Raw genomic sequence first — 166,988 nt, 5'->3', positions numbered from 1 at the left:
AGTACGTGGCCGAGAGCGAGTGGGGCTCGAGGCGCTATCTGGACGTGACTCTGCTGGAGGGGTAGCCGCACCGGACGGCGGGCTTATGAGGCTGTCGGAAAAGTGCGCAAGATTCTTGACGGTACCTTCTACCTTTATGCGAACAATTATATAAGCATCTGATAAAGTTACACGCAGAATCCCTGATCAACTATAATTTTATGGCAAGTTTAAAGCACCCCCCATGACCTATTCATTCCGAATGCGCCACAGAAGGAAGAACCGTGTTCCGGATTCTCGCATTCTCTTCCCACCATGCGCGCGACTCATCCGTCGGCGCCTTCCCGAAAAAAGACCGGACAGCGCACGAAGAAACGGGCCCCGAAATCAACGCCCTTTCGCGATTTCCGAAACGTCTCATCACAACAAAACGGAGCAGCCCGAAGACTGCCCCGTTCGCATAACACGCTATGCTGCCCGCGTCTTAGTGGATGGTGTTGCTCACATAGGGCGTCTTGTCCTTAAGCACGACGTCGTGAGCGCCGCCCTCGACGATGGACGTGGATGACACCACGGTGAGCTTGGCCTTCTGCTGCAGCTCGGGAATGGTTAGCGCACCGCAGTTGCACATCGTGGACTTCACCTTCGACAGCGTCAGGTCGACGTTGTCCTTCAGGCTGCCGGCATAGGGAACGTAGCTGTCGACGCCTTCTTCGAACGATAAGCCCTTCTTGTCGCCGCCCAGGTCGTAACGCTGCCAGTTACGGGCGCGCGCGCTTCCCTCGCCCCAGTACTCCTTCATATAGGAGCCGTTGATGTTCACCTTGTTCGTGGGGCTCTCATCGAAGCGGGCGAAGTAGCGGCCCAGCATGACGAAGTCGGCGCCCATGGCAAGCGCGAGCGTGACGTGATGGTCGTACACGATGCCACCGTCGGAACAGATGGGGATGTAGACCCCCGTCTCTTCGAAGTACTCGTCACGCGCCTTGGCCACTTCGATGACCGCTGTGGCCTGACCGCGGCCAATGCCCTTTTGCTCGCGCGTGATGCAGATGGAGCCGCCACCAATGCCGATCTTGATAAAATCTGCGCCCGCATCCGCCAAAAAGCGGAAACCCTCGGCGTCGACCACGTTGCCCGCGCCCACCTTCACGGAGTCGCCGTAGTGCTCCCGGATCCACTCAATCGTGAGCCGCTGCCAGTCGGAATAGCCCTCGGAGCTGTCGATGCACAGCGCATCGGCACCGGCCTCGACAAGCGCCGGCACGCGCTCGGCGTAGTCGCGCGTGTTGATGCCCGCACCCACCATGTAGCGCTTGTGGGCGTCGAGCATCTCGTTGGGATTCGATTTGTGGGAATCGTAGTCTTTGCGAAACACCAGGTACAGCAACCGATCCTCGTCATCGACGATGGGCAGAGCGTTCAGCTTGTTGTCCCAGATAATATCGTTGGCCTCTTTGAGCGACGTATCGGCAGGCGCGACGATGAGCTTCTCGCGCGGCGTCATGAAGCTGGACACCTTCTCGTCCATCGACATGCGCGACAAACGGTAGTCGCGACCGGTCACGATGCCCACCAGCCTACCGTGCGCCGAACCGTCCGCAGTCACGGGCATAGTGGAATGGCCGTGCTCCTCCTTGAGCGCCAACACGTCGGCCAGTGACATCTCGGGAGAAAGGTTCGCATCGCTCGTGACAAAGCCGGCCTTGTAATCCTTCACGCGCGCGACCATGGCGGCCTGGCTTTCGATGGTCTGGGATCCAAAGACGAACGAAAGCCCCCCCTCCGTCGCCAACGCGATAGCCATGCCGTCATCGGACACGGCCTGCATGATAGCCGACACCATCGGTATGTTCAGCGAGATAGCCGGCTCTTCGCCGCGCTTGAACTTCACGAGCGGCGTCTTTAGACTGACGTCGGCAGGGACGCACTCCGACGACGAGTGGCCTGGAACCAGCAGGTACTCGTTGAACGTGCGGGACGGCTCATCGAAATAGTAGGCCATGGGCTGCTTCCTCCATCTGCGGTTTGGCGCGATGCGCGGCATGTGTTCTGTCCGGTGCAGTCGACGCCACCCAGAAAACGCGCCCGTCAACCGCCCGTTGCTCACTTGTTACCGCTATTATAGCCACGGGACGCCCGCGCACGGAATGAATCCGAGGGAATATGGAGAAAACTCCGGCCGTCCTCACTGTCGTTTTCCATACTGTCAGATCGTGCGCGCTAGCCCATCCCCAACCACACCTGCACGATGGGCACGTAGCCCGCAACGAACACCACGATGATAAGCACCGGCAACGCGAAGCGCACGTAGCCACGAGCCCACCGGGGGAAACGCGCGCCCTCCCCCGTGTCGGCCTCGCGCAGAAACGCATCCCAACCCCAGCCGCGGCGCGAGGTGCAGAACAGCAGGAACACGAGCGCGCCCAAGGGCAGTACGTTGTTCGACATGAGGAAGTCCTCGATAGCCTGGATGTTGCCGATGCCCGGCACCTCCACGCCCGCCCACACGTTGAATCCCAGCACGCACGGAAGCGAGAGCGCCGCCAGAGCCAGACCGTTCACCAGGCACGCCTTATTCCGCGACCAACCCCACTCATCCATGCTGAAGCTCATGATGTTCTCGAACACCGCGATGACCGTGGAGAGCGCTGCGAAGCTCATGAACAGGAAAAAGAGCGTCCCCCACACCTGCCCGAACGGCATCTGCGAGAACACGCTCGGCAGCGTGATGAACACGAGTCCCGGCCCGCTGCCCGGCTCCACGCCGAATGCGAAGCACGCAGGGAAGATGATGAGACCCGCCATGAACGCCACGAGTGTGTCGAGTCCTGCAATGCGCAGAGCCTCACCGGTGAGGCGGTAGCGCTTGTCGATATAGCTGCCGAAGATGGACATGGAGCCCACGCCGACCGACACGGTGAAGAACGCCTGCCCCATGGCCGCGAACACCGCATCGGCGAACGTGCCCCAGCCGCCTTCGAACAGCTTCCCGAAGTCGGGCATGAGGTAGAACGCGAGACCCTCCTGGGCCCCCGGCAGCGTGACTGCGCGCACTACGAGCACGGCGAGCACGGCGAACAGCGCGATCATCATCACCTTGGTGATGCGCTCCACGCCGTTGCGCAGTCCAGCGCGCGTCACAAGAACGCCGATGAGCACCACAGTCAGCATGAACGCGACCATGAGCCACGGATCGGCCAGCAACGAGGTGTACACGCCTTCGACGCCGCCCGCATCCTGGCCTTCGAACATGCCCGCACCGCTGAACAGCATAAACGCGATCATCCATCCGGCCACGGTGGTATAGAACATCATGAGCAGGTAGTTTCCCGGCAAAGCAGCCCATTTGAAGCGATGCCATTTCGTACCCGCTGGCTCCAGCTCGTCGAAGCTGCGCGCGACCCCCTTCTGGCTGGCGCGTCCCACCGCGAACTCCATCACGAGAATAGGCAGCGCGAACACCACGAGAAACAGCAGGTACATGAGCACAAAAGCCGCACCGCCGTACTGCCCCGTGATGTAGGGAAAGCGCCAAACGTTCCCAAGGCCAATAGCGCATCCGGCGCTGATCAGGATGAACCCCAGCCGGGTTCCAAATTTCTCTCGAGCCATGTCCGCCTACCGTCGAAAAGCGCCTACCCCGGGCCTGACGACCCATCGGCCGCGGCCGACGGGCGCATGCTTGCAATGCGAGCAGTGTAGCGGAAAGGGCACCGGCTCGCCAGGTCTGCGAGAGAGAGGATCTAGCGCACCCATGCACGCACGACGGTCGCGCGGAAGCGGCGCCCGGCAAGGACGGGCACGGCATCGTCGCCGTCAGGCTCGGCAGCAAGCGCAGCGCCAAACTCGCAGCGCGCAAACCCGGCCCGGCGGGCGTCGGCTTCGAACTCCGCTGCGGACGGGGCGGCGCCGAATGCGTTGCCGACAGCGGCAAGCGCGCGGGCCTCCTCCGCCGGCAACGGCTCCTCGGCGAACACGCCCGCATGATGGAGGGCCCCGCCAGGCGCGAGCACGCGCGCGATCTCGCGCAGGGCCGCCTCACGATCCCACGCCAGATTGAGCACGCTGTTCACGAACACGAGGTCCACCGATGCGTCCTCGATACCTGCTTGGCGCAAATCCTCGAACGGCGCACGCCAGAACGTTGGGTCGATCGCGCCCGCAACACGGGCCCGACGCATCTGGTGCTCCGCCACGTAGGCGCGAGCAGCTTCAACATACGCCTCAGACGGGTCGACGCCCAGCACGGCCCCATCAGGCCCTACGAGGTCGGCGATCTTGCATGCCCCCTTGCCGCGGCGACATCCCAGGTCGAGCACGCTCTTGCCAACCAGCTGGTCGGGCAGCAGCATCTCGCAGCGACCGACGACATGCCCCTCGCGCGGCATGGCTTCGTAGTAGCAATCCCTCTCGGCATCCATCCGCATGCCTCCCTTCCTGGCGCGCTTCGATCGAAACAAGCGCGCAAGCCGGCGTCCTCGGCGAGTCCTGTTCCGCCAAACGCCCAGATGACCGACCGCACGGCAAACCCGTGCCGCACTCCGGCGTTTCGCGTTATGCGTTCTTCAAAAATGCCTCATAACCTTTGAACGCCTCGTAGATATCGGCTTTGCTGGTGACTTCCCAGGGAGCGTGCATCGAGAGCACCGCCACGCCAGAGTCGATGACGTTCATGCCGTACTTCGCGGGAATATAGGCGATAGTCCCGCCGCCGCCCGCGTCGACGCGGCCGAGCTCGGCGGTTTGGAACGACACGCCGGCATCGTCCATGATGCGGCGAATGCGCGCGACGTACTCGGCGGAAGCATCGTTGCTTCCGCTTTTGCCGCGCGAGCCCGTATATTTGTTGAACACGAGGCCATGGCCCAAAAATGCGCTGTTCTTCGTCTCGAACACGCTCGCGTACGCGGGGTCAAAGCCGGCGGATACGTCGGAAGACAGCATGCTCGAAGCGGCTAGCGCACGGCGCAGCAGCAACGGGCCGCCCTCGCCCACCAGCTCCATAATCTCCGCCATCGTGTTCTCGAAGAACTGGGACGCCATGCCCGTGGCACCCACGCTGCCGATCTCCTCTTTATCCACAAGCACGCACACCGCCGTCTTCTCCGGCGCATCGTCGAGCGCAAGCTGCGCCGCGAGCGAGGTGTAGGCGCACACGCGGTCGTCCTGCCCGTAGCCGATCACCATGCTCCGGTCGAAGCCCAGATCGCGAGCGCGCCCAGCCGGCACGGCCTCGATCTCGGCCGACAGGAAGTCCTCCTCCGTCATGTCGTACTTCTCCGCCAACAGCTTCAGCACGAACGCCTTCACCGGCTCTTTCTCGGCATCGCCATCATCGCTGCCCGCGGCGACGAGCGGCCGGTTGCCCACGAGGATATCCAGATCCTCGCCCTCCACGGCCTCGCTCGCCTTCTTGCCCATCTGCTTGCTCGCCAAATGGATCAGAAGATCGGTTACGCAGAACACGGGATCGCCTTCGTCGTCGCCCACGTTCACCTCGACCACGGTGCCGTCGGTCTTGACCACCACGCCGTGCAGTGCAAGTGGCAGCGCGACCCACTGATACGGCTTGATGCCGCCGTAGTAGTGCGTGTCCAGAAACGCGAGGCCGTTGGCCTCTGCAAGCGGATTCTGCTTGAGGTCAAGGCGCGGCGAGTCGATGTGCGCGCCGAGAATGTTCAGGCCCTCCGCGAGCGGCTTCTGCCCGATGTGCGCGAGCATGAGCGCCTTGCCATGGGCGAGCGCCCACACCTTGTCGCCTGTCGCGAGTGCGCGCCCATCGCGGACCGCCTCGTCGAGCGGGCGGTAGCCGCGCTCCTCGGCCTGCGCGACGACCGCTGCGGCGCATGCGCGCTCCGTCTTGTTGTCTGAAATGAAATCGATGTACTCGGCAGCCAGCTGTTCGAGCGCCTCGAGGTCGGCCTCGTCGTACTTCTTCCATGCCACGTCGCGTTCCATATGCTCGTTCCTTTCGTTCCAGCGGCTCTCGGCCGTCGTCCGCTGCGCAGGTCGAATTCCATTATCCACAACCAGCTCGAGCACGCCAGCCATTGAGACGTTTTTCCACCGCGCCGCAGCGCAGTCGTGACGAGGAGGAGGCGAAAGGCCTTCTCCTCGCTTGACGCCAAAGGATTCGATGCCGATCTCGCGTTTGGCCATCTTAGCATCGCAGACTGCGTTGGCGACGAGGCGGCCGCCGTTCCGCATTCGGGTTTCCTGTGTAGAAAACGCGCGGCTAAGGCCTGTTTCGCCAGACAATGCCTACTATTGACAGCGAGAAAACGACCGGGCGACGCTTGATAGTCAAGCGATCGTGCCAGCGAAAGGCATAGGACACGCATGCTCCAGCTCAACCGCATATGCAAATCGTACACGACGGCCGACTTCACGCAGACTGCGCTCGACAATGTGTCGGTGTCGTTTCGCGATAACGAGTTCGTGGCGATACTCGGCCCCTCCGGCTCAGGCAAGACGACGCTGCTCAACATCGTGGGCGGCCTCGACCACTACGATTCGGGCAACCTCATCATCGACGGCATCTCCACCGACGAGTACAAAGACCGCGACTGGGACGCCTACCGCAACAACCGCATCGGCTTCGTGTTCCAAAGCTACAACCTCATCCCCCACCAGACGGTGCTGTCCAACGTGGAGCTGGCGCTCACGCTGTCGGGCGTGTCGCGCGCCGAGCGGCACGACCGCGCCGTGGCCGCGTTGCAGCAGGTGGGCCTGGGCGACCACATCAACAAGAAGCCCAGCCAGCTGTCCGGCGGCCAGATGCAGCGCGTGGCCATCGCGCGCGCCCTTATCAACGACCCCGAGATCCTGCTGGCCGACGAGCCCACCGGCGCCCTCGACTCCAAGACGAGCGTCCAGATCATGGACCTGCTCACCGAGATCGCGAACGACCGCCTCGTCATCATGGTCACGCACAACCCCGAGCTCGCGGAGCAGTACGCCACGCGCATCGTTAACCTGTCCGATGGCGTCATCCGCTCCGACACCGACCCCTTCGAGCCCACCGCCGAGGACATGCACGAGAGCGAGAAGCCCGCGCGCCGTACGAAGATGTCGTTTTTCACGGCGCTCGCGCTTTCGTTCAAGAACCTCATGACGAAGAAGGGCCGCACGCTCATGACGGCGTTCGCAGGCTCCATCGGCATCATCGGCATCGCATCCATCCTGGCGCTGGCCAACGGCGTGAACAACTACATCAAGTCGGTCGAAGAGGAAACGCTTTCGGAGTACCCCCTGCAAATCCAGAGCACCGGCTTCGACATGACGTCCATGATGTTCGGCGCGGCGGGCGAAGGAGCGGAGGCCGCCGGCGACAACGGCGCCGAGGACCAAGGCGAAGACTCCGTGCACGTCGTGGAGATGGTGTCGAACATGGTGTCGAGCATCGGCTCAAACGACCTGGCCTCGCTCAAGAAGTATCTCGACAGCGGGGAGAGCAACATCGACCAGTACACGAACGCCATCGAGTACACGTACAACGTGGCGCCGCAGATCTTCAGCTCGAACACCGAGAAGCTGCGCCAGGTCAATCCCGATACATCGTTCTCCGCGCTGGGACTGGGCTCCTCCACCAGCTCGAACAGCCTCATGTCCATGTCGATGAGCACCGACACGTTCTACGAGATGCCGAGCGACCCGAACCTGTATCAGAACCAATACGACGTGAAGGCCGGACGCTGGCCCCAAAGCCATAACGAGGTGGTGCTCGTGCTCACCGGCAACGGCGGCATCAGCGACTTCATGCTGTACACGCTGGGCCTGCGCGACTCGGCCGAGCTCGACGACATGGTGAAGAAGTTCGCGGCCGAAGAAGAGGTGACCGCGCCCACCGACATGGAGGATCCCTCGTACGAAGATATCCTGGGCGTCTCGTTCAAGCTGGTCAACGCCGCCGACTACTACGTCCACGACGACGAGTTCAACGTGTGGAAAGACAAGACCGACGATACCGACTACATGCGCAATCTGGTCGAGCACGGCGAGGACGTGCATGTGGTGGGCGTGGTGCAGCCACGCGAAGACGCCGCCGCGACCATGCTGAGCTCGGGCATCAACTACCCCTCATCCCTTACCGACTACGTCATCGACCAGGCCGCGAACAGCGCCATCGTGAAGGACCAGCTGGCGCACCCGGACACGAACGTGTTCACGGGCAAGTCCTTCGACGAGGAGGACGAGGAGGGCAGCGATTTCAACATGGACTCCTTGTTCACCATCGACGGCGATGCCATCCAAGCGGCGTTCACCATCGACCAGAGCAAGCTGTCCGTGGACATGTCCAACGCCCTGAACCTGCAGGGCAGCCTGCAGAACATGCCCGCCGCCCCCGAGCCGAACATGGACGAGATCGCCGGATCGCTCAACATCGACCTGCCGGTCAATCAGGTGAGCGCGCTTATGTCCAACCTGATGGAAGGCTATGCAGCCTATCTGCAGCAGTTCTACGCCGCCAACACCCCCACCATCCCCAACCCCGACTACGATGCAAGCGACCCCGCATCGAGCCCCGTCATCCCCAATCCTGCCTATGACCCCGATGCCAAACCGCTTTCCGCACAGGAATGGCTGAACCAACCTGCCGTGCAGGGGCAGATTATGGCCGGCGTACAGGGCATGGTCGACCAGGACGCCCTTAAGGCCCAACTCGCCACCGCCCTGCAAGGCTACGTGCAAACCACCATGACCACCTATATGACCGCCATGGCAAGCGAGCTGCAATCGCAGGTGACCACTGCGCTGCAGCAATCGATGAACCAGATGGCGAACAACATGGCGTCGGCCATGAGCATCGATCCCGACAAGTTCAAAGACGCCTTCCAGATGAACATGACCGAGGAGGACCTCGGCGAGCTGATGATGTCGCTCATGAACACCGAGGAGGCCTCCTACGACAACAACCTGAAGAAGTTGGGCTACGCCGACCCCAACAAGCCGGGCGGCATCGACATCTACCCCATCGACTTCGAGAGCAAGGAAAAGGTCATCGGCATCCTCGACGGCTACAACGATCGCATGACGGCCGACGGCCAGGAAGACAAGGTCATCACCTATACCGACTTCGTGGGCACGCTCATGTCCTCGGTCACCGACATCGTGAACATGATCAGCTACGTGCTGGTGGCGTTCGTGGCCATCTCGCTCGTGGTGTCGTCCATCATGATCGGCGTCATCACCTACATCAGCGTGCTCGAGCGCAAGAAGGAGATCGGCATCCTGCGCTCCATCGGCGCGAGCAAGGGCGATATCGGCCGGGTGTTCAACGCCGAGACCATCATCGTGGGCTTCACCGCCGGACTGATCGGCGTGGGCGTGACCGCGCTCTGCTGCATCCCTGCGAACATCATCATCTATTCGTTGTTCGACGTGGCAGACGTGGCCTCACTACCGTGGCAGGCCGCCGCAATCCTCGTGGGCATCAGCGTGCTGCTCACGTTCCTAGCCGGCCTCATCCCCTCGAGCGCCGCCAGCCGCAAGGATCCTGTGGAGGCGTTGCGCAGCGAATAGCGGGGGCCACCGCCTTCCTTCAGATCGCAACGGCACGACTCGTGGCCAGGGCGGCTTCATCGCTCTGGCCGAGGCTTTCCAGCAAGGACTCGGCCAGAGCGCAATCCGCGAGCACCCAGACGCGGTCGCCCTGAGATAGGAGGGTGTTCCTACTCGGCTTCATGACGATGCGGGCGCTGTGCTCGAACGCCACCACCAAGCTGCCGTAAGCGTCCTTGAAATCGATCATGGCGATGGTCTTTCCGCGAAACTCGGAGGTCGGCCCCAGTTCGAACGAGAAGCAGCGTGTTTCCCGGGGAGCCCGACCGCTGCCCAGGTAGCGCTCCAGCGTCACGCTTTCCGCCTCGTCCTCGTCTACCATGTCGTCCTTCAGCAGCTTCTGCAGATACCAGTCCACCTCGTCTTCCGTCCCCAGAAATGTGAGCAGGTCGCCTTCGCGAATGCCCAGGGGATCGTTCGGGTCGTTGATGCGACGCCCCAGCTCTTCCTTGGAAAGGCGCGGCACCAGCTCCTCGCCCACCAGGTGCCCGTTCCGCTCGATGGCGATCAGGTCGAGGTTGAAGGCAATGCCGAAAAGATAGTCAGCCGAGCGGATGAGCCCGCGCCCGCTCTTCCGTCCCGTCGCGGCCACCTGCGCAACGTAGAGCTGCCGTTCCACCCAATTCACATGCTCTTCGTCATCGAGCTCCGCCCTGCGCTCGTCCATGACGCTTTGGTTCAGATTGCCAAGGAAGGCGGATTCCATCCTCAGGAACCCAGCGTGAACGGCGCGCGATCGGGCAAGAGCGGTCGCCAGGAGGAAGGCCAGCAGGATCAGCCACCACGAGAGCACGCCTTCCAAAACGTAGACGATGTAGACGAGGGCCATGCTGGACACGGCGACACTCACGAGCGTGAGCGCCACGAGCATCGCCTGCTCGCGCCGCGCGCCCAGCCACAACAGCCTGAGCTCGCCCTTTCGGCTCCCGTAGAACAGGTTCGCCATGAACGCCCCCGTCACGAGAATGCCAGCCACGGAAAGCGCGATACCGAGTGCGGGTTCGGACACGTACCCCCTCAGCAGCGGCTTCACAACTTTGGAAAGCACTTCGGCCGAAGCGACCGCCGCGATCGCAACCATCGCGATGCGCAGCGCCCAGCGCTTGGCGTACTCGCGCTTCCCCGAAGCTCCTCTGTCGTCCGACGACGGCTTACGGTATTCCAGTCGATCGAGCAGCGGCTGGGGCAGCAGCCTGACGAGAAGCCGGTAGACTCCTTCGGAATGTTTGATGTAGAAAGGCGTGGTGAGCGTCGTGACAACCGATACCGATACGATGACGGGATACAGGAAGCCGTCCATCACCCCGAGCGATACCCCAAGCGACGCGATGATGAAGGAGAACTCTCCCACCTGCGACAGGCTCAATCCGCACTTGACCGCGGTCTTGAGCGACTGGCCCCCCAATAGCGCGCCCAATCCACTGAACAGCGGCATGCCCACGAGCACCACGAGCGCAATGACGGCGATGGGCGCGACGTTCTCCGCTATCTGGGACGGCGAGACCATCATGCCCACCGAAACGAAGAAAACCGCTCCGAACAAATCTTTGACCGGCTTGAACAGGACCTCGACTCTATGGGCGAGCGCGGTTCCCGCCAAGATGGAGCCGGCAAGAAACGCTCCGAGCGCCGCAGAAAACCCGATAGCATCGGCCACCAGCACCATGACCAGGCACAGCGCGACAGCCACGGTGATGAGGATCTCGTCGCTGAGCGCCCGTGCGACCCGCCTGAGCGCACTCGGCACCACGAGAACGGCCAGCACGAACCACACTATAAGGTACAGCGCCATCTGCCCGATATCGCGCGCCACTTCGCCACTCTCGGCAGTGCCGACGGCGATGGTGGAGAGCACCACCAAGAGGAAGACGGCGACGATATCCTCGGTTACGAGCGCCCCGAGCGCCAGTTCGGCGAACCGCTTGCCCTTCAGGCCGAGTTCGTCGTATATCTTCGATACGATCATGGTCGAGGATATGGACATCATACCGCCCAAGAACAGGCTCGTGTAGGACGACCATCCGAGCAGCGCCCCCACTGCCATGCCGGTCATCATCATGCAGCCCATCACGACGACGGCCACAACAAACGCGCCTTTGCCGATGGTGGACAGCCGCACGATGCTGAATTCGAGCCCCAACCCAAACATGAGGAAGATAACGCCGATCTCCGACCAAGCCGCGATATCTTCCGCGTCCCCAACATTGGGAATCCAACCGATCGCGGGGCTGATCAGAAAACCCGCAACGACGTAGCCCAGCAGCACCGGCTGCTTGACGAGCTTGCAGATGATCGTCGTAACTGCCGCGGTCGCCATAAGAAGGGCCAGGTCGACCACGAGTTGGGGAATTGCAACCATGCCGCCCTCCCTTGCGCATGACGTCGACCCCGCCGCACAGCGCGGACGACGGCCCACCCGACGGCGACCGCGAGCGCCGTTCGCCCGTATTGTACCCCATCAGGAAGCACCTCGCCTGCGCTCCGCCGGACTGCAAGGTACGGGTAGGTGCACGAGCAACAGATCAGACAACCGCGAACAGGGCGGCGAACACCGCCCGATCGTGCTAAGCTGGCTTCACCGAAAGAAGGAGGAGGATCGCATGTATCGCAACATCATCGTCGACAAGCGCGACGGAGCGCTCGTCATCACGCTCGATCGGCCCGAGGCGCGCAATGCGATGTCGGTAGAGCTCCAACAGGAGATCACCCAGGCGCTCGACGAGCTGGAAGCCGACCCCGATCTGCGAGCGGGCATCATCGCCAACACCGGCCCCGTGTTCTGCGCCGGCGCCGATCTTAAGGAGATATCCGAGGGCGTGTGGGACACGCCCCACGCACCGGACGGCACCGACTACGGCTTTGCGGGCGCGACCAAGCGCTACATCGAAAAGCCGCTCATCGCAGCGGTCAACGGCAAGGCGGTGGGCGGCGGCCTTGAGCTTGTCATGGCGTGCGATCTCGTCGTGGCCAGCGACGATGCGATCTTCTGGTTCCCCGAGCCGCGCCGAGGGCTCACGGCTGCCGGCGGAGGCTCGCTGCTGCGGGCGGGCCAGCAGCTCACCGTGAAGCGCGCCAACCAGCTGCTGCTGCTCGCCGAGCCCATCAGCGCCCAGGAAGCGCTCGACTGGGGACTTATCAATTTCGTCGTCCCCGGCGACCACGTGCTCGACAAGGCGCTGGACATGGCAGGCAAAATCGCGCTCGGCGCCCCGCTGGCCATCCAGTACACGAAGCGCACCGTGTATGAGACCATGGGATATCCTCCCGTCTATCCCAACGAAGGGTGGGACATCCTGGAGCAGTACGAGAAGTTCACCGTGGAGAGCCGGGATGCGCACGAGGGCTCGACGGCCTTCGTCGAGAAGCGTCCGCCCCGCTGGGAGGGACGGTAGCAAGGCTTGAACAGCCAAGCCGCCCGACTCGACGGCAGCCCAATCACGCGCATGTGAACGTTATGCGAATCGTGACAGCTGCATAGATTATCCCCTTGCGCGCCGTTTGCGCTCGGAGTACAATAGTCTTATTGAGATTGATTCTCATTAAGATACGACGAGACCGGCACGATGAGAAGGAGCCCCACACATGAAAGTACGTTCCACCGCCCCCACCGCCGAGAACTCCACGAACATGAACGGCTTCGGCACCTGCGAAGTCGGCACTACGCTCGAGAACCTGAAGGCTGCCATCTCCGGCGAAACGGGCGCCTCCGCGAAGTACGCCGCATTCGCCAAGGCCGCCAAGGAGCAGGGCTACGACCAGATCGCCCGTCTGTTCGAGGCCACCAGCGCTGCCGAGCAGATCCACATCGGCCTCGAGTATGCACTCGTCGCCGAAATGGAGCCCGGCTTCGAGAAGCCGACCGCCCCTGAGGCAGAGGGCGCCCAGACCGATCTGAACCTCATCTCAGGTGCGCAGGGAGAGATCTTCGAGACCTCCGACATGTATCCGGCGTTCATTGCAAAAGCCCAGGAGGAGGGCAACGCGAAAGCTGTTCAGGTGTTCACCCGTGCCAAGCTGGCCGAGTCCGTGCACGCCGAGCGTTACCTGGCCGCGTATAACGACCTGGACGCCGCCGACGATGACGTGTTCTACCTGTGCCCTGTTTGCGGTTACATCCACAAGGGCGAAGACTTCGAGAAGTGCCCCATCTGCTTCTGCCCGAAGGCCTCTTTCAAGGCATTCTAGGCGTCAAGCCGATTTTGCGCTCGAAGCGGCGGCCTTCCCGGCTTGCCGCTTCGCCTGCAGAACGACCGCCCGATTCGGGCGGTCGTTCTGCATTTGGGACGTGCACCCGGTTGGATCACGCCAGAGCATGGTTTCGGTCATCGCATGGTGCCGGAAGCCGCCCGCACTTCTGGCTGGCATCGGACACAAACGGAGCTGACCTCCTTGCACTCGCACGACATGGCACGGGTGCGCTATCATGATGTTTTCAACCGAAAGAAGGCTTGCATGGAACCGAAGCGGAATCGGCAGGAACCTGCCTCCCCTACCATCGACGGCATCCTCGCACACAACCGCACGTTCGTCGAGCGCCGCGAGTTCGAACGCTACGCCACCGACAAATACCCCGACAAAAAGCTTGCCATCGTATCCTGCATGGACACGCGCCTCACCGCGCTGCTGCTGGCGGCACTCGGGCTGAAGAACGGCGACGCGAAGATCATCAAGGTGGCCGGCGCCGAAGTGGCGCACCCCTTCGGCAGCGTGATGCGCTCGCTCTTGATCGCGGTGTGCGAGCTGGGCGTGGAAGACATCATGATCGTGGCCCATACGAACTGCGGCGCGCAGCACATGAGCGGCAAGGAGATGGTGGCGAGCATGGAACGCCTCGGCGTCACGCCCGAGCGCATCGAGCTGGCGCGGCACTGCGGCATCGACTTCGACCGTTGGCTCGCCGGCTTCGGCGACACCGAAGAGGCCGTGCGCAAGAGCGTCGATATGGTGCGAAATCACCCCGTCATGCCCCCGCACGTGCGCGTGCAGGGCTTCGTCATGGACTCCGTCACCGGCCAGCTCGCCCGTGTGGCCTGCTAAGCTGGAACCGGCGGGACGCCTGGCGACGCAAGCGCAAAGACGCATGTATCACTCAAGGCCGAATCGAGTTCGGGAGGTCGGGGAAGCAACCAGTATCCTCTTCGAAGCTCCCTTTACCCCTTCGCCTTCAGAGCGTCGGTCATGTGGTTGAACGCGGCATCGCTGAAGCCTTCGCTGTAGGCACTCGGGATGACCACGGTGCCGCCGGACCCCTTCACGCTCTCGTAGAGCAGGTGCATCGTGCGCAGGCGCAGCGCGACGTCGTTTTCCTCATAGACGTGCGCGGCATCCACGAGCATGGCCGAGATGTCCTTTTCCACCTCGGCCAATACCATGCGCGCGTTCTTCTCGCGCTCGGCCTGGGCTTCGGCGGACATGACCTCCTGCAGCTCCTGCGGGATGACGATGTCGCGGATCTCCACCGAGAGCACGGTGATCCCCCACGACGACGTGCGCTCCTCGATGATCTCCTGCAATTCCTGGTCGAGCTGGTTGCGGCGAATGGCCACCTCGCTCACGCTCGCGCGCCCGATGGCGTCGCGCAGCGCGGTTTGAGCCGCCAGCGATACCGAGTTGTAGTAGTTCTCCACCTCGAGGCACGCTTTCTCGGCATCCCACACCATCCAGAACAGCACCGCATCCACGTTGATGGGCACAAGATCGCTCGTGAGTGTTTCCTCTGCGCCGAAACCGGTCACCATGATGCGCTGATCGGCCTTGAGGGCGGTCTGCTCGATGAACGGGATGGTGAAGTACAGCCCCGGTCCTTTCGTACGATTGAATCTTCCGAAGCGCAGCACGACCACCTTCTCCCACTGCATGGCGATGTGGATGGTCATGACCGCCAAGCACGCGAGTGCAAACGCCGCTACGACCGCCCAAACGTCGAAGCGCCCGGAGATTGCGAAGCCCCCGGCTACCACTGCAGCGAACACCACGGCGAAAACGAATGCCGAGAACGCGAGCGGCCCGTTCTGGGACGTCCGTCTATCTGTTCTGGAATTGTATTGCTCGATGGAGAACGGCCTGGGAGCCGTCGCCTCAATCGGCCTTTCCCCTTTGCGATTTCTCATACAAGCCTCGTCTCATGCTCTCGCCCGCGTCAGCCTCCTGCTGGATACGATGGACAACGTCGATCATCCGCAGCATCACCTCGTCGATCGTCATGCCCAGCGATAAACAGCGCCGGATGCTCTCTTCTATTTCGGTATCGACGATCGAGCGCACGTCGTCGGCCGCCCGATCGCCGATGTCGCGCACGAATACGCCACGACCGCGAACCGACTCCACGTAGCCATCGTGCTCGAGGTTGACGTACACCTTGCTCACCGTGTTGTAGTTGATAGCCGCCTCGGCGGCGAGCGTGCGCACACTCGGCAGCTGATCGCCGGGCTGGTAATGACCCGTCTTGATGAGGTAGACGAACCGGTTGCGCAACTGCACCCACACGGGCAGACCGGATGATTCGTCTATCTCGAACAACGCCATGCGCATTCCCCTGATCGTTTATCTCGTACCGTCTTCGGCCGCTTCGCCGAATAACCGAGGCCTTCATTCCGGCCAGCGCGCCCACGTCGCGCTCGCGGCGGCGGCTACGTTCCGCATTGTACAAGAAACGGGCCGATCCTCCACGACGGGATGCGCAACTTCAATGCGTTTCAATGCGTTCCCGACCAAATCACGCAGAAGCGCAGCGCCAACCCGCCCAGGATGCACAGCACGTCCACCGGCAGCAGCTTGAACGACCGGCCCGAAACCGCCATGAGCGTCTCCACCGACAGGGGCGCGAGCACGCCCATGCCCACCACGACGACGAGGAACCACCCGCCGAAGACCTCGCCTCCCAGCAGCATCCGAAGCGACTCGCTCGCCGAAGGGCTCAGGAACGCGGCAAGCACGAACGCCGCCAGCGCAACCAACTCGAGCGCGAGCACCGCCAGATGGACGCGATGCAGGCCGGCTATCCATCGGTCGAGCAGCCACCAGTCGCATACGAACGGCGCCGCGATGAACATCACCGACAGTCCGGAAGATGCCGACGAGAGCGCGAACAGCACAGGTATGGCGATGTTGTTCCACAGTGCGACCGCCTCCATGCACGCCACGTACACACCGGTATACGTCATGAGGCACACCGACGCGACGATACAGGCAACCTCGGCTATCTTGCGGGCGCGGGCGTGCACGAAGGGAACGTAGAACAGGTTCGCCACGACGAGAAAACCTCCGACGATCAGGCTGGCCAGCAGCGTGTACGAGCCGAAGGAGAGAACGGAGGTGGTGGGCTGCGTGAACAGCAGGTAGGCGAACTCAGGTCGGCCCAGATCGAGCAGCAGGCACAGAGCCGCCACGCACAGCATCGCAAAGCCTGCCACGTAGCAGCGCGTCATGAGGGATTCGAACGCGCGGGTCTGGCTGAGCGTGCGATCGAGCGAGCGATGGAACGCGAGTGACCATGCAGAGGTCGCACCCAGCACGCCTGCGCCGCATCCGCCGAGGAACAGGTAGAAAATCACGAGCGCCCCGATCATGTCCGTCCCTCCTCTCGTCAGACGCTTCGTCCATGATAGGGCCTTGCCTCGGCGCTGCCTAGCACTCGTTTCGCGCGAAGACCTGCTTCTCCTCGTCGAATGCGATACCGAAGCGCCGGGCGTAACGCGCGCACAGCCCGAACGCAAACGCTCCTACGCCCCGGTAGTAGTCCGAATCGGCGTTCTTCTCGACGGCGTAGCGCCACACAGCCAGCCACGGCAGCACATGCTCAGCCAAAAACGCCTTCTGCTCGTCGGCGGCCACGCGAGCCGCATCCTCCTGACCGTCCGCGAGGGCATCTGCCTCCACGCCGCAAAGATGCCCCATGAATCCCAGCATCAGGCCCAGATGATCGTCGGGCTCTGCGTGGAGCCGCTCGATTTGCAGTCCGCGACGTCGGTACGCCGCGCGCACCTCGAGCGTTTTCTCGCCGAACATCTGGCTGTTCGGTTCCAGGTAGAACGATTCCCAGCATGGGGCGTCGGGCGTGCCCGCGCCCACGAACAGACGGAACCACTCGCGTTTGAGGCCGTGCACTCGCTCATCGAATGCCCTGCATCCGTCGGCGTCCGACACCCGGGCCGCCTCGACGCACCAGGCGTCCAGGCATGCCAGCCCACGTTGCACATACGCGTCATCCATGCCGTACGGCGCAGCCTCGAACAAGCGCTCTCGAACCTGAGCGGCCACCTCTTCGGTGTCCGGCTCGCAGTACAGCAGCCGCGAGGCCTGCGAGAAGCAGGCCCCTGCGGCAGCGAGCTGCTCCTGATCGTATTCGGTCGTCATCACAGCCTCCTGCCATCGGGCGGAGGGCGCCGGACGAATTGGGAGGGAACCTCTCGTCCGACGCCCCGACCGCCCGTCATGATGTTAGAGTTCTTCCTCCAGGTTCACGAGCGCGCCCGTGCCGCTTCCCGTTTTCTGTGCGTTGCGGTGGGGGTTCACGATCAGGTTCGGACCTGTCGAGTTCACCGGAAGCGGCTCGACTTCAACGTCGCCAGCTCCATAGAGAGCCTCCATGTCCTCTCGCGTGCCGAAATCGAGCGCGCGCATGGGACAGGCGGTCACGCAGATGGGCTTGCCGCCGGCCGCCACTTCGTCTTTGCACATATCGCACTTGATGACCAGACCCGACTCCTCGTTGAAGGACGGCGCGTCGTAGGGGCATGCGGTGACGCAGGCCTTGCAGCCGATGCACGACTCGGCGTCGACCCATACGATGCCGGTATCCTCGTCTTTCTGGATGGCGCCCGTCGGGCAGTTGCCGAAGCAGGCGGGTTCATCGCAATGGTTGCAGGCCACGGACATGAAGTAGCCGAACACGCCGCTGGGTACGTAGCTGCCGGCCTCGTTGAGCTCCCAGGCGCCTCCCTGGTAGTTCAGCACCTTGCGGTACAGGTTGTTCGCCGGCAGCTTGTAGGTTTCCTTGCACGAAACCTGACAGGTCTTGCAACCGGAGCACTTGTTCGAATCGAAGTGGAACGCGTACTGAGCCATGATGCACCTCCCCTATTCCTCGATGCCGACCGGCATAACGATGGGCCGGTTCTTGTCGGGCTCGAGCGTGATATTCCCCGTGTACTTCTCCACCTGCACGAGCGTGCCGGTCCAGGACTGCGAAGCCTGTCCAGATGCCTTGGGCGCCTGCAGGATGTTCGGGTCGCCGCCCATATCGATGCCGGTCGCCTCGTCGATCTGGATCCAAGCGCCATCCTGCAGCGCCACCGATCCGGGGACGAGCGTAGGCATTACCTTTGCCGGGCGCAGCACCTGCCCGTGAGGACTGGTCATAAGCACCAGATCGCCGTTCTTGATGCCACGCGCCTCGGCGTCCACCGAGCTCATGAAGCATTCTTGCGGGAACGCCTCGCGCAGCGACACCACGTTGTCGTTGACCGTATGGGCGCGGCGCAGCGAATGGGGCGTCCATAGCAGCAGTGGATACTCATCGGTCTGCGTGCCCTGGCCTTGCTCCGGGTCGCCGATCTGCCACTTGCCGATCGGGGAGATTTGCGAGTAGCCGAGCGAGTTCACGATGGCAGCCAGCGTCGGGCAGTAGATCTCGAACTTGCCCGTCGAAGTAGGTAGCGGATTGGCCGCGGGATCGGCGAAGAACGCGCTCCACGGCACACTCGTCAGCTTGTCGCCCTTCGAGCGCTGCGCCTTGTAGCAGCCCTTCTCCTTCAGCTCGGCCACGGTCATGATACCCTCTTGCGGAGCGCCCTCGACGCCGAGCGCGTCGATGTCCTCCTGCGTGATGGTGAGCAGCGGCTGGTAATCCATCGTCGCGCCGTCGACCAGATAGGCCGCACCCGCAAGCGAAGCGTATGTGCGCTCCTCGTCGGTCATCGTGTTGGCAGCCTTGGGATCGAGGTCGAGACGTTTGCACAGCTCTTCGGCAATGTATCCTTCAGGCTTCGACTCGTAGAGCGGCTCCATGATCCTATCGGCCCAGAATACCGTCTCGGAGTTGTTGGTCCAAGCGAGGTTGCCCTTCTCCCACCACGTGGCCACGGGCAGCACGATGTCGCAGTACTGGCGCGATGGATCGAAGAACGGATTGGCGCCCCACACGAAGTCGACCTTGCGGAACACCTCGATGCCTGCGTTTGCATTCGGCAGCGAGTTCAAAGAGTTCTCATAGCCGCCGCTGTAGATGTGATGGATGTCGAGCGGTTTCTTGCCGCCCGGCCAGATATCCCGACCATAGGCGCCGTCGAGGATGGACTGCCAGCATTCGGTGAAGTCGATCTTCTCCCACGAACCGGGATCTTGAATCTCGGCGAAATTGGGCGTGACCATGAGCGAAGGCGGCGTGAGCGGATTGACCGGGTTCTTCTGTGCGCCGTTCGAGGAATCGCCCGCAGTGACATAGGGGGCTCCCGACATGCCCTCATGAAGCCCGACCCACGAGGCGTAGTTGCCCGGCGTGCCCATGCCGCCGTGCATGAACGCGAGCGTGTAGAACACCTGGGCGAACATTTCACCCGCGGGTATCTTCGTGGTCGACTGACCTGCGAAGAAGTTGACGTTTTCGGCACCGGCAAGCTCCTCCGCGAGTTCGCGGATCCGCGCGGCCGGCACGCCGCAGATAGCTTCGGCCCATTCGGGCGTCTTCGGTTCACCGTCGTGCGTGCCCAGCACGTAATCCTTGAAGTTGTCTTCGGCAGGAGCGCCCTCGGGCATGTGCTCGGCGTCGAACCCGACGCAGTACGTATCGAGATACTCCTGATCGAACAGATTGTTCTCGATCTGATGATAGGCCATGCCCAGACAGAACGCCGTATCGGTGCCGGGACGGATAGCCACCCATTCGTCGGCCACCGCTTGTGCGGTCTGGTTGAGCCATGGATCGACGATGATGATCTTGCCGCCCTGCTGACGAGCATAATCGAGCTGGTAGGTGGTGTTGCCGCCCTTGTTCGCCATCCAGTTGCAACCGAACAGGATGTGCAGATCGCTGTCGGCCACGCTCAAGGCGTCGGGAGCCGCCAGCATACCGCCCGTCATGAACATCTCGGGGAGCGGCCACGAGCCGAGCGAGACGGTACCCAGATCGTGATGCACCGCGCCACCGAGGAGGTTGAACATGCAGACGACCGGATCGAAGTACGTGTCGCCGATGTCGTCATATGCCGCGCACAGAATGGCCCTGTTGCCGTACTGGTCGAGGGTCTTCTTGATCTCGGCCGCGATATAGTCGAGCGCTTCCTCCCAGCTAATGCGCTCCCATTCGTCCTTGCCGCGCATCTCGCCGTTCGGATTATCCGGGCTCCAGCCCTTGCGCTTCATGGGATACTTGATGCGCGCCGGAGACATCATATTGCTGATCTGGGCGCGACCGCGCGGGCATGCACGCCGCTGCGGCACCTCGATCGTGTCTTCATCCTGCTCGTCGGTGCGGATTCTCAGCGGAACGCCATCCTCGACGTACACCCGCAGCAGACAGCGCGAAGATCCGCAGCTGCAGTTGTTCATGCACGCGCCGGTCTTCCATTCGCCGGCAGCTTCGGACCCCTGCTGGCCTCCTCCGGATTCGCCTCCGGATGAAGCGCAGCCCGTGAAGCCCACGAGCGCCGCCGCTCCAGCCGTAGCCGTTCCCCACTTGACGAAACTTCGCCGCGTCAATGTCGTGTCCACGTCTGACCCCCTCTAGATCGCGTCCGGGAGACGCCCCCTGATCGAATCGTCCCCCCGACAATTCCAACCACGACACGGGAAAGATCAGTGCATGTGACACCGTCATATCTTCATATGATACCTTCCCCTGCGGCCATACTATCACCCGCCTCTAGGACAGTCAACGCAAATACCCTGCTTGTACTATCTATTTTAAGGATAATATCGAGTTGATCATGCCAAATTTTGGCAGTGAGCAGCGCGTTTTCAAACCCATTGCCAACCTTTCTATACTATGATAGTATGACAGCATCCATCGACCAAAGGGGGTTGGTCATGAGGTTTCTAATCGCGCTCGTTGTTGCAGTCGCGTTGCTTGCGGTATGCGAACGACCCTTGAAGCGCTATCCCGGATTGTTCTATGCGCTATCCGCCGCACTCGTCGCCCTGTACTTTTTCGGATCGGCATCCAACGCAACGGGCGGCCTCTGGCCGTACTTCCTACCGCTCGTGCAGCGTTGCGCACTGGCCTTCGTGCTTTTCTCTATCGTCATGTTCGCAGGCGCGCTTGAAGACTCCTCCCGTTTGAGGCTTCGAATCATGGCGGTCAGAAGGCAGCTTTCCGTAATGGCGTGCATCTTCGCCGTCGGGCACATCGCCTTCTACGCCGCCTCGTACGTGCCTACCATCGCCGCGACGCCTACCGTGAATCTAGCGCTGTCGCTGGCTCTCGCCACGGCGCTCGTTGCACTCATGGCTATCCTGTTGGCCACGTCGCTGCTGGCGGTCAAACAGCGTCTCAAGCCGTCCGCTTGGAAGGGTGTCCAGCGTCTCGCCTATCCGTTCTACCTGCTCATGTACGTGCATCTGGCCCTGCTTCTGCTGCCGTCGGCCCTGTCCGGCAAGGAGACGGCCCTGGTGAGCCTAAGCGTGTACACCGCCGTGTTCGCCTGCTACGCGATACTGCGAAGCAGGCGGGCGCTGCAACGGCATGCATTGGCGAGAACAGTCGCATCGCAGTCGCGTACCGAAGCTTCGTAACGTCCGAGAACGAGGCTCAAGCCCGTGGCAGCTTGTCGAGCGCACCTGTTTCGAACACGGTCGCACCGTCCAGCGACGAGATGCGCGCGCCCAGCACGCGACCATCATCGACAAGCATGCGCCCCGTGCATTTAGGAAACCCGCCGCGCTGACGAAACACCGCACCGGGGCAGATGAGCAGATCGGCCGGGCGCGCTTCCTTGCCTGTAAGCAGCTCGGGAACATGGGTGTGACCGTGTACGAGCACCTGCGGTACGGGATCGCCCGGCGCGACGCCTCCGCCGCCCGCGAAACTGATGCGCACATCTCGTGGGTAGTGCGCCACGAGAAAGCGCACACCGTCGATGACGGGTCGAGCGAAACGTTGGACGGAGGAGCCGTACTCGTCGAAGTCGTTGTTGCCGAGCACCGCTATCGTAGGCGCGAGTTCCGAGAGTTCGCGCAGAATGGAGGGCCCGCCGATATCGCCTGCGTGGATGATGTAGTCGACGTCGGCCATGGCCGCCAGCGCCTCGCTCGGAAGCTTTCCATGCGTGTCGGAGATAATGCCGATCGTGGTCAAAGCCGGTCTCCTTTCGTGCGGGGCGTATCCCGTTCTTGTGCGCTCATCATCTGCTCGCACGCATCTCAGTATAGAACAACAACTCGCGCATGGCATTCCCTTGCACCGGTCCTACGGCGCGCAAGCGCGATCGGCGATGAAGATGCAAGCCGCCTTCGAGCGCAAGCCGTCGGAGCAGCACGGACATGGGAAACGACCGCGCGACGAGAAGAAACGGCGGCATACAAGCGCGTTGCGAGGGCTCGCTGCTGATGGCGAGTTGTGCGGGGAGGCTTGCTGCTTGACGGCGGCCTGCCGGGGGTTTGTCGCTTTAGCAGCCTCGTATGCTCGGCCGGAGCGAAGCTCCGAGCACGGGATACCATGCGTTAAAACCTCGAAGCGTCGGACGGACGTGCAGCCAGAATGCGCTTCGAGATCGACTATGGCGAAGTTGACGAAACCGTAACTTTTGGCACTCGCCGGTTGACAGTGCTAATTGTCGGATTTATAACGTTGTCGTACAGAAAATCATATAGAAAAAGGCTTAGATTTCCTACGCTCGTTTTGAGCACTTCAGAGAATCCGAGCCGCACACGAAATGGAGATGATCGATATGGCCATGATGGTACCGATGAGAAGGAACCGCAACCTGTTGAGCGAGCTGATGACCGATCCGTTCGACGCATTCTTCGACGCCGCATCCGCCCCGATGCAGTCCATGCAGAAGATGGCGCCCACGCTCATGCGCACGGACATCAAAGAGACCGACGATGGCTACGAGCTAACCATCGATCTGCCCGGCTTCAAGAAGGACGACGTCCAGGCTGATCTGAAGGACGGCTACCTCAGCATCACCGCTCAAACGCAGAGCGAATCCGAGGACAAGGACGAGAAGGGCACGTTCGTCCGCAAGGAGCGCTTCAGCGGCAAGTGCAGCCGCACGTTCTACGTCGGCGACGATATCGAGGAAGACGACATCAAGGCACGCTTCGAGGACGGCGTGCTCAAGATCGACGTGCCCAAGAAGCAGGAGCAGCCCAAGCTCGAGGAGAAGAAGACCATCGCCATCGAAGGCTAATCCGCAGGATGCCCGCGCGCCTGCAATACGGCGTCCGAGGTGCATCGAAACATCTTTTCAAACGAACCGGACCCTCGAAGGGTTCGGTTCGTTTTATTCTAAAGTACATTGCGCCTGCTGGCGCGCTACACCATAGATTATCGGATTTTCACTGCGGCGCACGCCCTCCTATGATCATTGACGAACGCAGAGCCGGACTTCGCCCTGAAGTTTGCTCGCGTGCATAGCCCCGCATGCTATGATGCGCCCCGAGGAACGAACCGCGAGCTTTTCGTGAAGGAAACGGCTTTTTGCAGGAGGCACTATGGCCGAACAACCGCGCAGCCAAACCAGTCGCGACCTCGAAACGTTTCGGCGCTGGGTGGCCGAGACGCCTGTAGGCGGCATGGTGTTCTTCGGCGGCGCGGGCGTGTCAACCGAAAGCGGCATCCCCGATTTCCGTAGCTCAGACGGGCTGTTCGTCCAGAAGTACCCCTGCCCTCCCGAGCAGATGGTATCCCGCAGCTTCTTCGACGCGCGCCCGCGCGAGTTCTTCGATTTCTACTGCGAGCGCATGATCGCGCTCGACGCGCGGCCCAACCAGGCGCACCGCAAGCTGGCCGAGCTCGAGCGGGCGGGCGCATGCGCCGCCGTGGTCACGCAGAATATCGACGGGCTTCACCAGGAAGCTGGCAGCAAGAACGTCTTCGAGCTGCACGGCAGCGCGCTGCGCAACTACTGCCGGAAATGCCGGGCTCCCTACACCGTCGAACAGCTGCTCGCCCTGCGCGCCGAGGCGGCCGACGGCGTGCCACGGTGCCCCGCCTGCGGCGGCATCGTGAAGCCCGATGTCGTGCTATACGAGGAACCGCTCGACGAGGCGGTGCTGCAAGGCGCCCTGGTAGCCATCCAACAGGCTGATCTACTCGTGGTGGCCGGCACGTCGCTGGCAGTGTACCCCGCGGCCGGGCTCATCGACTACTTCACGGGGAACCGACTCGTCATCATCAACCGCACCCCTGCCCCACGGGATCGGCAGGCAGATCTCTGCATCGCCGCCGACGTGGGCGTCGCATTCGACTTCTAGCGAGCGATGCCGACGATCCCGACCCGCTTGGAGCGCGTACCTAAAACGCCTGGTATACTACCTGCAACGCATACACTCCTTCGACGAAAGCGAATCCCCATGTCCGTCAACGATTCCGCATCTCCCCAGCTCGAAGACATCCGTCAGGTCTCGTCGGGATGGATAAACAAGTACGTCCTCACCTACGAGCTGCCCGACGGGACGCGCTACGAGTACGAAAGCGCTTCGCGCAAGAAGCTCGACGACTACTGTCGAAGCCTCGAAGGCCGCGCTGCAGGAGCGGCGCCCACGGCCGATGCGGTGTGCATCGTGCCGCAGACGGCGGACGGCACGCTGCTGCTCATCCGCGAGTTCCGCTATCCGCTGAACAGCTGGTGCATCGCTTTTCCCGCAGGTCTCGTCGAAGAAGGCGAGCATCTACGGGACTGCGTCGACCGCGAGCTGCGCGAAGAGACGGGCTATGCGCTGCGGACCGACCTGGGCGACGATGCGCTCGACCCTCTGCCGCAGGCCGGCTTCTCGTCCACCGGACTCACCGACGAGAGCGTGCATGTCGTGTTCGCACAGGTGGAGAAGGCATCGGATGCGCAACCCGAGCCGTCGGAGTTCATCGAGCCGTTCGAGTTGGCCATCGAGGACGTCCCGCGCTTTTTGGACGAGAACACGACCCCTATCGGCACCCGCGCCCAGCTCGTGCTGGAGGCGTTCGCTCGACGGCGCTAGCAGTTCGCGCGGCGGAAGCGCGCTCGCTTAGCCGAGCTGGGCGATCTGCTCGCGCGCCTTATCCAGCCGCGCCTCCACGTCGATGCCGACGATGTCGAGCCCCTCAGCCGCCACGAGCCTCGTCTCCGGGATGCCGAACATCTTGGCAATGCCGCAGAAGTACTCGTATCCGTAGTTCGCGCCTTCGACGAAGCCGCCGCACGTGGTGATGTAGGTGAGGCGGCGCGCCTTGCAGATGCCCTCGCAGCGCGCGTCCTCGGTGTAGTGGAACGCAAGGTCGCATACGCTCACATATTCAAGGTAGATCTTGAGCGCGGACGGGAACGAAAGGTCCCAGTACGGCGCGCCGATGACGATGTCTTCCGCCTCGACGAACTGGCGCGACAGGGCGAAGATGGGGTCGTCCCACTCGCGGGCGGTCTGCTTCTCTGTGCGGTACGCCACCATGGCGGCGTCGAACGGCTTCAAGTCGAGCGCGGCCAGATCCACCTCGACAACGTCGTCTTCGGCGCCTTCGAGATACTCGCGGCACAGTTGCAGCGTGCGCGACTGCTCGCCCCGCATGCATGCGTTCACAAACAAGATGGTCATGAGTGCTCCTATAGACGTTCGACACCAGCGTTTGTGTCGGTATGATACCGCATCTGCCGCTCGCGCGAGCGGCAGATGCGTCTGCGACTGCGCGGTTAAGCGCGCGACTCGTCGGGAGGCGCCTCGAGCGGCTGCATGTCCAAATGCAGCGCCTGCTCCACCACCTTCATGAGCGCCTCGTCGGAGATGGCGGGGTTGATCTTCACAAGGCCCACCAGGCCGAAGATGACCACGCAGAACATCTCGTACACGAACTCTATCTCCACCTGGTGGTATTCCGCGTACTCGGCCACGATGTTGTCGTTGATGCAGTCCACCGTCTCCCGCACGGCGCGCACGTCGAACGCGTCGCGCTCTCCCAGCTCCTCGAGCACACCGATCATGGGGCGCGGGTTGCCCTCGGCGTCGTAGAGCGCGCGGCGAAACGTGGCGATGCACGCGCGCAGCGATCCCGGCGTGTCGCCGAAGCGGCGCGACTCGTTCCACACGATGACGCTCTCCACGAGGTCTTCCACGTAGTCATCCAGCACAGCGTCGATGACGGCCTGCTTGTTCTCGAAGTAGTAGTACACGAGCTCGCGCGTGACGCCGGCCTCGGCGGCCACGTCCTTCACCGTGGTCTTCGCCACGCCTTGGCGCTCGAACAGGGAGCGCGCCGCCAGCATGATGTCGCCGGCCGGTCCGACGAGGCGGCGGCTCTCGGTGAGGGCGCGCCCGCACTCGCGCCGCACGGGCGCGTACCTGGTCTGCCGGGTGCCCAACCGCATGGTCCCTCCCCTCGCTCCGAAGCGCGCATGGACGCGCGCAGGGCGGTCCTGCTCGCGTCCATTATACGGGAGAGAGGCGGCGTCGGTCATGGGGCGCGCCTAGCGGTTCTCCTCGACGACCCGCTGGTAGGCCTTGGTGTCGGCGTACAGCTCGTCCTTGAGCGGGTTGAGCTTGCGCTGGCGGATGCGACGGAATTGATAGACGGCCAGCGCTACGTTCGACGCGAGCGCCAGCAGGCTGACCACGAAGAACACCGTGGGGTTGTGCGTGGTGGGGATGGGCGCCAGCACGTCGGCGAACTGCGGCACCGTCATCACGAACATGATCCAGAGCCCGAGCGTCTGCGCGCGGTGCTGCAGCCACGCCCCCTTCTTGATGAAGAAGGTGGGGATGGTGCACGCGAGCAGGAGCGCCAGGCCGCAGTACGCCGAATGGTCGGAGATGCAGTTGTACGTGTAGGCGAAGTTCCACAAGTCGTAGGCGATGACCCACGCCCAGATCATGTCGGGCCAGATCATGTCGCGCGACGAGTCCTTCGAGATGAAGATGCCGAACCAACCGCATATGGTGACGATGTTCAGAATGCCAGCGATGCCGTTCATGATGTTCCACGGCCCGGAGATGGTCCACAGGTTCTCGACGATGCCGCCCTGCCACAAGCCGAAGCTGAACACCTGGAAGTCGCGGATCACGGCCTCGGCGATGTTGATAGCCAAGATGAGCGGAGGGAAGCAGAGCGCCCAACGCTTCTCGTACAGGTGATGGGTGCGGCCGTCGGCCCCGCGCCACTTCACGAAGCGCAGCGCGATGAAGCCGAGGCAGCCCGCCAGCGCCGAGTACGTCTTCACCCAGTTGAACCACGTGCCCGTGCCGTAGGGGTTGCCCGGCGCGGCCGTGGTGGGCCACACGAACACGGTGAGCACGAGCGGCACCACCGCGAACAGCGCGATGCCGGCCCACAGCTTCACCCGCCCCAGCTCGTTGAACGCCATGAGCGCGAACAGGATGAACAGCCATATGGCCCAGTACAGCGGATCTTCGGCCTGATACAGAATGCCCATGAGGATCGCCCCCTTCTGCGAGTCCCTGCGCGGATGAGCCCCTCGCCCGCCACGCGCCTGCTCGCAGTATACGGAGCGTGCGCGGTCGAAGTCTTTCACACAGCCGGGCGGTTTGTGAAAGAAGCAGCGGGGCCGGCGATGCTAGACTGGCGGCGTCAACGTTGTCGGCATCGCATGCCGTTCCACGGCAGCAGCCGCTTCACCGGGGGAAAGGGGCCTCGCCATGACCGTGCCTGTGTGGGTCACGCCGATCTCGATGGTTGCGTACACCGTGCTGCTCATGCTGCTCACCGAGTTCATGCGACGGCATTATCGCACGTCGATGTGGGTGTGGGTGGTGTCGCTCGTCACCATCCCGCTGTGGATAGCCAACATCCCCGGCGACGACTGGTTCCGTTGGGCCAAGAACCTCTCCGTCATCCTGCCGCTCATCTTCGCCGGCCTCGGGCGCATCGCCGCCGTGGAGCAGAAGGACACGCCGTTCTGGCGCACCATGCGCAAGCGCTGGGTGCGCTGGGTGCTGTACGGCATCGTGTTCTGCAACATCGCCGAGGCCACGCTGCGCGACGTGCAGATGGGCAACATGATGAACGCGCTCGCCGGCTTCATCCTGTGCGTCACCATGCCCCTCGGCGACAAGTTCTGGAAATACGACACCTCGAGCCACGGCGAGATCCTCTCCTACACCGTGCCCATGTGGAACTTCCTGTACACCACTTGGAACGCCTGCTTCGTGTACGCCGAGGGCCACGAGTTCTTCGCCTCGACCTGCTGCATCTTGGCGGCGGCCGAGCTGTACCCCATCGTCATGCGCCGGCCGGAGCTCTACATCACGGGACGTATCTACACGCTTGGCGCGCATCTGCTGCTGCGCAGCTGCTTCCCGGCGCTCTTCCCCACCATCATGAACAGCGCCGCGTGGTTCAACCCCGACTTCATGGCAGGATGGGGCCTGTTCAACGGCGTCATCGGCATCCCGTTCGTATTCTGGTACTGCTACCAGCTGCATACGGGCCGCGCCGACGTGGCGTTCCGCCGCGGCAAGGCGCGCGCGATCTACCTGGAGGGACGCGCGAACGGCACGATTGACGAGTACGGCGACCCCGTGGCGCTGCCAGCGCCGGCTGCGGGCAAGCCGCAGGCCCCCGCGCTCCCGGACGACGACGCCGCGCCCGTGGCTGGGTAGCGCGCTGCCGAACCGCCGTCGGTACCCGCAGACGGCGCTTCCCCGTCTCGATGATGGCATAACGGAAACAGCCTCTTCTCGTACCGAGGTGAGCGCAGGACAAGGAATCCGACTGGGCCATCGGCTTCGACAGGCCCAGATTGCGGGATGCTACGAACGCTTCTTGTCGGCGTCGTCGAGGGCGTTCAGGGCGGCGGTGTAGCCGCCTGCGCCGTAGGACAGGCATTTCGAGACGCGCGCGATCGTGGTGGCCGAAGCCCCGGTGGCCTCCTCGATGACAGCATAGGACCGTCCCGCGTCCAGCAGCCGCGCAACGGCCAGCCGCTGCGACGTTTCCTTGATCTCGCGAATAGTGAACAAGTCCTCCAACAGGGAGAAGATCGTATCTTCGTCATCGAGCGCGGCGAAGACGCGCAGCAGATCGTCTACTTCAGTCGTCCTGAGCTCGCTCATGTCACGCTCCTGCTCTCATCAAGCCGTACTCGATCGAATCGACCAGCGCGTTCCAAGACGCCTCAATGATGTTCTCGGACACGCCCACCGTGCCCCAGCTGGCACTACTGTCACGCGTGGTGATGACGACGCGCGTGATAGCGTCGGTGCCCACATTCTCGTCCAGGATGCGCACCTTGAAGTCGACGAGCTCCATCTCGTTGACAGCCGGATAGAACGCGGTGATGGCCATGCGCAGCGCGTTGTCGAGCGCGCCGACAGGACCCGCGCCCTCGCCTGTGGCAACGAAGCGCTGATCGTCCACGTGGATCTTGATGGTAGCCTCGCTCATGGCGTCCTTGGCGAGCGCGCCGGTGTCCTCATGGTCGTCCACGATCACACGGAAGCTCTCCAGCGTGAAATGCGGGCGATACGCGCCCAGATGCCGCTGCAACAGCAGCGCGAGCGAACCGTCAGCCACTTCATAGGAGTAACCAGCAGCCTCCCGCGCTTTGATATCGTCGAGAATGGCCTGCGTCTTGTCTTGATGTGCGGCAAGATCGATGCCGAGGCTCGCCGCTTTCGCAACAAGCGAGGCTTTACCGGCGAGCTCGCTCACGAGCATGCGCTGCGTGTTGCCCACGCTTTCGGGGCGGGCATGCTCGTAGGCTTCGGGGAAGCGCGCGATGGCGCTCGCGTGCAACCCGCCCTTGTGAGCGAACGCCGATGCGCCCGTATAGGGATGATGGGTCGGCACGGACAGATTGCATGTCGCGGCCACGAACTGCGACACGCCGGTCAGCTGACGGAGATTCTCGGCGCCGACGCATGTACAGCCCATCTTGAGTTCGAGATCGGCGATGACGGTGAGCAGATCGGCATTGCCCACGCGTTCGCCGAACCCGTTGACCGTACCCTGCACCTGAGTCGCGCCGGCGCGCACAGCGGCCAGCGTGTTGGCTACGGCACAGCCCGAATCATCGTGACAATGAATACCCAATTGCTGACCAGGGAGCGCCTCGGCCACCGTACGCACGATTTCCTCCACTTCGTGGGGCAGCGCGCCGCCGTTCGTCTCGCACAGATCGATGGAATCGGCCCCGGCCTCGCTTGCAGCCCGCACGCATGCGAGCGCGAAATCAGGATTCGCCTTGTAGCCGTCGAAGAAGTGCTCAGCGTCGAACACAACGCGCAAGCCCTGGGCCTTCAAGTACGCCACCGATTCGCGGATCATCCGCAGGTTCTCGTCGAGCGTGGTCAGAAGCGCGCGGGTGACTTGCTCGTCCCAGGTCTTGCCTACGATGGTGACCGCAGGCGCACCGCTGCCTACAAGATCGGCGAGGCCCTGATCGTCTTCGGGAGCCACCCCCTTCTTGCATGTGGAACCGAACGCCGCAATGCTCGCATGCTTGAGCGGCATTGCACGCACGCGCTCGAAGAACGCAATATCCTTCGGATTCGAAGCGGGGTAGCCGCCTTCGATGAAGTCCACGCCGAACGCGTCGAGCCGCTCGACGATGCGCAGCTTATCCTCAAGCGACAGCGCGATGCCCTCGCTCTGCTCGCCGTCGCGCAGCGTGCTGTCATAGGTGAAGATCCTCGTCAAGAACGCATCCTTTCCAGGTCAAGAAGAGCGCGACGGTTCGCGCGAAGCGCGAACATTGCCGCGCCGGTTGGCGCAGTGAGTCAGCGAGGGACGCCGAGGTGCGCGGAATTGCCGTGAAAGCCCGAGGAAGCGTACTCTGTACGCGACGAGGGCTTGGAGCGGCAAGGCCGGGCGCCGCGGCGCCCCGCAGCGTCGGTGGGTTCCGGCGGCCGGCAGGCCGACGGAACTTCCAAGCGTCGGTGGGTTCCGGCGGCCGGCAGGCCGATGAAGCTTTTTAGACCTCGGTGACCCATTCGGCGTACTCTTCGACCTTGCCGTACACGACGTCGAAGTAGCGATCCTGCAACGCGCGCGTGATCTCGCCGGGTTTGCCGATCACGCGGCCGTCGACGCTGCCGATGGGCGTGAGCTCGGCGGCCGACCCGGTCATGAACACCTCGTCGGCCACGTAGAGGTCGGAGCGTGTGAGGCTCTCCTCGATGGCGGGTATTTCCAGATCGTCAGCCAGGCAGAGCACCGTGTCGCGCGTGATGCCCTCCAGCAGGCCGTCGGACAAAGGAGGCGTGGACAGGATGCCGTCACGCACGACGAACAGGTTCTCGCCCGTGCCCTCGCACACAAGTCCTGCCTCGTTAAGCAGGATGGCCTCGGCGTAACCGTGCTCTTTAGCCTCGAGCTTTGCAAGGATGGAGTTCATGTAGGAGGCGGTTGCCTTCACCGAGGGCGGAATGGAGTTGTTCGTGCGTTGGCGCCAGGAGGACACGCCCACGGCCACACCGTTCTCGAGCGCGTCGGCGCCCAGGTAGGAGTCCCACGGCCACACGGCGATGACCACGTCGGTTGGCGCGCCGGTAGGATCGACGCCCATCACGCCGTAGCCGCGGTACACGAGCGGGCGGATGTAACACGACGGAAGATTGTTCTTGCGGATGACCTCGAGCGTAGCCTCGCACAGCTCGTCCACCGAATACGGCAGATCGATGAGCGCGATCTTGCAGCTGCGGTGCAGGCGCTCCATGTGGTCGCGCAGGCGGAACACATAGCTCATGTTGTCCTCGGGACTCTGATAACAGCGGATGCCCTCGAACACGCCCGAACCGTAGTGCAGCGAGTGGGACAGGACGTGCGTCGTCGCCTCGGCCCACGGGACGATCTCCCCGTTTTTCCAAATATACTCGACCTCGGTGATGTCTGCCATAACGCGTGCCTTTCCTCGTATGAGCCTCGGGCGCCGCCCCCATGCGTTCGCCTCGATCCTCCCCGACGCGCAGTCGGGCGGGAAGAAAGCAAGTCCATGCGGTCTGACGTGCGGGTTTCGTTCGGATAATTCGTTCGCTCATTGTACTCTAATCGGCTAAAGAGCGCGCGCCCGTTCCGGCAACGGCGGGGATTTTCAACGAAAGCGACAAAAAGGGCCTGCACGCGCCGTCGATCCTGCCGGACACTCGATTCTGCCTTCGGTGAAACGATGATGAAGGAACGCGGAAAACGTGTTTGGATGCGCTTTCCGGATCGAGCTTTCTCCGTTTTTCGAAAGGCGTCGCATTTTACAGCAGCACGTCGTCCACCTTCTCGTAGGTGCCGATACGGTAGCTTTCCACGGCGTTGCCCTTCACAACGTAGAAGGTATCGTCGATAAAGACCCCGCGCGTGCCCACCCAGGTGCCGCCGTTAACCTCCTCGGCCATGATTTGGTCGAGCCCTTCCCCGTCGTCGTAGTCGAACACGTAGTACGTCTCGCGGTCGGCGTATCCCGAGAAGCCGATGATGTTGCGCTCGACGCTGACGAGCGCCGCGCGGTAGTCGGAGAAAACATCGGAGCCGTACGCGCCCTCGATGACGAACGTGTCGGCCTCCTGCACGTCTGCCGGGTCGGACACGTCGAACATTGTCACCTTCATCCCGTTCGTGACGCCGCTCTCCTCATCCACGTCCATGCCGATGCCCAGCAGCCGGCCCTCACCGTACGGATGCAGGTACTCCGAGAAGCCGGGGATCTTTAAGCTGCCGATGATCTGCGGATTCGCCGGATCGCTCAGATCCACCGTGTACAGCGGGTCGGTTTCGCGGAACGTGACGAAGTACGCGGTGTCACCAAAGAAGCGCGCCGAGTATACGCGCTCGTCCTCCGCGAGGCCCGTGATGGAACCGACCTCCTCGAGGTTCTCGTCCAGCACGTGCACCTCGTTGGTCGAGGTCGTCTGCGCGCCTTCCGCATCCCAGCTGCTCAGCGTGGTGACGAGGCGCAGCATGCCCTCGTGCTCGTCGATGCTGAAGCTGTCGTTCAAGGTGCCGCTCACTTTCGCCTGCGCCACACCCTCCAGCTTCCCATCATGGTAGGCGATCTTGCGCACCGTGATACGGCCCTGATCGTCCGCCTCGCCGGATCGCGCAAGCGGCATGAACGACCGCGCGTTCTCGTACACGTAGATGTTCCCCGCACTCACGTACTGGGAATTCGAATCCGAGAGTACCGCCTTCTGGTCGACCGTCTGCGTGGGATCGTCCACGTTGATCGAGGCGATGACCAAGTACTGGTTTGCGCTGGCGAGGGGAGGCAGGTAGATGTCCTGGCAGGCAACCGCCTGGCCGGCCACGCGGGGGATGAAGGGCTCGATGTCGTCTTCTTCCAAAGCGTAGGGCACGGCGTAGGTGCTGAACAGGTACAGATAGCCGTCCACGAGCCGCGAGGATTGGTACCAGCCGCTCTGCGACACCAAGCCGAGGGATTTCGGGTTGCGCGCGTCCGTCACGTCGAACGTTTCGAGCCGCATCTCGGAACCGCCGTAGACCTCCGTCCCGTCTTCGTCGGTCCTGACGAGCGAGACGTTGGCAAGCACGAACGCCTTGCCGTCGCGCACGTAGAACTCGGCGATCTGGCCTTGATCGCTTGCGACGATGCTGCCCACCTTGCGCATGGCGTCATCCGTCGCGTCGACCACCGCGATCTCGGTCGCGCTGTCCTGCAGGATGAAGAGGTGCTCGCCATCCGTCTTGACGATATCGGCCTCGTCGACGCCCTCGGTGCGCACGTTCGTGTCGGAGTGGTCGGCGGTCGGCACAGCGGACGCGGTCGAGCCGCTTCGCGCGGATTGCGCACTCGACCCAGCGGCATCGGCGGATTCCGGCACCGCCATATCCTTGGCAGCGGGTGCTTCGTCGAACACGATAGCGCCCCCGTTGGATGCAGAAAGACGCTCCTGCTCGGCTGCGTACGTCTCGAAGCAATGCCTCACCTGGTCATAGCTCTCCGCTGCGGTTATGCGGCTGTCGATCGGCGTGTCGGGATCGGCTGTCGGCGCTTCCGAGTCATCGTCCGCCGCTCCGAGGCCAGCCGAAGCAGCGTTTTCGCCCGCGCCGTTCGAGGGTGGAAGCGCGCGACCGGCGACCAGTCCCGCTCCCGCAAGCAGCACGAAGCAGGCGGCGATGCCCCACGGAAGCGCGCGCCTGCGCCAGCCGGACGATGCGCGGCGCGCGGCGGCGGAAGGCGAATGCTCCTGAGCTTGCACGCGCTCGTGCACCTGCACGCGCTCTTCTGCCTGCGCGGCTTCCAGCAGCTCCTCGATCGCCTGTGGTCGCAAAGCCTCCGGCACGGCGATGTCGCGCGTCGCCTCGTCGATCGCTTTCATGATCTCGTCTTCGCTCCGCGTCATCGCGCCACTTCCTTCAATTCCGCGGCCATCTTCTCCAAAGCGCGCTTGCGCTTCGAGCGCACCGTGTTGGCGTTCAGCTCGAGCACGCTGCCTATTTCCGCGCTCGTGTACCCACCGAACACCGAAAGCGACACGATGAGCCGCTCCTCCTCGCTCACGGCGGCGAACGCCGCGCGCACGTCTTCCCGCAGATCGCCAGCGCTGTCGTCCGACAGCGGTCTTCCGTCGAACGCAGCCGAGGGCTCCCGCGTGCGCGCCGCGGCGAAGTCGGCCACCGGCTCCACGCGCGCGGCCCCTTTCAGCCTCTTGCGGCACACGTTGGCCAGGATGGCGAACATCCACGACTTGAACGCCTCGTCGCTCCTGAGCTGGTGGCGCTGCCGGAATCCGGCGAGGACCGCCTCGCTCACCGCGTCCTCCGCGTCGTGGGCCCGCCCCATCATGCAAAGCGCGAATCGATACAGGTCGTGGTAGACCGCGCCGTAGCGACTCGCGAACGTTCGCGCATCCATGATTAGCCGCGCCCCTCTCCAAGACGTCTTTGCTATAAGAGTACGCGAACGACGTGTATGTTGCATCGATTTTCGCAAACCGCCGAAAAAGCTTCCAAGGTCCTTTCCGAAAACCTTTCCGAGGTCCCTCCTAATACGACCTCTCGCGCCTCGACGACGTCGCCGACGTGCTTGGCATAAACCCGCAGCTTGACGAGCGCTTCATCGAAGCCGTCCAGCGCCAAACCGCCAAGCAGGTAGAAACCGTGAACGACCTGGCTTTCGAACGCCGGATATTTATCCCAGGACGATAAGCGATCGTAGTTAAGCGCCAGCGCCCATACCACCGCCACGCATGCCGTGTCGGACGTCGCCGCCCTGGCCGGCGGCCATAGGATCGCCACCCATGCCAAGGCCGCCCATGCCTCCGGCAGCCGTCGTGGAGACGGCGATCTGGGTGGTCGTGCCGCCGCTCACGGAGCCGTCGTCGGTGTAGCCGTCGGCGTTCGCGCCATTCACCTGGCCGCCGATGACGAGCGAGTACATGCCGCTCTCTTCGAACGCGGGCGAGCTGGCCAGCACCATGCCGAACTGCTTGGTCGCCGTGAGGGAGGCTACCACCGTGCCGTCGGCATCCACCACGGCCACGCTCTGGCCGGCGTTGCCGCTTACGGTGGCGAACGCGAAGGGCTGCGTGCCACTCGTGAAGTTCTGCGCCATGCCGGTGGAACCCACCATGAGCACCGTGCCGCCGGTCACCGTGGCCGTGAGGTCGTAGTCGAACGCACCGTCGCCGCCGCTCAGGGGGCCGTTCACCAGCAGCATGCCGCCGGTGATCTCCACGCTGCCGTTGCTGTCGACGCTATCGCCCGCCGAATCGAGCACGATGGAGCCGCCGTTGATCTGGACGAGACAGTTCTCGTCTCCCATGGTGGGCGCGCCGGCCTCGGCGAACGCGTTGTCGGGCGCGCCGCCGTTCTGCTGCCGCTCGCCCATGGCGGGGTGATCGCCGCCGTCGGGTATCGCGCCGTCTTGGGGCATCGTGCTGCCATCCATAGCAGAAAGCTCGCCGTTGCCCTTGGGCGCGGCGTCGGACAGCGCGGCCGCATCGGTCGCTGTCGTCGTCGCGTCAGCCTCATCGCCCGTCAGGTCGGCCGCCGCCGCGTTCACGGCGTCATCGCTAGCAACGATGTGGGTTTCGCCGCCGTTCACGTAGATCTTCTCGGCCTCGTAGCCCTCGTAGCAGCCGGTCACGTCCACCGTACCGTCGTCGATGACGAGCTTCGTCTCGGCGTGGAACGCATCGTCACCGGCCTCGATGGCAAGCGAGCCGCCCGCAAGCAAGCCCTCAAGGTCGGAATGCAGCGCGTCGTCGGCAGCCGCGATGTCCAGCTCGCCGCCCGCGATGCGCAGGTACGTCTGCGCTTGGATGCCGTCGTCGCCGGCCTCGATGGCGAACGTGCCGCCGCCGATAGAGACGAAGCCGCGAGTGGCGTCTCCGTCGTTGTTCGACTTGATGCCATCGCCGCCCGCCGTGAGCGTGAAATTGCCGTCCGCGATCTTCACGCAATCGCGCCCGCGCAGCGCATCCTCCGCCGCGTCCACCACGTAGGTGCCGCCCGTGATGACCAAATCGTCCTTCGAGCAGATCGCATGCCGGTACGCGCTCGTCACCGTCAGCATGCCCGACCCGTTGATCGTGAGATCGTCACAGCTGAACAACGTGGCAGAGGGCTCGTCCGTACCGTCTTCGAGCACGTACTCCGCGCCGTCGGTGAGCGTGTTCGTCGTCCCGTCCGTCAACGTGACGAAGCACTTGTCCGCCTGCTTCACGTACACCGCCGGCCCATCCTCGTTATGGATGGCCGCGCCCGCCAGCACCACCTGCACCTTGTCGGTGTCCGCAGCGTCCACCACCAGCTGGCCGTCGTCAAGTGTGCCAGATACGACGTACGTGCCCTCGGTCAAGATGGTCACCGTAGACCCCTCGGCCGACGCCCCGTCGCCATCGGCCGCAGCCGACGACCCATCGAGCACGATGCGCGTGGCCGAAGCCTCGTCGTAGGAAGCATCCTTGTCGCGGTTCGAGTATTCCATATCGAGCGCCGCAGCATCGAATGCAGCCGCCACCTCCTCGAAAGTCGTCGCTTCGGTCGAAGAGGAAGACGAAGCAACAACATCCCCCGTCTCCCCCGACCCGTCAACCTCGGACCCCGCGCACCCAAGCGCCCCGGCAAGCACGATGCACAAAGCGACCATGGCAATGCCGCGACCCGCGGCGCGAGGCAACGCCCACCAAGCGAGTTTCCCCTTCGGGGACTTGCTTCGCTTCGCTTCGCGGCGCCGCGCACCTACGCAGCGAGGACTGTTTGAGCGACTGGGCGTTGCCCCGCGGCGCCCACAGAAACCATTCAACAAAGTAGTTTTCATCCTACAGCACATCCTTACCAGCCGCCGCGCGCCCGAGCACGACCTTGAGGTTGCCGTTCAAGCGCCGCACCTCGTCGATCATCCGCTTCTCCATGCCGGGAGCTTTCATGTGTACCGCGTACTCGAGCAGAAACAGGCTGCCCATGTTGGTGGTCTGCACCTCCACCAACTCGTGCTCGTCAGTGTAGCGCGCCAGCACACCGTCGAACACGCCGTCGTACTCCAGGTCCTCGGGGATGGTGATTTTGAGCGTCTTCTCCGGCTCCTTCTGCTTGCCGAACGGCGTGAGCACATACACCACGTTCACCACCGCCACGATGACCGTGAACAGCACCGCGAGCACGATGAATCCCATGCCCGTCGCCAGGCCGATGGCCATGGCCAGAAACACGCTGCCGATATCCTTTGCGCTGCCGGGAATACTGCGGAAACGCACGAGGTTAAACACGCCCATCACCGCGATGCCCGCGCCTAAGTTGCCGTTCACGAGCGTGATGACCATCTGCACGATGAGCGGCAAAAGCGCCAGCGTCACTACGAAGTTCTTCGAGTAGGTGTGGCGGAACATGTAGATGGCCGCCACGGCCGCGCCCAGCACGATGGACGACAGGCAGCATACAAGGAAATCGATGGTCGACACGCTCGCAACGAGCGATTCGGCCGTTCCGAAAACGGAGTTCAACGCCGTATCAAGCACAGCAGTCTCCCTTCTTCGCCGAAGTCGTTGCTCGAAAGCGGCGCGGACGGCCAGCGAGCAAAGTCACCGCAAGGCAGCCGGCCTTCTGGTCGGCGACTGCGTGCGCATGCGCTGCCCGTGCGTCCACGCGCGCAGTCGCAGAAACTTCTGCTGTCGGCTGCGCGATCGCCGACGCGACGGCCGGAGCGCTCATGCATGCGCGGTACGCCGCGCCGTACTTGGAGAACGACGTTGGGTAGGCGCGGCACGCATCGAGCGCGGCCACGAGCCACAGCGGGAAGGAGCCCGAGGCCTTGATCTCCATGACGGACTCGTCGGCGCGGAGAAGAGCTGAAAGCGCACGCGCGGATCCGCTGGTGGGAACCGCAGGCGCTGCAAACAGATCGCGGTAGGCGACGCACTCGTCGAACGTGATGCGCAGGTCGGACGGCACATCGGCAGGCGGCTGGCCCGAGAGCGCGTCGAGCACGGGCACGTAGGCCACACGCTCGCACCGGATGAGCATGGACGGCACGAGCGGCGCATGCCAAGTCATAAACCGGTCGATCTCGGCCGCAATCTGCAGGCTGCGCGGCGCGCACGACTCGGCCGCAGCCATCGGGTCGACCAGCGGGAAGCGCGCGCAGGCCTCCTCGTAGGGCACGCCTCCCAAATACGCACGAGCCGCCGCGTACGAGCATCCCACGCGGCGCTTGTACACGATGCCCTTGAACTTCTTCTTGATCTCGATGAACACGAGTCCGTCGCCCGTGGGCGCGCCGTAGCTGCGCAGCCGCAGCTTCTCCTTGTACAGCGGCTTGTCGAGCGAGCGCTCGATGAGGGCGCGCTCGGGCGTGTCCAGGTAGAGGCTGCGCACACTCGTGCGGCCGTACTCATCGGGCGCCAGACGTCCCGCCAGCGCGCGGCGCATCTCCTCGGCCTGGCGGGCGCTCAGGCGGTACTTGACTTCCTTCCGCTCGAACACGTCGGTGAATGTTGCCATATCGGGTTCCTTTCCTTCCAGCATGACGGCCATCCTAGCCGCCGACGCTGAAAAAACCCTGAAAGGGGATGCCGCCATGGGCTCGACATGCCGGTTCTTTCAGGGAGATTTCAGCATCGGCGATACAATAGGAGGCGACGCAGCGCGAGGAAGGCGGGCCCAACATGCAGATTCTCATCGTCGAGGACGACGTGCGGCTGGCGCGGGCGCTCGCGCACATTCTGGAGGAGAACGGCTACGGCGCCGACGTCGTACACGACGGCGCCACCGGGCTGGCCTGGGCTGAAAGCGGGATGTACGACGTGATCATCCTGGACGTGATGCTGCCGAAAATGGACGGGTTCGCCGTAGTGGCCGACCTGCGTCGCGAGAACGTGAGCACGCCAGTGCTGCTGCTCACCGCGCGCGACGCCGTGCCCGACAAGATAACCGGCCTCGACAGCGGCGCGGACGACTACATGACCAAGCCCTTCTCGCCTGCCGAGCTCTTGGCCCACCTGCGCGCGCTCACGCGCCGTCAGGGCGAGGTGCTGTTCGAGAAGCTGGCCGCCGGCGACCTCGAGCTCAACCTGGAAAGCCACGACCTCTCGCGCGGCGGGAAGTCCATCCACCTGAGCTACAAGGAGTACTGCCTGGCGAAGGTACTCATGACCAACGCCGGCCAGGTGGTGTCGAAAGACCTGATCATCGCCAAAGTGTGGGGCATCGAATCGAGCGCCGAGGACAATAACGTGGAGGCCTACGTGTCGTTTCTGCGCAAGAAGATGAAGTTCCTCGGTTCCACGGCGCGCATCGAGACGCTGCGCAAAGCCGGCTACCGCTTCGCCGCCGGCGCGGAGGAGAGCGTGCCATGCTGAGGAAGCTGCGCCTCAAATTCGTCGCGCTCAACATGGTCACCGTGACCGTGGTGCTGGCCGTGGTGTTCACCGCCATCTGCGTCATCGACTACCAGCAGAGCGTCGCGCGCGTGCAGGAGGCGCTCGACGCGGCCGTGGTGCACGCGGGCGAGGCGGCGAACGGGCCGTTCGGCGGCGTGGATCCGCTGGCCGGACAGGCGCCATCCGACACGGCGCCCGAAGGCGCGACCCCGCCCGAGATCGGCGGCAAGCGCGGCGGGTCGAACCCGACCATCCCCGTGGCCGTGTTCTTGGCGGGCGAGGACGGTGCGCTCGAAGCCGTGCAGGCGCGCACGACGGCCTCGCTCGCCAATGACGTGCTGGCCCAGGCCGCCGCGCAGCTAGCTGACGCGCCCGGCGGATTCGGCAGCCTGGACGGGCTGGGGCTCTTCTACGAGAAGCGCGTCGCGGGCGGGGCCGCCTACCTCGCGTTCGCTGACATGAGCGCAGCCAACGGCTGGCAGGCGCTCGCCCTCACGCTGGCGGGCGTGGGCGTGGCGGCGCTAGCGGCGTTCCTGGTGATCAGCGTGTTCTTCTCGCGCTGGGCGCTGCGGCCGGTAGAGGACGCATGGACGCGGCAGCGCCGGTTCGTGGCCGACGCGTCGCACGATCTGAAGACGCCGCTCACGGTGATCCTGGCGAACACGTCCATCCTGATGGAGCACCCCGAACGCAGCGTGGCCAGCCAGAGCCAGTGGGTGGAGAGCACGCAGCACGAGGCCGAGCAGATGCAGGGCCTGGTGGGCGACCTACTGCTGCTCGCGCAGGCGGACGAGAGCGCGTCGAAGCCCTCGATGGAGCGGCTCGATCTGGCCGACCTCGTGGAGGGCGAGCTGTTGCAGTTCGAGTCCGTGGCGTTCGAACGCGGGGTGGAGCTTCGCTCCCAGCTTGAGCCAGGCGTAGAGATACGCGGCAACGTGAACCGCCTGCGCAAGCTCACGGGCACGCTGCTGGACAACGCCTGCAAGTACGCCGACGAGGGAGGCCAAGTGAACGTCGAGCTGCGCCGGAGCCCGCGGCGTGTGGAGCTTGCGGTGCGCAACACCGGCTTCGCCATCGCGCCCGAGGACCTGCCGCACGTCTTCGATCGCTTCTACCGCGGCGACAAGGCCCGTACGCGCGACGAGGGCGGCTACGGATTGGGCCTGGCCATCGCCCGCGCCATCGCTGAGGAGCACGGCGGAACCCTCTCCGCCGCCAGCGACGAGGCCAGCGGCACCACCTTCATCCTCGCGCTGCCGGTCTGCGAGTAATGGACGCTCGCGAAGTCCTCTATAATGGGGCTTCGTCCGAATCCGTTCGAACTCGCTGAGGAGAGAGAATCCTACACATGGCGCTTCACTCATGGCTGACGCGACCGCAACGGCGGCTGGGTCCACTGGGCCTCATCGCGCTGCTCGTCATTACCTCGCTGGTCACTCCCCTGTCGCTGGACATGTACACGCCGGCCGTGCCGCACATGACCGAGCACTTCGATACGTCCGAGGCGATGGTGAACCTCACACTCGTGGGATACTTTCTGTTCTTCGCCGTGGGGCTGCTGGCGTTCGGTCCCGCAAGCGACCGATACGGCCGCAAGCCCGTGCTGGTGACCGGCATTCTAACGTATGCTCTGGCCAGCGCCTTGTGCGCAGTGTCGAGCAGCATCGGCATGCTCATCGCCATGCGCGTGCTGCAGGCACTGGGCGCGGGCGCGGTGAGCGCAGTGTCCACCGCCGTGGTGAAAGACGCGGTGGTGCCCGAACGGCGCGAGGCGCTGCTGTCCATCGTGCAGGTGATGTTCGTGGTGGGGCCGGTGCTCGCACCGGTAGCGGGCGCGCTTATCCTGCAGGTGGCCGACTGGCGCATGACGTTCTGGGTGCTCGCAGCCATCGGACTGGGATGCGCGGCGCTGGCGCTGCTGTTCGAGGAGACACTGCCCGTCGGAGAGCGCTACGAGGGCACGGTGCTCGGCAGCGTGAAGCAGCTCGGCGTCGTGGCGCGCAACAAAGGGTTCTCGACGTTTCTGGCCATCGTCGGGTCGTTCAATCTGCCGTTCATGGCCTACATCGCCGTAGGATCGTACGTGTACATCGCGTTCTTCGGACTGACCGAGCTCGAGTACAGCCTGTACTTCGCATTCGCCGCACTGCTCACGGCGGCGGGACCGTTCGTATGGCTCGTCGCTTCGCACTTCGTATCGGCGCGACGGTTCACCAGCATCGTACTGGGCGTCGCGCTGGCGTCGGGCGCGGCCATGCTGGCCGTAGGCCAGGCGGGGCCGACGCTGTTCTGCCTCGTATTCCTCGTATTCGCGCTGTGCGAAGCAGCCATCCGACCCTACAGCACGAACATTCTGCTCTCTCAGCAGGAAGGCGACACCGGGGCCGCCTCGTCGCTCATCAACTTCGCCCACACGGCCATCGGCTGCCTGGGGATGCTGGTCGCCGTACTCCCGTGGCCGAACTACGTGGTAGGGGTGGGGGTCATCATCGCTGCGTCGATGGCCGCCGCGCTGGCGGGATGGGTCGCGCTCCTGCGATCGAGCATCCCACTCGTCGGAGTCAAAGACGCATGCGCCGCAAAGAACGCGCGATTCGGCGATGACGGCGCGCTCGAAGGACGCTAATGCTCGCCCGTGCAGCTGCTCCTGCTAGCATCCGCACGTGGCGGCTGGCAAGCCGCCGGAACCTCAGACGTAGAACAGCATGTTGTTGTAAGAGGGCACCGGCCAATGATTGCGATCGGTGATGATCTCCATGGCATCCACCGCGGCGCGCAGGCCCTCCATGATGGGGAGAAGCTCGTGGGCGTTGTATTTCGCCTTGGCCAACTCGTCTTCAAGCGCTTCGACCGTGGCGCACGCATCGTCAAGTGCCTTCAGCTGCACGTTGATCTCCTTGATGCCGCCCAACAGATCGGCGAGCAGCTCCTCCTGCGCGCCCGTCTCAGCACCGACGACGGCCTCCTTGAACGCGACCACGCTCGCGGCGACCTCAGAAGCATAGCGGTTGATGGCGGGCAGGTAGGTGCGCCGCGCCATCCGCTTCATCACGCGGGCCTCGATGTTGATGAGCTTGTTGTACTTCTCCAGCTTAACCTCGTAGCGGCTGTGGACCTCCGTCTCGGAGAGGATGTCGAATTCAGCGAACAGGTCGATGCTCTTCTGCTCGATGAAGCACGGCAGCGCATCGGCTGTGGTCTTGTGGTTTGCCAAGCCGCGCCGCTGCGCTTCGACGGGCCACTCCTCGGAGTATCCGTTGCCGTTGAATACGATGCGCTGGTGGTCCGAAAGCGTCTTCTTGATGTAGGCTATGGCCTTGGCTTCGAATTCCTCGCCCGAGGAACCATCCATCGCGTCGGCGAACTCTTTCAGGCTCTTCGCCACGGCTGTGTTGAGGATCATATTGGCATCGGACAGGTTCACGTGAGAACCGGGCATGCGAAACTCGAATTTGTTTCCGGTGAAGGCAAAGGGCGAGGTGCGGTTGCGATCGGTGTTGTCCTTGAGGAAGTTCGGCAGCACGGCCACACCCAGATCCAGAGCCACCCGCTCGGCATTCGTGTAGTCCGTACCCGTGATCAGGGCATCCACAATGGCGCCCAGCTCGTCGCCCAGAAAGATAGAGATAATGGCCGGAGGCGCCTCGTTCGCTCCCAGGCGATGATCGTTGCCGGCGGAAGCAACCGACATGCGCAAGAGCTCCTGGTACTCGTCGACAGCCTGGATGACGGAGGTCAAAAACACGAGGAACCGGAGGTTGTCCATAGGGCTCTCGCCCGGATCGAGCAAGTTCTTCTTGCCGGCCGATATTGACCAGTTGTTATGCTTGCCCGATCCATTGATGCCCTCGAACGGCTTTTCGTGCAGTAGGCACACCAAGTTGTAATGCGACGCCAGAAGCTGCATCTTTTCCATCGTGAGCAGGTTCTCATCGATGGCACGGTTGGCATTCGCGAAGATGGGGGCCAGCTCGTGCTGGGCCGGCGCCACTTCGTTGTGCTTGGTGCGCGCAGGCACGCCGAGCGCCCACAGCTCGTCGTCGAGCTCCTTCATGAATTCATTGACCGTCGGACGGATGGCACCGAAGTAGTGCTCTTCGAGCTCCTGACCCTTGCACGGTGCGTAGCCGAACAGCGTCCGGCCGGTGAGCACGAGATCTTCGCGCCGCTCGTACTCCTTCTCGGGGATGAGAAAGAACTCCTGCTCCGATCCGACCGTAGCGACCACGCGCTGGCGAGGCTCGCCGAACAGTGCGAGCACGCGATTCGTCTGCTCCTCGATGGCGTTCATAGATCGCAGAAGCGGGGTCTTTTTGTCCAGAGCTTCACCGGTGTAGCTGCAGAATGCCGTGGGAATGCACAGCACCTCGTCCTTGATGAACGCATAGGACGTGGGATCCCACGCCGTGTAGCCCCGCGCCTCGAAGGTAGCGCGTAGGCCGCCGGACGGGAAGCTGGACGCGTCGGGTTCGCCCTGGATGAGCTCCTTGCCCGAGAAACTCATGATGGCACGACCGTCGCCGGTAGGGTCGAGGAAGCCGTCGTGCTTTTCGGAGGTGACGCCGGAGAGCGGCTGGAACCAGTGCGTGAAGTGGGTCGCGCCTTTCTCGATAGCCCATTCCTTCATGGCATGCGCCACGACATTGGCAACTTCGATGTCGAGCGGCTTGCCTTCGGTGATGGTTTTGAGCAGGCTTTTATACGTCGCAGAAGGCAGGCGCTCCTGCATCGTGTGCTCGTTGAACACCATCGAGCCGTAGATATCCGAAACTTGCGCCATGGGTGTGCGCTCCTTATTCGTCGCTTTCAAGGCGTATCCTCCCCGCGTCGTACTAACCACCGCTGCGAACGGCACCGCACTACGATAGCACGACGTCGGGGCTGCTCGCATCGACATCGTACGGTTCTCAAACTAACCTCGAAATGTTTCAGGTTCTTTTCGGGACGCGAAAGAGCGCCGCGAATGTCGATCGCAGGCGGCGGAAGCTTTCAAGCACCCTCGCGCGCCAGGAGGCCCTCCACCAGCCGGTGCAACTCCTCCTTGCTATGGATGCCAAAGCTCACGCCGCGTCCCCTTATATCGGCAAGCCGACGCGGGATCGACATCAACCTGATGCGTCACCACCCCTCCCATCTGAACGTCTTCGCAGCCATAAGCGCATTCAGCGCGCCGCTCGGAGCGATGGCGTGCCCGAATCGGATGCCGATCGCTGACGCATGCGACGCGCCGACCAACGTGCCGACGGGCTCAAATCCGCACCTCCTCAAGCTCGCCCTCTTCTTCCATCCCGAGCGCGCGCTGCTCGGCGACGACAGCGGCGAATACGTCCTGCTGAGAGTGGATATCCATTTTGCGATAGATGTTGCGCACGTGGGTCTTCACCGTCTCCTTGGACAGCGTCAGCACCTCGCCGATATCCGCACGCGGCACATTGCGCGCGAGCAGAGCAAACACCTCCTGCTCGCGCGCGGTCAAGTCGTAGCGCCGGCAGACGAGCTCGCAACCCCGCTCGAAACTGTCGGGAAGCTCTTCGATATCGCCGGGCCGCACCATGCCCCAGCCCGTCTGCAAGTTCTTGCGGTCGCTCAAGATAAGCGACACCCCCAGCAAGACGAACACCATGACCGTCGCCAGATCGCGCGCTGTGTGGACCGTGATATCGAACGCATACACCACACCGCTTCCCACAAGCGCTCCGACCACTTGACCCAAAAGCAGAAAGCACGTCGTGATGGCAAACACCCAGTTCGCCGGTAGACCGCGCTGACTGATCAGGAACGTGCACAGCGCCCACATCATGATGTCGACGAAACGGTACCCCATGGTGTGGATGAACAGTCCGCCCAAAGCATCGGGGCTGACCACCGCCAGAATCAGGTAGCCCGCAGCCATAATGAAGAACCCAACCTGATAGATGAGCTGGTTGAAGTCCATGCGGAAAAACAGCGCACACACGAACAGCGCCACGGCCGAGAGCGCGAAGCTCGCGGCAGAAAGCGCCGCGACCGGCCCTGCAACCCCGCCCAGCAGCAGAACGGCCTGCGCGATGCCGAACGAAAGCCCTTGCGTAAACGATGTCACCAGAAACCGGCGCGGGATGTGCAGCGGCGCGCCCAGCCCGTGCGAGAGCATCGCGGGGGTAGCCGGCGCGTCCCGCACGAGCAGCCGCATGCACACGGGGGGCAGAACGATGGCCGCAAGCCACACCACGGCATCCGGCAGAAAGGTGATGAGCACGGTCAGAAGCGCTGCGAACACCGTTCCCACCACACCGTGCAGGATAGTTGTGCGAGGACCCAAATCGCCCAGGACCCGACCCCATTCCACATGCAAGCAGGCCGTGCCTGCGCCCATGAGCAGACCGCCGAAGCACGTGACGGCAGCGTTAACGGAAAAAACGGTAAGGGGCGAGTATGTCAGCATGCCGCACAAGCCGACGCCCATCGACATGGAGACCGGTATGCAGACGAGGTACCAGCGCCCCTGAGGGACGATCCCTTTCAGCTTAAGCAGAAAGCCCAGCAGGAGGAACGTCAGCGCATAGGCCGAAAGCGGCACGACCCAACCAGGTAGAATGAAGTCGAGCTCGTCCAGGAACGTGGGGCTGAACAACGTCGTCTGGAACACGAGCCACACCCATGTCCAGAACAAGCCGAAGCCAGCCGACAGTCGGGGATGCAGGCGCATTTCGCGCAGAAACGACGCGAGCATCGCATGTCGCTCGTTCCAGCCGGTCACGGTTCCGCGCGCGTCGTGGTCGTACCCCGCTTCGGCAGCCGATCCAAACTTCGAGCCGTTCTCGTTGCGCATGACCAAAACGCCCCTCCCTGAGCATCCGCCAAGCATGCGGCTCATCCTACCACAGCGCGCCAAAATGCGCCGCTCTCGTTCCTACCCCTTCCGGGGGTAGATGTTCTCACCTGCGAATTTACCGCGTAGGGGGGATGGCGTGATGCTGCATAGCGGCGGTAAGGTGCGCTCGGGCCCGGGATGCGACAGCAACCCGAACCGGCCCCGTCGATCGACGGGGTGGAACGGAGGCAGAACAAGGGAGGAAGGGAGCACCATGAAAGAGAATCGAGAACAGACTTCGAAGCAGAGCGTCTCACGCCGTCAGTTCCTGGTGGGCGCTGGCCTGGCAGGCCTCGGCGTGGCGGGAGCGGGCATTGCAGGATGCGCGCCGGCGAGCCAGTCGAGCGGGGATGCCGGCGCCGCTAGCGCAGGGACGGCCGACTCCGCATCGCTCGCCAACAACCCGCTTGGCGCAAACGCCGCAGTGAACTGGACGTTCCTGACACCGCCGGAGGACATCGCCGAAGACCAGATCAAAGGCACCGAAGACGTGGACGTGCTCGTAGTGGGCTGCGGCTTCGCCGGAGCCATCGCATCGGTCACCGCAGCCGAGCAAGGCGCCAAGACGCTCTGCATAGACAAGCAGGACACCTGGTCGGGCCGCGGCGGCCACATTACGGCTTACGGCTCGAAGATCGTGAAGCAGTACGCGGGCGAGGGCTGGTTCCAGGAAGCCGACTACTCCCATGTGGTCCGCCGCCTCATCGAATGGGCGACCGGCCGCGTGAAGGAGCCGCTCATGTGGCAGTTCGCGAAGAAGTCCGGCGCCTGCATGGATTGGCTCGTGGACCTCGTGGCCGATTCCGGGTTGCACCCGACGCTTTGGGCCGGCTTCTACAAGGGCCCCGACTACACCGAGGAGCCTATCACGCACTTCTTCTACGATGACAGCACTGACTTCGTCTACCTCGACGGCGTGTCCACGGGACTCGGCATGGCCGTGCTCATCCCCGCAGTCATCGCCGAAGGCGAGAAGCTGGGCGTCGAGTACCGCTACAGCACGCCGTGCGCTCGTCTTGTGCGCGACGGAGACGGCCCCGTGACAGGCGCCATCGTGGGCGAAGAGGGCAACTACACGAAGATCAACGCAAAATCCGTCATCATCGCCGCCGGCGACTACCTGGATGACGACGAGATGCGCAGCCGCTACCAGCCGTTCACCTGGCACGCCGACAGCCGCCTGTACATCCCCTTCGGCATCTCCACGGGCGACCTGCACAAACAGGCCCTGTGGGTGGGTGGCGCCATGCAGGAGTCCGAACCCCACTGCGCCACCATCCACCTGGAGTCAGGCGCGCAGAGCTACAACTTCCTGCACGTGAACAAGAACGGCGAGCGCTTCATGAACGAGGACGTGAACACCCAGTCCAAGTCGTGCGTGAAGTCCTATCAGCCCGAGGGCAAGGCGTTCACCATCTACGATGCCAACTCGCTTGAGAAGTTCGCGCAGTCGTGCAACGACGGCATCTCCGGCGGCATCTCGTCCGACCAGCAGTACCGTCGCTACGGCGTGCCCTTCGATATGGAGGTGGAGCTGAAGCTGCGCGAAGCCAAGATCGAGCAAGGGCTGCTGTTCCAGGCCGACACACTTGACGAGCTGGCAGAGAAGGCGGGCATCGACGCCGAGGGCCTGAAAGCTACCGTGGCGCGCTACAACGAACTGGCCGCCAAGGGCAACGACGACGACTTCGGCAAGCGCCCAGAAATCCTGTGGCCCGTCGATACGCCTCCGTTCTTCGCCGGCCAGCTGGTGTCCACGCTGCTTGCGGCATCGGGCGGCCTGCGCCAGGACACCGCGTGCCACGTGCTCGACGAGGAGAACAACGCCATCGAGGGACTGTACGTGTGCGGCGCCGCAGGCGGCGAGTACTTCTCTAATGACTACCCCACCATCTGCCCCGGTACGAACCACGGTCGCTGCCTGACCTTCGGACGCATCGCCGGCATCAACGCCGCCGGCGGCGATGCTGATAAGGAGATCCCTGACCTTGAGATCCCGAGTGGGAACATGCCCGAAGAAGACCGCATCAACACGGTGACGCCCTCGAAGCTGTAGGCCTCGAGGCTGCCCCGGACACCATTCTAACAGTGCGGGACTTCACCGCGGCATTCCCGTCGCGACCCGCCATGTGCAAGAGCCGCCTGGCCCCTCCCTCCCCGCCGGGCGGCTCTCCGCTATCCTCGTTCGGGAACGCGCTGCCAGAAAACAGGTCGGTTTGGCACGGATTCGGGTGAAGACAGGGTCTTCCGAGCCCAGATATTCCGACAGCGCTGCAAAACCCCAGGCGGCACGTTATCCATTTAAAATCTGCACCGGGCCGGCGTGCCAAACCGGCACTTTTTCTGGCGCTCCGCATCGGCGCACTCCATCGTGCGATAGTGCCGAGCGCGAAATGCAGGTGCAAACGCGGCGAAGACACGAGGAGATGATATCGAATAGCTTGACGTGTCCGATATGCCGTTGCTGATCAGACGAACGACCACGGCGTCAAGGCGCCCAGCGCCGCAACGTCGGCCTTGCGCACGCTCCGCGCGAAGCCGACCGAAGGGTCGCATGCTCCCGTGCGCGCCCACTGCTCGACCAGGCTTGCGATACATCGCGCTACGGCCGGGTCGAACGTGCGGCGCGGCGGCCACCCCAGCGGAACGCTCGGAGTACCGCTGGCGAGCGCATCGACGAACAAGGTCTCGCATTCCCCTGCGCGCGCATCCCCCAGAACGACGATCGAAAGCGGCGGACGATCGTCGTCGAACAGGCCGCCGGGAAGCGCTATCACCGCACGCACGCATCCCGACGCGACAAGCTCGGCACGGACTGCGGGTTCGCAACCCCGTCCTTCATGCAGAAGCGCGTTCGCCGCAAGCAGCACTGCGTATCCGCCTGGCGCCCGGTGCGCATGGGCATGCTGTAGCCAAGCGAGATTCGCTTTATTCCGCGGAGGCACGCCGAAGGCCCAGCGTAGATCAGCCGGATCGGGAGCGGAAACGCACCACTCCCCCTGGTTCGGAGGCAGCACGGATGCAACCAGGTCGAACATCACGTCTGAGAATCGATCGTCCGTAAGCGACGGCCCCGTCCGCACCGAGTCCTGCTCGAACGACCAGCCTTCGCACCGAGCAGCCAACGCGGATGCAAGCGCATCCGAAAACCGCTCAACCTGACCCGCGAGAGCAGCTTGCGGAAAACGTTCACGAATCGCCGCAAGCACGGAGCCATCACGCATGCAAGGATCGAATGCACGCGCCACATTCGGCGCGAACGCACGGGCAACGTCGGCTAACAGATCGATTACCGTGCGAGGACACGGTGCATCGAGGTGACGCTCGGAAGTGAGCGAACCCTTGGAAACAAGCTCCGTCTGACATGCGAGCGCAAGCCATCTGACGAGCGCTCCCGTGCACGCAGCCGGAGCCAGCTCATCGAGTTCACGGATAATCCGCGTTCGCTCGTGCGCGTTCAACGCCGACGATGCACCGGTGAGCGCTTCGAGGAAGGCAAGCATCGGCTCTTCGGCGGCCAGCGCTTCAAGCTGAAGGTCCGCCGCAGCAGCAGGATCGCCCGCAGTAGCGATGCCCTTCCACCGGTCTCCCCGGTCGACCGAGCGCAAGAAGAGCAGCGGCAGAATCTCCCAAGCGGCATCGAAGGACGAACGGGGCGTACCAGCCGCATGAGCCATGTTTGAGCGCACTTCCTGCACGAGTCCGGACAGCAGCACTTTCGCCGCCATATCGGTTCCGTTGTCGGTCCCACACGTGCAACCGGTCGCAGAAAACGCAGAACCAATCGCCATGCGCGCATCCGCCCCAGCCGCGCATCCGCGTTTCCCCGACTCGACAGCGCACACCTTCTGATCCGCATCGTCCGCCCACGCCCTCGACAACAGATTGGCTGCCACATCGTCGCTGCATTCCATCAACCTGCGCGCCGTGTCTTCAACCTGCTTTCGCATCCGAACGGCACGCGCCTCAAGCCGATCGATCTCCTTGATCGTCCGAACCGCCTCATCTTGGAACGCGCGCCGCTCTTCTTGCGGAACTGCACGCACCTCCAGCTCGCCAATACGCTCGAGCGACATCGCCAACGCGTCGACAGCACGCCCCGCCACCCGCAGGCGCGGCCGCACGCCCGCGGCGGCAAGCGCAAGCACGAGTGTCTCGAATCCTATCGACGTGCCATCGGCAACCGTCACGGCAGCGCAGTCTGCCAGCGGGTACGCGCTTCTCTCCATGCGCCGGCCGAGCACGTATTGCCCCGCCTGGCCGAGCACCAGACACGGCCCTGGCACACCCGCCTCGTCGGTCGAGCCCACGATTCCCTGTGATGACACCACCGCGACAGACCCTTCGCGAGCGCGCGCCGATGCGTCGAGCGGCCGACCTTCGTGCACCGTGCACGCCTCGTCGAGCCGGAACGTCTCCGACGAGGCTGCCGTCGCTTCGAGATAGCGTGCCGCCCCTTCGTCGAAGAGCCGTCGCGCCCGCTCCTCATCTTCGGCAACCGCCGCTTCCCGTTCCTCCATGAACCGCACGAACGCACGACGCGCGGCGACGTCCGGCCAAGGCACGCGGATATGGCGGAGGCTGTTCTCGGACAGGCGAACCGTCTGCCCGCTCACGTCCGCGTGTGCGTGAGCGGGAATGCGCGACAGGATCAGCCGCAGGTACGCGATGTCCTCGTCACACTCGCAGGCTATCACGTGATACAGATCGGTTGCGGCGAACCTTCCGTGCGCCTCGACCACGCGCAGGCACCCATCGGGCGCCTCCACGTTGCACACCGATCCCAGCAGCAGATACGTACCATCGAAAGCATAATCGTCGAACGGAACGGTTCCCGTCTCCACGTACAGCGGATACGGGCCGCGTCTCAGCAGGCGCTGCACGCCGCGAACCGCGCCGCAGCGTTCGTCGAGCACGTCAGCCACTTCTTCGAGGCGCCTCGTCTCAATCGACATGGCATTCCTCCCTCTCTCTAAATTCCTCCACCAGGTCGAACACCTGCTGTCTATTGTGCACTCCCAGCTTGCGATACAGGTTCTTGCAATGCGAGCGCACCGTGTTCTCCGAAACGAACAGGGTTTCCGACATGCGGGCGACGTCGCACCCGCGTATGATGAGCTCGAGCACATCGGTCTCGCGGTTCGACAACCCGTATGTCTTCTTCATCATGCGGCTGCACACCGGGACCATATCTTGCGCGACGATGACGTTGCGCACGAGCGGTCGGATAGGCGCCTGGGGATCTTCAACCGCCTCGGCGCCTCCGGCCGAACGCGTTTTTCCAGGCGTATCCATTCCCGTGCGATCCGATCTCGGACCCTCATCTGAAGGCGCGCCCGCGATCGGGTCGAACTCATGATCGGCCCGTCCTCCCCGCCGGAGGTTGACCACCACGCCGGCGAACGAGAGCACATACGTCGACAAGAGCGCGATGACGAGTATCTGCGACACATCGAAGGTCTGGCCGAGCGCGTCGCCCACTGCCCGGCCCACCAGCACCCCGCCGTACACGATGGCGGAGAACACGCCGAACGCGGCGATAGGATCAACCTGCCGAAGCTTCGCTATCTTGATGCACGTGAGCATCATGAAGATGGACACGACTGAGAAGGCCGCGTTCGCAAGGCCGGCGAACAGCACGCGATACCCCGCATCGAAGAAGGGCAGGAACAAGAACCCCGTCATGACGGCCAAAAACAGTGCCGTATACACCGCCGAAAACGACAGTCGCCCCCGCACCTTGTCCCACGCGATCGCCAAACTCGCTGCGGCCGCGAGCATCCCCAAGGCCAGCGTGGCGTTCAGTACCGTAGACGAGCCGCCCGCCTGCTGGGCGAACATGCGCGACACGCCGCCGGCGTAGCCGATGGCGGCCGTGCACAGCATGTAGCGCCACGTGCTGCTTACGATATTCGCGAACGTTCCGGCACCGCTTTGACCGACGATGATGCCGCCGGAAGCTCGATCGAACACGTTCCCCCTACAGTGTCGCAGAAAGAGCGCGTTCAGTACCACGAAGCAGAACAGCACGACCATATAGAGCCAGAGCCACGCAATGAAGGCCACGGCAAGGTAGAATACAGCCGAAAGTGCCGAACCGACGATGATCCTGGATGCAGCCGCATCGACATCCTGTTCGGCGAACAGGCGCTGCCACACGATGAACGACAGCGATGAGCCCGCTCCGATGAGGACCGCCGAAACCAGTATCAGCGCATCGTTGGGTACGTGCATCGCGGCAAACAGTCCCGCATACCCCGCGATCAAGCAGACCGTGGAATGGTATGTCGTATCGCGTTTGCATTGCGCAGGCAGATACAGGCATCCCAGCCCGAACACGACCAGAACGCCTATGTAGCCGATGGAACGGGCAGTCTCGGCACCGCCCATGCCGCTGAACGAAAACGGCGACATGGAAGCAAGCCAGAGCAGCCCCCATGCGGAGGTCGAGCTCAAAACAAGGTATATCGCGAATCCGACGCTGTATGAATCGAAGACGCGAGCGCTTTGACCGGACATTGCGTCCTCCCCGATGCGAAACGCGCCGCCGGGCGGCGCGATCCCAGATTTCCCATATACACCATAACGTCTCGCACCCTGTCAAACGGGTGAAAACGGAGAAATTCACCTATGCCATGTGAGGTTCGCGCCCAGATTTTTTCTACACTGCGAACCAGTAGGAATGCATGCGTTCGAGCATGCGAAAGACCGAGGAGGGTTATATGGATAGCAAGAGCAAAGCGTTCGATCGTCGAAGCTTCCTCAAGGGAGCGGTGCTCGCGGGAGCCGGTACTGCGGCATTCGGATTGGCCGGATGCGCGCCGAGCGGAGAAAGCTCGTCGTCTGATGGTTCTTCGAGCGGCGCATCCTCTGCTTCTGCCGATGGGCACCTGACGGCGGACAGCATCAACAATGGCACGTGGGCGTTCGAAGTCGCACCCGAACCCGTGGCCGACAGCGAGATTGCGAACACCTACGAAGCCGACATCATCATTGTGGGCGCAGGCGTGTCGGGCCTCGCGTGCGCGGCCTCTGCGACCGAAGAGGGCGCCGAGGTAATACTCTTCGCGGCCAGCTCCCAACCCGTTGCACGCGGCGGGTCGAACCACGGCATCGGTACGAAGTTCCACGAGCGCCTGGGCATCACCGACTACACGAAGGACTCGATCGGCGGGTTCATCCGCCAGGAACTGGCGCGCAATGGATACCGCGTCGACCAGAAGAAGTGGTACAAGTGGATCAACAACTCCGCCTCAACCATGAACTGGCTCATCGATCTCATGGAAGCGAAGGGCTATACCACCACGATGGAGATCGGCTACACCGACACCGAAGGCGTGTTCTCCGCACATCCCGGATCGCATAACTGGGTGGAAACCGCCGACGGCAAAGAATCCGGCGCGGCCACTGGCGAGAACCTGGTCATCGCCATGTACGAGGAGAAGATCAAGGAGCAAGGCGGCGAGATTCACTACAACACCATCGGCCAGTACCTCGTCCGCGACGACGACGGAAAGGGCCGTGTGTCGGCCATCGTCGCAAAGGACCCTGATGGCAACTACGTGAAGTACGTCGGCCGCAAGGGCATCGTGCTGGCCACCGGCGACTTCTCCGCCAACCAGGACATGATGGCGAAGTACTGCTCATGGGTAGCCCCGCTTCTGCAGTACAACGAGGTGGACTACGACGCCATGTTCCAGTTCGGCGGCCTTGGACCGGGAGACGGCCAGAAGATGGGTCTGTGGGCAGGCGCTGCTTGGCAGCAGACGCTTCCCAACGCGCCTATGATCGACGCCGTGGGCCCCATGCCTTACCGCCAGTCCATCGCCGACTTCTCGGGCTTGCTGCTCAACAAAAAAGGACAGCGCTACTCAAACGAAGACGTCATCTTCTCGTATGGCACCTACGCCATGATGATGCAGCCCGATATGACCCGCTACGGCGTATGGGATGCCGCCTACGCAAACCACTTCGACTCCTGGGAGACCTTCGGCACCACTATCGTTGAGCATGAGGGTAAAGACGCCTACACGCCCGAGCAGTACCGGGCCCTGTGGGACGAGAACGTGGAGAAAGGGACGTTCGTTAGGGGCGACACGATCGAAGAAGTGTTGGCCCAGCTGGACGGCCTGGATGCCGAGCAGGCCAAGGCATCCGTCGATCGCTACAACGAGCTGTGCGCCGCCGGCAAGGACGAGGACTTCCACAAGGATGCTTCGCTCATGGCCCCCATCACGGAGGGTCCCTTCTACGGTTGCAAGCTCGAAATGAGTCCTGCGAATTTCCTGTGCGTCACAGGCGGATTGCGCACCAACGAGAACATGCAGGTGTGCGACGCCGAAGACAACCCCATCGAAGGCCTGTACAACCTCGGTATCATGGTGGGCGACAGCTACGCGAACTGCTACAACTTCGCCATCTGCGGCCACAACCTGGGCATGAACTGCAACACGTTTGCTTATCTGCTGGGCAAGGACTTGGCTGAAGCGTAGGCGAGAGCCTGCCGACCCGAGCCTGGCTGTTCCGGCAGGCTCGGGTCGAGCCTCCTCGGCAAGTCCGGATCCGGCTGCGACTCGTCCGTCAGAGCGGAGAGCGGGATGGCCGGGTCGAAGCCGGCTAACCAACTGCGGCGAGCCGACGCTTTTCCTAAAACAATACCGGCTTGCGTGCATCGTGCACTCGAGCGCGGGCCGCGCGCCCGCATTTCCCCCGAACGAGACCGGGGCCGATTTCCCTCCCTCCCCTGGCCCCGGCTCGTTTCACTTTCATTCAGGATCCTGCCCGCTGCAGAAACCAGTGCGCAGAATGCCCGTATCAGGCGCTCCCTCTGCAAGCCCAGCCTTGCGAGCTTGCGTTCGTGTTGCCAAAAAAGTGCCGGTTTGGCACAGATTTTGGCAGAATCGAGGCCTTCCAAGCCCAGCGCCTTCGGTAGTGAGGGCAAAACCCCAGGTGATCACTTCTCGACCTTGATCTCAACCGCAGTTGGCGTGCCAAACCGACGCTTTTTTTGGCGCTCCGCATCGGTGCGCTTTAGCATGCTATAGCGTCGAAAATCGACTCGTGAATAACGGCTCAGCCTGGGCCATTGCAGGAACTGCCGACCACCGGACGTTTCAACGTGTAAAGTCGCCGGTCGTTCCAACGTGTAAAGGCCCACCTCCGAAGAGACGGGCCTTTACATTCATGCAAGAGGCGCATGCGGAACGCCGAAACGCACCGCGAATGCGAATCCTAGCGCTTGCTGAACTGCGGGCGCTTGCGAGCCTTCTTCAAGCCGTACTTCTTGCGCTCCACCATACGGGAGTCGCGCGTGAGGTAGCCGGCCTTCTTGAGCTCGGCGCGGTAGTCGCCGGCATCGAGCAGGGCGCGGGAAATGCCGTGGCGCAGTGCCCCGGCCTGGCCCGAAATGCCGCCGCCGTTGATGCGGGCGATAACGTCGAAATGGTCCATCGTATCCGTGACTTTGAACGGCGTCTTCGCGTAGTTCACGAGCGCGTCGCGACCGAAGTAGTCCTGCGCCTCGCGACCGTTGATAGTCATTTTACCGGTGCCGGGAACAAGGCGCACGCGAGCGACGGCGTTCTTGCGGCGGCCGGTGCCGTAGTACAAAGCTTCACCTGCCATTGGTTAACCCTCCATCTTGATCTCGCGGGGCTTCTGAGCCATGTGCGGATGCTCCGCGCCCGTATAAACCTTGAGCTTCTTGCCCATGGCGCGGCCGAGCGTGTTCTTCGGAAGCATGCCCTTCACGGCATGCTCGATGACGCGCTCAGGATGCTTGGCCATGGCCTCTTCGAAGGTTTCAGACTTGAGACCGCCGGGAAAACCGCTGTGGCGGAAGTATTCCTTCGAGCTGGCCTTCGTGCCCGTCACGCGGATCTTGTCCGCATTGATGATGATCACGAAATCGCCCGTGTCCACGTGCGGCGTGTACTGCGGCTTGTGCTTGCCCTTGAGGATATGAGCGGCCTTGGTGGCGACGCGGCCGAGCACTTGGTCCGTCGCATCGATCAAGACCCATTCGCGCTCAACTTCGTTGGGCTTCGCGTAATACGTCTTCACTGCTGTCCTCCATACATCTGTCCTGCCCCGCCATGCGGGGCGGGTCCCCGTCGCGAGTCGCGGCATTTCGCCCCACGGCTTGCAACGGCTGTTTGTTTTCAAAAGTGCAGGTCGATCGGATGCCGGGTTCCTACGCCGACGCGCGACTTCGGGCCTGGACTCCCTTGTCTGCGTTTCCGCCTTATCCTGCATGCACGGGGCTTTTGAAAGCGAACCTTTGCATTGTAAACAGCGGGGGCCCACGAAGTCAACGGGAAACATCCACGTTCTGACCGATCTGCACAAATGAGCCGCCGGGCCGCATCTCAACAGGCAGCCCGGCGGCTGGAGAACCCCCTTTCAGATCGCGCATGCAACGTGTGCAAGCGCGCGGGCAACGGTACCAAACCCGCCAACGTGCAAAGCCTTCCGAACGCCTACGACCGCATCGAGAGCAGCTGCTGATGCTCGTCGTGGACCTTCGGCACAAGCAAACGGAATGTCGCGAGCAGGACCAGCGTTGCAACCGACACCGGCTCGAATGCCCCCGCCAGCAGCACGGCCGTCGCGCACCACGCCGCGCATGCAAGGCCGAGCCCCAGCGCGATGCGCCGGGCGGGCCTCAGCGCGTATCCATCGTAGAGCCAGGAAAACCCGTAGAGATGGACGGCCACCGATGCAATGCCGACAGCCAGGCAGAACAGAGCCTCGAACCGTAGAAGCGTGGCGATGCTGAGCCCGTTGCGGTACGCCCCTCCTTCAGCGACGAGCTCCCAGCTCGAAAGTTCTTGCCCTTGGAACGTGGCGAGCACGGTGAACCCTGCGCACAGCAGACCCGCGAACGCACCCCAGACGAAGAACCCGTTCAACAGGCGATGGGCGCGCGTGCGGTACTTCGTCATGGGCAAGCCGTCGTCGCCAATGCGACGGCCTTGGGCATCGAAACGCTTCTCCTGGCGCGGCCGACTCGCGAACCCGCGCTGGCAAGGCCCCGGCTTCTGTTTCTGCTTTTTCTTGCTCATGATCCCTCGATTCCGGTAATGTCAGAACGGCCCTTCCCCTGCTGCGACCAACGACCGATGAGAGCGCCGGCAGGCGCATCGGCGCTCTCCACGAGCCTACCTGGCTCAATCGGCATCCAGCTCGACGACGCTTCGACTCTCGGCCGACTTCAATATCGCCTGGACGACCTTGAGCGTGGCCAGGCCCTCCTCGCCCGAGCAGCGCGGAACCAGCTCCACGCCGTCGATCAGGTCGCCGAAATGCTCGAGCGTCGCCGTGGCAGGATCGGGACGGCCCACCTCGTAATGGGTTTTCAAAAGCGGCTCGGTCCAGCCGTACTGACCGGGGCCGTAACGGTAGAAATCCATGTTCGGAAGCCCGAACGACCCTTTGGTCCCGAATACGCGCAGGCTGTTCTCGCCCGGCCGGCAGTTGATGAAATGCATCTCCTCGGCCGCCAGATCGTAGCCCCAGGGACCAGGCACGCCGTCCGACACGAAGTACGTGCACGTGGGTCCTTCGGCATACTCGAACACGATGGAGGCGGAGTCTTCGACCTCACCGCCGCGAATGCTGTTGCGCGCAGCCGCGTACAGACGCTTTACCCGCATGCCCGTAAGGTAGTGCAGATCGTCAACGTCATGGATCGCGTTGATCAGCAGCGGGCCTGTCGTGCGGTGCCAATCTATGTCGAAGTAGGAATCGGGCTTGGCGTAGATTGCCGAACACTGAATGCCCACGATATCGCCCAGATTGCCCGCTTCTATAAACTGCTTGAGGAAGAGCATCGTGGCCGACGACCGCCTTTGATGGCCGATGAGCAGCGTCGCCCCCGCCTGATCGCACGCATCGATGATCATGCGCGCATCCTCTTCGGTGTCGGCGATGGGCTTCTCGACCAGCAGGTGCTTGATGCCCACCGCTAAAGCCGCCTTCACGGCCGGCAAGTGCAGGCCGTTGGGAAGGGCGATTACAACGCCGTCCAGCACAACTGATTCCAGCAGCTCCTGGTAATCCTCGTAGAGCGGAGCGCCCAGCTCGGCGGCGACAGCCTGCGCCTGCGGCCCCATTCCCGCTACCGCCGCAAGGTCGAACCGCTCGCTTGCTGCCGCATCGCGCGCGGCCTTCGCCCCCTGGTTCAGGCCCAGGACGGCCAGTCTGATTGCTTCCATGTTCGGTACCTCCTCAAGTCGTGTTGCCACAAGGCCGCACGTCCAACGAGGTCCGCATCCGAATAGACAGCCACGTCTTTCTTCTTCGAGGGTACCAGGTGCGCCCGAAACCGTACAATTAAATCTGTTCAGGGAAGATGCCTTCGTTTGAGAGTTTCAATCCGCAGAGCGGAAGCACACCGGGCGCGAAGGAGCCGAGCGCCGAGAAAGACGCCACGATGATCTTGAACGCGCGACTCCCAGACGCGCAGAAGGGCCGGTGCCCCTCCCCCAGAAGGCCCCGGCCCTTCTTATGCAGCTGCCGCTGTTGCTGTAGCGGCGGCACGCTCGAGATGCAGGCGAACTGCCGGCACGACGCGTCTCGGGCTAACGGGTGCAACCGGGAAAATTCAGCTGCCCATGCCCTCGGCTGCGCCCGCTCGGGCCGGATAGCGTGGGCCGCATTCCGCGCCTGTCCCTACTTCGTATCCTGAAGCACGCCCTCGCTGATCTCCTCGAGCGATTTGCCGCGCGTCTCTACACCCAGCACGGCCACGATAACGGCCCCGACAATCGCGATGCCGCCCGAAGCCAGGTACACGCCCACGGCCCCGATGCCGCTATTCAGGAAGAACGCGATCCAGATAGGATTCAATATGGCGCCGATACGGCCGAACGCGTTGGCCAACCCGGCGCCGCGCACGCGGATCTGGGTGGGGAACGGCTCAGGAAGGTACACGGAACTGCAGATCAGCGACCAGTAGTACGTGATGACGGTCATAAGGAAGCCGACGATGATGATGAGTACGGTCTGATCGACCGGAATCATGGCCCAAGCGTAGCCGAACACCGCCGTGAGCGTGAAGCCCACCACCAGCTGTATCTTGCGGCCCAGCTTGTCGACGAACACGCTCAACAGCGCGACGCCCACCGGGATGCCCAGCAGCATGATCGTGGTGAGCGCAACCGAGTACGTGACATCGAATCCGCGCGAGACGAAGATGGTCGGCGTCCACGTGACGATGGTGTAGACGCACACGAAGTTGACGAAACAGATAGTGCAGGCGACGATGGTCCGGGGCAGCATCTTCTTGGTGAACAGGAACGTGAAGGGAAGCTGCTTGACCTCGGTAGCGGCCGCGCGCGACGCGTCGGCTTCGATCTTGCAATCCGGCACCGGCTCGATATCGTGGCCGGCGGCACGCATGATGTCCTCGTATTTCGTGACGATGGCATCGGCCTCTTCGTTGCGCCCATGCTGGGCGAGCCAACGGGGCGAATCGTCCATGTACTTGAGCACGAGCACCGCGACAATGAGGCCGACGAGGCCGCACACTCCGAAGATGGCACGCCATCCGACAAGCGGGAGCATGATCAGGCACATGAACGACGCGATAGGCGTTCCGCAGTTGGCGATGAGCCCGACCCACGCCTGGTAGCGCCCTCGGACCTTCGGGGGAGTGTATTCGCTGAGCGACCCGTATCCGGCAGGATAGGCCGCCCCCAAGCCGAATCCCATGAAGAACCGGCAGACGATGAGGACGGTCATGTTCGGGGCAAAGGTCGCCACCAGGCAGAACACCGAGAACAGCGATGCGAAGAACACGAGTCCCTTCCTGCGCCCGAACTTGTCCGATACGATGCCGGCCAACAATCCACCGATCAGATAACCGAACGCCGTCATCGATACGAAGATGGAGTTCAGGTTGTTGTCCGACCATCCCGAAGCCAGCAGCTGGGCAATGATGGGACCGGCGATGTTCATGTCGAGGCTGTCGCAGAATGCGACGCCGCCGATAAGCCACAGCACTTTGCGATGCGCCTTGCCGGCCGGCAGCCTGTCCAAGCGGGCCGCTATGCCGTGGTACGAGCGCTGCACGATGTCGGCATTGACTGCTTCGAGCCGGTCGATGCGCGCGTTGATATTTGCAGCTGAAGCCATGTTCCCTCCTTGAGATAGGGTTGATGTGCAGAAAGACATCTGTTCCGTGGCTGAATGCGGATGCGGATCCCGCCAGATGCGGCTCTCGCCTCTCTCCTGCCCATCGGATTGGGCTCCCCCCCCCGCCTCCTTCCTCTCGGCTTATTCGATAGTAAAGAACATGCGCACCCCGGTGAACGCACATGGTTTTGCATCGGCAATCCGCATGCCCTCCGGTTGAAAAAGCCAATGGGAGACGGGGTTTGTCGCGATTCGGAACAGCGCATGAGCGCGGCGATGCCTCATCCAGCATAGAGAAGCAGCTCGAAGGATTCGAGTAGAATCGTGCAACCGCAGGACGCGCTTGCGCAAGCTTCAGCGCGGCGAGATCATCATATCCCCGCCGCCGCTGCGGGGACTCGCGTTCTTAAACTCGTAGCCTTTCATGAAGGAGACAAACTCTTCGACCGCGAAAGGCAGGCGCTCGCGCTTGCGGTAGCTCAGATAGAACGTGTGGAAGTCCGTCGGAGCCTCTTTGACGGGGATGGGCACGATGTCGGGGAACGCATCGAGCAGCCACGAGTGGCATGCGATGGCCATCACGTCGGGATCGGCCGTCACCAGGGAGCAGAGCGTGATCTCGTCGGAATACTCGCACGAAACGTTCAATCCGCTCCCTTTGCTCAGCAAGGCGTTCACCTCGGCGGCGAACGGACCTGCAGTATTGCGATAGGTGATGAGCTTGATGCCACGAAGCTCGTTGAGCGAAATCTCCGCCCTTCCAGCAAGAGGATGGGAGCGGTTGACCACGAGAGCGACCCGCTGCGTGAAGCAGGGTATGGAGGCCACATCCGAATCGCCTTTGCCGAGCACGCCAGCGAAGATAACGTCGACCGAACCGTTCTTCAGCTCGTGCATGAGGCTTTCGGTCGTGCCCTGCTTCCATTTGAACTGCACCTTGCTATGCGAGTGCTCGCGGTAGTCCCTGATGGCTTCTGACCACGCCTGACTCTGGATAGAGTAGACCGTACCCACGGTCATAACGCCGAATTCGAGCGAAGCTCGCTCCCGAATAAGCGAGACGGCGTGGTCGAGCGCGTTCGTGGCCACGACCACCGCCTCATAAAGATCTTCCCCGTCGATCGTGAGCTCGAGGGTGTTGCGCTTCTTCTTGATGAGCGCGACCCCCAGCTCCTTCTCTAAGTTCGAAACCGCAAGCGACAGCGTGGGCTGTGCGATGAACAGTTCCTTCGCTGCACGCGAATAGTTCCGCACCTCGACGAGCTTCCTGAAGTAGTACAGATGCGCGAGATTCATCGTAGCCTCACTCTCAGTGAGAAAGCCCCCCCCCCGACGTATCTCTTGACACGTATCGTGCGTTCGTGCGAGGGGTTGGCAATCGCAGAGAGCGCGATTGCTCCGAGATCGCTCCGATCAAGACGGGAGACCCTTCCATTGCCGACGGCTTTCCGCACCCGGCCAAGCCGTCGGCCTCATTGTAGCGTCCACAAGCCGAGCCTTGTCAATACTCAGCGGCGACGTTCTGGGCAAACGCACGGGCCAGACCCGCCCACTCGTCGATGCAGGCGAGGTCCGATGCGGAGCGAGGCGGCAAGCCGTTCGACGCGGTTCGAAGGCGATGCTATGTTCGGAGCGCGCGGCGTCGGTCGGGTAAGGGAGGGGGAGCCGGCCGACGGCGCGCAGGAGGATGCCGAGGCGGATCGAACCCGCCCCGGCCGGGATGAGCTTTACGCTTGAGCCAGCTCCTGGCCCAGAAGATAGCCGTAGGTGATGCAACGCCCGTGGCTGTTGCCGGCCACGTTGATGGGATAGTCGACGGCGGTGATGTCGCCCATCGTGTTGCCGAGCGCATACAGGCCCTCGATGGGGGCGCCTTCGGCGTCGAGGCACTGGAAATCGACGTTGGTGCGCAGGCCCCCCGTGACGGTGAGCAGCGCCGGACCGACCTTCAGCGCGTAGAACGGACCCTGCTTGACCGGCGTCAGGAACACGGGCTTCTTGTAGTAGTCGGTGTCCTCGCCCGCTTCGCACATGCCGTTGTAGCGCTCGACCGTCGCCGTGAGTGTGGCGGCGTCGCAGCCGATCTGCTTCGCCAGCTCTTCCAGCGTGTCGGCCTGGTAGGCGATGCCTTGCTCGACGTAAGCCGGGATCTGCGTCTCGAAGTAGTCGGCCGCCAGCTGCGGATCGCTGCCGTACGGGCGGAAGGAGTCCCAGAACATACCGCCGCCGTAGGGCAGGCCGTTCACGAGGTCGGTAGGCCAATTCGCATCGAAGACGGACCAGGCCTCGCCGTTCGGCTGGCGGTTGATGGCCAGCGACTTGCCCTGCACCCACGTGTCCTCGCACATGAAGCGCTCGCCGTTGTCGTTCACGAACAAAAACGGCCCGTGGAACCAGCAGAACGCCTGCGGGTGCATCATCGTGGGCAGCGGCAGATCCTGCAACTGCGCGCCGGCCCACATGCCCATCTTGTGGCCGTCGCCCGTATTCACGCCCACCGGCGTGTACTGGCTGCGCGGCTGACCGTACTCGGCGCAGATGGGAGCATACGCCTTGCACATCTCGATATCGCCGCCGATATCGCCCGTGCACAGCACCACGCCCTTGCTGGCGTTGTACTGCACGTAACCGTCCGACGTCTCGCAGACGCAGCCAATCACTTTATTCCCGTCCTTGACCAGCTGGATGGCGGGGCTGTCGAACACGAACTGGGCGCCGGCCTCGACTGCGTCGAGGTAGCACAGCTCGGCGCCAGCGAAACCGGTGGAGGTGAGCCCGGCGTCCTCGGGAAACATGAGCATATGGTAGCCGGGCTGCTCGGCGTAGACGTCGTCATGACTGTAGAACGCGCCGACCATGGCGGAGCCGCCGCGCGCTTCGGCCTTGTCGAGCAGCCAGTTCGACGCCTCTTCGGAATTGTTGAAGAACTTGACGATGAGATCCTCATTCGCGCGGCTGGCGCACTGCGCGATCCAGTGCTGCTTGGCGTTCACCTTGTCCACCTTGATGCCCAACTCGTCCATGTAGCGCGAATTGATGGCGCCGAACCCACCGCCGCGGCCGTTCCAGCTGGGGGACTTCTCCACGACGGTCACGGAGCCGCCCTTCTCGGCAGCCGAGCAGGCACAGGCGCAGCCCGCGATGCCCGCGCCGATGATGAGGATGTCGGCGTCCACCGTGCTCGCGATATCCGTGATGGGCTCGGGCGCGACCTCCCATGCGTACTGCGCCTGACCCGTTGCCGCGGATTCACTCGAGTCGGACGAGCCGGCCGCCGGCGAGCAGCCGGCCAGGCCCGCAGCGCCCGCTGCGACGGCAGCCGTGGCGCCAAGGCCTAAAAAGGCGCGGCGCGACAGGCCGCTCTTGGTGATTTCTGACATATGATGCCCCTTTCGTATTCGCACGGACTCCCTCGGCCCGCGCCTTGGATGGAGCGCCGCGCGCGGCATATCAGACGTGCTGTAGGCCGGGCGACCGCGCCGCCCGAAGCCGATCCTGCCGAAATGCGGTGGCTCCTTGTGCCGATACTGCACCATCCTCAGCGGTTCCGTCATCGAACGATGCGGCCCATTTCCGCAGGAAACCACGGTATGGGCCGCATCGGCCCATACCGTTTCGCCGGTTGCGGCCTTGCGCGGCACCGGGTGTTTTGCTAGTTTGAAGCGGGGATTTCGGAGGGGATGGGACGATATGCGCGCACCGCGACAACAAGACGAAGGCGCCCGGTTCTCGGGCTGGCGCCTGCTGGGATTGGGATTCTGGCAAGCTTGGCAGATGATAAGCATGTGCACAGGAACCCTCGTGCCCGATTCCGGCCGATTCCCTTCCGCCGGCAACGCGCTTCTGTGGGTGCTCACGCTCATCGCGTTGGGGTTCCTCGTCGTCATGCTCACGGCAAAAAAGCACGCTCCGTTCCTCGCACGCCGAGCGTTCTTCCTGTTGGCAGGGGGACTGACCGCCGCCGGCACCGTGATCGTACCGGTAGCGCTCACGTATGGCCAAGGCCCAGCAAGCTTCGCCCTCTTCTTGGCGGGCGCGGCGGCGGTCTCGTTCGGCAATGCGCTCCTGCTCATCATGTGGGGCGAGCTGTGGAGCGCGCTGGCCACCGGCCGCGTGGGACGTCATCTGTACGTGTCGTATACGTTCGCGTTCGTGCTGTTCTTCGCCGCGAACGCCCTGCCCTTCTGGGCGGCCGTCGCGTTCAACGCGCTCATGCCCATAATTTCAGCCGCTATCCTGACAGCCTGCAAGCAGGAACCGCGCCGCGAACCGTCCGTGCTGCCGCTTGACGTGAGGACCGTGCCCGTGCTGCGCATCCTCGTCTGCATCCTCGTGATCAGCATCGCGTACGGCACGTCGCAAGGTATGGTGAATACGTTCGCAGACGGGGATGCTTCGTTCATCGCGAAAGCCCTGCTGCTGGCGGGCGGAGGCATCGCGGCCATCACGCTGTCGATGGTGGTGGCGCCCTCGTCCGCCGAGCCTATCGCACTGTATCGCCCGGTCATTCCCGCTATGGTGGCCGGACTCATTCTGCTGCTCCTGCTGCCGCCGACCTTCCGGTTCCTGGGCGCGGGACTCATCATCATGGGCGTGTACTGCCTGGACATGTTCATGATGCTCGTATCCACCGACGTGGCGTTCCGCGCGCGCATCCCCGTTGCGCTCTCCTTCGGCCTGTGCATCTTCTGCGCGCGCACCGGCACACTGATCGGTTCGTTCGCCGCGAATGCGGCGCTGCAGCCGGCTCTCTGGTCAGACGCACTGCGCACGGACGTGTTCTTGGCCGGCGTCCTTGTCCTCGTGCTCGTGGGTATGCTGTTCTTCACGCAGACCGACGTCCACAAGCTGTACGGCACGCCGCGCGAAGGAACCGCCGATGCCAGCCTCGAGCAGAAATGCGCGGACATCACGGACATGTGTCGCCTGACGAACCGCGAGGCCGAGGTGCTGGTACTGCTGGCCCGCGGACGCACCGTGCGCTACATCTGCGACGAATTATCCATAGCCCAAGGTACCGCAAAGCACCATGTGAGCAATATCTATCGCAAAATGGGCGTCTTCGACCGCCAAGGCCTGCTCGACACCATCGAGCAAGGCGGCGTGGGGAAGCCGGGCTGGGAATAGCGGCCCCTACACCACCTGATGCCTCCTGAAAGCCCTCGCAGCCAGGGGCACGCACACAATCAGAGCGAGCGCATAGATGCCCACGAGCAAGCCCACGAGGTCCACCGCGAACGGGCCCGCCTGGTACGACACGAGCGCGTTGAACAGCACCTGATCGTTCAAGGCGTTGAGAGGGAACAGGTACAGCGCGTGCAACAGCATGGCGTTGCCGCCGGAGGGAACCATGCCCGTGAGGAAGATGAGCGCCGCACAGGTGACGAAGATGGCCAGCTGGGAACGCAGCTTCGACGACAGCAACAGCGTGAGCGCCGCAAAGCCGAGGGTGATGAGGTAGGCGATCCCCACCGCGATCCACGTCGCTTCGGCCATCGTGAGGTCGTAGGGGATGCCGAGCGACAGCACCTGCACCGGCAGGTCCCCGCCCTCGGCGCCGAAGAACGCGAGCGCCGCGCCCATGATGATCAGCGCCGCCAGCGCGAAGTAGACCGTGGCGAACACGAATGCCGCGACGATCTTCGCCGCGACGAGCTTCGATCGCCCGTAACGCGCGGCCAGCAGCACGGCGTCAGTGCGATCCTGGTACTCGCCCGCGAACACGGGCGTGAGCGCCACGCAGACGGCCACCATCGCGAAGGCGAAGAACCCGAGGCAGGCCAGCACGTCACCCCATCCGCCCGCGTACCCGTACGCGAGCGGCTCGCCCACTGCCGCCTGCTTCTCCGTCCAGTACGCGCGCTCCGCGTCGGAGTACGCCCAGGTGCCGCCCATGCCGTCGTCGAGCGTGCGCTGCAGCTTGTCGGCGATCGCTCCGTAGAACCCGTCGGCAGCGCCATCGTCGAGCTGGGCCGCCACCTGGTACGGCTCGAGCGCGCCCGCCTTCCACGGCGAGAATAGGTAGGCATAGTAGGTGTCGTAGATCGCACGGAACTCGTCCTCGTCGTACGCCTGCTTCATGAGCGCGTACGCCGCCTCGCCGCTGAGCCCGCTCACGTCGGCGGGGTCCACCTTCGAAAACGCGAGTTCCTTGTACGCAGCCACCTCGTCCTGCACGCGCTCGACGCTCAGCACGCCTTCGTGCGAGGCGGCCTTCTCCTTCTGGTACGCGATGGCGGCGGTGCCGTTCAGCACTTCGCCCGTGTCGGACGCCGTCTTCGTCTGCACGATGTTGAGCATCATGATCCCGCACAGCATCACGAGGATGCCCGCGCAGGCGATGAGCGACGCGCGGCGCACGAACAACTTCTTGAGCTCGAATCTCACCAGATCAAACATGGTATATTCCTTCTCCCACCAGTTGAATAAAAGTCAGCGAGAAGCGTCGAGGTGCCCGAGATCGCTTCGTTTCGCGGCCGAGCGTGCTTCGCACGTGCTGAACAAGCCAGAGGCTTGTTCAGTGCCACACAATGCGCCCGAGCGGGCGCGCTCTGCGCAGCTTCGCTGCGGCAGAGCAAAAAGAAGCGAGGTCGGACGCATCGGCGCTTCGCAGCGTCGGCATGTTCCGCTGTCCGTCAGGACAGCGGAACCACCTCGTCGCGGAACACGTACAGGTACACGTCTTCCAGCGTGGGATCGAGCGCCCGCGCGCCGGCCACGGGCGGCTCGTCGGCCACGACGCGCGCCACCGCATGCCCGTCCGCGGCGTAGTGGACGTTGCTCACGCAGTTCGTGGTCGCCAGGTCGTCGGCGCGCCGCGCGTCCACATGGCACTCCCACACCTTGCCCGTCACCGTCGCGACGATGTCCGTCGGCGCACCCTGCATGATGAAGGAGCCGGCGCGCATGACGAGGATCTCGTCGGCGACGTACTCGATGTCCGACACGATGTGCGTGGACAAGATGACGATCTTGTCTTGCGCGAAGCTGGCGATGAGGTTGCGGAACCGCACGCGCTCCTTCGGATCGAGGCCGGCCGTCGGCTCGTCGAGCACGAGCACCGCGGGGTCGTTCAGCACGGCCTGCGCGATGCCCAGGCGCTGCTTCATGCCGCCCGAGAACGTGCGGATCTTCGCTCGCGCCACGTCGGCGAGCCCCACTGTCTCCAGCAGTCCGAGCGAGCGGAGGCGCGCCGCGCGGCGGTCGAGCCCCTTGAGCGCGGCCAGGTAGCACATGAAGTCGAGCGCCGTGAAGTCGGGGTAGTAGCCGAAATCCTGCGGGAGGTAGCCGAGGCAGGCGCGGTACTCGTCGCCGAGCATGCGCACGTCGCGGCCGTCGAAGCGGATCTCGCCGGAGGTGGGGCGCAGCACGTCGCACACCATGCGCATGAGGGTGGTCTTGCCCGCGCCGTTCGCGCCCAGCAGGCCGTACACGCCGGGCTCGAGCCGAGCCGACACGCGGTCGACCGCGATCTTCGATCCGAACTGCTTGGTCAGGCGGTCTATCGTCAGGTCCATGCCATGCTCCTTGTCATCGTAGGGTCGTCGGATTCGCGAGGAACTGCGAGGGTTTGCGGGAGTCGCGGTGCGCGCGGGCCACCGCCCCCGCGGGGCTCATCGGGGCGTCGATGCGGGCGCGAACACGTCGAGGCCGGCCGCGATGCTGCCGAGCCACGTGCGCACTTCGCGCGCGGCCCAACCGAGCGAGCCGACCGCCACGAGCGCCCACGCCCACGTCGACGCCTGGGCGTATGCGTCGGGCGCGAGGGCGTGCACCGCATACGCCCCCGCCATCACGAGCAGCGTCCACACGCATGCTAGCGGCAACGCCTGCGAAGAGGGGAAGCGGCGCGCAGCGAGCAGGGCGCCCGCGCACGCGAGGAAGTAGGGCACGCATGCGTGCACGAGCGACGCGAAGGGATCGGCTCCCAGCGCGATCGGCGCCGCGAGCGCGATGGCCGTGACCGCCACGACGTCCGAGCACCCCAGCACGATGAGCCGCGCCAAGGCGACCGCGCGGCAATCGAAGCGGCAGGCGTACTCGAGCTCGGACACGCGGTGCGTGGCGCTGGCCAGCAGGTCGGGTAGGCCTACGAGCACCGTCGCCGCCGCCAGCATGCCCGAGACGACCGAGAAGCCGCGTGCCATGCCGCTCGACGGCAAGCAGACCGCCGCCATGATCGCCACGAGCGCAAGCTGCGCTGCCCACACGCGCGGGTGGATGAAGCGCGCCTGAACGGCCACGAACCCGGCGAACGTCATCCCGCCACCCCGCTCGCCCGCCGGCCGCTCCGACGCCACCGCCGCGCGCACGGCCGCGAGAGTCGCCGCCTTCGCCTCCGCGTCCGGCGCGCCGCGCTCGGCGCGATAGTGCGCCCGCAGCGCTCGCTCCACGTTCCGCTTGCTTTTGCCACTCATGCCTCGCTCCTTCCTTCCAAGCCGCGCCGCACCTCCGCGAGCGCCCGATTGAGCCGCCGGTTCACCGCGAAGCGCGACACCCCCAGCACGCTCGCGATCTCGCCCACCTTGAACCCTTGGTCGAAGCGCAGCTCCACCACCTCGCGCAGCTCAGGTGAGAGCGCCTCCACGAGCGCGCCCACCTCGCCGCCCACGACCGCGGAGGCCGGATCGGCATCAGGCGAACCGTCGGGCACGTCCACGTCGAGCGGCCCAACGGGCAGCCGCCGCACCCGCGCGGCGTCGATGCAGAGGTTGCGCGCGATGGTGAAGAGGTACGCGAGCGGCTTGCCCTCGACCGGCGAGCGCCCGCTGCGCACGAAGCGCAAAAACGTCTCCTGCGCCACGTCCGGCGCGTCGTCCAAGGACGGCGCGTGCCGCCGGCAGTACGCCAGCACGTCGTCGTAGTGCTCCTCGACCAAGCGATCGAACGCCTCTCCGTCCCGCAACCGATTCTTCAAGCCCCGCTTCACCTCCTCTGCCCTGTATAACGAATCCTACCCGCGATCCGTGCGGGTGCCGGTGAAAAAACCCGGATCGCCTGCCCCCCCCCAACGAGCCAACATCCGGCGGCGGAACCAGACTCCCCCTTGACCCTCACGCGGCGTGAGGCCGTAGCATGGGGAACGCACCCGACAGAAAGGACACCTCATGAACGTGCAACCCGTTCGCTCCGACGCAGCCTACCGCGCCATGATGGCCGCGCCCGCCGGCAAGCGCGGCGACCTGTACCGCTACGAGCTCATGGCCCCCTTCAAGGAGAAATGGGACTGCTACCGCGTGCCGCTCAAGGCGGCGGAACCCGGCGGCTACGACGTGGTCATGGCCAGCGAGATGCTCGGCATTCTGCCGCCCGCGCAGGTGGACGAAAGCCGCGCCGAAGCCGTGCGCCTCCTCGGCAACGACGTCTTCTGGGACGCGTGCCGGCGCTCCGTCGAGCGCTCGCTCTCGCGCTTCGCCGCACGCGGCATCGAGCTTCCGCGGCAGGACTACCGCTTCACCGTGCTGCTGGCGAACCCCGGCCACCCCGTCGTGCGCGCGAGCGAGGGCTACTGCGGCGACGGCGGCATCCCCGGCTCGATCCTCGCCTGGCTCGACCCGAACGAGTCGACGATGCGCCGCCTGCCCGCCGCGCTCGCGCACGAGGCGAACCACAACGTGCGCTTCCAGTTCGTGAAGTGGCGAGACGACATCACGCTCGGGGAGATGCTGGTGAGCGAGGGCCTGGCCGAGAACTTCGCCGTGGAGCTGTTCGGCGAGGAGCTGGCGGGGCCGTGGGTCACGCGCACCACGCCGGAGGCGCTCGCGCAGGTGAAGCCCCTCGTGCGCGCGGGACTGGAAGCACAGGGCCTCGCCGAGCTGTCCGCCTACCTCTACGGCGACGAGACGGCCGCGCTCATGGGCTACCCCACGCGTGGCGTGCCCTACTGCGCCGGCTACGCCTGCGGATACCACCTGGTGAGGCGCTTCCTCGACGAGACGGGGGCCGACATCGCGGAGGCAACCCTCCTGCCCGCCGCCGACATCCTCGACGCCGCCCGCGGCTTCTGGGAATAAAGGCGTTCGGCTGCAAAGTCCTCGAGTTTTGCACCCTTGCGTAGCCGAAACGGCCCCGAAAATGCAATGTACGCGAGTTATGCACCCATCCTGCGCTCCCTATCGAGGGTTGCGCAAATCGCGACCTGGGCTTTTACGAACAGCGTCGCTTGCCTCAGTGCAAGAATCCCCCATCAACGCCAGCGCAAGGGTGCATAACTCAACGACATTGCATTCTCAGGCCTATTCCCCTCCTGCGGGCTCCACCCTCAGGCCGCGCGTGAGGAACGGAGGGAAGTCGTCGTAGGCCTCCGGCGGAACCGACCGCGGATCGGCCGCAGCATAGTTCGGCGCAGGCGCGGCAGCGACGCCTGCGAATCGCACGGGCACGCCCAGCGAAGTGTAGAAGCTCTGCCCCTTCTGGATATGAAAGTGCAGGTGCGGATGCGAGCTGCAGCCCGAGCTTCCGCAGAAACCGACACGCTGCCCACGTTTCACGTGCCGGCCCGCCTCCACCAGCACGCCGCCCGGCTTCAGATGGCACAGGCACGAGAACTCGTCATTCCCATGGTCAATGAGAACGTAGTTGCCGCGAATGTCACCGCCGCCGAAGTGCACCGTCTCATCAAGCATGATCTGCGCATTCGGGCACGACGTCCCCACTTCCGCCACGACGCCGTCGGCGGGCGCAAGCACCGGCAAGCCGTAGCAGTAGTACGAGGCGGGATCGGCCGGATCGGCGTCGGGTGGGCAGTTGCGCCCCTCGTCGTCGAGCACCACGAAGTCGTAGGCGTAGCGCTGGGTGAGCACGCCCCACGAATGCGACGTCTCCTTGTCCACGCCGCCGTTGAACACCGTCCACGCGCCTTCGAACGGCAGTGCGTACTCCGCCTGCGAGGCTCCCTTGCGCTTGTCGGGCTCCTTGCCGTTGTAGCGAACGGCCATTGCCATGAGCCCTCCGACCTGCTTCGCCGACTGTAAAAAGAGCGCGGCCTTCTTTCCCACGACGACCCCTTCCCGTCAGCGCTGCAGCGGACGGTAGAGGGCGCAGTTGTTCGGCGTCTCGTACATCTCCACCTGGGACACGGGAAGTCCCTGCTCCGCCAAGCAGTCGCAGAAGTAGCGCGCCAGGTTCTCCGCCGTGGTGCGGAAGGGCAGCAGCGTCAGACTGAATCCCTCGGATTCGAGGGCCGCCAGCGTGGCGTCAGCGAGCGAGCCTTCCTCGACAAGGAAGGTGTGATCCAACTCCTCGGCCAATTCGCGTACCGCGCGCTTGAACACGCCGAAATCGAGCACCATGCCCTTCATCGTGCCCTCGGTTTGCAGGTCGTCGACCGCCAGATGCACCACCACGCGCCAACGATGGCCGTGCAGATTCTCGCACTTGCCGTAATAGTCGGTGAGAAAATGGGCCGAGTCGAAGCTGGCCTCGGTTTTCAGTCCGTACATGGTGGCTCCTTCGCCGCGCCGTGTCGTTCGCCGTCATGATAGCACACGGGGTCAAACCTCATAGAACGAATGTTTCACGTGAAGCATTCGGACTTTCGGCGGTGCCGAAGAACCTGTCCCCGGCACCGCCTGTCTTCGTTACCCGCGCCTCGCGCGCACGACGACCACCTGGTGCGGCCGCAGCTTGACGGCGAGCAGGTCCATGCCGTCGGCAGACGTTACGAGCCCCTCTTTCGCGAGGTCCGCAAGCCTCCTTCGCGCAAGGCCCAGTTTGGCCCGCAACACCTCGGCGAGCCGGATGCCCGCGAGCCCCTCGGCTTCTATCTGCACGCAGCAGTCTTCACCGTCATCAGGCACATCGCCTTCGACGACGAAGTTGATCCGACCCCGCCGCGCGCCATTGCTTTTGAGCAGGCCTGTATCGAGTGCGCACGCGAGGGCCAGGTCCGCGTCGTTGGCCATGAACCGCTCGAGCCGTTCCCGGCCGATGCCGCCCGGACGACCGCAGCTGATCACGGCGCAATTCCATACGCTTCCGCACGTGGCACACCGGTAGATGAGCCACACATCCAGGCGCTTCTTCTGGGAGTTCACGCGGAACCGGCCCGTCGATTCGAACCTTGCCTCAGCACCGCAGGTGCCGCAGGGACGCAGAGCGGCTGGCGCGGAGATCGCCTCCACGCGCCACCGTATCGTTTTCATGATGGTTGCTGCCTTCCTTCGCATTCCGAATACGTTCGAATAGGAAGGCGAGCGCAGGCGGCACCACGCCGTTGTTCAGCTTTTTCATTGGGAAAGCCTCTCTTGTTGTGTGATCGTTCAACCGTATGAGCCCGTCACGAAACAACCGCACATCATGTGCAGGCGGAAGAGGACGGACTCGTCGCAAAACGGCCGCGCACTGCGCAGCAACGAATTCGACGGGATGGTTCGCGTGATTTACCGGTTGGGAGGAACGGTCATACGAGGGGCCTTTCGATAGGAGTACGGACTTTGTCGCCCAACGTGCGAGACATCGAGCGGATGAGGACGCATCTTACCACACTCGCTCGTTTCTCCCGCTCGTTTATGTCCAGGAGCTCGCGTCGAGCCGGGCGACGGCGCATAATGCGCCGACATCTCGACCGCGGCATGCGCACCATTGCGGCGTGCTCTCTCCTGCAGCATGCGCTCTATTGCCGAATGTGCTCTATTGCCGAATGTGCTCTATTGCCGAATGTGCTCTATACCGCCGCGAGCGCCTGATCGACGTCGGCGATGAGGTCCTCGGTGGCCTCGATGCCGCACGACAGGCGGACGAGGTCGGGCGTGATGCCGGCGGCCGCCAGCTCGTCGTCGTTCATCTGGCGATGCGTCGCGTTGGCCGGATGCAGCACGCAGGTGCGCGCGTCGGCCACGTGTGTGGCGATCTGCGCCAGCTTGAGGTTCGCCATAAACGTCTCGGCCGCGGCGCGCCCGCCGGCCACGCCGAAGCTCACCACGCCGCTGGCTCCGTTCGGCAGGTACTTCTGCGCCAGGTCGTAGTACGCGTCGCCCGGCAGGCCCGGGTAGCGCACCCACGCGACCTTCGGATGCGCGGCCAGGTGCTCGGCCAGCGCGAGGCCGTTCTTGCTGTGCTGCGCCATGCGCAGGTGCAGGCTCTCCAGCCCCAGGTTGACGAGGTAGGCGTTCTGCGGCGACTGGATAGCGCCGAAGTCGCGCATGAGCTGGGCCGTCGCCTTCGTGATGAACGCGCCTCCCAGCCCGAAGCGCTCGGTGTAGGTCACGCCGTGGTAGCTCTCGTCGGGCTCGCACAGGCCGGGGAACTTGTCGGCGTGCGCCATCCAATCGAACGTCCCGGAGTCCACGATGGCCCCGCCCACGCTGGCGCCGTGGCCGTCCATGTACTTCGTCGTGGAGTGCGTCACGATGTCGGCTCCCCATTCGATGGGGCGGCAGTTCACCGGCGTGGGGAACGTGTTGTCCACGATGAGCGGCACGCCGTGCGCGTGCGCCGCGGCGGCGAAGCGCTCGATATCGAGCACCGACAGCGCCGGGTTCGCGATGGTCTCTCCGAACACGGCCTTCGTGTTCGGCCGGAACGCGGCCTCCAGCTCTTCGTCGGCGCAGTCGGGCGCGACGAACGTGCATTCTAGCCCCATGCGCTTCATGGTGTTCGCCAGCAGGTTGTACGTGCCGCCGTAGATGGCCGAGCTGGCCACGACGTGGTCGCCCGCCCCGGCGATGTTGAACACGGCGAAGAAGTTGGCTGCCTGGCCCGACGACGTGAGCATGGCCGCCGTGCCGCCCTCGAGCTCGGCGATCTTGGCCGCCACGAAGTCGTTCGTGGGGTTCTGCAGACGCGTGTAGAAGTAGCCGGATTCCTCCAAGTCGAACAGGCGGCCCATGTGCTCGCTTGTGTCGAACTTCCAGGTGGTGGACTGGTAGATAGGAATCTGGCGCGGTTCGCCGTCGCCGGGGCGGTAGCCGCCCTGCACGCAGGTGGTGCCGATGGATTCGCTCATGGGTGCTCCTCGCTCGCTGGGGTACGGCGCTATGACCGCATTATTATAACGGCAGCGCCTTCTCACCGGGTAGCAGGGTCTTTCCGATACCTTGCTATATATTGAAGTGATTGCTAGGTGATCGTATTTTAACCTATCCTCTCAACACACCCCGTAGAGCGAGAAGCGGCTGCCGGCACGGCGAAACACCGGCAGTGGCGCCTCTACCAGCCCTTGCCCTCGGGCACGATGCTGTCGGGCACGAGCCCGGCCTCCACCTCGCCGATCACGCGGTCGAGCACGTCGAGCGCGCGGTCCAGCTGCTCGTGCTCGATGACGAGCGGCGGCTGGAAGCGCAGCACCGATTCCGCCATGCAGATGATGACCACGCCCTCCTCGAACGCGCGGTACACCACCTTGAGCGCGTCGAGCGCGCACTTCTCGCCCGTCTCCGGGCGCACGATGTCGATGCCCAGGTTGAGCCCGATGCCGTGCACGCCGCCCACGATAGCGTGGCGGGCGGCCATGTCCTCGAAGCGCTCCTTTGCGTAGGCGCCCAGCTCGGCGCCGCGCTCGAGCAGCCCCTCGCGCTCGATGACGTCGATGGTGGCGAGCGCCGCTGCACAGCACACGGGGTTGCCGCTGGTGGTGAAGATGTGCGCCGGGAAGCTCAGGCTGTCCATGATGTCGGCTTTGCCCACGATGGCCGACAGCGGCAGGCCGCTGGCCAGCGACTTCCCCACCGACATGAGGTCGGGCTCCACGCCGAACTGCTCGATGCCCCACCACTTCCCCGTGCGGCCCATGCCCTGGTTGATCTCGTCCACGGCAAACAGGATGCCGTGCTCGCGGCAGAATGCGACGAGGGCGTCCACATAGGCCTGCGGCGGCACGATGATGCCAGCGTCGCCCGCGATGGGCTCCATCACGATGCAGGCTATCTCGTCGGCCGGCAGGTACGTCTCGCACATCTCACGCAGCGGACGCATGAAGTGCTCCGCCTGCTCCGGCTCGCTCAAGTGCCCCACGCCCGCGCTCTGCACGTCCGGGTACGGGATGTGGTAGATGCCCGGCAGCATGGGCCCCATCTTGCGGCGCATCCCCAGGCTGAGGGCCGAGAGCGTCATCGAGCCGTAGGTGGAGCCGTGGTAGGCGCCCAGGAACGACACCACGTAGGGACGCCCCGTGTAGGCACGCGCGAACTTGATGATGGCGTCGTTGGCATCGGAGCCCGATGTGCCGAACACCACCTTCTTCGGCGTGTCGCCCGGCGCGATGGCCGCCAGCTTCTCCACCAGCTCCACCTCGGGGGCATGGTAGAAGTAGGCCGGCGAGCATTGGATGACCTTCTGCGCCTGCCCGCAGACGGCCTCCACCACCGCCGGATGCGAGTGCCCCACGTTGGCCGACGTGGCCGCAGCCAACAGGTCGATGTACTCGTTGCCCTCCACGTCGTAGAGCAGCGCGCCGCGCGCGTGGTCGACCACCAGATCGTAGTAGGGGATGCGCGCCGTGGGGCCCATACGGGCGCGGTCGCGTTCCACGTAGTCCTGCGCGCGTGCGCTATCGATTTCCCGATAAGTCAAGTCGATTCTCCTTGATGCCTGTGTTGCCTGTTTCCTGTGATGCCTGTTCCGATAGCGCCGTCTGCGTCGCCGCTCGATGCAGCCGCTCGCAGCAGCGGTGCGATCCGAGTTCGCGCCTACCGCTCGGTCCCCCGAGCTTCATGGATGCGCCACCTGATCAGCTGCACGACGACCACCACGATGAACAGTGCGCCGAAGTAGCCCACGAACGGGTAGATCAGATTCACCAGCATGCCGAACGGCAGCTGACCGCCCATGAAGATGATGGCGCACAGAAGTGCAATGAGAAACTGGTACTTGCGCTTGTCCTGCTTTTCGTCCACGAACTGATTGGCGACCGTCCACACCATGGGCACGGCCGTGTTGTAGATCTCGGCCAAAAGCACGATGGCGAACAGGAGTCCGACGATGGGAGATACCTGTTGCGCCAGATAGAGCACCGGCACTTCATAGGCCGACACTTCCCCGTACATGGACAGGAGCGCCAGATTCAGCAGGAGCGCGCACACGCCCAGAGCCGCGCCTCCCAGCGCGCCGCCCACTATGGCTTCTTTGCGCGAGTCGGCCTCAGTGCCCATTTCCGACATGAATGGAACGCCCGCCAAGATGTTGTACGCCACGTACATGAATGCGCCGAGCGCGAACCAAGAGGCGCCCGAGCCCACACCGTACACGACCGAATCGCCCGCCGCGGCAACAGCCGCATCGGCCTCGGCAAGCCCTCCCGCATGGGTGGCGAGCGCGTAGGCAGCCAGCGCGATGAGGAACACGATGGTCACCGGGCCGATGGAGCCTAGAATGTCCACGATGCGCCGCAGGCCGAACAGCGCGCTGACCAAGACGAGCAGCGCCATCAGACCGCTGCCCACAATCTGCGGCACGCCGAAGTACTGGTTGAGTGTGGCGCCTGCGCCCGACACCATGATGATGCCCACGAGAAAGCAGAACAGGATGGTGAACCACTCCATGAACGTGCCGAGGTACCTGCCGCAGAACGTGCGGAAGGCCGAGAAGTCGTCGGCCCCTTTGTGCTTGAAGCCGTAGTCCAGCAGCACGCCGCTCATCACGGCGAACAGCACGATGGCGATGACGCATCCGACGATGCCCAACGTGCCATACGCAGCGAAGAACTGCATGGCCTCCTGTCCCGAGGCGAATCCCGACCCGATCAGCGTGGCGATGACCGCGCCCGCGAACTTAATGACGGCGACCGGCCGCACCGCCCGCGCCTTCTGCTCTGACGCCATAGCCTTCCCTTCTCTTGAGCCGCCTCCGATGCCCGAACGCGGCGTCTGGCGGCAACCAGGCGGTCGGGCATCGGACGCGGGCGCATGCAGCCCCCTGAGCAGCACGCGCGCATTTTGACAACGTGCACAAATTGTACCGCTCATCACCGCTACCGGCGAGAAAAAGAGCGCGGAGAGGCGATCCGCCGCGTCGCGTACCGTTGGTCTGCAGAGTCGCCGGCGCTATACGAGGACGCCGTCGAGCGAGAACTCCACGCACTCGGGAAGCCGGTCCCGGTAGGAGACCGTCTGAATGCGCCAAGGATGCACACGGTTGTCTTTTTGGCGAATGACGTCGAATCCGCGCCGTTGGAAAAACGAGAGCGTCCGATCCGACTCGCGCACAAGATCGTTGCCGAACAGCTCGCCCATGATGCCCCGGCAGCCATACCAATCCGCAATCAAGTACAGGACCTCGATCGCAAAAGTGCCGCACCCTATGCCCTCGGCGACAACCGAAAGGTCGATGATGCGCAGATGGTCGTCGTCGTGATCGTCCTCGTTGAGCGTCACGTCGGCCACGACGGTGGCGACGGCGTCCGCGCTGGAATCATCCTTGGTGCGAATGCTCAGGTAAAGCTGGGCACGATCGTATCCGAGCGGAGCGTACTCCGGACGGCGGCGCAGCGTGCCCGCCAAAAAGCAGTACAGCGTGCGCTCGCCGACGTCTTTCGTCGCAATGAGCTTCTCGATTCCGGCCACGAAGCCTCCTTCTTCCAGCGCCGCTTCTTTCCGGCGTCCCATCCGGCGGGCGCCATGCACGGCGTTTCAGAAGAGTATCCTACCCGTTTTTTCTATCGGAATCCTCCGGCAATTCGCATGGAACGACCGATTTGCTATGATGAAGACGCCGACATCGCAGCTTCGCTTCGCAGCAGCCGCGCAGAAAGGATGCACATGCCCATCAGGATCCCCGACTCGCTGCCCGCAACCGACGTCCTCGAGAGCGAGAATATATTCGTCATGACCGAATTCCGGGCCATGCACCAGGACATTCGCCCGCTCAAACTCGTCTTGCTCAATCTCATGCCCACCAAAATCGTCACCGAAACGCAGATAATGCGCAAACTGTCGAATACGCCGCTGCAAATCGAGATCGACCTCATGCAGACAGCCAGCTATACGTCGAAGAACGTATCCGCTCAGCACCTCGACACTTTCTACACCACCTTCGACGACATCAAAGACGAACGCTTCGACGGCATGATCATCACCGGCGCCCCCGTCGAGCTGCTCGATTTCGAATCTGTCGATTATTGGGACGAGCTGACGCAGATCATGGCATGGTCGACCACGAACGTGCATTCGACGCTGCACATCTGCTGGGGCGCGCAGGCCGGCATCTACCACCACTATGGAATTCCAAAGTACGAACTGCCCGCGAAGCTGTCGGGCGTGTTCGAGCACGAGGTGGTGAAGCCCTCGTCGCCGCTCGTGCGCGGGTTCAACGACTTCTTTCTCGCACCGCACTCGCGCTTCACCGAGGTGCATGCGGCCGACATCGAGGCTCACCCCGACCTGGAGCTTATCGCCGTGTCCGACGAAGCTGGCGTCTATATCGCCAAAAGCACCGACAGCCGCAACTTCTTCGTGTTCGGCCATCCTGAATACGATGCCGATACGCTCAAGCGCGAGTATGATCGCGATGCGGCAAAAGGCCTCGGCACCCCGGTGCCACAGCACTACTTCCCCGACGACGACCCCTCCCAAGAGCCGCACGCAACGTGGCGCGCCCACGCGCAGCTTCTCTACACGAACTGGCTGAACTACTACGTCTACCAGACCACGCCCTACGATCTGGCGCGCGTGGGTTCGGAGGACGACAACGGCCCGGACGATCGCAATGCCGATGCGCGCGCCTGATGCGGGCGATCCGGCAAGCCGCGAGCATGCCGATCGCAAGGCGACGAACGGCGGAGGACCGGAGCCGCGCTACCGGTTGCGCCCTGTGACCACGCCGGCGCCTTCGAAAACCGGGCCGACGGACAGCCACGACGAAGCAGAACCAGCCTTTTCGTCGACTCAGAGTGCGGCAGGTATCGGTTTCGAGCGCGCACCGGGGAAGCGCGATCCGTTCCTGCGTCCCGCAGACGAAGACGACGACGGCTACGACCCGTTTTCCGATCGCCCACCCGCTCCCGAGCCCGCCTTCCAAGAAGATCCCTGGCGCTAACCGTAGCCCGCTCCTGCCCGCAAGGTCGGAGCATGACGCGAAACGCGCGAGGGCGCCGCTACAAGAAGGCCCCGCGGGTTTCCGATCGGAAGCCTGCGGGGCCTTGCATACTCGAACGGCCGGATCCCGCCCAAACAGCCAGGATGACCGAGCGGCGACTAGCTTTGCGCCTTGTACTTCTTCACGAGCTGGCGGCCGGAAATATAGTCCATAACCTCGGTCGTACCGCCGGCCATCTCGTAACCGCGCAGATCCTGCCAGATGCGAGCGGCGCGGAGCTCCTTGGTATAGCCGATCGCTCCGTAGATAGCCAGCGCGTGGTCGGCGACCTCGGTCAAATTCTGGCAAGCATAGCTCTTGAGCAGAGCGGACTCGAGGCGCGTGGATTCGCCGCGATCGAGCATATCCACCACCTGATACAGGCGCAGGCGGACGTTCTGCAGGATGTTCTCCATGGCCACCAGGTGATCCTGGATGGCGCCCAAATGCCCGATGGGCTTCTGGAAGCAGATACGCTCGGAACAATAGGCGCCCGCGTCGTTCATGACGGCCTGCGCCTGGCCGAGCGCCTGCGCGACCACGAGGCAGCGCTCATACTCGAGCTTCTTCATGAGAAGCTTCCAGCCCATGCCCTGCTCGCCGATGCGCATGTCTTCGGTGAGCACAACGTTGTCGAAGAAACAGTCGACGAAGGGAATGGTCTGCTGGCCCACCTTGTCGAGATGGCCGATGGTGTAGCCTTCGATATCGTTCGGCACCAGCCACAGGGAGTACTGGTCGTTCTCGTAGGCCGGGCTCTCGTCCTTGGCAATGACGACCGTGTATAGAGACAGTCCGGACAGCGTCGCCCAGGTTTTCTGGCCGTTCAACAGGTAGGTTCCATCGGGCTGCTTGACGGTGATGCAGGTCATAGCGTTGTTGTCGGAACCGGCGGCAGGCTCTGAGATGGCCGTGGAGGCCACGCAGGTGCTCTCGCGATTCTCGATGGCGTCCATAATGAGTTCCTGCTGGGCCTTGCTGCCGAAATCGATGACGTCCGTGATGGAGTTCGTGTCGGTAGTGAACGGCAGTGCGGTGCCGGTGAACTCGTGCAGCTTCTCGGTCAAGATGATCTGGGTGAGCTTGCTGCACGGCACGCCGCCCACCTCCTCGGGAAGGCCAAGGTGCATGAAGCCGGCCTCGCGATAGGCCATGGCCGCTTCGAGGCTGATATGGTGATCGACCTCGTAGGCCTGCTTCACCGCTTCCTCAGTGAAGTAGCGCTCGGCATACTCGCGTGCGCTTTCGATAAAAAGCTCCTGGTCATCGGTTAGTTGAAAGTCCATGTGATCCCCCATCCTGGTCGGGTAGCCGCAACGGATCGTTTCCGAATCGCCCAGCTCTCGCGTGTCGACGAGGCGATTCGAATCGGAGCGTATCGTCGAGATTCAGTATAGGACGCATCAACGTCGCTGTGTTATTCAAGTTTTTCATTCTTTAGGGGCTCATTCATTTGTCAAATCGATTCTTGTATGAACGGAATCGATTGAATAGAGCGATCCTAGCCGACTGCGAGAGCAAGAAATGCTTCAGCCGACAGCTCATCGAAACCGCGGACGGCAATATCGCAGAGCGCTGACAGCTCGTCATAGCTCCCGGCGAGATCGCAGTCGTATATGCCCGCCGTTCGGTACCCCGCCGAGCGAAGCGTGCGGATCGCATAGATCGAGTCCTCGAATCCCCAGGTTGTTTTGAGCGGCGTTCCCATGAGGTTGCGCGCACGATCGTATACGGCAGGCTCGCGCTTGGACGCCCCCACATCGTCGACCGAGACGATCGCCCGCAGATAGGGCGCGAACCCGCAGCGCTCGAGGCCGGCGCGCAGGTAGGATTGCGGACTGGACGACGCGACGCTGAGAACCGCGCCGCGCGCATGCAGCTCGCGTACGAAGGCGAGCGCCCCGGGACGCTCGCACGACCGCTCGCGGTAGTATGCCAGCATGAGTTCATCGATCAAACCCACCACCTGCTCGGGCGAAGTCCCCAAGCCGAACCGGCCGTGGAAGAACGCGCCCGCCTCGGGGATGGTGAGCGTGGCAAGCTCCGCGCTGTCGGCTGCAGTCAGCGCGACGCCCGCTCGACCGGCCAGCTCATCCTCCACTTCGCGCCAAACGTTCATGGAGTCGAGCAGCGTTCCGTCGCAATCGAACACAATGCCAATGGATGAAGCGCGCATACCGCGTCCTCTCATGCACCGGGCGACCCGAAGAGTCTCGCGACCGGAGGCCGCCCGCCTCCCGTTTCGTTCATCAAGCTTACCAAAGATGATGGATGGTGCACAGCAGACGCAACCGCCTCGCGCGAAGCCTACAGAAACCGCTCCTCGAACTGCGCGATAGGCATCGGACGACCGATAAGGAAGCCTTGCGCGCGCGTGCATCCTACCGAGCGCAGCGCATCCAGCTGCTGCACTGACTCAATGCCCTCGGCCACCGTCTCGATGCCCAAATCGGCGCAAAGGCCCACGAGGCCCTTGATCACGGTGAGCGAATGAGCGTCGTTGCCAAGACCCCAGACGAGTGTTTTATCAAGCTTCAGAACGTCGAATTCGAGCTGCACGAACAGAGCATAATTCGCGTTATCGACGCCAAAATCGTCGATAGCCACACGGAATCCGCGCGAGCGCAGACCGTCTGCCACTTGCCGCAGCAAGTCGTCGCTCCGCTCGCGCGCCGACTCGGTCAACTCGACCTCGATGAGCGACGGATCGAGAGCGTATCCGCTCACCGTGTCAGCCAGGCGGTCGACGAAGCCGTCGTCGCTCGCGGTCAGGCGCGAGAAGTTCACCGAGACCGGCACGACGGCGCGCCCTTCGCACTGCCAGCGAACGAGCGTTGCGCAGGCACGGGATAGCGCGAAAAAATCAACGCTTGATATCTCGCCCATATCCTCGAGCGCAAGCACGAATGATGTCGGCAGCGCAACCGTGCCGTTCGCTTCGTCGATGTAGCGAATGAGGGCCTCGGCGCCTACGATCCGATCCGTACGGCTCGACGATTGCGGCATGAGATAGATGTCGAATTTGCCTTCCTCGACCGCTCGCTGGGCACCGCCTTGACACAGCAGACTGCCCACCGCCGCATCCGAGGCAAGGTCGACCCCGAGCGCAACTGCGCGATGCCTTCCCCGTTTCGCCCGGCGCATACGGTCTCCCGCCATGTCGAGCACGGCTACCGTGCGATGGCAATTCTCCTGCCAGGCCGTTCCCACCGAAGCCGGCAGATCCCTGTCGGCGAACTGCACCGTCAATTGGGTTGCAAGCTCTGAGAAGCGTGCGTAGTCGACGTGTTCAACCACGGCGCAAAACTCGTCGTCTCCGATCCGATACACGCGGTCGAACACGCTTTTCATGGTCTTGGCGATGTTCTGCAGGATGCCATCGCCAGCAGCCCTGCCCCACTCGCAGTTCACCAGCGCGAGCCCGTCGGCATCTGCAAGCACGATACCGAGGCGTCCGAACTCGCCTTGATCGTAGTCGCGGTGAAAGGCTGCACGCGAGCGTACGCCGGTCAGCGTATCGTTCCAGATGAGTTCGGCCACCTTGCGTTGCGCTTCGTCGCGCTTCATGCGAGCCGTCACGAAATGGGCCAGTCCGAGAAGCAGCGTCACAACCACGTCGAGGCGTCCCCCGAGCCGTGGGTTCTCCACGCCGATGCAGCCGATCAACTTGCCGTTGTCCACGAGCTGAACCGCAACGAGCGAGCTAACGTGCCGCTGGAGCAGCATAGAGCACTCTTCGGCATTCCCGCTCTCCCGCAAGCTGTCGATGTCGTCGATGACCATGGCTTCGCCCACCGCGAATGTTTCCACCCAGTTTTCAATAAGCGACACGGGGATATCCTGGAAATGATCCTTATGGGTCTCTGCCTGATCGTTGCACCACTCGCGCATGTTCGCCACGCGGGCGCCCTCAAGTTCGAACACGTAGGCGCGATCCGCGATGAAAAACGTTCCGAGGCGTCGCAGCACCTCGTCGAACGCAAGGTACAGATCGTCATCGGCCTCGAGTATACGAATGCAGTCCACGATCATCGCACTCGCGTCCACCATGAGCGCGAGCGCCATCTTCTCGTTCTCGCGCTCGGTTATATCGAAGGCTATCTCCAGGCGCGCCAAGACGCCATCCCAATCTATGAGCTTGTCGCGCAGCACATAGTGGCGGTTCGTCACCGGGTTGGTGGCTTCCCACTCGAAGAATTCCTCGGTATTCAGCAACTGATTCGTACAGAACTCGCAAGGAGCTTCGCGGCCCTGCAGCACCCGATAACACGGCTCGTGCTTCTCGACGGCCCGATCTCCATACACGGACCTGCCCGCCTTATTGAGATAAAGCAACTCGTGCGTAGCCGGATCGCACACATAGACCAGCTCGGACAGGCCGTCAAACAGCGCATCGACCATCGCCTTCATCTCGCCTTGCCGCCCCTTCTCGCCGAATTCTTGTGCGAACGGCAGATAGTTCCTCTTGGATTCTAAAGAAACAAGCTTCCGATCGCGCTCGAGCCGGCGCGAACCGGCTTCATACATCCTTCTGAGAAGAAACTATACACGCAAGCTCAAGGGGGATACAAGAAAAAACTTATCGACACCCCCCTGAGTTTATCCTGTTCAAACAGCTTTTTTTGCCCCGTATCGGTCGTAGTAGGCATCGAGCGCAGCCTTCACTTCGTCGTCGATGACAACCTTGCCCTGAACCTCGCGATTATGCAGATACGTGGTCACCTCGGTCATGTCCACGATGGACGCCGTGGGAAACCCGTAGCGCTCCCGCACCTCGTCGAGTGCGCAGATTTCGCCGCCCTTGCCCACCTCCATACGGTTGAGCGATACCATGAGGCCCTTCACTTTCACGTCTGCCTGCGACATGAGAATGGGATGCGTCTCCTCGATGGATTTGCCGGACGTAGTCACGTCCTCCACCATCACCACTCGATCGCCGTCGCGCAGTGCCGAACCGAGCAGAATGCCCGTGTCCCCGTGATCTTTGACCTCCTTGCGGTTGGAGCAATAGCGCACTTCGACGCCATAAAGCTCGTGGATCGCCATCGTGGTGATCACCGACAGCGGAATGCCCTTGTATGCCGGCCCGAATACGACGTCGAAATCCAGTCCGAAGCTATCGTGGATTGCGCGAGCGTAGAACAGTCCGAGTCGATGGAGCTGATCGCCCGTCACATAGGCGCCCGCGTTCATGAAGAAGGGGGACTGCCGTCCGCTCTTCAGCGTGAACGAACCGAACTTGAGCACTTCGCTCTCGACCATGAATTCGATAAAATCCTGCTTGTACTGCTCCATGGACCATCCCTTCTCCTGATGACGCATACGGCCGCCACGCTCCCAGCGCGACGGCCGTTCTATGATACCCGAATACGATTGCGTCCGGCGCCGGTTCGCGCTACTCGATCCAGCCTTTCGCCTGCCAAGCGGTCGCTTGGTCGATATCGTGTCCGAAGAACACTTCGGCTTGGTACGTTTGCTCCATGATCTTAAGCAGCTTGAGGTTTTCAAAGAACTCGTCGTCCGTCTCGTTGATAGCGCCGCCGGGAGGCAGCTGCTGCTCGTAGGCTTCGCGGGTGTACACGGTGTCGGAGCAGAAGATCACCCAGCCGCCGTCCAGCTTCACGCGCATGCCGACAAGCCCGGCGGTGTGGCACTTCTGGACGAACAGAACTAGATCGTCCGCGAGCTTCATCCCCTCGTCCGGCACCGGTTGGAATGAGATGCCCGGAAGGCAGTACAGGGGCCGGATGTAGGCGCCGGAAATGCCGCCCGGAGCCGTATACGCTTTGTACAGCGCATCGTGCAGCTCCGTTTCCGACGCCATGACCTGCCCGCCGGCGCGCGTTCCCTCGAAATGCCGCAGCCCGCCTGCATGGTCGAAGTGCAGGTGCGAGAGGATCAGCAGATCGATATCGTCGACCGTAAGCCCTTCTTTCGCCAACGCCTCTTCGATGCCGACCAGCTTCGTGATCGGATAGGTGGCCTTCATATCGTCGGAATACGTGGCCTCCCACGCTTCGTCGTTGCCGGTATCGTACAAGATACGTCCCAGCTCGTGATGCTCGATCAGCACCGCTTGCGCCGGCGAAACGATCATCGCGGCCTCGTCGGGCGTGCGCACCAGCTCCTTTTTCGAGAAGGTCATGTTCCCCAAGTCCAAGACGCGCACACGGGTCTTTTTCATCGCCATCGCTCCCCTTCCGATCCGCCATCGCTCTCCCGCGCCAAACGCCCGACACAGGCGTGCGCCCGGCGCGCTGCCGCCTAGTCCTCTACGCGGATGAGGCTCGGTTCATCGCGCAGAATGTCGTCCAATTCCGCAATCTCGGCCAATACGTCGCGGACGCTCTTCTCGCACGCGGTATGCGTGACGTACACGAGATCCACCGTGCCGCCCTCTTTTTTACCACGCTGCACCACCGAGTACACGCTGACGTTGTGCTTGGCGAATACGCCCGCCATGGCGGCTAGCACGCCGGAGCGGTCGGCCACTTTGAAGCGAATGTAGTACTTGGTCTTAAGATCGTCCATCGGCACGATGGGAAGCTCGTCGGTACAGGTGCAGCCGACGATGGGAGCGATGCCCTGCTGCACATGGCGTGCCACCTCCAGCACGTCGCCCATCACAGCGCTGGCAGCTGGACCGGCGCCCGCGCCCTCGCCGAAGAACATGGTCTCGCCCACGGCGTCCCCCACCACGTAGATGGCATTGAATACGCCGTTCACCGTAGCCAGCTGATGGGAGAGCGGCAACATGGTGGGATGTACGCGCACGTCGACGCCTTCGTCGGTGCGATGCGCGATGGCGAGCAGCTTTACGCAGTAGCCCATATCGCGTGCGGCGTCCAGATCCATGGTGGTGATGTTGCGGATGCCTTCGGTATGAACCTCGCCCATGGTCACGCGCGAGTTGAACGCGATGGATGCGAGAATGGCGATCTTTGCAGCAGCGTCGAATCCATCCACGTCGGCTGTGGGATCCGCCTCGGCAAAGCCCTTCTCCTGCGCCTCCTTGAGCGCGGCGTCGTAGCTGAGGCCGTCCTCCACCATGCGCGTGAGCATGTAGTTCGTCGTACCGTTCACGATGCCCATAACGGAATCGATGCGGTTCGCGATAAGAGAATGCTTCATCGGATCGATGATAGGGATGCCGCCGCCTACGCTGGCCTCGAACGCAATTTCCTTGCCCGCCTCATCCGCCAGGCGCATGACTTCTTCGCCGTAGGTGGCCATAAGCGCCTTGTTGGCCGTGACCACATGCTTGCCGGCGCGCAGAGCGCCGCACACCACGTCGCGCGCGACCGTCGTGCCGCCGATGAGCTCGATGACGACGTCGATGTCGGGGTCGTTTAGAACGTCTTGAAAGTCCTGCGTGAAGATATCCTCCACCCCGTGGGCGATCGCCTGCTCGGGGTTGCGCGAGCACACCCGCACCAGTTCCACGTCGATACCGTAATGACGCTTGAAGTCGTCGCGATGGTTCCTCAGAATGTCAATGCATCCGCCGCCCACCGTGCCGGTTCCCACGAGCCCCAGTTTAACCGTCATCTGCCATTCTCCTTACATTGCGTGCCGCGCCTTCGGCCCACATTGTACCCCATGTGCTCGGCAGCATGCACAGGCATCAGAATACCGACAGGTTGCGAAACGCGCGAACAGCTCGTGCGCGGGATGCGCGCCGCGAGAGGTTCAGCTCGGGGGCCTACACATCCCTGCTCATGAGGTCTTCATACGTCTCCCGCCGCGTGGTCACGCGCGCCTCGCCGTCCTTCACGAACACAACGGCCGGCCGCGGCTGACCGTTGTAGTTGCTCGCCATAGTGTAGCAGTACGCGCCCGTGCCGAAGACTGCGACGATATCGCCCAGGTCAGCGTGCTGCATCGGCATGTCGATGACCACGGCGTCGCCGCTTTCGCAGTGCTTTCCGGCAATGGTGACGATCTCGGTGCGCGGCTGGCCTGCCTTGTTCGCAATGACCGGCTCGTAATCGGCGTGGTACAGCGCGGTGCGGATGTTGTCGGACATGCCGCCGTCCACCGCCACGTACTTGCGAATGCCCGGCAGCGTTTTCAGGATGCCCACCGTGTACAGCGTCACGCCCGCGGTGGCCACGAGGCTGCGGCCCGGCTCGGTGAGCAGGCATGGCTCGGCCACACCATGCTTCGCGCACGCGCCGCGCACGGCTGAGGCCACCGTTTCGGCGAACTCCTCGATAGAAGCCGGCTTGTCGTCGACCGTGTACGCGATGCCGAGGCCGCCGCCCACATCCAACTCCTCGATGCGGTAGTCGTACTCCTGCTCGATGCGCGCCATGAGCTCCACCATGACGTCGACGGCCTCGGGGTAGGAATTCAGCGAGAATATCTGCGAGCCGATGTGGCAGTGCAGCCCCGCCAACCTCACGTTCGGGGCCGCCAGCACGTCCTTCACGCACCCGAAGGCGAAATCCTCGCGCATGGTGAAACCGAACTTCGAGTCTTCGCATCCCGTGCGGATGTACTGATGCGTGTCGGCCTCGACGCCCGGCGTGATGCGCATGTAGATAGCCTGCTCGACGCCCAGCTCGCCGGCGATCTCGGAAATGCGCCCGAGCTCGATGCGGCTGTCGACGATGATGCGGCCGACGCCCGCCTGGATGGCTTCGCGCAGCTCGCGCGGCGTCTTGTTGTTGCCGTGCATGAAAATGCGCTCGGCAGGAAAGCCTGCAGCAAGCGCGATGGCCAGCTCGCCGCCTCCCGACACGTCGAGGCACAGCCCCTCGTCGGCCACGATGCGTGCAGCCTCCTTATTGAGGAACGCCTTGCTGGCGTATACGATGCGGGAGTTCCCATAACGACTGCGGAACGCCTCGCGATAGGCCTCCATGCGGGTGCGCATGTCCTGCTCGTCCATGACGTAGAGGGCTGTGCCCATCTCGCGCGCCAGCTCCACCATGTCGACGCCGCCCACGTACAGGCGATCGTCCTTCACCTCGGCGGTCAGGGGCAGCACCGCGCCCAGCTCCATGGCTGTGCGATTGTCCGGTTGTTTGCTCTGGTCAGCTGCGGGTAGGGCCATCCTCTTCTCTCCTTCCGCCTAGTTCGCCCACCCGCAACCCGCGGAAAGGCGCAGGAAGAGGGTGTCGAACGTCGTCGATTGGAACCTATCCTATCAGCCTAGCCCGCGCCGTATGCCCGGCAGGAACATTCTGGACAAAAACTGCGTCCGAGCGCACGGCGAACGCCTTCCTCCGAGCGGCTGTGCATGCGGTGCGGAGTGCACCAGGAGCCGGAGCGGACGCCGGCCGCTTCGAACACTCCGATTCGATTCGAACATCTCTGATTCAATCTGCATGCGACACGGGAATGTGACGTATACTGATGCAATCATCCTCAAGGAAGGAGAATTATGTCTGGACAGGAACCCTCTATCGACCGGTGGCTGGCTGAAGCAAAGCAGGATCCGAAGGCCTCCCAATGCGGCATGTTCCTCACCCATACTGGCGTGGTGCGCGTGACGCCGAAGCGGCAAGTACGCGAAGGCGCCAAAGGTCTGGGCGACGTGGCGCAGATCGAGTTCTCCTACGATGCGGCCGGCGTCGACGCTGCCGTCAAGGAAGCGCTCACCTGGCCCGGCGTCTACTACGTGCGCGTGTGGCTGAACGAGGGAACGTTGAGCGTGGGCGATTCCATCATGTACGTGCTCATCGGCGCCGACATCCGCCCGAACTGCATCGACGCGCTGCAGAAGCTGGTTGGAAAGATAAAGAATGACCTGGTGGTGGAGACGGAGATCTACGCATAACGCGAGCTTCCTTTTACACACCTCTCGAATTCGCAATCATTTCAGGCCCCGTTCCGGTACCCATGCCGAGACGGGGCCTGCATTCTTAGGGCGGCGGCTGACGACGCTTCAACGGTCCGGCAAACGCCCGGCGGCACTTCCAACCCTGCGGGTACACCCCATCGTCTTTCTTCTAGAGTAATCGCACTCTATTCGCAAGCGCGCCGCAGATGCGATGCGCGCACGAGAAAAGAAAGGCGGCATGTATGGGAAAGTTCAAACGCTTTTGCATGATCGTGTTCGTCATTGCTGCCGTGCTGGGCATCGGCGTGCTCGCAGCCCTCTGGTTTGCATGGGAACCGCTGTTCCCCGCCATCGCGTGGCTCATGAGCATGCCTTGGTTCTACGTCGTGGAAGGCGTGCTGCTGGGCATCACGGCGCTCGGCCTGCTCGTGGTGCTCATCAGGGCCATCACTGCGCCGGGCAAGAACTCCCGGCTTGAGCAGGAACGCGACAACGGCAGCATCTCGATCACGCAGAATGCCATTCAGTCCACGGTGAAGCACGTCATCGAAGGCCACCGCGGGCTGGTGACGGACAACGTGAAGGTGGATATCACCAACCGTCATGATCCGCGCATGTCCATCCACGCCAAGATCGATCCGGGCCGCAACGCGGAGCTGGGCGAGCTGGGCGCAAAGCTGCAAGACGAGATCGCTGCGACACTCGAGGCATTCACGGGATATCCGGTCGATTCCGTGCGCATCACGTTTGCCGGAGACGCGGATGTGGTCACTCCCGCGTTCACGCAGCAGGCAAAGGCTCAAGCCAACAGCACGCCGCATATGCAGCCGTCGAAGCCCATGCCCGTTCATGCCGCGAAGTAAGGAGGTGCGCGCATGACTCAATCAGCAATGAACATGAAGTCCGGCGTCCGCTCGGCGCAAAAAGGTCAGCAAGGACCTTCGAGCCGACCGGCCGACACGCCTTCCGACGTCATCGCGAACGCCGCGTCCGAGACGAAACAGAATCGCGGCGTCTACGCCAGCATGAAGCAAGCCGTATCGCCCTATGTCGAGCGCCATAGCCATGCAGTGCTCTACGGCATCCTCGGCTTCATCGCGGCGGCCCTCATTCTCATCGTTGGATTCTGGCCGACCGTGTTGTTGGCGGTATTCGCCGCAATCGGAACCATCATCGGCAAATATCGCGACGGCGACCGCACAACGCGCGAGCAGATGCGGAATTTTCTGGACCGTTTCAACTAGCACCCCGCAAGCGGCGACGCACGGCAGCACGGCCTTTCGGCGCGTTGCCAGTGCCGCGCCGCCGCTTGCTCGGCACAGCACATCATTCACGTGAAAGGATTGCATCATGACCCAGAGCACCATGACCAGGCCCGAGACGAGCACATACAACCCCTACTCCACCATGGACGACACTCAGGCCTCGTCCCAGGATCGCACGCCGTCGGCGGACAGCGTCCCTGCCGAGCCCGTGTACAAGCTTGTTATCGACGAGAACGTCGTCGAGAAGATCACCTCCAAGGCCGCTCAAAAGATCGACGGCATCATCGACATGAAGGGCAACCTGCTGTCCACCATCCAGGAAGGCCTTGGCGGCAGCGACAAGACCAAGGGCGTGGATGCGGATGTCGTGGACGACAACAACGCAAAGGTCGACCTCAGCGTCATCCTGGAGTACGGCAAGTCCGCAACCGATGTGTTCGATCAGATCAAAGACGTCGTCGGCGGCGATTTGAAGGATATGACCGGCCTCAACCTCGTCGAGATGACGGTGAACGTCGTCGATGTCATGACGCCGGAAGAGTTCAATCAGAAGAACGGCTCCAACAACGACGGCGGGCAAAACGACGGCTCCAACTAACCCTCCGAGGAACCGTTCAGCGTCGTTGCGCGGAGCGCGCCCCGTCCGCGCTCCGCACCTCGCCATCCAGGCCCGCTCCGCCGCAGCAACGCAGAGCGGGCCTTCGTGCGCCTTCGGTGTTGCGGCCCTCCCCTTCCCTCGTTCGCACGTGGCCGCCCCGCTGGTCGAGAGTTGCGGTTCGGAAGCAAGGCGGCATACGGCGGTCCTTGCGATCCCGCTCTGCGGCCGCGCATGCGCAACGGACCGGAAGCGATGGCTGCAGACACCGCTATAATGTGATCCCATTGCCTACGCAGGCGAGAAACGGAAGAGGGGCCATGGCAGTCAGTGATGTCCGAAGCTTTATCGAAGTGGCTCGCAACGAAATACGCAGCCCGGCGCGCCTCGCGGGCATGGGCGTATACTGGGCCTGGCTCCAGATCGTCTTCTCGTCAGCCTCCTTGGCGCCGACCGACCTGCTTCCGGCGCCTCTCGCTCCGCAGCACCAGATCTGGACCGCCTCCCTTCTCACGACGATCCTCGTGTTCCTCGTTGTCCTGTTCTGCAAGCCTGGCCGCGCACTGCACGGACCCCGTGCTGTGGGAGCGTCCTCGTTCTGCATGGCGGGTGGATCGCTGCTGCTGGCCTTCAGCTCGACGGCAAGCGACCCGCTCCCGTTCGCAGCGGCCGGCGCACTCGGCGTCGGCGTGGGCAGCGCGCTGGCGTTCTTGTGCTGGGGCCTGCATCTCGCACGCCTCGTGCCGCGCCGCGTGCTGTTCGACATGTCGGCGTTCGCGTTCTTAACCGCCCTGTTCTTCGGCATCGTGACGCCTCTGCCACCTGCCGCCGTCCAGGCGTGCGCCGTGCTCATGCCGCTGGCATCCGGTGCGCTGCTCTGCGTCGCGAACCGGCACGAGGCGCCGACATCGCACGGGCAGACGTCCTCGGCCTCCGAGCCCGCCGAGCGATCGCTTTCGCACGCGCGACGCGGCAGCGGGCTGTTAGGTCTTGCCGTGCTCGTCGGGCTCGTGTACGGCATCATGCGCGGCATCACGCTCGCATTCGGCACGAGCACCGTCGAAGCAGCCACCGTGGCAACGGTCATCGGCGTGGCAGCTTCGGGCGTACTGCTGCTCGTCACCACCGTGTTCTACCGTCGCGAAAGCGAGCTGTACCTGGTCTGCGAGATCTCGTTCCCCTTGCTGGTCGCGGGCTTTCTGCTGCTTCCTCAATACGCGGGGCCGTTGCCGCTTCCCATCATCGTGTTCACCGTGGGGCACGGCTATTTCTACTTTCTCCTCTGGGTGTTCTGCGTCGATCAGTCCCAGGCGCAGGGCCGCGATCCCCTCAGGGTGTTCTCCGCCGGGCTGCTCGCCTTCCTCGGCAGCTCGCTGGCCGGATCGCTTGCCAGCGATGCGCTTGCGCTATCGGGCTTCGAGAGCAGCGGCGTGGTGGGCATCGTGTCGCTCGTCATCGTGTACGCGTTTGTGCTTGCCTTTGCGGTGCTGTTCGGGCGCACGCGATCGGAGCGGATGCGTGATGCGCAGGAGGCGGACGAGCGGCGGCATGCCGAATTCGAGCGGTGCGCGAAGCTCGTTGCGCACGACGGCGGACTGACCGCACGCGAGGCGGAGATATTCCTGCTGCTGGCACGCGACGAAAGCCGTGCCGCTATCCGCGAGCGGCTGTGCATCTCCAACGACACGGTCAAAACGCACACCCGCCGTTTGTACGCGAAGCTCGACATCCACGCCAAGCAGGAGGCGCGTGCCCTCGTGACAGCGCGCATGGAGCGCGAGCGCCGCGGGATGTGAGGGACATCGGGGATGCAAGGCGCTGCGCCGCGCGCATCAGGCGGCAGCGCGCCAAGCATGCGCGCTCGTCTTGCCGCCGCGTGTTCATCCAACCTCGTCCGGCCCCTTCAGCCGTAACCCGCAGTGGGTGACGGCCCTTGCGCTCCGGTTCACCCCTTGCGGGCGCTTTTCGGCAGACGCATCACGCCGTACCCTCGAACGAGCGAAGGGAGCACACCTTCGACCGAACCGAGGAGGGAACGTATGAGCACCCCATCGAGCAAGAATCTGTCCAGAAGATCGTTCATCACCGGAGCCGCGTTGGCGGGCACCACGGCCGCGCTGGCAGGCCTCGGCGGCTGCGCCCCGACCGCATCCGGCGGAAGCGACGCGGCATCCGGCGAGGCGGTGTCAACCACCTCGCACGCCTGGTTGAATCCCGCACCCGAGCTGCCCGAGACTGTTGCCGAGGAAACCTATGACGTCGTAGTGATCGGCGCGGGCATCGCCGGCTGCACGGCAGCACAAGCGGCCGCCGAAGCGGGTGCGAGCGTGTACGTGGCCGAAAAGTTCGAGGGCGTCACCGCCCATGGCACCGACATCGGCGCCGTGGGCTCGAAGCTTCAGCAGGCCGAGGGCGTGAACATCGACAAGGACCTGGCTGCGCGTCTCATATACCAGTGGGGACAGTCGGAGGCGAATTACTACCTCATCAAGACGTTCGTCGAGCGTAGCGGCGAGGCAATGGACCACTATATCGACATGGCGGCCGAGGCTGGATACGAGGTGATCCTCAACAGCGAGATGACAGCGCGATCCGATTGGGACACACTCGACGACCGCTTCAAGCAGTTCCGCACCGCGCACAAGTTCCTACTGCCTGAGGGGAGCTCTCTTCCCGAGCAGCCTTGGAACGTGGGGTACTTCATCAGCATGGTGGCCGAGGACGCACAGAAGCGCGGCGCCGTATTCGCCTTCGAAACTGCAGCCGAACAACTCGTTCGCGAAGGAGACGCCGTCACGGCCGTCATCGTGCGCGACGCCGAGGGCGCCAAGCGCATCAATGCGTCGAAGGGCGTCATCCTGGCCACCGGGGGCATCACCGACAACGAAGAGATGAAGCGCTGCTTCTGCCCCATCGCGCTGCGCGCAGACAAGTCGGACTACTTCCCCGTGGGCGGCAACATGGGCGACGGCATAACCATGGGCTCGTGGATCGGCGCGGCGCTCTCTCCCTGCTATCCGGCGCCCATCATCCACCCGGTGAACCTGTCGGTCATGGGTCCGGGCTTCGACACGTGCTGGCTTACCGTGAACCGCGACGGCATGCGCTACTGCTGCGAAGTGGGATTCGAGCCCATCGTCACCAACGCCCGCATGAACACGCCCGGCAACGTCGCGTGGGCTATCTGGGACTCCCATTACCCCGAGCATGTCCAGCGTCAGGAGCCGGTGAAATCCGCCTCGTTCATGGACGGTTTGGAGGACAAGGTGGAGCAGGCTGTGGCCGACGGCGCGTTTTTCAAGGGCGAGACGCTGTCTGAGCTGGCGAAGGCCATCGGCGTGCCGGCCGACGCGCTGCAGAAGACGGTCGATCGGTACAACTCGCTGTGCGACGCGGGCGAGGATCGCGACTTCGGCGTGCCGCCGCGCTTCTTGAGCTCGGTGAAGGACGGCCCGTTCTACGCGAGCAACGTGTCGGCCTGGCTGCTCGCGCTGCCCTATGGCCTGCGCGTCGACCAGAACTCGCAGGTGCTCGACACCGAGGACGGCCCGATTGGCGGCCTGTTCGCCATCGGAAACGCGCAGGGGGACTTCTTCGCGAACTCCTACCCGGTCACTCTGCCCGGCACGAGCCACGGCCGCGGCATGACCTACGGTTACCTGGTGGGCCGCGCGCTAGCGGGTGGCACGACCATCGACGGATACGCGTTCGGCGCTCTGCAGTAGCGCCTGGATCGGGAGCGGGAGCGGCGCAGGCGCGCTCCCGCTCCCGATAGTTCGAGCCCCTCCGAACCCGCTCGGCAAAGCGGCGCGGAATCGGCCCTTCAACCGCACGTTCGTGCGCGCCTTTCAAGCGCGCCTTGGCCGCACGGCCGCCCGCCTATGCTGGGCGCGCCTCCACGGAATGCACGCTCTCCGTGATTGCGGCGAAGTCGGCGGAGCGTGCACAGTACCGCTCGAAATCGTTCGTGTTCACGCTCTCGACCCCTTCGAGACGCGTCACGGCCCCTGCTCCGAAACCAAGGGAATCGGCACCGCGAGCTCGCATCAACTCGAAACGATCCTCCTTGCCCGGGCGGGCGAACAGTCCGTTCTCGTAGGTGGAGAAGCCTGCGTCGACAAGCACCGAGCACATCTCGTCGAACTGGCGAGCCGCCTCTTCGTCTGAAACGGCCATCGCGCCCGCGCAGCGCACGAGCCGCACATGCGAAGCGTGCGAGCGGGCCGCCGCCAAGGCGGTGCGCCGCACATTGAGCATGCCGTCGGAGCCCTTGGGCGCCGCATGTCCGTATGCAAACACGAATCCGAGCGAGTCATTCGCATACGAATGTAAAAAGTGATCGCAGATGATGGGCAGGTCGTTCAGGTTGTCAACGCGGTTGAGTACCGTAAAGTCCACAGGATTGAGCGAGAGCATCTCGAAGTCGAATCGGCTCACGCGCGCCCGTCGGAAGAAGGGCATGGTGGCACCGCTCACATTGGCGATCGAAGCTCGCATGGTCACCGGCGCATCCTCTTCGATTTCGCACGTCCGCCGCAGCGCCCGCACAATAGTCGCGACGCCCGCGCCCGCATTCGACGCGATGCCGCCGTCAAGTGCGATCGCCTTCACGCGGCAGTCGTCGAACTGGCCCGCATTCGCCTCGATCTCCGCCACCACAGCCTGTGCATAGCGACGCGCCCGCGCACTGTCCCAACCCCGCACAATCCCCGGACGCTCGAGCGCACGGTCGTCCACACTCAGAGGCACTCTCACCTCGACCGTCACGTCGCGCTTGTCTGCCATGTCGAAGCCTCCTTCGATTCGATGCACCTATGATAGCGGAGTGTGCGGCGAAGGCCGGCACGCCGCAGCCCCTTCCCTGCATGCGCAGGATAGCGCGGTTCGACGGCGGCCGAAGACCGCCGTCGAACCGCCAGGACCGGTCGCGGGAGGGGAAGACGACCGGCCCGGATGGGGAATGCCTACGCCAGATCGGCGATCACGCTTTCAGCCGCACAGTAACCGGACGTCAATGCCGAGCCGCAGCTGTTGCCGGCCGTCGGCGTCGCGTATTGGATGCCATAGCGCTGCCCGCACGTATTGCCCGCCGCGTACAGACCAGGGATGGGCTGTTTGTCGCCGGTCAGCACGCGGTAGCCGCCATCGGTGCATACGGCGGCATGCTGGCAGAGGCCGCCGGAGGGATTGCCGCCCGTGGTGCCGAAGCTCGCGAAGAACGGCGCGTCCTTGATGGGCAGCAGGTTCTGCGGATCGCATCCCCAATCGTCGTCATGGCCCTTGGCGCAAAGTTCGTTGTAGCGCTCGACCTCGGCCAGGAAGCTCTCCTTGGCCTCGCCGGAGTATCCCACGATATCGGCCAGCTCCTCGAGGGTATCCGCAGCGTATACGGTGGAGTACTCCTTGCCGAAGCGCGAGAACGCGCGCACGTCGAAGCCGTCCTTGCCCGTCTTGTAGTTCGCCATGTTCTCGCGTACCTCGGCCACCATGTAGTCGGAGCTGCGGTCCATGGTCTCATGGCCGAAGCCTTGATGCGACAGGTACTCTTCCCAGTTGGCATCCGTCACGTTCACGAGCAGCTGGCCTTCGGGGAGCATATCGAGGTAGCCGTTGCTGCCATGCTTGACCATCGTCTCGTTCATGAAGCGCTTGCCGTCGTTGCCGAAGCATGGCCACGCGCCGCCGAACGCGAACCCGGGCACTCCGTTGATGCCGCACGACTGACCGGCGCGAGGGCCGCCTTCCATCGTACCGCCGGCCCACAGGCACATGCGGATGCCCGAGCCGTCACGACCCATGCCGCCGATGGAACTCGCATCGGTGCGGTCGTTGCCGTACGACCAAGCCAGGTTGCGCATCGTGTCCGCCAAATCGAGGCGCATATCGGGGTTGCCGCCGAAATCGCCGGCGGCCACCACGACGGCCTTTGCGTTGATCCGATGGTACGCGCCGTCCACGTCCTGGAACACGGCGCCTGTCACCGCGTCCCCGTCCTGCACGAGCACGACGCCCTGGTAGCCCCACTTGATGGCGCCGCCAGCCTCCTCGAACGCCGTGTGCACCGAGCGGATGACGAAAGGCCACATGTTGATGTTGGTTTCCTCGTCGCGCCACTGCGTCATGGCCGGCCAGGATTTCTGCCCGCAGCATTCGCCGTTGAAGTTCTCGTTGCCCTTGTAATTGGACGTCTTCGCGTACTTCTCCACGTATTCGGCCGGAATGTGCCCGGTCAGCCAGTCGAGCATCTCGCCGGAGCGCGTAGCGTAATCGCGCACGATCTTCTGATGCGCATGGCCGCGCGAGAGACGCATGTACTCGTTGAATACTTCGGTAGCGTCAATTTCGGGCGTGCCTTTGTCCAGGAAGAGCTTTGAGTTGTAGCAGGCCATGTCGCAGGCGTACTCGTCGTACTCGTCGTACGTTTGCATCTCGGCGAGGATCACCGATGCGCCCTCCTCCTGGCAGCGAAGCGCGGAGGTGGTGCCCGCGTTGCCTGCACCGATGACCAGCACGTCGCACTCCTCGGTATCCGCGATATCGGTCACTTCGGGGGCGTCGCCGAGCCATGCCGGCTTGTTCAACATGAAATCGGCGGGCTTGATGCCGAGCGGGTCACAGCCGCCGCCGGCCGACAGCACGCCATCGCCTTTCATGGTGATGTACTCCTCCGGCGTAGCGGGCGCTTTGGCGTCGGGCTTCTCGCCGCGGTTGAACGTCGAGAGCTCTTTCATGACGTCGTAGGACCCCGCCTCGGTCGATGCGGTCGGCTCGGAAGCCCCGGACGACGTCTGCTGCGGCGAGCATCCTGCCATCGCGCCGAGCGCCGCCACGCTCACCGTACCGGCAGCCGCTCCCTTGAGGAAGTCGCGACGAGACCAGCTACGCGTTCCATTTTTTCCCATGTTCCCTCTCCTTCGTCGTCGATAAACCAACCTTCATGCTGCGGAGCATGGTTTGTTGTCCGCTGGCATGCGATCCGCTACACTAAAGAATGCAAGAGGGTTCATCTATCGCTGAAATCGATGATCTTTGTTTCGAATGCAGCGGCCACCGCGATCGGTCGCATCGCTGTTTTTGATGATTTGCGCGATCTATGAGGGAAAACGCGTCCGCGTTACGGAGAGGGCATGGAAAGCGCTCGCAAAACCGAGCTGGTGTACCCGCGCGCAGCGCGGGTCGCGCTTGTCCCCGCGCTGCTCGGGGCAGGCTTGTTGTTCGCGACGTTTTTGAACGTCATCCGCTTTTTCAACGACGATGCCGGCGCCTCGCTTCATCCGTTTGTGGTCGCAACCGGATGGGGCGCCATCGCGTGCGGATCGCTTCTGTTTGCAGCAGAGGCCGTCGCTCGCTCGCGCGGGCTCCGTGGCCCCGATCCGACGTGCGCTGTCTGCATCGCGTGCGGTGCGGCGGGGGCGCTCGGCGGCATGCTGTACGTGACGCCCCTGTACGTCCCGGTCGAGTTTCCGCTCTTCCATCCGCACGCGCTCGGTGCAGCGTTCGGGGCGGGGCTCATGCTTCTTGCGAGCGCCTGGGGATTGCTATTCTCGCGGCTCGAACCCGCAAGCCAGCTGCTCAACAGCGCCGCGAGCGTCGCTCTTGCGGCCATGCTGCACTTCGCAGCCGAACTGCTGTCGCCCTCTCCTGCCGCTCTTGCGCTCGTTACGGGGTCGCTCGGCGCCTCCCTCGGCCTACTGATGATCGCGCGAAGGACGATGCGCCCAGCGGGCGACGGCAAACGCGAAGATATCGAAGGAGCGACTGATGACGAAGAAAACGCACAGGCCGAACGACTTAGACGCGCCCGCAAAGCGCTCGGCATCCTTTGGATGCCGCTCGTCGGCGCGTGCATAACCTGCTTCATCTTCGGGCTGACCTGGGATCCCATCGTCTCCGACGAACCGACGCTGGCAGATGGCTCCGTTCATGCCTGGAAGCTCCTCATCGGGCCCCTCCTTCCCACGATCGCTATAGCCCTTGCGCTGGCGAAAAAACCTGCATCCTCCACGCTGCGGCTCGTCAACCAGGTGATCTACCCCATCGCCGTCGCGCTGCTCCTTGCGCTCCCCGTCGTGGAGGCGAATAACGAAGCCATCACCGTCGCGGTGGAAATCCTCAAACCGGCGAGCTTTTCGGTCATTGTGCTGGCCATCTGGTTCAGCATGGCAAGCGCCGTGCGCAGCGTGCCCGCTTCGGCGGCGCTCGTCATCCCGCCATGCCTCGCGCTGCTCGCCGGCTCGTTTGTGGGCGGGCTGTACGCCATCGAGCACATCGGCACCTCCGGCCGCACACTCTGCCTGGTCATTCTGACAGGATATCTCGTGCTCATCACCATCTCCTATGCGCTGGGCAGCCGCAACCAGAAGGAAAGCCGCGCGGAGCCCCGCGCCGACGCGAGAACTTACATCCATCGCCGCTGCGACGCGCTTTCGAGCGCCTGCGGCCTCTCGCCGCGGGAGCGAGAGGTGCTCTACTATCTGGGCCGCGGATACAATCATGGTTATGTGGCCGAGAAGCTCTACATCTCCGAGAACACCGTGCGCACGCACGTGCGGCACATCTACGCTAAGCTGGACGTGAAATCGCGCGAAGAGCTGCTCGCGCTTATCGACGAGACGGAAGAGGCCGGAAGCTGAGGGGCAAGCAGCAGCGAGCGGCTTTGCACTGCGCCACGAACATGCTGTCGGACCCCCTCGTCGAGCACGCGCAAGCCGGAGCGCAAGGAACCGGCCTACGCGCCGCTGCCGAACCCATACGAAACGCGAGGAATATTGTGGACTTACTCGACTACCTGGCGACAGAGTTCGCCACCTTCGACGACAAGCCGTTCAATCCCGTGGACTCCGCGGCCCTCTCGCAGTTTTGCATGGTGCGCGCCGAGGGCATCGTGCCGCCGCTGCGCGAAACGGTTTCGTCGGCAGCGCCGCGCCTCCGACGAACGTTCTCGGCTTTGCGCAAGCGGCAGTTGATCCAGAAGCTGAGCGATTTGGTGCAGGACCGTTCCCCGTCTTTGCGCGGAGGAGTTCGTTTTGTCGATTTCCTGCGCGCCGAGCGCTACGAGGATATGTTCACCGGACTCATTCCTGGCAGGGTGAAGGAGAACCTGGTGGCGCTGGCGGCCAGCCCGCGGTTCCGCGATATGGCCATGCGCGACTACGCAAGCCTGTTCGACGCTGAACGCCAAACCCAGTTTGCAGCTATGAGCTTCGTCCGCGAGAAAGACTTCGCCTACATCGGTTTCCGCGGTACCGACACTTCGGCGATCGGCTGGCGCGAGAACTTCAACATGGCCTGCCAAGCGCCCGTCCCTGCTCAAGAGCAGGCCGCACGCTACCTGGAGGCAGTTGCGCCGAACCTGCCTTGCCGTCTCTTTGTGGGCGGGCACTCGAAGGGAGGCAACCTTGCCCTGTATGCGGCGATGAAAGCATCGCCCGCTGTTCAGGATCGCATTGAGCTCGTGTACTCCCACGACGCCCCCGGCTTCAAGGCGGGCACCTTTGCACCTGACGATTGGAATCGGCTCAGCGGCCGCATCCACCGCACCGTGCCGCAGGAATCCGTTGTGGGCATGCTCATGGAAACGCCCATCGCGCCGCACGTGGTGAAGAGCAGCGAACACGGCATCATGCAACACAGCCCGTTTACGTGGGAGGTGGCAGGCGACGACTTCGCCTACCTCGACGATGTGGCGGACAGCGCGAAGTTCACTGACGCCCTCATATCCGAGTGGCTGGCCCGCTACACCGACAGCGAGGCAGCCGCTATCGTAGACGCGCTGTTCAAAGCCATCGAGGCTTCGGGCGCCCAGAACGCGACCGATGTGTTTTTCGGCGGTGCAAAGACGGTCGCGCTCGTCACCGAGGCGGCGAAGAACATCGACGGCTCCGCGCGCGATACGCTGCTGGGCGCGCTGAGCGCGCTCGCCGAGGTGGCGGCCCGTCTGACGGCGCAAGGCCTCGCCGGCGCCGCGCAGAACGCGGTATCCAAGCTGGTGCCGAAGACGCCGAGAACGTCCAGGTCGTCCAAGCCGCAGGCGTAGCCCGCACCGCCGTCGGCCTGGGCGAAGCCCGATCGAAGCCCACGAGCGCACGTTGCCTGCTATGCTGCGTGAGGGGATTCCAAACGAGAGGAGTACGAACATGGCACGTTATGCCGTCATCGTCGTCGACATGCTGAACGACTTCGTCACCGGGTCACTCGGCTGCGACAACGCCAAGAAGATCGTCGAGCCGTTGCAGCGCCTATGCGACGCCGCGCGTGAGCGCGACGTCCCGGTCGTCTACGCGAACGACTCGCACCTCAAGGGCATCGACCGCGAGCTGGAGCTGTGGGGCGACCACGCCGTCCGCGGAACCGAGGGCGCCGAGGTCATCCCGGAGCTTACGCCGAAGGAGGGCGACTACATCATCCCGAAGCGCCGCTACTCCGGCTTCTTCCAGACCGACATGCACATCACGCTGCAGGAGCTGGGCGTGGACACGCTCATCGTCACCGGGCTGCACACGCACATGTGCTGCCGCCACACGTGCGCCGACGGCTACTGCTACGGCTACGACATCGTCGTCCCCCGCGAGACGACCTCCTCGTTCACCGACGAGGACTACGAGGCCGGCCTCGCGTACCTGAAAGAGGTGTACGGCGCGAACGTCTGCACCTTGGACGAGATTCCCTGGTAAAGCTCAGATTGCCGTTTGAAGATGACCGCTTCGCACGACGCGGGGCCCATCGCTGCGCTCGTGAGCACGTCGGGCAGCGCGGCGAACTGGTCGAAGTCCGATGAGAAGGCGATGATTGAAATCCTTCAGAATGCCGAACGACTAGCGTTCAGAACACGAACACGCCATCGAAGGTAGCGTGAAGCGAGCCTCCGCGCCGCAGCCTTAAGCCGCAGGCATCTCGAGCGCTTCCACGGTCTTGTCGCTCAGCACGAACTTGAGCGGCTTCCTCGATACGGTTGCGATGAGGCCCTTCCCCTCCAGCTCTTGCAAGTACCGGCGCGCCGTCTGCGTGCTCACCTCGAGGTTCCCGGCGATATCCTTGAGCGAGGCCTCGGAAAACGCGCCGAACAGGTGGAACTGGGCCATGACGAACAGCACGTTCACAGCCATGTCGGTAAGCTCGCATTCCGATGCTAGCCGCCCCATGCACGCGCAAGCGGCGTCGAGCTGCATCCGCTTCAGTTCGATGCTCTCGATGAGCGAGTCTTGTGCCAACCTGATCAGCTCTATGATCTGCATCACGAAGAAGGTGGCTTCAGCATGGTTCATCGGACGTTCGGTCACATCGAACGCTTTGTAATACTTGCTCTTGTTCTCCGCGATCACGCGCGAAAGGGAAAGCACCGTCGTCTCCGACAACGGCTCGCTCAAATAGAGCGCCAACAGATACCGCCCCGTCCTTCCGTTGCCGTCGTAGAACGGATGGATGTACTCGAACAGGAAATGCGAGAGGATAGCCGAATATGTTTGCGGGATGTCGGGCGAGGCAACCAGCTCGATCATACGGTCGATCATCTCGACGATCTTGCTTTCCGGACCCACTCCCGTGTGAAGCGTCTTCTGGCTCGCCGACTTCACGTCCACGAGCCCGGCCCGGAACAGCTTCCCATCCGGCAGATCCCGGTCATCGATGGCGTCGGCCACCACCTTGTCGTAAATCGCCCTGATGTCGGCAGGTGTTTGAGGGTACACGTGGTTCGAATCGGTGAGTTCCAGGTAAAGGCTGGCGAATTCCCTGAACCGCTTTGCCTCCTTCGTCGGCCGCTTCGCCTCCGCGCTTTCGAGCGCCTCCTCGATCTGCCGCCGGGAGCTGTGGACACCTTCCATCTCGTTGGTGAACATGATCTCGTCCATGATGAGGCTGCGCAAGTACGCCCACCGCGCGATACCCGGCAAATCGCGCCAGAGCTGGGACACTTTGCGCTCCGCCCGAAGCATCTTCTCGTTGAGGAGAGACAGCTCGCGCGGCGTTGCCAGGAAGAGCTCCCCCGAGGACAGCTCGATGCCCGTGCGGAATGAGGCGGGGTTGTTGAGCCGCCTCTCAGCCTCGGCCTTCACATGCTCGACGCGCTCGGACGACGAGTCGGAATAGAAAAGTTTTTCCAGCGTTGGGTAGTCGCTCATATACTGATCCTGCCCGTTTGTTATCAAATACAAGCGTCATTGTACTCTCTATTTGATCAAAATCGCGATTTCTATCAAATAGCGACAGGAAATCGGTTTCTATTTGATACCTTTCCGCACCTGTGTCACAAGAACCATTCGAGATGGCCGCAGTCTTTGCAGACGAGGACCGTGGCGCTCCTGTTCGCCCAATCGAGGTCGAGGAACGTGAGGCCCATCGTGTTGAGCTGCGCCGACCGCTCGTCGAACGCGGTGCCGCCGCAGTGCGAGCACGCCACCTGCCTGCCCGCGAACTCGTAGCCGTCATCCCCGATCAGCCCGCGGTTGAAGCTTTCGAGAAAACCCATTCCGCACCTCCTTCGCCGGAGTCTCGCCTACTTCTTGAGTATCCGCTTCAAATACGCGGTGTCCAGCAGGTTCACGGTCTCGAACGTGCCCTTGTAGAACACGGCCCAGTTGTTGAACACGCAGGGCAGGTCCTTCGCCGTTTGCAGCGAATCGACCTGGATCAACGTCAGCGGGACATCGTTCTCCTCGCAGTACCGCTGCACCGCGGCGATATGCCCGGGCACGTAAGGGCACTGGAAATCGTAGTAGATCGTCAGCTCGTCGCGCTCGATCCTCTGCGCCTTGGCGCGCGGCGCGAACGCCGGCACGGTGCCGTCGAACGACAGGGCAAGCAGCTCGTACCCGTCGTCCGTGGCGTCCACTGCCTCGAAGCCGAACTTCTTCGCGAACGATTGGTCGGACAGCCACGACTTCTGCTTCTTCGAGCCCAGCATGCACACGCCCGACTTGCCCTGCTCGCGCGCATCGGCAAGGCAGTGCTCCATGAGCGCACGCCCGTACCCTTTCCCCTTGGACGCGCCCAACACCCAGAGGCAGTACACGTACAGGTAGTTGTCGCCCACGATGGGGACCCACGCCGTCTCAAGCGGGGCGTACTCGATGAACACCGGGTCCTTCACCTGCAGCTTGCGGAACACGTGGCCCTCGCGCAGCCGGTCGGCCAGCCATCGGCGCTTCGCCTCGACGCCCGGATGGGGCTTTTTGACGCGGATGAGGCAGGAGAGGTGCTCGTCGGCGAGGTTCTCCAGCGTGAGGTTGACGAATTCGGACTCCATGGGCATCCCGTCCTTTTCAATCGAGAAAGCGGCGCGCCCCGAAGGACGCGCCGCTCGAACGTCCCCAATGGGGACGCTTAGTCGGTGAAGTAGCCCACGCCGCCTTCGAACAAGGGCTGGAACAGGTCGCCGGGAACGTTCCGGTACAGGCCCGCGCCGCGGCGCTCGCTGTGGCCCATCTTGCCGAGGACGCGGCCGTCGGGACTCGTGATACCCTCGATGGCCCAGGCGGAGCCGTTGGGGTTCACGTCCAGGTCCATGGACGGCTGGCCATCCGCCCCCACGTACTGCGTGGCTATCTGGCCAGCGTCGCGCAGCTGGGCGAGCAGCTCGTCGCTCGCCACGAAGCGGCCCTCGCCATGGCTCACCGGCACCGTATGCACGTCGCCCACCTCGCAGCGCGAGACCCACGGCGACAGGCTGGACGCCACGCGCGTGCGCACGAGGCGGCTCTGGTGGCGGCCGATGTCGTTGAACGTGAGCGTGGGACAGCTCTCGTCCATCGGGCGGATGTCGCCGAACGGCACGAGGCCCAGCTTCACGAGCGCCTGGAAGCCGTTGCAGATGCCGAGCATCAGGCCGTCGCGGTTCTGCAGCAGGTCGCGCACCGCTTCCGTCACCGCGGGGGCGCGGAAGAACGCCGTGATGAACTTGGCGGAGCCGTCGGGCTCGTCGCCGCCGGAGAAGCCGCCCGGCAGCATGATGATCTGGCTGTTGTTGATGAGCCGCACCAGCTCGGCCGTGCTCTCGGCCACCTTGTCGGGCGTGAGGTTGTTGATGACGAACGTGTCCACCACGGCCCCCGCCTGCTCGAAGGCACGCGCGGAGTCGTACTCGCAGTTGTTGCCGGGGAACACGGGGATCACCACGCGCGGACGCGCGATGGTTCCGTTGTAGGTGAGGGGCGTGGCGCTGCCGAAGGACACCGGTTCCACGCGCTCGCCCTCGGCGCGGTACGGGAACACGGGCTCCAGCTGCGATTCCCAGGCCTCTTGCAGGTCGGCGAGGGGGATCGTCTCGCCGCAGGCGGCGAACTGGTAGGCCTCCGTCGTCTCGCCCAGCACGTCGACGCGCACGGCGTCGCCGGCGGCGGGCACTGCGGCGTCGTCGGCCAGCTCCACGAGGAAGCTGCCGTAGGCGGGAGCGAACAGCTCGTCGGCCGTCACGTCTTCGTCCAGCGCCAGCCCGATGCCGTTGCCCACGCACATCTTGAACAGGGCCTCGGCCGTCCCGCCGTAGCCGGGCGTCGACACGGCGAGCGCCGCGCCCTCGCCGATGAGGCGCTCCACAACCGCGATGGCCTCCAGCAGCCCCGCCGCCTCGGGCACCACGCCGTCGTAAGCCGCGGGAGCGATGCGCGCCACCCGATGGCCGGCTCCCTTGAACTCGGGAGACGTCACGCGGTCGATCGATCCCACGGCCGTCGCGAACGACACCAAAGTCGGCGGCACGTCAAGCTGCTCGAAGCTGCCGGACATGGAGTCCTTGCCGCCGATGGCCCCCACGCCCAGGTCCACCTGCGCCATCAGCGCGCCCAGCACGGCCGCGGCGGGCTTGCCCCAGCGCTCGGGCTCGTCGCGCAGCTTCTCGAAGTACTCCTGGAACGTGAGGTACATGTCCTCGCGCGCGAAACCGGCGGCCACCAGCTTCGCCACGCTCTCCACCACGGCGATGTACGAGCCCACGAACGGGTTCGCCGCCGTGAGGTACGGGTTGAAGCCCCAGGCCATGCCGCTCACCGTGGAGGTCTCGCCGAACACGGGCAGCTTCGCCACCATGGCCATTGCCGGCGTGAGCTGGCGCGCGCCACCGAACGGCATGAGCGCCGTGGCCGCGCCGATGGTGGAGTCGAAGCGCTCCGACAGGCCCTTGTTCGAGCACACGTTCAGGTCGCGCACGAGCGCGCCCAGGCGCTCGGCCAGCGTCTCGCCCTCCCACGTGCGCTCGTAGCTCCCGCCGGGCGCCACATGCACGTTCTGGTGCTTGGCCGCGCCGTTGCTGTTGAGGAAGTCGCGGCTCACGTCCACGATGACGGCATCGTTCCACACCATGCGCACGCGCGCCTCTTCGGTGACCTTGGCGATGGGCGTGGCCTCGAGGTTCTCCTCGTGCGCGAGCGCGATGAACGCGTCCACGTCCTCGGACGCCAGCGCCACGGCCATGCGCTCCTGGCTCTCGGCGATGGCGAGCTCCGTGCCGTCCAGGCCCTCGTACTTCTTCGGCACCTTGTTCAGGTCGATGAACAGGCCGTCAGCCAGCTCGCCCACGGCCACGGACACGCCGCCCGCGCCGAAGTCGTTGCAGCGCTTGATCATGCGGCACGCGTCGCCGCGGCGGAACAGGCGCTGGATCTTGCGCTCGACCGGCGCGTTGCCCTTCTGCACCTCCGCGCCGCACGTCTCGAGCGACTCCAGCTTGTGCGCCTTCGACGATCCCGTGGCGCCGCCGATGCCGTCGCGGCCCGTGCGCCCGCCCAAAAGCACGATCACATCGCCCGGAGCCGGCGTCTCGCGCCGCACGTGGTCGGCCGGCGTCGCGCCCACCACCGCGCCGATCTCCATGCGCTTGGCCGCGTAGCCGGGATGGTACAGCTCGTTCACCTGGCCGGTTGCCAGACCTATCTGGTTGCCGTACGACGAATAGCCCGCCGCGGCCGTGGTCACCAGCTTGCGCTGCGGCAGCTTGCCGGGCAGCGTCTCGCTCACGGGCACCAGCGGGTCGGCCGCGCCGGTGAGGCGCATGGCCTGGTACACGTAGCTGCGCCCGGAAAGCGGGTCGCGGATGGCGCCGCCCACGCAGGTGGCCGCGCCGCCGAACGGCTCGATCTCGGTGGGGTGGTTGTGCGTCTCGTTCTTGAACAGGTACAGCCAGTCCTGCTCCTCGCCGTCAACGTCCACGTTCACCTTCACGGTGCAGGCGTTGATCTCCTCGGACTCGTCGAGCCCGGTGAGGATGCCCTGCGCCTTCAGCCAGCGCGCGCCGATGGTGCCCATGTCCATGAGGCACACCGGCTTCTCGTCGCGGCCCAGCTCGTGGCGCATGGCCAGGTACTTCTCGAAGGCCGCCCGCACGGCCTCGTCGTCGATCCGCACGTCGTCGAGCACCGTGCCGAACGTGGTGTGGCGGCAGTGGTCGGACCAGTAGGTGTCGATCATCTTGATCTCGGTGATGGTGGGGTTGCGCCCCTCCTCCGCGAAGTACCGCTGGCAGAACGCGAGGTCGGCCAGATCCGTGGCCAGGCCGCGGTCGGCGATGAACACCGCGAGCCCCGCCTCGTCCAGGTCGAGGAAGCCCTCCACCGTCTCCACCATGGGCGGCACGGGCTGCTCCATGCGCAGCGTCTCGCGCGGCTCGAGCGAGGCCTCGCGCGCCTCAATGGGGTTGATCACGTAATGCTTGATGGCGGCCACGTCCTCGTCGGCGAGCGGGCCCTCCAGCAGGTACACCTTCGCGCTGCGCACCTCGGGGCGCTCGCCCTGGCTGATCAGCTGTATGCACTCGCTGGCCGAGTCGGCGCGCTGGTCGAACTGCCCGGGCAGGTACTCCACCGCGAACACGGCTGCGCCTTCCGCCGCCGGCATCTCCAAAGTGGCCACGTCGGACTGCGGCTCGCTGAACACCGTGGGCACGCACTGCTCGAACAGCTCGTCCGAGATGCCCTCCACGTCGTAGCGGTTCACCAGGCGCAGGCCTTCGAGCCGCTCGATCCCTAAGATGTCGCGCAGCTCGTGCGCGAGCTGCTGCGCCTCCACGTCGAAGCCGGGCTTCTTCTCAACATACACGCGAGAAACCATGGTTCCCACCTTACTTCATCGAATCCTGCGATTCCACTGCTCGTCGATTTCGACCTGCCGGCGTACGGCTACTTCGACGCTTTGTCCTGCTTACCGGTTTTAGCAGGCTCAGTTGAAGCGGCTTCGCGTGCAGAGGTCTCGCTCTGATCGGCTGGTTCGTCGGACGAACCCTTCGCCGCCTTTTCCTTCTCAGCCTTGCTCAACCGAAAGCCGCTTCCGAACAGGCCGCGCTTCTTGGGCTCTTCTTCCTTGGCAGGCTCGCCCTCGGAAGCTTCCTTGGCGGCGCGCTGCTGGGCTTTCTGGGCCGCACGCTCCGCCTTTTCCATGGCGCGGATGTCCTTGCTCTTGTGCTCCATCTGGTCCTGATAGATACGACGCAGCTTGCGAATCTTCATGGAATCCAGCAGCAGTGCGGCCACTGCCAACAGGTAGGTGACGGCCAGCAACACGTACACCAGAGGCGTAGGTAGAAGCTGCTGGCCGGCGAACGTGACGACGCCGCAGACGATAGCTCCGATGATGAGGCCCCACCACAGCTTGCGCATCCGCTGGTATTCGCGAGTCGGCGGGTGGTAATACTTCCTGTTCAGCTCAGCGCGCTTCTCACGCTCAAGCTTCTTGGCCGACTTGCTCTGCTGGTTGCCACCGCCTCCGCCGCCGAAGAATCCCTTTTTCTTGGGCTTCTTCGTCGACTGCACGCGCACCGTTGCAGCGGCCTTGGTCTTCGGCTTTGCCGACGCGGCGCTTTTGCGGGTTTTGCCCACATGCTCGTCGGTCTGATAACGGTCGTTCATGGGGTTGCGTTGGGACATGGTATGTTGCTCCTTGTTGAATGCTTTTGAACTTCGCAGGTCTCGCAAAGTCAGCGAGAGGCGCCGAGGTGCCCGGGATTGGCGCGAAAGCTTTGCGAAGCGTGCTTGCGCACGTGGGCAAAGCTTGGAGCGCCGAGATCGGGTGCCTCGGCGCCCCGCAGCGTCGAGGAGTTCCGCTTGTCGCTAGACAAACGGAACAAAAGTCCGGCCCGTGATCTTCTCGTAGGCCTGGATGTACTTCTCGCTCGTGCGATCGATGATGTCCTGGGGCAGGCGGGGCGGGTTGCCCTGACGGTCCCAGTTCGCGTTCAGCCAATCGCGCACAAACTGCTTGTCGAAGCTGGGCTGGTCCTTGCCCTCGGCGTACTCGTCGCCCGGCCAGAAGCGAGACGAGTCGGGGGTCAGCACCTCGTCGGCCAGGATGATCTGGCCGTTCAGACGGCCAAACTCGAACTTCGTGTCGGCGATGACGATGCCCTGCTTCTCGGCATGGTCGCGCGCCGTGGTGTACACCTTGATGGACAGGTCGCGCAGCTTGGAGGCGTCGTCCTCGCCGATGATCTCCACGAGGCGCTCGTAGCTGATATTCTCGTCGTGGTCGCCTATCTCGGCCTTCGTGGACGGCGTGAAGATGGGCTCGGGCAGCTTCGACGAGTTCACGAGGCCCTCAGGCAGTTGAATGCCGCACACCGTACCCTGTTTCTGGTACTCCGCCAGTCCGCTGCCGGCCAGGTAGCCGCGCACGATGCACTCGGCGGGGAACATGTCGGCCTTTTTCACCAGCATGAAGCGCCCGCGCAGGTAGTCGGCGTACGGCTTGAACTGCTCGGGCAGGTCGGCCACGTCGGCGCTGATGAGGTGATTCTCCACCACGCCGTCCAGCAGCTCAAACCAGAAGCACGACAGCTGCGTAAGCACCGCGCCCTTGTGCGGGATCTCGTCTTCCAAGATGTAATCGAACGCTGAGATGCGGTCCGTCGCCACCAGCAGGAGCCTGTCTCCCAGGTCGTACAGATCGCGCACTTTGCCTTGCGCGTCGGGTGTGATGTCAATTCCGGCCATGCTGGTCCTTTCGTTGCTCTCTCAACAACTCCGCATGGCGCCCGCCCCTGCGCGCGCCATATCCCATTATCGTCTATTTCTGATCTTTGCGCGACTTTCCGCGCGATTTCTGCGCCTTCGGGGGACGTACCGCTTTCTGATCCTCTCCCGTGTATAGCGGGATGTGGATGGTGAAGCAAGCTCCTACGCCCGCGCACCCCTCCACCTGCACCCAGCCATGATGCCGGTCGACGATCTCTTTCACCACCGAGAGTCCGATGCCCAACCCTCCGCTCTCGCGCGTGCGCCCCGCGTCGGCGCGCCAGAATCGCGAGAACACCATCTTGGCTTCGTCGGGCGTAAGGCCGATGCCCGTATCCTCCACCTGGATGGCCGCCATGATGTCGCCGCGACGTACGCGCACCGTGATATGCCCGCCTTCTGGCGTATAGCGAACCGCATTCGAGATGAGGTTGGCGGTAGCCTGGCGGATCATATCGGCATCTCCGAGCACCCGCACGTTGCGCTCCATTTCGTAGGTAAGTGTGAGGTTCGAATCCGCCACGAACGCCTCATGCGTGGCCACGATGCCCTCGATAAGCTCGCCGACGTCCACGACCTCCGTCTTCATGGGAGTTGAACGGTTTTCGAGACGCGAGAGCTTTAAAATGGCATCGACCAGACGGCTGAGACGCTGCACCTCAGAGTTCACCGTTTCCAGCCGCTCCTCGTCGGCCTCGAACACTCCGTCCACCATAGCCTCCACGGTGGACTGTATCGCCATGAGCGGCGTGCGCAGCTCATGGGCCACGTCGGTGGTCAGCCGGCGCTCAAGCTCGCGATCGCGCTCAATGGAATCGGCCATGGCGTCGAACGTCTCGCCAAGTCGCGCGATTTCGTCTTCGCCGTGCAGCTCCGTGCGCGCAGACAGATCGCCTTCCTTGATGGCTTTGGCGGTTCTTGTCATGCGGTTGATAGGGCTGACGAGAGCACGGGCGAACAGGAACCCGATGCACGAAGCAAGCACGATGGCCAGCACCGTGGCGAATACCATAGCCTGGTAGGAATTGTCGCGGAACTCCTCGTCTGCCGAGCGCAACAGGGTTTGAGATCCGAGCACCCACACATTTACGGAGCCGACCGCTCTGTCATCGTGCTCGATGTTCGCATAGGCGAACTGGCTGTTCGAAGAAGGCTGCGGGGCGAGCGATAACCTTCCCGCGTCTGACCTCCAATCGCTGCCCGACTCCCCCACCTGGGTGGAGTCCCAAATGAAGCCGCCTCCGTTTTGGCGGATGGACACGCCGATACCGCTGTTCATTGTTGCCGCATACTCAGCGGCGGCAATCACGCGAGGGTCGTCGAGCGTGCCCGTCTCGTCGTAGATTTCCTCGATGTTCCGCGCGGTCGATTCCGCGAGAGACTTCATGTTCTCCTGCGTGTACGTTTGGAAGTGCTGCTCCCACACGAATGAAAGCACGCCGATGGCCACAAGAGCGGTCATCGCGGCAACGAACGCGAATGCCGCGGTGACGCGCGTCGTATAGGTGAAGTTATCCCACCGCAGTCGCCGATGCGTGCGCTTGCGTTTCCCGGCCTCGTCGCCGGCGGGAAGGACAATGGGGCCGGTTGCACCGCCGTCGGCCTCGACCGTCACGCGCTCAACGCCGCCCGAGCGCTGCCTCGATTCGCACGAGTCCCGCCCGTCAGCAGGATCCTGTCGCCTCGCTTCCTCCACGTCGGATTACTGGGAAACCTTGGTGGGGTCCTCGAAGCGATAGCCCACGCCGTGCACGGTGTGCAGCCATTTCGGGCTGCGCGGGTTGTCGCCAATCTTCGCGCGCAGGTTCTTCACATGGCTGTCGATGGTGCGCTCATAGCCCTCGAAGTCGTAGCCCAGCACCTTCTCCACCAGCTCCATGCGCGAATACACACGTCCGGGGTAGCGAGAGAGCGTGGTGAGCAGCTTGAACTCGCTGGCGGTGAGGTCGATTTCCTCGTTGTTGACCAGCACTTTGTGGCCCGACACGTCGATGGTGAGCTCGCCGAACTCCAGCACTTCGCGCTGCGGCTCCGAATCGGCGTGCACGCGGCGCAGCAGGGCGCGAGCGCGGGCCACCAGCTCGCGGGGGCTGAACGGCTTCACCAGGTAGTCGTCGGCGCCCAGCTCCAGGCCGATGATGCGGTCTTCCACTTCGCCCTTCGCGGTGAGCATGATGATGGGCACGTCGGAGTTGTCGCGGATGGCGCGGCAGACGCGCTCGCCCGGCACGCGGGGCAGCATGAGGTCGAGGATGACCAGGTCGAAATGGTGCTTCGAGAACTCCTCGAGCGCCTCCTGGCCGTCGCCGACCGCCGTCACCCAGTAATTCTCACGCTCAAGATAGGCCGTCACGGCGTCGCGGATGGCTTTTTCGTCTTCAACCAAAAGGATGCGTCGTGTTTCGTTGCTCATAGGGTCACTCCTCAAGCTCGTCGTCTTTCCGAGTTCTCACGGAGCCCGCTCGGCCCGCTTCCTTCCCTGTACAGGCCAGCTCCGAGCGCATAGGTCGTGTTTGCGTTTATTGTAGCAATTAGACTCGAACGGGCTCGAACCTGTGCGTGAAATGACACAATAAACACCATGGTAACCCGCAGATCAACACACTCTCATCACGCCAAATCGCACTCGTCAGCAGCACGACGCGCCAGCCGGAGGTCGGCCTCTGCGAACGGCTCGCTGTACGCCGGCGGCAGGACGGGCGGATCCCACGGCGGTCACGTCGGAAACGTCGCCGGACTGGGCGGCGCAGCATCGGGTGGCGGCCGGAGGGGCGAAGCGCCCAGCGTTGGTAACGTCGCCGGCTTAGGCGGCTCGAGCGGCCCGCGTCCAAGCGGCGCGCATCGACGTCCAACCGGCGGAACCGCAGACGGGCCCAACGGGCGCGGATCGACGAGCGTGGGCGGAACGCATCGGGCGGCGGGAGCACGCAGCCCGAGGGCAGCAGGCGGCTCAAACGGTCCCGGCGGCGTCTTGGGAGGATCCGGCGGCGGCTTCCACATCCCTACACCGAACGGCGGCGATGTGCTGCTCACAAGGCGCCACTTCCTTTTCGGCGCCTTGGGCGTCGGGGCCGTCGCGGCCCTTGCCGGCGGAGGCTCTGTCATCGTCGACCAGATGCAGAGCGCCTCGTCCGACGACCTGGCCGTGCTTACGGTGCCTGAAAGCTCCGTCACCACCTCTGACGCTTGCTCGGAGGTCGATGCATCGGAGCGCATGGCGCTCGCCGGCAGTTTCGAGCTGCCTTACGGGACGCTCGTCTGGGCGAATGACGATGATATCGCCGCCTGCCTGTTGCCCACGGAGCAGTCGAGCCCTATCGCCCAGGTGGGCTTGCTCGCCCTCGGTTCCGGTTCGTGCATCACGGTGCTCGAACAAGCTGTCGGCACCGCCGAGGGTTTTGAAATCTACGATGTGCGAGCCACATCGGAAGGCGTGATCTGGACGGAAGCGGACATACTCGACGGCACGTGGCGCATCTACACCGCAACCTCGGACGGGTCGAGCATCGGCGAGCCGGCATTGGTTGACGAAGGCGACGGCGAATGGCAGACGCCCACGATCGCCGCTGTGGGCGATCGGGCATTTTGGCAGGTGCTGCCCCGAATTGACGGCAGCAAAAAAACCGAGGGCTCCACACTCAAACGCGCGACCATGGGCGCATCCGATGCCGAAATCGCCTTCACGTCGAACGGCCGTATGGCCACGCCTCCCTACGGTTTGGCAGACTCCGTCGTCATCTCGCCGCGCACCGACACGTCTTCCATCCATTACCAGCTCACGCGTCTCGACGCACGCACGAACGACGTGTTGGACACCATGGCGCTACCGACATCGATGCGGCCTCTTGAAGCCGGGTACGGGCAGACGGGCTTTTTGTTCTCGTTCGACGCTATCTACAATTACGGCGGAGGCATCGCGAACCTGGGAACATACGCTCCTACGGTCACCGTAACCGAGGGCAGCTACAGCGACGTGCCTTGGTTCCGGTTCAACCGTACGCCCACCGCCGCTCCCGCCTGGTGCGGATCATACCTTATGGTGAAGTCCACGCTCAACGTGTGCGGCATCGACTTGAATGCGAACGAGAGCTTCCGCTTCGAAATCGAAAACGGCGCGGATGATTACGGCGAGTACCTGGCCACTACCGGCGTGCACGACAGTATCGTCACGTTCACGAACGTCGATGACAACCCGGTAAACGGCGAGCCGCGAAAATGCTGCGTCGTGAAGGTCTGGAAGCCGCTCGCGTAGTGCCGATCCCCTGGGAGTGGTTGCAGCCTTTCTTAGAGTGCACGTCGAACGAGACCGCGCCGAGGCGCGGTCTCGTTCGAATCGTTTGCCTTGTTAGCTGTGCGAGCCTATGGCTGTCCGCTACTTACCCTGCAACACCTTGAGCGGCGTTGCTTCAGTGACGGCGCCTTCCTCGATGGCAGCCTTGATTTCGTCGTCGGAATAGCCGAGCTCCTTCATGACGTCGGCCGTCGCCGAGCCAAGCATGCCAGTGGGCTCGAGCGCCAGCGAATCGTTCAGCTCGAACTGCACGGGCGCCGTCGGGCACCAGCGGTCGCCCTTCGGATAGGGAACCGGGGCGATGTACTCGTTCACGAGAGCGTTTTGGTCCTCGTAGACGTCAAGCGGCGTCTGTGCGGGCTCGCACGGCATGTCGTTCTCCTTGAACATCTTCAACAGCTCTTCGCGGGTGAACTGAGCGAAGCCGTCGTCGAGGATCTTGGTGACTTCGGGGGCGAGGCCCTTGTCGTTGACTGTCTGGCACACTGAATAGTCGGGGTGCTCGGCCAGCTCTTCGCGACCGATAAGTTTCATGACGCGCGGCCAATCGCGATCGTATTCGGGCAGGCAGAGCACCACCCACTTGTCGTCCTTCGAATGGAAGACGTTGTTGAGCGGATTGTTGACCTCCGTCCTGCTCTTCGGGTACGGGTTGCCGTACTGAGCCGACACCATGCCCGTCGACAGCGCGTAAATGCCTGCATGCTGCAACGCGCAGGTAACGTAGTCGCCCTCGCCGGTCTGCTCGCGACCGATGTAGGCGGCCAACAAGCCCGCTGCCAAGAACATCGACGCCTGGAAGTCGCCGTAGCCGTTCGTCGGAATCATGGGGGCGTCTCCCCTGTTCACCGTGGTGCCGAACACGCCGCCGCGCCCCATGTAGCACGTGACGTCGAAGCCCGCCGCATCCTTTTCGGGCCCCTTCTTGCCGTAGCCAAGTCCATGCCCCATGATGAGGCGCGGATATTTCGCATGGAGGCTCTCCCAATCAAGGCCCATCTTCGCGAGCGACTTCGTGCGGTTGTTCGTGATGAAGATATCGGCGTCGGCCAGCAGCTTGTGCATGACCTCGAGGCCCTTTTCGTTCTTGAGGTTAAGCGAGACGAAACGCTTGTGCATGTTCGCCATGTCGAATCCGAGGTTCTCATCGTCGCTCGCCGTCATGCCGAACACGACCGCCTGATTCACGCGCCCGGGATCGCCCTTGGCCGACTCGACCTTGATGACGTCGGCTCCCCACTCTCCCAGCACGCGACCGGTCGTTGGCGTGGCGAGGAACGTGGTCAGATCGACTACCTTAACGCCTTTCAGTGGCAACATGGCTACCTCCCTGATTCGTCGAATATTGAATCTTGCACGAGCATCATCCCCGATGCAAACCGGAATCCCAGCTTCAGGATGCGCTTGCTTTCATTGTGCACCTTGGCAAGCGCGAGAGTCAAATTTGCTGCGACAATCGGGGGGATCTGCCCAAATCGAAGCGCGACAAGCGCTTCTGCAATGGTGCCGCGCCAGACTCGGATCCTCTGCGCAACCTTGAAGCTTAGAACTCCAACTCCTTGAGTCGGTCGAACACCACGTCCTTGCGGGTGAGGAAGTCCCAGGGGTCGAATATCTCGTCGAGCACCTCGGTCGAAAGGTTCGCCTCGGGGTCGGCCTCGAGGTTCTCGCGGTAGGTGGGGCCGTCCACGGCGTTCTGGATATCTTCCCACACCTTCATGGCGTTGCGCTGCACGATGACGTAGGCGTCTTCGCGGCTGATGCCCGTGTCCACGAGCGCCAGCAGCACCTTCGAGCTGAAGATGAGGCCGCGCGTGCGCCATAGGTTGTGTTCCATCTTGGCGGGGTAGGTCTGCAGGCCGTCGAGCATCCACTGCATCTTGCCGAACATGTAGTCGAGCGCGATGAAGCTGTCAGCCAGCGCGACGCGCTCGGCGCCGGAGTGGCTGATGTCACGCTCGTACCACAGCGCCACGTTGTCGAAGGCCACCTGCGCGTTGGACTTCACGGTGCGGGCCAGGCCGCAGACGCGCTCGGCCGTGATGGGGTTGCGCTTGTGCGGCATGGCACTGCTCCCCTTCTGGCCCTTCGCGAACGGTTCCTCGGCCTCGATGACGTCGGACTGCTGCAGCAGGCGCACCTGCATGGCGATGGACTCCAGCGTGGATGCCGTCACCGCGAGGCCGGCCATGACCTGGGCGTGGCGGTCGCGCGCCAACACCTGGGTGGACAGCGGGTCGGCCTCAAGCCCCAGGCGCTCGCACACGTACTGCTCGACGAACGGGTCGATGCTGGAATACGTGCCCACGGCACCGCTGATGGCACCCGTGGCGGCCACCTTGCGGGCCTCCTCCATGCGCGTCTGGGCGCGCTTGAGGGCCCAGGCCCAGCTGCCGAACTTCATGCCGAACGTCATGGGCTCGGCGTGGATACCGTGCGTGCGGCCCACGCACAGCGTCTCCTGGAATTCGAACGCGCGGCGTTTGCACGTCTCGCCCAGCTGCTTGATGTCTTCGAGGATGATGTCGATCGCTTGCGTGATCTGGTAGGACAGCGCCGTGTCGCCCAGGTCGGACGAGGTCATGCCGTAGTGCACCCAGCGGCTGGGCGGCTCCTGCCCCTCGGGCACATCGGCGTCGATGTACTCGGCCATGTTCGTGGTGAACGCGATGACGTCGTGGTTCGTCACCTTCTCGATCTCGTCTATGCGCTCAACAGTGAAGTCGGCATGCGCGCGGATCCACGCGGCCTCCTCCTTCGTGATGCCGGACTGCCCCAGCTCGGCCTGCGCCTCGCACGCCAGCACCTCGATTTCCTTCCAGATGTTGAACTTGTTCTCAAGCTCCCAGATGGCGCCCATCGCCGGGCGCGTGTAACGGTTGATCACGCTGCTTCCTCTCCCGCTGTTTTTCGACGCAGCTATGATACCACGCGCCGTGGCGGAAAGCGGATGCATGCGAGCGCCTCGCGCCTTGCGAACAGGCGCAGTATCGGCAGATTCCACCATAGGGAGACTTGCGGAACCCTACAGCCCCTTGAAGAGCGCCCGCACCTCGTCGAGCACGGAAGCATCAGCCACGACGACGGCCTTATCGCCGGGAAACAGCACCGTTTCCTCACTCACCACTTCCACGTCGTCTTTGGTGCTCACCGCCGCGATCAGGCTGTTGTCGGGCATTGGAATGGACGACGCCAACACGCCTGCTTCATTCGAGTGGTGGCGCATGCGAGGTACGACGACCTCCGACAGCAGCACGTCACCATGCGTGAGCGACGAAGCCACGCTCACGCTGCCAAGCAAGGTTTCCTCCTCGATGAGATTGGCGATGAGCGTCGTCGACGATACGCATTCGATGCCGACCTCCTTGAAGATGCGAAGGTTTTTCGGGCTGTTCACACGCGCAATGCAGCGCGGCACGTTGAACACGCGCTGAGCGATCTCGCACGATACGAGATTGTTGTCGTCTTGGCCGGTGGTTGCTACGAACACGTCGGCGCGACGGATGCCCGCATCCTCTTGAAACTTCGAATCGCATCCATCGCCGTGAATAACCAAGTAACGGCCCTCCAGCACCACCGAAAGCCTGTTTGCAGTGGTGAGATCCTTGTCGATGACAGCCACATCGTTGCCGCTTTGCAACAGCACCGAGGCCAGATACTCGCCGACTTTTCCGCCGCCCGCAATGACGATGTACATACCGCATCCTTTCGTGACGGGCGCAGGACGCCCTCATCCGGAGGTCAATCTTGAATGTACTTCGAGAACGACTCGATCAGCTCATGGCGCACGCAGGCGAGCACCGAGTCGCCGTTGTAGAGGATGGAATCGCGCGTAGGGATAGAACTTGCCGAACCATCACCGCGCTCGAACGCGATGATACGGATATCGTGGTCGCGCTCCAGCTCGGAGACGCGTATAGTACGTCGGTCCATCCACGTGAGATCGAGGGAAAAGCGCAATACCTCGAACTCGCCAAACGTATCGAGGTGCGATCCATGGCCTGATACGATCTTGCTGAATACATCCTCGGCCACGAGCGAGGTTCCGCACACATAGTCGATGCCAAGCTGCATATAAGCGCGTTCGTGATCGGGGTTGTACAGGCGCGCGATGACATGCGGCACGTCGAACAAGCGGTTCCCCACCTCGGCCACCATCAGGTTCGTGTTGTCGGACTGGGTAACCGCGGCCATGACGTCGCAATCCTCGACGCCGGCCTTGATCAGCGTCTCCTCGTCAAAGCCCACACCTTGCACGGTGGAGCCGTTGAAGGAGCGGCCGAGGTTCGCGAACGCGTCGGCATTGCGGTCGATGACGCACACGTTGCTGCCGTTGTCCGAAAGCATGTTCGCCAACTGAGATCCTACGCGGCCGCAGCCGACAACGATCACGTTGTTCATGCAAGTCCTTTCATAAGGCGCCAAGCGGCGCCGCCTATGCTGTGTGCCATAGCATACTGCATATGCCGCACACGATGCCAGCGCCGGCATCGAACGGCAACGATCGCGAAAGACGCAGAATGCAGCCGCCTATGCTGCGTCCGCAAGAGAGTACCGCCATCATGCGCTGCGTCCGCAAAGAAAAACGGCAGCCGAACGACCGCCGCATACGCAAGGCCTCGCGCACAAAGCGCTAGATCATCTTCATTTGGGAGAGGGTGTCTTTGAACCAGTTATCGTAGTTCGGGGGGCAGTACTTCTGAGCGTTGCCGTATGAAATGGTGTAGCCGTACATAGACGCGAGGCCAGCCACATGGGCGTTAATAGCTTCTTCCCAACTCGACCAACCAGATTGGCCCCAGCCCCATGCGTTGTAGGGCTTGAAGCAGTTCTCGCCCTTCGAGCTTTCGGTGTTGGAAATAGCGGGCGACCAGCGCGGATCCACGCTATTGTTCCAGGCGGCCTCCGCAAACACGGCCCCTTGTCCCGCAAGAGGCGATCCAGCCAGGTAGGAATCGATACGAGAGGTCCACTCGGCAAGGAAAGCATCTTTGCCAACCGACCAGTCGACGTCGCCAAGGGAGCCCATGGCCGATTCGGCCGACGTCTGCTGGGCGGCAGCCTTTGCCTGCTCGGCCGCGGCGATGCGCGCCTCTTCCTCGGCACGGGCAGCTTCCTCGGCAGCGATGCGCGCGGCTTCTTCCTCGGCCTCAATAGCGGCGATGCCTTGGGAAATATCGCGCGATGCCGTTTTGGTAAGCGACTCGCTCGCAGACGTGTCGGAGATAGGGGAAGACACCATCGCATCCTCGTTGGAAGCGGCGACGTTCGATTCGAGGCCAAACGATGCGGCATCCTGAGAGGCTCCACTACCCGCGGAAGCGAAGCCGATGCCGATGCATCCCGCCAGAATACTCGAAGCGCATCCGACTGCGATCACCCGCGCGGCGAAACTCGATTTCCGTTGTTTGAACCGCTTCTGTGCCAAAACGTCGTTTCCCTTTCAGACCACAGCGCAGCACCCCAAACCGCCGAAGCGGTTGACAGCGTGGTTTGTTGTAAGGGAGGTTGCTGCCGGAATGGGCGATATGCTGTTGTGACGACGTCCATTTTAGCCGAGCGGCGGCCGAATATCAAAAAAGTGTGAAGAGGTGGTTCACGGTTTGTTCGCTTGACAAATCGCATTTTCCCAAAACTGCAGATGGCTCTGCACACGGAAAACATGGCAAACAAGCGAACGAACTATGCATCGTCGGCAGGCGGCATCCTGACTGAATCGAGAAGCGAACGGCAATCCGAACGACGCCCGGATGAAAAGGCTCAACCGAAGAAGGGAAACCGGTATTCGCGACCGTACGGAGCCATGAGCACGAGCTCTCCCACGGGTCCCGGCACTCCGAACAACAGTAATCCCGCCGCGCAGAACACCGCGAACACCAGTGATGCCGCAAGCTTGAGGACGGACGATTTAAGAACGCAGCCCAGAACGAAGCACCCGAGCGCGATACAGAGCAACGGCCATACATGGGCGATCATAACGCCGATCGTGCGCCATGCGACGATGCCCAGGCTCATCGGCATCAAGGTCGCTCCGACGCAGAACACCACGAATCCGCCGGCGAACCCGTCCAGACGCCAACCCTCGGAATCGGGGAGCACCATGCGCAGAATACCCAGGACAACGAGCACAAGCGGCCAGAACTGCCACCAGGATGCGCCGAGGACAAACTCGGATGCAAGCACGCTCACGCCAAGGGTCAGCAGCAACGATCCGATCAGGAGCGCAGTCCTCACGTGAACGTCCGCAGCCTCCCTGCGGTCGGACTCGTCGCGCTGGGGCGCGGGAACCCGCTCCTCTTGGGCGGGCGCCGTATGCCGCGCAGGCGCAACCTGCTGCGGGACGAATCCCGGCGCAGCGGCATCGGGATAGGAGGGGACGTACGATCTCGGAGGGGCCGGCGCTCCACCCGGCATCGGCCGCGACCGAGCCATCGCCGGCGGCGGCTCGGGAGGCACATGCCCTGCACCGGGGTAGCCCGACAGGGAGCACCCCGTCATCGAGGCGGGAACGGACGGACGGGGAACCGCGGATGGATGTGATTCCCCGCAATCGACAGAGCCGTACGTGTCCGAGCGCACCGCGTGCGGCTCGACGTCCAAAGGCGCGAATACCTCGGGGGCCATGGGCACGGCGATCCATAAACCGACGTAAGCAAGCGCCAGCACGCCGCCCGAGGCAAGCGTCAGCACGATCGCCAGGATGCGCACAACCAGCGGGTCGACGTTGAAATACTCGGCGATACCGGCGCACACGCCCGCAACGAGCCTCTCGCGCGATCGATACAGCCGCTTCTCGTCTGTCACGCTTCCTCCTGATCGTGCCTTTCGAGAACGTTTTCCTCGTCCGAACCGGACATGCGCTCGACCCGGATGGTCATAATGCGGCGGCGACGCATCTCCTGGATCTTGAAACGGTACGCGTCGAATTCGAACTCGTCGCCAGTCTGGGGAACCGAGTCGAGCATGCTCATAAGCCAGCCCGCAATGGTTTCGTAATCGTCGGAATCCCGAACAGGCCACCCGAGCTCTTCCGCCTCTTCAACAGGGAACCGACCGTCCACGATCCAAACGCCATCGTCCACCTGCTTGATGAATGGATTCTCGCGATCCGTTTCGTCCTCGATCTCGCCGACGATCTCCTCCACGATGTCCTCGATCGTTATTAAACCATCGGTGCCGCCGTACTCGTCAACAACGATAGCCATCTGTTGACGTTTCGTTTGCATCTCGGCAAGCAACGGGAAGATGTCCTTGGTCTCGGGCACGAACATTGCCTGATACGCGTATCCGACGATCGGGTCGTTCTCCTTGCCGTCCATGAGGGGTCCCACGAGATCCTTGTAATGGACGATGCCAACGATCCGATCGATATCCTCGTGGTATACGGGTAGGCGCGAGTAGCCCGTCCCGCGCATGCGATCAACAGCCTGGCGCACCGTGTCGTCGTCTTCGACGAGGATCATATCCACACGCGGCTGCATGATCTCGCGCACCGTCATGTCGCCGAGGTCGATAATCTCGTGGATCATGCGCTTCTCGTCCTCGAGCAGTTCGTCGTTGTCGGCGACCATGAACCGAAGCTCGTCTTCCGATACGCTCTGGCGCTCGTCGGCGCTCTTAATGCCCAGCAGGCGCGACAATCCATTCGCAGAAGCCGATGTGAGCGCTACGAGCGGCGACGCGACTTTCTGGAATATGGCGAGCGGCCCGGCGACAGCCTTGCTCACGCGCTCTGCATCAGCCAGCGCAATGCGCTTGGGCACGAGCTCGCCCACCACGATGCTCAGATACGACACGGCCAGGGTGATAAGAACAGGCGCGAGCGCAGGCGCGGCGAAGGACAGCCATCCAATGCCGAAGCCCGACAGCCATGAGGCGAACGGTTCCGAAAGATTCGTTGCCGCAGCAGCCGACGCAAAGAATCCCACGAGCGTGATGGCCACCTGGATAGTGGCGAGAAGCTGTCCTGAATCGCTCGCCAGATCGAGCGCGCGCCGAGCGCTCTGATCTCCCTCGTCCGCATCCTTTTGCAGCAGCACATGCCTGACGTTGACGAGGGCCATTTCCGACATCGAGAAATACCCATTGATGAGAACCAGCACGAACGTGACGACAATACTGACCCAAACTTCCATAGGTACTGCGTTCAACTCCTTCATAAGCGGTGGACGGCGCCGTCTACCTCCCTTATCGACGCCTGCGCCCGGCGACATCGGGCCTCCGGGGAATCATGGGGCTGTCATGCCCGCGCGCTCTTGCACGCGGCCGCCTACATGACGTACAACATGATTGCCAGGAATTGCAGAATGCTTCCGGCAAGGACCCAGAGATGGAATATCGAATGCATGTAGGGCACCTTCTTCAGAACGTAGAAGATGCACCCGATTGAATAGCAGACCCCTCCGCCCACGAGCAGCCATAGGCCGGGAGCGGGAATGGCTTGAACGAGAGCCGGCAAAAACCAGATGACGCACCAGCCCATGAGCAGGTACAGCACGGCCGACACCCAGCGCGGGCGAAACACCCAGAACGCTTCGCACGCAACCCCGACGAGAGCCACAATCCACACGAACGCACACAAAGCCGTCCCCCCGGCATCGGCAAGCGAGATGAGGCAGAAGGGCGTGTAGGAGCCTGCGATGAATAGGTAGATGCAGCTATGGTCGAGAATCTTGAATATCTTCTTCGCTCGCTCGGCGGTGAGAGCATGATACAGCGTCGACATCGTGTACTCGAGCAGCATCGTGAAGGTGTATACGAGCGCAGCGAACAGGTACACTCCGCCACCGTCGTCCAGAGCCCGCGCGACGAGCACGGGAATGGCCGCGATGGCAAGCAGCACTCCGAGACCATGCGAGACGGAGTTGGCCACCTCCTCGCCCGCCGTGTACTCGCGCACGCTGTGCTTCGTTGCGGCACGCGCTGAAACGCCGGGAGTTCGATGTCCGTTCTCATGTGCATCATCTTCGGGCTTGAGCTGCGACGGTACCCAAACCGAAGGCGGGTGCGCCAATCCGCTAGACTCAGCCGATCGTTCGGGAGCAAGACTGCCCCGGTCGGCGCTCGAAGCGCCCCGCTTTTCGGTTGTCGCAGATTCGTTCATACTCGTCACTCTATCATAGTTCCCCGCGGCTTGATCCATTCGAGCCAGGCGGCCGCATCCTCTTCTCGAGCATCGATGAGTCTGATGGTCGTGCCTCCGATGCCCGCCGCCGTCCTCACGTTGATTGTAGCCGTACCGGCACGGCGCTGGAACGGATTCGTCTTCGTGTAGCCGAACTGTATCTTCTTGCGCGGGAAGCTGATGGTCTCGCGCGAGAAGCCGCCGTTGCTCACCTGCATGAAACGGCGATTGTACGCAAAACCCGAACCGCGATACCACAGTACGGCTCCCACCGCGTCCAGCGCGAACAGCACAAGGCACAGTGCGTAGCCGATGATGGCCCCCATGTTCGCAAGCCACACGACGAACACGTCCTCGGAGGAGGAGGACGATCCCATGAGCGCATTGATCGAAATTTGAGCGACGATGACGACGACGGCAAGCCAAAAGCCCGATCCCTGCAAAATACAGCGGCGGATGAGGGCGCGGCGCAACGCCACCCGCGCGACTGGCGTGTTCTCGGCCGGTACGTCGGAGAACTCGGGAATGATGCCCGCGAGTATCTCGGGCACGCGGCTGAGCTTCACGAACGGATGGATGACCAGTCCCTGCTGATTGAGGCCGTTTTGCTGCTCCTGCCCTTCCTCGGCAGCGTCTATCTTGCCGAGCGAAAGTTCGCAGTATCCGAGCAGACGGCGAACGAAGCCCTGTTTCACCACAACGGACTGCACGCGGTCGACATCGACGCCTTGGAAACGATGCTGCAGAAGACCGTGCTCTACTTCGATGCGGTTCGAACGTCGACAGGCGCGAAACCCACCGTAGGAAATACAGGTGCCCACAGCTGAAAGCAACCAGAGCACCACAGCCGCCACCACGAACGCGGCGATGCCGGCCGCCACGATGTTGCCGCCGAATAGACGCGCGCCAAACGTGGTCACATTTCCCACCATCGGTTCGAATGCTCCGAACAGCAACGGTGCGATCTCGCCGGCGAACTGCGCAACCGCACCGAAAATGCCGAGGACCACGACGATGAACGCCGTATTGTTCGAGAGCCCCGTAAAGACGAGCTCCTTGTTGGACATGCCGTATTCGAAGGTGACGCGACCGGTATCGACGGCGGCCCCTCCGAACACGCCGCGCACATCCTGCCAGATCTCGGCGGGAGCGTCCAAGACGTTTCCGTCGGCCGCGCCGGCGCCTGCGTGCGCCGCAGCGGTTGCGGTTGGCACAGAGCCGCCTTGAACCGCGATGCCGCTCTGTACGGCCGCCTGATACTGCTTGCGGGCGAACAGCTCGCGCCGCAGCTCCTCAGCCTTCGTCTTCTGCACGTACGGGACGGTGACAGCTTTGTTCGACGCACCGCCTGCCGTGTCGATGCTGACCGTGCACACGCCGAAGATGCGCTGCAGCAGCGTCACGCGCTGGTCCACCGACTGGATGCGCTGATAGGGAACGTGGACGCGCTTCTTGTTGAAGATGCCGCGGAAGAGGTTGAACTCCTCGGGGCCCAGCTCGTAATATAGATGCTTGTACGCGACCACCTGGTAGGCCGCCGTCAACCCAACCACCAGAACGAACACGAGCACGACGCCGCCGATGATGAATATGAGCATAGGGAGGTCACCGCGCGTTATCGATTCCCCATCGGCCAGCGCGCCCACGATAGCCGAGAAGCCGGAGAAGAACATGATGACAAGCACCATGAACGCCGTGCTCAGGCTGCCGAGCCAGATGTAACTATGGTGCACATGCTGACGCTCCGGCTGGCCGAAAGGCGCTCCTTGCTGGCCGGCAGACGCAGCCGCAACGCCGATCGGAGGAAATCCAGGTTGAGATTGCGCGCCAGGTTGAGGCGGCAACGGCATGCCGGGCAAGGGCTGGACGCCGGGCTGATAGCACGGTTGCGCGCCGACCGGCATGCCGGGTTGGGATTGCGCGCCGGGCACCGGTTGAAGCGGCATGCCAGGCTGGGGCTGAGGCGTGACGGGTTGGGGTTGGGGCGGCATGCCGGGTTGACCGAACTCGCCGGGCTGGTGCTGCTGATGCGAATCCGTCATCACACGTCCTCCTGGGCCAAACGCGCAAGCTCGGCTGCACGATCGCGCAGCTGTTCAGCTTCTTCCATGCCAAGACCGGGTATCTCATGTTCGCCTGCGGCTGTAGCCACAGTGACGCTCGACAGGCCGAACGCCCGCAAGACAGGTCCTTGCCGCGTATCGGTGTTCTGAACGCGAATGAAGGGGATGATAAAGCGCTTGCGCCATATGATGCCGCGCGCGATGTCCAAATATTCGGGAGACATCTCGTAGCGCCACCGCACATATCGGATGGGCGGCAACACAACGAGCCATACGACCAGGGCGACGACGTAGGCGATCGCAACCGCAGCCAATACGATGAATATCCAGCCCGCAGGCTCCGCAACCGCCGCGATGGCAAACGGGATGAAGCAACCCAGGAACACGACGGTGAGCCAGATTGCGTCGTTGATGCGCCACACATTTTTGATCTTCGGATCGAGCTGGTTGGTGGGCAGGTCTCTCATAATCGTCCTTCGATCGCCTGTTTTCAGATAATCTAGACATACTACCAGAGCCACCGGACATGATTGAATCCGCTCGCGCATTGTCGCAAGGATTTTACGAGCCGCCCTTTTGGCTTGCACCGTTCATACCCCTGCGCACGCGGCGGTCAGCCACCGGACGCATCCGCAACGACGATCGGAGGCATACGGCGGTACCCGCTGCGCATGCGACAGCAGACGGCGCACATGCCCGTCCGGCGTAAGGTATACTCGAAGCCGAAACGCATACGCGCGCAATCGGACAGGAAAGCGAGGATCTATGCGCTACGAGGAATTGAAGGACGAGATCAAGGCCGCCATGAAGGCGAAGGACAAGGTGCGCTTGTCGATCCTGCGACAGGTGCATGGCGAGATAAAGAACATCGAAGTGAACGAACGACGAGACATCCAGGATGCAGACGTAGACGCCATGCTCAAGCGCCTCATCAAGCAAACCGGGGAGACGCTCGAAGGCTCCATCAAGGCCGGAAACGACCAGGAACGAACCGACACGCTGGCCAGGCAGGTGGCCATCTTGGAAAGTTATCTGCCCGAGCAAGTATCGGGAGCTGCGCTGTCAGCCCTCATCGACGACGTTCTGAAGGAGACCGGAGCGACCACGAAGAAGGACATGGGCCGCGTCATGGGCGCGCTTGGAAAGCGCACTGCCGGCAATTTCGACAAAGCGGAGGCCGCCAAGGAGCTGGGGCAGCGCCTGGGTTAGGCACAGCGCCTCGCAGTCACACCACGCGGAGCGGAGGCGGGTCCTGACCGCCTCCGCTCCGCATCTAGGCGAACGCGGAAGATCAGTACAGATTGAACAGGTATTCCTCTTGCTCCGCCCATGCGTCTTCATCGATGACCCATTCGCCGTTCTGCTTGACAAACTCGATGCTCACATAGTATGTGGTCAAGTCGGTCGTTGATTCCATGGTGCTTTTGAGTATCTCGCCGATGCTTGCCATCGCAGCCGCTTCGTCCGTCGTGTCTATCTCGCCAGCGTCGACGGCGGCCTGGACGTTGTCCGAGAACTGCGAGGCCAGTTCATTGCCGTCGCGCTGCGTCACATCGGCGTAGACGGTGCCGGCATCGTCGAAGGGGTACGCGCCGTCCAGCTCGTAATCAAAATCAGAGACCATCCATTCGGCCAGCATGGAGGCTTCGACGCCCAGGTCCGACAAGCTGAAGCCGTTATCGTCCAGAAAGGACTGATCGATATCGGCGGCAAGTCGCTCCACAACAGCGGCGTCGACGTTCTTGTACGTATCGAGCCGTGCGCTCGCGGCGGATTCAAGAGCCGCTTCTTCCTCGGCGGCATCCGAGGAACCGCCGGCCGATCCGCTCGACGAATCGGCGATCAGACCGGAGGAAGAGGACGATACGGACGAATCGATCGCCTCATAGAAAGCGGTGCAACCGGCCACCATACCGACGATGAACCAGATGATCGAGAACACGATGCCGATGATGCCGCATACCTTGCTCGCGGTAGTCTTGCCATCTTTGCCGCTCAACTTCACAGCCTTTGACGCAAGCACGATGGCAACGATGCCGAGCACGATGCCCACGATGGGCAGACCGCAGAAGATGATCGCCAGAATACCGCAGACAAGCGCACCTGTCGCCTTGCCGCTGCCGGACTGAGCTGGCTGGTAGTAGGGTTGAGGCTGGCCATAGCCGGGTGCGGGCGGCTGACCCGGCTGCTGAGGATAGCCGGATGCAGGAGGCTGGCCGTATGCCTGGGTGGGCTGGCTATAGGGTTGCGCGGGCTGGCCGTACGCTTGCGCGGACTGATCCGAAGCGGGCGGCGTTCCGTACGATTGCGTGGGCTGACCTGCGAATCCGGTCGGCTGCTGCGGCGCGCCGGCCGTGAAGGGCTGCGGTACCGGCGGCGGTACCGGCGCGGTAGGCGACTGAGGAGCGGCATCGCCCGGCTGGAAGGACTGGGCGGTCTGTGCGGACGGCGCGTCGGCGCCGGCAGCCTGCGCGGTCGACTCTGCAGGCAGCGACTCGTCTGCAGCGGCTTCGACCGCAGGCAGCGACTCGTCCGAGGCGGGCTCGGCTGCCGCGGCGGGCTCGGCCGGTTCGGCGGGAGCAGCAGGCTCGGCAGGCGGCTCGGGCGCCGGCTGCTCCGGCGCAGGCTGGTTGGGCTTGTTCTGATCGTCCATGGTTCGTCCTCACCTGTTGTCGTCGACGGCGCTGCGCGCCTACGATGATTAGATAGGGCCAGTATACCTTAACCGCGCCCATAAAAGATGGAAGTCGATGCGCCGGCCGATGCGCAGCGTCCATGCAGAAGGCCGCACCACGGCGGCCTTCTGCATGGCTTCGGCTCAAAGCCGATCGTGAGGTTTCATTCGCACATCAGTAGTGCGCAAGATCCTCATCGCTGACCCGACCACGGAACGTGCGGTAGATAATCACGTGGTACAGGAGCACGAGCGGCAGGCCGACGCACGTGATGATGGTCATCCACATGAGTGTGAGTTCGGACGACGACGCGTTCATCGCCGTGAGAGACGCTCCGACGCTCTCGGCCGAGGCCACCACGAAATTCGGAAACATCGACGTAGCCAACAGCCCGACCAGCATAAACGCAGAAGCCGACTGTGCGATGAACGCACCGAGATCGCACTGCTTCTTCAGTGAGAAGAAAAGCGAGACGCCGATGCCGGCAAGCACGAGCACCGCGAACACCCAACGCAGCGCGCCGAGCGCCGGGTCCATGGCAGGCTGGATGACGGCCAGCGCGTACACCGACACCAGCGCGAACAACACAACAGCCGCAATCTGCAAAGGAAGCCGCAGCTTGGCTGCACGCGCCTGCAAATCGGAAGGCTTCGGAGCCTTGAGCGAAAGCCATGCTGCGCCTTGCGCCATGAACATCGCCAAGCCCAGCAGGCCGCACAGCAGCGTGAACGGTGAGATCAGCCCAAGCAGCGGAAAGCCCGAATAATCGCCGTTGGCATCCATCGGAATGCCGGCGAAAACGTTGCCAACAGCCACGCCGAACAACAGCGCCGGCACCAGGGATCCGACAAAAAAGCACCCGTCCCACAACCTGCCCCACTTGGGATCGTGTCCGCGGTATTCGAGCGACACCGCACGCACGATCAGCCCGAACAGAACGAGCATGATAGCAAGGTAGAATCCGGAGAACGTCGTGGCGTAGGCGGCCGGAAACGCCGCGAACAGCGCACCGCCGGCCGTGAGCAGCCATACCTCGTTGCCGTCCCACACCGGCCCGATGCTGCGGCGCACGACGGCCTTTTCGGTATCGCCCTTGGCGACAAAAGGATATAGCACGCCCGATCCCAAGTCGAAGCCGTCAAGAACAAAGTAGCCCGCGATGAGAACGAATATGAGCATGAACCACAAGCCCTGGAAGAATGTAAGTTCCATTGCTACTCACCTTCCTTCGCCAGATCGTCGGAAACGCCGATCGCAGACGCCGTCTCGTCGCTGCCTGCAGGAACTTCCGCAGGCGCCGTGCTCGCTACGGGGCCCTCCTTGATGAAGCGTCCCATGACCCGCGCCCAGGCGACAATGAGGAGCAGGTACACGAGTAGGAACAAGGTCATGGTGATAAGCAGCTCAACGTTGGATACCGATTGCGATACGCCCTCGTTGGTCAGCAGGCTCACGCCTTCGGGGCCGGTCGCAGATGGATAGACCACCCACGGCTGGCGGCCGAGCTCGGCGGTGAACCAACCGCACTGAATGGCGAGCAGCGGAAACACCGGCGATACGACGATGAGCCGCTGCAGCCACTTCATGGATTTAATCTTACCTTTACGTTGGAACAGAAGCGCCAAGAACACCGTGATCGCGATGAGCCCAAACATGGCCACCATCAGATGGTAGGTCTGGAACACGAAATTCACCGGAGCACCCTCAACATCGAGAGCTCCGTACTGCTCGCTTTTCGCAAGGTCGTTGAGACCCTGGAATTCGGTGTCCCACGTGCCCGTAGCCAAGAAGCTCGTGCCTCCGGGGATCGAGAACGGAGTGACAACCTGCTGGTTCTCTTCATCGACCCAGCCGAAGAGGTACAAATCGGGCGCTTCGCCTTCGTACATGCCCTCCATCATGGCGAGCTTGGTGGGCTGCTCTTCCGACACGACGACGGCCGACGAATGGGCGGTGCCCAGCATGACGACGGTCGTGACGATGCCCACCACGGCGCCGATCTTGAGCGTTTTCATGGCGAAGTCCTGATGGCGGCCCTTCAGCAGGTACCATGCGGCCACCGCCATGGCCACGAACGCGCCCATGATGAGCAGCGCCACCACGACGTGCGAATAGCGGGCAAGAAGCGACGGGTTGAACGCCGCGGCGAAGAAGTCGGTGATGACGGCCTTCGATCCGTCGGCAGCGAGTTCGGCGCCGGCCGGCGTCTGCATCCAGGAGTTTGCAATGAGAATCCACAGCGCGCTCAGGCAGGAGCCGAGCCAAACGAGCCAGGCCGAGACAAGATAGAACTTCGCCGAAACACGCTTGCGGCCGAACAGGAGGATGCCCAGGAATACCGATTCGAGGAAGAAGGCGAGCAACGCTTCAGCGGCCAGCGGCGCACCGAAGATATCGCCGACGAAGCGGGAGTAGTCTGCCCAGTTCGTTCCGAAGGAGAACTCCATCGTGATGCCCGTGGCAACGCCGATCACGAACGTCGCGGTGAAGATCTTCACCCAGAACGTGGTGGCCGCAGCATCATGCTCGTTACGCGACCGATAGTACCGAGTTTCGTTGATGGCCAGGATCAGTCCTAAACCTATGGTCAGCGGCACGAAGAAGAAGTGGTACGCCGCCGTGCACGCGAACTGCACGCGCGCGAGCAACACAGGATCGGAGAGGAAATCCATTGCACACCCCCTTACTTTCTCAGTCGAAAGAACCTTTTGAGGGGTATTGTACCACCATTCGTGGATTTATGTTACTGATTTTATATCAATTTAGACTGCGCCGGTACCGGCCGCGAAAAACCCGTGTCCGCCGCGTCTCTCGTACCAGGCGAGCCGAAACCCCCGTCCTTACGAGATATGGCCGAGGAAGTCCTTCGTTCGGTCGGATTTCGGATGATCGAACACCTCTTCAGGAGAACCCTGTTCCACGATGAAGCCGCCATCCATGAATATGACGCGATCTGCGACGTCCCGCGCGAAGCCCATCTCGTGCGTGACGACGATCATGGTCATGCCGCCCTTGGCCAGGTTCTTCATGACACCAAGCACGTCGCGCACAAGCTCGGGGTCGAGGGCACTTGTAGCTTCATCGAACAGCATAACGTGCGGGTCCATGGCAAGCGCACGGGCGATGGCGACGCGCTGCTGCTGGCCGCCTGACAGTTCGGCAGGCTTGTAATCGATGCGATCCCCCAGGCCCACGTGCTCAAGCTGCTCAATGGCGACGCGCTCGGCTTCGGCCTTGCTCCGCTTGAGCACCTTCTGTTGGGCCAGCATGACGTTGGCCTTGGCGGTGAGGTGGGGAAACAGATTGAAACTCTGAAACACCATGCCCACTTTGGCACGCACGTTGTTGATATCGGTCTTCTTGGCGGTGATCTCGGTATCCTCGAAGAATATCTTACCGTCGGTGGGTGTCTCGAGCAGGTTCACGCAGCGCAGGAGCGTGGACTTGCCCGACCCCGATGGCCCGAGGATAACGACCACTTCGCCGCGGCGGATATCGAGGTCGATGCCCCGTAGCACCACGTTGTCGCCGAACGATTTGCGGAGGCCCTCGATGCGCACAACCGGTTTGTCGTTGGCTGCTCCCCCGTTGACCTGTGTCGTAGGAGCTGCGGACGAGCCTTCGGCGGCCCGGGCTCCTCCGCTTGCTTCGGACGCGAGGGCGTTCTCGTTGTTCGGTTCGCTCATGACCGCACCTCCCTAGTGGCTGATCCGGCCGCTGCCGGGAACCAGATCGTCGTCGATGGGCCCGGCGAACGTCTCGGACATGCGCATGCTGCGCGCCACGGCCACATCGGAATCGGGCACGACCGACGCCTCGGATGTGATGCTGCGATCGCCGGGGCCGCTCTTCTTGCGCTTGCGCTTACCGCGAGCGAGGCGCGCCTCCATCGAGTTGATGAGCTTCGTCATGGGAATGGTCACGATCAGATAGAAGCCAGCAGCCACGATGTAAGGCGTCACATTGCCTGTTGCGGCCGTGATGGTCTTCGCATACATCATGATCTCCATGACGCCGACGGCGGCCAGAAGCGAAGTGTCCTTGTACATGAGGATGAATTCGCTCGTCATCGTGGGAATGACGCGCCGCACGGTCTGCGGGATGATGACATAGAACATGGTCTGCGCACCATTCATGCCCAACGAGCGCGCAGCTTCGAACTGTCCTGTATTGATGGACTGAATGCCGGCGCGGAAGATCTCGGCCAAGTACGCGCTCGAATTGAGCACGAGCACGATGACGCCCAGCATGAACAGATCCATGCTGATGCCCATGAGCGGCAGCCCGAAGAACGCGATGTATATCTGGAGGAACAACGGCGTGCCGCGAACCACATTGATGTAGGTGGCCCCAATAGCACGCGGGATACGGCTTTTCGCCATCCGCAGAAACGACCAGAGCAACCCGAGCGGAATGGCCAGCGGGAAGCTGACCACAACGAGGCCAAGGGCCAGGAGCCAGCCGCTAAATACCGCGGGCACCGATGTGACGATAATGGTGGGATCGAAGAACAAGTGGAGGAACTTGTTCGAGTTCCACGCCTTCACCCAATCCTGCTCGCTCAGCATACTCGACAACTGCTCGGCAGGAGTGGAGCTGACAATGTCGATGACCTGGTCGGATGACGGCATGGCGAGGGTCTGTCCCTCGGCTGTGACATAGCTGCCCGCAGGCCCGTACGAGCCTCCATCGGCGGGCAGGAGCGTTCGGTTGCACTCCACCATGATAAGCGCACCGGCCGGCGTCGGCTCGGGGAACGACACAACGACCCGCGTCCCGTCTTCCACTGAAACTTCGGAACCGACGTCGAGCCGATCGAGCCCGTTGAGCACGGTCGTCTTCACGTTTGACGCCTCGACCGTCGAGCCGCCTGGCAGCTCGATGGTCACTTGCGACAGCGACTCGCCCTCATCGGACTGACCCTGCCAGGTAACACGGGTGGGCGTGGCCCCTAGGACGGCGTTTTCTCCATCCTGGTTCGATTTGGCCGTCCAGCGCTCAATCGTAAGCGCCTGCGCTTGCGCGGAAAGGGCGAACGACAGGACGAGCGCCGCGGCGAGGATGATCGCCGCGGCGCCGAGCGAGCGCTTCGTCGCGCTCTTCATGTGGTTACAAGTGGCGAGCATCGCGTGCAGACCGGCTTATCGGATCCACTGATTGGCGATTTCGTCATACTTCCCGTTATCGCGCACCGCCTGCAGCGCTTTGTTGAGCGCCTTCGTGAGCTCAGGATTGTCCTTGCTGACTGCGATGGCGTACTGTTCGCCCGTGGGGATCTCTTGGATTACTTCGCAATCGGTGTAGGCGTTTTTCACATAGTAGTTTGCAACCGGCAGATCGACGGCAACAGCATCGATACGGCCGGACTGCAGCGCGGCGAACACGGCCGTCATCTCGTCGAAGCCTACAACCTCGACGTCCTTGATGTTCTCGGCAGCCCACTCGTAGCCGGTCGTACCGGTCTGGGCGCCCACCTTCTTGCCGGCAAGGTCTGCGGCGCTCGTGTAGCCCGAGCCGGTCAGCACCGTAAGGCTCTGGTTCACGTCGCACACCGGATCGGTGAAGTCGACATCCTCGAGGCGGTCGTCGGTGATGGTGATGCCCGAGACGCCCACGTCGGCCTTGCCGCCGGTCTGAATGAGCGGAACGATGGTGTCGAACTTGGTGGAGGGCAGGTAGTTGCACTCCAGGTCCATCTCCTCGGCGAGGGCCTTCATGAGGTCGACCTCAAAGCCTTCGGGCTGGTCGCCGTTAAGATTCTCAAACGGCGGGAAATCGAGCGAAGCGGCAACGGTCAGCTTGCCATCCTCGATGAGCGCGTAGCCGGTATCGGATGAAGCGCTCGACGAATCCTGCTCGTTCGAACCGCCCGACGAACATCCGAAGAGGGCGAGCGTTGCGGCAAGCATGCCGGCAGCGACAAGCGCACCCCATTTCTTGATAGCCATGATCCTCCCCTTTCCACCGCGTCCACAAATCGGAACAAGAATGACGCAGCTACTTTACTATAAAACGCACCCCTTCAGTATAGAAGAGGTAACTTCCCCGAACGGGTGCTCGAAGCGCCTCCCGTACCCGCGAACGGTCGATTCTTGCGTGCGTACGGTTTAGCGCACTAAAGCGCTAGAGCGCATCGGACAAGCGAGCGACCAACCGATGACGCCGGCATAGTCGATGTGCGCCGGTTAGACAAGCGGCCAACAGACGAGCAGCAGCACTGCAAGGAACGCGACGTTGTATGCCGTGAATCGCGCAAGAAAGGCGCCCGAAGTATTGCGGGCAAGTTCGGGACGGTGCGGAAACGACGCGAGCACGGTGCGGTACTGGTTGAACGTGATGAGACTGGCAAGCGAGGCAACGAGCGTGCCCGCGCCGCCAATGTTCACGCCCACGAGCAACGCCTCGTAGCTGCCGGCGAAGTGCGAGAGCAGCACAGCGGCGGGCACGTTGCTGATAATCTGGCTCGTACCCACGCTCGCCAGAAGCGCGCTTTGTCCCATGAGTCCTGAAAGCAGGCCTTCTATCACGGGTATGCGCGCCATGTTGCCGGCAAACACAAAAAAGCATGCGAAGGTGAGCAGCAGCCCGTAGTCCACAGTCCGTAGCGCGCGACGGTCGAACACCGCAAGCACAAGCACAACGGCCGCAAGCGCCACCGGATAGGGCACGAGTCGAAACACCGAAGCAATGACGAGCGCAAGCAGCGAGAAGTAGACGACGACCCGCCGGCGCTCACGGGCGGTGATGCGCAGACGCGCGTCAGGATCGGAGCGGTCGGCGGACGCAAGACGGCCGCCGACAGGCTGCGGATGGGTGGCTGGGTGCGGTTGGGCGACGGGGTGCGGCCGGGTGACGGGGTGCGCGCTCGCCCTCCCCTGTTTGGAAACGAATGTTTCACGTGAAACATTCGTTCGATACGATGGCACAGCGCGGATCTTCGCTTCTGCGCGATTCGCTTCCGAGGGGTTCCCTTCTGAGGGATTCCCTTCCGGTCGGCGCTTTGCTTCCGAGGGGTGCGCCTCCGCGTTGCTCGCTTTCGCTTCTCGCCTCGCTTCCGCGGGGTTCGCTTCCGATCGGTTCGCTTCCGAAGGGCTCGCTTTCGCTTGTTCTCCGATCGCTTTCTTCTCTGGAGCTTGCGGCGGATCGGGCTTCAGGAATAGCGCGCAACAGAGCGCGATGAGCGCAACCGATACACCGAAGGGCAGCGCCATCACAGCCAGGAAGTCACCCAGCGGGATAGAGAAGCGCTCGTAGAGGTACAGGTTTTGAGGGTTGCCGAAGGGCAGGATCATACCGCCCAGATTGGCCGCGAGGTTCTGCATGATGAACGCGAACGGCAGCGCACGCTCCCAGCCAGCCTTGATGAGCGTTGCTGCCGCCAGCGGCAGCATCATGATGAGGGCCATGTCGTTGGTGGCGAACATCGACAGCGCAAGCGTGGCTCCCACGAGCGCGGTCACCGCCGCGCGGCACGTCGCGAAACGCGCCACCACGAGGCGCGCGGCATGCTCGAAGAGCCCGATGCCGCGCAGCGCACCCACCACAGCCAGGATGCCAAACAGACACGCAAGCGTTTTGACGTCGAAGTAGCCAAGATAGGCCTCGTCGAACGGCACGAACACCATGGTGATGAGCGCAGCCGCCGCCGACACGATGAGCACCATGCGAGTACGGACAAATCGGATGAGCGAGTCCATGGGCGCGCGCACGCGAAAACGCCCCCGAGCGTCGTTCGTCATCGGGAGCGTTCCGTCTTGCTGTGCCACCATGCATGCATCATGGGATCAGTGTAGCATGCTCGTGTACCGTGCTATGGGAGGTGGCCGCGCACGAGCGGGCACACTCAGGGACTGCTGCGAGAGGCGGGCCGCGCACGAGCGCGCGCCCAGCGGTTGCAGCAAGAAACGAACCCCGCCCGGCGGTTGCGGCAAAAACCGAACCCCCACCAGAGCGCGCATGTCCCGTTGCGGCGGAGGCCAAGTCACATCCGAACGCATGCCCAGCGGTTGCGGCAGCGGGAGCCGAACCCCGAGCGCGCGTATCTTGCTGCTGCCCGGACGGAGCGATCGCGTCGTGGCGCTATCCTTCGAAGTGCTCGGCGGCAACCTCCAGCTGGCGGATGATATCGATGCCCTGCGGGCACATGGCCTCGCACGCGCCGCAGGCGCTGCAATCGGAAGCGCGACCGGGTACCGCCTGCCAAGAGTACAGGCTCTTCGCGAACGAGCGGTTTTCGGTCATGAGCTCGAGGTTGAGCAGGCCTAGAATAGCGGGGATAGCCACGCTCTGCGGGCAGTCCTTCACACAGTAGCGGCAATTCGTACACGGGATGGCGCCATACCGCGCAGAATCTCGGCCGCCTGATCGAACGCCCGCTGCTCATCGGGGGAGAAGGGGCGGCTCGCACGGTAGTCGGCCACGTTTTGTCGCACCTGCTCGAGCGTAGACATGCCGGCAAGCACCGTGAGCACGTTCGGCATGTTGTAGCAGAAGCGGTACGCCCACGAGGCCAAGCTCGCTTCCGGGTTCGCCGCGCGCAGCACCTCAGCCACGCGATCGGGCAGCTCGACGAGCCGTCCTCCGCGAGCAGGTTCCATAATCACTACCGGAACGTTGTGCCTTTGCGCTACTTCCATGCAGCGACGCGCTTCGATCACCGGATCGTCCCAGTCCAGATAGTTCACCTGCAACTGTACGAAATCCATATCCGGATGAACGGCGAGCAGCTCGTCGAGCGTGTCGGCTCCGTCGTGCATCGAGAAACCGACGTTCCTGATGAGGCCCTCCTCCTTCTTCTGTCGCGCAAAATCCCACATGCCGTACTCGTCGAACTTGGCGGTGCGCTCGCCGCCTACGTTGTGCAGCAGATAGAAGTCGACGTAGTCGAGTCCCATGCGCTCAAGCGATGTGCCGAGGTTGCTCTTCGCCTCCTCCGCATGGGGACTCGCCCATGCCAGGCACTTCGTCGCCACCGTATACGCATCACGCGGATAGCGCTTGACCAACGCCTCGCCGAGCGCCTTCTCGGACGCGCCTTCGTGGTAGACGAAAGCGGTATCGAAGTACGTTCCGCCACCCTCGATGAACGCATCCACCATCTGCGTAAACTGCTCGAGGTCGATGCTCTGCTGGTCGTTCGCGTCGAGCAGCGGCAACCGCATGCACCCGAAACCCAGCTTCGCTATGTTCTGAAAATCTGATCGCACCTGTGCTCCTCTCGTCGTGTGACGGGAGCAATCATAATTCCTGGAGCGCACTCCAAGTCAAGCGAAAAGCGGAACTTTATGGGCGAAGCGTTGTTTCACGTGAAACAATCGGGTGTTTCAGCACGCCTGTTCCATGTGGAGCATCGCATCGCTTCCCCGAGAGCGGCAGCGCTTCAGCGAACCTCGTCGAAGAGACGGCGGAATTCGGCCTCGAACGCGCTGTTCTTCAGGCGGATGAACGAGATGTCGTGCTCCACGCGAAAGCCCTCGAGCGGAACGACTCGCAAGCTGCCGGCTTCGAGTTCGCGCGCAACCGCCGCCTCGTAGAGAAACGCGATTCCCAAGCCGCGCGCAGCGAAGATCTTGATGACGTCGAGGCTTTCGACCATGCTTGTCTGCCGAAAGCCCTCAAGGGACAAATTCCGTGCAGCCAGCGCATGCTCAAGCACCGCGCGCGTGCCCGATCCCGGTTCGCGCACCAGCAGATGCTCCGACAGCAGATCCTCGATGCAGTACGCTCCGCACGTCAGCACATGCTCCGCCGCACACACGCATACAAGCCGTTCCCGCCGATAGACGTCGCATTCGTAGGCGCTCCGATCGAACATTCCCTCGACGAACGCACAATCGATCTCCCCTGCCTCGAGCAGTGCCAGTAACTCGCGTGTGCCGCCCGAGCGCACGGTCGCGCGGATGTCGGGGCGTTTCGCCAGGTAGTCAGCAAGGGGCGCAGCCACCAGATACTCGCCGGCCGTGAGGGTCATCCCCACGCTCATGTCGATGCGAGCGCCCGAAACCGCGGCAGCAACCCTCTCGCGCAGCAGGCGCTCGTCATGGTCCATGGTGGACAACGTCGAACGCACAAGCTCGCCGGCCTCGGTCAACGTGAGCCGCTTGCCGCGGTAGTCGAACAGCCGCGCACCGTACGCCTTCTCCAAGTGGGCGATATGCTGCGAGACGGCGGGCTGCGTGATGTTGAGCGCTTTGGCGGCCCGCGTGTAGTTCATCGTTCGACACACCGTCAAGAACGTCTCGACGCGAAAATCCTGCATGGCTGCCTTCCTCTGATTTCGTCCAACCGCCGCGTGCTCAACCGCGCCCGTTCTGGCGCAGCTCGATGCGCGTGCACCCTCTGCCTCCGTATTCGCTGTCTTAATCATAATACAAATTTATCGATACATAAATATTTATTAGTTTTCTTTCTCCACGGCTCGTGAAAGAATAGCGCCTACGCGATTGAGTCGAACCCGCCGAGCGCTGTTCGACGACGAGAAAGGATCCGCCGTGCGCACCCTTATTGAACACGTTCCCATTCCCATCGCCGGTGTGGCTCTTGGATTTGCAGCCCTCGGCAATGTGCTTGCGCCTTCGGCAGAGGCGGCGCACATCGCATGCGGCGCGCTCTCGACAGCGCTCATTGCGCTCCTGATCGCGAAGATAGCACTGTTCCCTGCTTCGATCCGCGACGACCTGCGCAACTCCATTCTCGCCAGCGTAAGCGCCACCTTCTTCATGACGCTCATGCAGCTGTCCACCTACATGGCGCCTCTGGCCTACGTCCCCGCATTTGCGCTTTGGGGAGCCGCCATCGCGTCGCATCTCGCGCTTATGGTCGGGTTCTCGGTGCGCTTCATGACACGCTTTAAGCTATCCGAAGTGTTCCCCACGTACTTCATCTGCTATGTGGGAATCATCGTGGCGTCGGCCACTTCCCCAGCCTTCGGAATGGAAGCCCTCGGACACGCGCTGTTCTGGATGGGATTCGCCTTCTATCTCGTACTGCTGGTCATGGTCACGTACCGGTACGTGAAACACGAGATACCCGAACCCGCTCGGCCTCTGTTCTGCATTTACACGGCCCCGATGAGCCTGTCTATCGCAGGCTATCTGGCCACAGCAGCAGACCCCAGCCCGCTGTTCGTCGGCATCCTGCTTGTGCTCGCGCAGGCGTTCTACCTGATCGTGCTCACGCGCCTGCCGCGGCTTTTGCGCTTGAAGTTCTACCCCAGCTTCGCCGCCATGACGTTCCCCTTCGTCATCACGGCCACTGCGCTGGGGCAGGCGTCCGCATTTTTTGCATCGTCCGGAACACCGCTGCCGACCTTCGTCGACGCGCTGATCGCCGCCGAGACGGGAATCGCTGCCGTGCTGGTGGCCTACGTGTTCGTGCGCTACGCAGTCTTCCTGCTCGGCCATGCCGAGCTGCCCGAACGCGGAACCGTGGGAGACAGTCGGCTGCTCACGCGCCTCGCAGCCCGCTTCGAGCGCGAACACGCCGATGCAGAGCCTCTGTCGGAAGCCGTTGCAGGCGAGGTCATTCCTCCATTTCCAGCGCGCGGGCCAGTATCTGCATACGCGCTTCGACATCCTCGATGATGCGGCTGCAATCCTTGAGCTCATCGTAGGAGTCGATACCCTCCACCTCGCTCACGGCCTTGTACTTCAAGTCATGCTCCAAGCTGGCCCAGAAGTCCATGGCGATGGTGCGCAGCTGCACCTCCACCGGTATGTACTCCTTCTTGTCGAGGAAGTACACCGGGATGCGCACGATAACGTGCAAACTGCGGTAGCCGTTCGGCTTGGGGTTCTTGATGTAATCCTTCACGGTGACGATGGCAAGGTCGTCTTGTTTACGCAAAAGCTCGAGCAGGTTGTACACATCGTGGATATACGAGCAGATCACACGCACGCCCGCAATGTCCATGATGTACTTCTCCATGTTTTCGAGCGTCGGCTCCTTGCCATAGCGCTCGAGCTTCTCGAAAATGCTCGCGGGTTTTTTGATACGCGACTCGATATGATGGATGGGATTGCGGTGCTTCTTCAGGCTGAGATCCTGATCGATAATCTCGAAGCGCACCTTCATCTCGCGCATCGCGGCTTGATACTTCTGGATGATCTCGCGCGTCCTTGCCTCGGCGCCATGCAAGCGCGCAAGCTGGCTCATGGATTCGCGCAGGTCCTCTTTCTCGGTGAATACCCCGCGCACGACATCGCGCGAAGGCGCGTCTTTGACCGATAGGCTTCGGCTCGCTCGGCGCTGCTTTCTTCCTGGCATGCTCCCGCTCCTCATACGTACGCTTTCGTATCATGATAGCCCCACGGCACCAAAGAAACGAACCGCGCACGCGATTTTGCCCAAATCGCCAGAACTGCTTTCCGCAGCGCAGGCTCGAAGGGAGGGGAGACGGGGCTCAGCCGACTCTCACCTGGTTCTTACCGGCGCGCTTCGCCTCGTACAGCGCCTTGTCGGCGCGGGAGAAGACGCTGCGATACTCCCGATCGTCGGCAACCGTCTGCGTGGCCCCCACGCTCATGCTGACGGAAACCGGAGCATCCGGCGAACTCAGGCATATGCCTTCGACCGCATGGCGCATGACCGAGAACACCCGCAGCGCCGCCTTCATGTTGATATGCTTCAGCAGCACGACGAACTCGTCTCCCCCGACGCGGCCGACGATGTCGGTCTCACGGCAGTTCGCACGCAGGATGCTCGCGACCTCTCGCAAAAGCTCGTCGCCCTTCAAATGGCCGCACGTGTCGTTCACGGCCTTGAAGTCGTCGAGATCGACTACGGCGAACACGCTGCTGGCCGCCAGATGGGAATCGGAGAGTGCGTCGTTGACAAGGTCGCGCGTTGAAGCGTGGTTGGACAGACCGGTGACAGCATCGCACTCGGCCTTCAAGCGCAGATCGCGTTCGGCCTGGATATTGTCGATAAGGCCGACGAGGTGCCACGAACTGCGTGCGTCCCCGACAACGAACAGGTTCGCTCGGTACCATCGGTACCCTGTACCGTAGTAGTCGGCGCGGTACTCGATGATCTGGTTGCTGGATCCCGCGCGCACCTGCTCGAACATCGACTTGACCGCCGCGACGTCATCTGGATGCACCTCGGTGCGGCCCGCCGTGCCGAGCACTTTCAGATACGAAGGAATGACCTGCAGCTCCATGCCGTTTCCCGTACGGTCAATATAGAGCTGCACCGTGTCGGACTCCGAATCGTAGTCGAAACTGATAGCGTGCGCGAGCTCGCTCAGAATGCGGAACCGCTCGTTTTGCCAAGCGCGCTCGCGGCGCTCACGCACGGCGTCCGTAACATCATTGAAGGCGCACTGAACGACGCCCGGGCCCTCCGTCTCATCAGCCAGGGCGAGAACGCCCTCGACCCACCGCTCTGTTCCGTCGCCACGACGCACGGAGTTGGTGAACGGGATAGGATCCGATCCCGACGTCAAACGCTCGACGGCGCTTCTCAAGGCCTGCGTGCCGCCCCTGCCAAACGGACTGCGCGACCCTTCGCGCGCAAGTTCGCGAAACTCGTCGTAGGATGCACAGCCGAATACGCGCCAGGCGGCGCGATTCGCCGACACGATAACGGGATCCCGCTCGACCGTAAACCGCAGGATGCCGCACGGGATAGCCTCGTAGAGCTGCCGCTCGCGCTCGGCTTGTCGCTTGAAGCGCAGATCGCGCTCCTTTTCTTCGGTTACATCCATAAGCGCGATCACCACATACGTCGACGTGGGGCCGCAATGCGCGAACGCCGCTGAAAGCAGGAGATAGCGCAGCTCTCCGTTGGCATGCCGCACGCGCACCGTGCACTCTGCCCGTCGTGCCCCCGCGCGGAGCTTTCCGATCACGTCGGCTACGACCGGACGATCGGAGGGTTCCGCGATCTGAAGTGGGTCGATACCGCAGAGCCGCTCGAACCTTTCGCGCGTCGTCCCAAGCAGTTCAAGGGCGGTGTCGTTGCAATCGAGCAGTGCAGCCTTGTGCTCTTCGATGCGGAAAAACGCCAAACCGCCCGGCACGCCGTCCATCGCCGCGCGCAGCCGATCGCGCAGCGCACGCTCCTCGGTGATTTCGCTCAGCGTGACGAACAGCGTCGACGTCACGCCGTCGCTCGACATCCGGCGCAGGCTCGTTCGTATCCACATCTCCCCGCCCGAGCGATGCACAAGCAGCTCGCTCACCCCTGCTCCCGCTTCGCCTACGGCGCGCTCCAGCGCTTCATCGAAGCTTTCGCGATCGATTGCGTCGAGCGGGCCGAACAGATCGTCGGGCGTGCGCGCGAACACATCGACCGAGAGATCCAAAGCTTCGTGAAACTCGTCGTTCGACCTGATTACCTCGAACCGTTCGCCGTCATACTCCACGAGCGCAGCAGGACCTGCGTAATGAGCGAACACAAATCCCGCAAGCGATTCCGCATCCCACAGTGCAGACGCTTCCGTGTTGAATCGACGTGCGGCGCGCGAATCGAAACGGCCGTGTTCGGCGTTTGCCATGAGCTCTTCAAACGAAGCGCGGTCGATCGGCTTGGAGAACAGAAAGCCCTGCATCATATCGCACCCGACGCTCGCCAAGAATTGCGCTTGAGATTCCGATTCCACGCCTTCGGCGATGACCGGCAGATCGAGCCATCGAGCCATGCGCACAACCGACGCGAGAATGACCCCGCCGCGCGTGTCGTTGCGCGCATCGAGGAACCGCAGGTCGAGCTTGAGCACATCCACCGGCACGTCTTTCAGGGCGTTGAGCGATGAATAGCCGCTTCCGAAGTCATCCATCTCGATGACGAAACCCGCCTGCTGGAGCAGCGCCACGGCTTCGGCCAGCTGTTTCGGATCCTCCATGTACGAGCTCTCGGTGATCTCCAGATGGAGCAGATCGAAGGGTATATCGTGTTCTTCGACCAGGCTCACCAGGTATTCGCATAGGTCCGACCGATAGATGTCCTTGCGCGAGACATTCACCGACAGCCGCGGCACGGAGCAAGCACCATCCGCTCCGGCAGCATCGAGCCAGGTGCGCAGGCAGCGACACGCCTCGGCGAAGATATAGTAGTCCAGATCTGAAACGAGGCCGGTACGTTCGAACACGGGAATGAAGTCGCTGGGGCCGATGATGCCCTTTTCTGGATGATTCCAGCGCGCGAGAACCTCGGCGCCCACAAGCCGGTTCGTGCCGTGCTGATACTGCGGCTGAAAATACAGCTCGAATTGGCCGGCCTTGAGCGCGTCTGCCATCTGGCCAGCCAGTTCCTGCTCCTGTACCACCGACTCGCGCAGAGAATCATCGTACATGGCGTACCGCTCGGATCCCGACTTTGCGGAGCGCAACGCCAGCAGCGCGCGGTCAGTCATGAGGCTCACATCCAATGACGGGTCGTCCACCCGGTACATGCCGATCCGCACGAAGAACGCAAAATCCAGCGGATACGCGCTCAGCCAGGAATCCAGCATCCCAAGCACGTGCTCGGGGTTGCCGGCATGTTCCGGCAGGCAGCAGACGAAATGGTCTCCGCGCAGATGAGAGGCGACGCTCTTCGCCGGCAGCGCCTGCCTGATCGAGGAGCCGATGGAGCGGAGCAACCGATCGCCTTCCTCGGTTCCGTAGCGATCGTTGAACACCTTGAAGCGATCGATATCTCCGTACAGAACCACAAACCGCTCGGAAGGATACGCGTCGATAAGCTCTCGTGCAGCCTGGTTGAAGCCCTGCCTGGTGGCGAGCCCTGTCAACGGATCGCGTTCGAACGCACTCAAGTAGGTGCGCCCCCCCCCGGCTCATTCTGCGCGCAAACGAACCTCGGCTGCACCGTCTGACTGATCCGCCGCGTTGTTGCGCTGCAACCGTGCCGTCCACCCTCTTCCAGCTTCGCGACCGAGTTTCTTCTATCGCGTTGATCGCCTACTCATCTTGTCATTTTATACGACGCGCAGGCAATTCGGAACAGGATTGCCCTAGGCTCAACAGTTCTTTTTGGCTTCCTCCCACAACGCTTCGCGCTCTTCAGCTGCAAGCTCCTCCACCGAGCGACCGTCGACCTGCGCAGCGCTCTCCATGTAGGCCCAGCGTCGACGGAACTTGCCGCAGGTCGCGCGCAGCGCGCTCTCCGCGTCGACGCCCATGCGCCTGCCCACGTTCACGAGCGAGAACAGCACGTCTCCCAGCTCTTCTTCCACAGCGGCCACAGCGGCCTCTTGGATGTCGGCTCGGGCGGTTTCGTATGCGGCGTTTGCGTCGACCTTGCCGTTACCCGCCTTCGGCGCAGCCGCGTAGGCCTCGCGCAGTTCGCCAATCTCCTCGCGCACCTTGTCCCAGACGTCGTCGAGCGAGTCCCACTCGAACCCCGCCGAAGCGGCCTTGCGCGATATCTTTTGCGCCTGCATAAGCGCGGGAAAGCTCGTCGGCACGCCGTCGAGCAGGCCTTCCAACGATGACTGAAAGGATACGGACATGACGGAGCCTTCGGAAGCCGGTAGGGCGGAAGCCCCCTCTTGAGCCGATGCCCCGTCCGCGCCCGATTCGCCATACTCGCCGGCAGAGCCCGTGGAGGCTGCAGAGCGCTCGGCCAGCTTTACCCGGTCCCACAAATCGAGTACCTCGGAAGCGTTCGCGGCTTGCGCCTCGCCGAAGACGTGCGGATGGCGGCGCACCATTTTTTCGCTCACCTCAGCGCATACGTCGTCGATGTCGAACTCGTCCGAATCTGCAGCTATCTGGCTTTGCAGCACCACCTGTAGAAGCACGTCGCCCAATTCCTCGCGCACATGCGCCGTATCGCCGCGCTCGATGGCGTCGACAGCCTCGTAGGCCTCCTCGATCATGTTGTGCGCGATGCTTGCGTGCGTCTGTTCGCGGTCCCATGGACAGCCGTCGGGCGCGCGCAGGGCTGCGATGATGGCGACGAACCGGTCGAACGAAGGATGGTCGACGGGATCGATGGAGGGCATGGCGGGCTTCCTTTCTTCAGGTGATTGACAGCAGTATACCCCCGTGCGGGCAGCGTGGTATGCTGCACGACAAGGTGAAAGGACATTGGCATGCTCTCTACCCCCGATACGAACGCCCCAGCCGCGTGCAGATCCGGCGTGCAGCGCTCCGCGTGGTTCGCACGCCTCGCTTTTGCGGCAGTGTTCGTTGTGAACGTGCAGTGCGCGGTGCAGTTCGTGCTGTGGCCCGAGGCGTACACCAGCGGCTTTGAGCTGGCGGGCGTACCGGGCGCTACCGCCGTGCGCGGCCTCGGCATCGCGTTCCTCATGTGGAATGCCACCTACCCCGCCGTCATCGCAAGCCCCGCACGGTTCCGCGCGCTCGGCGTCGTCGTGCTGGCGCAGCAGGCAATTGGCCTCGCCGGCGAGTCGTGGATACGCCTATCCCTGCCCGCCGGGCACGAGGCACTCGCAGCCAGCATCGATCGCTTCGTCGTCTTCGATGCCGCCGGTCTCGCGTTGATGGGGGTTGCGTTCGCGTGGCTTCTGGTTGCCGACCGGCGTGCACGTCACGCCGCGGCGTGACGTGCACGCCGCTCCTTAGACGGCTCCCGCCACCCTTATGCAGATGGTTTCCGTTTCCCGTATACTGTGAAGTTGTTCGCACAAGAGATCGAGGAGCATCGCATGGTAACGGCCGAACAACCGCAACAGCTATCCGCATCGGCGCTCGCGCAGATCCGCGCGTTCCAGCAGAACGAGGCCACGGAGGCCGAGGTGTACCGTCGCATCGCCCAGCGCACGAAGGACGCGGGCAACCGCGACACCCTTCTGCGCATCGCCGACGAGGAGGCCAAGCACGCCGCCATCTGGCAGCGCTACACCGGCGAGGAGATGCGCCCGCAAGCTGGCAAGGTGCGCCGCTACGCGCTGATCGCGCTCGTGTTCGGCTTCACGTTCGCCGTCAAGCTCATGGAGAAGGGCGAGGCCAAGGCGCAGATCTCCTACGAGGAGCTGGCGCGCGAGGCCCCCGAGGCGCTGGACATCCGCGCCGACGAGGAGGCGCACGAGCAGGCGCTCCTGGCGATGCTCGACGAGGAGCGCCTGTCGTACGTGGGCAGCATGGTGCTGGGCATGAACGACGCCATGGTGGAGATGACGGGCACGCTGGCGGGCCTGACGCTGGCCATGCAGAACACGCGCCTCATCGCGCTGTCAGGCCTGATCACCGGCATAGCCGCCACGTTGTCGATGGCGTCGAGCGAGTACCTTTCGTCTAAGAGCGAGGGCCGTCCGGACGCGCTCAAGTCGGCCACGTACACGGGCATCGCCTACCTGGTGACGGTGGCGCTGCTCATCCTGCCGTATCTGTTGTTCGACGAGGCGCACTACCTGTGGGCCATGGGCACCATGATCGTTATCGTGCTACTGATCCTGGTGGTGTTCAACTACTACATCTCCGTGGCGCAGGACCTGCCGTTCAAGAAGCGCTTCGGCCAGATGGCCGGCATCAGCTTGGGCGTGGCCGCGCTGTCGTTCGTCATCGGCATCCTGGTGAAGCAGTTCCTGGGCGTGGATATCTAGGAGCGAAACGACGGCACGTAGCTCGGGAGCCGCGTGCCGCAGCAGAGGCGCACCCGACGCGCCTCTGCCATGCGACGGCATAAGTGATGACGCAATTGTCTGAAGGAGCATTCCATGATCGACCCCCGCAAGGCAGCTCTGATCATCATCGATATGCAGCACGGCTTTCTCGACGCCGACTCCGCGCTCTGCGTGGCGGGTGCAGCTGCCACGGTGCCGACCTGCGCCCGCGCGCTCAGCCATGCGCGCGAACTAGGAATGCCCGTGATCCATGCCGTGCGAGCGTACGCCGCCGACGGCTCGGACGTGGAAGCATGTCGACACGAACTATGGCTCACAGGCGGACGACCCGTATCTCGAGCCTGCGACGAAGGCCGCTCGCTTGCCGAACCCGAGGCGCTCAAGCCGCAGCCCGGCGACCGCGTGGTGGTGAAGCCGCGGTTCTCGGCGTTCTTCGGCACGGGGCTCGATGTGATGCTTCGCCGCCTGGGTGTGAGCACGGTGGTGCTCATCGGCACGACCACGCCCAACTGCATCCGCACCACCTGCTACGACGCATTGTCGCTCGATTACAATGTGGCGGTCATCGAGGACTGCACCTCGTCGCGCACGCCGGCCGTGCAGGCGGCAAACACCGAGGACATGGCGCACATCGGCGCGCAGATGCTCACGTGCGACGCGTTCTGCAGGCGCGGCTTGGAAAGCGTGCGCGACGTGGTAGCCGAGGTGGCCGCGGCCGTGCGGGAGGCGCGCCCATGATCGTGGACGTGCAGACGCTTGACGACCCGCAGCTCGACGCATATGCGCGGCTGACCGAGACGCAGCTGCGCAGCCGGCTGGAACCGGAGCGCGGGGTGTTCATCGCTGAGTCGGGCAAGGTGATCGAGCGTGCGCTGGAAGCCGGGATGGAACCATTGTCGCTGCTCATGGAGGCAAAGTGGCTGCCCGCGATGCAACCGATGGTCAACAAGATAGGCGCGCGATGGGGCGACGGCGTGCCTGTGTTCGTAGCCCCGCACGACGAGCTGGCAAAGCTTACCGGGTTCGAGCTAACACGCGGGGCGCTCGGCGCGTTTCGTCGTCCTGCGCTGCCGAGCGTGGCCGACATCGTGCGCGAGGCGCGGCGCATCGCCGTGCTTGAAGACATTACTAACCACACGAACGTCGGAGCCATCTTCCGCTCGGCGGCCGCACTCGGCGTGGAGGCCGTGCTGGTGACGCCGTCTTGCTACGACCCGTTGTATCGCCGCGCCGTGCGCGTTTCGATGGGAACCGTGTTCCAAGTGCCGTGGACGCGCATCGGCGAGGAAACCGGCGCGGGCGCCACCGGTACGGGCGGCTGGGCCGGGGCGGGCGTGCCGTTGCTGCACGAACTGGGCTTCAAGACCGCGGCCTTTGCGCTGACGGACGACTCCGTGCCGCTTGACGACGCGGCGCTCAACGCCGAAGAACGCCTCGCGCTCGTGTTCGGCACCGAAGGCGACGGCCTTGCGCACGACACCATTGCGCGCTGCGACTACACGGTGCGCATCCCCATGGCGGCAGGCGTGGACAGCCTGAACGTTGCCGCCGCCAGCGCTGTCGCTTTCTGGCAGCTGCGATAGGAACGGGAGGCGTCGATTTTGCATAACACCTTCCGCCCTCCTCCTCGGGATAGCAGGCGGTTCGACGACATCAGGCGGCGTCCAGCAAAAGCTCGCGAACGCCTTCCATCCCCTGGAGCCGGATGTTAAACGGCATCCTGAAACCGGATGTCGGACGGCATCTCGAGGCAGGCTGCGATGGGCAGGGCATGACAGAGATTCCTTCGCCCCCCTTTGAAAACCGCACACTTCGAAACGCTACAGCGAGTCGTCGGAGACGTGGCCCGTGTGGTTCACGCTCTTGGCCAGCGGGTTCTCCTTGAGGGTGAGCATGAGGAGAAAGCCCACCACCAGCAGGGGCACCACGTACAGGAAGATGGGCACGAGCGCGTCGGAGTAGGCCGTGGTGATGATGTCGCGCACGGGGCCGCTGAGGTGATCGATGAACTGGGGCGTGATGCGGTTCATGCTGATGTTGTCCACACGCGGCAGCTGCGCAGCCAGATCGGCGGCGAGGCGCGACGTGAACAGCGCGCCCACGAGCGACGCGCCCAGCGTGGAGCCGATCTGCCGGAAGAAGTTGTTGGCCGCAGTGGCCGTGCCCACGATGGCATGCGGGAACTCGTTTTGCACGATGAGCACGAGGATCTGCTGCCCCAGCCCTATGCCGAAGCCCAGGATGAACAGGAACACGCCCGTCATCAGCAGCGACGTGTCGGGCGTCAGGCGCGACAGCAGCACGAAGCCCACCGCCGCCACGGCGCACGACGCGATGGGCATCCACTTGTAGCGCCCGGTCTTCGTGGCCAAAAAGCCCGTGCTCACAGCCGTGAGCAGCACGCCCGCCATCATGGGGAACGTCATGAGCCCGGCCTGTTCGGGCGCGAGGCCGTCCACGATCTGGAAGTACGTGGGCAGGTACGACACCGTGCCCATCATGCCCAGCATGATGAACATGCCCGTGATGGTGCACACCACGAAGTTGCGGTTCTTGAACAGCAGCATGGGGATGATGGGCTCCTTCGCCCGCCGCTCCACCAGCACGAACGCCACGGCTGCAACCACGAACAGCGCGAACAAGCCGATGATCTGCCACGACAACCAGGGATACAGCGTGCCGCCCCATGCGGTGGCCAGCACGAGCGACGATACCGAAACGGCCATGGCCATCATGCCGCCCACGTCCACCGGCGGGCGATCGTCGCGGCGCTCGGGGTTCGTGAGGAAGAACGCCACGGCGCCGATGGCCAGAAGCGCGAGCGGGATGTTGAACGCGAACAGCCAGCGCCAGCCCGTCACCTGCACGAACCAGCCGCCCAGAAGCGGCCCCACCACGGTGGACACGGCGAACACCGATCCCATGACGCCCATGTACTTGCCGCGCTGCCGGGGCGGAATGATGTCGGCGATGGTGGCCTGCGCCAAGATGATGAGGCCGCCGCCCCCGAGCCCTTCCACGGCGCGACCCGCGATGAGGCCGTCCATGCTGGGCGCGAGCCCGCAGGTGGCCGAGCCCACGATGAACACCGAAAGCGCCACGATGAACAGGTACTTGCGGCCGAACAGGTCGCCCAGCTTGCCGTAGATGGGCATCATGATGGTGGACGCCAGGATGTAGGCCGTGGTCACCCACTGCATGTGATCGACGCCGCCCAGGTCGCCCACGATGGTGGGCAACGCCGTGGCCGTCACGGTCTCCGACAGCGTGGACACGAACATGGCCAGCAGCAGGCCCGCGAACACGGCCGCCACGCCGCGCTTGCGCGCGGGCTTGGGTTCGGCGGCGGGCACGTCGCCTTGGCGTGCTGAGGCGGCGGCCAGCTCGCTGGCGCGTTCGGCGGCGGCCTGCTCGGCGGCGGATGGATCGTCGGCTCGCTTGGCGGACTGAGCGCCGGACCGACCTGCAGGTTGATCGGCAAGCGGGTCGGCGGACTGCCGCACGGAGGCTTGCTCAGCGGATGGATCGGGGGCAGCACCCTTTGCGCGCGGATTGGCAGCCAACCCGCTTGCCGCTGTCTCCGGTTCTGCCGCCTCGCGCACCCGCGCTTCGTCTGCCGCTGTTGTACCCGTTCGGTCCACGCCTTCCATACCTGCTCCTTCGCCGTCGCATACCTGTAGCAAGTATCGATGAAGCGGCGAAGAAGATGATGGAGCGCAGCCCGCCGGAAAACGCACCGTGGCGGTTTTGAGGACGGAAGGACACGTGCGAAACTCGAACACAAGAACCCGCATGCTTTCGCTTGACTTTTCAATCTGTACTCTATATAGTTACAGTTATGAAATGTACACAAAGCTAGTACATTGAGCGATCGGCACGGGCAACGATAAGGAGGCGCAATGGACAGGCGCATGAAAAGCGAGACCCGAACAGGTATGACGGTTTTTACGTGCGCAGCGATAGCGGCGCTCGCGCTGACGGGAGCACTCGCGCTATCTGCCTGCTCGAACGCGCCGGCAGATTCCAAGGAGACGACGATGGAAGAAACGGGAGCCGGAAGCGCCGCCTCGCAGGCTGCGACGTCCAACGGCACGGCAGGAGCTTACCGAGCAATCACGGCAGGCGAGGCACAGGATATGATGGCCGGCGGCGACGTTACCATCGTGGATGTCCGCACACCGCAGGAATACACCGAGGGTCATATCCCAGGAGCCATCAATATACCGCTTGATCGCATCGGGACCGAGCAGCCAGCTGAACTCGCCGACCCCGGCGCGGAGCTTATCGTGTACTGCCGCACCGGCGTGCGCAGCAAGCAAGCATCGGACAAGCTGGTCGATCTCGGCTATGAGCACGTCAACGATATGGGCGGCATCGTCGACTGGACCGGCGACGTCGTTACCGGAGACCAACCGAACTAGCCTTGCGACGTTACCGGCGAACGCCTGGACGAGTCCGGCGACGTTGTTGCCGGCGACCAGCAGAACGAGCCCGGCATCGCCTCGAATACGAGCGCAGGACATCGAGCGAGCGAGCATCCGGCTTCGCGCCATCAGCAGCACAGACGGAAAGGATCATCATGGATCGATACGACGCGGCCATCATCGGCTTTGGAAAAGGCGGGAAAACCCTGGCGGCAGCGCTTGCGAAGAGCGGGCAGCGTGTTGCCCTCGTCGAACAGTCGCCAGAACGCTACGGCGGCACCTGCATCAACGTCGCCTGCATCCCCACGAAAACGCTCGTGCACGCCGCCGCCCTCTCGCAGGCGCGCGGCGGCTCGTTCGACGAGCGGGCAGAGCGCTACGCGGCGGCCATCGACGAGAAGAACCGCGTGACAGGCATGCTGCGCGAAAAGAACCGACGTAAGCTGGCCGACGATCCACAGGTGGACCTCATCGACGGCCGGGCGGCTTTCGTGAGCGCAACGCTTCTGGCCGTGCACCCCACCGCGTCCTCCGCCGACGATGATTGCGCGAACGGCTCGAATGAACCGCTCCTCATAGAGGCGAACCGCGTGTTCGTCAATACGGGAGCGCGCGCATTCGTTCCCCCCATCCCTGGCGTCGATGGGCCGCGCGTACATACCAGCGACACGCTGCTGAACGTGCGCGAGCTGCCGAAGCGCCTCGTCATCATTGGCGGCGGCTACATCGGTCTTGAGTTCGCCTCGATGTTCGCCAACTTCGGATCGACGGTGAGCGTGGTGCAGAACGAGGAAACGTTCCTCCCGCGCGAGGATGGCGACATTGCCGCAGCGGTGCTTGCCAGCTTGGAGGACCGAGGCGTGCGCGTCGTGCGCGCAGCCGCCATCGAGCGGATCGACGAGGGCGCTGGCGAGGCAACCGTCGTTATCGCGACCAAAGGCGAACGCGAGCAGTTGGCCGCCGACGCGGTTCTCGTCGCCACCGGGCGCCGCCCCAACGTCGAAGGCCTCGATGTTGAAGCGGCCGGCATCGAGCTCACTGACCGCGGGGCCGTGCGCACCGATGAGCGGCTGCGCACGAACGTCGAAGGGGTCTCCGCGATGGGCGATGTGGCGGGCGGACTGCAATTCACCTACATCTCGCTCGACGACAGCCGCATCGTGCTGGACGATATACTGGGGTCGGGCGAGCGCACCACCGAGAACCGCGGTGCCGTACCGTACAGCGTGTTCCTCGATCCACCGTTCTCCCGCGTAGGAATGACGGAGCAGGAAGCCCGCAGCGCAGGCTATGCGGTGCAGACGGCCCTACTCCCAGCGGCGGCCATTCCGAAGGCCCAGGTTCTGGGCAAGCCGGTTGGCCTGCTGAAAGCCGTCATCGATGCCGAGACCAATCTGGTGCTGGGCGTGCATCTGTTCTGCGAAGAATCGCACGAGATGATCAACCTGGCGAAGCTCGCCATCGATGCCGACCTCCCCTACCAGCGCCTGCGCGACGCCATCTACACCCATCCGACAATGAGCGAGGCATTCAACGACTTGTTCGCGGCAGTCGGCTAGGCAGCATCCCGGCATGCAGCGCGGCCCTGGCATATGCCGGGGCCGCGCTGCGTTCTATCTTCGTTCGAGCTCCTACTTCGCAATGAGCACCGGTATCTTCGAGGCGTGCAGCACTTTATGACTGACGCTTCCCATATACTCTTTGAGGCCGCTCAAGCCCCTGTTGCCAACGATAAGAAGGTCGTAGGAACGCTGATCGACCAGTTTCACGATCTCCGTTGCCGGGTTCGCTCCCGTGAGCAGCAGCGAATCCACCCTTCCGTGCAGGTCCTCCCCCATCTTCTCCTGCGCCTGGGCAACCATATCCTCGCCATCCTCGATCATCATGTCGAGAATTTCCTTGAAGTTCGCCATCTGCGCCTCATCAAGCAGCGGAATGGGGATGACGTAGACGATGTCGACATGCGCATGAGGATTGACGCGAGCCAGGTCGGCCGCGATCGCAAGCGCTCGATCGCCGCCCTCGGATTCGTCGTAGGCGACGAGCAGTTTGTCCATGGCCATGTGCGGTCTCCCTTCGGTCAGACGGCGCGTGCCGCCATGCGTGCACCTCCAGTATAAAGCTTTCTTTCCAGATCAGCTATACACAACACGCCAACAGCTTCGGCGCGATTAAGCGAACAACATGAGACGGCCGCGGCCGGCGGCCGGCGCCCTCTGCGCCCGCAGGCACCTGCCTCCCCTGCAGCCGGCGCCCGCCTCCCTCTGCGCCCGCGGAGGCCCGCCTCCCCCTACTGCGGCGCGGGGATCCGCGAGCGCGAAGGCCCATGCGTGCGCATGGAACCCGCGAGAGTCGAACCCGGCGCCGCATGCCACGCGTCGGCGAGGCGGGGTGCGCGAAACGCTTCGCTGACGACTGCGCAACCGCTTCTGCGCGGACTCGAACCACTGCCGACGAGGGCGTGCAGCTGGCCTACCATACAGAACCTGAGCCGGCGCGGAGGGCGCGCTTGGCGTACGTGCAGCACAGAGCATGCGCGAAGCCGCAAAGCGGCGCTCTGACGGAAAGGATCTTCCATGGAACACTTCGATGCAGCCATCATCGGATTCGGCACGGCGGGCCGCGCACTGGGCGCCGCGCTTTCAGACGCGGGGCACACGGTTGCCGTCGTGGAGCAATCGGACACGATGTACGGAGGAGCATGCGTGAACGTCGCCTGCATCCCCACAAAAGCGCTCGTGCATGCAGCGCGCGTATCGGCAGAGACCAGCGAGCTCGTCAGCCACCAGGAGGAGCGCTACGCAGCCGCCATCGACGATATGAACCGTATCCGCACCGCGGCCCGCGAGCGCAACTACCACTCCCTCGCCGACCGGGAAAACGTGCGGGTCGTCAACGGAACGGCCTCGTTCGTCGACCAGAACCGCCTGCGGGTGGCCGCGCAGGAAGACGCGTTCGAGCTCGAAGCGGACCGCATGTTCATCGACTCGGGCTCGTTGCCTCGAAAGCCCGATATCCCTGGCATCAACAGCCCGCGCGTGTACACAAGCGACGAGCTCATCGACGTGCGCGTGCTCCCTCGTCAGCTCATCGTCATCGGCGGCGGCTATGTGGGCTTGGAATTCGCTTCGATGTACACCGACTTCGGAGCGCAGGTCACGGTTCTCCAGCGCGGGGAGGCCATTCTCGAGGGAGAAGATGCCGAAACGGCGCAGGCCGTCCAGCGCAGCCTTGAGGCGCGCGGCATCAAGATACTCTGCAACGCCGACGTCCAGCGCATCGACGACGAGCACGATCAGGTGCTGGTCATCGCGAAGGTGCAGGGCGAAGAGAAGCGGCTTCCCGCCCATGCCGTGCTGGCAGCCATCGGGCGCGTGCCCAACACGGACGGCCTCGATCTTAAGGCGGCGGGTATTCGCCTGGACGAGCATGGCGGCGTTGCAGTTGACGAGCACCTGCGCACGAGCGCTGCGAACGTATGGGCCATGGGCGACGTGACAGGCGGCGCGCAGTTCACCTACCTCGCGTACGACGACTTTCGCATTGTGGCATCCGACGTGCTCGGCGATGGCGAGCGCACAACCGAAAACCGCGGATCCATACCGCACTGCACGTTCGTGCATCCCCCGTTCGCGCGCATCGGCGTCACTGCCGAGGAGGCGCGCGCTGCAGGTTTCACGACGCGCGTGTTCACCTTGCCAGCCACGAGCATATCGCAAGCATCCATCCTCCAGGACGAGACAGGCCTCATGAAAGCCGTGGTGGACGCGAACTCAGATCTCGTGCTGGGCATGGACCTGTTCTGCGAGGACGCCCAAGAGCTGGTCAACCTCGTCAAGATCGTCATGGACGCGCGCATTCCCGCCTCCGTGCTGCGCACGGCCATCTTCTCGCATCCTTCCATGACCGAAGCGTTCAACAACCTGTTCTCCGGCAGTCCCGTGCAAAACTGACCACGTGCACGCAAGCGCACAGCGGGGGTCGCATGTCGACCCCCTTCAACTTTATTTTACATTATTGACATGGGGTTTTTCCAAGCAGAGTATGGGTGTGTCCCAACCGCCCAGACACCCGAACGCAACTGCACAGGCGCTGTCGCGCGCAGCCGGGTTCCTGCGCGCCCAGACAAGAAAGGAAGACTCGCGATGACAATCGAAGCTTACTGCATGAAGTGCAAGGAAAAGCAGCACATGCAGAACCCCGTGCAGGGCACTACGAAGAACGGCAAACCTATCACGAAAGGCACCTGCCCGGTGTGCGGCAGCACGATCTGCCGCATCGGCGCCGCGAAGTAGCGCGCCCGGCGCTTCGCCGACGGAGCGCTTTCGAAGAACACACGAGAGCAACGAGCCGCGCGCCTGGGGAAGGGCGGTGCGGCTCGTTCGACGAGGAGGAACGACCATGGAAGCACCATCTATGAAGAAGTATGCGGCCGAGTGCCTTGGCACGTTCGTGCTGACGCTGTTCGGTTGCGGCAGCGCAGCCATCGCCGGAGCCGTGCTGGGCACGCTGGGCATCGCGATGGCGTTCGGTTTGTCCATTATCGCCATGGCATTCGTCATCGGCAACGTTTCGGGCTGCCACATCAATCCGGCCGTGTCGCTGGGGCTGTTCCTCGACAAGCGCCTGAGCGCTCGAGACCTCATCGGCTATTGGATAGCCCAGTTCATCGGCGGCATCGTTGCAGCTGCGGTGCTGGCGCTCATCATAAGCATGTGCGATCTAGGCGGCGTGCTGGTCACCGGCCTTGGCTGCGACGGCTACGAAGCCGCATCGGCCGTGGGCATCACCGTGGTGGGCGCGGTGATCGTTGAGATTATTCTCACCTGCATATTCGTGCTATCCGTGCTGGGCTCGACGGCCGACGAGCGCACGGCGCCCTTCGCGGGCATCATCATCGGCCTCACCCTCACGTTCGTGCACATCATGGGCATCCCGCTGACGGGGACGTCTGTGAACCCGGCGCGCAGCTTCGGACCTGCGCTCTTGATGGCATTGAACGGCGACATGACTGCGCTTTCGCAGGTATGGGTGTTCATCGTGTGCCCGCTTGTGGGCGCCACCTGCGCCGCGGGCATCTGGGCGGCGTTCAAGAAGAAGAGCAAGGCCGTGTCCGCCGCGTAGGGCCTCTACGCCCAACCCGGCTCAGGCATCGCACCCGCCACCTGCCTGCATCGGCCCTTTACCGCGGCTGATGACCAGGAAGGCTCCGAGAAGAACCTGGTAGAGTCTCGTCAGCATGGGAGAGATTCGCTTCTCCATGCTGACGAGACATACCGGTACCAGCATCGTATCGTCAGGCGCAAGGGGAATGATCGCTGTGTCGAGATGCATTTTGGCCATGACCTCGATGCCCGTCGTGAGGATGATGCCATCGCGGTTGAACATATGGTCGGTTATGTTCTCAAGATCCACGGAGGCGAATGCCAATCTGGGCGAGCGCTCGCGATACAGGGAAGCGATCGTGCGATTGGAATCGCTGAACCATGTGGGGTCCGCCACGATATAGGGTTCGAGGTCGGCGAGAGAGACGGTATGCTGCTTGGCGAGCGGATGGCTTTTCCTCATCATCGCCGCAGGCGCCAACATCCCAACGGTCTCGCATCGCACATCCGGATGCCGGTAGGAACCCAGGGTAATGAGGGCGTCGAGGGCTCCGCCGCGCAGATTCGCGAAGCCGCGCTCGCCCATGGCGAGCTCCATCGATGTTCTGCATCCCATCTGGCTTTCGACGAGCTGCGCAACGCTCTCGCGCAACTGCTCGTTGCCGTTAAACGGAGGCGTGTTCAAACCGAGGCACAGGCTTTCGCCCGCCTCGCGGCTCCGATACGTCTGCGAGAACACCTCGAGTTCGTCGAAACACGTGATCGCATCGAGAGCCCTCTGGTAGAACGCCATGCCGTACTCCGTGGGCTTCACGCCGCGGCAGCCACGCTCCAGCAGATCGCCCCCAAGCTCGGTCTCAAGATTGGCGATGGCCTTCGAGATAGCCTGCACCGTCACGTACAGGTCTTTGGCCGCAGCCGACAGGCTTCCCTTGTCGACCGCCCCGACGAAGTACTTCACTTGTTTTATGTTCAAAACAGGTCCCCTTCGAAGAAGAATGCTCGATGACCGCCGCCCCTCGAGCGACTCTCGCTGTCAGATTCTATCGCTCATGCTCATTGATCGACGGGGGGCCGTTCTTATTCAACTTCTTTTTTAAACCTCCTGGTCACACAAATAAAATCCGGCGCCGGACCGCACGCCGCACCCCATTGCGCGCCCGTGCGCCCATGCGGGCCGGACCTCGGCCGCGCTGAGCCTGCTTCCGCACGCGTCTTTTCGCACCTGCGCGCCCATGCGGGCGGATGAGCGCTCGCGCTCGTTCTGTGCCGGATGCCAGCGCACGGCGGGCGGTCTGCTATGCTGTCATCGCAACCTGCTCGCATCGCGGCGAGCCGAGACAGGGGCGTACGACAGGAGGACGAACGCGCGTGAACCCGCTCGAACTACTCAACCGACCGACTTTCGCCGACGTCGAGCGCATCGGTATGCCGCGCGCTCTGCTGCACTATCGCTACGGAACGCTCTGGACGACGTTCTTCGAGTCGCTCGGGCGCGAGGTGGTGCTGAGCGCCCCCACCACCAAGGACATCGTTGCGCAGGGCGACGCCCTGTCGCATGACGAATGCTGTTTGGCCTCGAAGATTTTTCTTGGGCATGTGGAGTCCCTTATTGGCGCGTGCGACGCCGTATTCATTCCGAGCATCGGCAACCTGGGACGGTTCAAGATGTTCTGCACGAAGTTCCAGGCCCTGCCCGACCTGGTTGCCAACACGTTCGCCGAGCGCGGGCTCAGGCTGGTTTCGTGCCTTGTGAACGAACTTGAAGGCGTTGGCATGCGGGAAGCGCTCGTCGGGCTTGCGGCCGAATTCGGCGCCACGTCGCATGAGGCGAGGCGCGCATGGAAGACGGCTTCTCGTGCCCAGGAACACGCCGAGCGCGCAAAGACGGCGGCACAGAACCGCCAGCTCCTTCTGTTGGATCATGCACGGCGCAAACCGACCGGAGAAGAGAGGGCATCGGTCTCCATCCTGCTGGCCGCCCATCCCTATATCGCACACGACCCGTTCCTGGGCGGAGAGCTTGCGGACATGCTCGATCGACTGGGCGCGACGGTATTCCATGCCGACGCGGTCGACCGCGAGCAGGCTACGCGGGAGAGCTTCGAGTTCTCGCAAACGTTGCCCTGGATCGTGAACCGAGAAATCATTGGCGCCATCACCGCGTGCTACGAGCAGGTGGACGGCATTGTGCTGATGAGCGCCTTCCCTTGCGGCCCGGACTCCATGACCGACGACGCCATTGTTCGCTGCATGCAAGGCAAGCCCATCCTGAACCTCACCATCGATGCGCAAAGCGGCACCGCCGGCCTCGAAACCCGCGTGGAAAGCTTCATCGACATACTGCGCTACCAGAAGAAAGGGGGCTACGTGCATGGCTCGTGACGATGCAGAGGATGCGCGCCGCAGCGCCGGCAATCGTTCGGAACCGTCGCGCTTCGCCGCGCGCCGCGACATCGGCCCGCTGCACACCGACCGAGGCCAGGAAGCGCGCGGCGTGCGCGTGGTCGTCGGCGGCGAGCGCGGCCCCTTCAAGCTGCTCCCCCAGAAGAAGCGGACCAAGCGCGACCGCCACGCGCGCACCCGCGTGGCGTTCTTCCGCTACAGCTATTACGACATCGCATTCAAATTTTTCGTAGAGCAGGTGCTCGATGCCGATTTCGTCGCCCTTCCGCCCGCCACCAAGCGCACGATCGAGCTGGGTTCGCGCCACTCAAGCGACTTCGTGTGCGCGCCGTTCAAGCACATCCTGGGAGATTACATAGAGGCACTCGAGTTGGGCGCCGATGTGCTCGTGCAGTTCGCGGGGCCGTGTCGCCTGGGCTACTACGGCGAGTTGCAGCAGTCCATCCTGCGGGATCTGGGCTACGAGTTCGACATGCTCAATTTCGCGATGCTCACGGGCAAGCCCTTGACCGAGTACATCTCGACGTGCAAGAAAAAGGTGAACCCGGACGTATCGGTGCCTCACGGGGCGCGCAATATGCTGGCCGTGTTCAAGATGATCGAGAACCTGGACGAAGCGAACGACTACTACCTGGCAAACGCAGGGTTCGAGGTTGTACCTGGCTCGTTCGACCGCGCCCGCGCCGCGTACTTCGACGCCATGCGCTTGGCTGCCTGCGAGCGCGATATCGCAGAAGCGCATCGCGCGGGCATGGAGGCCTATCGCGCCCTGCCGACGAACCGCCCCGGTCGGGTGCTGCGCGTGGGCATCGTGGGCGAGTACTTCACCGCAGCCGATCCGTCCAGCAACCTCGATCTGGAGCGAAAGCTGCTCGGCATGGGTGTGGAGCTGCACCGGATGCTGAACATGACGAACCGCAACCTGCGCTACAACGAAAAGAACCTGCGCGCGAGCATCTCTGACTACGTGACGTACGACATGGGCCCTACCTCGAGCATGACCATCGCAGCTGCCCTCAAGTACGCGCAGGAGGGCTTCGACGGCGTCGTGCATCTGAAATCGGCAGGCTGCACGCCGGAAGTCGATTGCATGCCGGTTCTCCAGCGCATCAGCCGCAACACCGGCATGCCCGTACTGTACTTGAGCTACGATTCGCAAACGAGCGATACCGGCCTGGATACGCGGCTTGAAGCGTTCTACGACATGCTGGCTATGAAGAAGGAGCGGACACGATGATGGACTGCTACCTGGGCATCGATATCGGCTCTATCTCCACGAAGGGCGTCATCATCGATGATCGGCGGCGCATCGTCGCGCGCACGTACCTGTGGACCGAAGGCAACCCGGCCGACGCCGCGCGCCGCGTGGTAGCCGACTTAGGATCGCAGGTGGACCGCAACGCGGTGCGCGTGGGTGCCGTGGGAACCACGGGCAGCGCGCGACGGCTGGTGGGCGCCATGTGCGGCGCGACCGTGGTGAAGAACGAGATCACGGCGCATGCTGTGGGCACGACGTTCCTCCATCCCGACGTGCGCACCATCCTCGAAATAGGCGGCCAGGACTCCAAGATCATCTGCGTGGAGAACGGCATCGCCGTGGACTACGCCATGAACACGCTATGCGCCGCCGGCACCGGCGCGTTTCTGTCGAGCCAGGCACACCGCCTGGGCGTGGAGGTGGAGGAGTTCGGAAGCATCGCGCTCACGTCGAAGAAGCCTGCGAACATCGCAGCGCGCTGCACCGTGTTCGCCGAAAGCGACCTCGTGCACAAGATCCAGGTGGGTTATGCGCGCGAGGATATCATCGCCGGGCTCTGTCGCGCCGTGGCCACGAACTACCTCAACAACGTGGGCAAGGGCAAACAGATCGTCGCGCCGGTGGTATTCCAGGGCGGCGTAAGCAAGAACGCCGGCGTGGTGCGCGCCTTCGAGGACGAGCTAGGCATGGACGTGATCGTGGACGCCGACGGCCACCTCATGGGCGCGTTCGGCGTGGCGCTGCTGGCGGCCGAGGCCGCCCCGCGCATCACGAGCGCAGGTGACGCGAGCGGCAACGCCGGTGCGCAAGCCGAGGCGTTCGACTTTGACGCGCTGCGCTCGTTCGAGTTCGCAACGCGCGAAGTGGAATGCCAGAAGTGCGCGAACCGCTGCGAGATCATCTGCGTGTTCCGCAACGGAGTGATCATCGACTCCTGGGGCAACCGCTGCGAACAAGGCGCCGTCAAAACGGAGACGTACGCGAAGGCGCCTTCGAGCAGCCTCCTTCCCTGACGAAGGGCATGCGACGGCGCCTTCGGGCAGCCTTCTTCCATCCGCGGGCGCTGCCGGGCGCCCAGCGGAAAGCTCTAGCCCTCGCCGTATTGGAAACCGGGGTAAAGCGTCATGCCGCCGTCGACGTAAAGCGTGATGCCGGTCACGTACTTTGCCTGTTCGGAGGCGAGCCATGCGGCTGCCGCAGCGACATCCTCGGGCTCGCCGATGCGATGCATCGGCACGAGCTTCTCGGTGGATGCGAGTGCTTTCGGGTCGGCGAACTTCGCCGCGTTGATGGGCGTGTTCATGGCGCCGGGCGCGATGGCGTTCACGCGGATGCCGCGATCGGCGTACTCGAGCGCAAGCGTTTTGGTGAGCATGCCCACCCCCGCTTTGCTGGCAGCGTAGTCCGCGAAGTGCGGCCACGGAATGGCCTCGTGCACTGACGACAAGTTGATGACGACGCCCGACATGCCGAACTCCAGAAAGTGGCGAACCGCACAACGGCTGCCGATGAACACGCCGGTCAGATTCACGTCGATGACGCGCTGCCATTCTTCGACCGTGCGCTCATCCGACGGCATCTCGCTCTCGACTCCCGCGTTGTTCACCCATACGTCGATGCCTCCGAACGAGGACAGCGCATGGTCGCGGAGCGCCTGGATACCCGCTTCGGAAGAGACGTCCGCCTGAATCGCGGTTCCGGCGCCTCCGGCATCCTCGATAGCCCGAATCGTTGCGCGGGCGCCCTCTTCATCGGTGTGATAGTTCACCACGATATTCATGCCCTCGGCGCCTAAACGCTGCGCGATGGATGCGCCGAGTCCTTTCGAGCTTCCGGTGACTACCGCTGTTTTATCGTGCAGATCTTCGTACATGCCGGGCCTCCTGCCACATACCTTACGGGAGCGCGCCTTGCAGACGCGCTAGTGCGCAGGGTACCCAAAGCCCTATCGGCCCCACCTCTCGACCGGTCGATGTCATCCGACCGTCAGCGGCCCGTCGGGGGAAGTTTCTACAGAAGCGGCCGCCTTTCCACGACCCGATATGCCGCGCACTGCAAACAGGGCGCGCTCCGCAGGAGTCGCGCCCATGTGCTTGCAGGGCGTATGCTGAACGCCCGGATTATCGTCGTGCGCCGGCGAGATGTGTCCGTGCTCAGGATTCGCCGGGTCCTAGGCCATCAGCTTCGTGACGGCGTTTGCATAGGCTACCGGATCGTCGATGGGCATTCCTTCCACGATGAGCGCCTGATTGTAGAGGACCTCGGCGTAGAGCTTCACCTTATCGGCATCGCCGGCCTCCTGCGCAGCCTTCAGCACGTCGAACACGCGATGCTTCACGTTGAGCTCGAGTACGCGCTCCGACTTCGGAGCTTCGCCGCCGTCGGGCATCTGCGCCATGATGCGCTCCATCTCAAGCGAGATCGGGCCGGCCGCCGAGATGCAGGCGGGCGCATCGGTGAGCCGCGACGACACCGCCACGCTGGTCACCGCATCACCGAGTGCGTCCTTCATGGCCGCGAACAGCGCCTCGTTCTCCTTCGCAGCCTCCTCGGCCTCCTTCTTCTCCTCCTCGGAGGCCAAATCGAGATCGCCCGACGCCACGTTCTTCAGTTCCTTCGGACCCGTGCCCTCGATCGGCTTGTCCTCTGCGTCAAGCTCTGGCTCAGGGCCGTACGTCATCATCGACTGGAAGCAGAACTCGTCGACATCCTGCGTGCACAGCAGAACGTCATAGCCCTTCCCGAGCACCGTCTTCACGACGGGCAGCTTGCCCAAACGATCGATGCTCTCACCCGCAGCGTAGTAGATGGCCTTCTGGCCTTCGGGCATGGCCTCGACATACTCGGGGAGCGTGACCAAACGCTCCTGCTTTGCGGAGTAGAACAGCAGCAGATCGGCCAGCTGGTCTTTCAGCATGCCGTAGCTCGTGTAAATGCCGAACTTCAGACCACGGCCGAAGTTCTCGAAGAACTTCTCGTACTCCTCGCGATCGTTGTCGCGCATCTTCTGCAGCTCGGACGTGATCTTCTTCTCGATCTTCCGTCCGATGGCGCGCAGCTGGCTGTTGTGCTGCAGCGTCTCGCGGCTAATGTTGAGCGTGAGGTCTTGGCTGTCAACGACGCCGCGCACGAAATTGTAGTGATCGGGCAGCAGCTCCTCGCACTTCTCCATGATGAGCACGTTGGAGCTGTACAGCGCAAGGCCCTTCTTGAAATCCTTGCTGTACAGGTCGAAAGGAGCGCGTCCGGGAATGAACAGCAGCGCGTCGTAGGAAAGCGCGCCTTCGGCATGGACGCTGAACGTGCGCGCCGGGTCGGCGAAGTCGTGGAAGTCGGTCTTATAGAACTCGTTGTACTCCTCTTCGGCGACCTCGGACTTGTTCCTCTTCCAAATGGGAACCATCGAATTGATGGTGTCCAACTCGAAATACGTTTCGTACTCAGGCGTGTAGTCGTCGCCGGCGTCCTCGGGCTTCGGCTTCTCGCGCGACTTAGACACTTCCATCTGCACGGGATAGCGCACGTAGTTGCTGTAGCGTTTAATGAGGCTCTTCAGACCGTACTCCGAAAGGAAGGTATCGTACGTGTCGTTCTCAGAGTCGTCTTTGAGCGTGAGGATGATGTCGGTGCCGTGGCCCGCGCGCTCGGCCTCCTGAATGCTGTAGCCTTCGACGCCGTCGCTTTCCCAAGCCCAGGCCTCGTCGCTGCCGTAGGCGCGCGACACGACACGCACGCTCTTGGCCACCATGAATGCGCTGTAGAAGCCCACGCCGAACTGGCCGATGATATCCACGTCGTCGCCCTGAGCCTCGGCGTTGTCCAGCTTGAAAGCAAGCGAATCGGAGTGCGCGATGGTGCCGAGGTTGCGGTCCAGCTCGTCCTTGGTCATGCCGATGCCGCTGTCGCTGACCGTGACCGTTCGGGCATCTTTGTCGTAACTCACGCGAATGGCCAGCTCGTCCTTGCCAAGCTGGATGTCCTTGTCGGTGAGGCTTCTGAAGTAGAGCTTGTCCACCGCGTCGGAGGCGTTGGAAATGAGCTCTCGCAGAAAAATCTCACGGTTCGTGTAAATGGAATTGATCATAAGATCGAGCAGTTTTTTGCTCTCTGTCTTGAACTTGCGCATGGTTCGCGTCGCATCCTTTCATGCATTAGCAGTCTAGACCTTCGAGTGCTAATAGGAGATTGTAGTCGGAGCTTTGGGCATGTCAAGCAGTCGGGTCGACCATTCCATACGATCTTCGCCCGGTGCAGGCGCTGCAGTGCTACATGCCCTTCAGCAGAAGCGGAAGCTCTACGTGGAGAGCATCCGCGATGCTCTCCACGATTGAGAATACCCGAGGGTCGCTTGCACCCGCTTCGATGCGGGCCAGCTCTTCGCAGACCAGACCCGCCTTGACGGCCAGCTCCTCTTGCGTCATACCCTGCGCCGTGCGCTCAGCGGCAATGTTCAATCCCAGAATATACGAAGCTTTCGACACGTCATGCTCCATCCGCAGATCACACGCGTATGCCCAGGCTCACGAACGTCTTGTCATCCAGCACGCCGCCCTCGACCTGACAGACGGCCGCCGCGGCGCAGTTCGCGATGGCAAGCGCGTCTTTCCATGTCCGACCAGCGGCGCGAGCTGCGACCAGCGCCCCCAGGTGCGCATCCCCCGCACCGATCGAGTCGACCACGTCCACAGGCTCGGCCACCACCGTCGTGCAGGAGCCGTCGGCGAACACGGAGGCTCCGGCAGCTCCGGCCGTGATTACCGCCGCGTTCCCGCATTCTTGCGCGATGGCGAGGCCCGCCGCTTCGAGCGAGGAGCATCCCGTATAGGCGCGCGCCTCTTGATCGTTGAGGTGCCACACAGGGTGGAGCGCGTTGATGCGAGCTGTCTTTGCGGGCTCCACTCCCAGGATGCGCGGCCCGGGCGCATAGTATAGCCGGATGTCAGCATGATCTTCGAAGAAGGAGATGATCGCGTCCCCGCCCGCCCCCTCGATCTCGTATCCGCTTGCAAGACCGTAGCCGAAGCAACTTGGGTCGAGTTCGTCGAACCAAGAGCGCTCGAAGTGCCTGTCGATTCCGGGCAAGGTGAGCATCGTCCGCTCGCCGTCCGGTTCGACCAAACATACGCACCCGCCGCTGTCGAGCACGGCGCCATCGCCGCGCGCGGGTACGCGCAGAGCTTCAAGGCCGCGCGCATGCAATTCGCGCTCGACGAAGCCAGCGAATATCCCCTCGCCCACCGGCGCGAACAGCGTATGCGGCACTCCCAGCTGGCGCAGCATGTTCGCCGAGTTGAAGGCGCAGCCGCCCACGCGCGCTCGCACGCTTTCCGCGACCGCGCCTTCGCCCGATTGCGGAAGCCGCGGCATATGGCAGACGAGGTCGACCATGATGGCCCCGACCGCGAGGATGGCTGGTGATGCAGCAGGCATGTCGCGCCCTTTCTTCGCCTTCGAGCGAGAGTCGGTGCAGGTACACCCGCAGGAGGGTGAGACGGCGACGTTATTTGCCGATGATCAGCGCGATGAGGACCACCGGCTCGTCGGAATCGTTGACCAGGCCGTGCGATTCACCGTCGTCGCAGAAGGTGACCGCACCTGCCGAGACCTGGCGTTCGACGCCGTTGTCATTGTAGGTGCCCGTTCCGCTCAGGATGTAGTACGCCTCCGTCTCGCCAACGTGCTGATGCGTTGGCAGCTCGCTGTGCGGCGCGACGGTGAGCTGGGCGAACAATCGGCACGTTTCCCCCATGCAACTCGGGTCGACCAGCACGTCCTTAACATAGTTGCGCGGCCCTTCGGTGACATCGATGATCTCGCGGGTATACGTGACACTCATGGCTCCCCCTTCAACGGCGTTTCGATTCGTCAAGTATAGCAAACCGCCGGCGCCGCGCCTCCCACAGGTCAACCAGATACAACGTGCAATTGTGCGCCCGGGAGCGTCGCCGCGGCCCCGAGAACCAGTCGGCCCAGGACGCCGCGGCCCCGAGCACGGGCGGCAGGGCGGCCCGTCCCGTGCCCTCCCGGGCGAGCCCACGGGGCCCGAGGGGCTACTCGGATTCCTGGGGGACCTCCACGT

The 166,988-nt window shown here is 63.3% G+C and carries 136 protein-coding genes; 42 read left to right on the top strand and 94 right to left on the bottom strand.

Annotated elements, in window-relative coordinates; all coding sequences use genetic code 11:
• Positions 1-463: 463 nt before the first annotated feature.
• From C2L71_RS05590 to C2L71_RS05575, 4 genes are all read right to left on the bottom strand, one after another.
• A complete protein-coding gene (locus tag C2L71_RS05590) occupies positions 464-1,984 on the bottom strand; it encodes an IMP dehydrogenase (RefSeq protein ID WP_103264788.1) in 1,521 nt (506 codons plus the stop codon).
• 218 nt (positions 1,985-2,202) lie between these two features.
• The gene (locus C2L71_RS05585) at positions 2,203-3,594 is read right to left on the bottom strand and encodes a sodium-dependent transporter (protein WP_103264787.1); all 1,392 of its coding nucleotides are present in this window, start codon (positions 3,592-3,594) and stop codon (positions 2,203-2,205) included.
• A gap of 131 nt (positions 3,595-3,725) precedes the next feature.
• Positions 3,726-4,403 carry a methyltransferase domain-containing protein gene (locus tag C2L71_RS05580; RefSeq protein WP_239926397.1) on the bottom strand — a complete coding sequence of 226 codons (678 nt, stop codon included), beginning with the start codon at positions 4,401-4,403 and terminating at the stop codon, positions 3,726-3,728.
• Positions 4,404-4,536: 133 nt separating this feature from the next.
• A complete protein-coding gene (locus C2L71_RS05575; protein ID WP_103264805.1) occupies positions 4,537-5,940 on the bottom strand; it encodes an aminopeptidase in 1,404 nt (467 codons plus the stop codon).
• A gap of 381 nt (positions 5,941-6,321) precedes the next feature.
• Here C2L71_RS05575 and C2L71_RS05570 point away from each other — a divergent pair, with 381 nt between their 5' ends.
• The gene (locus C2L71_RS05570; protein WP_103264785.1) at positions 6,322-9,504 is read left to right on the top strand and encodes an ABC transporter ATP-binding protein/permease; all 3,183 of its coding nucleotides are present in this window, start codon (positions 6,322-6,324) and stop codon (positions 9,502-9,504) included.
• A 19-nt stretch (positions 9,505-9,523) separates the two neighbouring features.
• Here the strand turns inward: C2L71_RS05570 and C2L71_RS05565 are convergent, their stop codons facing one another.
• The gene (locus tag C2L71_RS05565; RefSeq protein ID WP_103264784.1) at positions 9,524-11,902 is read right to left on the bottom strand and encodes a cation:proton antiporter; all 2,379 of its coding nucleotides are present in this window, start codon (positions 11,900-11,902) and stop codon (positions 9,524-9,526) included.
• 241 nt (positions 11,903-12,143) lie between these two features.
• On the opposite strand from C2L71_RS05565, the gene C2L71_RS05560 reads away from it, so the two are divergent.
• The 3 genes from C2L71_RS05560 (at position 12,144) to C2L71_RS05550 (ending at position 14,580) form a co-directional block, all read left to right on the top strand.
• Positions 12,144-12,935: an enoyl-CoA hydratase-related protein gene (locus C2L71_RS05560; protein ID WP_157938930.1), complete on the top strand. Its 792-nt coding sequence runs from the start codon at positions 12,144-12,146 to the stop codon at positions 12,933-12,935.
• Between the two features lie 190 nt (positions 12,936-13,125).
• Positions 13,126-13,728, top strand: coding sequence for a nigerythrin (ngr, locus tag C2L71_RS05555; RefSeq protein WP_103264783.1), 603 nt, complete (start codon positions 13,126-13,128; stop codon positions 13,726-13,728).
• Between the two features lie 267 nt (positions 13,729-13,995).
• On the top strand, positions 13,996-14,580 hold the full coding sequence (locus C2L71_RS05550) for a beta-class carbonic anhydrase (RefSeq protein ID WP_103264782.1): 585 nt from the start codon (positions 13,996-13,998) through the stop codon (positions 14,578-14,580).
• 113 nt (positions 14,581-14,693) lie between these two features.
• Here the strand turns inward: C2L71_RS05550 and C2L71_RS05545 are convergent, their stop codons facing one another.
• From C2L71_RS05545 to C2L71_RS05520, 6 genes are all read right to left on the bottom strand, one after another.
• A complete protein-coding gene (locus C2L71_RS05545) occupies positions 14,694-15,653 on the bottom strand; it encodes a slipin family protein (protein WP_103264781.1) in 960 nt (319 codons plus the stop codon).
• Positions 15,622-16,068: a GntR family transcriptional regulator gene (locus tag C2L71_RS05540; RefSeq protein WP_103264803.1), complete on the bottom strand. Its 447-nt coding sequence runs from the start codon at positions 16,066-16,068 to the stop codon at positions 15,622-15,624. Before C2L71_RS05540 ends, C2L71_RS05545 begins: the two co-directional genes overlap by 32 nt.
• Before the next feature lie 170 nt (positions 16,069-16,238).
• A complete protein-coding gene (gene nrfD / locus C2L71_RS05535) occupies positions 16,239-17,111 on the bottom strand; it encodes an NrfD/PsrC family molybdoenzyme membrane anchor subunit (protein ID WP_103264780.1) in 873 nt (290 codons plus the stop codon).
• A gap of 58 nt (positions 17,112-17,169) precedes the next feature.
• A complete protein-coding gene (locus tag C2L71_RS05530) occupies positions 17,170-17,898 on the bottom strand; it encodes a TorD/DmsD family molecular chaperone (RefSeq protein WP_103264779.1) in 729 nt (242 codons plus the stop codon).
• An 84-nt stretch (positions 17,899-17,982) separates the two neighbouring features.
• Complete coding sequence (locus tag C2L71_RS05525) at positions 17,983-18,609, bottom strand: 4Fe-4S dicluster domain-containing protein (RefSeq protein ID WP_103264778.1); 627 nt, start codon at positions 18,607-18,609, stop codon at positions 17,983-17,985.
• Between the two features lie 12 nt (positions 18,610-18,621).
• The gene (locus tag C2L71_RS05520) at positions 18,622-21,252 is read right to left on the bottom strand and encodes a molybdopterin-dependent oxidoreductase (RefSeq protein WP_103264777.1); all 2,631 of its coding nucleotides are present in this window, start codon (positions 21,250-21,252) and stop codon (positions 18,622-18,624) included.
• 315 nt (positions 21,253-21,567) lie between these two features.
• Between C2L71_RS05520 and C2L71_RS05515 the strand changes: the two genes are divergently transcribed.
• Positions 21,568-22,272: a ferric reductase-like transmembrane domain-containing protein gene (locus C2L71_RS05515; RefSeq protein ID WP_103264776.1), complete on the top strand. Its 705-nt coding sequence runs from the start codon at positions 21,568-21,570 to the stop codon at positions 22,270-22,272.
• 16 nt (positions 22,273-22,288) lie between these two features.
• Here C2L71_RS05515 and C2L71_RS05510 read toward each other — a convergent pair whose 3' ends face one another.
• A complete protein-coding gene (locus C2L71_RS05510; RefSeq protein WP_103264775.1) occupies positions 22,289-22,834 on the bottom strand; it encodes a metallophosphoesterase family protein in 546 nt (181 codons plus the stop codon).
• 592 nt (positions 22,835-23,426) lie between these two features.
• On the opposite strand from C2L71_RS05510, the gene C2L71_RS05505 reads away from it, so the two are divergent.
• The 3 genes from C2L71_RS05505 to C2L71_RS05495 all read left to right on the top strand — a co-directional run bounded on the left by C2L71_RS05505 (position 23,427) and on the right by C2L71_RS05495 (position 25,680).
• Complete coding sequence (locus C2L71_RS05505; protein WP_103264802.1) at positions 23,427-23,891, top strand: Hsp20/alpha crystallin family protein; 465 nt, start codon at positions 23,427-23,429, stop codon at positions 23,889-23,891.
• A gap of 304 nt (positions 23,892-24,195) precedes the next feature.
• Entirely contained in the window at positions 24,196-24,957 is a 762-nt protein-coding gene (locus C2L71_RS05500; RefSeq protein WP_103264774.1) for an NAD-dependent protein deacylase, read from the top strand.
• A 99-nt stretch (positions 24,958-25,056) separates the two neighbouring features.
• Positions 25,057-25,680: an NUDIX hydrolase gene (locus tag C2L71_RS05495; RefSeq protein WP_103264773.1), complete on the top strand. Its 624-nt coding sequence runs from the start codon at positions 25,057-25,059 to the stop codon at positions 25,678-25,680.
• 27 nt (positions 25,681-25,707) lie between these two features.
• Here C2L71_RS05495 and C2L71_RS05490 read toward each other — a convergent pair whose 3' ends face one another.
• From C2L71_RS05490 to C2L71_RS05480, 3 genes are all read right to left on the bottom strand, one after another.
• Positions 25,708-26,271 carry an NAD(P)H-dependent oxidoreductase gene (locus C2L71_RS05490; protein WP_103264772.1) on the bottom strand — a complete coding sequence of 188 codons (564 nt, stop codon included), beginning with the start codon at positions 26,269-26,271 and terminating at the stop codon, positions 25,708-25,710.
• Between the two features lie 95 nt (positions 26,272-26,366).
• Positions 26,367-27,038, bottom strand: coding sequence for a TetR/AcrR family transcriptional regulator (locus tag C2L71_RS05485; protein ID WP_103264801.1), 672 nt, complete (start codon positions 27,036-27,038; stop codon positions 26,367-26,369).
• Positions 27,039-27,137: 99 nt separating this feature from the next.
• Positions 27,138-28,100, bottom strand: a complete 963-nt coding sequence (locus C2L71_RS05480; RefSeq protein ID WP_103264771.1) for a DUF5692 family protein — start codon at positions 28,098-28,100, stop codon at positions 27,138-27,140.
• 223 nt (positions 28,101-28,323) lie between these two features.
• Here C2L71_RS05480 and C2L71_RS05475 point away from each other — a divergent pair, with 223 nt between their 5' ends.
• Positions 28,324-29,286, top strand: a complete 963-nt coding sequence (locus C2L71_RS05475; protein ID WP_103264770.1) for a hypothetical protein — start codon at positions 28,324-28,326, stop codon at positions 29,284-29,286.
• Between the two features lie 150 nt (positions 29,287-29,436).
• On the opposite strand, the gene C2L71_RS05470 is transcribed toward C2L71_RS05475, so the two are convergent.
• The 9 genes from C2L71_RS05470 to C2L71_RS05430 all read right to left on the bottom strand — a co-directional run bounded on the left by C2L71_RS05470 (position 29,437) and on the right by C2L71_RS05430 (position 39,577).
• Entirely contained in the window at positions 29,437-29,739 is a 303-nt protein-coding gene (locus tag C2L71_RS05470) for a YerC/YecD family TrpR-related protein (RefSeq protein ID WP_103264769.1), read from the bottom strand.
• Position 29,740: 1 nt separating this feature from the next.
• A complete protein-coding gene (cimA, locus tag C2L71_RS05465) occupies positions 29,741-31,324 on the bottom strand; it encodes a citramalate synthase (RefSeq protein WP_103264768.1) in 1,584 nt (527 codons plus the stop codon).
• A 274-nt stretch (positions 31,325-31,598) separates the two neighbouring features.
• Positions 31,599-32,522 (bottom strand): branched-chain amino acid transaminase, encoded by a 924-nt coding sequence (locus C2L71_RS05460; RefSeq protein WP_103264767.1) that lies wholly within the window; start codon positions 32,520-32,522, stop codon positions 31,599-31,601.
• A 349-nt stretch (positions 32,523-32,871) separates the two neighbouring features.
• Positions 32,872-34,977 carry a beta-propeller domain-containing protein gene (locus tag C2L71_RS05455; protein WP_103264766.1) on the bottom strand — a complete coding sequence of 702 codons (2,106 nt, stop codon included), beginning with the start codon at positions 34,975-34,977 and terminating at the stop codon, positions 32,872-32,874.
• Positions 34,974-35,489: an RNA polymerase sigma factor gene (locus C2L71_RS05450; RefSeq protein ID WP_187143280.1), complete on the bottom strand. Its 516-nt coding sequence runs from the start codon at positions 35,487-35,489 to the stop codon at positions 34,974-34,976. Before C2L71_RS05450 ends, C2L71_RS05455 begins: the two co-directional genes overlap by 4 nt.
• Before the next feature lie 32 nt (positions 35,490-35,521).
• Entirely contained in the window at positions 35,522-35,821 is a 300-nt protein-coding gene (locus C2L71_RS12180; protein WP_187143278.1) for a hypothetical protein, read from the bottom strand.
• Positions 35,793-37,727, bottom strand: coding sequence for a carbohydrate-binding domain-containing protein (locus tag C2L71_RS05440; RefSeq protein WP_103264764.1), 1,935 nt, complete (start codon positions 37,725-37,727; stop codon positions 35,793-35,795). The genes C2L71_RS12180 and C2L71_RS05440 overlap by 29 nt, the downstream gene beginning before the upstream one ends.
• A 172-nt stretch (positions 37,728-37,899) precedes the next feature.
• The gene (locus C2L71_RS05435; protein ID WP_103264763.1) at positions 37,900-38,595 is read right to left on the bottom strand and encodes a DUF4956 domain-containing protein; all 696 of its coding nucleotides are present in this window, start codon (positions 38,593-38,595) and stop codon (positions 37,900-37,902) included.
• Complete coding sequence (locus tag C2L71_RS05430; RefSeq protein WP_103264762.1) at positions 38,588-39,577, bottom strand: polyphosphate polymerase domain-containing protein; 990 nt, start codon at positions 39,575-39,577, stop codon at positions 38,588-38,590. The genes C2L71_RS05435 and C2L71_RS05430 overlap by 8 nt, the downstream gene beginning before the upstream one ends.
• Positions 39,578-39,741: 164 nt before the next feature.
• Here C2L71_RS05430 and C2L71_RS05425 point away from each other — a divergent pair, with 164 nt between their 5' ends.
• The 3 genes from C2L71_RS05425 to C2L71_RS05415 all read left to right on the top strand — a co-directional run bounded on the left by C2L71_RS05425 (position 39,742) and on the right by C2L71_RS05415 (position 43,081).
• The gene (locus C2L71_RS05425) at positions 39,742-40,434 is read left to right on the top strand and encodes a response regulator transcription factor (RefSeq protein WP_103264761.1); all 693 of its coding nucleotides are present in this window, start codon (positions 39,742-39,744) and stop codon (positions 40,432-40,434) included.
• Positions 40,428-41,726 (top strand): sensor histidine kinase, encoded by a 1,299-nt coding sequence (locus C2L71_RS05420; protein WP_103264760.1) that lies wholly within the window; start codon positions 40,428-40,430, stop codon positions 41,724-41,726. The genes C2L71_RS05425 and C2L71_RS05420 overlap by 7 nt, the downstream gene beginning before the upstream one ends.
• Before the next feature lie 77 nt (positions 41,727-41,803).
• Positions 41,804-43,081, top strand: coding sequence for an MFS transporter (locus C2L71_RS05415; RefSeq protein WP_103264759.1), 1,278 nt, complete (start codon positions 41,804-41,806; stop codon positions 43,079-43,081).
• 63 nt (positions 43,082-43,144) lie between these two features.
• On the opposite strand, the gene C2L71_RS05410 is transcribed toward C2L71_RS05415, so the two are convergent.
• Together C2L71_RS05410 and C2L71_RS05405 are read right to left on the bottom strand one after the other, a co-directional pair.
• The gene (locus C2L71_RS05410) at positions 43,145-45,235 is read right to left on the bottom strand and encodes a glutamine synthetase III family protein (RefSeq protein ID WP_103264758.1); all 2,091 of its coding nucleotides are present in this window, start codon (positions 45,233-45,235) and stop codon (positions 43,145-43,147) included.
• A 468-nt stretch (positions 45,236-45,703) separates the two neighbouring features.
• Positions 45,704-47,266 carry a helix-turn-helix transcriptional regulator gene (locus tag C2L71_RS05405; RefSeq protein ID WP_239926395.1) on the bottom strand — a complete coding sequence of 521 codons (1,563 nt, stop codon included), beginning with the start codon at positions 47,264-47,266 and terminating at the stop codon, positions 45,704-45,706.
• 256 nt (positions 47,267-47,522) lie between these two features.
• On the opposite strand from C2L71_RS05405, the gene C2L71_RS05400 reads away from it, so the two are divergent.
• Positions 47,523-49,364 carry an FAD-dependent oxidoreductase gene (locus C2L71_RS05400; RefSeq protein ID WP_103264757.1) on the top strand — a complete coding sequence of 614 codons (1,842 nt, stop codon included), beginning with the start codon at positions 47,523-47,525 and terminating at the stop codon, positions 49,362-49,364.
• 412 nt (positions 49,365-49,776) lie between these two features.
• Here C2L71_RS05400 and C2L71_RS05395 read toward each other — a convergent pair whose 3' ends face one another.
• Together C2L71_RS05395 and C2L71_RS05390 are read right to left on the bottom strand one after the other, a co-directional pair.
• Positions 49,777-52,263 carry an N-6 DNA methylase gene (locus C2L71_RS05395; RefSeq protein ID WP_103264756.1) on the bottom strand — a complete coding sequence of 829 codons (2,487 nt, stop codon included), beginning with the start codon at positions 52,261-52,263 and terminating at the stop codon, positions 49,777-49,779.
• Positions 52,253-53,827: a helix-turn-helix transcriptional regulator gene (locus C2L71_RS05390; RefSeq protein ID WP_103264755.1), complete on the bottom strand. Its 1,575-nt coding sequence runs from the start codon at positions 53,825-53,827 to the stop codon at positions 52,253-52,255. Before C2L71_RS05390 ends, C2L71_RS05395 begins: the two co-directional genes overlap by 11 nt.
• A 203-nt stretch (positions 53,828-54,030) precedes the next feature.
• Between C2L71_RS05390 and C2L71_RS05385 the strand changes: the two genes are divergently transcribed.
• Positions 54,031-55,800: an FAD-dependent oxidoreductase gene (locus C2L71_RS05385; RefSeq protein ID WP_103264754.1), complete on the top strand. Its 1,770-nt coding sequence runs from the start codon at positions 54,031-54,033 to the stop codon at positions 55,798-55,800.
• A 739-nt stretch (positions 55,801-56,539) separates the two neighbouring features.
• Here C2L71_RS05385 and rpsI read toward each other — a convergent pair.
• The 7 genes from rpsI to C2L71_RS05350 all read right to left on the bottom strand — a co-directional run bounded on the left by rpsI (position 56,540) and on the right by C2L71_RS05350 (position 64,824).
• Positions 56,540-56,932: a 30S ribosomal protein S9 gene (gene rpsI, locus C2L71_RS05380; protein WP_103264753.1), complete on the bottom strand. Its 393-nt coding sequence runs from the start codon at positions 56,930-56,932 to the stop codon at positions 56,540-56,542.
• 3 nt (positions 56,933-56,935) lie between these two features.
• Positions 56,936-57,370, bottom strand: a complete 435-nt coding sequence (gene rplM / locus C2L71_RS05375; RefSeq protein WP_103264752.1) for a 50S ribosomal protein L13 — start codon at positions 57,368-57,370, stop codon at positions 56,936-56,938.
• 416 nt (positions 57,371-57,786) lie between these two features.
• Positions 57,787-58,371 carry a hypothetical protein gene (locus tag C2L71_RS05370; protein ID WP_103264751.1) on the bottom strand — a complete coding sequence of 195 codons (585 nt, stop codon included), beginning with the start codon at positions 58,369-58,371 and terminating at the stop codon, positions 57,787-57,789.
• 105 nt (positions 58,372-58,476) lie between these two features.
• A complete protein-coding gene (locus tag C2L71_RS05365; protein ID WP_103264750.1) occupies positions 58,477-59,523 on the bottom strand; it encodes a Gfo/Idh/MocA family protein in 1,047 nt (348 codons plus the stop codon).
• Positions 59,524-59,980: 457 nt separating this feature from the next.
• Positions 59,981-61,444: an MFS transporter gene (locus C2L71_RS05360; protein WP_157938929.1), complete on the bottom strand. Its 1,464-nt coding sequence runs from the start codon at positions 61,442-61,444 to the stop codon at positions 59,981-59,983.
• Positions 61,445-61,798: 354 nt separating this feature from the next.
• On the bottom strand, positions 61,799-62,740 hold the full coding sequence (locus tag C2L71_RS05355; protein ID WP_103264748.1) for a LysR family transcriptional regulator: 942 nt from the start codon (positions 62,738-62,740) through the stop codon (positions 61,799-61,801).
• A gap of 431 nt (positions 62,741-63,171) precedes the next feature.
• Positions 63,172-64,824, bottom strand: a complete 1,653-nt coding sequence (locus tag C2L71_RS05350) for an FAD-dependent oxidoreductase (RefSeq protein ID WP_103264747.1) — start codon at positions 64,822-64,824, stop codon at positions 63,172-63,174.
• Between the two features lie 310 nt (positions 64,825-65,134).
• Here C2L71_RS05350 and C2L71_RS05345 point away from each other — a divergent pair, with 310 nt between their 5' ends.
• Positions 65,135-66,571: a response regulator transcription factor gene (locus C2L71_RS05345; RefSeq protein ID WP_103264746.1), complete on the top strand. Its 1,437-nt coding sequence runs from the start codon at positions 65,135-65,137 to the stop codon at positions 66,569-66,571.
• A gap of 6 nt (positions 66,572-66,577) precedes the next feature.
• Here the strand turns inward: C2L71_RS05345 and C2L71_RS05340 are convergent, their stop codons facing one another.
• From C2L71_RS05340 to C2L71_RS05325, 4 genes are all read right to left on the bottom strand, one after another.
• A complete protein-coding gene (locus tag C2L71_RS05340; protein WP_103264745.1) occupies positions 66,578-67,843 on the bottom strand; it encodes an ABC transporter permease in 1,266 nt (421 codons plus the stop codon).
• Between the two features lie 236 nt (positions 67,844-68,079).
• Positions 68,080-68,961 (bottom strand): ABC transporter ATP-binding protein, encoded by an 882-nt coding sequence (locus C2L71_RS05335; protein ID WP_103264744.1) that lies wholly within the window; start codon positions 68,959-68,961, stop codon positions 68,080-68,082.
• Positions 68,962-69,057: 96 nt separating this feature from the next.
• Entirely contained in the window at positions 69,058-69,861 is an 804-nt protein-coding gene (locus C2L71_RS05330) for a hypothetical protein (RefSeq protein ID WP_103264743.1), read from the bottom strand.
• A complete protein-coding gene (locus C2L71_RS05325) occupies positions 69,858-70,361 on the bottom strand; it encodes an RNA polymerase sigma factor (protein ID WP_103264742.1) in 504 nt (167 codons plus the stop codon). Before C2L71_RS05325 ends, C2L71_RS05330 begins: the two co-directional genes overlap by 4 nt.
• A 190-nt stretch (positions 70,362-70,551) precedes the next feature.
• On the opposite strand from C2L71_RS05325, the gene C2L71_RS05320 reads away from it, so the two are divergent.
• Positions 70,552-71,457: a DUF2268 domain-containing putative Zn-dependent protease gene (locus C2L71_RS05320; RefSeq protein ID WP_103264741.1), complete on the top strand. Its 906-nt coding sequence runs from the start codon at positions 70,552-70,554 to the stop codon at positions 71,455-71,457.
• Positions 71,458-71,679: 222 nt separating this feature from the next.
• Here the strand turns inward: C2L71_RS05320 and C2L71_RS05315 are convergent, their stop codons facing one another.
• The 7 genes from C2L71_RS05315 to C2L71_RS05285 form a co-directional block, all read right to left on the bottom strand.
• Positions 71,680-72,441 (bottom strand): M23 family metallopeptidase, encoded by a 762-nt coding sequence (locus C2L71_RS05315; RefSeq protein WP_103264740.1) that lies wholly within the window; start codon positions 72,439-72,441, stop codon positions 71,680-71,682.
• Between the two features lie 15 nt (positions 72,442-72,456).
• Entirely contained in the window at positions 72,457-72,885 is a 429-nt protein-coding gene (locus tag C2L71_RS05310; protein ID WP_103264739.1) for a 6-pyruvoyl trahydropterin synthase family protein, read from the bottom strand.
• Between the two features lie 138 nt (positions 72,886-73,023).
• Positions 73,024-73,587: a DUF1062 domain-containing protein gene (locus C2L71_RS05305; RefSeq protein ID WP_103264738.1), complete on the bottom strand. Its 564-nt coding sequence runs from the start codon at positions 73,585-73,587 to the stop codon at positions 73,024-73,026.
• 521 nt (positions 73,588-74,108) lie between these two features.
• Positions 74,109-75,389: an O-acetylhomoserine aminocarboxypropyltransferase/cysteine synthase family protein gene (locus tag C2L71_RS05300; RefSeq protein WP_103264737.1), complete on the bottom strand. Its 1,281-nt coding sequence runs from the start codon at positions 75,387-75,389 to the stop codon at positions 74,109-74,111.
• Between the two features lie 203 nt (positions 75,390-75,592).
• The gene (locus tag C2L71_RS05295) at positions 75,593-76,954 is read right to left on the bottom strand and encodes an aspartate aminotransferase family protein (protein ID WP_103264736.1); all 1,362 of its coding nucleotides are present in this window, start codon (positions 76,952-76,954) and stop codon (positions 75,593-75,595) included.
• A 116-nt stretch (positions 76,955-77,070) separates the two neighbouring features.
• Positions 77,071-78,201: a YkvI family membrane protein gene (locus C2L71_RS05290; protein WP_103264735.1), complete on the bottom strand. Its 1,131-nt coding sequence runs from the start codon at positions 78,199-78,201 to the stop codon at positions 77,071-77,073.
• Positions 78,202-78,423: 222 nt separating this feature from the next.
• A complete protein-coding gene (locus tag C2L71_RS05285; protein ID WP_129588473.1) occupies positions 78,424-78,942 on the bottom strand; it encodes a hypothetical protein in 519 nt (172 codons plus the stop codon).
• Between the two features lie 195 nt (positions 78,943-79,137).
• Between C2L71_RS05285 and metA the strand changes: the two genes are divergently transcribed.
• The gene (gene metA / locus C2L71_RS05280; protein ID WP_103264733.1) at positions 79,138-80,103 is read left to right on the top strand and encodes a homoserine O-acetyltransferase MetA; all 966 of its coding nucleotides are present in this window, start codon (positions 79,138-79,140) and stop codon (positions 80,101-80,103) included.
• Complete coding sequence (locus tag C2L71_RS05275) at positions 80,090-80,413, top strand: hypothetical protein (protein ID WP_239926393.1); 324 nt, start codon at positions 80,090-80,092, stop codon at positions 80,411-80,413. Before metA ends, C2L71_RS05275 begins: the two co-directional genes overlap by 14 nt.
• Positions 80,414-80,571: 158 nt before the next feature.
• On the opposite strand, the gene C2L71_RS05270 is transcribed toward C2L71_RS05275, so the two are convergent.
• The 7 genes from C2L71_RS05270 to lysA form a co-directional block, all read right to left on the bottom strand.
• The gene (locus tag C2L71_RS05270) at positions 80,572-81,738 is read right to left on the bottom strand and encodes an acyl-CoA dehydrogenase family protein (RefSeq protein WP_103264732.1); all 1,167 of its coding nucleotides are present in this window, start codon (positions 81,736-81,738) and stop codon (positions 80,572-80,574) included.
• Positions 81,739-81,953: 215 nt separating this feature from the next.
• Entirely contained in the window at positions 81,954-82,628 is a 675-nt protein-coding gene (locus C2L71_RS05265; RefSeq protein WP_103264731.1) for an HAD family hydrolase, read from the bottom strand.
• A gap of 131 nt (positions 82,629-82,759) precedes the next feature.
• The gene (locus tag C2L71_RS05260; RefSeq protein WP_103264798.1) at positions 82,760-84,862 is read right to left on the bottom strand and encodes a bifunctional diguanylate cyclase/phosphodiesterase; all 2,103 of its coding nucleotides are present in this window, start codon (positions 84,860-84,862) and stop codon (positions 82,760-82,762) included.
• 198 nt (positions 84,863-85,060) lie between these two features.
• Complete coding sequence (pyrE, locus tag C2L71_RS05255; protein WP_103264730.1) at positions 85,061-85,747, bottom strand: orotate phosphoribosyltransferase; 687 nt, start codon at positions 85,745-85,747, stop codon at positions 85,061-85,063.
• Between the two features lie 100 nt (positions 85,748-85,847).
• Positions 85,848-86,636, bottom strand: coding sequence for an N-acyl homoserine lactonase family protein (locus C2L71_RS05250; RefSeq protein ID WP_170042439.1), 789 nt, complete (start codon positions 86,634-86,636; stop codon positions 85,848-85,850).
• 80 nt (positions 86,637-86,716) lie between these two features.
• Complete coding sequence (locus tag C2L71_RS05245; protein WP_103264728.1) at positions 86,717-88,000, bottom strand: homoserine dehydrogenase; 1,284 nt, start codon at positions 87,998-88,000, stop codon at positions 86,717-86,719.
• 154 nt (positions 88,001-88,154) lie between these two features.
• The gene (gene lysA, locus C2L71_RS05240; protein ID WP_103264727.1) at positions 88,155-89,510 is read right to left on the bottom strand and encodes a diaminopimelate decarboxylase; all 1,356 of its coding nucleotides are present in this window, start codon (positions 89,508-89,510) and stop codon (positions 88,155-88,157) included.
• Between the two features lie 330 nt (positions 89,511-89,840).
• On the opposite strand from lysA, the gene C2L71_RS05235 reads away from it, so the two are divergent.
• From C2L71_RS05235 to C2L71_RS12000, 6 genes are all read left to right on the top strand, one after another.
• Positions 89,841-90,236 carry a molybdenum cofactor biosynthesis protein MoaE gene (locus C2L71_RS05235; RefSeq protein WP_103264726.1) on the top strand — a complete coding sequence of 132 codons (396 nt, stop codon included), beginning with the start codon at positions 89,841-89,843 and terminating at the stop codon, positions 90,234-90,236.
• A 245-nt stretch (positions 90,237-90,481) separates the two neighbouring features.
• Positions 90,482-91,102, top strand: coding sequence for an alkaline shock response membrane anchor protein AmaP (amaP, locus tag C2L71_RS05230; protein ID WP_103264725.1), 621 nt, complete (start codon positions 90,482-90,484; stop codon positions 91,100-91,102).
• Positions 91,103-91,114: 12 nt separating this feature from the next.
• Positions 91,115-91,483 (top strand): DUF2273 domain-containing protein, encoded by a 369-nt coding sequence (locus C2L71_RS05225; protein WP_103264724.1) that lies wholly within the window; start codon positions 91,115-91,117, stop codon positions 91,481-91,483.
• 106 nt (positions 91,484-91,589) lie between these two features.
• Positions 91,590-92,102: an Asp23/Gls24 family envelope stress response protein gene (locus C2L71_RS05220; RefSeq protein ID WP_103264723.1), complete on the top strand. Its 513-nt coding sequence runs from the start codon at positions 91,590-91,592 to the stop codon at positions 92,100-92,102.
• A gap of 317 nt (positions 92,103-92,419) precedes the next feature.
• The gene (locus tag C2L71_RS05215; RefSeq protein ID WP_103264722.1) at positions 92,420-93,895 is read left to right on the top strand and encodes a helix-turn-helix transcriptional regulator; all 1,476 of its coding nucleotides are present in this window, start codon (positions 92,420-92,422) and stop codon (positions 93,893-93,895) included.
• Between the two features lie 243 nt (positions 93,896-94,138).
• Positions 94,139-95,824 (top strand): FAD-dependent oxidoreductase, encoded by a 1,686-nt coding sequence (locus C2L71_RS12000; protein WP_103264721.1) that lies wholly within the window; start codon positions 94,139-94,141, stop codon positions 95,822-95,824.
• Positions 95,825-95,978: 154 nt separating this feature from the next.
• Here C2L71_RS12000 and C2L71_RS05205 read toward each other — a convergent pair whose 3' ends face one another.
• Both C2L71_RS05205 and C2L71_RS05200 read right to left on the bottom strand, forming a co-directional pair.
• Positions 95,979-96,884: a coproporphyrinogen III oxidase gene (locus C2L71_RS05205; RefSeq protein ID WP_103264720.1), complete on the bottom strand. Its 906-nt coding sequence runs from the start codon at positions 96,882-96,884 to the stop codon at positions 95,979-95,981.
• A 179-nt stretch (positions 96,885-97,063) separates the two neighbouring features.
• Positions 97,064-99,001 carry an FAD-binding protein gene (locus C2L71_RS05200; protein ID WP_103264719.1) on the bottom strand — a complete coding sequence of 646 codons (1,938 nt, stop codon included), beginning with the start codon at positions 98,999-99,001 and terminating at the stop codon, positions 97,064-97,066.
• Between the two features lie 225 nt (positions 99,002-99,226).
• On the opposite strand from C2L71_RS05200, the gene C2L71_RS05195 reads away from it, so the two are divergent.
• The 3 genes from C2L71_RS05195 to C2L71_RS05185 all read left to right on the top strand — a co-directional run bounded on the left by C2L71_RS05195 (position 99,227) and on the right by C2L71_RS05185 (position 102,772).
• Positions 99,227-100,732, top strand: coding sequence for a response regulator transcription factor (locus C2L71_RS05195; RefSeq protein WP_103264718.1), 1,506 nt, complete (start codon positions 99,227-99,229; stop codon positions 100,730-100,732).
• Positions 100,733-100,869: 137 nt separating this feature from the next.
• On the top strand, positions 100,870-102,135 hold the full coding sequence (locus tag C2L71_RS05190; RefSeq protein WP_103264717.1) for an Mbeg1-like protein: 1,266 nt from the start codon (positions 100,870-100,872) through the stop codon (positions 102,133-102,135).
• 100 nt (positions 102,136-102,235) lie between these two features.
• The gene (locus tag C2L71_RS05185; RefSeq protein ID WP_103264716.1) at positions 102,236-102,772 is read left to right on the top strand and encodes a cysteine hydrolase family protein; all 537 of its coding nucleotides are present in this window, start codon (positions 102,236-102,238) and stop codon (positions 102,770-102,772) included.
• 204 nt (positions 102,773-102,976) lie between these two features.
• On the opposite strand, the gene C2L71_RS05180 is transcribed toward C2L71_RS05185, so the two are convergent.
• The 8 genes from C2L71_RS05180 to C2L71_RS05145 all read right to left on the bottom strand — a co-directional run bounded on the left by C2L71_RS05180 (position 102,977) and on the right by C2L71_RS05145 (position 113,444).
• A complete protein-coding gene (locus tag C2L71_RS05180; RefSeq protein WP_103264715.1) occupies positions 102,977-104,218 on the bottom strand; it encodes a Fic family protein in 1,242 nt (413 codons plus the stop codon).
• Between the two features lie 125 nt (positions 104,219-104,343).
• Positions 104,344-104,565, bottom strand: a complete 222-nt coding sequence (locus tag C2L71_RS05175) for a DNA-binding protein (RefSeq protein WP_103264714.1) — start codon at positions 104,563-104,565, stop codon at positions 104,344-104,346.
• A 27-nt stretch (positions 104,566-104,592) separates the two neighbouring features.
• On the bottom strand, positions 104,593-105,342 hold the full coding sequence (locus tag C2L71_RS05170) for a GNAT family N-acetyltransferase (RefSeq protein WP_103264713.1): 750 nt from the start codon (positions 105,340-105,342) through the stop codon (positions 104,593-104,595).
• A 77-nt stretch (positions 105,343-105,419) separates the two neighbouring features.
• Positions 105,420-109,136 carry a phosphoribosylformylglycinamidine synthase gene (locus C2L71_RS05165; RefSeq protein WP_103264712.1) on the bottom strand — a complete coding sequence of 1,239 codons (3,717 nt, stop codon included), beginning with the start codon at positions 109,134-109,136 and terminating at the stop codon, positions 105,420-105,422.
• Positions 109,137-109,204: 68 nt separating this feature from the next.
• Positions 109,205-109,948 carry a hypothetical protein gene (locus C2L71_RS05160; RefSeq protein WP_239926390.1) on the bottom strand — a complete coding sequence of 248 codons (744 nt, stop codon included), beginning with the start codon at positions 109,946-109,948 and terminating at the stop codon, positions 109,205-109,207.
• A 183-nt stretch (positions 109,949-110,131) separates the two neighbouring features.
• On the bottom strand, positions 110,132-111,010 hold the full coding sequence (locus C2L71_RS05155; RefSeq protein ID WP_103264711.1) for a phosphoribosylaminoimidazolesuccinocarboxamide synthase: 879 nt from the start codon (positions 111,008-111,010) through the stop codon (positions 110,132-110,134).
• 73 nt (positions 111,011-111,083) lie between these two features.
• Complete coding sequence (locus tag C2L71_RS05150) at positions 111,084-112,646, bottom strand: sensor histidine kinase (RefSeq protein WP_187143283.1); 1,563 nt, start codon at positions 112,644-112,646, stop codon at positions 111,084-111,086.
• An 87-nt stretch (positions 112,647-112,733) separates the two neighbouring features.
• A complete protein-coding gene (locus C2L71_RS05145) occupies positions 112,734-113,444 on the bottom strand; it encodes a response regulator transcription factor (RefSeq protein WP_103264709.1) in 711 nt (236 codons plus the stop codon).
• A gap of 483 nt (positions 113,445-113,927) precedes the next feature.
• Here C2L71_RS05145 and C2L71_RS05140 point away from each other — a divergent pair, with 483 nt between their 5' ends.
• On the top strand, positions 113,928-115,283 hold the full coding sequence (locus tag C2L71_RS05140; RefSeq protein WP_239926388.1) for a Tat pathway signal protein: 1,356 nt from the start codon (positions 113,928-113,930) through the stop codon (positions 115,281-115,283).
• 120 nt (positions 115,284-115,403) lie between these two features.
• Here the strand turns inward: C2L71_RS05140 and C2L71_RS05135 are convergent, their stop codons facing one another.
• The 10 genes from C2L71_RS05135 to C2L71_RS05090 form a co-directional block, all read right to left on the bottom strand.
• Positions 115,404-116,642: a CaiB/BaiF CoA transferase family protein gene (locus C2L71_RS05135; RefSeq protein ID WP_103264708.1), complete on the bottom strand. Its 1,239-nt coding sequence runs from the start codon at positions 116,640-116,642 to the stop codon at positions 115,404-115,406.
• Between the two features lie 223 nt (positions 116,643-116,865).
• Positions 116,866-118,209, bottom strand: a complete 1,344-nt coding sequence (purB, locus tag C2L71_RS05130; RefSeq protein ID WP_103264796.1) for an adenylosuccinate lyase — start codon at positions 118,207-118,209, stop codon at positions 116,866-116,868.
• Between the two features lie 138 nt (positions 118,210-118,347).
• Positions 118,348-119,019, bottom strand: coding sequence for a potassium channel family protein (locus tag C2L71_RS05125; protein ID WP_103264707.1), 672 nt, complete (start codon positions 119,017-119,019; stop codon positions 118,348-118,350).
• A gap of 44 nt (positions 119,020-119,063) precedes the next feature.
• Positions 119,064-119,723 (bottom strand): potassium channel family protein, encoded by a 660-nt coding sequence (locus C2L71_RS05120; RefSeq protein WP_103264706.1) that lies wholly within the window; start codon positions 119,721-119,723, stop codon positions 119,064-119,066.
• A 232-nt stretch (positions 119,724-119,955) separates the two neighbouring features.
• A complete protein-coding gene (locus tag C2L71_RS05115) occupies positions 119,956-120,750 on the bottom strand; it encodes a CMP-2-keto-3-deoxyoctulosonic acid synthetase (RefSeq protein WP_103264705.1) in 795 nt (264 codons plus the stop codon).
• Positions 120,751-121,082: 332 nt separating this feature from the next.
• Positions 121,083-122,126, bottom strand: coding sequence for a PspC domain-containing protein (locus tag C2L71_RS05110; protein ID WP_103264704.1), 1,044 nt, complete (start codon positions 122,124-122,126; stop codon positions 121,083-121,085).
• On the bottom strand, positions 122,123-123,457 hold the full coding sequence (locus C2L71_RS05105; protein ID WP_103264703.1) for a hemolysin family protein: 1,335 nt from the start codon (positions 123,455-123,457) through the stop codon (positions 122,123-122,125). Before C2L71_RS05105 ends, C2L71_RS05110 begins: the two co-directional genes overlap by 4 nt.
• Before the next feature lie 134 nt (positions 123,458-123,591).
• On the bottom strand, positions 123,592-124,221 hold the full coding sequence (gene trhA / locus C2L71_RS05100; RefSeq protein ID WP_187143276.1) for a PAQR family membrane homeostasis protein TrhA: 630 nt from the start codon (positions 124,219-124,221) through the stop codon (positions 123,592-123,594).
• A gap of 209 nt (positions 124,222-124,430) precedes the next feature.
• Positions 124,431-126,488: a PH domain-containing protein gene (locus C2L71_RS05095; RefSeq protein ID WP_239926386.1), complete on the bottom strand. Its 2,058-nt coding sequence runs from the start codon at positions 126,486-126,488 to the stop codon at positions 124,431-124,433.
• Complete coding sequence (locus C2L71_RS05090; RefSeq protein ID WP_103264701.1) at positions 126,488-126,976, bottom strand: PH domain-containing protein; 489 nt, start codon at positions 126,974-126,976, stop codon at positions 126,488-126,490. Before C2L71_RS05090 ends, C2L71_RS05095 begins: the two co-directional genes overlap by 1 nt.
• 298 nt (positions 126,977-127,274) lie before the next feature.
• Here C2L71_RS05090 and C2L71_RS05085 point away from each other — a divergent pair, with 298 nt between their 5' ends.
• On the top strand, positions 127,275-127,718 hold the full coding sequence (locus tag C2L71_RS05085) for a GatB/YqeY domain-containing protein (RefSeq protein ID WP_103264700.1): 444 nt from the start codon (positions 127,275-127,277) through the stop codon (positions 127,716-127,718).
• Positions 127,719-127,800: 82 nt separating this feature from the next.
• Here the strand turns inward: C2L71_RS05085 and C2L71_RS05080 are convergent, their stop codons facing one another.
• The 10 genes from C2L71_RS05080 to C2L71_RS05040 all read right to left on the bottom strand — a co-directional run bounded on the left by C2L71_RS05080 (position 127,801) and on the right by C2L71_RS05040 (position 139,442).
• On the bottom strand, positions 127,801-129,162 hold the full coding sequence (locus C2L71_RS05080) for a hypothetical protein (RefSeq protein WP_103264699.1): 1,362 nt from the start codon (positions 129,160-129,162) through the stop codon (positions 127,801-127,803).
• 196 nt (positions 129,163-129,358) lie between these two features.
• Positions 129,359-130,396, bottom strand: a complete 1,038-nt coding sequence (gene cydB, locus C2L71_RS05075; RefSeq protein ID WP_103264698.1) for a cytochrome d ubiquinol oxidase subunit II — start codon at positions 130,394-130,396, stop codon at positions 129,359-129,361.
• A gap of 2 nt (positions 130,397-130,398) precedes the next feature.
• Positions 130,399-131,856 carry a cytochrome ubiquinol oxidase subunit I gene (locus tag C2L71_RS05070; RefSeq protein ID WP_103264697.1) on the bottom strand — a complete coding sequence of 486 codons (1,458 nt, stop codon included), beginning with the start codon at positions 131,854-131,856 and terminating at the stop codon, positions 130,399-130,401.
• 168 nt (positions 131,857-132,024) lie between these two features.
• Complete coding sequence (locus C2L71_RS05065) at positions 132,025-132,870, bottom strand: amino acid ABC transporter ATP-binding protein (RefSeq protein WP_239926383.1); 846 nt, start codon at positions 132,868-132,870, stop codon at positions 132,025-132,027.
• A 12-nt stretch (positions 132,871-132,882) separates the two neighbouring features.
• Complete coding sequence (locus C2L71_RS05060) at positions 132,883-134,310, bottom strand: amino acid ABC transporter permease (RefSeq protein WP_239926381.1); 1,428 nt, start codon at positions 134,308-134,310, stop codon at positions 132,883-132,885.
• Positions 134,311-134,325: 15 nt separating this feature from the next.
• Positions 134,326-135,132: an ABC transporter substrate-binding protein gene (locus tag C2L71_RS05055; protein ID WP_103264695.1), complete on the bottom strand. Its 807-nt coding sequence runs from the start codon at positions 135,130-135,132 to the stop codon at positions 134,326-134,328.
• A gap of 237 nt (positions 135,133-135,369) precedes the next feature.
• Positions 135,370-136,923: an SLC13 family permease gene (locus C2L71_RS05050; protein WP_157938928.1), complete on the bottom strand. Its 1,554-nt coding sequence runs from the start codon at positions 136,921-136,923 to the stop codon at positions 135,370-135,372.
• 340 nt (positions 136,924-137,263) lie between these two features.
• Positions 137,264-137,467 carry a 4Fe-4S dicluster domain-containing protein gene (locus C2L71_RS12270; RefSeq protein ID WP_239926379.1) on the bottom strand — a complete coding sequence of 68 codons (204 nt, stop codon included), beginning with the start codon at positions 137,465-137,467 and terminating at the stop codon, positions 137,264-137,266.
• A 17-nt stretch (positions 137,468-137,484) separates the two neighbouring features.
• A complete protein-coding gene (locus tag C2L71_RS05045) occupies positions 137,485-138,390 on the bottom strand; it encodes an aldo/keto reductase (RefSeq protein WP_239926377.1) in 906 nt (301 codons plus the stop codon).
• Between the two features lie 173 nt (positions 138,391-138,563).
• Positions 138,564-139,442 (bottom strand): LysR family transcriptional regulator, encoded by an 879-nt coding sequence (locus C2L71_RS05040; RefSeq protein ID WP_103264693.1) that lies wholly within the window; start codon positions 139,440-139,442, stop codon positions 138,564-138,566.
• A gap of 232 nt (positions 139,443-139,674) precedes the next feature.
• Between C2L71_RS05040 and C2L71_RS05035 the strand changes: the two genes are divergently transcribed.
• Positions 139,675-140,766, top strand: a complete 1,092-nt coding sequence (locus tag C2L71_RS05035) for a TDT family transporter (protein ID WP_103264793.1) — start codon at positions 139,675-139,677, stop codon at positions 140,764-140,766.
• Here C2L71_RS05035 and C2L71_RS05030 read toward each other — a convergent pair.
• The 3 genes from C2L71_RS05030 to mazG form a co-directional block, all read right to left on the bottom strand.
• Positions 140,705-141,448, bottom strand: coding sequence for a GTP pyrophosphokinase (locus tag C2L71_RS05030; RefSeq protein ID WP_239926375.1), 744 nt, complete (start codon positions 141,446-141,448; stop codon positions 140,705-140,707). The two genes, C2L71_RS05035 and C2L71_RS05030, sit on opposite strands and share 62 nt — an antisense overlap.
• Positions 141,449-141,584: 136 nt before the next feature.
• Positions 141,585-144,941: an EAL domain-containing protein gene (locus tag C2L71_RS05025; protein ID WP_103264691.1), complete on the bottom strand. Its 3,357-nt coding sequence runs from the start codon at positions 144,939-144,941 to the stop codon at positions 141,585-141,587.
• A gap of 204 nt (positions 144,942-145,145) precedes the next feature.
• On the bottom strand, positions 145,146-146,132 hold the full coding sequence (gene mazG / locus C2L71_RS05020) for a nucleoside triphosphate pyrophosphohydrolase (protein ID WP_103264690.1): 987 nt from the start codon (positions 146,130-146,132) through the stop codon (positions 145,146-145,148).
• 90 nt (positions 146,133-146,222) lie between these two features.
• Here mazG and C2L71_RS05015 point away from each other — a divergent pair, with 90 nt between their 5' ends.
• The 4 genes from C2L71_RS05015 to C2L71_RS05000 all read left to right on the top strand — a co-directional run bounded on the left by C2L71_RS05015 (position 146,223) and on the right by C2L71_RS05000 (position 149,299).
• Positions 146,223-146,696 (top strand): hypothetical protein, encoded by a 474-nt coding sequence (locus tag C2L71_RS05015; RefSeq protein WP_103264689.1) that lies wholly within the window; start codon positions 146,223-146,225, stop codon positions 146,694-146,696.
• 102 nt (positions 146,697-146,798) lie between these two features.
• Entirely contained in the window at positions 146,799-147,695 is an 897-nt protein-coding gene (locus tag C2L71_RS05010; RefSeq protein WP_103264688.1) for a VIT1/CCC1 transporter family protein, read from the top strand.
• 114 nt (positions 147,696-147,809) lie between these two features.
• Positions 147,810-148,454 carry a cysteine hydrolase family protein gene (locus C2L71_RS05005; RefSeq protein WP_103264687.1) on the top strand — a complete coding sequence of 215 codons (645 nt, stop codon included), beginning with the start codon at positions 147,810-147,812 and terminating at the stop codon, positions 148,452-148,454.
• Positions 148,451-149,299, top strand: coding sequence for a TrmH family RNA methyltransferase (locus C2L71_RS05000; RefSeq protein ID WP_103264686.1), 849 nt, complete (start codon positions 148,451-148,453; stop codon positions 149,297-149,299). The genes C2L71_RS05005 and C2L71_RS05000 overlap by 4 nt, the downstream gene beginning before the upstream one ends.
• A gap of 237 nt (positions 149,300-149,536) precedes the next feature.
• On the opposite strand, the gene C2L71_RS04995 is transcribed toward C2L71_RS05000, so the two are convergent.
• Positions 149,537-151,366, bottom strand: coding sequence for an MDR family MFS transporter (locus C2L71_RS04995; protein WP_103264685.1), 1,830 nt, complete (start codon positions 151,364-151,366; stop codon positions 149,537-149,539).
• Between the two features lie 387 nt (positions 151,367-151,753).
• Between C2L71_RS04995 and C2L71_RS04990 the strand changes: the two genes are divergently transcribed.
• Both C2L71_RS04990 and C2L71_RS04985 read left to right on the top strand, forming a co-directional pair.
• Positions 151,754-152,137, top strand: coding sequence for a rhodanese-like domain-containing protein (locus tag C2L71_RS04990; protein ID WP_239926373.1), 384 nt, complete (start codon positions 151,754-151,756; stop codon positions 152,135-152,137).
• 158 nt (positions 152,138-152,295) lie between these two features.
• Positions 152,296-153,699: an FAD-dependent oxidoreductase gene (locus C2L71_RS04985; RefSeq protein WP_103264684.1), complete on the top strand. Its 1,404-nt coding sequence runs from the start codon at positions 152,296-152,298 to the stop codon at positions 153,697-153,699.
• Positions 153,700-153,771: 72 nt separating this feature from the next.
• Here the strand turns inward: C2L71_RS04985 and C2L71_RS04980 are convergent, their stop codons facing one another.
• Positions 153,772-154,203, bottom strand: a complete 432-nt coding sequence (locus C2L71_RS04980) for a universal stress protein (RefSeq protein WP_103264683.1) — start codon at positions 154,201-154,203, stop codon at positions 153,772-153,774.
• A gap of 513 nt (positions 154,204-154,716) precedes the next feature.
• Between C2L71_RS04980 and C2L71_RS04975 the strand changes: the two genes are divergently transcribed.
• The 3 genes from C2L71_RS04975 to C2L71_RS04970 all read left to right on the top strand — a co-directional run bounded on the left by C2L71_RS04975 (position 154,717) and on the right by C2L71_RS04970 (position 157,264).
• Positions 154,717-156,093: an FAD-dependent oxidoreductase gene (locus C2L71_RS04975; protein WP_103264682.1), complete on the top strand. Its 1,377-nt coding sequence runs from the start codon at positions 154,717-154,719 to the stop codon at positions 156,091-156,093.
• A 192-nt stretch (positions 156,094-156,285) separates the two neighbouring features.
• Positions 156,286-156,435 carry a DUF5679 domain-containing protein gene (locus tag C2L71_RS12125; RefSeq protein WP_170042437.1) on the top strand — a complete coding sequence of 50 codons (150 nt, stop codon included), beginning with the start codon at positions 156,286-156,288 and terminating at the stop codon, positions 156,433-156,435.
• Between the two features lie 106 nt (positions 156,436-156,541).
• The gene (locus C2L71_RS04970; RefSeq protein ID WP_103264681.1) at positions 156,542-157,264 is read left to right on the top strand and encodes an aquaporin; all 723 of its coding nucleotides are present in this window, start codon (positions 156,542-156,544) and stop codon (positions 157,262-157,264) included.
• A 21-nt stretch (positions 157,265-157,285) separates the two neighbouring features.
• Here C2L71_RS04970 and C2L71_RS04965 read toward each other — a convergent pair whose 3' ends face one another.
• Positions 157,286-158,221, bottom strand: coding sequence for a LysR family transcriptional regulator (locus tag C2L71_RS04965; protein ID WP_103264680.1), 936 nt, complete (start codon positions 158,219-158,221; stop codon positions 157,286-157,288).
• Between the two features lie 395 nt (positions 158,222-158,616).
• Between C2L71_RS04965 and C2L71_RS04960 the strand changes: the two genes are divergently transcribed.
• Genes C2L71_RS04960 through C2L71_RS04950 form a run of 3 tightly spaced genes read left to right on the top strand, consistent with a single transcriptional unit; the run spans position 158,617 to position 161,922 of the window.
• Entirely contained in the window at positions 158,617-159,630 is a 1,014-nt protein-coding gene (locus C2L71_RS04960; RefSeq protein WP_239926371.1) for an acyl-CoA dehydratase activase-related protein, read from the top strand.
• Positions 159,620-160,888: a 2-hydroxyacyl-CoA dehydratase gene (locus C2L71_RS04955; RefSeq protein WP_239926369.1), complete on the top strand. Its 1,269-nt coding sequence runs from the start codon at positions 159,620-159,622 to the stop codon at positions 160,886-160,888. Before C2L71_RS04960 ends, C2L71_RS04955 begins: the two co-directional genes overlap by 11 nt.
• Positions 160,885-161,922 (top strand): acyl-CoA dehydratase activase, encoded by a 1,038-nt coding sequence (locus C2L71_RS04950; protein ID WP_187143274.1) that lies wholly within the window; start codon positions 160,885-160,887, stop codon positions 161,920-161,922. The genes C2L71_RS04955 and C2L71_RS04950 overlap by 4 nt, the downstream gene beginning before the upstream one ends.
• 74 nt (positions 161,923-161,996) lie before the next feature.
• Here the strand turns inward: C2L71_RS04950 and C2L71_RS04945 are convergent, their stop codons facing one another.
• From C2L71_RS04945 to C2L71_RS04925, 5 genes are all read right to left on the bottom strand, one after another.
• Entirely contained in the window at positions 161,997-162,782 is a 786-nt protein-coding gene (locus C2L71_RS04945) for a glucose 1-dehydrogenase (protein ID WP_103264679.1), read from the bottom strand.
• A 297-nt stretch (positions 162,783-163,079) separates the two neighbouring features.
• Positions 163,080-165,035: a molecular chaperone HtpG gene (gene htpG / locus C2L71_RS04940; RefSeq protein WP_103264678.1), complete on the bottom strand. Its 1,956-nt coding sequence runs from the start codon at positions 165,033-165,035 to the stop codon at positions 163,080-163,082.
• Positions 165,036-165,174: 139 nt separating this feature from the next.
• Positions 165,175-165,390 (bottom strand): helix-turn-helix domain-containing protein, encoded by a 216-nt coding sequence (locus C2L71_RS04935; RefSeq protein WP_157938927.1) that lies wholly within the window; start codon positions 165,388-165,390, stop codon positions 165,175-165,177.
• A gap of 19 nt (positions 165,391-165,409) precedes the next feature.
• Positions 165,410-166,339: a PfkB family carbohydrate kinase gene (locus C2L71_RS04930; RefSeq protein ID WP_103264676.1), complete on the bottom strand. Its 930-nt coding sequence runs from the start codon at positions 166,337-166,339 to the stop codon at positions 165,410-165,412.
• A gap of 70 nt (positions 166,340-166,409) precedes the next feature.
• The gene (locus tag C2L71_RS04925; protein WP_103264675.1) at positions 166,410-166,745 is read right to left on the bottom strand and encodes a cupin domain-containing protein; all 336 of its coding nucleotides are present in this window, start codon (positions 166,743-166,745) and stop codon (positions 166,410-166,412) included.
• Positions 166,746-166,988: the final 243 nt, after the last annotated feature.

Source organism: Enteroscipio rubneri (assembly GCF_002899715.1).
GTDB classification, from domain to species: Bacteria; Actinomycetota; Coriobacteriia; order Coriobacteriales; family Eggerthellaceae; genus Enteroscipio; species Enteroscipio rubneri.
Note: the sequence above shows the minus strand (reverse complement) of the source record. Positions and strands in the feature narration are given on the sequence as shown.

Bases quoted from the DNA above. Each gene is read 5' to 3' on its own strand.
- C2L71_RS05205 (WP_103264720.1), bottom strand. From the start codon at position 96,884: ATGGCAGACAAGCGCGACGTGACGGTCGAGGTGAGAGTGCCTCTGAGT.
- C2L71_RS05030 (WP_239926375.1), bottom strand. From the start codon at position 141,448: ATGCCAGGAAGAAAGCAGCGCCGAGCGAGCCGAAGCCTATCGGTCAAA.
- C2L71_RS05355 (WP_103264748.1), bottom strand. From the start codon at position 62,740: ATGAATCTCGCGCATCTGTACTACTTCAGGAAGCTCGTCGAGGTGCGG.
- C2L71_RS05585 (WP_103264787.1), bottom strand. From the start codon at position 3,594: ATGGCTCGAGAGAAATTTGGAACCCGGCTGGGGTTCATCCTGATCAGC.
- C2L71_RS05405 (WP_239926395.1), bottom strand. From the start codon at position 47,266: ATGCGCAACGAGAACGGCTCGAAGTTTGGATCGGCTGCCGAAGCGGGG.
- C2L71_RS04985 (WP_103264684.1), top strand. From the start codon at position 152,296: ATGGATCGATACGACGCGGCCATCATCGGCTTTGGAAAAGGCGGGAAA.
- C2L71_RS05360 (WP_157938929.1), bottom strand. From the start codon at position 61,444: ATGGCTTCAGCTGCAAATATCAACGCGCGCATCGACCGGCTCGAAGCA.
- C2L71_RS05050 (WP_157938928.1), bottom strand. From the start codon at position 136,923: ATGACGAACGACGCTCGGGGGCGTTTTCGCGTGCGCGCGCCCATGGAC.
- C2L71_RS05175 (WP_103264714.1), bottom strand. From the start codon at position 104,565: ATGGGTTTTCTCGAAAGCTTCAACCGCGGGCTGATCGGGGATGACGGC.
- C2L71_RS05290 (WP_103264735.1), bottom strand. From the start codon at position 78,201: ATGGCGTCAGAGCAGAAGGCGCGGGCGGTGCGGCCGGTCGCCGTCATT.
- C2L71_RS05180 (WP_103264715.1), bottom strand. From the start codon at position 104,218: ATGAGCGACTACCCAACGCTGGAAAAACTTTTCTATTCCGACTCGTCG.
- C2L71_RS05590 (WP_103264788.1), bottom strand. From the start codon at position 1,984: ATGGCCTACTATTTCGATGAGCCGTCCCGCACGTTCAACGAGTACCTG.
- C2L71_RS04925 (WP_103264675.1), bottom strand. From the start codon at position 166,745: ATGAGTGTCACGTATACCCGCGAGATCATCGATGTCACCGAAGGGCCG.
- C2L71_RS05320 (WP_103264741.1), top strand. From the start codon at position 70,552: ATGAACGTGCAACCCGTTCGCTCCGACGCAGCCTACCGCGCCATGATG.
- C2L71_RS05505 (WP_103264802.1), top strand. From the start codon at position 23,427: ATGGCCATGATGGTACCGATGAGAAGGAACCGCAACCTGTTGAGCGAG.
- C2L71_RS05080 (WP_103264699.1), bottom strand. From the start codon at position 129,162: ATGGACGATCAGAACAAGCCCAACCAGCCTGCGCCGGAGCAGCCGGCG.
- C2L71_RS05305 (WP_103264738.1), bottom strand. From the start codon at position 73,587: ATGAAAACGATACGGTGGCGCGTGGAGGCGATCTCCGCGCCAGCCGCT.
- C2L71_RS05070 (WP_103264697.1), bottom strand. From the start codon at position 131,856: ATGGATTTCCTCTCCGATCCTGTGTTGCTCGCGCGCGTGCAGTTCGCG.
- C2L71_RS05425 (WP_103264761.1), top strand. From the start codon at position 39,742: ATGCAGATTCTCATCGTCGAGGACGACGTGCGGCTGGCGCGGGCGCTC.
- C2L71_RS04970 (WP_103264681.1), top strand. From the start codon at position 156,542: ATGGAAGCACCATCTATGAAGAAGTATGCGGCCGAGTGCCTTGGCACG.
- C2L71_RS05060 (WP_239926381.1), bottom strand. From the start codon at position 134,310: ATGCTCGCCACTTGTAACCACATGAAGAGCGCGACGAAGCGCTCGCTC.
- C2L71_RS05460 (WP_103264767.1), bottom strand. From the start codon at position 32,522: ATGGCAGACATCACCGAGGTCGAGTATATTTGGAAAAACGGGGAGATC.
- C2L71_RS05515 (WP_103264776.1), top strand. From the start codon at position 21,568: ATGAGGTTTCTAATCGCGCTCGTTGTTGCAGTCGCGTTGCTTGCGGTA.
- C2L71_RS04990 (WP_239926373.1), top strand. From the start codon at position 151,754: ATGGAAGAAACGGGAGCCGGAAGCGCCGCCTCGCAGGCTGCGACGTCC.
- C2L71_RS05410 (WP_103264758.1), bottom strand. From the start codon at position 45,235: ATGGCGCAAGTTTCGGATATCTACGGCTCGATGGTGTTCAACGAGCAC.
- C2L71_RS04975 (WP_103264682.1), top strand. From the start codon at position 154,717: ATGGAACACTTCGATGCAGCCATCATCGGATTCGGCACGGCGGGCCGC.
- cydB (WP_103264698.1), bottom strand. From the start codon at position 130,396: ATGGAACTTACATTCTTCCAGGGCTTGTGGTTCATGCTCATATTCGTT.
- C2L71_RS05550 (WP_103264782.1), top strand. From the start codon at position 13,996: ATGGAACCGAAGCGGAATCGGCAGGAACCTGCCTCCCCTACCATCGAC.
- C2L71_RS05200 (WP_103264719.1), bottom strand. From the start codon at position 99,001: ATGGGAAAAAATGGAACGCGTAGCTGGTCTCGTCGCGACTTCCTCAAG.
- metA (WP_103264733.1), top strand. From the start codon at position 79,138: ATGCCCATCAGGATCCCCGACTCGCTGCCCGCAACCGACGTCCTCGAG.
- C2L71_RS05485 (WP_103264801.1), bottom strand. From the start codon at position 27,038: ATGCGGTTGGGCACCCGGCAGACCAGGTACGCGCCCGTGCGGCGCGAG.
- nrfD (WP_103264780.1), bottom strand. From the start codon at position 17,111: ATGATCGGGGCGCTCGTGATTTTCTACCTGTTCCTCGGCGGATGCGGC.
- C2L71_RS05245 (WP_103264728.1), bottom strand. From the start codon at position 88,000: ATGACGGTTAAACTGGGGCTCGTGGGAACCGGCACGGTGGGCGGCGGA.
- C2L71_RS05310 (WP_103264739.1), bottom strand. From the start codon at position 72,885: ATGTACGGACTGAAAACCGAGGCCAGCTTCGACTCGGCCCATTTTCTC.
- C2L71_RS05415 (WP_103264759.1), top strand. From the start codon at position 41,804: ATGGCGCTTCACTCATGGCTGACGCGACCGCAACGGCGGCTGGGTCCA.
- C2L71_RS04930 (WP_103264676.1), bottom strand. From the start codon at position 166,339: ATGCCTGCTGCATCACCAGCCATCCTCGCGGTCGGGGCCATCATGGTC.
- C2L71_RS05095 (WP_239926386.1), bottom strand. From the start codon at position 126,488: ATGACGGATTCGCATCAGCAGCACCAGCCCGGCGAGTTCGGTCAACCC.
- C2L71_RS05345 (WP_103264746.1), top strand. From the start codon at position 65,135: ATGCGCGCACCGCGACAACAAGACGAAGGCGCCCGGTTCTCGGGCTGG.
- C2L71_RS04950 (WP_187143274.1), top strand. From the start codon at position 160,885: ATGATGGACTGCTACCTGGGCATCGATATCGGCTCTATCTCCACGAAG.
- C2L71_RS05055 (WP_103264695.1), bottom strand. From the start codon at position 135,132: ATGGCTATCAAGAAATGGGGTGCGCTTGTCGCTGCCGGCATGCTTGCC.
- C2L71_RS05235 (WP_103264726.1), top strand. From the start codon at position 89,841: ATGTCTGGACAGGAACCCTCTATCGACCGGTGGCTGGCTGAAGCAAAG.
- C2L71_RS05390 (WP_103264755.1), bottom strand. From the start codon at position 53,827: ATGTCCGGTCAAAGCGCTCGCGTCTTCGATTCATACAGCGTCGGATTC.
- C2L71_RS05225 (WP_103264724.1), top strand. From the start codon at position 91,115: ATGACTCAATCAGCAATGAACATGAAGTCCGGCGTCCGCTCGGCGCAA.
- C2L71_RS12000 (WP_103264721.1), top strand. From the start codon at position 94,139: ATGAGCACCCCATCGAGCAAGAATCTGTCCAGAAGATCGTTCATCACC.
- C2L71_RS05400 (WP_103264757.1), top strand. From the start codon at position 47,523: ATGAAAGAGAATCGAGAACAGACTTCGAAGCAGAGCGTCTCACGCCGT.
- C2L71_RS05430 (WP_103264762.1), bottom strand. From the start codon at position 39,577: ATGGCAACATTCACCGACGTGTTCGAGCGGAAGGAAGTCAAGTACCGC.
- C2L71_RS05145 (WP_103264709.1), bottom strand. From the start codon at position 113,444: ATGAGCAACGAAACACGACGCATCCTTTTGGTTGAAGACGAAAAAGCC.
- C2L71_RS05480 (WP_103264771.1), bottom strand. From the start codon at position 28,100: ATGGGCATTCTGTATCAGGCCGAAGATCCGCTGTACTGGGCCATATGG.
- C2L71_RS05570 (WP_103264785.1), top strand. From the start codon at position 6,322: ATGCTCCAGCTCAACCGCATATGCAAATCGTACACGACGGCCGACTTC.
- C2L71_RS04995 (WP_103264685.1), bottom strand. From the start codon at position 151,366: ATGGAAGGCGTGGACCGAACGGGTACAACAGCGGCAGACGAAGCGCGG.
- C2L71_RS05275 (WP_239926393.1), top strand. From the start codon at position 80,090: ATGCGCGCGCCTGATGCGGGCGATCCGGCAAGCCGCGAGCATGCCGAT.
- C2L71_RS05250 (WP_170042439.1), bottom strand. From the start codon at position 86,636: ATGAAAAAGACCCGTGTGCGCGTCTTGGACTTGGGGAACATGACCTTC.
- C2L71_RS05340 (WP_103264745.1), bottom strand. From the start codon at position 67,843: ATGTTTGATCTGGTGAGATTCGAGCTCAAGAAGTTGTTCGTGCGCCGC.
- ngr (WP_103264783.1), top strand. From the start codon at position 13,126: ATGAAAGTACGTTCCACCGCCCCCACCGCCGAGAACTCCACGAACATG.
- C2L71_RS05475 (WP_103264770.1), top strand. From the start codon at position 28,324: ATGACCGTGCCTGTGTGGGTCACGCCGATCTCGATGGTTGCGTACACC.
- C2L71_RS04955 (WP_239926369.1), top strand. From the start codon at position 159,620: ATGGCTCGTGACGATGCAGAGGATGCGCGCCGCAGCGCCGGCAATCGT.
- C2L71_RS12125 (WP_170042437.1), top strand. From the start codon at position 156,286: ATGACAATCGAAGCTTACTGCATGAAGTGCAAGGAAAAGCAGCACATG.
- C2L71_RS05015 (WP_103264689.1), top strand. From the start codon at position 146,223: ATGCTCTCTACCCCCGATACGAACGCCCCAGCCGCGTGCAGATCCGGC.
- C2L71_RS05530 (WP_103264779.1), bottom strand. From the start codon at position 17,898: ATGACGACCGAATACGATCAGGAGCAGCTCGCTGCCGCAGGGGCCTGC.
- C2L71_RS05005 (WP_103264687.1), top strand. From the start codon at position 147,810: ATGATCGACCCCCGCAAGGCAGCTCTGATCATCATCGATATGCAGCAC.
- C2L71_RS05105 (WP_103264703.1), bottom strand. From the start codon at position 123,457: ATGGAAGTTTGGGTCAGTATTGTCGTCACGTTCGTGCTGGTTCTCATC.
- C2L71_RS05440 (WP_103264764.1), bottom strand. From the start codon at position 37,727: ATGGTCGCTTTGTGCATCGTGCTTGCCGGGGCGCTTGGGTGCGCGGGG.
- C2L71_RS05265 (WP_103264731.1), bottom strand. From the start codon at position 82,628: ATGCGCGCTTCATCCATTGGCATTGTGTTCGATTGCGACGGAACGCTG.
- C2L71_RS05335 (WP_103264744.1), bottom strand. From the start codon at position 68,961: ATGGACCTGACGATAGACCGCCTGACCAAGCAGTTCGGATCGAAGATC.
- C2L71_RS05010 (WP_103264688.1), top strand. From the start codon at position 146,799: ATGGTAACGGCCGAACAACCGCAACAGCTATCCGCATCGGCGCTCGCG.
- C2L71_RS05260 (WP_103264798.1), bottom strand. From the start codon at position 84,862: ATGAAGGCGATGGTCGATGCGCTGTTTGACGGCCTGTCCGAGCTGGTC.
- lysA (WP_103264727.1), bottom strand. From the start codon at position 89,510: ATGGCCCTACCCGCAGCTGACCAGAGCAAACAACCGGACAATCGCACA.
- C2L71_RS05580 (WP_239926397.1), bottom strand. From the start codon at position 4,403: ATGGATGCCGAGAGGGATTGCTACTACGAAGCCATGCCGCGCGAGGGG.
- C2L71_RS05330 (WP_103264743.1), bottom strand. From the start codon at position 69,861: ATGAGTGGCAAAAGCAAGCGGAACGTGGAGCGAGCGCTGCGGGCGCAC.
- C2L71_RS05155 (WP_103264711.1), bottom strand. From the start codon at position 111,010: ATGGCCGGAATTGACATCACACCCGACGCGCAAGGCAAAGTGCGCGAT.
- C2L71_RS05495 (WP_103264773.1), top strand. From the start codon at position 25,057: ATGTCCGTCAACGATTCCGCATCTCCCCAGCTCGAAGACATCCGTCAG.
- C2L71_RS05040 (WP_103264693.1), bottom strand. From the start codon at position 139,442: ATGCAGGATTTTCGCGTCGAGACGTTCTTGACGGTGTGTCGAACGATG.
- C2L71_RS05575 (WP_103264805.1), bottom strand. From the start codon at position 5,940: ATGGAACGCGACGTGGCATGGAAGAAGTACGACGAGGCCGACCTCGAG.
- C2L71_RS05450 (WP_187143280.1), bottom strand. From the start codon at position 35,489: ATGGATGCGCGAACGTTCGCGAGTCGCTACGGCGCGGTCTACCACGAC.
- C2L71_RS04980 (WP_103264683.1), bottom strand. From the start codon at position 154,203: ATGGCCATGGACAAACTGCTCGTCGCCTACGACGAATCCGAGGGCGGC.
- C2L71_RS05195 (WP_103264718.1), top strand. From the start codon at position 99,227: ATGGAAAGCGCTCGCAAAACCGAGCTGGTGTACCCGCGCGCAGCGCGG.
- rpsI (WP_103264753.1), bottom strand. From the start codon at position 56,932: ATGGCAGGTGAAGCTTTGTACTACGGCACCGGCCGCCGCAAGAACGCC.
- C2L71_RS05000 (WP_103264686.1), top strand. From the start codon at position 148,451: ATGATCGTGGACGTGCAGACGCTTGACGACCCGCAGCTCGACGCATAT.
- C2L71_RS05085 (WP_103264700.1), top strand. From the start codon at position 127,275: ATGCGCTACGAGGAATTGAAGGACGAGATCAAGGCCGCCATGAAGGCG.
- C2L71_RS05120 (WP_103264706.1), bottom strand. From the start codon at position 119,723: ATGAACAACGTGATCGTTGTCGGCTGCGGCCGCGTAGGATCTCAGTTG.
- C2L71_RS05560 (WP_157938930.1), top strand. From the start codon at position 12,144: ATGTATCGCAACATCATCGTCGACAAGCGCGACGGAGCGCTCGTCATC.
- amaP (WP_103264725.1), top strand. From the start codon at position 90,482: ATGGGAAAGTTCAAACGCTTTTGCATGATCGTGTTCGTCATTGCTGCC.
- C2L71_RS04945 (WP_103264679.1), bottom strand. From the start codon at position 162,782: ATGTACGAAGATCTGCACGATAAAACAGCGGTAGTCACCGGAAGCTCG.
- C2L71_RS05385 (WP_103264754.1), top strand. From the start codon at position 54,031: ATGGATAGCAAGAGCAAAGCGTTCGATCGTCGAAGCTTCCTCAAGGGA.
- C2L71_RS05220 (WP_103264723.1), top strand. From the start codon at position 91,590: ATGACCCAGAGCACCATGACCAGGCCCGAGACGAGCACATACAACCCC.
- C2L71_RS05500 (WP_103264774.1), top strand. From the start codon at position 24,196: ATGGCCGAACAACCGCGCAGCCAAACCAGTCGCGACCTCGAAACGTTT.
- C2L71_RS05525 (WP_103264778.1), bottom strand. From the start codon at position 18,609: ATGGCTCAGTACGCGTTCCACTTCGATTCGAACAAGTGCTCCGGTTGC.
- C2L71_RS05090 (WP_103264701.1), bottom strand. From the start codon at position 126,976: ATGAGAGACCTGCCCACCAACCAGCTCGATCCGAAGATCAAAAATGTG.
- C2L71_RS05160 (WP_239926390.1), bottom strand. From the start codon at position 109,948: ATGTCCCAACGCAACCCCATGAACGACCGTTATCAGACCGACGAGCAT.
- C2L71_RS05350 (WP_103264747.1), bottom strand. From the start codon at position 64,824: ATGTCAGAAATCACCAAGAGCGGCCTGTCGCGCCGCGCCTTTTTAGGC.
- C2L71_RS05420 (WP_103264760.1), top strand. From the start codon at position 40,428: ATGCTGAGGAAGCTGCGCCTCAAATTCGTCGCGCTCAACATGGTCACC.
- C2L71_RS05165 (WP_103264712.1), bottom strand. From the start codon at position 109,136: ATGGTTTCTCGCGTGTATGTTGAGAAGAAGCCCGGCTTCGACGTGGAG.
- C2L71_RS05565 (WP_103264784.1), bottom strand. From the start codon at position 11,902: ATGGTTGCAATTCCCCAACTCGTGGTCGACCTGGCCCTTCTTATGGCG.
- C2L71_RS05370 (WP_103264751.1), bottom strand. From the start codon at position 58,371: ATGAGCAAGAAAAAGCAGAAACAGAAGCCGGGGCCTTGCCAGCGCGGG.
- C2L71_RS05170 (WP_103264713.1), bottom strand. From the start codon at position 105,342: ATGGAGTCCGAATTCGTCAACCTCACGCTGGAGAACCTCGCCGACGAG.
- C2L71_RS05490 (WP_103264772.1), bottom strand. From the start codon at position 26,271: ATGACCATCTTGTTTGTGAACGCATGCATGCGGGGCGAGCAGTCGCGC.
- C2L71_RS05545 (WP_103264781.1), bottom strand. From the start codon at position 15,653: ATGAGAAATCGCAAAGGGGAAAGGCCGATTGAGGCGACGGCTCCCAGG.
- C2L71_RS05185 (WP_103264716.1), top strand. From the start codon at position 102,236: ATGGCACGTTATGCCGTCATCGTCGTCGACATGCTGAACGACTTCGTC.
- C2L71_RS05455 (WP_103264766.1), bottom strand. From the start codon at position 34,977: ATGACGCGGAGCGAAGACGAGATCATGAAAGCGATCGACGAGGCGACG.
- C2L71_RS05470 (WP_103264769.1), bottom strand. From the start codon at position 29,739: ATGAGCGAGCTCAGGACGACTGAAGTAGACGATCTGCTGCGCGTCTTC.
- C2L71_RS05395 (WP_103264756.1), bottom strand. From the start codon at position 52,263: ATGTCGATTGAGACGAGGCGCCTCGAAGAAGTGGCTGACGTGCTCGAC.
- C2L71_RS05125 (WP_103264707.1), bottom strand. From the start codon at position 119,019: ATGTACATCGTCATTGCGGGCGGCGGAAAAGTCGGCGAGTATCTGGCC.
- C2L71_RS05065 (WP_239926383.1), bottom strand. From the start codon at position 132,870: ATGAGCGAACCGAACAACGAGAACGCCCTCGCGTCCGAAGCAAGCGGA.
- C2L71_RS05270 (WP_103264732.1), bottom strand. From the start codon at position 81,738: ATGGACTTTCAACTAACCGATGACCAGGAGCTTTTTATCGAAAGCGCA.
- C2L71_RS05540 (WP_103264803.1), bottom strand. From the start codon at position 16,068: ATGGCGTTGTTCGAGATAGACGAATCATCCGGTCTGCCCGTGTGGGTG.
- C2L71_RS05135 (WP_103264708.1), bottom strand. From the start codon at position 116,642: ATGTTGCCACTGAAAGGCGTTAAGGTAGTCGATCTGACCACGTTCCTC.
- C2L71_RS05215 (WP_103264722.1), top strand. From the start codon at position 92,420: ATGGCAGTCAGTGATGTCCGAAGCTTTATCGAAGTGGCTCGCAACGAA.
- C2L71_RS05300 (WP_103264737.1), bottom strand. From the start codon at position 75,389: ATGAGCGAATCCATCGGCACCACCTGCGTGCAGGGCGGCTACCGCCCC.
- mazG (WP_103264690.1), bottom strand. From the start codon at position 146,132: ATGCCCTCCATCGATCCCGTCGACCATCCTTCGTTCGACCGGTTCGTC.
- C2L71_RS05365 (WP_103264750.1), bottom strand. From the start codon at position 59,523: ATGGAAGCAATCAGACTGGCCGTCCTGGGCCTGAACCAGGGGGCGAAG.
- htpG (WP_103264678.1), bottom strand. From the start codon at position 165,035: ATGCGCAAGTTCAAGACAGAGAGCAAAAAACTGCTCGATCTTATGATC.
- pyrE (WP_103264730.1), bottom strand. From the start codon at position 85,747: ATGGAGCAGTACAAGCAGGATTTTATCGAATTCATGGTCGAGAGCGAA.